Source organism: Rhodococcus sp. NBC_00294, assembly GCF_036163995.1.
Lineage (GTDB): Bacteria > Actinomycetota > Actinomycetes > Mycobacteriales > Mycobacteriaceae > Rhodococcoides.
The window spans coordinates 2,065,301-2,294,844 of record NZ_CP108043.1; the positions used below are offsets into that span (position 1 = coordinate 2,065,301).

Genomic DNA, 229,544 nt, shown 5'->3' on the forward strand with positions numbered 1-229,544 from the left:
GCCGTGAACACGAGGGGCACCACGGCGACGGTGAGCAGTTTGACGTAGCTCGATCCGATGGTCGACACCGTCTCGACGAGCCAGTTGGGGTTGCCGTCGGCGGCGTCGGGCATGGATCGGGCGATCAGTCCGACGATGACGCCGAGGATCAACCCGGCGACGATCTGGGGCCCGAACGACGTGAGCCAGTGCGGCAGTCGACGGGTGGGGGCAGCGCTGGGCGCGGACATGGTGGTGCCTTCCGAGAATGCTGGGGCGGCCGAGAACAACGGCCGAGAAAAAGGGTGCGCGGTGGACGAGTGGACCGGGGAGTAACACGGTCTATCGACAGATGGCGCTGGCCTGCAGGCGAAGGTCGACGTAGCGACGCGAGGTCAGGAGCAAGGGCACTCGGACGATGCTACGCCCGTGCCCGGGTCAGCTGACGCCGAGCCAGCGCAGGCCCGCGGTGACTGCCGCTGCGGCGACGACCACGAGCACGAAAGGCGTTCTGCGCCAGGCGAGAACAGCGGCGACGAGGACCCCGGCGGGGAGCGCGAGGCCCGCGTCACGGGGAAACGTCGAGGTCGCGACGAGGGCGACGAACACGACGGCGACCGCCGTGGTCATCGACTTCTCGGCCGACACGGACAGTTCCCGGCGCCCGCGCAGCGCGATCCCGATCAGGCGGAACGCGAACGTGCCGACGGCGAGTGCGGCGACACCCGCGAGAATGGCCCCGGTGCTCACGAGGCGTCGTTCCTATGCCCGTGTCGGAGCACGAACGGCATGACGGCGATCAGGGCGAGCACCACGGAGACGCCGGCGGGCACCACGACCCCAGCGGCGACGGCGACCACGGCGCCGACACCCGCGGCGATGCGTGTCACGCGATCGCGCAGGGAGGGCATCACGAGTGCGAGCAGGACGGCAGGAAAGGCGGCGTCGAGTCCGAGCGACTCCGCGCTCTCCACGCCGGCGCCGAGGCCCACACCGGCCAGCACGCCCAGATTCCACGCGAGGAAGAGGAACGCGCCGCAGAACCAGAACGAGAGGGTCCTGCCCCGCCTGGTGGTCGAGGCCATCGAGAAGGCGACCGACTCGTCGGTGACCAGATGGGCCCCGAGCAGTCGTACGGCGGGTCGGTCACCGAGCAGCGGTGCCACCGAGAAGCTGAGCGGAAGCAGTCTGCCGTTGATGAGGAGCGCGCTGGACACCGCGGCCAGAACGCTGCCGCCGCCGGTGAGCACTCCGACGAAGACGAACTGCGAGGCGCCCGCGAAGACTGCGATCGACAGGAGGCAGGGGAGCCACCACGGCAGATCGGAGGCGACGGCGATCGCACCGAGCGAGGCACCGACCAGGGCGTCGGCCAGGCACACCACGGCAATGTCCCGCACCGCCACGTCGGGGTCGTCCCGGAGCGTGAGCCACAGGGGTGTTCGCCATATCGAACGCATGGTTCTCATGGTGAACGGTCGCGGTGCCGTTCGTCAAGGCGAACGAGGGGAGTGTGAGACGAACACTGTGGCATCATGCAGTCATGTCCGACAGCGCACCCATCGCCGCGATCGCCGCGTCGCTCGTCCGGGAGCGTCGACGTACGGGCCTGTCTCTCGCCGAGGTGGCCCGGCGCGCGGGTATCGCGAAGTCGACCCTCTCCCAGCTCGAGTCGGGAACGGGCAATCCCAGCGTCGAGACGCTGTGGGCTCTGAGCGTGACGCTGAACGTGCCCTTCGCGCGCCTGGTGGAACCGCCGCGGCAGGAGGTCCGCCTGGTACGACGCGGTGAGGGTCCGTCGATCGCCGCGGAGTCGTCGGACTACACCGCGACACTGCTGTCGTCCTGCCCACCGACCGCGCGCCGCGACCTGTACCTGCTCGCCGCCGAGGTGGGGACGCCCCGGCTGTCCGATCCGCACATGCACGGGGTGATCGAACACGTGGTGGTGTCGTCCGGCCGGGCGGTGTGCGGGCCGGTGGACGCGACCGAGGAGCTGGGGCCGGGGGACTACCTGTCGTACCCCGGCGACGTGCCCCACGTGTTCGAGGCACTCGAGAACGGGACGACTGCGGTGATGGTCACCGAGCAGTACTGATCGAGGCCAGATCCGCTGTGATCGGCAGGCGATTGCTCAGCAACGCGCACAGCAGGATTCGCGCCTGGGCGGGACTGAGGTCGCCCGCGGACACCGCACCGGCACGTACCAGGTCGGCGCCCCCTCCGCCGCCGCCGTAAGTGGTGACGACACCGCCGGACGGCACCCGCGTCGACAACATCACCGGGACACCGGCATCGGTACACCGGCGCACAGCGTCGACGACGGCGGCGTTCGCATTGCCCGCGCCCATCGCCTGCAGCACGATCCCGTCGGTGCGGGCGGACCGCAGGGCGTCGATGACGAGTCCGTCGACACCCGGGTAGAGCGCGACCACGTCGACCCGGATCCCGTCGATCGAACTGTCCGGCAGCGTCTCCCGCGGAACCGGGTCCACCGCCGGCGTTCCGGAGTAGGCATCGAGCGCGGTCGTGTGCGATTTCCGTACCCCGCGGGCCCGGAGAACGCGCGGGCCGAAGGCGACGAGTACACCGTGGCCCCGTCGCTCGGGATCGGCGGCCACGCGGAGCGCCGACTCGACGTTGTGCGGGCCGTCGCTCTCGACGTGGTCCGCGGTGCGTTGGGCGCCGGTGATCACGACGGGGCGAACGTCGGTGTGGGAGAGATCGATCAGCATCGCCGTCTCCTCGAGGGAGTCGGTGCCGTGCAGGACGACGACACCGCTCACCGCGTCGTCACGCAGCGCCGCGGTGACGGCGCCGCGGACGGTGTCCATGTCGAGGAGCGACATCGCGGCACTGTCGACGCACAGGACATCGGTGACTCGGACCAGGACTCCCACGCGGAGTCCGGCATCCACCAGGACGTCGTGGGCGTGACGGCCCGTGGTGCTGACACCGTCGGGGCCGACGCGGCTGGCGATGGTTCCGCCGGTGGTCAGGACGACGACCGTCGGCAGTGCGGGTGAACTCATCGGGCGACCGTTCCCCCTCCCGCACGGGCGCGCTCGCGGGCGAGCCGCTCGATGCCCGGGCGCGCTGCGCGCCAGCCGATGACCAGCGCGGGAACGATGACCAGGAGGGAGGCGAGCGTCCAGGTGCCGATCGGGTAGTCGAAGCCCATCAGGACCAGGACGACCACCAGGAAGACGAGGGTGGCGATGCCGGTGTACGGGGCGCCGAACAACCGGAAGGACGGCCGCGTCACCACGCCCTCCTTCGACAGGTGCCAGAGCTTGAGCTGGCACAACACGATCATGGCCCAGGCGCTGACGATGCCGAGCGCGGCGAGATTGAGCACGATCTCGAACGCCTGCTCGGGCACCACCGCGTTCAGCACCACTCCGAGCAGGGTAACCGCTGCCGTGAGCAGGATCCCGCCGTAGGGCACGCCGGCCTTGCTCATCTTCATCGCGAAGCGCGGCGCGCTGCCCGCCGCGGCCATCGATCGGAGGATGCGACCGGTCGAGTAGAGCCCGGCATTGAGCGAGGACAGCGCCGCCGTCAGGACGATGAGGTTCATGGCGGTGTCCGCGCCCTCGACTCCGATCGAGCCGAAGAACGTGACGAACGGGCTCTCACCCGCGCGGTAGGCGGAGTAGGGCAGCAGGAGCGACAGCAGCAGCACGGACCCGACGTAGAAGACCGCGATGCGGATGATGACGGTGTTGATCGCCTTCGGAATGACCTTCTCGGGGTTCGGCGTCTCGCCCGCGGCGGTGCCGACCAGCTCGATGGAGGCGTAGGCGAACACGACGCCCTGGATGATGACGACGGCGGGCAGCAGACCGTTGGGGATCAGCCCGCCGTTGTCGGCGATCATCGACAGGCCCTGCTCCTGGTTCGGTGTCCCCTTGACGAGGAGGTAGAGGCCGATGCACAGAAACGCCACCAGGGCGAGCACCTTGATCAGGGCGAACCAGAACTCCAGCTCGCCGAACACTTTGACCGACACCAGGTTCAGGGACAGAACCAGCAGCAGTGCAGCGAGGGCGAAGACCCACTGCGGTACCGACGCGATCGGGTCCCAGTAGCGGCCGAAGAAGTTCATGTAGAGCGCCACGGCGGTCACGTCGACGACGGCGGTCATCGACCAGTTGAGCCAGTACAGCCACCCGGAGACGAAGGCGGCCTTCTCCCCGAAGAACTCGCGAGCGTAGGACACGAAGGACCCGGACGTGGGCCGGTGCAGCACCAGTTCGCCGAGCGCCCGAAGGATGAGGAAAGCGAAGAACCCGCATACCGCGTACGCGATGACGAGTGCCGGGCCGGCCTGCGCCAGACGTCCGCCTGCACCCATGAAGAGGCCGGTTCCGATGGCGCCGCCGATGGCGATCATCTGGACCTGCCGCGTTTTCAGGCCTTTGTGATAGCCGTCGTTCTCGGCGGCGTGGAGGGCGTCGTCGGCGCCGTGCTGATCGGTGGTCGTGGTCATCGGGTCCTCAGTTCTGGAGGTTCGCGAGATGTTCGGGGCGGAGCAGTTCTTCGAGACGTGTCGCTGTCAGGAGGCCGCGTTCGAGCACCAGCTCCGCGACTCCTCGTCCGCTCTCGAGTGCCTCCTTGGCGATCTCGGTGGCGGCCTGGTATCCGATGTGCGGGTTGAGTGCCGTGACCAGTCCGATGGAGTGTTCGACGCTGTCTCGCAGGTGGGCCTCGTGCGCGGTGATCCCCACGACGCACTTGTCCGCGAGCGTCCGGCAGGCCGCACCCAGGTGCGTCATGCCGGAGGTGAGCGACTCCATGATGATGGGCTCGAAGGCGTTGAGCTGCAGCTGACCTGCCTCGGCCGCCATCGTGATCGTGACGTCCTGGCCGATGACCTGGAAGGCCACCTGGTTGAGCACCTCGGGGATGACGGGGTTGACCTTGCCGGGCATGATCGACGAGCCCGCCTGTACTGCGGGCAGGTCGATCTCGCCGAACCCTGCACGCGGTCCCGAGGAGAGGAGGCGGAGGTCGTTGCACACCTTCGACAGCTTCACGGCGCACCGCTTGAGTACTCCCGAGAGATGCACGAACTGACCGACGTCCTGCGTGGCCTCGACGAGATCCGTCGCGCTGACGAGGGGGAGTGCGGTGATCTCGCGGAGGTGCCGGACCGCTGCCTCGCGGTAGCCGGGGGCGGCGTTGAGTCCGGTACCGATCGCGGTGGCGCCGATGTTGATCTCGTGCACCAACAGTGACGCCTCCTCGAGGCGGGCGCGGTCCTCGTCGATCATGACGGCGAACGTGCCGAACTCCTGGCCCAGTGTCATCGGCACGGCGTCCTGCAACTGGGTCCTGCCCATCTTGACGATGGAGCGGAACTCCTCTGCCTTCGCGCGGAAGGCGTCCTGCAGGATGCGCATCGACTCGGACAGTTCGGCCACCGCGAGGATCGTCGCGATGTTGCAGGCGGTGGGGTAGACGTCGTTGGTCGACTGGCCGAGGTTGACGTGCTCGTTGGGGTGCAGGTGCGCGTACTCGCCCGGACGGTGGCCGAGCAGCACCAGCGCGCGGTTGGCGATGACCTCGTTGGCGTTCATGTTGGTCGACGTGCCGGCGCCGCCCTGGATCACGTCGACGACGAACTGGTCGTGCCACCGGCCGTCCAGGATCTCGCGGGCGGCCTGCAGGATCGCGTCGCCGCGCATCTCGTCGAGAAGACCCAGTTCGATGTTGGCCGCCGCGGCCGCGTACTTCACGGCGGCGAGCGCGCGGATCAGCTTGGTGTTCGACGAGATCGGTCGTCCGGTGATGGGGAAGTTCTCGGTGGCGCGCAGAGTGTGGATGCCCCACAGCACGTCGGCGGGCACCTCGCGCTCTCCCAGCAGGTCGTGCTCGGTACGGGTGGCGGCCACGGCGTTCTCCTTCGCTTGCTGTCAGGCTGTCTGACAGGTTGAGTGTGAACCACGGCACAGTGGATGTCAACGGTGATCTGTCGGAGCCGGGCGCTACGGTCGGGTCGACACCGGACCTCACGGTCGGTGGGACACCACGACGTTCCAGGAGGGCCACGTGCTCGAGCTCCACCGCGCCGAACGCGCGAGCACGTTGGCCACCGGTCTCGCGACGCTGCTCGCCGAGCCCCTCGCGGACGCCTTCGCCGCAGACGTCGTCGCGGTCCCGGCGAAGGGCGTGGAGCGGTGGCTCCAACAACGGCTCTCCCTCTCGTTGGGGGCGGCAGGAGTGTCGGACGGCATCGCGGCGAACATCGACTTCCCGTCGCCCGGCCGCCTGGTCGACGACGTCCTGGCCGTGGTGACGGGCGTGGACGCCGACTCGGATCCGTGGGCCGCGGGCCCGTTGCTGTGGACCGTCCTACGCGTGATCGACGAGTGTTCGACCGAACCCTGGTGCTCGGTTCTCTCCCGGAGCATCGGCGGTGCGGCGGCGGCGCCCGACGATCACCGCCGTGGTCGACGCTGGTCCACCGCGTCCCACGTGTCCGGGCTCTTCCGTTCGTATGCCGCACAACGGCCCTCGATGATCGTCGACTGGGCGGCCGGTGCCGACACGGACGGCGCCGGCGCCCCGCTCGCGCCGGATCTCCTGTGGCAGGCGGAGCTGTGGCGCCGGGTGCGGGAGCGCATCGGGGTGCCCGGCCCCGCGGAGAGACTGGACCCGGTCTGCGACGCCCTCGCCGAGGACGGGTCGACGCTCGATCTTCCGTCGCGCCTGTCCCTGTTCGGGGCGACCCGTCTCACCACCCTGCAGCGACGCGTGCTGCGGGCGGTGGCCTATCACCGCGACGTCCATCTGTGGCTGCCACACCCCAGCCCGGTCTCGTGGGCTGCGACGTCCCGGCGTGCGGGCGCCGGGTCGGTGCGGCGTGTCGACGCGCCGCCGGTGTCGACGGCGGGTCATCCCCTGCTGGTGAGCCTCGGCCGCGACGTGCGCGAGTTGCAACCGCTTCTCGAACCGACGGCAGATGCGGACCGCCATCTCCCCGATCCGGAGCGGTCCGACGCGCGGCGTGTCGAGGCGTCGACGACGGTCCTGAGGCGGATGCAGAACGACATCGTGGCCGACCGCGCCCCGGCCGCGCCCGACGTCCCGGGGATGGACGACAGCGTGCAGATCCACGCCTGCCACGGCCCCGCCCGGCAGGTCGACGTGCTGCGCGACACCTTGCTGCACCTCTTCCAGGACGATCCGACGCTCGAACCGCGCGACGTCCTGATCATGTGCCCGGACGTGGACACCTTCGCTCCGCTCGTGCGAGCGGCCTTCGGGAACGAGGGCGCGGTGGGCGATCCCTCGGCGCACCCGGCGCACGGACTCCGCGTGCGGCTGGCGGATCGGGGGCTCCGGCGCACCAATCCCGTGCTCGACGTGATCGCGGCGATGATCGAGATGGCAGGGGACCGCGTCACCGCGTCGCAGATGCTCGATCTCGCTGCGTCCGAGGCTGTGCGGACCCGGTTCCGCTTCTCCGACGACGATCTCGAACGGCTCGCCGAGTGGACACGGGTGTCCGGTGCGCGTTGGGGCATCGACTCTGTGCAGCGAGAGTTGTTCGGTCTGGGCGACTTTCGTCAGAACACGTTCACCGCGGCCATGGACCGACTGCTGCTCGGCGCCGCTGCCGACGAGACCACGGGGGACTGGCTGGGCCTGGCCCTTCCCGTGGACGACGTCGACGGGAACGACATCGATCTCGCCGGTCGGTACGCAGAACTGGTCGACCGGGTCTCTGTCGTGTTGCGCGGTATGCGGGGCGAGCATCCGGTCCGGACGTGGCGCGCGAGCCTGATCCGAGCGATCGACCTGCTCACCGAGGTCGGGCCGGCCGACGTCCGACATCGGGTCGACGCGCTGCGGGAACTGTCCGCCGCGCTGGAACACGGTGACGACATCTCCCTGCAGCTCGCCGACATCCGGTCGATGTTGCGCGATCGCCTGGCCGGGCGCCCGACGCGATCGAACTTCCGCACCGGAGAACTGACGGTGTGCACCATGGTCCCGATGCGGTCGGTGCCGCACAGGGTGGTGGTGTTGCTCGGGCTCGACGACGACGTCTTCCCACGCGCCGGCCACCTCGACGGCGACGACGTCCTCGCACGCGGTGCGCTGATCGGCGAGCGTGACATCCGCAGCGAGGACCGTCAGCTGCTGCTCGACGCCCTCATGTCGGCCGGCGAAAAATTGGTTCTCTTCCACACCGGGGCGAATCCGGTGTCGGGTGCCCACGAACCTCCCGCCATCCCGTTGTCCGAGGTCATCGAGGTCGTGGCGGCCACGGCGGGGGTCGAGAACAACCGCGCGGTCACGCGGCACCCGCTGCAGCCGTTCGATCCGTCGATCTTCGACGGCAGCGCTCCCGCCGGGTTCGACAGTGCCGCGCTCGCGGGCGCGGTGGCGGCGAGCGCTCCCTTCGTTCCGCGGCAGCCGTTCCTCGATGGTCCGCTTCCAGCGCGAGACTCCGCGGACGTGGCGTTGGCGGAGCTGGTGGCGTTCGTGCAGAGCCCCGTCACCGCGTTCGTGCGGCAGCGACTGAAGGTGGGTCTGTCGGGGCGGGACGACGACGTCGTCGACGCCCTCGCCGTGGAGCTGGACGCGCTGTCGGCCTGGGACATCGGAGAGCGCATGCTGTCGGCGCTCCTGACCGGTGTGGAACTGGCCGACTTCCGGGCCGCGGAGTGGCGCCGCGGAACGCTGCCGCCCTTCGCGCAGGGTGCGCGCCTGCTCGAGCAGATCGAGAACGACGTGGTGCCCATCGCCGACGCGGCGGCCGAGATCCACGTCGGGCCGCCGGAGAGTGTGGACGTCGTCGTGGATCTGGACGGGGGACGGCGGCTCACGGGCACCGTTCCCGGGGTGCACGGCACCACCGTGGCGCGCACGTCCTATTCGAGGATGGCCCCGAAGCGGCGACTGGAGGCCTGGATCCACCTGCTGGCGGTCGCGGCGCAGAGTGGCTCGGACGGGTGGACGGCGGTCACCACCGCGCGGGGTCGGTCCTCACGGCCCGTGTCGCGGTCGACCCTCACGACACCCGAGGACGCCCGCGCGGTTCTGGCAGAGCTGGCGGACCTGCGCGACCGCGGTCTGCGCGAGCCACTGCCTCTGGCGCTGAAGTCCGGGGAGGCGTACGCCGCCAGAGTCGTTCGGGGAAGCAGCGAGGAGATGGCCCTCGCGGCGGCAGCTCAGCAGTTCTCGGATCGGTTCGGCGACGTCACGGAGCCGGCGGTACTTCTGGTGCACGGAAGCGGAGTCGACTTCGGGCAGTGGACAGCGATTCCTCCGGCCGCCGACGAGGCGAAGTGGTCGGCCGACGGCACGCGCTTCGGTGTGCTCGCGCGACGAGTGTGGCAGCCGTTGCTCACCCACGAGAGCATGGAGCAGCGATGAGCGCTCCCGAAGGTATGGAGCAGCGATGAGCACGTTCGATCTGACGGGGCCGCTCCCGCTGGGCACCACCGTGCTCGAGGCGAGCGCCGGCACGGGCAAGACCTACGCCATCGTGGGCCTCGCCGCCCGCTACGTCGCCGAGGGCGTCACCGACATCGCGGGCGTACTGCTGGTGACGTTCAGCAAGGGCGCGACGCGCGAGCTTCGCGAACGCACGCGTGCACGCTTCGCCGAGGTCGCGGCCGCCCTGGCGGATCCGTCGGCGGCCCGTACGGGCGGTGACGAGCTGATCGCACTGCTCGCCGACGTCGACGACGACGAGGTGGTGCTGCGGCGCACTCGGCTGCTGACGGCGCTGTCGGAGTTCGACGCCGGGACGATCGCCACGACGCACAGCTTCTGCCAACGCATGCTCGACGGACTCGGGATCGCGGGCGAGCGGGAACCGGACGCGACCTTCGTCGAGTCCGTGGACGATCTCGTCGACGACGTGGTCGACGACCTGTATCTGCGTCGCTACAGCGCAGAGGTCGGTTCGCCGCCCCTGACCGTCGCGCAGGCGCGCACGGTGGCCCGGGCCGCGGTCTCGGACCGGCGGGCCGTGCTCAGTCCGGACGCTCCCGACGACACGGCGGCCGGTCAGCGGGTCGCGGTGGCCCGCGAGGCGCGGGAGGAGACCGAGCGCCGGAAGCGGAGGCTCGGGGTCCGTGACTTCGACGACCTCCTCGAACTCCTGCACGGCGTGCTGTCGGACGAGACGCACGGCCCGGCCGCGTGCGCGCGTGTCCGCGAGAAGTTCACGGTGGTGCTCGTCGACGAGTTCCAGGACACCGACCCGCTGCAGTGGTCCATCCTGCGGAGGGCGTTCCACGGGCAGTGCACCCTGGTTCTCGTCGGTGATCCCAAGCAGGCCATCTATGCGTTCCGCGGCGCCGAGGTGCTCAGCTACCTCGACGCGGTCGCGGTGGCGGACCGGCATCTGGCACTCACCACCAACTGGCGGAGCGACGCGGCCGTGATCGGCTCGCTCGCGCACCTGTACGAGGGTGCCGCACTGGGACATCCCGACATCGTCGTCACTCCGGTGACGGCATCGCACCGGGAACCTCGGCTGCTGGCCGCCACGACGCGGGACCCGCTGCCTCCAGTGCGCCTGCGCGTGTTCGGTCGAACGGGCTCCGGTCCGCTGAACAACAAGGGCCTCCCGGCCACCGAGAAGGTCCGACTGCGTATCGCCGACGACGTCGCGCAGGACATCGTCGCGCTTCTCGACGGCGACGCGACGCTGACGGTCGACGGCGCGTCGCCGCGGCCTGTCGCTCCCGGAGACATCGCCGTGCTCGTCCGGTCGGGCAGACAGGCCGAGCAGGTGCGGTCCGCTCTCGAGCGCGCCGGCGTGCCGTCCGTGCTGTACGGCGGCTCGTCGGTGTTCGCCACCGAGTCCGCGGTGCACTGGCTGCTGCTCCTGCAGGCACTGGAGCAACCGCACCGTGCCGACGTCGTGCGGCGCGCCGCGCTCACACCGTTGCTCGGATGGTCTGCTCGCAGCCTCGACGAGGGTGGCGACGCCGCGACCTCCGCACTGAGTGCGCGCTGCCGCGAGTGGTCCGCGCTCGTCACGGGGGTGGGCTTCGCGGCGATGGTCGAGAATCTCACCGGATCCACCGAGCTCCAGAAACGTCTGCTGGCAACCGAATCCGGTGAACGCGATCTGACAGACCTGCGGCACGTCGCGCAACTCGTCCAGCGCGAGTCGCTCGAGGGCGGACACGGGGTGACCTCGTTGACCCGCTGGCTGGCCGACCGGATCCAGGACCCCACGAGCGGCGCTGTGGCCGACCGCAGCCGACGGCTCGACAGCGATGCCGAGGCCGTGCAGGTGGCCACGGTGCACGCGATGAAGGGGTTGGAGTTCCCGATCGTGTACGTCCCGTTCGCGTGGGGTGCCGCCGGATCGTTCGATCCGGACACCCTGCTCTTCCACGATGACGAGGGTGCGCGTGTGCGCGACGTCGGTGGGTCCTCCACTCCGGGGTACCGCGAACGCAAGCAGCGCCACGACGAGGAGGCGGCGGGCGAGGAGATGCGCCTCCTCTACGTCGCCCTGACCCGCGCGCAGTGCCGTCTGGTGCTGTGGTGGGCACCGACGGCGATCACGGCGGCGTCCCCGTTGCATCGACTGCTCTTCGGCAGAGTGCCCGGCATCGCGGAACCGGAGTCGACGGTGCGCCTGCAGGACGATGCCTCCGCGACGACGACCCTGCAGTCGCGCTGCGGCAGCGCGATCGGCGTCGAGGCGGTGCAGGACGTGACGGTGGTGGCCCGGCCCGCGCGGACGTCCGAGAGAAGCGGTGGCGCACTGGCCGTCGCGGACTTCGACCGGAGGCTGGACACCGCGTGGCGGCGAACGTCCTACTCCGCGCTGACCGCGGGCGCGCACGATCAGCCGGTCGAGGTCGTCGAATCCGAGGACCCGATACTCGGCGACGAACCGGTGGAGGACCCGTTCGCGGCAGGTGTGGGCGCGGGGGCCCCCTCGCTCATGAACGGTCTGCCCGCGGGAGCCGCGTTCGGCACCCTGGTGCACGAGATTCTCGAGTACGTCGACACCTCCGTCGACGATCTGCCTGCAGAGGTGCAGCGCCGGTGTGTCGAGGCCGTCTCGGCACACGGTGCCGACATCGACGCGGATCATCTCTCTCGGGCGCTGACGGCCGTCCTGCGCACGCCCCTGGACTTCGGCGCGGCGGGCACCGGCACGCTCGCCGAGGTCCACCCGTCGAACAGGCTCGCCGAGATGGACTTCGAGATCCCGTTGTCGGGCGGTGACCACGCCGCGACGGCGCACGTGACCGTGCACGCCGTCGCCGATCTCGTGGCGGACCACCTCGCTTCGGACGACGTGCTCGCGGCCTATCCGCAGCGGATGCGCCGACTCGACGACCGGACGCTCCGGGGCTACCTCACCGGCAGTGTCGACACGGTCCTGCGTGTCGGGTCGTCCGACGATTCCCGCTACGTGGTGGTGGACTACAAGACCAATCGCATCAGAAGTGGCGACCTCACCGTCGACGACTTCACGGTCGAGGACATGGCCGGCGAGATGATGGAGTCGCACTATCCGCTGCAGGCACTGCTCTATTCCGTTGCGCTGCATCGCTATCTGCGGTGGCGTCGACCGGGATACGACCCCCGGGTACACCTCGGAGGAGTGCAGTACCACTTCGTCCGAGGCATGATCGGCCCGGACACTCCGCCCGGGCGCGGGGTCTTCTCCTGGGCGCCGTCCCCCGATCTCGTGACGGCGCTGTCCGATCTGCTCGCAGGAGTCCGGTCGTGACCGCGGCGTACCCGGGCGCTGTCGCGCAGCGCGGCAAGGGAGTGCTGCGCGCGTTCAACGACGTCGGCGTCCTCACCGCGGCCGACGTGCACGTCGCCCTCCGACTCGGCGCGCTCGGCGGGGAACGGGACGAACTGGCGCTGTTCGCCGTGGCACTCGCCGTGCGCGCGGTGCGCGTCGGCTCGGTGTGCCTGGACCTGACCCGCCTGCGCGACGTCACGGCCGACGACGGGGTCGACACGGACGCTCTGCCGTGGCCGGACGACGCGGCGGTCGTGGCCGCCCTCCGGGCGAGCCCACTCGTCCTGGGCGGGGAGAGCGGTCCGCTGCGACCGGTGCTCGTGGTGGACACCGCGGACGGCCCGTTGCTCTACCTACAGCGGTACTACTTGCAGGAGAAAGTGATCCGGGACGTGCTGGCTGCGCGCGCACTCGACGCGCCGGCTGTCGACGTGGAGGCGGTGCGGCAGGGACTGGCCACCTACTTCCCGAGCACCGAGGTGCCCGACAGGCAGCGCATCGCGGCGGCACTCGCGGTGACCGGGTGGACCACCGTCATCGCGGGCGGCCCCGGAACGGGCAAGACGCACACGGTCGCGCGCATTCTCGCTCTGCTCACCGCAGTGCACGGCCCCGGTCTACGGATCGGGCTCGCCGCGCCGACCGGGAAAGCGGCTGCGCGACTGCAGGAGTCGGTGGCCGAGCAGGCACCGGAACTCGGACTGCGAGGCGACATCCCGGCGATGACGGTGCATCGGCTGCTGGGCTGGCAGCCCGGCAGCCGCAGTCGGTTCCGTCACGACGCACACAACAGGCTCCCGTACGACGTGGTCGTCGTCGACGAGACGTCCATGGTGTCGTCCACGCTGATGAGCCGACTCATGGAGGCGGTCCGCGCCGACACCAGGCTCGTACTGGTCGGCGATCCCGACCAGCTGACCTCGGTGGACGCGGGCGCGGTGTTGGCCGATCTGGTCGCGCGGCCGGTGACGGCGGCGTTGCCGGAGGTGGTCACCGCCCTGGTGGGCGCCGACCTCGGGTCCGTCCCGGCGGCGGGGGACTCGTCGGAGAAGAGTCTCTCGACGGGCGAGGTGCGCCGACTCGCCGCGGGCACCGTGCGACTGAGCCGCGGGCGTCGGTTCGGCGGTGTCATCGCCGATCTCGCCGTCGCTGTGCGTGACGGCGACGAGGACGAGGTGGTGCGCCTGCTGAACTCGGGCGATCCCGCCCTCGAGTTCGGTCCGCGGTCCGACGTGTCGTCGCTCGAACGCGATGTGGTCTCCACCGCCCGGGCCGTGACCGCGGCCGCCGCGTCCGGTGATGCGGCCGCGGCCCTCGCCGCTCTCGAGCGGCACCGCCTGTTGTGCGCGCACCGTGAGGGCCCCTCCGGTGTGGATCACTGGGCACGGTGGGCGATGGACCGCGTGGGCGCCGACACCTCGACCTTCCTGGACGCCGCACAGTGGTATCTCGGGCAACCGCTCCTTGTGACGACGAACGACCACGACAACCGTATCTACAACGGCGACACCGGCGTGGTCGTCGACGACGGACACGGCGGCGTGGTCGCCGCGTTCGCGCGCGGGTCGACTCCGTTCCTCGTTCATCCCAGCAGGCTGTCGGCCGTGCAGACGGTGTACGCCATGACGATTCACCGCAGTCAGGGAAGCCAGTACGACACCGTCTCGGTGGTCATCCCGGACGAGACGTCGTCGCTGTTGACGAGGGAACTGCTGTACACGGCCATCACGCGCGCCCGCCGCACCGTGCGCATCATCGGCAGCGAGGAGTCGGTGCGCGCCGGTGTCCGTCGCCGGGTGCTGCGGGCCAGCGGACTGCGTCGCGACTCACCGGTGCCTTTCGGTCACTCCTGACTCCCGCGCGCGGCGTGTCGTGGCAGTCGGTTGTCCGAGCACTGCCCGCACGTCGTGCGTGTGCGCTATATTCTCCTCGACTGCGGTCGGGGGGACCGTTACAGGCGGTGAAAACAGGACGGGGGACAGGGTATGAGGAGTCGTCACCACCTGCCCGTCGTCCGGTCCACCTCGGCACCGAGCCGCGACGAGCTCGCCTAGTGTCCACATTCCTCACCCCGGGCGTCGAACACGAACCGCGACCGCACCGCCGCGGGTTGTTCGGCTCGCACCCCGGGACCACCGAGAGCGAGGATCGGCGGGTCCTGTCCGGCGCTCTCCCCGTCCGACACCGCATCGTGATCGCCGACATCGGCCTCGGCGAGGATCTCGGCACCGATGCGTTGGCCGGGATGTCCGCAGCGGTCGGCGAGCGTCGGCCGGGGGGCGTGATCGCCTGGGATCTGGCCGGTGAGGCCACCGGGCACGGTGCCGCCGCGCAGATCGCCGAGGACGTCGAGGCCCTGGTGGCACCCGAGTGCGATCCGCGAGCACTGTCCCACTACGTCGACACCCGGCCCGAAGGGCACGATGCTCTCGGAGCGGATGCGTCGCTGCAGGACCCGCACGCCATTGAGGCCGTTCTGACCGTCCTGAAGCACCACCGGCAGACCGTCGTCGTGCACGCCCGCAGCGACGAGCCGTACTTCGTCGCGATGATCGACGACGCGGACTCGATCGTCGTCCCGATTCCCCATTCCGAGGCCGCCGCACTGCGCGTCGTGGCACTGATGGACTCGCTCCGCGGCAGCGGCCGCGACACCTGGTCGGATCGCATCGTCGTCGTCAAACACGATGCGGTACATGCCGGTTCGCGGTCCGGCTCCACGGATCTGCGACGCGTGCTCGGGGATGCGGGCGTCCGCACCGTGCTGGACGTGCCGTCCACGTCGGACTCCGATGCGGACGTTCGCCGCGCCTGGTCGCACGTCGCCGCCGTCGTGATGCGGACGCGCGGGCCGGTACGCCCGATCGTTCCCGACGCGCACCCGGGTCTGCACGCCGACGACCACACACCCTCCTTCGACAGCACGACGGCGACACTGCGCGCGCGCTCTGCCGACACCCGGCCGAGTCGTCGCAGCGGGCGACTTCCCGCCCTCGCCGCCCTCGGTGCCCTTCTCGTCGCGGGAGGACTCGGCACCGCCGTCATGATGCAGCGCGCCCCCGCGGATTCCGCACCAGTCCCGGTCGCCACCGCGGGTGTCGGTGCGGACGCGGCCGATCAGACCGCGTCGGCGGCGCCGCCGCCGATCGATGCTGCCCGCGCGAGTGGTCCCGCCGTGATCGTGCGCTACGACGATCTGTACTACCGAGATCGCGACGCCGCAGCGGCCGCAGCGCTCTGGGATCTGTCCGACACGGCCGGTGTGGACGCCACGGTGGCCGATCTGCAGCGATCCATCGACGCGGTGGACCCGGCGATACGGCACCGCATCGACGTGGCGCCCACCTCCGACCCGCTCGTCTTCGACGCCGTCCTGACACTCACGGTTCCGGACGGCCGGGAGTTCCGGTACGACCAGCAGTTCACGGTGCGGGAGGACGACGACGGCTTCGCCATCGTCCGCAAGATCGACTGCACCGGCGTCTGTCCCGCTCCGTGACCCGTCTTCCGGCCCTCCTCCCGCCACGACTCGAGAGAGACACACGATGACGCACCGCGCGCCCGTACGCCGCCGACGCACAGTGGGATCCGGTCTGGCCGTGAGTGCGATGGCCGTGGGTGCCTGGGGGCTGGTGACCTGCGCGTCCGTCCTCGTCGCTCCCGAGGCGTCCGCTGCCCCGACATCGGTGAACGACGAACCGAACACGGCGGCGGAGAAGGTCGCCGAGAGCAGGCGTCGCGACGAGTTGTCGCAGAAGGAGCGCGCGGCAGAGGACGCGGAACGCGAACGCCAGGAGAAGGAAGCGAAGCAGGCAGCCGACGACCTCGCGGCGCAGGAAGCCGACGAGCGGAGGGAGCGGCGAGAGGACCAGGCCGCAGCCGTGCAGAACGGCACCGCGCCGGCGCCGTTCGTCTTCCAGCTTCCGCCGCTTCCGTTCGAGATCCCCGGCGTCACGCCGCCCGCCCCGGCGGTCACGGCACCCGAGCCGGTCGCGCCGCCGGTCGACACGGCACCGCCGCCCCCCGCGACGGCCCCGGCTCCGGTGGTCGACGACGTCGCCGACGTCGTCGAGGTCGAGGAGGCTCCCGAGCCGGCGCCGGCCGTCACGGCACCTGCCGCGCCGGCACCGGTTCCCGAGCCGGACCCCGCACCGTCGCGCCCCGACCCGACACCGGGTCCCGGCCCCGCGCCGCTCCCGGGCATTCCGCAGGTGCAGTCCGGTGGTCATGGGCCGCACACCGGCCCCGATCCGGATCGCGACCCGATCGATCCTCCGTCGCCGCCTCGCGGTGACGACGACGAGCCCCGTCAGCCGTCGCCGAGAGCTGCGACGATGAGCAACCCGGCTCCGCCGTCGGTGAGCAACCCGGCTCCGCCGTCGGCGAGCGACACCGCGCCGCAGTCGGTACAGCCGTCCGGAGAAGGTCGGCATGCGGCACCCGACCCGGGCTGGACGAATCCCGTTCCCGGACGCTGACCCGTCACCGACGAAGTACGAGGATGCCGTTCACGTCGGAGGCGACCGAGTAACCGTCCGCGAGAGCTGCACTGATCGCCGTGTTGTCGCCCGACTCGTCCTTGGGCCACCCGGCGGGCCGGCCGATGTTCACGACGATCCAGTCCGGTGTCGTGGAATCGGTCTCCCGCTGCGGGAACACCGAGACGGGGTGGTCGGACACGAACTGCGGGACCAGGTTGTTGGAGGCCGACACGCGGTCCCCTGGCGGTATGGATGCCGACACGGCTCTCGCGGTGGTCACCTGCGGGTCGACGCGCCACCCGTCGGCGTCGGCGAGCCGAGCCAGCGGCTGGAAGGGCAGCGCGACCAGAGCGACGGCGGCGACGGCGGCGAGCACCACTCTCTGGGCACGCGGTGACAGGTGCATGTCGCGCCGACCGCGAATGAGTGCATCGATCAACGCGGCGAACAGGATCGGCATGAGGATCGCGTTGTAATGGAAGATCGGCTTCCAGAAATTGGTGTTGTCGCTGAGGAACCGCCATGCGACGGTGGGTACTGCCACCAGCGTCAACGGTGACCGCAGTGCTGCGAAGCCGGTGACGGCCAACAGCAGCAGCACGGTCGCGGCGCGCGAGTCCCCGCTGACGAGACCGTGTGTGGTGTCGGCGATGCCCTCACCGAGGGGTGGAAGTTTCGAGCCCTGACCGTAGGCGTCGTCGGCGCTCAGCAGCGGTATGACCACCGTGATGGCCAGCACGATCCACGCCGCGCCCCACGCTGCCGTCGCCAGGCCCAGAATCCGTGTGCGACCCGTGGTCCACCAGGCGATCAGGGCGCCGATCACGATGACGGTCAGCCCCATGTCCTCCTTGACGAAGACGAGCGGGAGCGTCCACGCCACCGCGGCACGCCAGTGCCCCTGGCCGAGCGCTGCCATGGCGAAGGCCAGCATCGGGACGCCGAAGGCGATCTCGTGGAAGTCGAAGTTCAGTGCCGACTGCAGGCCCCACGACAGTCCGTAGCCGAGGGCCACCACGATGCCCGCGACGGTGCCGAGGCTGCGGCACGCCCACCGGGAGAGGGGCACGACACCCACGGCGAACAGGACGCCCTGGGCGATCAGCAGGGTCTCGGGGACAGGGGCGAGTCGGTAGAAGGGCGCGAGCAGTGCGGTGATCGGAGAGAAGTGATCACCGAGCGTGTTGTAGCCCGTGCCCAGCAGATCCGACGTCGGCGCGTCGAGGCGTGCGTACGAGGCGATCTGTTGCACGAAGATGCCGAGGTCGAAACCGGAGGTGCGCAGCTGGTGCTGACCGACGACGGACAGTGCGCTGTAGAGCGGGGCGAGCAGGAGGAAGGCGATCGCCGGGACCGCGATGTCCGCGCGGCGGGCGCGACGCAGCAACTCCTGCGGTCGGCGCGCCCCGCCGGACGGGGCGGCCGCTGCAGTCTCCGCAGGAGGTCTGGTTGCCGTCACAGGAGATAATTTCTACACGAACTTCGTGTGATCAGGCTGTGAACGCGAGGTGCGGCCGCCCCGGCTCAGCACGTCAGCGGCTCACCGCCTTGGTGTAGCGATGGATGGCGAACGGTACGAAGACGATCAGGATGAGGATCGACCATCCCACCGTCGCGAGCACCGGGTGTTGGAGTGGCCACGCGTCCGGAGGCGGCATCGTCGGGTTCGTGTTCCCGAACAGCACCCGGCTCGCCTGCGTGATGGCGGAGACAGGATTCCACTCGGCGATGGGTTGCAGGATCCCGGGCAGATCCTGACTCTGCACGAACGTGTTGGCGATGAACGTCAGCGGGAAGATGACGATGAAGCTGGCGTTGTTGAACACCTCGGGCGTCCGGATCCACAGTCCGATCACCGCCATCACCCAGGACAGTGCGTAGGCGAAGAGCAGCAGCAGCCCGAATCCCGCCGCGGCCTCCCAGAACGACGACCGGATGCGCCAGCCGACCAGCAGACCGGTCAGGGACATCACGACCAGGCTGATGACGTTGATGACGATGTCGCTGCTGGTCCGTCCGACGAGCACCGCAGACGGAGCCATGGGCAGGGAGCGGAAGCGGTCGATGATGCCCTTCTGCATGTCCTCCGCGAGCCCGAGGCCGGTCCACGTGGACCCGAAGATGACGGTCTGCGCGAAGATGCCGGCGATGAGGAACTCGCGGTAGGACATGCCGGGGATCTCGATGGCCGACCCGAAGATGTACGCGAAGACCAGGACGAACATGATCGGCGACAGCAGCGTGAAGACGATGAGGTCGGGGACGCGCTTGATCTTGATGAGGTTGCGTCGGGCGATGGTCGCGCCGTCGCTCAGCGCCGTGGTGGGTGAGTTCATCGGGCCGTCTCCTGTCCGCTGGGCTGCTGATCGGCCGCGTCGGGCCGGGTCGACGTCTGGCCGGTGAGAGTGAGGAAGACGTCGTCGAGGCTGGGCTTGCCCAGCGAGGCGTCGGCAGGGGTGACGCCGTTCTCGCGGAGCAGGACCAGCGCGTCGACGAACGTGGTGGTCCCGTCGTCCGCACCGACCGTGAGCCGCCGGGACGCGGCATCGGAGGTGACCTGACCCGGTGCGAAACGCTCCATGACGCCCTGCGCCGTCGTCAGATCGCCGTCCGTGTCGAAGGCGAACTCCAGCCTGGCTCCGCCCACTCGCGACTTCAGTTCGTCGGCGGTGCCGCGCTCGATGACGCGACCACGATCGATCACCGCGATCTCGTCGGCCAGCTGGTCCGCTTCCTCGAGGTACTGGGTGGTGAGGAGCAGGGTCGTCCCGCCCTGCACCAGTTCCTCGATCACCGACCACAGCTCGAGGCGGGCGCGAGGATCGAGCCCGGTGGTGGGCTCGTCGAGGAAGAGGACCGGTGGATCGGCGACGAGGGCGCCCGCCAGGTCCAGGCGTCGGCGCATCCCACCCGAGTAGCCCTTGACCGGCCGGTCGGCCGCCTCGACGAGGTCGAACCGTTCGAGCAGTTCACGTGCCCGATCACGGCTGCGCTTCTTCCCGAGGTGGTACAGCCGGCCGACCATGTCGAGGTTCTCGAAGCCCGTCAGATACTCGTCCACCGCGGAGTACTGCCCCGAGACGCCGATGCGTGAGCGGAGTTCCGCCGCGTCGGCGACGACGTCGAGGCCCGCCACCCGTGCGGTGCCGGCGTCGGCCCGCAGCAGTGTGGTGAGCACGCGGATGGTGGTGGTCTTCCCGGCTCCGTTGGGCCCGAGCAGTGCCATGACCGTGCCCTCGGGCACCTCGAGATCGAGACCGTCGAGTGCGTCGACGCCCCCGTACCGTTTGACGAGGCCGACCGCGCTGATGGCGGTGGCACCCGAACTGCGTGAGGCCATGAGACTTCCCTTCCGGACGTGACACGACGATGCGCCCGTCGGATGTGACTCGGCCGAGCGTCGGAACTCATCACAGCACGCAGGTACGACACGGTCGGGTTTCCGCGGAGTCCGCATCGGCTACTCCCTGTGCAGGTGACGCGCGGCCCGACTCGGTCGGCGCGCACGGCTCATGAAGAGGGGTACAACGTGTCCGAGTACGACTACGTCATCGTCGGTGGAGGAATGGTGGCCGACAACGCCGCCAAGGGGATCCGCGAGCACGACGAGAACGGCACCATCCTCGTCGTCGGCTCCGACGTCGACGGTCCCTACACCCGCCCCGCGCTGAGCAAGAAGTTGTGGACCGACGCGGAGTTCACCACCGACGAGGTGCCGTTGGGCACCGAGGAGACGGGTGCGACGCTGGTGCTGTCGACGACGGTCACGTCGATCGATCGCGACGCCCGCACGGTGACCACCGACAAGGGGGACACCCACCACTACGGATCGCTGTTGCTGGCGACCGGGGCGACCCCGACGACGCTGGACCTGCGTCCGTCCGAGCGGGTCGTCTACTTCCGCACCTTCGCGGACTACCGGCGCCTGCGGGCGCTGGCGACGGAGGGCACCCACATCGTCGTGGTGGGCGGTGGTTACATCGGCACCGAGATCGCCGCGGCGCTCGCGCAGAACACGGTCACCGTCACCCTGGTGAGCAGTGACGACGTGGTGGGCGGCCACATGTTCCCCGCGGACCTCGCGTCGGTGTTCCAGCAGGACTTCGAGGACCACGGCGTCACGGTCCGCACGGGTGTGAAGGTCGACTCCGGTGCGCAGCAGGGCAATGCGGTGTCGCTGACCCTCAGCGACGGTTCCACGATCGATGCCGACGCGGTGGTCTTCGGGCTCGGCGTGACGCCGAACACCGACCTCGCGGAGCAGTCGGGGCTCGACGTCGACAACGGCATCGTGGTCGACGAGTTCCTGCGCACGGCGGACGAGCACGTCTACGCCGCGGGCGACGTCGCCAACTACCCCGACGCGATCCTGGGCCGTCGTCGCATCGAGCACGTGGACAACGCCAACAGCATGGGAAAGACGGTCGGCAAGATCATGGCCGGCTCCACCGAGCCGTACACGTACACGCCGTACTTCTACTCCGACGTGTTCGACAACGGTTACCAGGCGGTGGGCACGATGAGCACCGACCTCAGGACGGTCGAGGACTGGAAGACGCCCGGCAAGGAGGGTGTCGTGTACTACCTCGACGACGACTCCGTGCTGCGCGGTGTGCTGATGTGGAACGTGTGGGAAGGACTCGACACCGCGCGCGAGATGCTGAAGAGCGGCGAGAAGCGCGACGACGAGTCCCTGCTCGGCGCGATCTGACGACCACCCCTCACCCCGCCGCGTCGGCGGGGTGAGGGCGTCTCAGTACTGCACCAACGGGTCCGCGCGCCGCAGGTCCTCCACCGAGACCGCGCGGCCCGTGGCGTCGGCGAGGGGAACGCGCCAGTTCCGATACTGGGTCTCGTCGGTTCCCGGCTGGTTCTGGATGCGGTGCTCGCCGACCATGTCCACCAGTGCCACTCCGATGAGCAGGGACGGGCTGCGCTGGATCAGCCGGTACAGCGCCGCGACCGTCTCCCCGGTGGACGCACCGTCCGCGAGCAGGCCACGCTCGCGCGCGAGGTCCAGCACGGACTCACGCTGTTCCTCGTCCTGCGCACGCTCCTCGTCGACGGCTCTCTCGAGGAGGCCGAGCCGCGATCGCAGATCGATGTGCTCACCCGCCAGGTACCCGGCGGTGGGCGGCAGGTCGTGGGTGGTCACCGAGGTCAGGCACAGCTCGCGATACTTCTCCGGGGCGATGGGGCCGTCGTCGTCCCGCTCGAACCACAGGATGGAAGTGCCCAGCACTCCCCGCTCGGCCAGGTAGTCCTGGACGACGGGTTCGAAGACGCCGAGGTCCTCACCGATGACCACGGCGCCGGCCAGTTCCGCCTCGAGCGCGAGGATGCCGATGAGCGCCTCGTGGTCGTACGTGACATAGGTGCCGCCCGCGGGAGTCTCGGCATCGGTGGGGATCCACCAGAGCCGGAACAGTCCGAGGATGTGGTCGACCCGCAGCCCGCCCGCGTGCTTGAGCACGGTGCGCAGCATGTCGCGATACGGTGCGTACCCGAGTTCGGCCAGCCGGTCGGGCCGCCAGGGTGGCTGGTTCCACTGCTGCCCTTGCTGATTGAAGTCGTCCGGGGGAGCGCCGACGGTCACGCCCTCGGCCAGTGCGGAACCCAGGGACCAGGCGTCGGCACCCGAGAGCTGCACTCCCACAGCCAGATCGTGCACGACACCGATGGCCATTCCCGCCCGGTGCGCGGTGGCCTGCGCCTCGGCCAGCTGCTCGTCGCAGATCCACTGGAGCCAGCTGTGGAACTCGATGCGATGCGCGAGCTTCGCCTGCTGCCGCTGGACCCACGGCGTGCCGGGGGCGGCGGCCTTCGTCTGCCATCGCGTGTCGTCCGGCGACAGCTTCTCCGTCAGTGCGCACCACGTGGCGAAGTTGTGCAGGCCCACGCCCTCCGCGGCGCGGAACTCGTCGAACGCGGCCTGGCGGGACGCGCTCCGCGGAACGAGGAAGATCGCTTCGAGCGCACGGAGTTTCGCGCGCAGAGACTTGTCCCTGTCCAGATCGTCCGTGCGACCGTCGGCGCGGTGCAGTCGGCGCGCGGTGTCGCGGATGCGGGCATACCTGTCGCGCGGCAGCATCGCTGTCTCGCGGATGTTCTCGACGCGGATGTAGAGCGGATTGAAGAATCGACGGGTGGTCGGCAGATAGGGCGAGGCCTCGATCGGTGGCCGCGGCGCCGCGGCGTGCAAAGGATTGACCAGGACGTAGTCCGCTCCGTGCTCGCCGCCCAGGATCGCCGCCATGTCGGCCAGATCGGCCAGATCGCCGATGCCCCACGACTGTGCGGACCGGATGGAGTAGAGCTGCGCCAGCACGCCCCATCGTTGACGGTCGGACAGTGCCTCGGCGGTGGACAGACGGGCCGGCGTGACGACCAGCGTGCACGACGCCTCGAGACCGTCGTCCCCCTCCGCGCGCAGCGTGTGCCATCCGAGCGGGAGATCGACCGGGACGGCGAACGTGGCCCGGCCGACGAGGGCGCCGTCGATCTCGCGGGGGTCGACCCAGACGTCCTGCTGAGCCGCCTCGCGCGTGCCGCCGTCCTCGAGCTCGACGGTGACCGTCACGGACGTCCCGTGCGGCACGTGGACGGGAACGTGGTGGTCCTTGCCGGACGTGACCACGACGACCGCCGGCACGGTGCGCCGCCAGGGTGCCTCGTCGTGATCGACGATCGCGGTCTCGATGTCGTCGTCGCTGTCGACGGGCACGTCGAGCGCCGTCAGGACCGAGCGGAGGGTGGATTCACCGACGTCGCGGCGGGCCTTGTCCCACCCCTCGTACGACGTGGCGACGCCGTGGAGCTCGGCGAGGTGGCGTAGTCGTTCGATGTTCGTCACGCTTCGATGGTAGTGCCGCGCGGGGGTGGCCGCGGACGTGAGAACCGTGTCCCGACTCGATCTGGAACACTGGTGGCACCTGCAGAATCGGTGGGGGAGGTGGAGAACGGTGACGAGTGACCCCGCGGACATGCGTGCCCGTCGAGCGGACACCGTGCGGACCATCGCCGAGTCGACACGCATCGAGTCGGACCGGTCCGGACGCGCTCACGAGCCGCTGTCCGACCGCGCCGCGCTGCTCGTCGCACTGGGTCGTCTCGACGAGGAGACGCGCGGCATCGCGCTCGCGCGCCTGCGCGCCGGCCGGAAGTTCCCCGCACTGGGCGGATTCGGCACCCTGCGGCTGATCACGGAGGAGCTGCACTGGATCGACGGTCGCACGGCCGTACTGCGCACCGGGCCCACGCGCCTGGCTCTGCTGCAACGGCACGTGCTGCTCGAACGTCGACTGGGGTCGTACCGCACGCGGTTCGTGATGAGTTCCGGTCACTACGCGTCGGGGGTCCGCGCGATCCGCCGGGAGCGGCGCGAGGGCATCCACCTCGACGTCGACCAGCGCACCGCCCTCTTCGAGGCGTTGCGGCACACGCCGACTCCGCTCGGTGTCGGACCCGGTCCACTCTCGCGAGCCCGAGGGATCCTCGGCGGCGCCGCGGCGGAGCGCCTCGACACGCTGCACGCGCGGGGCGCCGACGTCGTCCGCACCCTCGCGGGCACGGACGCGGATCGGTTCGCCGATCGCTACGACACCCTGCTGTTCCTCGCCGGGATGTACCACGACCGGATCCTCTCCTCGCGGATCTGGCGCTCGGACCTGTTCGCGGTGGCCCGGGCGCAGCTCGACCCGGGAACCGAACTGGTGCAGATCGCGGTGGACGTGGTCGCACTCGCCCAGTTGGACGCGGAACTCACCGCGGCCTTCGAGGCGCAGGGGGACACGGTGGACGAGGAGGGTCGACGCGAGGTGCTCGTGCGCCGAGCCGATCTCATCCCGGTGTGGGATCAGGTGATCGACCGGGTCGCCGCGTTGTCACGCGTGGTCGACGAGATCGCGGTGGCGGAGATCGAGCACCGGAGCCTGGACGCCGTGCAGCGCACCGTGGGCCTCGACCAGCGCATCGACGATCTCATCTCCCGGTCCGGTACGCGGGAGATCTCGGCCGACAACACCCATTCGGTGTCCGATCAGATCTCGCGGGACACGCTCTGACGTGCGTCCGTGCCTTCGTCCTGTTTGGAACGAGTCGGATCGGTGAAAGCACGGTAGTACGCGGTCGACCTCTGAGCGCGTGACCCGCGCCGGAAGGACGACCTCCATGCCAGCAGTACTCGAACGCGCCCGTATCGTCGCGCCACCGGGATGGAGCCGCTGGCTCATTCCGCCGGCCGCCCTCGCGATTCATCTCGCGATCGGCCAGGCCTACGCGTGGAGCGTGTTCAAGGCCGCCATCTCCTCCGACACCGCCATGGGACTGAGCGGGACGATGACCGCGATCCCGTTCCAGCTGGCCATCGTCATGCTCGGCCTCTCCGCAGCCGTGCTCGGGACGAAGGTGGAGACGCACGGTCCGCGGTGGGCCATGACGATGTCGCTCCTCTTCTTCTGCTCCGGGCTGCTCATCTCCGCCCTCGGCATGAGCCTCGACCAGTTCTGGTTGGTGATCGTCGGATACGGACTCGTCGGCGGCATCGGCCTCGGCATCGGGTACATCTCCCCGGTCTCCACGCTGATCAAGTGGTTCCCCGATCGCCCGGGCATGGCGACGGGTATCGCGATCATGGGATTCGGCGGCGGCGCCCTGGTGGCCTCGCCCCTGACCACCAAGCTCCTGTCCGCGTACGGCGGCAACACCGATGCCTCGATTGCCACGACGTTCCTCACGCTCGGCCTCGGCTACGCCGTCTTCATGGCGCTCGGCGTCGTGCTGATCCGGGTTCCCGCCGACGACTGGAAGCCGGCCGGGTGGACGCCACCGCAGACCCCGGCGGGTCAGCACACCGCACGCGTGTCCGCGGCGAACGCCGTCAAGACCCCGCAGTTCTGGTTGCTGTGGATCGTGTTGTGCTTCAACGTCACCGCCGGCATCGGCATCCTCGAGCGCGCCGCGGGCATCTACACCGACTTCTTTCCCGACCCCACCGCCCCGGAATCCGTGGTGGCAGCGGCCGCGGGCTTCGTCGCATTCCTCTCGCTGACGAACATGCTCGGCCGGTTCGTGTGGTCGTCGGTGTCCGACCTGGTGGGTCGCAAGAACATCTATCGTCTCTACCTCGGTGTGGGCGCGCTTCTCTACCTGTACATCTCGCTCTTCACGAACACGAACAAGGTCCTGTTCCTCGTCAGCGCGATGGTGATCCTGTCGTTTTACGGTGCAGGCTTCGCCACGGCGCCCGCCTACCTGCGTGACCTGTTCGGTACCTATCAGGTCGGTGCCATCCACGGACGACTGTTGACGGCCTGGTCGGTCGCGGGCGTGCTCGGACCACTGATCGTCAACGCGATCGCCGACCTCGGCGAGGAGGGAACCACCGGACGGTACGTTCCCGCGTTCGTGACGATGATCGTCCTGCTGTCCATCGGCTTCGTCGCGAACGAACTGATCAAGCCCGTGGATCCGAAGTACTCGGAGCCGGACCCGGAGGCGACGACGCCGGGCACTGCGACCGACGAGGGCACGAACGACAAGAACGAGGCGACGGTATGAGCGAGATGAAGCAGGGCGCGCGTGTGCCCGTCGTGGTGGTGTCCTGGCTGTGGGTCGGGGTTCCCTTCGCCTGGGGTGTCTACGAGCTGATCCTCAAGGCCAAGAACCTCTTCGGTGCGTGACCGGAGCGTCGATCTCTGGCCTCGCCCGCCTGTTCTGCCGCGCCCCGTGATCATGGACCAGCGGTGGGAACGCCTCGTGTTCCTGCACTGGCGTGTCGCCCCGGACGTCGTCGCGCCGTTGCTGCCTCGCGGTATCGTGCCCGACACGATGGACGGGTACACCTATGTCGGACTGATCGGCTTCGAGATGGTGGGGGCAGGGTTGGGGTACGGCCGACCGGTACCGCGACTCGGAACCTTCGGCGAGATCAACGTGCGGCTCTACAGCCGCGACGGTGACGGTCGCCGAGGGGTCGTGTTCCGTTCTCTCGACGCCACCCGTGCCGCAGTGGTGCTGGCCACGAACGCGGCGGGGGTGCGGTATCGCTGGTCGCACATCGACATCGTCGACGACGGTGATCCTCGGAACCGGGTCGTCGGCTACCGCTCTCGGCGACTGGCACCGCCGCACCGTGGTGCGACGACCGACTTCACCGTGTCCCCCGGCGACACGGACATGTCCGACGATCCGCTGTCGGTGTTCCTCACCGCTCGGTGGGGGATGCACACGTCCGTCGCGGGCCGACCCGTCTTCGTCCCCAACACCCACCGCCGGTGGCCGCTGCGCGCGGCGACCCTGGTGCGCTGCGACGACCAGCTCATGGCCGCGGCGGGCGTGGGGGACCTGGCCGCCCGCCCGCCGGACTCCGTGCTGTACTCCGACGGAGTCCGGACGCAGTTCGGGCGTCCCTACGCCGCGACACCGGTGCGCGACTAGATCAGTCCGTGGCGCGGCGGGTGCGCCCCGGTGAGCGCGTACCGGCCGACGTGCTGAGTCTTCCATCGCACAGGGTCGTGGAGCGTGTGGGTCCTCGCGTCGCGCCACAGCCTGTCCAGCCGTAGAGAGGCTGCGGCACTGCGAGTTCCGCCCGCGTCGAACAGTGCCGTGGTGGCGTCGAGGGACGCACGCGCCGAGGCGACCTTGGCCGCTGCTGTCGCGATGGAGGCCGCCGCGGCGCTGTCCGGTGTGAGCTCGCGCTCGGCCACGTCGATCGCCTCGCCGGCCTCGCGCACGAGCGCCTCGGCCCCGCGCACCCCGATCTCCACCTCGCCGAACTGCTGCAGCAGCAACGGATCCCGGTCGGCCGTCGCCACGTCGGCGTCCACCGGAGGGCGAGCGACGACCACGACCTCGCGAGCGGTGTCGACGGCGGCGCGGGCGATGCCGGCGTCGATGGCGGCGTGCAGCAGCTGAGCGCGCGCCCCGTAGGTGGTCGCGCCGTCGAAGAGGGCGGAGTACGGGACGAGGGAGTCGGCGGGCACCACGACGTCCGTCAGGGTCACGGTGCCGCTGGCCGTCGTGCGCTGCCCGAGCCCGTCCCAGTCGTCCCCGACGAGCACCCCGGGTGCGTCCGCCGGGATGTAGGCCAGCACCTTTCGGCTCTGATCACCCTGCTCGCCGGGGCTCGCCTGCACGCCGCGGACCACCAACCAGTGTGCGAAGAGCGCGCCCGTCGAGTAGTACTTGGTGCCGTTCAGCGACGAGGTGCCGTCCGGACGGGACGTCACCGTGGTCCGGTCGACCGCGATGGAGGGTGTGCCGCGCTCGCTCTGGGCGTTGGCGAAGCGGCGACCGGCGAGGGCCTCGGCGAAGAAGCGTCGCTGTTGCTCCGTCGATCCCTGTCGCCGCAGCGCGTCGAGGAAGGTCATGTGGCTCTGCGGTATCTGCGCGATGCTGGCGTCCCCGCGAGCGAGCGAGAGGAACACCGCGGCGAGGGTGCGCGCCGAGACCGGCCTGCCGCCGAACTCCGCGGGCACGGTGATGCCCAGCAGCCCCGACGCGGACAGCAGGTCCAGTTCCGGGCCGGGCAGCCGTCGATCGCGGTCACGTTCGATCGCGGACGGGGCGATCTTCGCCCCGAGCGCGGCGGCGACGGCCAGCGCAGCGTCGTCGTCGAGCACTGGCGGCAGGGTCTTCGGGCCGGGTTCGGTGGTCATCGGGCGGGGAGGAACGGGGTGTGGCCCGTGGCGCGTGCCGCGGCGCCGCCGGAGAACAATCCGCGGCTGCGCAGCTGGGGGATGACACCCTCGCCGAACCAGTACAGCTCCTCGAGGTGTGGATAGCCGGAGAGAACGAACTCGTCGATGCCGACGGCCGCGTACTCCGCGATGCGATCGGCCACCTCGGTGTGGCTCCCGACGAGGGCCGTTCCGGCTCCGCCGCGCACCAGGCCGACACCAGCCCACAGGTTGGGGGAGATCTCGAGTGCGCGCGGGTCCTTCCAGGACCCGGTCCTGCGGCTCTCCTCGTGCAGGGCGAGCATCGCGCGCTGGCCCACCGACTCGCTCCGCGCCAGGTTGGACTGCGCCGTCGCGACGGCGTCCTCGCCGAGCGCCTCGACGAGCGCGCCAGCCTGCTTCCAGGCCTCCTCGGACGTGTCGCGGGTGATCACATGCAGGCGGATGCCGAAGCGCACGGTGCGTCCGCGCTCGGCCGCGAGTCCGCGGATCCACTCGATCTTCTTCGCCACGGCCGTGGTCGGCTCACCCCACGTGAGATAGACGTCGGAGTGGTCCGCCGCCACCGGGCCCGCAGCGGGAGAGGAGCCGCCGAAGTACAGCGGAGGCGTGGGGTCGGGGAGGAACGGCAGCGACGCGTCCTCGACCTGGATGTGCGTGCCCTGGTGCGTCACCGACTCGCCGCGCCAGAGGCCGCGGACGATGGTGAGGAACTCGTCCGTGCGGGCGTACCGCTCGTCCTTGGACAGGTGATCGCCGTACTGACGCTGCTCGTGAGCCTCGCCCCCGGTGACGACGTTGAGCAGGAGTCGGCCGGGCGCATGGTTGCTGAACGTCGCCGACATCTGCGCCGCGAGGGTCGGGCTGATCAGACCCGGTCGGAAGGCGATGAGGAATGCGAGCTTCTCGGTCTCGCGGGCGAGCATCGCCGTGGTGAGCCACGCGTCCTCGCACCACGCGCCGGCCGGGGTGAGTGCACCGGTGAAGCCGAACTCCTCGGCCGCGCGGCCGATGGACGACAGGTACCCGATGCTCGCGCGACGATCTCCGCCTGCGGCGCCGACTCGCGTGCCGTGTCCGCCGCCGACGATCGCCCTGCTGTCGCCGTAGGTGGGAAGGAACCAGTGCAGGGCGAGAGAAGAGTTGTCGAGGGTCACTCGTCCCACCGTAGGACCGTCGCGGCGCCCCGCGAAGCGTTGGAATCAGGGCGATTCTTGGCGTGTCAGCCCCGTGCCACGAGGAGAGGAACGGTCATCTCGACGTCGGTCAGGGAGCCGTGATGGCCGGGCAGCGCCGACTGGTTCGGTTCGGCCCCGCGGCGGATCAGGGCGCCGTCGCCGAGAGCCAGAGCCAGGACGTCACCGATGCACGCCGCGACGTCGGGGCGCACCGACGGCCCGAACCAGCCCCGGGAGACCGCATCGTCGCGGCCCACCACCAAGTGGTCCGGACCCAGGGTCTCCCGCCAGGCATCGAGCACCGTGGCAGCGGCGCCGGCGTCGGCGAAGACGTGGCGCGCGCGGGGTTCGCCGCAGATCATTCGGACGTCGGCGGTGAGCGCGGGCGTCGCGTCGATGTCCACGCGGGTGCCGATCTGCACCATCCCGTGATCGGCGGTGACGATCAGCGCTGCGTCGGAGGGCAACTCGCCGAGGATGCCGGCGACGATGGTGTCGACCTGAGTCAGCTCGTGGCGCCACGCGTCGGAGTCCGGCCCGCGCACGTGGCCGGTGAGGTCGAGTTCGGACCAGTACGAGTAGACGAGTGACCGCCGGCCGCGCCGCAGCGCGCGCGAGGTCTCGGCGACGAGATCGCCCGCGGACACCGACGCGGAGAAGTCCCCGCCGCGCAGCACGGCGCGGGTGAGCCCGGACTCGCGCTGGTAGGACGGCGCGATGCGAGTGACGGACACCCCGTCCGCCGCGGCGCGCTCGAACACGGTGTCGCGAGGTTGGAACTGTTCCGGAACGAGCTCGGCGAGCAGATCGACGCGGGGTCCCTGACCGTGCAGACGCCAGTGCAGCGGATTCATCGGACGGTCGAAGCCGGGCACGGCGGTGAGGTAGCCGACGATGCCGTGCTCACCGGGCGTGCGTCCGGTGCCCAGTGACGCCAACGACGTCGCGGTGGTGGACGGGAACGTGGCGGTGACGACCCGCTCGGTGAGCGAGGAGAGTGTCGGCGCTGCCGAGGCGTGCGCCGCCAACTGTCGAGCTCCGAGGCCGTCGACCAGCAGTACGCAGACCCGCCGGACCCCGGACAACCCCAGCCCGACGGTGTCGGACTCACCGGGGACGCCGAGTGCGCCGAGCACCGACGGCAGAAGATCGGACAGGCTGTCGCCGCCGTAGCGCGGAGTGGTCACCACACATCGAAGGCTATCGGCAGCACCCTTCTCGTCAGTCGAAGAGGCTGTCACCGGTTCCGCCGGCGAGGTCGGTCCCGAACAGGTCGAGCTGGGAGCCGGACGACCGCGTCGGTCCGTCGACGCGGTCGGCGGCCAGACGCCGGTGCGCGGAGGTGAGGAGCGCGGAGGTGGTGCGCCAGACCCGCGCATCGAGACCGGCAGACGCGGCGACTCGCGGATCGGTGTCGTCGAGCGTGCGATCGAGGGCGGAGAGCTCGCACTCGCGCGCCACGTCCAGGAAGCGGACGACGCGCGTGCGATCGTGTCCGCACGCGTTCAGCACCTCCTCGACGTCGATGTCGGCGCCGCGCTCCCACACTGCCTCGGCGATCGCGCGCAGTGCCTCGGGAATCGCCGGACCGCCGTGCTCGTCCGTCCCGTCACCCGCGTCGTACTCGGGCGTCGGTTCACCGAACGCGTCGAGGTAGGGCCGCGCCCCGAGCCCGGCCCGGAGATGCTCGGCGGCCTCGCCGGCGAACTTCTCCATGACGGCCAGCATGTCGGCCACGTGCTGCGGGACGAACGGCACCACCGTGACGTCGATGGTGGCGACGATGCGATCCTCGTCCAGCAGCACTTTGACGTGCGGCCACCGGCGATTGACGTCGTTGACGACCGACAGTGCTCGCGCCTCGTCGGTGACGCCGGCCGCGAGCGGCGCGAGGATCTGTACGAACGGTGCCTCCGGGGTGGGGCACAGGTAGAGCCAGGCCGGCCCGAGACGGAACGGGTAGTCGCCGTCCTCGTCGGGGTGCGGCACGAACCCGAGGATGTGCAGGAGCGTCTGCTCGATGATCTCGAGACGGGCCTCGGGACCGGACGTGCGGACCGGCCGCAGCGGGTCGAACGGGACAGGGTCGGACGGCGGCGCGTCCTCGGGGTCCGTGGACGACGCGCCGAACCGGTCCTCGATCACGGGGCCGCACAGGTCACCGTCCAGCTCGAGGAACGACGGATGCGGGACACCCCACACCGAGTGCAGGACGCGGACAGCGGCGTCGGCGAGTTGGTCGGCGTAGCGCCGCGGGCGATCGACGAACCAGTTCACCGGCTCGTCATCGCGGCGAGCGGTGTGCGGGCGCGACGGCGGCGGCGCGAACCCGAACTGCTCCAGCAGTGCGCGCCCCTCGGACGTCCACCGGCGGTGCTCGGCGAGGTACTCGTCCGCCAGCACCTCGCACCGGACCGTCTCGTCGTCCCATCCGTAGAACTGCAGGCACGGCGGAACCGGATCGGAGTCGGCGTGCGGGCACGCGAGCACCAGAGAGTGTCCCGCCGGCATCCCGTCGAGGTGATCGGCGAGCAGGGTGCGGAACCGGCTCCAGGCGGCCTCGGGCGAGAGGTCGACACTGTTCAGGTCGTTCATGGGGCGACCGTAACGCGGCCCACCGACACGGTGTCGCGAGTCCCGGCTCACACGGTCAGATCGGCGTACTCCTCGTGCGTCTCGACGAAGTGGTGCACGTAGGAGCACGACGGGACGATCTTCAGCCCCGCGGCGCGTGTGTCGTCGAGTGCGTGACGCACCAGGACGGCCGCGAGTCCGCGGCCGCGGAACTCGGGAAGCGTCACGGTGTGGTCGAAGTCCCGGACCGTCGGATCGGTCTGCCGATACTCGGCGTAGCCGGCGACCTCCTCACCGACGAGGATCTCGAAACGCTGACGATCGGGATGGTGCTCCACGCGGGTGTCGTCTGTGTCTGCCATGGACCGAACCTACTCGCCCGCGCCGGGACGAGGGCCCGTGCTTCCGAGGGCGTCCAGCAGTGCGCGTTCGTAGGTCGCGAACTCCCGCGTGGTGGCGGTCTCGGCGCGTCGCGGCCGCGGCAGATCGATGCTCACGTCGGCGACCACCCGCGCGGGCCGCGGCGACAGCACGACGACCCGGTCCGACACCTGCACCGCCTCCCGGATGTCGTGGGTGATCATCAGGACCGTCCAGCGGTACCGCTGCCACACCTCCTGCAACCAGTCCTGCATGGCCGTCCTGGTCAGCGAGTCGAGAGCGCCGAACGGCTCGTCCAGCAGCAGGACGTCGCGTCCCTGCACGACGGTCCGGAGCAGTGCGGCCCGCTGCCGCATCCCGCCGGACAGCGACGAGGGGCGTGCGTCCTCGAAGCCGTCGAGGCCGAAGACCGGGAACAGGTCGCGGGCCCGGCTCCGCGCCTGCGCCTTCGGAACCCCCTGCACCTCCAGCCCGAGTGCGGTGTTCGCCAGAACCGAACGCCACGGGAACAACAGGTCCTTCTGCGGCATGTACGCGCAGCGCGGTGTCACCACGGTGCCGCTGTCCGCGGTGTCGAGACCGGCGAGGAGGGTGAACAGCGTGCTCTTGCCGCAGCCGCTCGGGCCGACGATCGACACGTACTGTCCCCCCTCGACGGCGAGGTCGATCCCGTCCAGTACCGGTGTGCCCGGGTAGGACTTGCGCACCGAGGTCAGCTCCAGAACAGGATCCGTCATCGCGTCCCTTCCTTCGCCGCGAGCGCCCACGGCGCGAGAAGCCGCTCGGCCACGAACGTGAGGAGGAAGAGTGCGATGCTGCACACCGCCGTGACCACGACCGCGGCCAGGACGAGATCGGTGCGGAACGCGTTCTTCTGCTGCGCCATGTAGATGCCCAGACCCGACGTGGCGCCGACGTACTCGGAGAAGACGGCACCGACCACTGCGTAGGTGATCCCGATGCGGAGCGCGGTGAAGAAGCGCGGCAGCGCGGACGGGAGCCGGACGTACCGGAACTGTTGTCGCCGTGACGCTCCCATGCTGCGCAGCAGTGCGTCGGACTCCTTGTCCGCGGAGGCGAATCCCTCGATCAGGCCGAGGGTCATCGGGAAGAACGTCACCAGCGCGATCACCAGGAGCTTGGGGAGGATGCCGAATCCGAACCAGATGATCATCAGGGGAGCGACGGCGATGACCGGCAGTGTCTGCGACACCACGAGCAGGGGAACGACGGCGCGGCGCAGCCACGGCGAGAAGTCCACGGCCGTGGCGATGATCCACGAGATCGTCAGGGAGACGGCGAAACCGAGCAGAGTGACCTGAACGGTGGACGATGCGTGACCAGCGATGACGGCACGGTTCGTCCAGCCCTGATCGACGACGCGGGCGGGGGAGGGGAGTACCCGCGGCGAGATGCCGCTGACGACCACGTACACCTGCCAGGCCGCCACGAGGCCCGCCGCGAGCAGCAGCGCCGGCGCGTACCGCCCCACCCAACCGCCGCGCTCAGCCCTGATCGAGGTACTCATCGGTGAAGTAGGTCGACCAGTCGGGCTCGGTGGTCAGCGGTGCGCCGTCGGGCCCGGCCAGGACACCGGCGTCGAACAGGAACTTCGAGTACCCGGACCATCGCTCCAGGGTCTGCGTCCCGACGCGGCCGTTCTCGTCGAGCATGTAGTCCTTCGCCAGCATGCGCTGACTCTCGACGACCAGGTCCTCGTCGGGAAATGCTCCCGGGTTGGCGTCGATCAGATCGCGCGCGCCCGCGTCGGGATCGTCGGCGGCCTTCTGGTAACCCTTCTGCAAGGCCTGCACGAACTGTCGCGCCTGTTCGGGGTGCTCGGCCATCCACTCGTCACCGCCGTCGACGACGATCGCGTACGAGTCGGGGAAGCCGAAGTCGGTGTAGTCGAAGTACGTCATCGGGGTTCCGGCCCGCTCGGCCTCGAGACCCTCCCACGCGAAGTAGGAGACGGTGAAGTCCGCGGTACCGGAGTAGACCGCCTCGTACGCGGACGTCCCGAGCACCACGGTCTCGAAATCGCCGGTGCCACCGTCGTTCTCGATCACCTTGCGGAGGGTGGCCTCCTCGCCCGCATCGCCGAACCCGGCGTAGGTCCGCCCGTCCAGGTCTCGGGGGCGCCGGATGTCCTGCCGGTCGGCGCGGACGCCGATGCCGGTGGCCCAGTGCTGCAGCGGCGCCATCACCGAGGTCACCTTCGCACCGGCAGCGCGGGCGTAGGTGGCGGAGCTGTGGAAGCTGATCCCGAACTCGGCGTTGCCGGAGTCGATCAGCGTGTCGGGGGACGTCGAGTTGTACGGCAGGATCTCGACGTTCAGCCCGGCGTCCGCGAAGTAGCCCTCCTGCTGGGCGACGAACAGGCCCGTGTGGTTCGTGTTGGGTGTCCAGTCGAGCGCGAAGCGGATCGTGTTCGCGTCGGAGGCATCGGACGTGGCGCAGCCCGCGAGACCCGCGGCGGCGACGAGCGACACGGTGAGCAGAGCCGCGACGCGCCCGACCCTCGTGTGCCGCGCCCTCATGCGTCCGACCCCGAAGCAGGCCAGGGCACGGTGTTCAGGGCGGTGTCCCAGAACAGCAGTTCGTAGCGCATCGCCACGACGAACGCGTCACTCATCCGCTGTCGTTCGGCCGGGCCGGCCACCTCGGCAGCCGCGTCGACGAGCTCGCGGGCGCGCGCGGCGGAGGTCTGGAAGTCCTCGGCGTCGTACGTCGTCACCCACCGGGCGTACGGGTGGTCCGGTTCAGCGTCGAGCACGGCGCGGGCCGAGGCCGCGAGTCCGCGGCCGACCTCGGCGTAGATCCAGAAACAGGGGAGCGCGGCCGCGGCGCCGACGGCGTAGGTGTCGGTCGCCGCCGTCGCCGTGAGGAACGAGACGTACCCGAGGCACGCCTGGCTGTGCTCGACCGGCTTCTCCGACGGACCGCCGAGTGCGACGTCGGCGAGAAGGCTGGTGTGCAACGACTTCTCGACCGTCGCGGCCGTCGCCGCCGACGTGGCCCAGAACGCTCCGGCCTCCGGATCGACTGCGCGCGAGGACAGGAGGGCCAAGGCCTTCGCGTATCCCTCGAGGTAGAGGCCGTCCTGCTCGATGTACGTCCGGAACGACGTGATCGGCAGGGTGCCGTCGCCGAGTCGGGTGAGGAACTCGAGATCGCCGATCCGGGCCCGCAGGCCTGCCGTGCGGTCCCAGAGGAGGTCGGTGAAGCGTGTGAGGTCGGCTGCATCCGTGGTGGAGGCAGCGTCGACCGCATGGTCGTACGGCGTCATGGCCGTGACATCCCTTCGTCAGAATTACCTGCATCAGGTTCTCGGGTGTGGTCTCAGCCTCGCGACGCGAAGCACCCCGTGTCAGAACTCGCCGACCATAGCACCGGCGGTCGTGCGGCTACTTCATGTCCTCCAGTTCCATGCCCTTCGTCTCGGGGATCTTGGACTTCACGAAGAAGAACGACAGGGCCGCGAAGAGTGCGAAGCCGCCGTAGACGATGGAGAGTCCGACCATCTCGGTGAGCGACGGGAACAGCAGCGAGATGACGAAGTTGGCCACCCAGTTCGCGGCCGTACCGATGCCGAGAGCCATGGCGCGCATACGGTTCGGGAACATCTCGCCGAGCAGGACCCACATGATCGGTCCCCACGTCGACGCGAAGAAGATCACGAACAGGTTCGCTCCGATCAGCGCCACGACGCCCCAGGGATCGGGCAGGGAGACCTCGTCGCCGGTGCCGATCTGCTGGGAGAACGCGATCGCCGCCATGAGGAGACCGACGAACATACCGATGGAGCCGGCCATGAGCAGGTTGCGCCGACCCACCCGGTCGACGAAGAGAATGGCCACGAACGTCATGGCCACGTTGATCACTGAGGTGATGACCGACGTGGTGAAGGACTGACTCTCGGTGAAGCCCACCGACTTCCACAGTGTGGTGGAGTAGTAGAAGATCGCGTTGATACCGACGAACTGCTGCAGGACGGCCATGATGATGCCGACCCACACCAGCGGCTGCAGACCGAAGCGCGGACCGCGGATGTCGGCGAACGACGAGCGCTGCTCCTTGCGCAGAGTCAGGCGGATCTCGTGGATGCGCTCGTTGGGGTGCTTCTCGCCGGTGATGTTCGCGAGAATCTGCGCGGCCTCCTCGTCGAGGTGCTTGCCCACGAGGTAACGCGGCGACTCGGGGATGAGCAACGCGAGGACGCCGTAGACGACGGCCGGGATCACGCCGACGATGAACATCCATCGCCAGGCCTCGAGGCCGAGCCACAGGTCGTTGGACGCACCGTCCGCACGATCCGCCAGCACGGCGTCCGAGAGCAGTGCGGCGAAGATGCCGATGGTGATGGCCAGCTGCTGCAGCGACGCGAGGCTGCCGCGCATCCGGGCCGGCGAGATCTCCGCGATGTACGCGGGGGCGATCACCGACGCGATGCCGATGCCGAGACCGCCGAGCACACGCCACAGCATCAGGTCGGGAACGCTGAAGGCCAGACCCGAGCCGACCGACGAGATGATGAAGAGTGCGGACCCGAGCATCATCACCTTCTTGCGTCCCCACCGGTCGGCCAGTCCGCCGGCGAACCAGGCGCCCGCCGCGCACCCGAGCAGGGCGATCGCGACGGTGAAGCCGGTGAGGAACTCGCCGAGGGCGAATCTGCCCTGGATGGAGTCGACGGCGCCGTTGATGACGGAACTGTCGAAACCGAAGAGGAAGCCGCCGACGGCGGCCGCAATGGTCACGCCGATGACTTTGGCCGTGTGATTGGCCGATGCCTGTGTGGTCATCCTTGTCCACCTACATGTCGGCCACCGGCCGCGCCGGTCGATGGCGGAGGAGTTTCGCTTGGTTCGGACCCTACGCCCGGCGCGACCGCTGTGGAGCGGCGACCTGACGGCAGTTTGAGCAGCGCCGGAACGGTGAATCCCGCCGGTCATGAAGAAGACTCTGCGACGCACCGGCGACGCCTCCGCCGACGTCGCGTGGGAGCGGTACATGGACCTGTCGCTCTGGTCGACGTGGGCACCGCAGATCATGGGGGTCGACGCGTCCACCGACCGTCTCGCCGCCGGCACGACCGGCACGGTGCGCGGGCCCCTCGGCGTGCGGGTGTCCTTCGAGGTCCACTCCGTGGACGAGGCCGCACGGGTGTGGTCGTGGCGCGCGTGGATCGGCGCTCCGAGTGCCGGGCTCACCCTGGAACACGGTGTCGACAGCGCGGGGTCGGGCTCGTCGACGTGGTTGGTCGTGGACGGTCTGGCACCGCTCGTCCTCGGCTACTCTCCAGCGGCCCTGTTCGCGCTCGGTCGACTGGTGACAGCGTGACGACCATCGGGGTCCGATCCCCGCACTCCCTGTAACGTCGGTCCTCGTGGGGGCAACCGAGAGCAGCCATGTCGTCTCGTCGCGCGACGGTGAGATCCGCGGTTACGGGCACGGCGACGTGGTCAGTTGGAAGGGCATCCCGTTCGCGGCGCCACCCGTGGCGGAGCACCGATTCCGCGCACCACGCCCACCGGAGCCGTGGGACGGGGTCCGCGACGGCAGGACCTTCGGTGCGATGGCACCGCAGGGCCGCGACGGCCCGATTCCCATGGACTCGTCCATCCCGATGGACGAGGACTGCCTGACTCTCAACGTCTGGGCCCCGACACCGGACGGCATCTCCCGTCCGGTGATGGTGTGGATCCACGGCGGCGCCTACGTCCTTGGATCATCTGCGCAACGGATCTACAACGGGCGCAACCTGTCCCGCCTCGGTGAGGTGGTGGTCGTGACCGTCAACTACCGGGTGGGCGCGCTGGGGTGGTTGGACCTGTCCTCGTTCGACACCGACGGCAGCGTCTTCGAGACCAATCTCGGGCTCCGCGACCAGATCGCGGCGCTCACGTGGGTGCGCGACTGCATCGCCGCGTTCGGCGGCGACCCGACCAACGTCACCGTCTTCGGTGAGTCGTCCGGTGGCGCGTCGGTGACCACTCTCATGACGTCACCGCACGCGGAAGGTCTGTTCCACAAGGCGATCGCCCAGAGTTCCCCGGCCACCTCGGTGTACGGCCCGGAACGCGCGCGCACCGTCGCGCAGCGATTCCTCGAACTCGTCGATCTGCCCGCGGAGCGTGCCGAGGAGCTGCGGACGATGCCGGTGGAGAGGTTGGTCGACGCAGCCGAGAAGCTGGTCTACGAGGTTCCCGAGAAGGTGCCCGGCACATTGGGATTCGCACCCGTCGTCGACGGTGACGTGGTGCCCCGGTATCCGGTGGCCGCGTTCCAGAAGGGCTTCTCGCACGACGTCCCGCTCATCATCGGGTCGAATCACGACGAGGCATCGGTGTTCCGCCTGATGAAGTCGCCGTTGATGCCCGTCACCTCGGACACGGTGAGCACGATGTTCGAGGCGATCGCCGTCGATCATCCCGATCTCTCACCGGCCCGTATCGCCGACATCCTCTCCGCGTACCCGGACCTGCCGAAGAGTGCTGGCGCGCTGGCCCTCTCGCGCGACGCAGGGTTCCGGATGCCGAGCCTGTGGATCGCGGAGGCCCACTGCCGACGAGCGCCGACGTTCGTCTACCGCTTCGATCACGCGACACCCGTGCTGCGCGCGGCGCGTATCGGCGCCGGTCACGCCACCGAGTTGCCGTACGTCTTCGGCAATTTCGGGACCTTCGACCGGGACCCCACCTTCTGGCTGGGTGGGCGCAAGGCAGCGCAGCAGGTCTCCCGGCGAATGCAACGACGCTGGGTGGCGTTCGCGTGGCACGGGGTTCCTGCTGCGCTGGACGGGTCGAAGCACTGGGCGCCCTACGACGAGCGCCGTCGCACTCTCGTCATCGACGGGCGTGATGCTCTGGTCGAGGATCCGGACCGTGAGCTGCGCGAGATCTGGGGCGAGAAGGTGCTCGGCTTCAGCTGAGGTCCGTCAGGCCTTGCTGTAGGTGAGGCAGTTCGCGGTGTCCGACGACTCGCCGGCGCCGATGCGGACCGCTGCCGCGCTGCACTCGAGGTTGTCGTTGAACGAGCAGTCGACGCGCTGGCACGCACCGACCTGGGTGGAGACGGTGTCGAGACCGCCCTTGGTGCTCAAGGGAATGAACGTGCCGCAATCGGCCGTTCCGTTCGAGCCTCCGACATTGATGGCGAAGGCGTGGCATCCGTCGTGGTTGTACGAACAGGCGCTGACACTGCACTCACTGACGCGGGGCATTTCAAGGGAAGTCATGACGATGACGGTAATACGCGAAAAGCGTCTCCACCAGCAAGGTCAGGCTGACCTAGATATGGTCACCCTTTCTACAACAATGATGTTTCCTATTCTTTCGGGTCACGGATCGATGACGAATTCGTCGACGACGTAACGATCGGTTTGTTCACTCGGATGGACAGATCATGAGACGAACACTTCTCGCGACCCTGGCCGTCACCGTGCTGTTCGCGAGCGGGTGCTCCGACTCCGGCCAGGGCTCCGCGGCGCCACCTCCTCCGACCACCACCACCACGACCTCGACAGCGGTGGGTCCGGCACCGGGTACGGAACCCGCGTCGTCGGCCGCGCCGGAACCGTCGACCGCGTGTGTGGAGGACTCCGTCGTGGCGGCGGGCATCGAATCGCTGCCCCAGTTCTTCGGTAACGGGTGGCGGCTCGTTCGCCAGGGCGATCCCTGCGCGACGCTCTCGTGGGCGCTCGCCGCGCTCGACGGGGGTACGGGGTCGAGTCCGTGGACGGTGCTGTTCTTCCACGACGACACCTACCTCGGCACCGCCACCGCGTTGCCGTACTCGTTCACCGACGTCGCCTCGCAGACCGACGACACGGTCACGGTGTCGTACGGGTGGCTCCGGGAGGGTGAGTCCACCTCGCAGCAGTCCGGCGGACCCGGGTTCGTCCGCTACACCTGGAACGGATCGTCCGTGGTGATGCTGGACGACCTGCCGCAGGAGGTGGTGGACGGCAACAGGCAGACTCCTGCCGATCCGTGCCTGGACGACTCGGTGGTCGCCTCCGCGATCGACTCTCTGCCCACCTTCTCCGACAGCGCCTGGAGCCTGTACAGCCAGGGCGATCCGTGCGCCACGCTGGCCTGGGCGATGGCAGTTCCCGACGGTGCCACCGGTTCGAGTCCCACGACGGTCCTGCTCTTCCATGACGGCGCATACCTCGGAACGGCGACCGCCCGTCCGTACGCGTTCACGGATCTCGACCCGTATGCGCAGACCGACGACACCGTGACGATCTCGTACCGGTGGCTCGTCGGCGACGAGGCCACCGCGGAAGCCTCCGGCGGTCCGGCACTCGTTCGCTACCGGTGGAACGGCTCGTCGGTGGACATGCTCGATCCGCTGCCTCCCGAAGTGGCGAACGGCTGATTTCCACCGGTGGACGACCCGGCCGATCGGGTGCAGGATCACCGGTACGGGGCCGACGCGGAGGTGTCATGTCATGACTGTCGTTCGAGCAGCACTGGTTCAGACCACCTGGACCGGCGACAAGGAATCGATGATCCAGGCCCACGAGGAGTACGCCCGCCAGGCAGCCGAGCAGGGCGCGCAGGTGATCTGTTTTCAGGAACTGTTCTACGGCCCCTATTTCTGCCAGGTGCAGGACGCGTCCTTCTACGACTACGCCGAATCGGTTCCCGGACCCACCGTCGAGCGTTTCCAGTCTCTCGCGAAGGAACTCGGCATGGTGATGGTGCTGCCGGTCTACGAGAAGGAACAGCCAGGCATTCTGTACAACACCGCTGCCGTGGTGGACGCGGACGGCACGTACCTGGGCAAGTACCGCAAGCACCACATTCCGCACCTGAACGGCTTCTGGGAGAAGTTCTACTTCCGCCCCGGCAACCTGGGCTGGCCCGTGTTCGACACCGCCGTCGGCAAGGTGGGGGTCTACATCTGTTACGACCGCCATTTCCCGGAGGGCTGGCGCGCACTCGGACTGGCCGGTGCGGAGATCGTGTTCAATCCGTCCGCCACCTCGCGAGGCCTGTCGAACTACCTGTGGAAGCTCGAGCAACCGGCGTCGGCCGTGGCCAACGAGTACTACATCGGCGCGATCAACCGAGTGGGAGTCGAGGAGTTGGGCGACAACGACTTCTACGGTACGAGCTACTTCGTCGATCCCGAGGGGAAGTTCGTCGGCGACGTCGCCTCGGACAGCGCGGCCGAAGTGATCGTCCGCGATCTGGACCTGTCGCTCATCGCGACCGTCCGCGATCGGTGGGCTTTCTACCGCGATCGCAGACCCGACGCCTACGGTCCCCTGGTGACACCGTGACGACCACGTTCGTCCACGGGGGCATCGTCGTCTCGCCGACGGGGTCGCAGCCCCTGGACGTCCTGATCGACGGTGAGACGATCGTCGCAGTGCTGCAACCGGGTTCGACGCTGCTGGGCGCCGACCTCGCGTCGTCGAGCGACGTCGTCGTCGACGCGACCGGGAAGTACGTGATCCCCGGAGGGGTCGACGGCCACACCCACATGGAGATGCCGTTCGGCGGCACCTTCGCCTCCGACTCGTTCGAGACGGGGACGCGCGCTGCCGCGTGGGGCGGAACCACCACCATCGTCGACTTCGCCATCCAGAACCCCGGGATGCGTGTGCAGGACACCCTCGCCACGTGGCACGACAAGGCCGCCGGTTCGTGCGCCGTCGACTACGGCTTCCATCAGATCATCGGAGACGTCGACAGCGACTCGTTGAAGGCCATGAGCGAGTTGGTCTCCGAAGGTGTTACCAGCTTCAAGTTGTTCATGGCCTATCCCGGCGTCTTCTACTCGGACGACGGGAAAATCCTGCGGGCGATGCAGACTGCCGCCGAGACCGGCGCGCTGCTGATGATGCACGCGGAGAACGGCATCGCCATCGACGTCCTGGTCGAGCAGTCGATCGCACGCGGTGACACGGCGCCGTACTTCCACGGCACGTCCCGGCCGTGGCAGCTCGAGGAGGAAGCGACGCATCGCGCGATCATGCTGGCCGACGTGACAGGAGCGCCGCTGTACGTGGTCCACGTGTCGGCGAAACAGGCGCTCGAGCAGATCGCGACGGCACGAGGCAAGGGGCAGAACGTCTTCGCAGAGACGTGTCCGCAGTATCTGTACCTCTCGCTCGAGGAGCAACTCGGTGCGCCGTGCTTCGAGGGTGCGAAGTGGGTGTGCTCGACCCCGCTCCGGTCCCGTGCCGAGGGGCACCAGGACGAGCTGTGGCGGTACCTCCGCACGGGCGACGTCTCGACGGTCGGCACCGATCACTGTCCCTTCTGCATGAAGGACCAGAAGGAGATGGGAATCGGCGACTTCTCCAAGATCCCCAACGGAATCGGGTCGGTCGAACATCGGATGGACCTGATGTATCAGGGTGTGGTGTCGGGGAAGATCACGCTCGAGAAGTGGGTCGAGGTGTGCTGCACGACGCCGGCACGCATGTTCGGGATGTACCCGCGCAAGGGCATCGTGTCGCCCGGTGCCGACGCGGATCTGGTGGTCTACGACCCGAACGGCCGCACCACCATCGGAGTCGAGACACACCACATGAGAATGGACTACTCGGCCTACGAGGGCATGACCGTGGACGGCCACGTCGACACGGTGATCTCCCGCGGAACCGTCGTCGTCGACCGCGGCGAGTACCTGGGCCGCGCCGGGCACGGCCGTTTCGTGCGCCGCGACCTGTCCCAGAATCTGGTGTGAGGGATGGACTTCGGAGTGGTGCTGCAGTGCACCCCACCCAGTTCGCGGGTGGTCGAACTCGCTCGCATCGCCGAGACGCACGGCTTCTCCCATGTGTGGACCTTCGATTCACACCTGCTGTGGCAGGAGCCCTACGTCATCCACAGTCAGATCCTCGCGAGCACCCGCACGGTGGTCGTCGGACCGATGGTGACCAACCCGTCGACGCGGGACGTCACGGTGACGGCATCGACGTTCGCCACACTCAACGAGATGTACGGCAACCGCACCGTGTGCGGGATCGGCCGCGGCGACTCCGCGGTGCGCACTCTGGGTGGGAAGCCCACCACGATCGCGCGGCTCGCCGAGTCGGTGGAGATCATCCGCGAACTCGGCAACGGGCGGTCCGCCCGCATCGGCGAGACCACCGTGCGGCTGCCGTGGGCGTCGCGGTCCGAGCTCGAGGTGTGGATCGCCGGATACGGCCCGCGGGCACTGGAACTCACCGGGCAGGTCGCCGACGGGTTCATCCTGCAACTCGCTGATCCCGACATCGTCGAGTGGACCGTGGCCACCGTCCGCGACGCCGCCGAGAAGGCGGGGCGCGACCCCGATGCCGTGACCATCTGCGTCGCCGCCCCCGCCTATGTCACCGACGGTTCCGCGGCCGCCGCCGCGCATGCCCGTGATCAGTGCCGGTGGTTCGGCGGCATGGTGGGAAACCACGTGGCGGACATCGTGTCCCGCTACGGAGCGACCTCCGGTGTCCCGGCCGCTCTCACGGACTACATCGCCGGCCGCCAGGGGTACGACTACAACCAACACGGCAGAGCCGGCAACACGCACGCCGACTTCGTGCCCGACGAGATCGTCGACCGGTTCTGCATCCTGGGCTCGCCCGAGCAGCACGTGGAGCGACTCCGGCAGCTCGAGTCGCTCGGTGTGGACCAGTTCGCGGTCTACCTCCAACACGATGCGAAGACCGCGACGCTGGATGCCTACGGCGAGTCGGTTCTTCCTGCCATGATGACGTCAGAGGTGGCGACGGAATCCGGAATCGCCCGATAACGGAGGTGGTACATGACCGACCATGTCTTCTATTCCTGGTCCGCCCAGGCGGAGCTGAACCCGGTCACCATCACCGGGGCGTCCGGGTCCTACTTCTGGGACGACCAGGGCAGGAAGTACCTCGACTTCTCCTCGCAACTGGTCAACGTCAACATCGGGCACCAGCACCCCGACATCGTGGCGGCGATCGTCGAGCAGGCCGGTGTGCTCACCACCATCTCCCCGACGGTCGCGAACGACAAGCGCAGCGAACTCGCTCGACTGATCGCCGAGCGCGCTCCCGGTGACCTGAACCGGGTCTTCTTCACCACGGGCGGGGCCGAGGCCGTCGAGCACGCCGTGCGGTTCGCTCGCCAGCACACCGGGCGGACCAAGATGCTGGCCGCGTACCGGTCGTACCACGGCGGCACCGGTGTGGCCATCGGTCTGACGGGAGAGCCGCGCCGGTGGGGAACCGAGCCGACCAACGTCGACGTCGTCCGGTTCTTCGGGCCGTATCCCTATCGGTCACCGTGGAATTCGACCGGCCCCGAGGAGGAGACGGCCGCGGCGCTGGCCCACCTCGAGATGGTCATCACGCTGGAGGGACCGCAGAACATCGCGGGGCTCATTCTCGAGTCGGTGGTCGGCACCAACGGCGTGCTGGTCCCGCCGCCGGGGTATCTGGCCGGTGTCCGCGAACTCTGCACTCGCTACGGCATCGTGTACATCGCCGACGAGGTGATGGTGGGCTTCGGCCGGACCGGGCACTGGTTCGCGTGCCAGGCGTGGGGCGTCGAGCCCGATCTGATCACGTTCGCGAAGGGTGTGAACTCCGGCTACGTCCCGCTCGGCGGAGTGGTGATCTCCGAAGAGATCGCGCAGCGGTACGACCACACGCCGTATCCGGGAGGTCTGACCTACTCGGGACACGTGCTCGGCTGCGCCGCCGGTATCGCGTCGATCCGGGTGTTCGAGCGCGACGACATCCTGGGCCACGTCCGCGCCGTGGGGGAAGGCGTCCTCGGGCCGGGGCTCACCAAGCTGGGTGAGGCGCATCCGAGCGTGGGTGACGTGCGGGGCATGGGGTTCTTCTGGGCCGTCGAACTGGTGACGGACAAGGGCACCCGCGAGCCGCTGACACCGTTCAACGCCACCGGCGCCGCCGCAGCTCCCATGGCGGCCGTCACGAAGGCGGCCAAGGAGCGCGGGCTGTGGCCGTTCGTGGCGGGCAATCGGCTGCAGATCGCGCCGCCGCTCGTCACGACGGAGGAGGACATCCGTCGCGGACTCGAGATCCTCGACGAGGTGCTCGAGGTCGCCGACGGGTACACCCGGAACTAAAGCACGGCACCGGGATTCAGAATGCCCGCGGGATCGAGGGCGTGCTTGATGCGCCGGGTCAGCTCCATGACGTCCTCGCCCACCTGATCCGGCAACCACGCCTTCTTGAGCCGGCCGACACCGTGTTCCCCGGTGATGGTGCCGCCCAACGAGATCGCGAGCGTCATGATCTCGCCGAATGCCTGGTGCGCACGCTCCTCCATGTCCGCGTCCTCGGGGTCGAACACGATCAGCGGGTGCGTGTTCCCGTCGCCCGCATGGGCGATGACGGCGACGACGACGCCGCGGGCATCGGCGATCTTCGCGATTCCCTGCACCAGGTCCGCGAGTGCGGGCAGCGGAACTCCGACGTCCTCGAGCAGGAGGGATCCGGTGCGTTCGACGGCGGGGATGGCGAAGCGCCGGGCTGCGGCGAACGCATCGCCCTCGTCGGGATCGTCGGTCACGAACACCTCGTCGGCGCCGGCGGCCGTGCACGCCGCGGCCATGGTCTCGGTCTCCTCGGTGCGGTGCGCGCCGGGTGAGTCGGAGCGGGCGATGAGCATCGCTGCCGCGGTGCGGTCGAGGCCCATCTTCATGGCGTCCTCCACGGCGTTGATCGACGTGGAGTCCATGAACTCGAGCATGGCGGGCCGCAGCGAGCGGGTGATCGCCAGAATGGCGTCGGTCGCGTCGGACAGGCGGGTGAAGGTGGCCACGACCGTGCTCGCGGGTGGTTGAGCCGGGATCAGTCGCAGCGTCACTTCGGTGATGATGCCGAGGACGCCCTCGCTACCGACGAAGAGTTTGGTCAGCGACAGTCCGGCCGAGTCCTTCAGACGCGGGCCGCCCAGGTTCACGACGGTGCCGTCGGCGAGGACCACCTCGAGACCGAGGATGTAGTCCGTGGTCACCCCGTACTTGACGCAGCACAGGCCGCCGGCGTTGGTGGCGGCGTTGCCGCCGATCGAACACATCTCGAACGACGACGGATCCGGTGGGTACCACAGGCCGTGTTCGGCCGCAGCGGCCTTGACCTCGACGTTGAGCAGACCGGGTTGGACCACGGCCGTCCGCGTCACCGGGTCGACGGTGACGGCGCGCATCGCCTCGGTCGTCAGCACGATGCCGCCGTCGACGGCGGTCGCACCACCGGACAGACCGGATCCCGCGCCGCGCGGCACCACCGGGACGGAATGCTCGGTGGCCCAGAGCATGACGGCGCGGACGTCGGCCGTGCTGGTGGCGCGCACGACGGCGAGGGGAGTGCCGGCGTTCGGATCGCGGGCCCAGTCCTGGCGATAGCCGGCGGTGATGTCCGGATCGGTCACCACGATGGCGGCTCCGACCGCGTCTGTCAGGGACGTCACGAGATCGTCGATGATGCTCACCTTCCTCGACCGGCGGGTCCTACGTCTCGACGCTACCCCCAGCCCTGCCCGTGACCTCGCCGGAATGACGAGACACGGTGCGGGACAGTGGGAGACCGCGTCGAACGGTGGCCGGGTCGACGTCCGGCCGATGTTCACATCAGTCACACGAGCAACTCTGTTACCAGATCGTGCCCCGATGGGTGCCGACAAGAGCACGTCGGAGGATTAGCGTCCGGATGACGGAGATCGGCACGTGGGCCGAGACCGAGGGGGCGAGAAGGAGGCACTCATGGCACCGTCACACGACATCACACGGTCGGCATCTGCACCATCGACGACAGCGTCGCGCAGACCGACGAAGAACACCCCGTTCGAGTGCGCGGCGGCGCTGTTCTCCTACGACTTCGTCTCCGGCGGCGTCGACTACGACACCCTCGAGTCGCTCCATCGTGGCGAGGTGACCGAGTGGACGTCGGCGCTACGACGCTCGGGACTGTTCACCGACGCCGAGATGGACGCCCTCGCCGCCCAGTGGTCCGAACGTCCGGGCCTGCTGCTCGATGCGTTGCTCCGTGACGCCGACGAGATGACCGTGCGGCGTTGCCGGCTCGCGTGGTCGGCGATGGACCGGCTCGCGCCGTTCCAGATGCCCATCGCGCACAGCGGCTGACAGTCAGATCACCGCGGCAACGCCGCCGTCGACGACGTAGACCTGGTCGTCGGTGAGCGTGCGGTACGGCGTTCCCGCCGCGTCGCACGCCGCGGCCATCGCGGCCGACGCGCCGTCGGGATCCAGAGTGTCCGACGCCCAGTGCGGCACGAGCACGTCGTCGATGATCCCCAGGCCGGTCCACAGCACGTCCTCGCCCGTGGTCGGCTCCACCTCGCCGGGCGGGTCGGCGTACTCCACGCCCCGCAGCGTCGGACCCAGGACGCAGGCTCCGGCGCTGTACCCGCCGTACACGACGGCATCCTCCGCGAGCAGTCGAGCGATCGCCTCGTCTGCACCGGACGAGGCCATCCTGCGCCGGAGCACGAAGGTGTTCCCACCGCGGACCCACACGGCGGGGAAGGCAGCCAGGACGTCGTGCGCCGTGCTCGGCATCAACTCGCGCAGGTCGACCTCGACAGGGAGGAAACCCGCCGAGCGCAGGAGGGTGAACTCACTGGTGACCGCGGACGCGCGCGCGGCGTCGGGCCAGGAGTCCGCCGCGTTGGCGATGACGGCGATGCGGCCGGGTGGTCCGGTCAGTTCGAGGAACCGGTCACGGGCGTGCCCGAATCGGTAGGACGCGAGGAACAGGCGCATGGCGGGAGCGTAGGTCAGTACGCACGCGTCGGGTGTGCAGACGTGGTTAGTGTCGGGTGCATGTCGCTGCACAAGATGATCGATGATCCGGCCCGCGTCATCGTCGACGCCTGCCGCGCCGCCGCCCGGCGCAGCGCGGACCTCCGCTTTGTCGAACGGCCCGGATACTTCACGCGCCGCAGCCGCACGACGCACGGGCGCGTGGCCGTGATGTCGGGCGGTGGTTCCGGCCACGAACCGCTCCACTCCGGCTTCGTCGGCGCCGGGATGTTGGACGCGGCGGTGCCGGGGTCTTTGTTCACGAGCCCGAACGCGCTGCAGATCGAGGCGGCGACGCGGGCCGTCGAGGCCGGCGCCGGCGTGATCCACGTGGTCAAGAACTACACCGGCGACGTCATCAACTTCCGCATCGCGGCCGATCTGTGTGCTGCCGACGGCATCACGGTCGAGACGGTGCTCGTGGCCGACGACGTCGCGTCCGAGAGCGAGGACGGGCCCGGCCGACGCGGAACCGCCGCGACGGTGGCCGTCGAGAAGATCTGCGGCGCCGCCGCTGCTCGCGGCGACGACCTCGCCTCCGTCGCCGCGCTGGGGCGGCGGGTCGCCGAGGGCGCTCGCAGCATGGCGGTGGCCTTCCGTCCGTGCACGGTTCCGGGCGCGTCGTCCCCGTCCTTCGAGCTCGGCGACGACGAGGTCGAACTCGGTGTCGGTATCCACGGCGAGCGCGGCACCGCGCGCGTCGCGACGCTCACCGCCACCGAGATCGCCGAGGCGCTGCTCGGACCCGTGGCCGATTCGCTGGGACTGTCCGGCGGCGAGGACGTCGTGCTCGTCGTCAACGGACTCGGCGCGACCCATCCGCTCGAACTCGACATCGTCTTCGGTGCCGCGCTGCGGTATCTCGAGGTACGCGGCATCACCGTCCGACGCACGCTCGTCGGGAGCCTCGTGACGGCGTTCGACATGGCGGGGGTGTCGCTGACCGCCGTCCGCTGCGACGACGAGATCCTCGGCTTGTGGGATGCCCCGACCGAGGCGCCCGCGTGGCCCCGCTCGCCGGCGCAGGACCTGCACGACGACGCCGTGGACGACACGGACGCGGCAGCGGCGTCGGAGCTTCCGGGCGGCGCGGCCGACCCGTTCGTCACCACCTGGGTCTCGTCGTTCGTCGAGCGTGTCCGGTCGTCGATCGACGAGCTCACCGACCTCGATCGCCGAGCCGGTGACGGCGACTTCGGCGTCAACATGCAGATCGGTCTGGCCGACTTCGCGGTGGACGAGAGTGCCTCGCCCGCAGCGGTGTTCGAGATCCTGGCTCGTGGATTCCTCGGCAATGCGGGCGGAACGTCCGGCGCTCTCTTCGGTGCGTTCTTCCACCGGGTCTCGGTCGCCCTCGACGGTTCCGGGGCGAGCACCGCGAGCATCGCCGCGGGAGTGGCCGACGGACTGGCCGCCATCACCGATCTCGGCGGTGCGCAGCCGGGAGACAAGACCATGGTGGACGCGCTGGACCCGGCGTCACGAGCTCTGGGGGACGCCGGATCGGTCGAGCTCTCGGATGCCCTCGCCGCGGCGGCCGAGGCTGCGACGCGCGGTGCCGAGTCCACGACGGACACCGTCGCCCAGCGTGGCCGCGCCAGCTACATCGGCGACGCGGCGCGCGGCGTCATCGACCCCGGTGCTCTCGTGGTCTCCTGGTTCTTCGCCGCCGCCTGAGCGGCTGCATCGGACGTCAGGAGGCAAGTGCGGCCCGAATTGCTCGGGCGGTCGCCTCGGGCTCGCTCTGACGCCGCGTGATCATGCCGGCGACGAAACGGATGCGATCGCCGTGGTGGCGAGGTACGACATGCAGGTGCGAGTGGAACACGGTCTGGAAGGCGGCGCGTCCGTCGTTCATGGCGAGGTTGACCCCGTCCGCCGCCAGGGTGCTGCGGCGCATCGCGCCGGCCAGGGCCTGGCCGGCGGCGAAGACCTGCCCACCCACGACCGGGTCGAGTGTCTCGAGCCCCGAGGAGTGCACCTTGGGAACCACCAGGGTGTGCCCGCGGGTGACGGGCCGGATGTCGAGGAACGCGAGCACCGAGTCGGTCTCGTGGACGATCGTCGCGGGGGCGCGGCGGGCGACGATGTCACAGAACACGCACTCGGTCATCGCTGCTGCTCCGTGACGGCGGCGACGAGTGCAGGCAGGGAGTCGGCCGCGGTCGCCCGCCAGACGTGGTGGGCCATGTCGGAGACCGCGGTCTCGTCCGGGTTGATCTCGATGACGACGGCGCCCGCGCTGCGAGCCTGAGCGGGAAGCCCCGCGAAGGGGTAGACAACGCCGGACGTTCCCACGACCAGGACGGTGTCGGCGGCCTCGACGGACGCCGCGACCGCTGCCCACTCCGCTTCCGGGAGCGGCTCGCCGAACCACACGACACCGGGGCGGACCGGACTTCCGCAGAGACCGCACGCAGGCGGCGCGATGCGTTCCGCGCCGTCCTCGACGTCGTCGACCGGTCCCTCGAAAGGCTCCTCGCAGATCGAGCACCGCACCGCGCCCAGAGTGCCGTGGACGTGGGCCAGCACGGTGGACTCGGCGCGCTCGTGCAGGTCGTCGACGTTCTGCGTGGCGATCTCGACGGTCTGCTGCGGTGCGGACCTCTGCCACTGCGCGAGGGCCACATGACCGGCGTTCGGGCTCGAGGCGGCCACGAGCTGCGCTCGTCGGCGGTACCAGGCCCACACCAGATCCGGATCGCGGACGAACGCGTCGGGGCTGGCCAGCTCCTCCGGGGAGTACCGCTCCCACAGCCCGGTCTGCGCGTCGCGGAACGTCGGCACGCCCGACTGCGCGGACATCCCGGCCCCGGTGAGCACGGCGACGCGGGACGCGGACCGGACGGCCTCCAACACGGGCTGCGGAACGTCGGATGCGGGGTCGGCACTGTCGGTGGTCATGAAGCGAGTGTGCCAAGTCGCACCGACACACTCGGTCCGTTATGACCTCCGCCTCACATTCGACCTCGACGCTCGGTATGTCTGTGTCGTGCGTTACCTTGCGGTGGGCCCACCCGGCCGACTCCAGGACCTCTCACGCGGGCGAACATGAGCCACCGTCGACGAGGTCGTTCTCGGAACCGACGACAGTCGGCGGCAGTGCAGCTCCGCGGGACGCGGACGTGCCGCCATTCACAGGAAGTACAGCTGGTGGAAGATTCTCGAGAAGCAGGGACGCTGGTCGGCGTCGTGCGTGAGACGAACGAAGGGGAGCGCCGGGTGGCGCTGGTCCCCAAGGTGGTCGCCGCGCTGACGGGCAAGGGTGTGCGCGTGGTGGTGGAGGCGGGTGCCGGTCTGGGCGCTCTGATCCCCGATCAGCTGTACGTCGACGCCGGTGCGAGCATCGGCGATCCGTACAGCGCCGACGTGGTGGTCAAGGTGGCGCCGCCGTCGTCGGCCGAGGTGCGCAAGCTGCGCCGCGGATCGACGCTCATCGGCTTCCTCGCGCCGCGCAACGCGGACACGATCATTCCGGAGTTGACCGCTGCGGGCGTGCAGGCCTTCGCGGTCGAGGCGATCCCGCGTATCTCCCGCGCGCAGGTCATGGACGCGTTGTCCTCGCAGGCCAACGTCGCCGGCTACAAGGCGGTGCTGCTCGCGGCGTCGGAGTCGACGCGGTTCTTCCCGATGCTGACCACCGCGGCGGGCACCGTGAAGCCGGCGACGGTGCTGGTACTCGGTGTGGGTGTGGCGGGGTTGCAGGCGTTGGCGACGGCGAAGCGTCTCGGTGGCCGCGCCACCGGGTACGACGTGCGTCCCGAGGTGGCGGATCAGGTGCGGTCGGTCGGTGCGCAGTGGCTGGATCTGGGGATCGACGCTGCCGGTGAGGGCGGGTATGCCCGTGAGCTCACCGAGGACGAGCGTGCCCAGCAGCAGGCGGCGCTGGAGAAGGCGATCTCGACGTTCGACGTCGTCATCACCACCGCTCTGGTGCCGGGGCGTCCGGCGCCGAAGTTGGTCACCGCGGCGGCTGCCGCGGGGATGCGACCGGGCAGTGTCGTGGTGGACCTCGCGGGGGAGACCGGTGGCAACTGCGAGCTCACCGAGCCGGGTCGCACGGTGGTGAAGAACGACGTCATCATCGCCTCGCCGCTGAATCTGCCGGCGACGATGCCCGAGCACGCGAGTGAGCTGTACTCCAAGAACATCTCCGCGCTGATCGAACTGATGCTCGACGATGCCGGTGCCCTCGCCCCCGATTTCACCGACGAGGTCCTCGCGAAGTCGTGCGTGACGCGCACGGCCGACACCACCGTGAAGGCGGACGCCTGATGTACACGTCCCTGCTCGCGAACATCGCGATCCTGGTGTTGGCCGGGTTCGTCGGTTTCGCTGTCATCTCGAAGGTGCCGAACACGCTGCACACGCCGCTGATGTCGGGTACCAACGCCATTCACGGCATCGTCGTGCTCGGCGCCCTCATCGTGTTGGGCCGGTTGCCGGAGGACGCGCCGTGGGGTGTGCGGATCATCGCGTTCGTCGCGTTGATCTTCGGCACGCTCAACGTTGTCGGTGGGTTCCTGGTCACCGACCGCATGCTCGGCATGTTCAAGGGCAAGAAGGCGCCCGCTGCTGTGTCGACGGCAACCGGCGAGAAGGGTGCTGATTCCTGATGAACAATCTCGTCAACATCCTCTACATCGTGGCGTTCGCGATGTTCATCTACGGTCTGATGGGTCTGACCGGCCCGAAGACGGCGGTGCGCGGGAACTGGATCGCCGCTGTCGGTATGGGTATCGCTGTGGTGGCGACTCTGATCGAGGTCCGCGACACGGCGGCGATCAACTGGATTCTCATCGCCGCCGGTCTGGCCATCGGTGTCCTGCTGGGTGTCCCGCCGGCCAAGCGCACGAAGATGACGGCGATGCCGCAGCTGGTGGCGCTGTTCAACGGCGTGGGCGGCGGCACGGTCGCATTGATCGCCTGGTCGGAGTTCATCGAGACCGACGGTTTCTCGGCGTTCCAGCACGGTGAAGAGCCGACGGTGCACATCGTCATCGGGTCACTGTTCGCGGCGGTCATCGGGTCGGTGTCGTTCTGGGGTTCGCTGGTGGCGTTCTTGAAGCTGCAGGAGCTGCTGAACAAGAAGGTCGAGAAGGCGTTCGTGAAGAACGCCCGCATCTTCCAGCTCACCAACATCGTGTTGCTGCTCATCGCGGTGGCGGTGTCGGTCTACATCGGTCTGCGCGCCACCCCGGGTGAGGGCACGTCGCAGTGGTGGATCGTGCTGGTGCTCGTCGCGGCGGCGCTGATGGGTCTGTTCGTGGTGTTCCCGATCGGCGGTGCGGACATGCCGGTGGTGATCTCGCTGCTGAACGCGTTGACGGGGTTGTCGGCTGCGGCGGCGGGGTTGGCGCTGAACAACACCGCGATGATCGTGGCGGGCATGATCGTCGGCGCGTCCGGCACCATCCTGACCAATCTGATGGCGACGGCGATGAACCGGTCGATTCCGGCGATCGTGTTCGGGTCGTTCGGTGGCGGCGGCGCGTCCGCGGTCGGTGGCCCGGACGATGCCGGCGGCACGGTGAAGTCCACCTCGGCGGCGGATGCGGCGATCCAGATGGCGTACGCCTCGCAGGTCATCGTGGTCCCTGGCTACGGTCTCGCGGTCGCGCAGGCTCAGCACGCGGTCAAGGACATGGCGTCGATCCTCGAGTCCAAGGGCGTGGAGGTGAAGTACGCGATCCATCCGGTGGCCGGGCGCATGCCGGGTCACATGAACGTGTTGCTCGCCGAGGCGGACGTGGAGTACGAGGCGATGAAGGAGATGGACGACATCAACGGGGAGTTCTCCCGCACCGATGTCACCCTGGTCATCGGCGCGAACGATGTCACCAACCCGGCGGCGCGCAACGATCCGAGTTCGCCGATCCACGGGATGCCGATTCTGAACGTGGACGAGTCGCGGTCGGTGATCGTGCTCAAGCGGTCGATGAGCTCCGGGTACGCCGGTATCGACAATCCGTTGTTCACGGCGGATCGCACGTCGATGCTGTTCGGGGATGCGAAGAAGTCGGTCAACGCCGTCATCGAGGAACTCAAAGCCCTCTAGGTGTACCCGGCCCTGATGCCCCGCCCGCTCACCGGCGGCGGAGCATCAGGGCCGCGGTGTCGAGAGGGTTCTTCGCCTCCCGGGCAGCGGCGACGGGGGAGTGCGCCATGACGACACCGGCGGCGCCCCACCACATCCCGGTCACCAGCAGCGCCCCGACGATGCCGATGCCTGTCGCACCCGCGGTGACCACGGCGGCGAGGGCCACGCCGGCGACCAGGGCCGAGCCCAGCCCCAGGACGACGGGACGCAGCCGACCGGGCACGACCAGCGCACCCGACGCGATCACCGAGGATGCTGCGACCACGCGGCCGTCGGGAAGTGCCGACGTCGCGATGTGATCGGACAGCCATGCCGACCCGGCTGCGGCGGTCAGGGTCGACCCGAGGCACAGCATGAGGATCGCGCCGATGCCGTACGGCAACTTGCGCACCACCGCGACCACCGTCAGCGCGGCGACCACCACCAGCACGGTCGTCACGTCGATGACGTCGAGCACCGTGTCGGCCGGGGCGTACAGGGCCTCGAGCGCGACCGACGCCGGTGGGTAGCGCACGCCCAGCAGCGGCAGAACGGCGTAGAGCACGACCAGTGCCGCCGCGGACACTCCTGTCAGTGCCCACCACCGAGGGGTGGTGCGTCGGGCGCGAAGCGCGATCTGTTGCGTCGTCGTGGTACTCACGGGTCCCCATGATGGCGCACGAGGCTGGCAGAATCCTGTGACCCGGCGCAGTGATTCCCGTGCGGCGCGTCAGCCTGCGAGAACCGTGTCGACTCCCGTGAGAATCCGATCGACGTCAGGGAGGTGGTGCCGCTCGAGGCGTGCCGGCGGGTACGGAACGTGGAAGCCCGTGACCCGCTGGACGGGTGCCTCCAGCGAGTAGAAGCACTCCTGCGACACCTGGGCCGCCACCTCCGCCGCGATGCCGAGGTAGCCCGTGTCCTCGTGCACGACGACGAGGCGCCCGGTCCGACGCACGGACCGACAGACCGTGTCGGTGTCCAGCGGTGAGAGGGACCGGAGATCGACGACCTCGAGGCTGTGGCCCTCGGACTCCGCCACCTCGGCTGCCTTCAGTGCGGTCTGCACCATCGACCCGTAGGCCACCACTGTCGCGTCGGTACCGGTGCGGCACACGCGAGCGGCGTCCAGCGGCAGATCGGGCGCATCGGTGGCCCATTCGCCCTTGTCCCAGTACCGACGCTTGGGCTCGAGGAAGACGACGGGGTCCTCCGAGTGCACGGCCTGCTGGATCATCCAGTAGGCGTCGTGAGGCGTGCTCGGGCTGACCACCCGCAAGCCGGCCGTATGGGCGAAGTACGCCTCGGGAGATTCCGAATGGTGTTCGACGGCTCCGATGCCACCACCGAACGGGATGCGGATGACCATCGGGGCGCCGATGCGACCGGCGGTGCGGTACCGGATCTTGGCCACCTGGGACACGATCTGGTCGAAGGCCGGATAGACGAACCCGTCGAACTGGATCTCGACGACGGGGCGGTAGCCGCGCAGCGCCATGCCGAACGCGGTACCCACCATGCCGGACTCGGCGAGGGGCATGTCGAGCACGCGCTGATCGCCGAAGTCCTTCTGCAGTCTGTCGGTCACGCGGAACACACCGCCGAGCTTGCCGATGTCGAGGCCCATCAGCACGACCTTGTCGTCGGCCTCGAGGGAGGCGCGGAGACCTGCGTTGATTGCACCACCGAGGGTGCCCTTGACGTGGAGATCGGACGACGCGGTGGTCGCGCCGGCGCGGGAGAGGGTTCCGGTGGTCATCGCAGTGTCTCCTTCTGGCGGTCCACCACAGCGTGGGGTTCGGCGTAGACGTGGTCGAGCAGGGTGGACGACTCCGGATCGACGGCGGAGATCGTGGCGGAGCGGAGCCGGGCGGCGACGTCGTCGGCGGTCGCGGCGATGCCCTCGCGCACGGACGGTGTCAGGGCGCCCTCGCGGGTGAGCAGTCTGTCGAGGCGGTCCAACGGATCGCGCGCCGCCCACACGTCGCGCTCGGCGTCGGCGCGGTACCGCGTCGGATCGTCGGACGTGGTGTGCGGGCCCATGCGGTAGGTCATGGCCTCGATGAACGTGGGGCCTCCGCCGGTGCGGGCTCGATGCGCGGCGGCACGGGTGACGGCGAGGACGGCGAGGGCGTCGTTGCCGTCGACCCGCAGGGCGGGCATGCCGAAGCCGGCGGCACGGGAGGCGAGCGGCAGCGGACTCTGCAGCGCGACGGGCTCGCTGATGGCCCAGTGGTTGTTCTGGCAGAAGAAGACGACGCCGGCCCCGAAGGAGACCGAGAACGACAACGCCTCCGAGATGTCGCCCTCGCTCGTGGCGCCGTCACCGAAGTAAGCGACCGTGGCGATCTCGGCACCGTCGAGTCGCGCCGCCATGGCGTAGCCGGTGGCATGCAGACCCTGCGCTCCGACGATGATCGCCGGGTTGGTGATGTTGTACTCGTCCGGATCCCAGCCGGAGTGCGCGGTGCCGCGCCACAGTGCGGTGAGCTTCTCCACCGGCACGCCTCGGCAGTACGCCACCGCGTGCTCGCGGTAGCTCGTGAAGATGTAGTCGTCCGCGGTGACGGCGTGAGCCGAGCCCACCTGGGCTGCTTCCTGACCCAGCAGCGGTGCCCACAGTCCCAGCTCACCCTGACGCTGCAGCGCGGTCGCCTCGGTGTCGATGCGGCGAGCGACCACCATGTCGCGGTACATGTCGAGCATGTGAGCGGCGTCGACGTCGGCGACGAGTCGCCAGTGCTCGGGGTCGTGCACTCGCCGGCCGTCGGGCTGGACGAGCTGCACGGGATGCGCGATGCGATCGCCCCGCGGTGATGTGTCCGATCGGGTCATGGGCTTCCTCTCCGCCGGTGCGCGGACCTCGTCGTGAGAGGAGGGCGCACAGTGTGGACGAACCGGGTGTGGCTCACCTCACAGCATGCTCGCCTGACCGCATTGCGCAAGTGATGCGGACGAGAGTGAGCAACTCGCTCGGCGATTGCCGCACCGACACGCACAGAACGAGCAGGATGGGCATCGGGTGACGGTGTCGGACGGTCACGCGTAGCGGTGCCCGGCCGGTTGGCTCCGCGGAGGACGGGGAACAGCAGAGCATGTCCTCTCCGGCTCCGCTCTGGGTGTTCGCCGATCAGCTCGGCCCCCATGTCCACTCGTCCGAGGAGATGGTGGACCGCGAAGTCGTCATCATCGAGTCGGCGCGTGCGTTGGGCCGTCGACGGGGTCATCGGCAGAAGGCGCATCTGTTGCTCAGCGGCATGCGGCACCTCGCGGACGAACTCGGCGACCGTGCCACGTACATCCGAGCCGACACCTACCGCGAGGGCCTCGCCCGCGTCGGGCGCCCGGTCGTCGTGCACGAACCGACGTCGCGGCGTGCGGAGGCCTTCGTCCGTCGGCTGGCCGACGAGGGTCTGGTCGAGGAGATCGTGCCGACCCCGACGTTCGCCCTGTCCCGTGCGGACTTCGCCGAGTGGGCGGGCGGCAAGAAGTCGTTCCTGATGGAGAACTTCTACCGAGAGCAGCGCCGCCGGTTCGACATCCTGATGGACGGCGAGAACCCGGTGAGCGGCACCTGGAACCTCGACGCGGAGAACAGGGAGAAGCCGCCCAAGAAGCGGACGACACTCGGTGTTCCCGAACCGTGGTGGCCCGAGGAGGACGACATCGACGCCGGTGTGCGCGCGGATCTCGACGCCATGGACGTCGACTGGTCCGGCGAGGACGGACCGCGTCTCTTCGCCGTCACCGCAGCCGAGGCGGCGTCGGCGCTGGAGACCTTCGTGGCCACCCGTCTCGCCACGTTCGGTCCCTACGAGGACGCCGTGATGGCGGCGGACTGGACCATGTCGCACTCGCTGCTGTCGGTGCCGTTCAACCTCGGTGTGCTGCACCCGTTGGACGCGGCGCGCGCCGCCGAGCAGGCCTACCGGGACGGGACGGCACCGCTGGCGAGCGTCGAGGGGTTCGTACGCCAGATCCTCGGGTGGCGCGAGTACGTGTGGCACCTCTACTGGCATCTGGGCGAGGACTACATGCGCACCAATGCCCTCGATGCCGACACCCCGCTGCCCGGATGGTTCCAGACCCTGGATGCGGAGGAGGTCACCGCGGCGTGTCTGTCCGACGCCCTCGCCGGCGTGCACGATCGCGGGTGGGTGCACCACATCCCACGCCTGATGATCCTGGGAAACCATGCGCTGCAACGGGGGTACGACCCGCGGGCGCTCACCCGGTGGTTCACCGAGCACTTCGTCGACGGGTACGAGTGGGTCATGCCCGTCAACGTCTTCGGCATGAGTCAGCACGCCGACGGAGGAGTGATCGCTACCAAGCCGTACACGTCCGGCGGCGCGTACATCGACCGGATGACCGACCACTGCAAGGGCTGCGCGTTCGACCCCAAGAAGCGGGTCGGGGAGGACGCGTGTCCGTTCACGGCGGGGTACTGGGCGTTCACGCACAAGCACCGCGAGCGGCTGGCGAAGAACATGCGCACGCGCCGAGCAGTCAGTTCGATGGAGCGGCTCGGCGACATCGACGAGATCGTCGAGCAGGAGCGGCACCGGACCTCTTTCTGAACTCGAGGTCGACCTCGAGTTCGCGGACCCTGAAAGCCCGTCACCCACCGCGCATGCCTACTATCTGAATGATGCGGGTCACAGACAAGGTCGCCATCGTCACGGGAGGTGGCGCCGGTATCGGAGCCGCCCTCGCCACTGCACTGGTCGAGGCCGGGAACTCGGTCCTGGTCGCCGATCTCGACGGGGCGGCCGCCGATGCGGTCGCCGCGCGACTGGGGGAGCGGTGCATCGCCGTCGGCGGCGACGTCGCCGACGACGCGGTGATCGCCCAGATGATCGAGCGGGTCGAGGAGGCGTTCGGGCCACTCGACATCTACATCGCCAATGCCGGGACGACGGCAGGGATGGGGCTCGACAGCACCGACGCCGCCTGGGACACCGCGCTGTCGGTCAACGTCCTCGCCCATGTGCGCGCTGCGCGCGTGGTGATCCCGCGATGGATCGAGCGCGGAACGCACGGCTACTTCCTGTCCACCGCGTCCGCGGCGGGCCTGCTCACCCAGATCGGATCGGCCACCTACTCGGTGTCCAAGCACGCCGCCGTCGGCTTCGCCGAATGGTTGTCGGTCACCTACGGCGACAAGGGCATCGCGGTGAGCTGCCTGTGCCCGATGGGCGTCAACACGGCGCTCCTGAACTCGGGCTTCGACAGTGACGCCGAGGGTGCCTCGGTGGCGGCCTCCGCCGTGACCGGCGCCGGCACCGTCCTCGAACCGGAGGACGTCGCTCGCATCGTCCTCGAGGCGATGGAGACCGAGAAGTTCCTCGTTCTCCCGCACCCCGAGGTGCTCACGTTCTACTCGCACAAGAGTGCCGACTACGACCGGTGGATCGCCGGGATGCGTCGGTACCGAACATCTCTCGAGACGGCCGCACGGCCAGGACAGGATCGCTGACATGGATTTCGCGTACTCGGATCGGTGCAAGGACTACCAGCAGCGCCTGCTGGCGTTCATGGACGAGAAGGTCTATCCGGCGGAGGCGGTCTACGCCCAGCAGATCCTGGAGTCCGGTGATCCGCACTTCCAGCCGCCGATCCTCGAGGAGCTCAAGGCCGACGCGAAGTCGCGCGGCCTCTGGAACCTCTTCCATCCGGATCCCGCCTACGGCCCCGGTCTGACCAACGCCGAGTACGCACCGCTCGCGGAGATCATGGGCCGCAGCCCCGCGATCGCGCCCGAGGCCTGCAACTGCGCCGCACCGGACACCGGCAACATGGAGGTGTTCACCCGCTTCGGCACGGACGAGCACAAGGAGAAGTGGCTCGCCCCGTTGCTCGAGGGCACCATCCGCTCGGCCTTCGCCATGACGGAGCCCGATGTCGCCAGCTCCGACGCGACCAACATCGCGATGTCCATGGTGGCCGACGGCGAGGACTGGATCCTGAACGGCCGCAAGTGGTGGACCTCGAACGCCCTGCACCAGAACTGCAAGGTGCTGATCGTCATGGGCAAGACCGCGCCCGAGGCGTCGACGTACGAACAGCAGTCGATGATGGTCGTGCCGATCGACGCGCCGGGCGTCACCGTCCTGCGCGGACTGCCCGTGTTCGGGTACCAGGACCGCGAGGGTCACGCCGAGGTCCTGTTCGAGAACGTCCGCGTCCCCGGCAAGGACGTGCTCGCCGGACCGGGTGCCGGCTTCATGATCGGCCAGGCACGTCTCGGCCCTGGCCGAATCCACCACTGCATGCGTGCGATCGGAATGGCCGAGCGCGCACTGGAACTCATGTGTGACCGTGCGTCGTCCCGCGTGGCGTTCGGCAAGCCGATCGCGGCGCAGGCCAACATCCAGGACTGGATCGCCGAAGCCCGCATCGACATCGAGATGGCGCGCCTGCTCACGCTGAAGGCCGCCTGGATGATGGACGAGTTCAGCAACAAGGAAGCGCGCGTGGAGATCGCGGCCATCAAGGTCGCCGCGCCCGCGATGGCCCTGAAGATCGTCGACCGCGCCATCCAGGTTCACGGCGGCGGCGGTGTCTCCGACGACTTCCCGCTCGCCAGCATGTACGCCCACCTGCGGACCCTGCGTCTCGCCGACGGTCCGGACGAGGTGCACAAGCGGACCATCGCACGCACCGAGCTGGCGCCCTACCGGAAGATCGACAAGTGACGACGGGAACGACACCGGGCCTCGACGACGGTGCGGTCACGACGTGGATGGAGAGCCTCGACATCGGGGTCTCGGGGTCACTGACCTTCGAGCGCATCGGTAACGGGCAGTCGAATCTGACCTTCGCGGTGACCGACGCCGCGGGCAGCAACTGGGTCCTGCGGCGCCCGCCACTGGGCACGCTGCTCGCGTCGGCTCACGACGTCGCTCGCGAGTACCGCATCCTGTCCGCGCTGCAGGACACCGCGGTGCCCGTGCCGACGACGATCGCGCTGACCGACGATCCAGCGGTCACCGATGCGCCCCTGGTCCTGATGAGCCATGTGGACGGGCTGGTGATCGACAGCCCGACCGTCGCGGAGACGCTGTCGCAGGCACGTCGTCGGACGATCGGTGAGGCCATGCCCGCCACGCTCGGCAAGATCCACGCGGTCGATCTCGACAGCACCGGTCTCACCGATCTGGCGAGTCACAAGCCCTACGCTGCACGGCAATTGAAGCGATGGTCGTCGCAGTGGGCGCAGTCGAAGACGCGGGACGTCCCGGACATCGAGCGCCTGGCCACCGCGCTCGCGAATTCGGCTCCGGAGCAGACCGAGGTCTCGCTGGTGCACGGCGACTTCCATCTGAGCAACATCATCACCAGCGGAGCCGGTGAGGGAAGTGTCGACGATGCGATCGTCGCGGTGGTCGACTGGGAGCTGTGCACGCTCGGCGATCCACTGGCGGACGTCGGTGCGTTGCTGGCCTATTGGTCGGAGGCCGACGACGACAACGCGGGCATGTTCATGTCCTCCACGTTGCCGGGCTTCCCGACGAGGAATGAGCTGGTCGAGCTCTATGCCGCCGCCACCGGCCGCGACGTCTCCGCGGTGGGGTACTGGCACGCCCTCGCGCTGTGGAAGCTGTCCGTCATCGCCGAGGGCGTCATGCGCCGGGCCATCGACGACGAGCGCAACCGGGCACGCGACGGTTCTCCGACGACGGATCTGGTGGACGGCATCATCGGCCGCGCCGTCGCCACGGCGGAGGAGGCCGGGATCCTCTGAGTGGGCTCCGCCCCCGTGCGCCTTTCGCGTACCCCTGGATACGCGAAAGGCGCACGAGGAGCGCCGGTCCTCAGGCGCGTCGGGTGAGGCCCAGTCGGACGACGAGACCGAGCACGAGCGCCCAGAAGGCCGAGCCGATCCCCGCGATCGCCACACCCGAGGCGGCGACGACGAACGTGATGGCCGCCGGCACCCGGTCCGCCTCGGTGCTCAACGCGGCGGCCAGCGATGCCGCGAGGGTGGCCAGCAACGCCAGTCCAGCAACGGTTTCCACGATGCCGGCCGGCGCAAGGGCGACGAGGGTCGCCAGCGCCGCCGAGGCGAGCGCGAGGGCCAGGTAGGACGCCCCGGCAGCCACCGCCGCGATCCACCGACGATCCTTGTCCGGGTGCGCGTCCGGGGCGGCCGCGAGCGCTGCGCTGATGGCAGCGAGGTTGACGGCGTGAACGCCGGCGGGTGCGGTGATCGCTGTGCCGATACCGGTGACGGTCATCGAGGCTCGCCACGGTACCGCGTAGCCGAAGGAGGCCATGACGGCCGTTCCCGGGATGTTCTGCGACGCCATCGTCACGATGTAGAGCGGCAGTGCGATGCCGATCAGCGCCTGCCACGTCCAGGTGGGTGCGACGAGGTCGAGGCTCGGGAGCAGCGATCGGGCGCCGATCTCGGTGTCGCCCGTCGTGAGCGAGATGCCGATGACCACTGCGGCGACGGCGAAGGCCGCCGGTACCGCCCAGCGCGGGGAGAAGCGCAGCAGCACGACCCATGTGACGACGACGGGGGCGACCGCCGCGGGATTGTCCGCGAGGGCCCGCACGGGTTCGAGACACAGTGGCAGGATGACGCCGGCGAGCATCGCCTGTGCCAACGACACCGGGATCGCCGCGATGACGCGGCCGAGGCCGGACCACACTCCGGTGAGCACGATTGCGATGCCCACGGTCACGAACGCCCCCACGGCCGCCGGCCATCCGCCGACCACCGCTCCGGTACCCGCGAGCAACGCGGCACCGGGTGTGGACCAGGCCAGTGTGATCGGAATGCGGTAGCGCAGTGCGAGACCCGTGATCCCCAGCGCCATCACCAGAGACATGGCGAAGACCCCGGAGGCGGCCTGCGCCTCGCTGGCACCCACGGATCGGAGGCCGGTGAGGACCACCGCGAACGAGCTGGTGAACCCGACGAGCGCGGTGACCACCCCCGCGCCGATCGGCACGGCGAGGGACACCCGGCCGGGGGCTGTCACTGTCCGAGTGCCTCGACGACCGCGCGGATCTCGTCGGGGACCGGTGTCGGGCGGCGGGTCTCGGCGTCGACGTAGACGTGCACGAACCGTCCCGCCGCCGCCGGGGTCAAGTTTTCGCCGTCCACCCGGAAGATGCTCAGCGCGTACACGATCGAGGTGTTGCCGAGCCTCTCGACGGCGATACCCACCTGCAGGTCGTCGGGAAAGCTCAGTTGGCTGAGGAACCTGCAGGACGTCTCGGCCACCACGCCGATGGCCGGGAGTGTGCGGATGTCGAGGCCGGTGCTCTGCATGAGCCACCCGTTCACCGCGGTGTCGAAGTACGAGTAGTACGTGACGTTGTTGACGTGCCCGTAGTGGTCGTTGTCCTCCCAGCGGGTGGCGACGGGCCACAGGACGGGGCAGTCGGCTGCGGACGGGACGGTGCTCTCGGTCATGCGGGTGAGGATTCCATCCCCGTGCGCCTTTCGCGTATCCCAGGGTGCGCAAAAGGCGCACGGGGCGAAGCCACGGTAGTAAGTTGGACGGGACCAGTCCGTACCGCTCGCGCCACAGATCGCTCCGGTCGCGCCGATTCTCGGGAGTACACGCCGTGGTGATGCCCGTCCACCTCCGCGACAGTGCCGTACCCAAGCACGAGCAGCTCCGCGCGATCCTGCTGCACCGGTGCACCAAGGAACTCCAGCCCGGCGATCTGATGCCGAGCGAACGGCGCCTCATGGAGGACTACGGGGTCAGTCGGATCACCGTGCGCGAGGCCATCGGTCAGCTCGTCAACGAGGGCCACCTGGTGCGGGTGCGCGGCAAGGGCACGTTCGTCGCCAGTCGGCCCGTCCAGTCGAGGCTCCACCTGGCGTCGTTCTCGGAGGAGATGCGCGCGCAGGGTCTCGAACCCACCACGGTCGTTCTCTTCGCGCGGCTCGAGGATCCGTCGGTGGCCACCATCCGTGCGCTGGACATCGCCGCGGGCGGCAAGGCGTACCACATCAAGCGGCTGCGACTGGCGGACGGAGAGCCCGTCAGCGTCGACGACGGGTGGTACGACGCCGCCGTGCTGCCGGGCCTGGTCGATCTCGATCTGAGCAAGTCCATCTACGACGCGGTGTCCTCCCACTACGGGCAGACCATCGATCGCGCCGAGCAGACGGTCAGCGCGACGGCGGCCGACAACGACACCGCGACGCTGCTGGGGACGAAGCGTGGGGCGCCGGTGCTGTATTTCGACCGGGTGTCGTTCAGCGGTGACCGGCCGATCGAACACACGGAGAGCTGGTACCGCTGCGATCGGTACCAGCTCACGATGGAGGTCCAGGGCGGGCGGCGGCCACAGCGTCGCTGACGTCCACAGCCGACAGCGTCGCTGACGCCGTCCGCTCGTACACTTCGGTCGAGGCGTTCCATCCGCAGATCGAAAGGCTCCTCCGTGCCCACTCCCCGTTCGCTCACCGGTCGCACCATCGTCGTGACGGGAGCGAGCGACGGGATCGGGCGCATCGCCGCGCGCACCCTGGCGGAACGCGGTGCGGAGGTGCTCGTCGTGGGCCGCTCACCGGAGAAGACCGCCGCCGCGGCCTCGGAGATCGGTGGTCGCGCGTTCGTGGCCGACTTCGCCTCGTTCGACGACGTGCGACGGGTCGCGGACGAGCTGCGGGGTTCCGTCGATCACATCGACGTCCTGTTGAACAACGCGGGTGGAACGTTCGATCCGTCGAAGCGCACCGCCGACGGGCACGAGCCGAACGTCCAGATCAATCACCTGTCGCCGTTCCTGCTCACCCACCTGCTGCTCGACCGACTCGGCGGTACGGCGGGCAGTCGTATCGTGAACACGTCGTCCGTGGGCAACCTCGGTGGACGAATCGATCTGCAGGACATCGCCTACGACCGTTCCTCGCCGGCCGAGTTCCGCGCCTACTGCACCAGCAAGCTGATGAACATCGGCTTCACCCGCGGCGCCACGGAGCGGTGGTCCGACCGCGGCATCACGTCGGTGGCCGTCCATCCCGGAGCGGTGCGCAGCAACTTCGGCAACGCCAACGTCCTGTTCCGGGTGATCTACCGGACTCCGCTGAAGTACGTGGCCTCGATCAGTGCCGAGTCGGGCGCCGAGCCGTTGGTGTCGGTGGCCGTCGACAAGCCGGACGCCGAGGTCGCCGGGATCTACTACAGCCGCCACAAGGCTCGCGGTCGCACGAACGGGCAGGTAGACGATCCCGGCGTGGTCGACGGGCTGTGGAGAGAGTCGGAGAAGCTGGTCGGGCTGGCCTGACCCCGGCGCGTCAGAGGGTGAAGAGCGGCTCACCGGCAGTGACGGACGACCCGACCGACGGCGTCGCGAAGGAGTCCGCGGCGGAGTCCATCACGACGACGGGGCACACGTCGTCGAATCCGGCGGCGGCGACGGCGGCCGGGTCGTAGCGCACGACGACGTCTCCGGCCGACACCGAGTCCTTCTCTGCTGCGACGAGTTCGAAACCCTCGCCCTTCATCGTCACGGTGTCGATACCGACGTGCACCAGCACTCCCTTCCTGTCCTCCGTCAGAACCACGAAGGCATGAGGGTGCAGCTTGAGGATGCGCCCGGACACGGGAGAGTGGACGTCCACCATTCCGGTCGTCGAAGCGGGTCTGACAGCCACGCCGGCGCCGACCATCTGCGAGGAGAACACCGGGTCGGGGACGTCGGCCAGTGCGATGACGGTGCCCGCGAGCGGGCTGCCCACGGCGGTGTCGGTCACAGGATGTCGTCGATGTCCTCGGCGAGGGTGTCCGCCTCGGGCCCGACGATGACCTGCACGGCCGTCCCCTTGTGGAAGACCCCGTGTGCTCCGGCGGCCTTGAGAGCGGCCTCGTTCACGAGTGCTCCGTCTCGCACCTCGGTGCGGAGCCGCGTGATGCAGGCTTCGATCTCGACGATGTTCCCGGCTCCTCCGAGCCCGGCGACGATGGCGTCCGCCTTGGACATGCGGTGCTCCTTCCGCTCGGTGACCCGCCCCCGGCGCGATGCGATGCAGGTGGGCGTGCTCACACTTTCTGTTTGACATCAGGCTGCCACCTGGTCAAACTACAACTGGTTATGACCGGACAGTACCCGTGATGGAACCGGTCCACAACACACACGAGAAGAAGGTCGCCATGGCCGGCACGACTGCCACCGGGAACACCGCACCACAGACGCCCACCGAGAAGAAGGACTCCCGCGCACTCGCCGGGTTGCAGCGATTCGGGCGCAGTCTCATGCTGCCCATCGCCGTGCTCCCCGCCGCAGGCATCCTGCTCCGCATCGGCCAGCCCGATCTGCTCGGACGCTTCACCCCGCTCGAGACCACCGCATCGGTGATCTCCGCCGCGGGGCAGTCGGTCTTCACGTGGCTTCCCCTCATCTTCGCAGTCGGCATCGCGATCGGCTGGGCGAAGAAGTCGGACGGCTCCACCGCGTTGGCCGCGGTGGTCGGTTACATGGTGGTCGACGGCGTCTTCACGGCCATGTCGCCGGTGGTGCTCGACGGCGAGGTCGACGCGAACGGCGACCCTGCCGTCATCGACTACGGCGTGCTGGCCGGCATCATCATCGGTCTGCTCTCCGCCGTTCTCTGGCAACGCTTCTACCGTCAGAAGCTGCCCGACTACCTGGGCTTCTTCAGCGGCCGACGCCTCGTCCCGATCCTGACGGCGATCACCGGTCTCGTGGTCGGCGTCCTGATGTCCTTCGTGTACCCGCTGTTCTACAGCGCCCTGAACTGGGTGGGCACCACCGTCGCCGATCACTCCGTCGTGGGCAGCGGTATCTACGGTTTCGCCAATCGCATGCTCATCCCGACCGGCCTGCACCACATCCTCAACTCCGTCGTGTGGTTCCTCGTCGGTGACTACACGGACGCGAGCGGCCAGATCGTCCGAGGCGACCTCAACCGCTTCTTCGCCGGGGACCCGAGCGCCGGAGTGTTCATGACCGGCTTCTTCCCGATCATGATGTTCGCGCTGCCCGCCGCTGCCTTCGCGATCTACCGCAACGCGAAGCCGTCGCAGAAGAAGCTCGTCGGCGGCATCATGCTCTCGACCGGTCTCACGGCCTTCGTCACCGGTATCACCGAGCCGCTCGAGTACTCGTTCATGTTCGTCGCCTGGCCGCTCTACATCGTGCACGCGGTGCTGACCGGTACCTCGATGGCGTTGACCAATGCGCTCGGAATTCACGACGGTTTCTTCTTCTCCGCGGGCGGTATCGACTACCTGCTGAACTACGGCATCGCCACCAAGGCATGGCTTCTCATCCCGATCGGCCTGGTCTACGCCGTCATCTACTACGTGCTGTTCAGTTTCGTCATCAAGAAGTGGAATCTGCGCACGCCCGGACGTGAGGACGACGTGACCCTCGACGACGCGGCGTTGACCACCGGCGCACCGGCGGCCACCACCGCATCGACGGACGCCACGACCGCGCCGACGGACAAGCCGGCCGGCGGCGGCTCGGCGTGACCCTCCTCCGCGGGCGCGTCGTCCTGGTGGACGGCGTGCTCGAGGACGGGGTGGTGGAGTTCGAGGACGATCGGATCGTCCGGGTGGGCCCGGCCCGCGGGCGGACGGACATCGCCGTCCCGCCGTCGTCCTCGACGATTCTGCCGGGCATGGTGGACGTGCACTGCCACGGCGGCGGGGGAGCAGGCTTTCCCGATGCCACGGCCGACGCCGTCGAAGCCGCTGTCGAGCATCACGTGCGCAGCGGGACGACGACCATGCTCGCCTCCCTCGTGTCCGCCCCGCGCGAGGTGCTCGTCGACAGGACGACACTGCTGGCGGAGCTGTGGCGCCGCGGCGACATCGCGGGCGTTCATCTCGAGGGGCCGTTCCTCGCCCGTAGCCGTTGCGGTGCACAGGATCCCGCGGCGATCGTCCCGGGCGATCCGCGTCTCCTCGAGGCCGTGGTGGCGGCCGGTGGGGGAGCCGTGCGGTCGATGACGCTGGCACCGGAGACCGCGAACCTGGACGCCCTCGCTCGGGTGATGGCCGAGTACGACATCCGTCCGAGCGTGGGCCACACCGACGCCGATGCGGCCACGGTCACGGCAGCGCTGGCGCGGCTGACCGGGCCGGTGAGCGCCACCCATCTGTTCAACGGGATGCCGCCGCTGCATCATCGGGCGCCCGGACCGGTCGCCGCGTGTCTCGTGGCGGCGGGACGCGGCGAGATGGTGCTCGAACTCATCGGTGACGGAGTGCATCTCGATGCCTGGACGGTCGCCATGGTGGTCGACCTCGTCGGACCCGACGGCATCGTGTTCGTCTCCGACGCCATGGCCGCGGCCGGGATGAGTGACGGCCCTTACCGATTGGGCTCGCTCGACGTGACGGTCGCGGACGGGGTGGCGCGTCTGACACAGGACGGCGATGCGCCGGGAGCCATCGCGGGCGGAACGTCGACAGTGCTCGACATCGTGCGACGGGCGGTGACCGAGTCGGGAGTCGACCTGGTGTCGGCGGTGCGAATGGGGGCGACCACACCGGCTCGGTTCCTCGGCCTGCAGGACAGGGTGGGGCGCCTGGCGGCCGGGATGCGCGCGGACATCGTGATCACCGATGCCGATCTGACCGTGACGAGCGTCGTGAGGCGCGGACGAGTGGAAGTGGGTGTGCCGGATGGAGATCGTCATCCGTGACGACGCAGCGGCGGTGCACCGCACCGTGGCGGACATCGTCGAACGCAGGGTTCGGCAGGGCGCCGCGGTGCTGGGCGTGGCGACGGGGTCCACCCCGTTGGGGACGTACCGGGAGCTCGGTCGGCGGCATCGCGAGGAGGCGTTGTCGTTCGCGTCCTGCCGGGCGTTCCTCCTCGACGAGTACGTGGGTCTGCCGGCCGCCCACCCGCAGTCGTACCGTTCGGTGATCGCCACGGAGTTCGCTGCGGACATCGACATCGACGCGGATGACATCGACGGTCCGAACGGCGAGGCGGCGGACATCGCGGCCGAGTGCGCTCGCTACGACGCCGCGATCGCCGCGTCGGGCGGTGTGGACGTGCAATTGTTGGGCATCGGGTCCGACGGCCACATCGGCTTCAACGAACCTGGGTCGTCGCTCGTCTCCCGCACGCGGGTCAAGACCCTCACGCGCCGCACGCGGGAGGACAACGCACGCTTCTTCCACTCCGCCGACGAGGTACCGCATCACGTGGTGACCCAGGGTCTGGGCACGATTCTCGAGGCCCGCCATCTGGTCCTCGTCGCACTCGGCGAGGGGAAGGCGGAGGCTCTCGCCGCGTCGGTGGAGGGGCCGCTGGCCGCGTCCTGTCCGGCGTCGGTGATCCAGATGCATCCGCACGTGACCGTGGTCGTCGACGAGGGCGCGGCGTCGGTGCTGGGGTCGAGTGACTACTACCGGTACGCGTTGTCGGAGAAACCCACATGGCAGCACTTCTGATCGTCGGACGTCCGGTCCCTACAGTGAGCGGATGACCTTGTCGACACTGCGTACGCGTCTCCGCGGATCCACCGTCCTCGTCACCGGCGCGAGCTCGGGCCTGGGTGCCGATTTCGCACGACGCTTCGCGTCCCTCGGGTGCGACGTCGTTCTCGTCGCGCGGCGACTCGATCGCCTCGAGGAGTTGGCGGCGGAGATCTCCTCCCGGCACGGTGTCACCGCCACCCCGATCGCCGCGGACCTCGCCGTGCCCGGTGCGGGATCGGCGCTGAAGGCGACTCTCGGTCACCGCGGCATCACGGTGCACTCGCTGATCAACAATGCGGGATTCGGGACGCACCAGCCGTTCGTCGAGGAGGATCCGGTGACGCTCGGCAACGAGATCGCCGTGAACATCGCTGCTGTCGTCGATCTCTCGCGTGCGTTCCTGCCGGGCATGATCGAGCACGGCGCGGGTGTGCTGGTCACGCTCGCGAGCACGGCTGCGTACCAACCGCTCCCGGGAATGGCCGTCTACGCGGCGAGCAAGGCGTTCGTGCTCAGCTTCACCGAGGCGCTGGCCGTCGAGACTCGCGGGACCGGTGTCACCGTCATGGCGGTCTCGCCGGGTCCCACCGAGACCGAGTTCTTCGAGGTGCTCGGCAGCAAGGACGCCGCGTTCGGGAAGATGCAGACGTCGGAACAGGTCATGGACACGACGTTCGCGGCGCTCGCGGCCAAGCGGCCCCCGGCCTCGGTGGTGTCCGGAGTGAACAACAAGCTGCAGTCGGCCGGTGTGCGGTTGCTCCCACGGCGCGCCGCCCTCGAGGTCACCGCCAGAATGTTCCGTGAGTAGTCGGCTGGTCGAACGACCTCAGCGCCGACTGAACTCGGAGGCCCGCTGGATCTGCTCGGTGCGCAGGCGCACGCCGGTGTACAGCGCGAATTGCTCCGCGGCCTGCAGTGCCACCACCTGCGCACCGGTGATCACGGGCTTTCCGGCGGCGCGCGCCGCGACGATCAGCGGTGTCTCTGACGGCACCGCGACCACGTCGACGACGGCGCGAGCGGCGGCGATCTGCTCGGTGGCGAACGGCAGCGCGTCGGAGTCCGGACCGCCGGCCATCCCGACGGGTGTCACGTTGACGAGGACGTCGGCCGAGACGTCGTCGGCGGTGGCCGACCAGCCGTAGCCGTACTTCTCGGCGAGAGCCGGTCCGGTTCTCTCGTTGCGCGCCACGACAGTTCCCGTGGTGAAGCCCGTGTCCCGCAGCGCGGCGACGACGGCCTTGGCCATGCCGCCACTGCCCGTGACCGCGACCGACCACGACGGGTCGAGACCGGCCTCCCGGACGAGGTCCGCGACGGCCTGGTAGTCCGTGTTGTAGGCGTGCAGCACGCCGTCCTCGTTGACGATGGTGTTCACCGAGTCGATCGCGGACGCCGAGTCGTGCATGACGTCGACGTGCTCGATGCAGGCCTCCTTGAACGGCATGGACACTCCGCAGCCGCGGATTCCGAGCGCACGGATTCCGGCGACGGCCGCGGGGAGGTCGGTGGTGGTGAACGCCTTGTAGACGAAGTTCAGATCCAGCTCGTCGTAGAGGTAGTTGTGGAACCGAGTCCCGATGTTGCTGGGCCGCCCGGACAACGACATGCAGAGCTGGGTGTCTTTGGTGAACACACGCGACATGACGGGCAGCGTAACGGTTCCGGCGACGGCTCGGGTTCGGACGGAGTCAGGGGCAGGAGTTCGACACCGTGGTCAGCACGTCCCGGTCTGCCACCGTGACGGGAAGCCCGTACCGGACGGCCACCGTGAGGAACCGCCCCGCGTAGTAGCAGTGGTACGCGCCGTTGGGAGGCATCCAGTCCGAGGGGGTCTTGTCGCTCTTCGACTGGTTCTCCGCACCCGAGACGGCCATGAGGTTGTACGTGATGTCGTTGGCGAAACGGATGCGCTGATCGAGCGGCCACTGCCATGCGCCCATGTCCCACGCCGCCGCCAGCGGGTAGGTGTGGTCGATCTGCACGTCGCCTGCGCTCTGCTTGCTGAACGGCAGCACCGATCCCGTGAACGGATCGTTCAACGATCCCGCCACGACGACGCAGTCGTTGGTTCCCGGCCGGAATTGCACGTCGGTGAGCGCGAGCTGCAGCACGTTGTCGCGGGTGCCGCAGCCGTCGTGTCCACCCGGGCCGTCGTAGTCGTCGGTCCAGGCGGGACCGAACACGCATCCGTCCCCGGCCTTGCAACTGCGCTCGTACCCCGGCACGTCGGGCCGGGAGTCCACGACGGCGACCTGCGCGAGCAGTGACTCGATCGTCGTCGCGGGGGGACTGCCCGGTGCGGGAGTGGGCGCGCCCAGCAGCGTCGAGCAGCCGGTGAGGACGGCCAGGACCATCGCGGCGACGAGCGCGGACGCGAGACGCCGCGTCGGCCGGGTCGAGGAGAAGGTCACGAGGAGCGAGTATGCCGGGTGGGTCCGACAGGACGCGGGACGTTCTGCACAGGCCTCGCAGTGATTGGATGGCACCATGCTCCACGGCCTCTGGACCCCCGGTCGAGGCCTGATGTTGTGGGAGGACGACGACGCCCCGAGCGGCGACCGTCACTCGGCCGACACGCCGGAGCTCCCGCCTCACCTGGCCAAGGTGATGTCCCGACGGATGCGGCACCGTGCCGACGTCACCCTGCCGACGCCGCGCGGACACGTGGCGGTGTCGATGCCGTCGATCGCGCTGGCGCCGGCGGACGCAGCGGAACTGCTGTTGCGCGTTCCGCCCCGCCATCCCGCGATCTCCGGGGATCTGCGCTATCTCGCCCTCGTGGTGGCCGGGGTGGAGCGGTGGGTCCGTGCCGCGCGAGTGGTCCCGGTGCAGGTGCGGTTCGAGTCGCAGTGGTGGCTGCGGTGGCGACTGGTCGGAGGGGAGCCACAGCGCGCGTGGCGCGCGGAACTGGCGGCCGCGATGCCGCCGGTGCAGAGTGCGGAGGGCGGTGCGCGCGCCGTCCTCGACGACCTGCTCGCCGAGGTGACGGATCCGATCGTGCGCCGCGTCATCGGACGCCCCGGAGTCGAGCATCCGCTCTTGTGGTCCCTCGTCGAGGAGGAGCCGTACGAGGAGGGATCGGCTCGCTCCGAGGCGGCACTGGAGCAGTGGCGGGCGAGCCTGCGCGGCGACGAGCCCGAGCTGGTCCTGCGGCTCACCGAACCGGACGACGACGAGGAGACCGGGGAGCCGTTGTGGCCGCTCGAGGTGTTGCTGCGTCCGGACGGTGAGGCGCCGACGCCGGTGGTGGTGCACCGCGGCGGCGCGCCCGGTGCACACGGTGGCGGAGCGCCGGGTGTGCGCGACGCGGAACTGTTCCGGGTCGCGGTGGCGAAGCTCGGCGAGGCGATGGCCGCGTACGAGCCGCTGCGCTCGATGGCGACGGACACCGGCTCGCTCGACATGCTGCTGCCCACGGCGGCGGTGACCGACTTCGTGCTGCACGGGGTCGAGAAGCTGCGTGCCGTGTCGGTCGGGGTGCTGCTTCCGCGGGCGTGGAGTCGCCTCGACGCGTCGTTGCGGCTGAAGGTCGACTCGCCGCCGTCGCCCACCGCGGAGAACCGGGCGGTGGGGTTGGACGAGATCGTCTCGTACGACTGGCAACTGGCGATCGGCGACATGGAACTGACGCCGGAGGAGATGGCCCGGCTCGCGTCGACGAAGGGCGACCTGGTGCGACTGCGCGGCACCTGGGTGCAGGCCGACGGAACCGCCCTGAGCCGCGCGATCGAGTACGTGAAGAAGCAGAACCGGGACCGCGCCCTGCCGCTCGCCGACGTGCTGGGGCAGTTGTCCGCCGAGAAGCCGCCGCCGGTTCCCGTCGAGCGGATCGAGGCCACCGGCTGGGCGCAGAAGTTGCTCGACCCGGACCGCCGGCCGGAACCGGTGGAGGTGCCCGACTCGGTGCACGCGACGCTGCGGCCGTATCAGCAGCGCGGTGTGGAGTGGCTCGCCTTCATGAGTTCGGCCGGCCTCGGGGCGGTACTGGCCGACGACATGGGGTTGGGAAAGACGCTGCAGCTGCTGGTTCTCCTGGCGCACGAGCGATCGGTGACACCGACGTTGCTCGTCGCGCCCATGTCGGTGGTGGGCAACTGGCAGCGCGAGGCGGCGAAGTTCGTGCCGACCCTGCGCGTGCTGGTGCACCACGGGCCGGATCGCGCGACGGGGGACGACCTGACGGCTGCGGTGCGCTCGCACGATCTGGTGGTCACGACGTACGCATTGTCGGCCCGCGACGTGGGCGAACTGTCGGCGCAGACCTGGCGACGGGTGGTGCTCGACGAGGCCCAGCACGTCAAGAACAGCAGCACGGCGCAGGCCCGCGCGGCGCGGGCGATTCCCGCGGCGCACCGGATCGCGCTGACGGGCACGCCCGTGGAGAACCGGTTGGACGAGCTCCGGTCGATCTTCGACTTCTGCAACCCCGGCATCCTGGGCACCCCGGCCACGTTCCGGGCACGCTTCGCGATCCCGATCGAACGCGAGAAGGAGGAGACCGCCGTGGCCCGGTTGCGCTCCCTCACGTCACCGTTCGTTCTGCGGCGGGTGAAGACCGACAAGACGGTCATCGCGGATCTGCCCGACAAGTTCGAGATGACCGTGCGCTCGAACCTCACCGCCGAGCAGGCGAGCCTGTACCAGGCCGTCGTCGACGAGATGATGCGACAGATCGCCGAGAGCGAGGGCATGGCGCGCAAGGGTGCGGTGCTCGGCGCGCTGACCCGGCTCAAGCAGGTGTGCAACCACCCGGCGCACTTCCTCGACGACGGGTCGACGGTGTTACGTCGTGGCAAGCACCGCTCCGGCAAACTCGCACTCGTGGACGACATCCTCGACTCGGTCCTCGGCGACGGCGAGAAGGCGTTGTTGTTCACCCAGTTCACGGCGTTCGGATCGATGGTGGCGCCGTACCTCGAACGCCGGTTCGGCGTTCCCGTCCCGTTCCTGCACGGTGGTGTGAGCAAGGGCCGACGGGACGCGATGGTCGAGGAGTTCCAGTCCGCCGGCGGTCCTCCGATCATGGTGCTCTCGCTCAAGGCGGGTGGCACCGGCCTCAACCTGACGGCCGCCAATCACGTGGTGCACCTGGACCGGTGGTGGAATCCGGCGGTGGAGAACCAGGCGACGGATCGCGCGTTCCGCATCGGCCAGCGCAAGGACGTCCAGGTGCGCAAGTTGTTGTGCGTCGGCACCGTGGAGGAGCGCATCGACACCATGCTCACCACGAAGAAGGATCTGGCCGATCTCGCGGTGGGCTCCGGCGAGAGTTGGATCACCGAGTTGTCGACGGGGGAGTTGCGCGATCTGCTCGCGCTCTCCGAGGACGCGGTGGGCGACTGATGGCGCAGTTCGACCAGTTCGGCCCCCGGCGGCGGATCCCGGACGGCATCGCGGCGAAGACCTCTCGGGGCGCCTTCGGTCGCACGTGGTGGGGCAAGCAGTTCGTGGAGACCATCGAGTCGATCGCCGACGCCGGGCGGCTCTCGCGCGGACGGACGTACGCCCGCGGCGGGCAGGTGATCTCCCTCGAACTCCGGCCGGGGCGGATCGACGGCGACGTCCAGGGCAGTCAGGTGGAGCCGTTCTCGGCGTCCGTGAGCATCGCTGTCCTGGATCCGTTCGACATGGACGCGCTGATGTCCGACGTGCAGGAGTCGCCCGGCATGCTGACCGAGCTCGCCTCCGGCTCGGTTCCGCGGGCGCTGGGGCCGCGGCTGCTGCTGTCGAGTGCGTCGCAGCTCGATTTCGACTGCACCTGCCCCGACAGCGGGTGGCCCTGCAAGCACGCCGCGGCGCTGACGTATCTCGCCGCGGAGCGGATCGACGAGGACCCGACCCGCCTGCTGGCGCTGCGCGGAGTCGACCTCGATGCCCTGGTCGGGTTCGTCGAGGACGCGGAGGCGACGGTCGATCCGGACGATCACTTCGGTGACGCGACGACGCTGCCCGCGCTGCCGGACCCGCTGTTCTCGCCGGCGTCGGACGATCTCGAGGCGTCGTTGCTGCGCATCGCGTTGCGGACTGCGGACGTCGACGAGCGCGGGGTGCGGTCCGCGATGGCGGAGCTCGATGCGCTCTATCGGCGGATGGGCGGGGCGTGATCCTGGACATACGTGGACGTCCGACTATAGGATCACCTCACTCAACGACGACGAAGGTGGATCCGTGACCCGAGAACTGACGCACTACATCGGTGGACAGCACGTGGCGGGGGAGTCGGGCCGTTTCGCCGACGTCTTCGACCCGAACACCGGCGAGGTGCAGGCCCGCGTTCCGCTCGCCAGTACGGCGGAGGTCGAGGCGGCCGTGGCGAACGCCGAGGAGGCGCAGGTCGAGTGGGCGCTGCAGAACCCGCAGAAGCGTGCCCGCGTCCTGATGCGCTTCCTGGCCCTGATCAACGAGAACATGGAGCCGCTCGCCCAGTTGCTCTCGTCCGAGCACGGCAAGACCGTGGCCGATGCCAAGGGCGACATCCAGCGCGGACTCGAGGTCGTCGAGTTCGCCACCGGCATCCCGCATCTGCTCAAGGGTGAGTTCACGGCGAGTGCCGGAACGGGTATCGACGTGTACTCGATGCGTCAGCCTCTCGGTGTCGTCTCCGGTATCACCCCGTTCAACTTCCCCGCGATGATCCCGCTGTGGAAGGCCGCGCCCGCCATCGCCTGCGGCAACGCGTTCATCCTCAAGCCGTCCGAGCGGGACCCCTCCGTGCCGCTGCGGTTGGCCGAACTCTTCCTCGAGGCCGGTGGCCCTCCCGGAATCTTCAACGTCGTCAACGGCGACAAGGAAGCAGTCGACGCGATCCTGACCGACCCCCGCGTCAGCGCGGTGGGCTTCGTCGGCTCCACGCCCATCGCCCAGTACATCTACGAGACGGCGGCGGCGCACGGCAAGCGCGCCCAGTGCTTCGGCGGTGCGAAGAACCATGCCATCGTCATGCCCGACGCCGACCTCGACGAGGTGGCCGATGCGCTGATCGGTGCCGGCTACGGCAGTGCGGGTGAGCGCTGCATGGCCATCTCCGTGGCCGTGCCCGTCGGCGAGGAGACCGCGGAGGCCCTGCGCGCCAAGCTGGTCGAGCGCGTCGAGAAGCTCAGCGTCGGACGCAGCGACGATGCGGGCAGCGACTTCGGACCGCTCATCACGGCCGAGGCCGTCCAGCGCGTCACGGACTACGTGCAGATCGGTGTCGACGAGGGTGCGGACCTGGTGGTCGACGGCCGAGGCTTCTCCCTTGCCGGCCACGAGAACGGGTTCTTCACCGGCGCAACGCTGTTCGACAAGGTGACGACGAACATGCGCATCTACAAGGAGGAGATCTTCGGACCGGTGCTGCAGATCGTGCGTGCGGCCGACTACGAGGAGGCCCTGCGCCTGCCGTCGGCTCACGAGTACGGCAACGGTGTCGCGATCTTCACGCGCGACGGTGACACGGCGCGCGACTTCACCGCGCGGGTGAACGTCGGCATGGTCGGCGTCAACGTTCCCATTCCGGTGCCGATCGCGTACCACACCTTCGGTGGCTGGAAGCGGTCCGGATTCGGCGACCTCAATCAGCACGGACCGGATTCGGTGCGGTTCTACACCAAGACCAAGACGGTCACCCAGCGGTGGCCCAGCGGCCGCAAGGAAGCTGTGGCGCAGAACCACTTCGTCATCCCGACGATGGACTGACGGTGGCGGACATCTTCGCGCTCGACGAGGACGAGCGCGCGATCAGCGAGACGGCAGCGGATTTCGCCGCGGAGTTCCTCGCTCCGAACGCCGTGGAGTGGGACCGGACCAAGCACTTCCCGGTCGACGTCCTGCGCAAGGCCGCCGCACTCGGTATGGGCGGGATCTACATCGCCGAGGACGTCGGCGGCTCCGGTCTGCGCCGCGTCGACGCCGTGCGGATCTTCGAGAAGCTCGCCGCAGGTGATCCGTCGATCGCCGCGTACCTGTCGATCCACAACATGGTGGCGTGGATGATCGACACCTACGGCTCCGACGATCAACGGCGACAGTGGCTTCCGGCTCTGTGCTCGATGGAGACCCTGGGCAGCTACTGCCTCACCGAACCGGGCGCCGGATCCGACGCGGCCGCGCTGTCGACCAAGGCGGTACGCGACGGGGACACCTACGTCCTGAACGGCGTGAAGCAGTTCATCTCGGGTGCCGGCGAGTCCGCCGTCTACGTCGTCATGGCACGCACCGGCGGGCCCGGCCCGTCCGGCATCTCCGCGTTCGTCGTCGAGAAGGACACGCCGGGACTGTCGTTCGGCGCCAACGAGGCCAAGATGGGCTGGAACGCGCAGCCCACCCGCCAGGTGATCCTGGAGGACGTCACGGTGCCGGCCGAGAATCTGCTCGGCGGCGAGGGCAACGGGTTCCGCATCGCGATGAACGGCCTCAACGGCGGTCGCATCAACATCGCGGCCTGCTCGCTGGGCGGCGCGACGGCGGCGTTCGACGCCGCGGTGTCCTACCTCGCCGACCGTCGTGCATTCGGATCACGGCTGCTCGACGCGCAGGCACTGCAGTTCCGCCTGGCCGACATGCGGACAGATCTCGAGGCGGCCCGGGTCCTGCTCCTGCGGGCCGCGAGTGCTCTCGACGCCGATGCTCCCGACAAGGTGCAGCTGTGTGCGATGGCGAAGAAGTTCACCACCGACGTGGGGTTCACCGTGGCCAACGACGCGCTCCAGTTGCTCGGTGGCTACGGCTATCTCAGTGAGTACGGTCTGGAGAAGATCGTCCGCGATCTCCGAGTGCACCAGATCCTGGAAGGAACGAACGAGGTCATGCGAATCGTCATCGCCCGATCGGTGGTGGGTGCCGCGTGAGCGACACCGCCGCGGAGAACTCCGACGTCCTGCTGACGGTCGACCGCGGGGTCGCCACAGTCACCCTGAACCGGCCGCGCGCGATCAACGCGCTCAGCCACGCGATGGTGCGCGACATCGACGCGGCTCTCGTGCGGTGGGAGGACGACCCGTCGGTGCGCGCCGTGCTGATCACCGGCAACGGTGAGCGCGGACTGTGCGCCGGTGGCGACATCGTCGCGATCCACGACGACGCGAAGGCGAAGGCAGGCGAGAACTGGCCGACGGGGTCCGCCACCGCGCAGTTCTGGCGGGACGAGTACGTCATGAATTCGCGGATCAACCGGTACGGCAAGCCGATCGTCGCTCTGATGGACGGTGCGGTGATGGGCGGCGGAGTGGGTATCTCCGCTCACGCGACGGTCCGTATCGTGACGGAGAAGTCGAAGGTCGCGATGCCCGAGGTCGGCATCGGCTTCGTTCCGGACGTCGGCGGGACGTATCTCCTCGCCCGGACGCCCGGCGAGATCGGCACCCACCTCGCGTTGACCACCGCGCGCATGACGGCGGGCGACGCCGTCGCTGCCGGATTCGCCGACCACTTCGTGCCCACCGAGGATCTGCCGGCGTTCGTCGAGGCCCTGCACACGGGCACCGTCGACACCGCCCTGTCGCTCGTCTCGCCCGTTCCCGAGTCGGCTCTGGCGGCGCAGCGTGAGTGGATCGACGCGGCCTACACGGGCGACGACGCGGCGAGCATCGTCGCGCGGTTACGTGCCGACGGCCGCGACGAGGCCGTCGCTGCGGCCGACGCGATCGAGGCGAAATCCCCCACGTCGGTGGCGGTCACGCTCCGCTCACTGCGCCGCGCGGCCGCGGCGTCGTCGCTGGACGAGGTCCTCGACGACGAGTACCGCGTGTCCATCGCCTGCCTGGACAGCCCCGACCTCGTCGAGGGCATCCGCGCGCAGGTGGTGGACAAGGATCGACGACCGCGCTGGACGCCTGCCCATCTCGACGACGTCACCACCTCCGACGTCGATCGTTTCTTCGCACCGCTCGGCGACGCCGAGTTGGGTCTGACGTCCGCTGCGGCGGACTCCGTCTCGAAAGGACCACAATCGTGAGCACCGTGATCGCCTTCCTGGGGCTGGGGCACATGGGCGGGCCGATGGCGGCCAACCTCGCCGCGGCCGGCCACGACGTCCGAGGCTTCGACCTCGTTCCCGCCTCGCTCGACCAGGCGCGGGAGAAGGGCATCACGGTCGCCGAGTCGGCCGCCGACGCCGTGGCGGGTGCCTCGGTGGTGGTGACGATGCTGCCCAGTGGCAAGCACGTCCTCGACTGCTATGCCGACGTCGTCCCCGCTGCCGGCGCCGGCACGCTGTTCATCGACTCCTCGACCATCGACGTGGCCGATGCCCGAACGGCGGCCGACGTCGCGCGGGCCGCGGGCCACCGCGCCGTCGACGCTCCCGTCTCGGGCGGCGTCGGTGGAGCCACCGCGGGCACGCTGACGTTCATGGTCGGGGGCGACGACGCTGCCGTCGCCGAGGCGAATCCGCTGCTCGAGATCATGGGTCGCAAGATCGTGCACTGCGGACAGAGCGGCAACGGCCAGGCGGCCAAGCTGTGCAACAACATGATTCTCGGGGTCTCCATGATCGCCGTCAGCGAGGCCTTCGTGCTCGGGGAGAAGCTGGGGCTGACCAATCAGGCACTGTTCGACGTCGCCAGCACGGCATCGGGACAGTGCTGGGCGTTGACCACCAACTGTCCCGTTCCGGGGCCGGTGCCGACGAGTCCCGCGAACAACGACTACACGCCGGGATTCGCCGCCGCGTTGATGCGCAAGGATCTGGGTCTCGTGTCGGAGGCCGTGCGCGCCAACGGTGTCGAGGCGCAGCTGGGCATGCTGGCCTCGGCGATGTACGAGGCGTACGCCGCCGAGCACGGGGACAGGGACTTCTCCGGCATCGTGCAGGACATCCGTGAGCGTTCGGGCGGTACCGCGTGAGCGACATCGGGACTCCGACAGTGGAGACGCAGCAGTTCGAGACGATCACGGTCGAGACCAGGGGCCGCGTCGGCGTCATCACGCTGAACCGGCCGAAGGCGCTGAACGCGTTGAACTCTCAGCTGATGACCGAGGTGGTCGAGGCTGCCGTGGCGTTCGATCGTGATTCGGCGATCGGGGCGATCGTGGTGACCGGTTCCGAGAAGGCGTTCGCGGCCGGTGCCGACATCAAGGAGATGCAGTCCAAGACCTACATGGAGGTCTACACGCAGGACTTCTTCTCCGAGTGGGACGCGTTCGCCTCAGTGCGCACACCGACCATCGCCGCCGTGGCGGGTTACGCCCTCGGTGGGGGTTGCGAGCTGGCCATGATGTGCGACATCCTGATCGCAGCGGACACGGCTCAGTTCGGCCAACCGGAGATCGCTCTGGGGGTGATCCCCGGAATCGGTGGCTCCCAACGGTTGACGCGTGCCGTCGGCAAGGCCAAAGCGATGGAGATGTGTCTGACCGGTCGCAAGATGGGCGCCGAGGAGGCGGAGCGAGCAGGGCTCGTGTCGCGGATCGTGCCGGCGGCCGATCTGCTCGCCGATGCGCTGGAGACGGCCGAGACGATCGCCGCGAAGTCGCTTCCCATCGCCGTCATGGCGAAGGAAGCCGTGAATCGGGCGTTCGAATCGACTCTGGCGGAGGGTGTTCGGTTCGAACGTCGCCTGTTCCACTCGACGTTCGCCACCGACGATCAGACCGAGGGCATGACCGCCTTCACCGAGAAGCGTCAGCCGGTGTTCCGCCACCGCTGATCCGGCCGTACCGAGATCCGGTGCGACTCTCCTCGCCGAGCGATGGGAGTGGCACCGGATCTCTGCTGTCACCAGCCGGACGTGTCCTCGTCGTCGAAGTCCCCGGCGCGCCGCCGGACCCCTGCGAGGATGGACACCAGTCTGTCCAGATCCGCACCCGCGACTCCGGGGAGCCCGAACACGCGGTCGTTGAGATCTTCCGTCGCCTTGACCGCCAATTGCCGTCCCGCCTCGGTGATCTCGACGAGTGTGGTGCGGCGATCCGTGGGGTGCGGCACCCGCGTGACCAGGTCCGCCTTCTCCAACCTGTCGACGGCGTTGGTCACCGAGGTGGGATGGACCTGCAGGCGCGCGCTGGCTTTCGCCATCGGCAGGGCGCCGGTCTTCGTGAAGGTGAGCAGGGTCAGCAACTCGTAGCGAGCGAAGGTCAGCCCCGTGGGTTTGAGGACCTCTTCGACGCGCGCCATCATGATCTGCTGGACGCGCATGATGGACGTGACCGCGGCCATGCCGTCGGCGGCGTCCGACCATCCGTGGCGGATCCACTGACGGTGAGCTTCCGCGATGGGGTCCAGCGGAAGCTTCGGCGCTGACGACATGGGTCGATCTTCCCACGTTCGCACGGTGGATCGACTCGGCGCGCGACCGAGTCGATCGCCACATCCGTCACATCTGCATCATGCGACACTTTGGTATCAATGCAGTCTCGACGACCGTGACCTGACGAAACCCGTGATCGAATCGGACCACACGGTTCCCACGGGACCGCACGCGCATCTCGATCCCGAGATCGTCGACCCCGAGCCATTCAGGAGCATGCATGCGTACATTCCGTCGGCCTCGTCGAACGGTGGCCGCCCTGGCCATCGCCTGCGCCGGAGCGCTCGCGCTGCCGGCCGTCGCCTCTGCCGATCCGGCACCCGCTCCGGACCCGTTCCAGCAGGCGCTGGCCACTCTCGAGGGATCCGCTGCGCCGGGGGACGTCGCCCTCGAGGCGGCGCGCGCCGTGCTGGGTGCCGCACCGTCGGTCGATGTCGCGGAGCCCGCCGGTACGAACCCGCTGGCGCTGCTGGACGCTGCGAACGGACTGCTCGGCGGCTTCGGTCTCACGCCGTTCTTCTACCCGACGGCCGCGATCAACTGCTCCGCGCTCCCGGGTGCGCCGCTCGGCATCGTGCCCGCGGTCGCCGGTTCGGCTCCCGGCCCGTACACGCCGAAGGTGCCGGGTGTCACCATTCCGACACTGCCCGGGATCGACACCACGATCGCCGATCCGGGCGAGACGCTGTACGCCTTCGTTCCGGCGCCTGGCGGCATCGTGAACGACGGTGCGAACAAGTCCGGCATGCAGGTGGCGTGGTTCAACGTCAACACGCTGAAGGGTGGCTTCGCCGACATGGGTGGACTCACCGACGTCGTCCTCGCGGAGATCATCGAGCCACTGGGTGAGCCGTTCCGTTCCATCGGACGCGACCTGCTGACGAACAACCTCTCGAAGTTCCCCAACGCCGGTGTCCGCCTGGCACCCGTCGCCACGGGCTCGGGCACCGTGCTGTCGGCGATCTTCGGCCAGGTCTCGCACGACGGCAAGACCTGCGCGTTCTTCCCGACGGTGGGGCTCACTCAGGTTCCCTGACACCGGACGCACGAGAAGAACGGGCATCGACCACTGTGGTCGGTGCCCGTTCTGCGTTACGGTCGCGGCATGACGGAGGGAACGGTGCGGGAGTGGCGAGCCGACGGGATCCACGGCGTCGTCCACGAACCTACCGGCGCACCCGTCGCGACGGCCGTGCTCGCCCACGGTGCGGGAAGCAACTGCGACGCAGCGATTCTGGTGGCCGTCGCCACCGAGCTCGCGGACCGTGGGGTACTGACGGCGCGGATCGATCTCCCGTTTCGTCAGGCTCGGCCCAAGGGCCCTCCGAACCGAGCGGGCGCCGCCGCGGATCGTGCCGGTATCGCCGCCGCGGTGCGGGCGCTGGATGCGCGGGGACCGGTGATCGTCGGGGGTCACTCGTACGGCGGCCGTCAGGCCTCGATGCTCCTCGCCGAGGACCCCGACATCGCGGACGCTCTTCTCGCACTGTCCTATCCGCTGCACCCGCCGACGAAGCCGGACACCCTGCGGACCGAGCACTTCCCGGGCATCGCCGCGCCGACCGTGATCGTGCACGGCTCGCGGGACCCGTTCGCCACCGGCGACGAACTGCGCGAGCACACGGCGCGGATCGGGGGAGCGGTGACCATCGTGACGATCGAGGCAGCGGGACACGACCTGGCGCCTGCGAGGAAACCGACGGCCCGGCTGACGGCCGACGCCGTGATGACGGCGCTCCTGGCGAACGACTGACGGTGCTCGCACCGGGCGAGTGATGGGTGCCCCCGGCAGGATTCGAACCTGCGGCCTTCCGCTCCGGAGGCGGACGCTCTATCCCCTGAGCTACGGGGGCGCACCGGAGCGAACTCCGATGTGCCGTTTCGGGCGGTGCCAACAGTAGCGCATCACGCGATCAGAGCGGAGCAGCACCCTTCTCGGTGAGCATCTGCGTCATCAGCTGAGCCTCCGAGGTCTGGGTGTTCACCATCGTCTGCGCGAGATTGCGCACCGCGGGCGTCTCCGCATGCACCGCGCCGTACTCCATCATCGGCAGACCACCCTCGTGGTGGCGCAGCATCAACTGGAGGAACAGCACGTCCAGTGCCGGACCGGTGGCGGCGCGCAGCGCCGTCATGTCCTGCGTGCTCGCCATACCCGGCATGGTCTGCACGGGACCGGTGGACGAGCCGGACCCGGACATGGACGACATCGACGAGCCGGACATGGAGTGTCCGCCGTCCTCCGTCATCCAGCCCATGTAGCCGCCCGTCGGCAACGGAGCGGCGTCCCAGAGCGCCAGCCAGCCCTGCATCTGCCCGGCCTGGTTCTGCTGGGTCGTGAGGATGTCGTACGCGAGGTTCTTGACCAGCGGATCGGAGGCGCCACTGAGCGCGATGGTCGCCATCTCGATCGCCTGGTTGTGGTGCACGGTCATGTCCTGCGAGAACCCGACGTCGACCGAATCGGCGCCCGGTGTGGGTGCCGGATCGTCCCGCAACGGGGTCTGCGCGAGGAAGCCGACGGCGAACCCGATGACGAGCAGGGCCACCGCGCCCAGGACCAGCAGCGCCGACCGCTGGCTCCGCTGCGCCGTGGGCCGCTCCTCCGTCGTCACGCTCACGGTGTGGGCACTGCCGCGCCGTCGGTGGGCAGGCCGTCGGTGGGCAGGCCGTCGGTGGGCAGGCCCAGCCCGCCCGGGAGCTCACCCGCACCCGTCTCGGAGGCGTCGGGGGTCAGGCCCTCGCCGCTCATCGGCACCGCGTCGGGGCCCGGTGCACTGCCGTCGAACGGCGGCGGGTTGTCCTGGTCGAAGGTCTCCGGCGTCGTGGAGCAGCTCGCGCCGACCTCGGGGTAGGCGTAGCGGTTCAGGCGCAGTGCGGCGATGAAGTGGTCGATCCGGGGGTCGTCGACACTGTCCAGCTTGAGCTGGTGGCCCCACGACTGCAGGGAGATCGGGGAGTCGAGTCCGGGGTAGGCGGACATGAGCATGTACTGCTGGTTCTCGACCTTGGCGGCCAGCGTCGAGATCTGGTCCTCGCTCAGGTCGTCCGGGTTGTAGGCGATCCAGACGGCGCCGTGCTCGAGCGAGTGCACGGCGTTCTCGGTGCGCAGGCCGTCCGGGTAGACCGTGCCCATGCAGTTGGCCCACACCTGGTCGTGCGGGCCACCGAACGGCGGCGACTGGTCGTAGGCGACACGCTGCGAGCCGGTGACGTGCAGCGCAGCGGGATAGTCCTGCGTGACCACGCCGTCGATGCCGGTCGACGGGTCCTGGTTCTCCTCGGTGGGAGCGAAGCGCTGCGCCTCGGCGCGGTCCTGGTACTTGGGCACCAGATTCCAGGCCAGGGCGCCGATCAGCGCGATGACCACGACGGATGCCGCCACCGTCAGCCACGGGATCTGGCGCCGCTTGCCCGATCCCACGCTGGAGGGGACACCACCCTTGTTCCGGGTGCCGGTCTTGCTGGCAGCCTTGATGGCCTTGGCTGACTTCTTGTCGGAACCGCTTGGCATGGTCGGAGCGCTCTTTCGATCGAGGAGATGAGTGGCCGCGTACTCGAGGCAGCCCCACTGTACGGAGGGAGTCTGAGCCCTCGCTGAAGCGCTCCCGTCGGACCCACCGGTGACCGCGGTCGGGGTGCTGTGCAGCGAGACCATAGGATAAGGCCCCGTGACTCCCGCCGACCTCGCCGAACTGCTGCATGCCACCGCAGCGGCCGTGCTCACCGAGCACGGACTCGATCCTGCCGTGTTGCCCGCGACGGTGACGGTGGACCGCCCGCGCAATCCCGAGCACGGCGACTACGCGACCAACGTCGCGATGCAGGTGGCCAAGAAGGCGGGCGTCAGCCCCCGCGACCTGGCGACCTGGCTCGCGGACGCTCTGGCCGGTGCCGACGCTGTCGAGGCCGTCGACGTGGCCGGTCCCGGATTCCTCAACATCCGGCTCGCGAAGTCCGCTCAGGGCGCCATCGTGGAGCGCGTGCAGCGCGAGAACGATCGCTACGGCTGGTCCGACGAGCTCACCGGGACCTCGATCAACCTGGAGTTCGTCTCGGCGAACCCCACGGGTCCCGTGCACCTGGGCGGCGCCCGCTGGGCCGCGGTGGGCGACGCCCTGGGGCGCATCCTCACCTCGCGGGGTGCCGCGGTCACCCGCGAGTACTACTTCAACGATCACGGCGCGCAGATCGATCGGTTCGCACGCTCGCTGGTCGCCTCGGCGCTGGGTCTGCCCGCACCGGAGGACGGCTACGCGGGCGAGTACATCGCCGAGATCGCCGCGGCCGTCGTCACGCAGCGACCAGACGTGATGGGCCTGCCCGACGACGAGCGGCAGGAGGTGTTCCGAGCCCTCGGCGTCGACGCGATGTTCACGAAGATCAAGTCGGACCTGCACGAGTTCGGCACCGACTTCGACGTGTACTTCCACGAGAACTCGCTCTTCGAGTCCGGCGCGGTCGAGCGCGCTGTGGAGACGCTGAAAACCTCGGGCAACCTGTACGAGAAGGACGGGGCCTGGTGGCTCCGCAGCACCGAGTACGGCGACGACAAGGATCGCGTCGTGGTCAAGAGCGACGGCAACGCCGCGTACATCGCCGGCGACATCGCGTACTTCCAGGACAAGCGATCTCGCGGATTCGACCTGTGCATCTACATGCTCGGCGCGGACCACCACGGCTACATCGGTCGGCTCAAGGCCGCTGCCGCAGCCTTCGGCGACGATCCGGCGACCGTCGAGGTGCTCATCGGTCAGATGGTCAACCTCGTCCGCGACGGTGTCGCCGTGAAGATGAGCAAGCGTGCGGGCACGGTGATCTCTCTCGACGACCTCGTGGAGGCCATCGGGATCGACGCCGCGCGGTACGTGATGGTGCGGTCGTCGGTCGACTCGTCGATCGACATCGACCTCGCCCTGTGGGCGAGCCGGAGCAACGACAACCCGGTGTACTACGTGCAGTACGCCCACGCCCGGTTGTGTTCTCTCGCCCGCGGTGCCGAGGATTTGGGCGTCTCCGCCGCGGATCCCGACTTCGCGCTGCTGACCCATGCCGCGGAAGGTGACCTCGTCCGTACCGTCGGGGAGTTCCCCCGCGTCGTCGCCAGTGCGGCGGGGCTGCGCGAACCCCACCGGATCGCCCGGTACCTCGAGGAGTTGGCGGGTGCCTATCACCGGTTCTACGGAGCGTGTCGAGTACTTCCCCGAGGAGACGAGGATCCGATGCCCGTCCACACAGCGCGGCTCGCTCTGGGCGACGCCACCCGGCAGGTCCTGGCCAACGGCCTGGCCATGCTCGGTGTCAGTGCACCGGAGAAGATGTGAGCGCGCATCCCGCCGGGCCGCGGCACGCCGAGCAGTCGGGCCCCGGCACCCCGGAGCGTCCGGCGGACAGCGCGGCACTCACGGACCTTCATCCGAAGGTGTTCCCCCGCAACGCAGCTCGTGGTGACGACGGCGTCGTGACGCTGGCCGGTGTTCCGGTGACGGAACTCGCCGCCACGTACGGCACGCCGCTGTTCGTCATCGACGAGGACGATTTCCGGTCGCGCTGCCGCGAGATGGCGGAGGCGTTCGGTGCCCCCGAGCGGGTGCACTACGCGTCCAAGGCCTTCCTGTGTGGGGAGATCGCTCGCTGGGTCGCGGACGAGGGTCTGTCACTCGACGTGTGCTCGGGCGGCGAGCTGGCGATCGCACTGAACGCGGGCTTCCCGGCGAACCGGATCGCGATGCACGGCAACAACAAGTCACGGGCCGAACTGGAGGCGGGAGTGCGCGCCGGTGTCGAGCACGTCGTGCTGGACTCGATGATCGAGATCGACCGGCTCGACGAGGTCGCTGCCGCGGCGGGAACGGTGCAGGACGTCCTGATCCGCATCACCGTCGGGGTCGAGGCACACACGCACGAGTTCATCGCCACCGCCCACGAGGACCAGAAATTCGGCTTCAGCCTGTCCGACGGCAGCGCACTCCGGGCCGTCAGTCGGGTGTTCGAGACCGACAATCTGCGCCTCGTCGGCCTGCACTCGCACATCGGATCCCAGATCTTCGAGGTCGACGGGTTCGAGCTCGCGGCTCATCGCGTGATCGGGTTGCTGCGCGACATCAAGGCCGAGTTCGGCACCGAGAAGACCTCGCAGATCACCGTGGTCGATCTCGGCGGCGGCATGGGCATCCACTACGTGCCGGGGGACAACCCGCCCCCCGTGCAAGATCTGGCCGCCAAGCTCGCCCACATCGTCGAGTCCGAGTCGGTGGCCGCCGGGATCCCTACTCCGACACTGGCAGTGGAGCCCGGACGCGCGATCGCGGGACCCGGCACCGTGACGCTGTACGAGGTGGGCACCGTCAAGGACGTCACCGTCGACAGCACCCACACGCGCCGCTACATCAGCGTCGACGGGGGCATGAGCGACAACATCCGGACCTCGCTCTATCAGGCCGAGTACGTCGGCCGCCTCGCGTCGCGTACGTCGGAGGCTCCGGCCGTTCTGGCCCGGATCGTCGGAAAGCACTGCGAGAGTGGCGACATAGTCATCCGCGACACGTGGCAGCCCGAGGATCTCGGTCCCGGTGACCTGTTCACCGTGGGCGCGACGGGTGCGTACTGCTACTCGATGTCGTCCCGGTACAACCTTCTGCCCCGTCCGGCCGTCGTCGCCGTGCGGGACGGGCAAGCGCGGCTGGTACTCCGCCGCGAAACGTTCGACGACCTGCTCAGCTTGGAGGTAGACCGGTGACCGCTCCAGAATCGTCAGTGTCGTCGGAGGCCGCGGCCTTCGTCAGTCCCGTGGACAAGCCGATCGGCGTCGCCGTCCTCGGTATGGGGAACGTCGGCAGCGAGGTCGTGCGCATCCTGCTCGATCACGCCACCGATCTCACCGCCCGCGTCGGTGCGCCGCTCGTGCTGCGGGGAGTCGCGGTGCGCGACATCGGCAAGGACCGCGGCATCGACCCCGACCTGCTGACCACCGACGTGCGCGCACTCGTCGCGCGCGACGATGTCGACCTGGTGGTCGAGGTGCTCGGCGGCATCGAGCCGGCCCGCGAACTGATCCTCGCCGCGCTCAACGCCGGCAAGTCGGTCGTCACGGCCAACAAGGCACTCCTCGCCGAGTACACCGGTGAGTTGGCCGACGCCGCCGAGAGCCACCGCGCCGACCTGTACTTCGAAGCCGCTGTGGCAGGGGCCATTCCGGTGGTCCGGCCGCTGATGCAGTCTCTCGCCGGCGACCGGGTGAACCGTGTCATCGGCATCGTCAACGGCACGACGAACTTCATCCTCTCGGCCATGGACGAGACGGGTGCGGACTACGCGGACACGCTCGCGGAGGCGGGACGGCTGGGATACGCGGAGGCGGATCCGACGGCCGACGTCGAGGGCTTCGATGCTGCGGCGAAGGCCGCCATCCTGGCCTCGCTCGCGTTCCACACGCGGGTCACCTCGGCCGACGTACACCGCGAAGGGATCTCCTCGATCACCGCGGCGGACATCGCCACCGCGCGTGCGTTCGACTGCACCGTCAAGCTTCTCGCGCTGTGCGAGCGTGTGAGTGACGACGACGGCAACGACCGCATCTCCGTCCGCGTCTACCCGTCGCTCGTACCGCTGTCGCACCCGCTCGCCTCGGTGTCGGGTGCCTTCAACGCCGTCGTGGTCGAAGCCGAGGCCGCGGGACGGCTCATGTTCTACGGCCAGGGTGCGGGCGGCGCTCCCACCGCGTCCGCCGTCATGGGCGACCTGGTGATGGCGGCGCGCAACAAGTTCTACGGCGGCCGTGGACCCGGGGAGTCGACGTACGCCAAGCTCCCCGTCGCGCCCATGGGGGACACCCCCACGCGGTACCACGTCAACATGCAGGTCGCGGATCGCGCCGGAGTGCTCTCCGCCGTCGCGGCCGAGTTCGCCAAGAACGACGTCAGCATCTCCACGGTGCGCCAGGAGGGCGCGAGCAAGCATGCCCGTCTCGTCGTCGTCACGCACCGCGCCAAGGACTCGGCTCTGGCGGCCACCGTGGACGCGCTGAAGGAACTCGACATCGTCACCGCCGTCACCAGCGTTCTCCGACTCGAGGGAACGTCCGAATGATCGGGATCTCGATCGCGGGATCGACTGTGGCGCCAGGGTCGTCGGTGAACCCGGCTGCTACCGAGTCGGCATAGTGGCCGGGCCGGCCGACGTGACGAGGACACTCACCACCGGGACGGTGGCGCACGCCCGCGTGCCTGCCTCCAGTGCCAACCTCGGACCAGGGTTCGACACACTGGGGCTCGCCCTGGGTCTGTTCGACGACGTCGTCGTCACCGTGGCGGAGTCCGGGCTCGACATCGAGGTCGACGGTGAGGGTGCGCGCGAGGTTCCGTGGGGTCCGTCGCATCTCGTCGTGCGAGCGATCGAGCGTGGTCTCGAGTCGGCCGGCGTGTGGGCGGACGGCTTGAAAGTACGGTGTCACAACAGGATTCCTCATTCTCGCGGCCTCGGCTCGTCGGCGTCGGCAGTGGTCGGTGGGCTCGCCGCGGCCAACTGCCTCGCGGCGTCCCTGGATCCGGCTCTCGCGCTGTCGCCCGAGCAGATGGTGCAGCTGGCCGCCGAGTTCGAGGGTCATCCGGACAACGCGTCGGCCAGCGTGCTCGGCGGCGCCGTGGTGTCCTGGAGCCGCGAGTCCGGCCCGCCGGAGGGGCCGCGGGCCTATGCGGCCGCCCGTCTCGACGTGCACCCGGACATCGGTGCGACGGTGCTCATCCCGACCGAACGGTCGTCCACGGCGCACACGCGCGGACTGTTGCCCGACCTCGTTCCGCACCGCGACGCCGCGTTCAACGCGAGCCGATCCGCGCTCGCGGTCGTGGCCCTGACGACGCGACCCGATCTGTTGATGGTGTCCACCGAGGATCGCCTGCACCAGCCCTACCGGGCCTCCGCCCTGCCGGTGACGTCGCGATGGGTCGAGACCCTGCGCGCGCACGGGCACGCCGCGACGGTCTCGGGCGCCGGACCCACCGTGCTCGTGCTCGGAACGGCGAGCATCGCGCGCGAGTTGGCCGACCGCGCCGGGGACGACGGGATGACGGTGCTGGAGCTGGAGATCGCGGACGGCGTCACGACGCGCTGACGCGGACATTCTTGCCCGTACCTCGCATCACGGCTATTGTGGTACGCGTCCGTACATCGTGCGCAGTCAGCGCGCCGATTTCTCCAGGGCATTACTTCCCGGCCTCGAGCTCCAGCGGTGCCGCCGTCGTCGATCGGCGCGCCACGGCCGCCAGGGAAGTCGCATCCTGGAACAGCCTTCGCTCTTCTGCACGACGCGAACGTACGCGGCATCCGAGTTCGACACGAGAGTCGAACGGCGGAACGAACCCTCGATCTGCGCACCAGGCGCGCGAGGGAAGGAAAGGACCTCCGTGACCGATACGGAATCTATCGCTGCTCCGGCGACCCAGTCCGACACGCGCCCGCGCACGTCGCGCCGCGGTGCCGGACTCTCCGGGATGGTGCTCACCGAGCTGCGCGGACTCGCGTCCGAACTCGGCATCAAGGGTGTCTCCGGGATGCGTAAGGGCGACCTCGTGTCCGCGATCGAGGCCAAGCAGGTGCCCGCGTCCGCGGCTGCCACCGAGGCACCGTCGCGCGCACCCCGCGTGAGCCGGTCCGCGCCCGCCGCCACGTCGGACGCACCGTCCGCCGGTGTGTCCGACGCCGTGGCCCCCCGGGATTCCGGAGCCGACGGTGCGAGCGCCGGCGCCTCCAGCTCCGACGCCGGTACCCACAGAGCCGACACCTCGGGTTCCGACGGTGCAGCGTCCGACGGCGCGAACCCCGACGGCCCGCGTCGCACGCGGAACCGTCGCGGAGCGACCCGCCGTGCCGGCGCCGCGGAGTCGACCGACACCGCCGCCGAGTCGCAGAACGACGCTGCGCCTGCGCAGGACGGCCGCGCGCACCAGTCGACCGACGCGGCAGCATCCACCACGACGGCTCCGGCCGAGACCACCCGCACCGACGGTGGCGACGACCGCGACCAGGGCGACGGTGATCGTCAGAACGGGGACCGGCCGCGCCGCGAGCGTCAGGGCCGCAACCAGGGCGACCGCAACCAGGGTGACCGCAATCAGGGCGACCGCAACGATCGCAACCAGGGCGACCGCAACCAGGGCGACCGGAACGACCGCAATCAGGGCGACCGGAACGACCGCAACCAGGGCGACCGCAACGATCGCAACCAGGGCGATCGCAATCAGGGTGACCGGAACGATCGCAACCAGGGCGACCGCAACCAGGGTGACCGCAACAACGGGCCTCGTGACAACGGTCCCCGCGACGACGAGGACGGCGAGGGCCGCGGCAGGCGGGGACGTCGTTTCCGCGAGCGTCGCCGTGGGCGCGATCGTGACGGTGCTCCCGAGGGCGGCGGCAACCAGCGTGATCGTGAGCGCGAGCCCGAACTGCGCGACGACGACGTCGTGCAGCCCGTCGCCGGCATTCTCGACGTGCTCGACAACTACGCGTTCGTCCGGACCTCGGGATACCTCGCGGGACCGAACGACGTGTACGTCTCCATGAACATGGTGCGCCGCAACGGCCTCCGACGCGGTGACGCACTGACCGGTGCCGTGCGAGTGGCCCGCGAGGGGGAGCAGAACAACTCCCGGCAGAAGTTCAACCCGCTGGTCCGTCTCGACACGGTCAACGGTGCGCCGCCGGACGGCAACCGCAAGCGGCCGGAGTTCAACAAGCTCACGCCGCTGTACCCGAATCAGCGGCTGCGCCTCGAGACCACGCAGAACATCCTGACGACGCGCGTGATCGATCTGGTCATGCCGATCGGCAAGGGGCAGCGTGCGCTCATCGTGAGCCCGCCCAAGGCGGGTAAGACCAGCGTGTTGCAGGCGATCGCGAACGCCATCGCGACGAACAACCCCGAGTGCTACCTGATGGTCGTGCTCGTGGACGAGCGTCCCGAAGAAGTGACCGACATGCAGCGCAGCGTGAAGGGTGAGGTCATCGCCTCCACCTTCGATCGCCCGCCGGGCGACCACACCTCGGTCGCCGAGCTGGCGATCGAGCGCGCCAAGCGTCTGGTCGAGGACGGCCGCGACGTGGTGGTGCTGCTCGACTCGATCACGCGTCTGGGCCGTGCGTACAACAACAGCTCGCCGGCCTCGGGTCGCATCCTGTCCGGTGGTGTCGACTCCACGGCGCTCTACCCGCCCAAGCGCTTCCTCGGTGCCGCGCGCAACATCGAGAACGGTGGATCGCTCACCATCATCGCCACGGCGATGGTGGAGACCGGCTCGACAGGTGACACGGTGATCTTCGAGGAGTTCAAGGGCACGGGCAACGCCGAGCTCAAGCTCGATCGCAAGATCGCCGAGCGGCGCGTGTTCCCGGCGGTGGACGTCAATCCGTCGGGCACCCGCAAGGACGAGCTCCTGCTCAGTCCCGACGAGGCGGCCGTGCTGCACAAGCTGCGTCGGGTGCTCTCCGGGCTCGACTCGCACCAGGCGATCGATCTGCTGATCGACCGACTGAAGAAGAGCAAGAACAACATCGAGTTCCTCATGTCGGTCTCCAAGACGGCGCCCGGTTCGCCGGAGGACTGACCCCCGAGGATCGACGGAACAAACGTCTCGGCACCGATGTTGAGACGATTACCAGCGCGGACAGCTGCTCTGGCATACTGATCGGCCGAGTCCGGTTCCGGTTCACGCTCTCGACAGTCGAGGCGACCCGGCGACCATGAAAGGGACACCATGAAGGCAGGAATCCACCCCGATTACACAGCGACGACAGTCGTGTGTGGTTGCGGACATACTTTCGAGACCCGCAGCACCAACTCGGCGGAGCGCATCAACGTCGAGGTCTGCTCGCAGTGCCACCCGTTCTACACGGGCAAGCAGAAGATCCTCGACACCGGCGGCCGCGTGGCTCGCTTCGAGGCTCGCTACGGCAAGCGCGCAGGCAAGAAGGCCGACGCCGACAGCTAGCTCTTCCGCCGACGCCCGTTCCGAGATTCGTCTCGGGGCGGGCGTCGGTCGTTTCTGCACCATTGTTCGTTGACATTTCTCGGTTCGACAGGGAGAACACCGTGGCCGCCTCCGCGACACCGTCCGCGATCGACGACATCCTCGCCGAGCACGCCGGACTCGAGCGCGACCTGTCCGATCCCTCGCTGCACGACGATCCGGCGGCGGCTCGCCGCGCCGGGAAGCGGTTCGCGCAGCTGGCCCCGATCATGAGTGTGTACTCCAAGCTCAGTGCCGCCCGCGACGATCTCGAGGCGGCCCGCGAGCTCGCTGCCGACGACGCCGGCTTCGCCGCCGAGATCCCGGCGCTCGAGGCGACCGTGGCCGAGCTCGACACCACCCTCACCGACCTGCTCGCGCCCCGTGATCCTCACGACGCCGACGACGTCGTGCTGGAGGTCAAGTCGGGTGAGGGCGGCGAGGAGTCCGCCCTGTTCGCGTCCGATCTCGCTCGGATGTACGTCCGGTACGCCGAGCGCCACGGCTGGCGGGTCGAGATCCTCGACGCGAACGTCTCCGATCTGGGTGGGTACAAGGACGCGACGCTGTCCATCAAGGCGCGCACCGACTCCGCCGACGGTGTGTGGTCGCGGTTCAAGTTCGAGGGCGGCGTGCATCGGGTGCAGCGTGTTCCCGTCACCGAATCGCAGGGACGAGTGCACACGTCGGCGGCCGGCGTCCTGATCTACCCGGAGCAGGACGAGGTCGAAGCCGTCCAGATCGACGAGACCGATCTGCGCATCGACGTCTACCGCTCGTCCGGCAAGGGTGGCCAGGGCGTCAACACCACGGACTCCGCGGTGCGCATCACGCATCTGCCCACGGGCATCGTCGTCACCTGTCAGAACGAACGCTCCCAGCTGCAGAACAAGGCGAGGGCGATGCAGGTGCTCGCCTCGCGGCTGCAGGCGGCGGCCGAGGAAGCGGCCGACAAGGAGGCGGCGGCCGGGCGTGCGAGCCAGGTGCGCACCGTCGATCGGTCCGAGCGCATCCGCACGTACAACTTCCCTGAGAACCGCATCACCGACCACCGCATCGGCTTCAAGTCGCACAACCTGGACGCCGTTCTCGACGGTGACATGGACGCGCTCCTCGACGCGCTCGCCGCGGCCGACCGACAGGCGCGGCTCCAGGCGGAATGACCTCCGCGTGATCGCCGGGCCGACCGGCAGTGCGAAGCTGTGTCGGTGAGTCGCGTCCCGCTACGTATGGCCATCGTCGAGGCAACCCGCGTCCTGACCGAGGCCGGCGTCCCCAGCCCGCGGGTCGACGCCGAGTTGCTCGCCGCGCATCTGCTGTCGGTTCCCCGCGGGCGGCTCGGCCTGACCCCGTTGGTGGAGCCCGAGGTCGCCGAGGCCTACCGTGCGACCGTCGCGCAGCGTGCGAAGCGAATTCCGTTGCAGCACATCATCGGAACGTCGTCACTGGGGGAGATCGACGTCGAGGTGGGCCCCGGGGTGTTCGTCCCCCGCCCGGAGACGGAACTGTTGCTCGCCTGGGCACTCGCGTTCCTCGAGTCCGCCGGGCGGCATCCGCCCGTCGTCCTCGACCTGTGCACCGGAAGCGGCGCACTCGCCCTCGCGATCGCCCACGCTCGCCCGGACGCCGTGGTGCACGCGGTGGAGAAGGATCCGCACGCGTTGGCGTGGGCGCGGCGCAACGCCGACCTGCGGGCGTCGGACGGCGACACCCCCGTGCATCTGCATCACGGTGACGTGACCGAGAGGACGGTGCTCACGGAGCTCGACGGCACCGTCGACCTGGTCGTGGCGAACCCGCCCTACGTGCCGACGAGTGCGCGGCTCGATCCCGAGGTGATCGACCACGATCCGCACGTCGCGCTGTTCGGTGGCCCGGACGGGCTGTCCGTCATCGAGCCGATGATCGCGAACATCGCGCGGTGGTTGCGGATCGACGGGGGAGTGGGCATCGAGCACGACGACTCGCACGGAGACCGGGTGGTCGCCCTCCTGGAGGGGCGAGCGGTGTTCGGAGACGTGTCCCAGCATCGGGATCTCGCGGACCGCCCACGCTTCGTCGTCGCTCGTCGGCAGCGCCGGATCACCTAGGACGCGAGATCGCGCCACCGCTGCGCAGGCGTGCCGTGCGCGCAGTGGCAAGATGGGCCGGGTGTCCACCGTCTACGACTGCTCCGATTCCGCCTCTCGCGCGGCAGGTCTCGATGCCGCCAAGCGTGCGCTGTCGTCCGGCCGACTGGTCGTGATGCCCACCGACACCGTGTACGGGCTGGCCGCGGACGCCTTCGACAGCAGCGCCGTCACGGATCTGCTCCGCGCGAAGGGGCGCGGCCGCGACATGCCGGTGCCGGTGCTCGTCGGGTCCTGGCACACGATCGACGGCCTCGTGCTGGGAGTGCGGCAGGCGGCGCGCGATCTCATCCGCGCGTTCTGGCCCGGAGCGCTGAGTCTCGTCGTGCACCAGGCGCCGTCGCTCGCGTGGGACCTCGGCGACGCCCGCGGCACCGTCATGCTCCGCATGCCGCTGCATCCGGTGGCTCTCGAACTGCTGCGCGAGGTGGGCCCCCTGGCCGTCTCGAGTGCGAACATCTCCGGCCGCCCGCCCGCCGTCACGGCGGAGGACGCCCGCGTACAGCTCGGCGGGTCCGCGGCCGTGTATCTCGACGGCGGTCCGGCCGAGCACGCGCTCGCGTCGACGATCGTCGACCTGACGGGGGACACCCCGCGCATTCTCCGCGTCGGCGCGGTCTCGACGAGCGAGATCGCCGAGGTCCTCGGCGTGACCGCCGAGTCGCTCGTCGCCGGAAGCGCCTGACGAATGCCGCACTCGGCTCCGCCGCGGGAGTCACCGTGGTGACGGCCGTGCCCGCGCACGCGAGTGCGCTCCTGGCGCAGTCGGACGGGGGCGCGGGTGTCCCCATCCGCGAGCTTCTTCTCGTCATGCTCACGGCAGCGGTGGTGACGTTCTTGGTCACCGGAGCCGTCCGGCTCGGCGCTCTGCGTTTCGGCGCGGTGGCCGTACCGCGTGAGCGCGACGTCCACGTCACCCCGACGCCCCGGCTCGGGGGTATCGGTATCTACCTGGGGCTGCTCGTCGCGCTGCTCTTCGCGCAGAAGCTGCCGGCCCTCACCCGAGGGTTCGAGTTCACCACGGACGTCCAGGCGGCCCTGGTCTCCGGGTTCATCATTATGGCCGTGGGTGTGGTCGACGACCGGTGGGGCCTGGACGCGCTGACCAAGTTCGCCGGTCAGGTCACCGCGGCCGGTGTCCTGGTGCTGATGGGCGTCAGCTGGTACCTGCTGTATCTGCCGTGGGGCGAGGGGTCGACGCTGATCCTGGACCAGCTGCAGGCGGGTCTCGTCACCGTGCTCATCGCCGTGGTCATGATCAACGCGATGAACTTCATCGACGGTCTCGACGGCCTCGCCGCGGGCGTCGGCCTGATCGCCGCGGTGGCCATCTGTCTGTTCTCCGTCGGACTGCTCCACGAGCAGGGCGGTGACGTCAGCGCCTACCCGCCCGCGATGATCGCCGCGGCCCTCGCCGGTGCGTGCCTGGGGTTCCTGCCGCACAACTTCCAGCCGGCGCGCATCTTCATGGGCGACTCGGGTTCCATGGTCATCGGCCTCATGCTCGCCACCGTCGCGACCAGTGCGTCCGGACGTATCGGGCTCAGTGCCTACGGCACGCGGGACCTCCTGGGTCTGCTGACCCCGTTGCTGCTGGTGGGCGCGATCATGTTCATCCCGATCCTCGACCTGCTGCTCGCGATCGTGCGTCGCACGCGTGCAGGCCGCAGCCCCTTCAGCCCGGACAAGATGCACCTGCATCACCGTCTGCTCCAGATCGGTCACTCGCATCGCCGCGTGGTGCTGCTCATCTACTTGTGGGTCGGTGTGCTCGCGTTCGGGGCGGTCGGCGCGTCCCTGTTCGATCGCCGACTCGTGGTGCTGCTGCTCGCCGGCGGACTCGTCTTCGCCCTGGTGGTCACCGCGGTGCCGTCGTTCCGGGATCCGGGCCGCCGGTAACCTGCGTGTCGTGACCTTCTCGCCCGCACCGATCCCGTCCTCCACCGCACCGCTCCGCGCCGCCGTCCGGTACGGCGTCATCGCCCTGCTCGGCCTCGCCGTGGTCGCCGCGATCATCGCGGTGCTCGTCGCCGGCCTCGAAGGTCTGTGGGGCGCGCTGCTCGGGTCCGCGGTCGGTGGTCTGTTCATCCTCGCCACCGCCGCATCCGTCCTGTTCTCGGCCAAGTTGCCGCCGACCGCGGTCGGGGCCGTCCTGCTGGGCGGGTGGATCGTGAAGATGCTGATCGCGGTGATCGTGCTGGGACTGCTGCGGGGGATGGACTTCTACAACCGCCCGACACTGGGCATCGTGGTGCTCGCGTCCCTGGTCATCGTCCTGGGTGCCGAGATGTACGGCATCTTCCGGCAGCGTGTTCCGTACGTCGATTCTCCCGCGGGCGACCCCGACTCGGACGTTCAGTAGTACGACATTTTGTAGTAGTGTCGTCCGCGGAGCGACCCCCGACACAACTCAGCGTGTTGTGTTGATAAAGTTCCTTTCGAGCGAGGGCTTACCGGGCGTAACGGACACATCGCGCCGCCCGGAACCGTCTTTGCAGGTGATCGACGTCACCGAAGCTGTTTCTCGTAGTCCACGCCATGTGAGAGTGTGTACCGCGACGAAGCGTCCGTTTCGAGACGTCGCGTCACCGAGTCGACGAAGTCGCCGACACCCGACAGACGCGGGACCGTGAGCACGGTCCGACGCGGCTGACGACTACTCGAGCCGACCCGAGTCGACTTGTAGATCGTCCTAGCTCGATCGTGCCCGAATGCCATATGTCCGATCGAACCGCGGGTGTCCTTCGCCTGCGGCCGAACACGGGAGAGACCGCTGAGCGTCACCAACTTGGCCGCGGAGTTCCATCCGCCGTCACTGTCCGACTTTTTCCCACCGGCCATCCTGTTCGAGGGCACCCCGTTCGAGCTCGACCGGCTGATGCTGGTCCGCATCATCATGACGGTCGTTCTTCTCGCGTTCTTCAGCCTCGCGATGCGCAGCCCGAAGATCGTGCCCCGCGGTATCCAGAACGTCGGTGAGCTCGCACTGGGCTTCGTCAAGGATCAGATCGCAGACGAGGTTCTCGGCAAGGAGCAGGGCAAGCGCTTCCTGCCCGTCATCGCGACCATCTTCTTCGCGGTGCTGTTCCTCAACTTCTCGGGTGTCATCCCCTTCATCAACATCTCGTCGAATGCCCGAGTGGGCATGCCGATCGTGTTGGCAGCCCTCGCGTACGTCGTCTTCAACTACGTCGGTATCAAGAAGTACGGGTTCTTCAAGTACGTGAAGAGCAGCATCGTCGTTCCGAACGTGCCGATCGCGCTGCACCTGCTGCTGATCCCCATCGAGTTCATCTCGACGTTCATCCTGCGGCCCTTCACGCTGACCGTGCGACTCATGGCCAACATGCTCGCCGGCCACATCATGCTGGTGCTGTTCTTCAGCGCGACGCAGTTCTTCTTCTTCGAGGCGGCGACCGGCATGAAGGTGTTCGGCCTGTTCTCGCTCGTCGCGGGATTCGGCTTCACGCTGTTCGAGCTGCTGGTCATCTTCCTGCAGGCCTACGTGTTCGCGCTGCTGACGGCGGTCTACATCGACCTCGCCCTGCACGCCGACTCGCACTGACCCCCACCGACTCTCCAGCCACCAGACAGACCTGACCCGCTGCCGACCGGTCGTGGGCAACAGAAAGGGAACACATCACAATGAGCCTCACCTACCTCGCGCAGGAAGCACAGGAAGTCACCGGCGCAGGCTACGGAGCCATCGGCTACGGCCTCGCGGCCATCGGCCCCGGCATCGGCGTGGGCATCGTGGTCGGTAAGGCCATCGAGGGCATCGCGCGTCAGCCCGAGCTCGCCGGCCAGATCCGCACCAACATGTTCCTCGGTATCGCATTCACCGAGGCCCTCGCGCTGATCGGCCTCGTCGCCGGCTTCATTTTCTGATCGCCATGTCGACATTCGCAGTCCTCGCAGCAGCGGAGGGGGAAGAGGACATCAATCCTCTCCTCCCCGCGACCTACGACATCGTCTGGTCTGCGGTCTGCATCGCCGTCATCGGGTTCTTCTTCTGGAAGTTCGTGCTCCCGCGATTCCAGACGGTGCTCTCCGAGCGGTCCGAGAAGATCGAAGGCGGGATCAAGCGCGCCGAAGAGGCACAGGCCGAAGCCAAGGAGGCGCTCGAGCAGTACCGCGCCCAGTTGGCCGACGCACGCCAGGAAGCCGCCAAGATCCGTGAAGACGCACGCACCCAGGGTCAGCAGATCCTCGCGGAGATGAAGACCAGTGCACAGGCGGAGAGCGACCGCATCGTGGCCTCCGGTCACCAGCAGCTCGCGGCTCAGCGTCAGCAGATCGTCACCGAACTGCGTGCCGATCTCGGCCGTACGGCTGTCGAGCTGGCCGAGAAGGTCATCGGCGAGCAGCTGTCCGACGACGTCAAGCGTGCCGGCACGATCGATCGTTTCCTCGACGAACTCGATTCTGTCGGCGCAGATTCCGCTAGCGGGAAGTGAGCACCATGTACGCAGCGAGTCGTGAAGCCCTCGCCGAGGCCCGCACCGTCCTGACGGCCGAGCTCGATGCGGCGTCGGATGCGACGTCGGCTGCCGCCGGCGCCGGATCCGACCTCTTCGGGGTCGTGTCGGTGCTCGACGGACAGCGTCCACTGCGCGCCGCACTCGCGGACGCGTCGGCTGCTCCGGACGCGCGACGCGCGCTCGCGGGCCGCCTGTTCGACGGCAAGATCGGTGCAGCGGCCACCGCCGCACTGCAGGCCGCCGTCGCACAGAACTGGTCGTCGGCCCGTGACCTCACCGACTCGCTCGTACTCCTGGGCCGTGAGGCACTTCTGCGCGCGGCGCAGGACCAGGATCAGTTGGGCACCGTGGAGGACGAGCTGTTCCGTCTCGGCCGCATCATCGCCGGCGATCCTGCCCTCGAGCAGGCGCTGTCCGATCGAAGCAAGCCCGCCGAGGCGTCGGGATCGCTCCTGTCGACGTTGCTCTACGGCAAGGTCACCGCGATCACCGAGGCCCTGGCGATCCAGGCCGTCGGTCGACTGAAGGGTGCTGCACCGGCATCCGTGTTCGGCGAACTGTCCGCACTCGCGGCCACTCGTCGTGACAAGGAGGTCGCTCACGTCCGCAGCAGCACCGAGCTGAGCGACGATCAGATTTCTCGGCTCACGTCCAGGCTGGAAGGTATCTACGGCAAGTCCGTGACCGTCCACGTGGAGGTGGACCGGGAACTGCTGAGCGGACTGGTCGTCCGTGTCGGCGACGAGGTCATCGACGGCAGTGGTGCGGGTCGTCTCGCCTCCCTGAGGAAGTCGCTCCGGTGAGCGGTACGCATCGCAGCACCCGAGTTCTGTAGCAAGCCCAGTTCGGTAACAAGCCCCACCCCGCGTTTCGGACGTCGACCGCACAGCCGGTCCGGCCACGAAACACCAGACAGTGAGAGCAGGAAAACATGGCGGAGTTGACGATCTCCTCCGACGAGATCCGTAGCGCGATCGAGAGCTACACAGCGAACTACGCACCGGAGTCCTCTCGTGAAGAGGTCGGTCTGGTGTCCGACACGAGCGATGGAATCGCTCACGTGACGGGCCTCCCGTCCGCGATGTCGAACGAGCTGCTGGAGTTCCCCGGCGGCATCCTCGGCGTGGCACTGAACCTCGACGACCGTGAGATCGGTGCCGTCATCCTCGGTGACTACGAGCACATCGAGGAAGGCCAGGAAGTCAAGCGCACCGGCGAGGTCCTCTCGGTCCCCGTCGGCGACAACTTCCTCGGACGCGTCATCGACCCGCTGGGCAAGCCCATCGACGGTCTCGGTGACATCGAGTCGAACGAACAGCGTGTCCTGGAGCTCCAGGCGGCATCGGTGCTCGAGCGCCAGCCCGTCGAGGAGCCCCTCGCGACCGGCATCACCGCCATCGACGCCCTGACGGCCATCGGCCGCGGCCAGCGTCAGCTGATCATCGGCGACCGCAAGACGGGCAAGACCGCCGTCTGCGTCGACGCCATCATCAACCAGAAGGCCAACTGGGAGACCGGCGACGCCGACAAGCAGGTGCGCTGCATCTACGTCGCCATCGGCCAGAAGGGTTCGACCATCGCGGGCGTCAAGTCCGCTCTGGACGAGCACGGCGCCATGGAATACACGACCATCGTCGCCGCTCCCGCGTCCGACTCGGCCGGCTTCAAGTGGCTCGCCCCGTACACCGGTTCGGCCCTCGGCCAGCACTGGATGTACCAGGGCAAGCACGTCCTCATCGTGTTCGACGACCTGACCAAGCAGGCCGAGGCATACCGCACCATCTCGCTGCTGCTGCGTCGCCCGCCGGGCCGCGAGGCGTACCCCGGTGACGTCTTCTACCTGCACTCCCGTCTGCTCGAGCGGTGCGCGAAGCTGTCCGACGAGCTCGGTGGCGGTTCGATGACGGGTCTGCCGCTGATCGAGACCAAGGCCAACGACATCTCGGCCTTCATCCCGACCAACGTCATCTCCATCACCGACGGCCAGGTCTTCCTCGAGTCGGACCTCTTCAACAAGGGTGTCCGTCCCGCCATCAACGTCGGTACCTCGGTGTCCCGAGTCGGTGGCGCGGCGCAGACCAAGGGTCTGAAGAAGGTTGCCGGTTCGCTCCGTCTGGAGATGGCTCAGTTCCGCGAGCTGGAGGCGTTCTCCGCCTTCGCGTCCGACCTCGACGCCGCGTCCAAGGCGCAGCTCGAGCGCGGTGCCCGCTGGGTCGAGCTGCTCAAGCAGGACCAGTACACCCCGGTGTCCGTCGAGGACCAGATCGTCTCGATCTACCTCGTCGACGCCGGCTACTACGACACGGTCCCGGTCGAGGACGTTCGTCGCTTCAACCGCGAGCTCCTCGAGGATCTGCACCGCAACGCGTCGAGCGCCTACGAGGCGATCGCCGGCGGCAAGGTTCTCAAGGACGAGGCCGCCGACGCGATCACGAAGGCGACCGACGAGTTCAAGCAGGGCTTCCTGACGTCCTCGGGCGAGCGGATCGTCAACGAGGCAGAGGCCGACGCGCTCGACAAGGGCGACGTCGACCAGGAGAAGGTCACCGTCACTCGCAAGACTGTCAGCAAGTGATGAGCGGACCCGTGGCACGTCGAACAGGGAGTGAGGTGACAGATGCCCAGCATTCGTGAGCTGCGCTCCCGGATCAGGTCGACCAACTCGATCAAGAAGATCACCAAGGCGCAGGAACTGATCGCGACCTCGCGCATCACCAAGGCGCAGGCCCGCGTCGAGGCGTCGAAGCCGTACGCCACCGAGATCACCAAGGTGCTCTCGGCGTTGGCCAGTGCCTCGGGTTCGCTGGACCATCCGCTGCTCACCGAGCGTGCGGAGCCCAAGCGGGCCGCCGTGCTCGTCGTGACCAGCGACTCGGGTCAGTGTGGTGGCTACAACTCCAACATCCTTCGTGAGGCCGAGGAGCTCCAGCAGCTCCTCAAGTCCGAGGGCAAGGAGCCGGTCATCTACGTTCTGGGCCGAAAGGGCCTGACGTACTACACGTTCCGTGATCGCGACGTCAAGGGCGCGTGGACGGGCTTCTCGCAGCAGCCGGCGTACACCGATGCCGCGAAGGCCGCCAAGCACCTCGTCCAGCTGTTCATGGCGGGGTCCGGCGAGGAGATCGAGGCACCGAACGGCGAGGGCACGGTCGAGGGTGTGGACGAACTCCACATCGTCTACACCACCTTCGTGTCGATGCTGTCGCTCAAGCCGACGGTGCGCCGCATGGCTCCTCTGGAGATCGACTACGACGACGAGGAGATCGAGCTGGGTGCAGACATGCTCAGCGACTCGCCGTCGTCGAAGGAGGTCACCGCGCAGTACGACTTCGAGCCGGAGGCGGACACGCTGTTGTCCGCGCTGCTCCCGAAGTACGTGAGCACCCGCATCTACGCCGCACTGCTCGACGCGGCGGCATCCGAGTCGGCCGCTCGTCGCACCGCGATGAAGGCCGCCACGGACAATGCCAACGATCTGGTCAATGCCCTGTCACGCCAGGCCAACCAGGCACGCCAGGCTCAGATCACCCAGGAAATCAGCGAGATCGTCGGCGGCGTCGACGCGCTTGCCGCGAGCTCAGGAAGAGACTGAACATGACCGCAGCAGTAACCGATAGCACGGGTTCCGGCGCCAAGTCGTCCGAGAACGGGCGCGTCGTGCGCGTCATCGGTCCCGTCGTCGACATCGAGTTCCCCCGTGGATCCATCCCCGCGCTGTTCAACGCGCTGAACGCAGAGATCGAGCTGAAGGCCGTCGCCAAGACGCTGACGCTCGAGGTCGCACAGCACCTCGGCGACAACCTCGTGCGCACCGTGTCGATGCAGCCCACCGACGGCCTCGTCCGCGGCACCCCCGTCGTCGACTCCGGCAAGCCGATCTCGGTTCCCGTCGGTGACGTCGTCAAGGGCCACGTGTTCAACGCCCTCGGCGACTGCCTGGACAGCCCCGGACTCGGCCGTGACGGCGAGCAGTGGGGCATCCACCGCAAGCCCCCGGCCTTCGATCAGCTCGAGGGCAAGACCGAGATCCTCGAGACCGGCATCAAGGTCATCGACCTCCTGACCCCGTACGTCAAGGGCGGAAAGATCGGTCTGTTCGGCGGCGCAGGCGTCGGCAAGACCGTGCTCATCCAGGAGATGATCACCCGTATCGCACGTGAGTTCTCCGGCACGTCGGTGTTCGCCGGCGTCGGTGAGCGCACGCGTGAGGGCACCGACCTCCACCTCGAGATGGAGGAGATGGGCGTTCTGCAGGACACCGCCCTGGTGTTCGGTCAGATGGACGAGCCGCCGGGCACGCGTATGCGCGTCGCCCTCTCGGCTCTCACCATGGCCGAGTACTTCCGCGACGTGCAGAACCAGGACGTGTTGCTCTTCATCGACAACATCTTCCGGTTCACCCAGGCAGGCTCCGAGGTCTCCACTCTCCTCGGCCGCATGCCGTCCGCCGTGGGCTACCAGCCCACCCTCGCCGACGAGATGGGTGAGCTCCAGGAGCGCATCACCTCGACGCGTGGTCGTTCCATCACGTCTCTGCAGGCCATCTACGTGCCCGCCGACGACTACACCGACCCCGCACCGGCGACGACCTTCGCCCACCTCGATGCCACTACCGAGCTGTCGCGTCCGATCTCGCAGAAGGGCATCTACCCCGCTGTCGATCCGCTGACGTCCACCTCGCGCATCCTGGAGGCGTCGATCGTCGGAGACGAGCACTTCCGCGTCGCCAACGAGGTCAAGCGCATCCTGCAGAAGTACAAGGAGCTGCAGGACATCATCGCCATCCTCGGTATGGACGAGCTGTCCGAGGAGGACAAGGTCACGGTCTCCCGTGCCCGTCGTCTGGAGAAGTTCCTCGGCCAGAACTTCATCGTCGCCGAGAAGTTCACCGGTGAAGAGGGTTCGGTCGTGTCGCTGGCCGACACCATCGAGGCGTTCGACAAGGTCACCAAGGGCGAGTACGACCACCTTCCCGAGCAGGCCTTCAACAGTTGCGGTGGACTCGACGACGTCGAGGCCGCAGCCAAGAAGATCTCCGGAAAGTAGTCCGAGATGGCTGAGATGGACGTCGAACTGGTCGCAGTCGAGGAACGCCTGTGGTCGGGAACGGCCACGCTGGTCAGCGCTCAGACCACCGAGGGCGAGATCGGCATCATGGCCGGACACGAGCCGGTTCTCGGTCAGTTGATCGAGGGCGGCACCGTGGCCATCACGACGGGCGACGGTGAACGGCGCGTCGCCGCCGTGCACGGTGGTTTCCTGTCGGTCACCGGCCGGACCGTCACCATCCTCGCCGAGTCCGCCGAGTTCGCGGAGGACATCGACGTCGAGGCTGCGCGGTCCGTGCTGTCCGAGGGCTCCGACGACGAGGAGGCGCTCGCGATCGCACGCGGGCGTGTCCGCGCGGTCGAGCGGGCCTAGGTACACGAGAAGAAGCCGCGGCGGGTTCCGAAGAGATGACGTCCTGGATGACAGTGCTTGTCGTTCTGGTCGTGCTGCTCGGAGGGCTCGCCGCGGCTTTTCTGTATCGGTTGGTGCTTCTCCGCCGCGGGGGCACTGCCGTGATCCTGCGCAGTCTTCCCGCCGCAGCGGGAAGTGGGTGGCGTCACGGCATCGTCCGTTACGGCGAGAACGTGCTCGTGTTCTACAAGCTGTCGAGTCTGCGTCCGGGTCCGGACCGCCGCATGATCCGGCAGACTCTGATCCAGGGCGAGCGGCGCAGTCCGCAGAGCTCCGAGTTCGACATCATGAGTGACGAGACCGCGATCGTCGAACTCGACGCGGGGGACCGCCGCTACGAGATCGCCATGGAGCGTGGCCCGTTCACTGCATTCACGTCGTGGCTCGAGTCGAGGCCGTCCGACCGGTCGCAGCGCAACATGCCGGGCAGCGGCCCGGCCTGACACCTCGCTCGCTCGGGCCCGTGGTCAGTCGCGCGAACGCTCGCCGCCCGGCTTCCACAGGACGTCGCCGTCCGGGTTGGTGACCCGCCCGAGAATGAACAGCAGATCCGACAGTCGGTTGAGATAGGTCGCCGGCAGCGGCCCCGTCGTCTCGGGATGTGCCTCGACAGCGGCCCACGCTGCCCGCTCCGCCCGTCGCGCGACGGTGCGCGCCTGGTGTAGAAACGCGGAAGCAGCCGTCCCGCCAGGAAGGACGAAGGAGGTCAGCGGCGCGAGAGTGTCGTTGAACTCGTCGCACCACGTCTCGAGCCGCGTGACGTACTCCGGCGTGACGCGCAGCGGTGGGTACTTCGGGTTCTCCTGGATCGGAGTCGACAGGTCGGCTCCGGCATCGAACAGATCGTTCTGGATCCGGCGCAACACCGTCGCCACGCCCTCGGGCGGTGATCCGACCGCCAACACCAGTCCGAGAGCAGCGTTCAGTTCGTCGCACTCCGCGTAGGCCACGACCCTCGGGTCGTTCTTCGAGACGCGGGAGAAGTCGCTGAGACCCGTCGTCCCGTCGTCGCCGGTACGGGTGTAGATCGAGGTCAGGTGAACCGCCATGGATCAACCTTACTGGCAGTCGGCCGATGCTCTGATCGACGACCGATGCCTCTACTGTTGACGTCGTGAGTGAACGTTTCCTGGTCACCGGCGGTAGTCGTCTCTCCGGCGACGTGTCGGTCGGTGGGGCGAAGAACAGCGTGCTGAAGTTGATGGCCGCGGCGCTGCTCGCCGAGGGCACGACCACCCTCACCAACTGCCCCGACATTCTCGATGTCCCCCTCATGGCCGACGTTCTCCGTGGGCTGGGGTGCGACGTCGAACTCGAGGGGGATGCCGTGCGCATCACCACCCCCGCAGAGCCGAAGTATCACGCCGACTTCGCGGCGGTACGCCAGTTCCGTGCGTCGGTGTGCGTCCTGGGACCGCTGGTCGCGCGGTGTCGCAAGGCCGTGGTGGCACTGCCCGGCGGCGACGCCATCGGCTCGCGTCCGCTCGACATGCACCAGTCGGGTCTGCGCCTGCTCGGCGCGCACAGCGAGATCGAGCACGGGTGTGTGGTCGCGACAGCGGAGAAGCTGCACGGCGCGACGATCCGGCTGGCCTTCCCGTCCGTGGGCGCGACCGAGAACATCCTGATGGCGGCGGTGCTGGCCGACGGCGAGACCGTGATCGACAACGCTGCCCGCGAGCCGGACATCGCCGATCTGTGCGCGATGCTGAACAAGATGGGTGCTCGCGTCGAGGGTGCCGGAACTCCGACGCTGACCATCATCGGTGTCCCCAGCCTGAAGCCCACCGAACACCGCGTCATCGGTGATCGCATCGTGGCCGCGACGTGGGGCATCGCCGCGGCGATGACCTGTGGCGATGTCACGGTGTCGGGGGTCAATCCCAAGCACCTCACCCTCGTGCTCAACAAGCTGAAGGCGGCCGGCAGCACCGTCACCCTGCGCCCGGACGGATTCCGCGTCGTGCAGGAGGAACGACCGGTGGCCGTCAACTTCGCCACGCTCCCGTTCCCCGGGTTCCCGACAGACCTGCAGCCCATGGCGATCGGCCTCGCCTCGGTGGCCAACGGCACGTCGATGATCACCGAGAACGTCTTCGAGGCCCGGTTCCGCTTCGTCGAGGAGATGATCCGGCTCGGTGCCGACGCGCGAACGGACGGCCACCACGCGGTGGTCCGCGGAGTGTCGCGGCTGTCGAGTGCACCGGTCTGGTCCTCGGACATCCGCGCGGGCGCCGGTCTCGTGCTCGCCGGCCTCGTGGCCGACGGCACCACCGAGGTGCACGACGTTTATCACATCGACCGCGGTTACCCGCGGTTCGTCGAGCAGTTGCAGGACCTCGGCGGCGACATCGACCGCGTGCAGTGACGCTCGCGCCGCTGCACGTCAGTCGCGGTGGCGTCGGAGTTCGTCGACCAGAACGGTGAGTGCCGTTCGGAGCTCCGTGTCGGTCAGTCGGCCGTAGCCGATCACCAACCCGCCCACGTCGGTGTGCGATCGAGTGGACAGCGCGACGGTCGGTACCTCGATTCCGCGGTGTGCTGCGCCGCGGGCGACTGCCTCCGCTCGTCCCGGCGACAGGACGAGTGTCGTGTGCATACCCGCGCCCAGGCCACGGAGTTCGCCGAACGGCGACAGCGAATCCCTTACTGCCGCATCGCGATCGCGGTAGCGCCGCCGTGCCGCTCGCACCGTGCGATCCCACTCGCCGTCGTCGAGCAGTGACGTCATCGCCGAGCACAGGGGTGTCGACGGGAAGTCGCCCGTGGCCAGGCGGTGGTCGAGTACCGGCCGGACGAGGTGCGACGGCAGCACCATCCACCCGAGTCGCACGCCTGCGCCGAGGGTCTTGGCGATGGTGCCGAGGTAGACGACGCGATCCGGATCAAGGTGCGCCAAGGCGGGGAGCGGCGCGACGTCGTAGCGGTACTCGGAGTCGTAGTCGTCCTCCACGACGACGGTGTCGGTGCTCTGCGCATGGGCGATGAGAGCGGCACGACGTCCCACGTCGAGGGTTCCGCCGGTGGGGTACTGGTGAGACGGTGTCACGTACACGGCGCGGGTGGTCTCGGGCGTGGACGCGAGCGTGTCGACCCTCATGCCGCCGGCGTCCACGGGGACGTCGTACAGGTCCCAGCCCATCACCATCGCCGCCGACGCCGCAGTCCGATATCCCGGATCCTCCATCGCCAGAACAGGTCTCGGTTCCGGACGGTCCGCGCGCATCGCCGCGAGTGCCAGAGTCAGCCCATGGGTGGCACCCGTCGTCACGACCACGCGATCGGGATCGACGCTCATTCCGCGCGCGCGGCCGAGCAGCGAACACACGCTGCGGCGAAGATGGACGGGCCCCGCCGGATCGGGGTAACCGGGGGGAGCGGGCTCCGTGCCGGCGATGCGCCACGCCCGCCGCCATGCCGCGGTCGCCGAGGGCGGTGTCCAGGGGATGCCCGGTCGAAGCGCGAGCGTGGGGGGAGCGCTGTCCGCCTCTGCGCGTGGACGCGCGTCGGACACGGCGGCGGTGGTCGGTGTGACGGACCGCAGGTCGGGGGAGACGAACGTGCCGGATCCGGCGCGGCCCTCGATCCACCCCTCTGCGGCGAGCTGGTCGAAGGCCTGATCGGCGACGCCGCGGGAGACCGACAGCTCTGCGGCCAGCGATCGGGTCGACGGGAGACGATCGCCGGCGACCAGAAGTCCGTCGACGATGGCGGTGCGTAGTGCGTCGGCGATCTGCAACGGGAGTGGACGCGTCGAGGATCGGTCCACGGAGAGTGGTAACGCGTGTGAGGCCATGACGTCGATGCCTTCCCGCTGGTGGAAGTGGTCCAGCCGAACAGTATCGAAGTGGACCGTGACGGCGGACCACTGTGATCCGCACACTGATTCGCATGACGATGCACGATGCGCATGGCCGGCGGCCCGACACCTCGCCGACGGCGACAGCTCTCTCCCCGACACCCCGAACGACGTTGCGACGCAACCGATCTCGAGCCCAGTCGGATCGCGCTGCTCTGACGGACGTGCTCGACGCCGCACAGCTCTGTCACCTCGGAGTGGTGGTGCAAGGAAGTCCCCTCGTCGTCCCGACTGCGTTCGCCTACGACCTGGACGGTCCCGATGCCGAAGGGACGTTGTACCTCCACGGCTCGGTGGCCGCGACGACCCTGGGCGCTCCCGGTGACGTCTGCGTGAGCATCACGGTGCTGGACGGCCTGGTGCTGGCGCGCTCCGCGTTCCATCACTCGATGAACTACCGGAGTGCCGTGGTGCGGGGGACACCCCGTGTCGTGGACGACGAGGGCGAGCGCGCCGTCGCACTCGATCTCATCGTGAACAAGCTCGTCCCCGGCCGGACCGATGTGGTCAGGGCCAACACTCGCAAGGAGCTGGCCGCGACTCGCGTGGTGGCACTACCGCTGTACGAGGCGTCGGTGAAGGCACGGTCGGGCGGACCGAACGACGACGAGGGGGACATCGCCGCCGGGGGAGTGTGGGCCGGCGTCCTCCCGTTGACGACGCAGGTCGGCGAACCCGTCCCGGCGCCCGGTCTGGACGAGATCGGCGCGGCATCCCCACCGATGTGAGCGGCGTCATAGTCGGACTGTCGCTCCAGGGTGAGCGGGCGCGGGCCCCGGCATACGCGTTGACCTGGGCAGACGCCGCGTGGACCGCGGAACACCTGCCGATTTGCATGGAGCGGTCCGCAGGCGTAACTTTCTTCGAGTCAGAGCGACACGGACACCGACCGAAGGCCTTACGGGGCTGGGCGAACGAGGTGGGACGGAGTCGCATGGCCGATCGGACAGAAAAGGTTCGTCTGCACCTCGTGTAGGCTGAGCGCACAGTCCAACTTCCTGATCCACGTGGTGCCTGGTGTTTGACTCGGGTGTTGCGGTGTGGTTAGGCTGGAACGGTTGCCCCGGATCCTCCCGCCTTCTGGTGGGTGGTGGTGGTGTGTGCGTGTTCTTTGAGAACTCAACAGTGTGTCGATGAATGTCAGTGCCAATATTTTGTTTTGGTTTGCTGGTTCTTCTCCTTCTTCCCGTCGGGGAGGGACCGGTTCTTTTTTGTCAGCAATGGAGTTATTGCTGGCGTGAGTTTTATTGCTGGATTTGGCTCTCTAGTTTTCATTGACTTCCTGGTTTCTAGCCAGGGGTTGATAAGAGTCTTCAACGGAGAGTTTGATCCTGGCTCAGGACGAACGCTGGCGGCGTGCTTAACACATGCAAGTCGAACGGTAAGGCCCTTCGGGGTACACGAGTGGCGAACGGGTGAGTAACACGTGGGTGATCTGCCCTGCACTTCGGGATAAGCCCGGGAAACTGGGTCTAATACCGGATAGTACTGCGCGGTGCATGCCGTGTGGTGGAAAGATTTATCGGTGCAGGATGGGCCCGCGGCCTATCAGCTTGTTGGTGGGGTAATGGCCTACCAAGGCGACGACGGGTAGCCGGCCTGAGAGGGCGACCGGCCACACTGGGACTGAGACACGGCCCAGACTCCTACGGGAGGCAGCAGTGGGGAATATTGCACAATGGGCGCAAGCCTGATGCAGCGACGCCGCGTGAGGGATGACGGCCTTCGGGTTGTAAACCTCTTTCAGCAGGGACGAAGCGCAAGTGACGGTACCTGCAGAAGAAGCACCGGCCAACTACGTGCCAGCAGCCGCGGTAATACGTAGGGTGCAAGCGTTGTCCGGAATTACTGGGCGTAAAGAGCTCGTAGGCGGTTTGTCGCGTCGTCTGTGAAAACCAGCAGCTCAACTGTTGGCTTGCAGGCGATACGGGCAGACTTGAGTATTTCAGGGGAGACTGGAATTCCTGGTGTAGCGGTGAAATGCGCAGATATCAGGAGGAACACCGGTGGCGAAGGCGGGTCTCTGGGAAATAACTGACGCTGAGGAGCGAAAGCGTGGGTAGCGAACAGGATTAGATACCCTGGTAGTCCACGCCGTAAACGGTGGGCGCTAGGTGTGGGTTTCCTTCCACGGGATCCGTGCCGTAGCTAACGCATTAAGCGCCCCGCCTGGGGAGTACGGCCGCAAGGCTAAAACTCAAAGGAATTGACGGGGGCCCGCACAAGCGGCGGAGCATGTGGATTAATTCGATGCAACGCGAAGAACCTTACCTGGGTTTGACATACACCGGAAAGCCGTAGAGATACGGCCCCCCTTGTGGTCGGTGTACAGGTGGTGCATGGCTGTCGTCAGCTCGTGTCGTGAGATGTTGGGTTAAGTCCCGCAACGAGCGCAACCCTTGTCCTGTGTTGCCAGCGGATTATGCCGGGGACTCGCAGGAGACTGCCGGGGTCAACTCGGAGGAAGGTGGGGACGACGTCAAGTCATCATGCCCCTTATGTCCAGGGCTTCACACATGCTACAATGGCCGGTACAGAGGGCTGCGATACCGTGAGGTGGAGCGAATCCCTTAAAGCCGGTCTCAGTTCGGATCGGGGTCTGCAACTCGACCCCGTGAAGTCGGAGTCGCTAGTAATCGCAGATCAGCAACGCTGCGGTGAATACGTTCCCGGGCCTTGTACACACCGCCCGTCACGTCATGAAAGTCGGTAACACCCGAAGCCGGTGGCCTAACCCCTTGTGGGAGGGAGCCGTCGAAGGTGGGATCGGCGATTGGGACGAAGTCGTAACAAGGTAGCCGTACCGGAAGGTGCGGCTGGATCACCTCCTTTCTAAGGAGCACATCTCGGGGCAGTACCACCCACACAGGTGGGAGGGAACCCCCGCAGAGACCACGCCGACCACATTCGTTGGTCGGGTGGACGCTCATGGGTGGAACACCGACAACCAACTCGTCTCTCACTACTGCCGGCCTCAGCGCCGGCGGGAGAGCGAGTTATATCGATGCACTGTTGGGTCCTGAGAGAACACGCGAGTGTTACCTCTACAGGTACAACCAATACATGCGGGAGCTGCAAGTCATACCGCTGCGAGTGTTGTCGCCGGCCTTTCGGGGTGGGTGGTGATGGTTGTGGGTCTGGTGTTTGCGTGAGGTTCTTCGTGTGTGTGTTGTTTGAGAACTGCACAGTGGACGCGAGCATCTTTGTTGTAAGTAATGAAGAGCGTACGGTGGATGCCTTGGCACCAGGAGCCGATGAAGGACGTAGGAGGCTGCGATAAGCCTCGGGGAGCTGTCAACCGAGCTGAGATCCGAGGGTGTCCGAATGGGGAAACCCAGCACGAGTGATGTCGTGTTACCTGCACCTGAATATATAGGGTGTGTGGAGGGAACGTGGGGAAGTGAAACATCTCAGTACCCACAGGAAGAGAAAACAACAGTGATTCCGTCAGTAGTGGCGAGCGAACGCGGAAGAGGCCAAACCATGTGCATGTGATACCCGGCAGGGGTTGTGCGTGTGGGGTTGTGGGGTTTGTCTTGTCGATTCTGCCGGATCGGCCGACAGTAAGAAATCATGTGGTTAGTCGAAGTGGTCTGGGATGGCCTGTCGTAGAGGGTGAGAGTCCCGTAGACGAAAACTGTGTGACTGTCGTGATGAATGCCCAAGTAGCAGCGGGCCCGTGAAATCTGCTGTGAATCTGTCGGGACCACCCGATAAGCCTGAATACTCCCTGGTGACCGATAGCGGACTAGTACCGTGAGGGAAAGGTGAAAAGTACCCCGGGAGGGGAGTGAAATAGTACCTGAAACCGTGCGCTTACAATCCGTCAGAGCCTTCGAGTGACTTGTCACTGGGGGTGATGGCGTGCCTTTTGAAGAATGAGCCTGCGAGTTAGTGGTATGTGGCGAGGTTAACCCGTGTGGGGTAGCCGTAGCGAAAGCGAGTCCGAATAGGGCGTTTCAGTCGCATGCTCTAGACCCGAAGCGGAGTGATCTACCCATGGCCAGGGTGAAGCGACGGTAAGACGTCGTGGAGGCCCGAACCCACTTAGGTTGAAAACTGAGGGGATGAGTTGTGGGTAGGGGTGAAAGGCCAATCAAACTCCGTGATAGCTGGTTCTCCCCGAAATGCATTTAGGTGCAGCGTCGCGTGTTTCATCCTGGAGGTAGAGCTACTGGATGGTCTAGAGGGCCCACAAGCTTATCGAAATCAGCCAAACTCCGAATGCCAGGATGTGAGAGCGCGGCAGTGAGACTGCGGGCGATAAGGTTCGTAGTCGAGAGGGAAACAGCCCAGATCGCCGGCTAAGGCCCCCAAGCGTGTACTAAGTGGAAAAGGATGTGAAGTCGCGAAGACAACCAGGAGGTTGGCTTAGAAGCAGCCACCCTTGAAAGAGTGCGTAATAGCTCACTGGTCAAGTGATTTTGCGCCGACAATGTAGCGGGGCTCAAGTACACCGCCGAAGCCGCGGCACTCACACGACAGCCCCCGGTTCCCTTGCGAGGGTTCCGGCAGGTGTGTGGGTGGGTAGGGGAGCGTCGTGTGGCCAGGGAAGCGCCGGAGTGATCCAGGTGTGGAGGCCACGCGAGTGAGAATGCAGGCATGAGTAGCGAAAGACGAGTGAGAAACTCGTCCGCCGAATGATCAAGGGTTCCTGGGCCAGGTTAATCCGCCCAGGGTGAGTCGGGACCTAAGGCGAGGCCGACAGGCGTAGTCGATGGACAACGGGTTGATATTCCCGTACCCGTGTATCCGCGCCCATGATGAATCAGGAGTACTAACCGTCCAGAGCCGCCAGGAGCACCTTCGGGTGCCGGGTGTGGTGATGCACGGGACCTTTCCTGGTAGTAGTCAAGCGATGGGGTGACGCAGGAAGGTAGCTGAGCCAGTCAGTGGTAACACTGGTGTAAGCCTGTAGGGCGAGACCTAGGCAAATCCGGGTCTCACACAGCCTGAGAGGTGATGCATAGCCGAATGAGGCGAATTCAGTGATCCTATGCTGCCGAGAAAAGCCTCTAGCGAGCTGGTACACGGCCCGTACCCCAAACCGACACAGGTGATCAGGTAGAGAATACCAAGGCGATCGAGATAACTATGGTTAAGGAACTCGGCAAAATGCCCCCGTAACTTCGGGAGAAGGGGGACCCCTGCTGGTGATGGAACTTGCTTCCTGAGCTGGTGTGGGTCGCAGAGACCAGTGAGAAGCGACTGTTTACTAAAAACACAGGTCCGTGCGAAGTCGTAAGACGATGTATACGGACTGACGCCTGCCCGGTGCTGGAAGGTTAAGAGGACCGGTTAGTTCCTTCGGGAGCGAAGCTGAGAATTTAAGCCCCAGTAAACGGCGGTGGTAACTATAACCATCCTAAGGTAGCGAAATTCCTTGTCGGGTAAGTTCCGACCTGCACGAATGGCGTAACGACTTCTCAGCTGTCTCAACCATAGACTCGGCGAAATTGCATTACGAGTAAAGATGCTCGTTACGCGCGGCAGGACGAAAAGACCCCGGGACCTTCACTACAGCTTGGTATTGGTGTTCGGTTCGGTTTGTGTAGGATAGGTGGGAGACTGTGAAGCATGCACGCCAGTGTGTGTGGAGTCGTTGTTGAAATACCACTCTGATCGTATTGGATACCTCAACCTCGGACCATGATCTGGTTCAGGGACAGTGCCTGGTGGGTAGTTTAACTGGGGCGGTTGCCTCCCAAAATGTAACGGAGGCGCCCAAAGGTTCCCTCAGCCTGGTTGGCAATCAGGTGTCGAGTGCAAGTGCACAAGGGAGCTTGACTGTGAGACTGACAAGTCGAGCAGGGACGAAAGTCGGGACTAGTGATCCGGCACCGGCAAGTGGAAGCGGTGTCGCTCAACGGATAAAAGGTACCCCGGGGATAACAGGCTGATCTTCCCCAAGAGTCCATATCGACGGGATGGTTTGGCACCTCGATGTCGGCTCGTCGCATCCTGGGGCTGGAGTAGGTCCCAAGGGTTGGGCTGTTCGCCCATTAAAGCGGCACGCGAGCTGGGTTTAGAACGTCGTGAGACAGTTCGGTCTCTATCCGCCGCGCGCGTCAGAAACTTGAGGAAGGCTGTCCCTAGTACGAGAGGACCGGGACGGACGAACCTCTGGTGTGCCAGTTGTTCCACCAGGAGCACCGCTGGTTAGCTACGTTCGGAAGGGATAACCGCTGAAAGCATCTAAGCGGGAAGCCTGTTCCAAGATGAGGTTTCTCACCCCCTCGAGGGGGTAAGGCCCCCGGCAGACCACCGGGTTGATAGGCCAGAACTGGAAGCCCAGCAATGGGTGCAGGTGACTGGTACTAATAGGCCGAGGACTTACCACAAAGAAGCTACGCGTCCACTGTGCAGTATCTGAGACAACACACGAGTTGGTCAGCAGATAACTGAAACCCGCACCACGACCACCACACCACCCCCAGGGGTGAATGCCGGTGGGAGTGTGTGCCTCGTGCTCTGTTGTTTCACAGAGTTTCGGTGGCCATAGCGGAGGGGAAACGCCCGGACCCATTCCGAACCCGGAAGCTAAGCCCTCCAGCGCCGATGGTACTGCACCCGACAGGGTGTGGGAGAGTAGGACACCGCCGAACAACCCTTCCCAGAAAGCCCCCCGACCACCGGTCGGGGGGCTTTCTGCATTCACGGGTATCGGTGTCCGGACACAGTCCGATCAAGCAGAGTCCCGTCCTACGCGCGCCGGGATAGTCTCGTATCCACCATGCCGCAGAAACCACGACGCTCGATATCGCCTCTGGGCTCCCCGCTGCTCGGGCACACCGAGGAATCACCGCGTCGCCGGCGTATCCGGGTGCAGATTCTGCTCACCGTCTTCCTGCTGGGCGCCAACGCGATCGGCGCCGTGATCGTGGGTGCACTCATCAGCGTGGTCGTGCCGGGGCCGGACGTCGTCACGCCCCGTGAGTACTGGTGGGTGAACTTCATCCTCATCCCGTGCTACCTCGTGGTCGCGTTCCTCATCGGAGTGGGGTGGGGAACCAAGCGGACCGTCAAGGGACTGCGCTGGGCCATCGAGGACCGCGTGCCCACCCGCAAGGAACAGAAGCGCACGCTGGCGATGCCGTGGCGGCTCACCCGGTTGCAGATCGGTCTCTGGATCGGCGGGCTCGTCATCGTCACGACGGCCGACGGCATCATCGATCCCAACTCCATCCCCAAGGTCGCGTTCACCATCGCGTTCGGTGGTGCGACCGTCTGCGCGTTCAGCTACCTGCTGACGGAGTTCGCTCTGCGCCCGGCGGCGGCGCGTGCTCTCGAGGCCGGCGATCTCCGCCGTATCCGTATCGCCGGGGTGATGGGGCGCTCCATCCTCTCGTGGCTCCTGGGTACCGGCGTCCCAGTGGCGGGACTCATGGTCATCGCCATCGCCTCGTTCATCCGCGATGACACCACCGCCGACCAGTTCGCGGTCGCCATCCTCGCGCTCGGCGGCATCACGTTCCTGTTCGGCTTCGCGCTGACGCTGCTCGGCGGTCTGGCTACGACGGCGCCCATCGACAACGTGCGCTCGGCGATGGTCGAGATCGAACGCGGCAACCTCGACGCACGGGTGTCCGTCTACGACGGCACCGAGCTCGGCGAACTGCAGAGCGGCTTCAACCGCATGGCCGAGGGCCTCGCCGAGCGGGACAAGATCCGGGACCTGTTCGGTCGCCACGTCGGCATGGAGGTCGCCGAGGCCGCGCTGAAGAGCAATCCCGAGCTCGGCGGCGAGGAGCGCGACATCGCCGTCTTCTTCATCGACCTGATCGGATCCACGGAGCTGGCTGCCTCCCAGCCCCCGGCGCAGGTGGTGGATCTGTTGAACCGCTTCTTCGACGTGGTGGTCGACGAGGTGGACAAGCATCACGGTTTCGTCAACAAGTTCGAGGGCGATGCGGCGCTGGCCATCTTCGGTGCTCCCGGCGATCTCGACGATCACTGCGGGGAGGCCCTCAGCGCGGCTCGCGCCATCATGCGGCGACTCGAGAACGAGGTCCCGGACTGCCAGGCAGCCATCGGTATCGCGTCCGGGCGAGCCGTCGCGGGCAACATCGGTGCCAAGCAACGATTCGAGTACACGGTCATCGGTGATCCGGTGAACGAGGCGGCCCGGTTGTCCGAGCTCGCCAAGTCTGCGGACGGGCGTCTGGTGGCGTCGGCACGCACGGTGGAGCACGCCCACAATCAGTCGAGTGACGAGTGGTCGTTCGGCAAGAGCGTGACGTTGCGGGGGCGGTCGGAGGAGACGCAGCTCGCGACCCCTGCCTGACGGCGGCCCACACGGTCGATAGGGTGGCCCGGTGCGTCTGGTCATTGCTCGGTGTCAGGTCGATTACGTCGGCCGGTTGACGGCCCATCTGCCGTGGGCGAAGCGTCTGCTGCTCGTCAAGTCCGACGGATCGGTGAGCGTCCACGCGGACGATCGGGCGTACAAGCCGCTCAACTGGATGACGCCGCCGTGCTGGCTGGTCGAGAACCCTGCAGAGGCTCTCCCTGCCGACGGCGACGTCGTGCCCGCGGACCGACAGCTGTGGGTCGTGACCAACAAGGCCGGCGAGGAACTGCGCATCACGATCGAGGACATCGAACTCGACAGCAGCCACGAGCTGGGTGTCGATCCGGGTCTGACCAAGGACGGCGTCGAGTCCCATCTGCAGGAACTGCTCGCCGAGCACGTGCACACGCTCGGTGACGGGTACACCCTGGTACGCCGGGAGTACCCGACGGCGATCGGACCCGTGGACCTTCTGTGCCGCGCCGAGGACGGTGCGACGGTCGCGGTGGAGATCAAGCGTCGAGGAGACATCGACGGTGTCGAGCAGCTGACTCGCTATCTCGAACTCCTGAACCGTGATCCACTGCTGGCTCCGGTGCGGGGTGTGTTCGCGGCCCAGCAGATCAAGCCGCAGGCGAAGACGCTCGCGGAGGATCGCGGGATTCGTTGCCTCACACTGGACTACGACTCGCTCCGCGGAATCGAATCGTCCGCGTTCACGCTCTTCTGACGCGGTCGCCTACCATCGGTCGAGTGCCGAGACGCAACAACCAACGAGCCGGCCGGTCGGGCCGACCGGGGCGACCCGCGCCGACGTTCGGTGACGCCACGGCGCGAGTGGAGCGCGGCCCGTCCTTCGACGGCGACGAGGAGTACGTCGTGCGCCCGATTCCCGGCGCTCGTGCGACCAAGACCTATCGGTGCCCCGGCTGCGACCACGAGATCATGCCCGGTGTGGCGCACGTGGTCGTTTGGCCCGCCGAGAAACTCGGCGGACCCGACGACAGGCGGCACTGGCACACGGGTTGCTGGTCCGGACGCGGTACCCGCGGGCTCACCCGCAGGTGGTCCTGACTTCTCAGGACTGGGTCGAGCTCGACTGGCCGTTCGAGGAGCGCTCGGTCGACGTCTCGGCCGGTGCCTCGTCGAGGAGTGACTCGTCGATCTCGAGATCGTCCGGCGCCAACGGTGCGTCGAGCAGTTCGCTCTCCCGGTTGACCGAGGCGAGCATGGCCGGCACGGAATCGAGTTGGCCGCGGATGCCGAGCAGCTGAGCGAGCACCCGGCCACGCAGGACTCGCAGTTCCTCGGCGAGCTCCTTGGCGTGAGCGATGCGGCGCTCCGACTGCTCGGTGGCGGCCTGGAGGCGACGCTTCGCCTCGGCGGTGGCATCGGCGAGCCGACGATCCGCCTCGGCCTTGGAGTCGGCTTCGAGCTCGTCGACGGCGTTCATCACCTTGGTGCGGCGATCGGCCATCGTGATCTCGAAGTCCTCCTGCACCGCGGCGCGCTTCTTCTCGGCCTCGGCGGCGAGGCGATCACGCTCGGCCTGCGCCTCCTCGACGATGCGGGCGGCGGCTGTGCGTGCCTCGGCCATGGTCTGCTCGTGCTCGGTCTCGAGTGCGGACCGTCGGTCCTTCAGCTCGGCGACCAGGCCCTCGTACTCGCCGCGCATGCGGGTGGCGTCCTGCTCGGCCACGGACACGAGTTCGGCAGCGTCGGCCTCGGCCTTGGCGCGCACCTCGGACGCCTCGTCAGAGGCGAGTCGCAGCATGCGAGAGATGCGATCGCTCATGCCCTCGGCGGTGGTCGGGGGGACCGAGAGCCGATCGATGTCCTTACGGAGATCGTCGATCTCGTCGCGGGCGTCCTCGAGCTGGACCGCGAGATCGCGGGCCTGCGCGGCCGCCGCGTCGCGATCGGTCGCGATGACGCGGAGCTCGGCATCGAACCGCTCGAAGTACCGCTGGACCTCGTCCTTGTCGTACCCCTTGCGGACCACGCTGAAGGGCAGGGAGCTGCTACCGCTGACGTTCTCTGGTGCCATGCGGACAACCTACCGTCACGCGCCCCGTTTCGGCCGTCGGGTGCTGATCACGACGGGTTCCGGGGAGGGGTCAGCTCGCGGCGGGCTCGACCAGCTCGACGAGGACGCCGCCGGCGTCCTTGGGGTGCACGAAATTGATCCGGGAATCGGCGGTACCGCGGCGGGGAGCGTCGTACAGCAACCGGGCACCACGCTCGCGGAGGAACGCTGCGGTCTCCTCGACGTCGCGGACGCGGAAGGCGAGCTGCTGCAGGCCGGGACCGTTCCGGTCGAGGAACTTGGCGATGGTCGACGTCTCGTCGAGGGGAGCGAGGAGCTGGATCTGCGCGGCGCCGTCGGCGGCACCGGGAACGGAGATCATCGCCTCGACGACACCCTGGCTCTCGTTGACCTCGCGGTGGGTCACCGTCATCCCGAAGTGGTCCCGGTAGAACTCGAGGGCGACGTCGAGGTCGGCCACTGCGATCCCCACGTGGTCGATGGCCGTCACGAGGCCTGCCGTCACCGCGTCCGCGGTCGCCGTCGTGTGCTCGTCGGTGGTCGTCATACTTTGACGTTAGACCTTTTTTCCGGCAGTTCGGGCGTGGTCTGGGTCACAATCGATCGACGGCATCTCTGGACGACCGCCAACTCTGTGTGGCCAAGGCGACGCCGCCGATGGTCGAGGACCGTTCACAGACTGCGGCAGAATGGACACATGGCCGACAACCAGCTGTCCAGCACCGCACCTGCCGCGTCCTCCACGCTCTCGCAGCCGCCGATCGTGCGGTGGTTCCGCGTCGTGGCGGTCGCGGAAGCCTTCACTTGGGTCGCGCTGCTCATCGGCATGGCCGTCAAGTACGTCCCCGACCCCAACATCGACAGTGGTGTCCGGATCCCGGGCATGCTGCACGGCGCGGTCTTCGTCCTGTACCTCGTGATCACCGTGCTGACCGCCCTCGCGTTGCGGTGGAGCAAGGGCGTCACGGTGCTCGCACTCCTCGCGAGCATCCCGCCCTTCGGCACCATCGTCTTCGAGGTGTGGGCGTCGAGGACCGGACGTCTGGTTCGATCGGCCGGAGCCGCATCGCCGCGGGCCGCGGCGGAGTGACAAAATAACCTCGTGACTCGACCCGGATCTCGCCCACCAGTACGTCCGTCGGCCGCGGCAGCCGCCGCCATGTCCGGCGCGGTCGACCTCTCGGCGCTCAAGGCCAAGGCACAGGCCGCGTCCGCGCCGCCGTCTCCCACCGCCGCCAACGGTCTCGCGGTCTCCGTCACGGTGACGGAGGTGGACTTCGAGGCCGAGGTGTTGGTGCGCTCGAGCCAGGTCCCCGTGATCGTCAATCTGCTGTCGCCGCGCTCCCCGCAATCGCTGCAGCTGACGCAGTCCCTCGAGGCCCTCGCGGTCGAGGGTGACGGCGCCTGGGTGCTCGCCAACGTCGACGTCGACGTCAATCCGCGCATCGCGCAGGCCTTCGGCGTGCAGGCCGTTCCCACGCTGGTCGCCGTCGCAGCAGGCCAGCCCCTCGCGGATCTGCAGGGCCTGCAGCCCGAGGAGAGCCTGCGTGAGTGGTTGGCGGCCATCGCCCGCGCCGTCGAGGGGAAGCTGACCGGTGTCCCGAACGCCGACGAACCGGCCCCCGAGCCCGAGGACCCGCGCTTCGACGCAGCCGAGGCCGCGCTCGCCGAGGGTGACCTCGCGGGTGCCGAGGCGGCCTTCCAGGAGATCGTCGACGCCGAGCCGGCCAACAAGCAGGCATTGAACGGCGTGCGTCAGGTCCGATTCCTGGCACGCGTCCAGGGGCTGCCGGACGACATCGTCGAGCAGGCCGACGCGGCGCCGGACGACGTCGATCTCGGTCTCCAGGCGGCCGACGCGTTGCTGTATCAGCAGCGGACCGAGGACTCGTTCGCTCGTGTCGTGGAGCTGGTCCGGCGCACGCGTGAGGACGATCGCGCCCGTGCTCGCGCCCGGTTGCTGGAGTTGTTCGAGCTCTTCGACCCGGCGGATCCGCTGGTGGTCACCGCTCGACGCAAGCTGGCGTCCGCCCTCTACTAGGAGTAGCGGCCGTCGCACGCCTCCCGGCCACCCAGCACGCCCCAGCGGAACGCGTCGACGCGCGCGAAGCCGCTGGGGACCGTGCGACCGTCCACGTCACTCGCGGCGAGCCCGTCCGACAACAGACCCGACACCGCCTCGTCGAGGTCGCCCGGTGACAGTGTCACCGTCGACCTCTGCGCCGCGTCCGTGTCGGAGGGACTCAGTGCTGCGGTGACCACTCCCGACAGGCACGCCGACCGGAGCGCGGCTCGGGCGTCCGTCAGGCCCTGGCCGGCCTCGTTCTGCACGGCCAGCACGTACCGGGAGACGAAGAGGACATAGGCGCCGTAGTCACCGGTGACGTCGAGCGGCACGATGTCGTCCTCGCTCACCTCGGTGGGACGTCCGCGATCGGCCAGCGCGTCGACCGAGATACCGATCGTGTTGGTGGAGGGGCAGTAGGAGACCGGTTCGGTGGTGAGCGCGTCCGCGCACCCGGTGTCGGCGCCGGAGTAGTCGACCGTCGGGGGATCCGTGGTGGGCATCACCTGTTCGAACGTCGCGGCGAACTGCTCGAGCGAGTCCTGCGTGACGGGGAGCTCGCCGGTGTCGAGAGGACTGTCGAACTGTTGGGGAAGGGTCGAGCGCCGCGACTCGACCTCCTTCTCGTCGATGCGCGTGCAGGCCCCGGCGCCGTCGGTGAAGCCGATCTGGGCGGCGGTGACCCGTTCGAACGCGGAGCCGTGCACCGAGTCGGGATCACCGGGGTCGACGTCGCGGACGGCCACGGTGGCCGCGAGGACGTCGTTCAACCCGTCCGAGGTGTTGAGCGTGAAGTGGGTCGAGTCGCCCTCGGCGACATGGCGCATGAAGGCGCCCGCGAAGCAGTCTGCCTGTTGCTCGGCGACGATGGTCGGGTCGTCGTCCCCGACGAGGCCGGACTGCGTCTGCACGGCGTGGCCGTACTCGTGGGCGAGCACCATGACCACCGACATGGGTCCGAAGGCGTCGATCATGGCCGGCATGAGCAGACCACGGTCCCAGCCGATGCTGTCGTCGAGTGAGCAGTATCCGGCGTTGGCGAGTCCGTCCGTCGGTTCGCTGCAGAAGAGCGGACCCTCGCCGGCGTCGGCGGTGGCGTCCCAGGACACCAGCGACCGGACGGGTTGGAAGGATCCGCGGAACAGCGTCGAGTACGTGGTGCGCCAGAACTTCTGGATGTCGTCCACGGCATCCGTCGCGAGCAGGTCGACGTCCGTTCCGGCTGCGCCGTCGACGTCGAGCTGGGCATGGAAGACACCGGGTCTCGGGCCGGACGGGCCGTCCGTGACGGGGAGACCGGCGACGGTGAAGGGGTCGTCGTAGATGGAGACGGGGGAGCCCGTCACCACCGCGCCACACGAGGTGAGCGCAGTGGTGACGGCGAGTGCGAGGAGGCTCGCGGACCAGCCGAACCGGATGCGAGCCCCGCGCATCATCTCTCCAGTCTGAGCCAGATCGCTCCGTAGGGCGGAAGGGCGACCCGAGCGGATGCCGGACGACCGTGCCACGAGTGCTCGGTCGCGGTGACCTCACCGAGGTTGCCCACTCCCGAACCGCCGTAGACCTCCGCGTCGGTGTTGAGGATCTCGACCCATCGGCCCGGCTCGGGTAATCCAACACGATAGTCGCCGTGCGGGGAACCGGAGAAGTTGAACAGGCAGGCCGTGACGGAGCCGTCGTCGCCGAAGCGCAGGAAGCTCAGCACGTTGTTCGCGGTGTCGTTGGCGTCGATCCACGAGAAGCCACTGGGCGAGCCGTCCTGTGTCCAGAACTCCGGGCCTGCGACGTAGGTGCGGTTGAGGTCGCCGACCAGTTGCTGCACACCGCGGTGCAGCGAGCCGCTTCCCTCCTCGCCGATCTCCCACCAGTCGAGACCGCGCTCGTCGGACCACTCGGCGGTCTGGCCGAACTCCTGGCCCATGAACAGCAGTTGCTTGCCGGGATGCGCCCACATGTAGGCGAGCATGCCGCGCAGACCCGCGGCCTTCGCCCAGTCGTCACCCGGCATGCGGGACCAGAGCGTGCCCTTCCCGTGCACGACCTCGTCGTGGCTGATGGGCAGCACGAAGTTCTCGCTCCAGGCGTAGACCAGGGAGAACGTGACCTCGTGGTGGTGGTACGCGCGGTGGATCGGATCGCGCCCGATGTACCCGAGCGTGTCGTGCATCCAGCCCATGTTCCACTTCATGGAGAAGCCGAGGCCGCCCACGCTGGTGGGACGCGTGACGCCGGGCCACGAGGTCGACTCCTCGGCCACGGTGACGACGCCGCGGTGCAGCTTGTGCACGGTCGCGTTCATCTCCTGCAGGAACGCCACGGCCTCGAGATTCTCGCGACCGCCGTAGATGTTGGGGCTCCACCCACCCTCGGGGCGCGAGTAGTCCAGGTAGAGCATCGACGCGACCGCGTCGACGCGGAGCCCGTCGATGTGGAACTCCTCGATCCAGTACAGCGCGTTGGCGACGAGGAAGTTGCGCACCTCGGTACGACCGAAGTCGAAGACGTAGGTGCCCCAGTCCAACTGCTCGCCTCGCTGCGGGTCGCCGTGCTCGTAGAGCGGGGAGCCGTCGAACCGCGCGAGGGCCCAGTCGTCCTTGGGGAAGTGCGCCGGGACCCAGTCGACGATGACACCGATGCCGTCACGGTGCAGGAGGTCGACGAAGGCGCGGAAGTCGTCGGGGGTGCCGAAGCGCGACGTCGGTGCGTAGTACGAGGTGACCTGGTATCCCCACGATCCACCGAAGGGGTGTTCGGCGACGGGCAGCAGCTCGACGTGGGTGAAGCCGGTCTCGCGTACGTGAGCCGAGAGCTGTTCCGCCAGTTCGCGATAGTTCAGTCCGGGGCGCCAGGAGGCGAGATGCACCTCGTACACGCTCATCGGCGCCCGGTGCGGTTCCAGCTCGGCGCGGGCGGTGATCCAGTCACCGTCCGACCACTCGTACGACGACTGGTTCACGACCGACGCCGTCGACGGCGGGACCTCGGTGGCGAAGGCCATCGGGTCGGCCTTGTCCTTCACCGAGCCGTCCTTGCCGTGCACCCGGAACTTGTACAGCGTGCCGGCGCCGATGTCGGGGACGAACAGCTCCCACACACCGGTGGTGCCGAGCACGCGCATCGGCCAGGTCTGTCCGCCCCAGCCGTCGAACTCGCCGACGACGGTGACGCCGACGGCGCCCGGGGCCCACACCGCGAACGAGGTGCCGTTCACGGGCCCGTCGGGCGTGGTGTAGCCCTGCAGATGCGCTCCGAGGATGTCCCAGAGTCGTTCGTGGCGCCCCTCTCCGAAGAGATGGAGATCGAGCTCGCCGAGGGTCGGCAGGAAGCGGTAGCCGTCGGCGACGGTCACCTGGTGACCGCCCGGGTATTCAACGCGGAGCCGGTAGTCCGCGAGGTCCTCCACCGGCACCAGGGCCGAGAACACGCCGTGCGCGACGTGCGTGAGCTCGTGGTCCTTTCCACCGATGACCGCGGTGACGCTGAGAGCGTTGGGACGCAATGCCCGGATGGCGGTGCCGCCCGGTATGGGGTGCGCGCCGAGAACGGAGTGGGGGTCGTGGTGCTGCCCGCGGGCGAGCAGCGAGAGGTCGTGATCACCGGGAGCGGCGAGGGTGTCCGTGCTCGCGCCGGGGGTAGTGCGTTCCGTCATGAGATCTCCTTCCGGAAGGCGAGTTCGGTGCGGGCGGGGAACGGGACGGGCGGCAGCGCCAGGATGTGGGCGACCGACCGCCACGGCTCGAGCTTGACGTAGTTGGCCTGGCCCCACTGGAACTGCTGACCGCTCACCTCGTCGGTGACCGTCAGGTGCTCCTGCCAGTCGCGGCCGATCTGCGGCATGTCGAGCCAGACGGTGCCTTCCTCGGCGCCGAACGGGTTCAGGTTGATCACGACCAGCACCGCGTCACCGGTCACCGCGTCGAACTTCGAGTAGGCGATGATCGCGTCGTTGTCGACGTGGTGGAAGTGGATGTTGCGCAACTGCTGCAACGCCGGGTGCGCCTTGCGGACGGCGTTGAGCATGGTCAACCACGGCTCGAGCGATTCGCCGCGAGCCCGTGCGCCCTCGAAGTCGCGGGGGCGCAACTCGAATTTCTCTGTGTCGAGGTACTCCTCGCTGCCCTCGCGCACCGGAACGTGTTCGTAGAGTTCGTATCCCGAGTACACGCCCCACGTGGGGGACAGGGTGGCGGCGAGAGCGGCACGCAGCGCGAACATGCCGGGGCCGCCCTTCTGCAGGCTCTCGTGGAGGATGTCCGGCGTGTTGACGAACAGGTTGGGTCGACCCAGATCGGCCTTGGCGGCGATCTCCTGCCCGAACTCCGTGAGCTCCCACTTGGCCGTGCGCCACGTGAAGTACGTGTAGGACTGCGTGAAACCGCGTCGCGCGAGACCGTAGAGCCGCGCGGGACGCGTGAACGCCTCGGCCAGGAAGAGCACGTCGGGGTGCGTCTTCTTGACCTCGGCGATGAGCCACTCCCAGAAGTCCGGTGGCTTGGTGTGCGGATTGTCGACCCGGAAGATCTTGACGCCCTGGCTGATCCAGAACTTGACGACGCGCAGCACCTCCGCGTAGATGCCCTTGCGATCGTTGTCGAAGTTGACCGGGTAGATGTCCTGGTACTTCTTGGGCGGGTTCTCCGCGTAGGCGATGGTGCCGTCGGGGAGCACGGTGAACCAGTCGGGATGTGCGGCGGCCCAGGGGTGGTCCGGGGCGCACTGCAGGGCGAGGTCCAGGGCGATCTCGAGGCCGAGCTTGCGCGCGGCCGTGACGAGTGCGCGGAACTCCTTGACCGTCCCCAGCTCGGGATGCACCGCGTCGTGGCCGCCCTCGGACGAGCCGATGGCCCACGGCGAGCCCACGTCGGTGGGTCCCGGAGTCAGAGTGTTGTTGCGGCCCTTGCGATTCACCTTGCCGATCGGATGGATCGGCGGGAAGTAGACGACGTCGAAGCCCATGGCCGCCACGCGGGGGAGCGCGCCGATGGTGGTCTCGAACGTGCCGTGGCGAGGAGTGCCGTCCTCGTTCCAGCCGCCCGTGGAGCGGGGGAAGAGCTCGTACCACGAGCCGACGAGTGCCTCGCGGCGGTCGACCCAGACGTTGATCGCCTCGCCGCGCGTCACCAGCTCGCGCAGCGGCGTCTCGTGCAGGATCTCGCGCACCTCGGGCGTGAACGCCGGTGCGACGCGCGACGGCAGCGGTGCGTCGCTCCGCAGCGCCGTCACGACGTTCTCGAGCAGTGGCTTCTCCGAGCGACCGACGTTCTTGGCGGCGCGTTCGAACAGGCGTGCGCCGGTCTCGAGATCGTTGGCCAGTTCGGCCGGCCCCTGGCCCACGCCGAGTTTCGCCTCGACCGCATGCATCCAGGTGGCGATCGGATCACCCCAGCCCTCGATGCGGGCGATCCAGAAGCCTTCGGCGTCGGGAGTGAACACACCGTGGAAGATGTCCGGCTGCTCGCCGGGGACCATCGGGATGTGGACCGACTTGCCCTGGCCGGGCCCGCGAACCGCCAACGTCGCGTTGACGGCGTCGTGCCCCTCGCGCCACACCGCGGCCGTGATCGGGAATGTCTCTCCCACAACGGCCTTGGCGGGATACTTACCGGACGATGTGTTGGGTAGTACGTCGTCGATGCCGATACGGCCTGTCACCGAAGCCCCTTTTCTGCTGGTTGTCGCAGTTCTGTCGATGTCGGGTTGTCGGGCTGAGCTCGAAGTCAACCGTAGACGAGATGCCCCGGTCTTTCTCGAAACCGACCGAGAGCACCGACGCGACCTGCGGACGAGGCACGCGGCAGTCTCGGACGCCACCGGGAGAAGTACCCGAACGGCTCCTCGGCAAACGCGGAACCACGGTGCGCGGCGGTCGCCCGCAGTAGTCTTCGGAATCGTGAAAGCACTCCGCAGATTCACCGTCCGCGCGCAGCTCCCGGCCCGACTCTCCGGACTCGCCGAACTGTCCGTCAACCTGCGATGGTCGTGGCATCCGCCGACCCTGGAGCTGTTCGAGAGCATCGATCCGGACCTGTGGGTCAGTGGTGACCGCGATCCGGTGCGCATCCTCGGCGAGGTGCGCTCGTCCCGCCTCGAGGACCTGGCGAACGACGACGCGTTCGTCCAGCGCGTGGATGATCTCGTCGCCGATCTGCACCTCTACCTGGCGCAACCCCGATGGTTCCAGCAGCAGGTCGACTCCGGTGCGGATCTGCCGGTGGGCATCGCGTACTTCTCGATGGAGTTCGGCGTCTCCGAGGTGCTGCCCAACTACTCCGGTGGTCTCGGCATCCTCGCCGGCGACCACCTCAAGGCCGCGTCCGATCTGGGGTTGCCCCTCATCGGCGTGGGCCTGCTGTACCGCTCCGGGTACTTCCGCCAGTCGCTGACGGCCGACGGCTGGCAGGCCGAGCGGTATCCGTCCCTCGACCCGCAGGGTCTGCCGCTGCGACTGCTCACCGACGAGTCCGATTCCCCGGTGCTCGTCCACGTCGCGATGCCGGGCGACCGCGTGCTGCGCGCGCGTATCTGGATCGCCCAGGTCGGACGCATCCCGCTGCTGCTGCTGGACTCCGACATCGCCGACAACGATCCCGAGCTGCGCGGCGTGACCGATCGTCTCTACGGCGGCGATCAGGACCACCGGGTGAAGCAGGAGATCCTGGCCGGGGTCGGCGGCGTCCGCGCCGTGCGTGCCTACACCGAGTACCACTCGCTTCCCGCGCCCAGCGTCTTCCACATGAACGAGGGCCACGCCGGCTTCCTCGGTCTCGAGCGCATCCGTGAACTGCACGCGGGCGGGCTGGACTTCGATTCCGCGCTCGCCGCGGTGCGAGCGTCCACCGTCTTCACGACGCACACTCCCGTGCCCGCCGGTATCGACCGCTTCCCCGCGGATCTGGTGCGCCTCTACTTCGGAGACGGCACGGCGGAGTCGTCGCTGCTGCCCGGCATCGAGATGGAACGCATCCTCGAACTCGGCCGCGAGAGCGACCCCGCGGTGTTCAACATGGCCCACATGGGGCTGCGGTCGGCGCAGCGCGCGAACGGAGTCTCCAAGCTCCACGGCATCGTCAGTCGCGGCATGTTCGACGAACTCTGGCCCGGATTCGACGCGTCCGACGTCCCCATCGGCTCGGTCACCAACGGCGTGCACGCACCGACGTGGGCGTCGCAGCGGTGGCTCGACCTCGCGGCGCGCACGGTGGGAACCCGCACGATGGAGGAGGCGCAGGGCTGGGAGCAGCTGGCCGAGGTCTCCGCATCGGACCTGTGGGAGACGCGTTCGGCGCTGCGGTCCGATCTGGTCGCGGAAGTGCGCCGCCGCGTGCGCCACTCGGCCCTCGAGCGCGGGTCCACCGACGCCGAACTCGCGTGGACGGACGACGTGTTCGACCCGTCGGTGCTCACGGTCGGATTCGCGCGCCGTGTCCCCACCTACAAGCGACTGACGTTGATGCTGCGGCAACCTGAGCGCCTGCGCGCCATGCTGCTCGATCCGGTCCGCCCGGTACAGCTGGTGGTGGCCGGCAAGTCGCACCCCGCGGACGACGGTGGCAAGGCGCTGATCCAGCAGATCGTGCGATTCGCCGATCAGCACGACGTGCGGCATCGCATCGTCTTCCTGCCCGACTACGACATGTCGATGGCCCGCTACCTCTACTGGGGATGCGACGTCTGGCTCAACAACCCGTTGCGGCCGCTCGAGGCGTGCGGCACCTCGGGCATGAAGTCCGCTCTCAACGGTGGACTGAACCTCTCCATCCGGGACGGATGGTGGGACGAGATGTACGACGGGGAGAACGGCTGGGCCATCCCCACCGCCGACGGCGTCGTCGACGAGAACCGCCGCGACGATCTCGAGGCCGCGGCGCTGTACGAGTTGCTCGAGAAGTCGGTGCTCCCCAAGTTCTACGACCGGGGCGACGACGGGTTGCCGGCGCGCTGGGTCGAGATGGTGCGGCACACCCTCACGGTCACGGGCCCGAAGGTGTTGGCGTCGAGGATGGTTCGCGACTACACGCAGCAGTACTACGGTCCCGCCACCCGGGCGGGTGCGGCGGCGATCTCCGACGACTACGCCGGTGCGAAGGCCATGGCCGACTATCGGCGCCGCGTCGATGCGGCGTGGCCCGCGGTCACGGTGACCGATGTCGAGGCGGACGGGCTGCCGGACACCCCGGTGCTGGGTTCGACACTCACCCTGTCCGCGACGGTGGGGCTCGGCGGACTCGGCCCGTCGGACGTGTCCGTGCAGGCCGTGTTCGGCCACGTCGATCAGGACGAGCAGCTCGGCGACGTCGTGACGGTCCCGATGCTGCACCAGGGATCGGCCGCGGGCGGCGAGCGGTTCCTCGCCGACACGACGCTGCCGCTCTCCGGGTCGGTCGGATACACGGTGCGGGTCCTGCCGCACCATCCGCTGCTCGCGGGAGACGCCGAGCTCGGTCGGGTGGCGGGTCCGTCCCCGATGTAGGTCCCTGCGGGTCCAGGTTCAGGTCTGGGTGGCGGTGAGGCGCGTCAGCGCCTTGCGCACGATCTCCGGGTCCGTCGTCTCCCAGAACGGTGGGAGCGACGCCCGGAGGTAGCCGCCGTATCGCGCCGTGGCCAGTCGGGAGTCGAGCACGGCGACGACGCCCTTGTCGTCGACGCTGCGGAGCAGTCGGCCGACACCCTGGGCCAGCAGTAGCGCCGCGTGGTTCGCGGCGACGGCGAGGAACCCGTTGCCTCCGCGCGACTCGACGGCGCGCTGCCGCGCCACCAGCAGCGGATCGTCGGGTCGCGGGAACGGTATGCGGTCGACGATCACGAGTGTCAGTGACCGACCGGGGACGTCGACGCCCTGCCACAGGGAGAGCGTGCCGAACAGTGACGTGGCCTCGTCCTGCGCGAAGCGCTCGACCAGGGCGCCGGTGGCATCGTCGCCCTGGCACAGCACGGGGGTGTCCAGCCGTTCGCGCATCTCGGCCGCCGCGGCCTTCGCCGCCCGCATCGACGAGAACAGTCCCAGAGTGCGGCCACCCGCGGCGCGCACGAGCCCCGCGATCTCGTCGAGCTGACTCGGCGACGTACCGTCGCGCCCCGGTGCGGTGAGGTGCTTGGCGATGTAGAGGATGCCGGCCCTGCCGTGGTCGAACGGCGATCCGACGTCGAGCGAGTTCCACCGGAACGTGTCCGCGTCGGACGGTGCCTCGGTGCCGGTCGCGAGGGCCGCGTCGACGCGGGTGGGGTTGGCGGCCGGCAGACCCCAGTTGACGGCGAGACCGTCGAACGAGCCGCCCACGGTGAGCGTCGCGGAGGTGAGGACCACGGTCGACTCCGCGAACAGCCGGGTCCGGAGCAGTCCGCCGACGGACAGCGGTGCCACCCGGACCACCCGCTTCACGACGCCGCGGAACTCGTCGACGGCCAACCACACCACGTCCCGCCGCTTCGCGGGATCGCTCTCCTCGTACGTCTCGAGAATGCGCACCGCGGTGTCGTGCACGTCGTCGATGGCGGCGAGAGCCGCGGTCCGCGCGGCCGCCGCGTCGGGGTCCGCGGCGGCGCCGCCCTGCTTGGCCGGCCCGATGGCCGTGCGCACGGCCCACGCGGCGTCGCGGATGCTCGCGATCGTCTGGGACGCGCCGGGGGGCAACTCCTCCCAGCGTCCGCCCTCGAGTTCGTCGAGCAACGCGGCGAAACCCTCTGCAGCGCCGGCCAGTCGGTCGAGAATCTCGTCCTCCACGAGCTTCCCGCAGCGACGCATGGCGGCGCCGACCGCGGTCGCGGACATCTCCGCCGTCGCCGCGGACGTCACCCGGTCCACGAGCTCGTGCGCCTCGTCCACCACGACGACGTCGTGTTCGGGCAGCACCGAGATGCCGGTGATGGCGTCGATGGCGAGCATCGCGTGATTGGTGACCACGACGTCGGCGCGCGCCGCATCCACCCGGGCGAGCTCGGCGAAGCAGTCCTCGCCGTAGGGGCAGCGCGACTTCCCCAGACACTCGCGGGAGGTCACGCTCATCTGCCGCCAGGCCTGATCGGACACGCCCGAGTTCAGCTCGTCGCGGTCACCGGTCTCGGTGTCCGAGGACCACTCGGTGATGCGCTTGACCTCACGGCCGAGCCGCGACACGGCGAAGGCGTCGAACAGCTCCTCCTCCGGGGCGTCGGACGGTGCGCCGTGCAGTTTGTTGAGGCACAGGTAGTTGCCGCGGCCCTTGAGGATCGCGAATGTCGGTTCGTGCGCGAGGGCCGTGGTGAGAGCCTTCGACAGACGCGGCAGGTCGCGGTCGACCAGCTGACGCTGCAGCGCGATGGTCGCCGTGGACACGACGACGGTCTTCCCCGACGTCACGGCGTGCCGCAGCGACGGAACCAGGTAGGCGAGCGACTTGCCGGTGCCGGTGCCCGCCTGCACCGCGAGGTGCTCGCCGGTGTCGATGCTGTGCGCGACGGCCGAGGCCATGGTGAGCTGGGCCGTGCGCTCGGTGCCGCCGAGCGCCGTCACCGCGGTGCTGAGCAGACTCGGAACGGTGGGTAACTCGGACTTCGACTTCGGCGGCACCGTGCGAGGTTACGCCGGTGTGCCGACGCGTCGGGCTCTCGGTCAGCGGTCGGCGTGTACACCCTCGTCGGCGAGTTCGGCGAGAACTGCCGGCACCGTCGTGGGGCTCACCGCGGCGCAATAGTCCAGCAGCACCGTCGTCTCGAAGCCGGCGCGCGCGGCGTCGCGGGCCGTGGCGCGGACGCAGTGATCGGTGGCCAGGCCGACGACGTGGACGGCGTCGATGTTCCGAGCGCGGAGCCACTCCGCGAGGCCTGTGCCGGACTCGTCGGCACCCTCGAAACCGGAGTAGGCCGCGTCGTACTCGCCCTTCGAGAAGACTGCCTCGATCGGGGTGAGGTCGAGATCGGGGTGGAAGTCGCAGCCGGGTGTGCCGACGACGCAGTGCCGCGGCCAGCTGTCGACGTAGTCCGGGGTCTCGGAGAAGTGGGCGCCGGGGTCGATGTGGTGATCACGTGTCGCGACGACGGCGTCGTAGCTCGCGCCGGCGACGAGCGTGCTGACGGCGGCGGCGACTCGCGCCCCGCCCTCGACGGCCAGCGAGCCGCCCTCACAGAAATCGTTCTGGACGTCGACGACGACGAGTGCGGTGGCCACGGTCAGGAGAATACCGTCGGCACGGCCGGATCTCCCTGGGACAGACCGAGTCCCTCCCAGGGCAGTGATCGCAGGCCCTCCGCGACCAGCGTGCGTGCGTCCTCGACCGTGGCGGTGTGCACGATCTCGCCGCCGCGCACCATGGGTACGGACAGCTCCCGCACCGTGTACGGATCGGTCGCGGGCAACGGCGCGCCGGCCTTTGTCACCAGCTCCTCGACGACGGTGCCCGTGCTGCGGGCCAGACGGACGGCGCGCTTGCGTCCACCGCGCGACTCCTTGTGCGAACTGCGCTTGGCCACGGGGATGCCGTCGACCTCGACGAGTTTGTAGACCATGCCGGCGGTCGGTGCGCCCGATCCCGTGACGACGGACGTGCCGACCCCGTAGGTGTCCACGGGCTCGGCCCGCAGCGAGGCGATGGCGTACTCGTCCAGATCGCCCGAGACGACGATGCGGGTGCGCGTGGCGCCGAGGTCGTCGAGCTGCCGACGGACCTGCCGCGCCAGGACACCGAGATCGCCCGAGTCGATGCGCACGCCGCCGAGCTCGGGCCCGGCGACCTCGATGGCCGTCGCGACGCCGGCGGTGATGTCGTACGTGTCCACCAACAGCGTGGTGCCCACACCGAGGGCGGCGATCTGCGAGCGGAACGCCGCGGCCTCGTCCGGCCCGTCGACGCCCGTGTGCAGCAGCGTGAAGGCGTGCGCACTGGTTCCGGCGCCCGGAATGCCGTGGCGGCGGACCGCTTCGAGGTTGGACGTGGCCGCGAAACCGCAGATGTACGCGACGCGCGACGAGGCCACCGCCGCTTCCTCGTGGGCGCGTCGAGAGCCCATCTCGATGAGCGGCCGGCCGTCGGACGCGGAGACCATGCGGGTGGCCGCGGCGGCGATGGCGCTGTCGTGGTTGTAGATCGACAGTGCGAGCGTCTCGAGGATCACGCACTCGGCGAAGGTGCCGCGCACGGACAGGACGGGGGAGCCGGGGAAGAACAGTTCGCCCTCGCGGTAACCGTCGATGTCGCCGCCGAACCGGTAGCTCCGGAGCCAGTCGAGGGTGTCCGCCTCGAGGAACGACAACGACGCGAGTTCGTCCTCGCCGAAGCGGAAGTCGCGGAGAGCGTCGAGGAAGCGGCCCGTGCCCGCGACGACGCCGTACCGCCGCCCGTCGGGAAGCCGCCGGGCGAACACCTCGAAGGTGCAGGCGCGATGCGCCGAACCGTCGCGGAGGGCGGCCGACAGCATGGTCAGCTCGTACTGATCGGTGAACAGCGCAGTGGAGGTCACCACTGCACCCTAGAGCGGTCACCGTGTCACGGGGCGACCGATGTACGCCGTATCCTGGGCGGCATGGCTTCGGATCTCACCGCGACACTTCCGCAGGCCACGCCCGACGAGGCTGTGGAGGTGTCCGAGGACACCGCGACGGACACACCCTGGGTCACCATCGTCTGGGACGACCCGGTCAACCTGATGCACTACGTCACCTACGTCTTCCAGAAGCTGTTCGGCTACAGCAAGGACAAGGCGACGGAGCTGATGATGCAGGTGCACTCGGAAGGCAAGGCGGTCGTCTCGAGCGGGCCCCGCGACAAGATGGAGATCGACGTGCAGAAGCTGCACGCGGCGGGCCTGTGGGCCACCATGCAGCACGACGTCTGACTCTCGAACACTCGTCTCACCCACTCTGGAAGGACCGTCGTCGTGCGCATGTGGACCCGGAAGAACGCGCTGGGCGGCGTCAAGTTCAAGTCGGAGATGGACGGCCGCGAGGTGGCCGTCCTGCGGTCGCTCGTCGAGTCGGTGGTGGGGCTGCTGGAGCGACGGGGCGCCGAGGCGCCGACCGACGACCTGGCCGAGCTCACCGGCATGCGATCCGGCAACACCTCCGCTCCCGAGGACCCCACGCTCGCGCGGTTGCTTCCCGATTTCCACCGGCCCGAGGGCGCAGACACGGCCGAGTCCGACGCGCTCGCCGAGCAGGCCGACCTCAACGGCGCCCTCCGCAGCCTGTACGAGCCGGACATCATCGACATCAAGCGCGCCGCAGGCGCGACCATCCTGTCGACGCTGCCGAACGGCGGCGGCAAGATCGTTCTCACCCGCGAGCAGGCCGACTCCTGGCTGACCGGGCTGAACGACGTCCGGCTGGCCCTCGGCACCACCCTCGGCATCGATGCGGACACCCCCGACCAACTCGAGGAGGACGATCCGCGAGCACCGCACCTGGACGTCTACCACTGGCTCACCTGGATGCAGGACTCGCTGGTCCAGGTACTCATGCCGTGATGCGCGACCTGCTGTCGGACGTCGCCGGACTGACCGTCGGACACCACCACGTGCTGGATCCCGAGGTCACGCTGTCCGAAGAGCACCACGACGGCGTCGGACGCGCGACCGGCTGCACCGTCGTCATGACGGACGCGCCGGTCACCGCGGCCGTCGATGTCCGCGGCGGCGGGCCGGGTACCCGCGAGACCGACCTGCTGGATCCGTCCCACGCCGTGCAGCAGATCGACGCGGTGCTGCTGACAGGCGGTTCCGCCTACGGTCTCGCGGCGGCGGACGGAGTCATGCGCCACCTCGAGGAGCATCGGCGCGGCGTGCGGATGGGCCGAGACGACCGTGTCGTCCCGATCGTGCCGGGCGCCGTGATCTTCGATCTACCGATGGGGGACTGGTCCGTGCGACCGGACGCGGAGTTCGGACGAGCAGCTGCGGCAACCGCGTCCGCCGACTTCGCGCTCGGATGCGTCGGCGCGGGGACGGGCGCACGCGCCGGGCTCCTGAAAGGCGGCGTCGGCAGCGCGTCGACACGGATCGAGACCGGCGCCGCGGCGGGTCTGGTGGTCAGCGCGTTGATGGTCGTCAATCCCGTCGGATCGGTCTTCGACCCCGCGACGGGTGTCCTGTGGAGTGCGGCGTCCGTCCCGGAGGTGGGCCTGCGAACCCCGAGTGCGGACGACGTGCGGGCGGCCGCCGAGCTCGCGCCGAAGGACACCTCCCTCAACACGACCATCGGCGTCGTCGCCACGGACGCGCAGCTCACCGAGTCGGAGTGCCGGCGGGTGGCCGTCGCCGCACACGACGGGCTCGCACGCGCGATCCGACCGGCCCACTCGCCGCTGGACGGCGACACGATCTTCGCCATCGCGACGGGACGGGCGGCCGCCCGCCCCGCCGAGGTGGACATGCCGATGATGATGCCCCATCTGGCCGTGCTCGACGGAGTGTGCGCGGCGGTCGCCCCGGTGGTCGAGCGCGCCATCGCGCGGGCGATCCTCGCCGCGACGGCGGTGGCCGGGGTTCCCGCCTATCGGGACGTGTTCCCGAGTTCCGGCGCGTGAGTCCGACCCGCACTCTCGAGTATCGTCGAAACCGGACATCACCTCTCGCCTCACGATCGGGGACGCCATGACCCTCGGAACCTCCGGCGCTCAGCCGGCCACGCAGCCGCGACGCTCGCGCTGGGCGAGCGCCGCCATGGTGATCGGTGGCTTCGTCGCCGTTCTGTACGTCATCGAGGCGGTGGACGTGGCGTCCGGTCTCGCCCTCGACCGGCACGGCATCGGCCCCCGATCGGTCGACGGTCTCCAAGGCGTCGCCTTCGCCCCTCTGCTTCACCACGGGTGGGACCACCTGTTCGCCAACACCGTTCCGTTGCTGGTGTTGGGATTCGTGCTGATGCTCTCGGGCATCGCGCGCGGTCTGGCCGTCACCGCGGTGGTGTGGATCGTGGGTGGGCTGGGCACCTGGCTGACGGGCGAGACCGCGTCCCTGCACGTCGGCGCCTCGATCATCGTGTTCGGGTGGTTGTCCTACCTCATCGTGCGCGGCGTCTTCGCCCGCGATCTCGGGCAGTTGCTCGTCGGGGTCCTGGTGCTGCTCGTCTACGGCAGCGCGTTGTGGGGGGTGCTCCCGACGCAGGAGGACGTGTCGTGGCAGGGCCACCTGTTCGGCGCACTCGCGGGAGTGCTGGCGGCCTGGATGTTCGCCGGTGCCGCACGCCGGGAACGCGCCGCGCGCACGCTCCCGCCGTCGCCCACACTGCACCGGTGACAGGAGCCGTGCGCACCCTTCGGACATCTCACGACACGGTGTGTCGCCGAACTCTCTCGGACCTCTCACCGCGCGTGGCAGCATGACACCCATGCGTCTCACGGTTCTGGGTTGTTCGGGCAGTGTCTCGGGTCCGGACTCGCCGGCATCGGGATATCTCATCGAGGCGCCCGACACCGCTCCGCTCGTCATGGACTTCGGCCCCGGTGTTCTCGGTGTCCTGCAGAAGTACGTGAACCCCGCCGACGTGCACGTGCTGCTGTCGCACCTGCACGCCGATCACTGCCTCGACGTCCCCGGACTGCTGGTCTGGCGCCGGTACGGCCCCACTGCGGTGGAGGGCCGTGCCGTGGTCCTCGGGCCGTCGGACATGGCGTTCCGTCTGGGCGTGGCGTCCGCGGAGAGCGGTGGCCGGATCGACGACATGTCGGACACCCTCGATCTGCGGTACCTCCGAGACGGTTCCGTGGTGACGTTCGGTGCGCTGACCATCGAGCCGCGACGCGTGTACCACCCGCCGGAGTCCTACGGCATGCGCATCACCACCGAGAGTGGAACCGTCCTGGCTTACACCGGGGACACCGGAATGTGCGACGCGGTGGTCGAACTGTCGACCGGGGCCGACGTGCTCCTGGCCGAGGCGTCGTGGACACACGCCGCGGATCGCCCTCAGGGCGTACACCTCTCGGGTACCGAGGCCGGCCGGCTGGCGGCCATGGCGGAGGTCTCGGAACTGCTGCTCACCCACATCCCGCCGTGGACGTCACGCGAGGACGTCGTCGCGGAGGCGAAGGCCGAGTTCGGTGGTCCGGTGCATGCCGTCTCACCCGGCTACGTCGTCGAGGTCTGACCGCTCGCACGTCCCTCGGGGCGCGGCAGTCCGTCCCCGGGCCGTGTCGGCGACCCGACTAGGGTGGCAGGCGTGTCCACACGTGAAGACGGCAGAGCAGACGACGAACTCCGCACCATCACCATCACCCGCGGTTTCACCTCGCACCCGGCAGGATCGGTGCTGGTCGAGTTCGGCAACACCCGGGTGATGTGCACCGCCAGCGTGGAGGAGGGGGTGCCGCGGTGGCGCAAGGGATCCGGGCTCGGCTGGCTCACCGCCGAGTACGCCATGCTTCCCGGCGCGACGCACACCCGCAACAGCCGCGAATCGGTGAAGGGCAAGGTCAGCGGACGCACGTCCGAGATCAGCCGACTCATCGGGCGCTCGCTGCGGGCCTGCATCGATCTCGCCGCTCTCGGTGAGAACACCATCGCCCTCGACTGCGACGTGCTGCAGGCCGACGGCGGGACGCGCACCGCGGCGATCACGGGTGCCTTCGTGGCACTGTCCGATGCAGTCACCTATCTCGCGGCTCACGGCAAGCTCGCCGATCCGCAGCCCATCTCCTGCGCCATCGCTGCCGTGTCGGTCGGCGTGGTGGACGGCCGCGTCCGGTTGGACCTGCCGTACGAGGAGGACTCCCGCGCCGAGGTGGACATGAACGTCGTGGCCACCGACACCGGAACACTCGTCGAGATCCAGGGCACCGGCGAGGGCGCGACCTTCCCGCGGTCCACCCTCGACGCCATGCTCGACAATGCCCTCGCCGGCTGCGAGCGCATCTTCGCGATCCAGAAGGAGGCTCTCGCGGCCCCTTACCCCGGTGAGCTGCCCGGTGCCTGACGTACGGCTCCTCGTCGCCAGCCGCAACGCGAAGAAGCTCGCCGAACTGCGGCGGGTGCTCGATGCCGCGCAGGTCGGCGGCGTGGAACTGGTGGGGCTCGACGAGGTCGCCGAGTACCCGGAGACTCCCGAGACCGGGGCGACCTTCGAGGAGAACGCTCTGATCAAGGCTCGGGACGGCGCTGCCGCGACCGGGATGCCTTGTGTGGCAGATGATTCGGGGATCGCGATCGACGCACTGAACGGCATGCCCGGAGTGCTGTCGGCGCGATGGTCGGGACAGCACGGCCAGGACGAGGCGAACACCGCGCTGGTGCTGGCGCAACTGGCCGACGTGCCGGACGAGCGGCGCGGTGCGGCGTTCGTCTCCGCCTGCGCGCTGGTGCTGCCGGACGGACGTGAGCACGTGGTCCGCGGCGAGTGGCGGGGGAGTGTGTCGAGAACCCGTGCCGGAAGCGGTGGATTCGGTTACGACCCGATCTTCGTTCCGGACGGTGCCGGGCAGTCCGCTGCCGAGATGACGCCTGCGGAGAAGGACGCGTCGTCCCATCGCGGCGTCGCGCTGCGCCGGTTGCTCCCGGAGATCACCGCGCTCACGCAGTAGGTCGGACGGTGAAGTCCCGCTTCACCTGCTGGGTGCGGCGGTGCTCGATGACGAACGACAGGAACGGCACGGTGCCGGCGAGGAGCGTGCCGATGGTGCGGCCGACGGGCCAGCGCACCTTCACGGCGAGGTCGAGCGTGACGATCAGGTACGCGAAGTAGACCCAGCCGTGCACGATCGCGATCCACCCGGGCAGGTTCTCGACGCCGAAGACGTACTTGGCCACCATCTCCGCGGTCAGCACCAGCAGCCAGACGCCGGTGGCGTAGGCGAGAACGCGATAGCGCAGAAGTGCGGGCTCGATCCGCCGGTCGGTCGGCCGACCCCCGGTGCTTCGAGCGGCGGGACGAGGTTCTGCGGTGCTCACGAAGTGCTCCTGTCGTTCTCGCGGCCGGCGTCCAACTCCGCGAGATAGCTGTTGTACTCCCGCAGTTGACGAGTCTCCTCGTCGTCGGCGGTGTCGTCGGACACGCGGGTCGCCCGAGCTGTCGGGCGCTGCGGGAGGAGATCGGTGGGGATCTCGGTGATCACCGTGGACTCCACCGGTTCGTCCACGGTGTCCTCGAGTTGGACGAACCGTCGGTAGGCGAACACGACGAAGGCGGCGAAGAGGGGCCACTGGAAGGCGTAGCCGAGATTCTGACCCGTGCCGGACGACGATTCGAATCGTTCCCACTGCCAGTACCCGAGCGCCAGGCATCCGCAGGCAGCGACGATGACCAGCACGATGAGTGCTGGTCGGCGCGTCCTCGAGGTGGTGTCCCGGCTCTGATCCACACCACGACGGTACCGGACCGCGCACGGTCAACGACACCGCGTCGTAGGGGTCGTGGTGGGACTCACCTGCTGGTGCGCGAGGGGGGACTTGAACCCCCACGTCCTGAGACACCAGGACCTAAACCTGGCGCGTCTGCCAATTCCGCCACTCGCGCGTGCAGGTGAGTCTAGACGACCTCGGCCGGCACCTCGCGGGTCCGCGGCCTGCGGACGAGCGAACGCTGGTAGCGCCACACCGCGTGCTGCAGCGTCGCGCGGTCGGTGTCGAGGTCACATGCGACCGCGTCCAGGACGGCGTTCCGGTCCTCGACTCCGTCGACGGTCACGGCGAGTGTCACGCGCAGGAAGTCGTCGACCCCGGCGTCGCTCAGCGGTGACGCGACGCCGAGGGCGCCGAGAAAGCACTCCCATGACAGCTCGCCGACACCTGCGACGGAGACGAACGCGTCGTGTTGCGTCTCGGACCCGTCCACGTCCGTCGCCCTGGTCACCCCGACTGCGAGCAGTGCGGCGGCGACGGCCCGCGCGGCGTCGGCCTTGGTCGAGTGATTCCCCGGAACCCGCTGCCGGTTGTCCACGACGTCGGCATCGAGCGTGGTGAGAGCGCGGAGATCGTCCACCGCGCCGCATCGCGAGCGCCGCCACGCGGCGATCACCCGGCGCACTCCCGTGGTGGGACCGCCATACGTCGCTCTCGACGAGAACACGGCGTCGAGGAGAGCGGCCTCGACGTCCCCGGCCCACCCCGGAAACCAGAACGGCCAGGTCTCCCGTGGAATCACCGCGTCGACGGCGGTAGCGGTGGCAGTCTGCGTCGAACGGTCGATGATCGCTGCGATGGTGTCGGTCATGTGAGTCCCCCCGGTCTCGGTGCACGACGTGTGCGATCAGGAAGGTAGACGGACGGTCCGACAGGAACCGCCCGTCCGCTCGTATAACGAATTGGTAACGATGAACACGAGGAATCCCTCAGGTTCCTCGCCCGCGGAAACCGCCCTGGTCTGCAGCGATCGACCCTACTTTCGGGTCAGTTGAGCCGCCGTTTCTGGCCACGATCACGACGTACCCGCGGGTAGCACTAGGACGTCAAACAGAACGTGAGGAATTCCTCATGATTCCGTGTCATCCTTGAGCCCACGAGATGCGAGTGGTCCGTCGATGACGACTGCCCACCGTCTCGGGCTCCCGGAGTCTCGTGTCGCCGGTGGCCCAGCAACGTCGAACAACCCAGCCACGTCGAACGAGCCCAGCGTCAGAAGTACCCAGCACCTCGCGATCCGAGGTAGGAGAGGACACGCACGCGTGACCATCAACGAGAGCACTCCCCCCAACCGCCAGCGCTCCACCGATCGGGCGGAGTCGCTCGCGGAGCGGTTCGTCGCGGGCGAGCCCTACGCGTTCGCCTTCGGTGGCCAGGGTGCGCCCTGGTTGCCCACCCTCGACGAGCTGACCCGGGACTGTGCACTCGAGCCGCAGATCACCGATCTCGTCAACACCGCGGCCGACATCCTCGCGCCCGTGGCGCAGGAGCTCCTGGTCGTGCGGCCCCTCGGCTTCGATCCCATCGCCTGGATGCTGGAGCAGGAGCTCGCCGACGATCCGTCGGCCGGTCCGTCCACCGCGGCCCTCGCCTCCGCGGCCGTCTCCGTCCCCGGCGTCCTCCTCACCCAGATCGCCGCACTGCGCGCGCTGTCGGTGCAGGGACTGGACTGGACCGCCACTCCGCCCTCCGCCGTCATCGGCCACTCGCAGGGTGTCCTCGCCGAGGCGGCTGTCGCCGATCTCGGACGCAGTGACGCCGAACTGCTGGCCGTCGCGCAGCTCATCGGTGCCGCAGCCGGTCTCGTCGGCCGCCGCCGTGCCCTCATCGGCTCGGGCGAGCGGGCTCCCATGATCGCCGTCTCCGCCGTCGACCCCGTCCGTCTGCAGGCCATCGTCGACGAGGTCGCGGGCGACGACGCCACGACGTCCGCCGTCGTCGCCATCCGCAACGGTCGCCGCCGCGTCGTCCTCAGCGGTCCGTACACCAAGCTCGTCCGCGTGCAGCAGCGCTGCGAGGAGATCTCGGCCACCGAGACCCGCGAGCGTGACGCCAAGAAGCGTGGCGGCGCGATCTTCGCTCCCGTCTTCGAACCCCTCGACATCGAGGTCGGCTTCCACCACCCGCAGATGGGTGAGGCCGTCGACGTCGTCGGCCAGTGGGCCGAGCGCTGTGGCGTCGACGTCTCTCGTGCCCGCGCACTCGCGCAGGCCATCCTGGTCGATCCGGTCGACTGGGTCGCCGCGACCGAGTCCGTGGTCACCGCCGGCGCCTCGTGGATCCTCGACCTCGGTCCCGGTGACGCCCTCACCCGCCTGACCGCATCGAACATCAGTGGCCACGGCGTGGGCGTCGTCGCCGCGTCGACCCGCACCGGGCACCGCAACCTCCTCACTCCCGGCGCCGCACCCGAGGTGGACCGGCCGTGGAGCGACTTCGCCCCGTCCGTGGTCACCCTCCCGAACGGATACACCGCCGTCGAGACGTCCTTCACCAAGCTGACGGGTCGGTCGCCGATCCTGCTCGCGGGCATGACCCCGACCACCGTCGACCCGAAGATCGTCGCCGCCGCGACCAACGCCGGCCACTGGGCCGAGCTCGCCGGTGGCGGACAGGTCACCGAGGAGATCTTCGCCGGCCACGTCGCCGAGCTGCAGGAGCTCCTCGAGCCGGGCCGGTCCGTGCAGTTCAACTCGCTCTTCCTCGACCCCTACCTGTGGAAGCTGCAGCTCGGCGGCAAGCGCCTCGTGCAGAAGGCCCGCACGGCGGGTGCGCCGTTCGACGGCGTCGTCGTCACCGCGGGCATCCCCGAGCTCGACGAGGCCGTCGCGCTCATCGAGGAGCTGACCGAGGTCGGCATCAGCCACGTCTGCTTCAAGCCGGGCACGGTGGCGCAGATCCGCGCCGTGATCCGCATCGCCAACGAGGTTCCGGACTACCCGGTCATCGTCCACATCGAAGGTGGCCGCGCCGGTGGCCACCATTCGTGGGAGGACCTCGACGACCTGCTGGTAGCCACCTACGCGGAGCTGCGGTCGCACGACAACATCGTCATCTGCGTCGGCGGCGGCATCGGAACTCCCGAGCGCGCAGCCGACTACCTCACCGGACGCTGGTCGGAGGCCGCCGGCTTCCCGGCCATGCCGCTCGACGGCATCCTCGTCGGCACCGCCGCGATGGCCACGCTCGAGGCGACAACGTCCCCCGAGGTCAAGCAGCTCCTCGTCGACACCCCCGGAACGCCCGACTGGGTCGGTGCCGGCACCGCGATCGGTGGCATGGCCTCCGGCCGCAGCCAGCTCGGCGCGGACATCCACGAGATCGACAACGCCGCCTCGCGGACCGGTCGTCTGCTCGACGAGGTCGCCGGCGACGACGAAGCCGTGGCCGCCCGCCGCGACGAGATCATCGCCGCTCTCGACGCCACCGCGAAGCCGTACTTCGGCGACGTCGCGTCCATGACGTACCTGCGCTGGCTCGAGCGTTACCTCGAGCTCGCCGTCGGGCACGACATCGACACCGACACTCCGTGGCTCGACGTCACGTGGCGCGTCCGCTTCCGCGACATGCTCCAGCGCGCCGAGGCCCGCCTGCACCCCGTCGACCGTGGCCCCGTTCCCACCCTCTTCGCCGAGGACGACATCCTCGATCGCCCCGCCGATGCCCTGCGGGCACTCGTCGCGGCCTACCCCGACGCCTCGACGGTCGAGCTGCACCCGGCCGACGTGCCGTTCTTCATCTCGCTGTGCCGTATCCCCGGCAAGCCGGTCAACTTCGTTCCCGTCGTGGACAAGGACGTCCGCCGCTGGTGGCGCAGTGACTCGCTGTGGCAGGCCCACGACGCGCGGTACTCGGCAGACCAGGTCTGCGTCATCCCCGGCACCGTGGCAGTCGCCGGCATCGACCGGCTGAACGAGCCGGTCGGCGATCTGCTGAACCGCTTCGAGAAGGCCACCGCGGATCGCCTGCTCGGCTCCGGCGCGGACTCCGTCGCCGTCGCCACCCGCCGTCATCCCGACATCGCGGGCGGTCTCGTGGGCATGGTGCTCGCCGCTCCGGACATCACCTGGGCATCGCGCCTCGCGCCCAACCCCGTTCGTCGACTCGGTGCACTGTCCGAGTGGGACGTCGTGTCCGACGAGGCCGCCACCCACGCCCGTACCGGCGCCACGCTGACCGTCGCCGGCTCGGACCAGGTGCTCCTCTCGGTCCCGCTCTCGCCCGGGAAGAGCGTCGACATCCGCATCACCGTCCCCGCCTCGGCGGTCGACGGCGGAGCGCCGCTCGTCACCGACGCGGACGCCGAGTCGTCGATGTCCGCACTGCTCGGAGTCGCTGCGGGACAGGAGCTCCCGACGGTCAAGGGCGGCGCTGCTCGTCTCAACATCGCCTGGTCGCCCGACCTCGTCGCCGACCATGCGGGTGTCACCGGCTCCGGCCTCCCCGCGGACTACGGCGTCGGCCACTCGGCCGTGCCCGACGTCCTCGTCGGAGCGTGCTGGCCCGCCGTGTTCGCCGTGCTCGGCTCGGCGCGTACCGCCGACGCCGGCTCCGTCATCGAGGGCATGCTCGACCTGGTGCACCTCGACCACCGCATCGATCTCATGGGCACGCTGCCGGACCACCACAGCATCCTGGTGGTGAAGGCGCAGTCGGGCGAGGTCGTCGACACCGATCTCGGCCGCGTGGTCGAGGTCTCCGTCGAGATCGGCGCCATGCTGGGCGAGGGCCTCGACGCTCCCGTCGTCGCCACCCTCGTCGAGCGGTTCGCCATCCGTGGCCGCACCGGCACCGGCACGCTGTCGGATCCGCCGCGCGCCGGCGGGTCGGTCACCGACGCGCTGGTCGAGACCCCGCGCCGCCGTCGCCGCGACACCACCATCACGGCTCCGCGTCACATGGGTGCGTTCGCTCAGGTCTCCGGCGACCACAACCCGATCCACACCTCGGACGCCGCAGCACGTCTCGCCGGTCTCGGCGATCCCATCGTGCACGGCATGTGGCTCTCGGCCGCCGCGCAGCAGGTGGTCACCGCCGTCGATCCGGCCGCGACGACTCCGCCGCGTCGCCTCACGGCGTGGACCACGCGCTTCCTCGGCATGGTGCGTCCCGGCGCCTCGATCGACGTCCGCGTCGATCGCGTCGGCTACGAGGCCGGTTCCGAGATCGTCGAGGTCTCCTGCAAGGTCGACGGCGACATGGTCATGATGGCCACCGGCCGCATCGCCGCACCGAAGACGGTCTACGCGTTCCCGGGCCAGGGCATACAGCAGCCGGGTATGGGACTCGACGCACGGGCTCGCTCGAAGGCCGCCCGTGAGATCTGGGAGCGTGCGGACAAGCACACCCGCGCTGCCCTCGGCTTCTCCATTCTCGCTGTCGTGCGGGACAATCCGACCGAGCTGCGGGCCAGGGGAGTGACCCACCGTCATCCCGACGGCGTCCTGCACCTGACCCAGTTCACCCAGGTCGCGATGGCCGTGCTCGGTGTCGCCCAGGTGGCCGAGCTCCGCGAGTCCGGCGCGTTCGTCGAGGACTCGTTCCTCGCCGGCCACTCCGTCGGTGAGTACAACGCTCTCGCCGCCGTCGCCGGGGTCCTGCCGCTCGAGGCCGTCCTCGAAGTGGTCTTCCAGCGCGGCTCCGCCATGCACCAGCTGGTCCCGCGTGATGCGAAGGGCCGCAGCCAGTACCGCATGGCCGCTATCCGTCCGTCCCAGGTCGGCCTCGCCGACGACGACGTCATCGGATTCGTCGAGTCCATCGGTGAGCGCACCGGCGAGTTCCTGCAGGTGGTCAACCTCAACCTGCGCGGCTCCCAGTACGCCATCGCCGGCACCGTCGCGGGTCTCGAGGAGCTCGAGCGCGAGATCGACCGTCGCCGTGCCGAGTTCGGCGGCAAGCGGGCCTTCATCCTGGTCCCCGGCATCGACGTCCCGTTCCACTCCACCGTTCTGCGCGGCGGTGTGGACGACTTCCGGGCCCGTCTCCTCGAGCTGCTCCCGGAGACGATCGACCCGTCGATCCTCGTCGGCCGCTACATCCCCAACCTGGTTCCGCGTCTGTTCACGCTCGATCGTGACTTCGTGCAGGAGATCGCCGACCTGGTGCCGTCCGAGCCGCTGGCCGACGTCCTGGGTCGGTGGGACGACTGGGCCGCCCGCCCGGCCGATCTGTGCCGCGTGATCCTGACCGAGCTGCTGGCATGGCAGTTCGCCAGCCCGGTCCGGTGGATCGAGACGCAGGACCTGCTGTTCGCCGACGAGTCGGACGGCGGACTGGGCATCGAGCGTTTCGTCGAGGTGGGTCTGGGATCCGTTCCCACGGTGGCCAACCTGGCGACCAACACGCTGAAGCTGCCCGGTCGCATCGGCCACCCCGTCGAGGTGCTCAACATCGAGCGCGACGCGGCCGTCGTCTTCTCCACGGACACCGATCCGGAGATGGTGGACGAGCCCGAGTCCGAGACTCCCGCTGCAGATCCGGCGGCTGCCCCGGCAGCCGTCGCCGCCCCGGTCGCTGCTCCCGCGGCACCGGCCGGTGGGCCGCGTCCCGACGACATCGCGTTCACGGCGTCGGACGCCACGACCGTGCTGATCGCCCTGTGGACCAAGCTCCGCATCGATCAGATCGGCCCCGCCGACACCATCGAGGCACTGTGCGACGGCGTCTCGTCCCGGCGTAACCAGCTGCTCGTCGATCTCGGTTCCGAGCTGTCGCTCGGTGCGATCGACGGCGCGGCCGACGCCGACATGGGTGCCCTCGCCGGCACCGTCAACAAGCTGGCACGTACCTACCGTCCGTTCGGGCCGGTGCTCAGCGACTCGGTGAACGATCACCTGCGCAAGGTGTTCGGACCGTCGGGACGTCGTCCCGGCTCCATCGCGGAGCGCGTCGCCAAGGTGTGGCAGCTCGGTGACGGGTGGGCCCACCACGTCACCGCCGAGGTCGCTCTCGGCACCAGGGACGGCGCATCGATCCGCGGCGGCGACCTCGGTGGTCTCGCAGACGGTGCCGTCGCCGACGGTGCCGCGGTCGACGCGGTCATCGACGCAGCCGTGACTGCGGTCGGTCAGCGACGCGGCATCCAGGTGTCCATGCCCTCCAGTGGGGGCAGCGGCGGCGGTGGCACCGTCGACGCGGCCGCCCTGGGTGAGTTCACCGAGAACATAACCGGGCGCAGCGGAGTGCTGGCCTCGGCGGCCCGACTCGTCCTCGAACAGCTCGGATTCGCCGAGAACCTCACTCTGCCCGAGGCGGACGCGAGCGAGGCCGAGCTGGTCGACCTGGTGTCCACCGAGCTCGGCACCGACTGGCCGCGTCTGGTCGCTCCGTCGTTCGACGCCCGCAAGGCGGTGCTGATCGACGACCGCTGGGCCAGTGCGCGTGAGGATCTCGCCCGGCTGTGGCTGGGGGACGAGAAGGCTCAGGCACTCGCTGTCGACACTTTCGCCGGAACCGGTACGGCGGTCGCGTCCCAGGCGAGCTGGTGGCAGCAGAAGGCTGACGCCCAGGGGCGCGGCGACCTGGCGGCCACCTACGGCGCCATCGCGTCGGCTGCGGCGCAGTCGACCGAGGCGTCGACCCGCTGGACCGGACAGGTCGCGGTCGTCACCGGCGCCAGCAAGAACTCGATCGCCGCTGCGGTGACCGGGGAACTGCTCGCCGGCGGTGCGACCGTGTTCCTCACCACCTCGCGTCTCGACGAGAGCCGAGTCGGGTTCTACCGTGAGCTCTACCGCACGAATGCCACTGCGGGAGCAGCCCTCTGGGTGGTCCCGGCGAACATGGCCTCGTACGCCGACGTCGATGCCCTGATCGAGTGGATCGGCAGCGACCAGATCGATTCGGCCGGTGGCGCGAAGAAGCTGGTCAAGCCCGCCGTCACCCCGACGATGCTGTTCCCCTTCGCGGCACCGCGGGTCGCCGGCGAGCTGTCCGACGCCGGTGCCCGCGCCGAGATGGAGATGCGCGTCCTGCTCTGGTCGGTCGAGCGTCTCATCGGTGGTCTGTCGAAGATCGGTCACGACCGCGACGTCGACACCCGTCTGCACGTGACACTTCCCGGTTCGCCGAACCGTGGACTGTTCGGTGGCGACGGTGCCTACGGCGAGTCCAAGGCAGCGCTCGACGCCGTGGTGAACCGCTGGAAGGCGGAGCGCACCTGGGCCGAGCGAGTCACGTTGGTGCACGCCCGTATCGGTTGGGTCCGCGGCACCGGCCTCATGGGTCACAACGACCCGGTGGCCAACGCTGCCGAGGCAGCCGGTGTGCGCACCTGGTCCACGGCGGAGATGGCCGAGCAGCTGCTCGCCACCTGCGACGAGGAGTCCCGGACCGCCGCCGCGCAGGCACCGCTCGAGGTCGATCTCACCGGCGGCCTCGCCGAGGCGGGCCTCGATCTGGCCGCACTCGCCAAGCAGGCGGCCGACGAGGCCGTCGCGGACGACGCCGTCGCCGAGGCACTCGCCACCGTCGACGCGCTTCCCGCGCCGCCGCGGCTCGACGAGCAGCCCGCAGCACCCGCGTGGACCGCTCTGGACATCGAGCCGTCCGAGATGGTCGTCATCGTCGGAACGGGCGAGCTCGGGCCGTACGGCAGCGCACGCACCCGCTTCGAGATGGAGGTCGACGAGAAGCTCTCGGCGGCAGGCGTTCTCGAACTCGCGTGGAACACCGGTCTGGTGGTCTGGGAGAACGATCCCAAGCCGGGGTGGTACGACGCCGAGTCGGGCGATCTGGTGCCCGAGGCGGAGATCGCCGACCGGTACCACGACACGGTCGTCGAACGCTGCGGTATCCGGCAGTACGAGGACGACGGCGCGATGGTGAACAACACCGCGCCGCTGCTCACTTCGGTGTTCCTGGACAACGATCTGACGTTCGTCGTCGGCAGCGAGGCGGAGGCACGCGCCTTCGTCGGTGCCGATCCCGAGCGGACGGTCGTGAACCAGAACGCGGAGGGTGACTGGCAGGTCACGCGCAAGGCGGGCACCGAGATCCGCGTACCGCGTCAGATGAAGCTGACGCGCACGGTCGGTGGTCAGATCCCCACGGGATTCGACGCCACCAAGTGGGGCATCTCGCCGGACATGGCGAGCTCCATCGACCGGGTCGCGCTGTGGAACATCGTCTGCACGGTCGACGCGTTCATCACCAGCGGCTTCACCCCGTCCGAGCTCATGCGCTGGACGCACCCCTCGCTGGTCGCCAATACGCAGGGCACCGGTATGGGCGGCATGGAGTCGATGCGCTCGCTGTACATCGACACCCTTCTGGGTGACGCTCGTGCGAACGACATCCTGCAGGAAGCGCTGCCGAACGTCGTTGCGGCGCACGTGGTGCAGTCGTACGTCGGGTCCTACGGCGCGATGATCCACCCGGTCGCGGCCTGCGCCACGGCGGCGGTCTCGGTCGAGGAGGGCGTGGACAAGATCCGGCTCGGCAAGGCGACGTTCGTCGTGGCCGGCGGGTTCGACGACCTCAGCACCGAGGGCATCATCGGCTTCGGCGACATGTCGGCGACGGCGGAGGCCTCGGCGATGCACGCCAAGGGCATCTCGGATCGCCGGTTCTCCCGAGCCAACGACCGTCGACGCGGCGGCTTCGTCGAGTCGCACGGCGGCGGAACGATTCTGCTGGCTCGCGGTGACCTCGCTCTGGAGATGGGCCTCCCCGTCCTCGGTGTCGTCGGATGGGCGCAATCCTTCGGTGACGGCGTGCACACGTCGATCCCGGCTCCCGGTCTCGGCGCCCTCGGCGCTGCCCGCGGCGGTCAGGACTCGGCGATGGCGTTGTCGCTCAGCGCACTCGGCGTCTCCGCGGACGACATCGCGATCGTCTCCAAGCACGACACGTCGACCAACGCGAACGATCCCAACGAGGCGGAGATGCACACGCGTCTGGCCCGAGCACTGGGCCGCACGGAGGGCAACCCCCTCTTCGTGGTCTCGCAGAAGTCGCTGACCGGACACAGCAAGGGCGGCGCTGCCGCCTTCCAGCTGATCGGTCTCTGCCAGGTGCTGGCCGAGGGCGTCGTGCCGCCGAACCGCAGTCTCGACTGCGTCGACGACACGATGACCGAGTTCGAGAACCTGGTCTGGGTACGCGAACCGCTGCGCTTCGGGGAGCGGCTGCCGTTCAAGGCCGGTCTGCTGACCAGCCTCGGCTTCGGCCATGTGTCCGGCATCATCGCCGTGGTGCACCCGCAGGCGTTCCTCGAGGCGGTTCCGGCCGCGCAGCGCGAGGAGTACACGGCGAAGGCGCAGGCACGTGTGGTGGCCGGCAAGCGGCGGCTGATGGAGGCGATGTGCGGCGGATCCTCGCTGTACGAGCGTCCGGAGGATCGCCGACTGGGCCACGACGGCACGTCGAGCGATGCGAAGCACGAGCTCGAGATCGATCTGCTGCTGAGCGAAGATTCTCGCCTCGGCGCGGACGACGTCTACCGTACGGTGGCCGAGTGAGCATCCTGGGAGTCGGTCTGGATCTGGTGTCGGTCTCGGAGTTCGCCGAGCAGATGGAGAAGGTCGGGACCACCATGGTCCGCGACAGCTTCACTGCCGGCGAGCGCCGCCACGCCGCCACGCGCAGTGCGGATCCCGCGCGGCACTACGCCGCGCGGTGGGCCGCGAAGGAAGCGGTGCTGAAGGCCTGGGCCGCATCACGTTTCGCTCGTGCGCCCCAGATCGGCGACAACCCGTACCCGCTGATCGAGGTCGTCAACGACGCGTGGGGACGTCCGTCGATCAAGCTGCACGGCATGGCCGCGGAGTTCCTGCCGACGGTCAAGATCCACCTGTCGCTGACCCACGACGGCGACATGGCGGGAGCGGTGGCGATCCTCGAGGAGTGATCGTCAGACGAATGACGGAGAAGAGGAGAGCCGACGCGATCAGCGTCGGCTCTCCTTTTCTGCCACCAACAGGTAGGCGCCCATCAGGCGCTTCAGCTCGGCGACGGCGTCGGCGTGACTCTGACCGTCCTGCACCGAGAAGTTGAGCATGGAGTAGACGACGTGCACGAGCACCTCGGCCATGAGGTTGCGGCGGGCACGTGGGGTGCGGGGTGTGAGCGGTGCGAGCACCCGCTCCACCTGGGCGGCGAACGCCTTCTCGTGGATCATGCCGGTGGCGCGTGTGGCCGGGGTGGACTGCATCGCCAACCACACCTCGCGTCGGGACGGATCCGACGTCCACAGGCTGGAGAGATGGTCCAGGAAGTCGTCGAGGAAGCGTAGCCAGTCGAGTGACGGAACCTCCCCGTCGAAATCGGCGAACTCCTGGCGCACGCCTGCGAGATCCTGGCGACCCAGTTCGCACACGATGACGTACTTGTTGGCGAAGAACTGGTACAGCGTGCCGATGGGCAGCCCGGCGCGGGCCGCGACCTCCTCGCACGTGAACGACTCGAACCCCACGTCGGTCAACAGTTCGCGCGACGCCGTCAACAACGCGTCGAACTTCCGTTTGCTGCGCTCCTGGGTGGGGCGGCGGCGGGGGAGCAGTTCGACGGGCTCGTTCTCGTCCGCGTTCTCGCTGGTGTCGGCCCCGTCGCGGACATCGGTCTCGTCGTGAAGGCCCTGTTCGTGCGCTGTCTCCTCGGTGATCGGGGTGCTGCGCCCCGGTGCTCCGTCGGTCGACTCCACGTCACCAACAGTATCGGTCGACCCACCGTTCTCGAACAGTGAGCTACCGTTCGGCCGCATTCAATATGAACTTACGGTATGTTTAGAGACTGTTACAAGACGCATCGTTCACTGACGGAGCAAGTAGTCGATCGTTCAGGCCGGTCTCGGGGGAGTCACGACGGCTGTGTCGGCTTCCGGTTCGTCTTCGAGAAGAGGAGGCACATCATGAACGACACCCCCCGCGACAGCAGCGCACCCGAGACCCGTGGTGACACCACCGTGGTCTCCGCCGTTCTGCTGTATCACCTGGACGGGTCCACGGTGACGGCGTCCCTGCTGTCTCCCATCGACGGGTCGGACCTCGGCGTCGCCGAGTCGATCGACCTCGAGGACTTCTCGCCCGAGCAGATCGGGCTGACGGTGCCGATGCTGTGGGACCTGGTGGACGTCGCCGACGCCTGTGTCATGTCCGTCGTGACCTCGGGCGCTGCCGCTGACATCGACGTGGCTCCGCCCATCCTCGAACTCGCGTTCGGTGTTCCCGTCTTCGACTCTCCCACCCCGGTCGTCGCGGACACGCCCGCCGCCGGCGCGACACTCGACGACGACGCCACTCCTCCTGCCGACGATGTCGCGCCCTGGCAGCGGACCACACCCTCCGCTGTCGCCGCCGCCGCAGCGGCAGCCCGCCCACCTCTGCGCCCGACGCGTCCCGTCCCGGCCAAGCCTGTACGCCGGTCTGCGACCGGTGCGGGGAAGTCCGGCGTCGTGAAGTCGGGCGCGTCCGCGTCGCCGATCTCGAAGTCCGCAGCGGCACGTGCCGGTGTGGCAGGTGCCGCCGCCGCGGCTGCTCGCCCCCGAGTCGCGTCCGCCGACGAGGTCACGCCCGTCGACAAGGCCGTTCCTCCCACGACGTCGTCCGACACCGACACCGAGGTGTTCCCCGCCGTCGTGGCGCCTGCTGTCGTCGATCCGATCGACGATGCTCGGACCGAGGCCATCCCGGTGGTGACGGCCGCGTCCGTCGCTCCCACCGGTCGCCGCTCGCGCCGTTTCGTCGGGTTCGCCGGCGCTGCCGCCGCAGCAGCGCTGGTCGCGGCGGGCATCGGTACCGCTGCCGTGATGTCCGGTGGATCGGACAGCGTGCCCCAGAACACCGCCGCGGAGCAGCAGGCCCCGAACGGTGGCTCCGCGTCCCCGGTGGCAGATGCTCCCGCAGTCGCGGCACCGGTGGTTCCCGCTGCTCCGGCCGCGTCGCCGGCCCCCGCTGCTCCGGCAGCGCCGGTTCCGACAGAGGACGCCGCAGCAGACGCCGCGGCCTCCGACTGGACCGCGCCGTCGGCAGCACCCTGGTCGCCGACCGCCGCTGCGCCGGCGCCCACGCCGTGGACCACCACGCCGCCACAGCAGCAGTCGTCCTCTCCCAGTGCGGTACCCGCTCCGCAGTTCACCGTCCCGGTGCCCGAGCAGGATCCGAACAAGTCCCCGCAGCAGCTGCAGGACGAGGCGTGGGCGAAGCACTGGCAGCAGACCGGGCAGTGGCTGAACCAGGAGTTCCCGCAGTAGGTCGACGTGTCGAGGTGCCAGACTGTTTTCCATGACCTCTGGTACCGATGCGCAGTTGTCCGAGCTCCGAGACCGCGTGCGTGCGAGCATGCCGAGAGTGCGCGCCGAACTGGCAGACCTCGTCGCCTTTCGCTCCATCGCCGATCCCGAGCAGGCGCCGCCGTCCGAGTGCCGCTCCGCCGCGGAGTGGGTGCGGGACGCATTCCGCGACGCCGGCGTGAAAGACACGGAGTTGCACGAGACGTCCGACGGATCGGCGGCTGTCATCGGTCGGCGCCGCGCTGCGGACGGTGCTCCGACAGTCCTGCTGTACTCGCACTACGACGTCCAGCCTGCGGGCGACGAGTCGCTGTGGAACAGCGCGCCTTTCGAGTTGACCGATCGGGACGGTCGCTGGTTCGGCCGCGGTTCGGCCGATTGCAAGGGCAACGTGCTGATGCACCTCGCGGCGCTCCGTGCGCTCGGCTCCGACTCGGAGGTGGGCATCGTGGTGGTGTGCGAGGGCTCGGAGGAGACCGGGACCGGTGGCCTCGAGGACCTGGTGCGCGACCGTCCCGAGCTGTTCGCCGCAGATGTGATCGTCATCGGCGACACGGGCAACATCGCCGTCGGAACGCCGACGCTGACGACGTCGCTGCGCGGCATGGCGATTGTTCGGGTCGACGTCGAGACACTCCGCGGCGCAGTGCATTCCGGGATGTACGGCGGGCCCGCGCCCGACGCACTGGTGGCCCTCGTGGCGATGCTCGCCACGCTGCACGACGTCAACGGCGACACCACCATCGACGGGGTGGACGGTTCCGGCGTGTGGGACGGTGCCGAGTATCCGGTCGAGCGTTTCCGGACGGATGCGGGCGTGCTGGACGGTGTGGAGCTCACCGGGAGCGGGTCCATCGCGGACCATCTCTGGGCCCGGCCGTCCGTCACCGTCATGGGCATCGACTGCCCACCCGTGGTGGGAAGCGCCGCCGCCGTGGTGCCTCGCGCGTCCGCGCGCATCGGACTTCGCGTACCGCCCGGCATGGACGCCGAGAAGACGCGTGATCTGCTCGTCACTCACCTGACGAATGCGGCGCCGTGGTCCGCGCGGGTGACGGTCACGCCGGATGCCGTCGGATCACCCTTCGCCGCCCGTACGGACGGCCCGGCGTACGGCACGCTGATGACCGCGTTGAGCGACGCCTACGGCGAGCCCGTGCAGTTCGCCGGGCAGGGCGGTTCCATTCCGCTGTGCACCGCGCTGCAGCGCGCGGTTCCGGACGCGGAGATCGTCCTCATGGGCGTCGAGGAGCCGCTGTCGACCATTCACGCACCGAACGAGAGCGTCGACCCCAGCGAGATCGAGACCATCGCGGTGGCCGAAGCAGCGTTCCTGAGCCGCCTGCCCGAGCAGTGGCGGCTCAGAGCTTCAGATCGCGGATGAGCTTGGCGACGTGGCCGGTGGCCTTCACGTTGTACTGAGCCACCTCGACCTTGCCGTCGGCGTCGATGACGAACGTCGAGCGGATGACGCCCGTGACGGTCTTGCCGTACATCGACTTCTCGCCGAACGCTCCCCACGCCTGCAGGGTCGACTTCTCCGGATCGGAGAGCAGCGGGAACGTGAGGCCCTCGTCGTCGCGGAACTTCGCCAGCTTGGCGGGCTTGTCCGGCGACACCCCGATCACCTCGAGGCCCGCATCGTTGAGCTGCGCCAGGCTGTCGCGGAAGTCGCACGCCTGCTTCGTGCACCCCGGCGTCGCCGCGGCGGGGTAGAAGTAGACGACCACGCGTCGGCCGGCGTAGTCCGCCAGCGACACGGTGTTGCCGTCGGCGTCGGGGAGGGACAGGGCGGGAGCAGCGTCGCCTGCGGACAGTCTCGAGGTCGTGGTCACGATGCCAAACTTAGCCGACTCGTCCGAGCCGGGCAGGCGCGCCGGGCGTCGTGCTCTAGGCTCTGAGGCGACCGCAGAAGTTCTGCATCTTCGTCCAGCCGGGAGGGCTTTCGTGGCACGCAACACCGACAACATCGAGCGCGACATCGAGACCGCACGCGACCAGCTCGCGTCGACGCTGGACGAGCTCAGCGTGCGCGCCAACCCGAAGCGGCTGGTCGAGAACACCAAGCGCAGCGTCGTGGGCACCCTCAACGAGCCCGCCGTGAAGTTCTCGCTCATCGGCGTCGGCGCCGTCGTCGCCATCCTGGTGATCCGCAAGATCGTCAGCTGAGCATCTGCGCAGGTCAATGACTCGATTTCACTCCCTGCGCGCCAGGTGTTAATGTCTTTCACGCACCGAGGAGCGCGAGCCGCTCCGACCATGCGCCTATAGCTCAGTTGGTAGAGCAAGTGACTCTTAATCACTGGGTCCGGGGTTCGAGTCCCTGTGGGCGCACCACAAAGGGCCCCTGATCAGCAGCTAGCTGGTCAGGGGCTCTTCTGGTTTCGGTGCCACTCACTACTTATGCATGACTGCAACTCGAAACTCGAGGTTTCGGGTCTTCTCCGCGGCAATATCGAACGACGCATTGTGCCTGCTCAGGCGGCTGCAAAGTTGTCTGTACCGGGTCCAATGACCTGCGGTGCAGGCTTCTCGCGCCCACTGCGACGCCTGGGGTGCCACCGTCCGCTACAGAGAGTTCGGACGGCGACATCGTCCCCCGGGCGGAGTGGGGGTTGCTGTGCATCGTGGGAGCGCCCCTGCCGTACATCTACACCGTCGAACTCCGATCTCCGACTCGACCGGGGGCGACGAGCTCATCACCGCACTGTGGACCACCACCGAATGTTGCACGCCGATTAGGGTGGGCACGTCGGCGTCCCCGAATACGCCAGCGACGAGGCGGACCGATTCTTCACCCGGCACCTGAGACAAGGCCGGCCCTACCGGTCGAGGGATCGGCGACTGTGAATCGAATATTTTCCGGGCGGGGCATAATGCAATCTCGCGTCAGAGCCCGCCGTCCGAACTTGGACGGCGGGCGAAGATCCACGGAATCTACGTGGGCTGGGAATCGAGATCGAACGCGCCCGAGCAATTCCGCAGAACCGGCCGTAGGTCCGCTAGCTCGTCATGATCAAGCCCACGGTCAGAGATCGGCCACCAGCGGTGCGACCTCCGTTCCCAGTAGCTCGATGCCGCGGAGCAGATCACTGTGAGCCAAGCGGGGATTGGTCATCTGCAGGGACAGCCGATCCACACCGCCGAGCTGTTCGCCCACTCGCGCGATCTTGTCGGCCACCGTCTGCGGGTCACCCATGAAAAAGGCACCGTTAGGTCCGGACGTGGCATCGAACTGCGCTCGGGTCGGTCGCGCGAATCCTCGCTCCCGCGAGATCTTCGTGAACATCTCGTTCCACCCGGGGTAGATGGTGTCCGCCGCCGCCTGCGTGCTCTCCGCGACGAACCCGAACACGTGCAGGCCCACCTTCAATTTCTCCGGCGCATGACCTGCCTGCGCACCCGCGCGGCGGTACAGATCGACGAGCGGCGCGAACTGGCGCGGCTCACCGCCGATGATCGCGATCATCAGCGGCAACCCCAACAGACCTGCGCGAGCGAATGATTCGGGACTGCCGCCGACACCCACCCAGATCGGCAGAGGATCCTGCATCGGACGCGGATAGATGCTCTGCCGCGTCAGCGCCGGCCGGTGCTTGCCCGACCACGTCACCTCGACGTTGTCCCGGATCTGCAGCAGCAGCTCGAGCTTCTCGATGAACAGCGAGTCGTAGTCGGCCAGGTCCAGACCGAACAGGGGGAACGACTCGGTGAACGAGCCGCGGCCCACGACCAGATCCGTCCGCCCCTTCGAGATCAAATCCAGGGTGGCGAATTCCTGGAAAACTCGCACCGGATCGTCCGCGCTGAGTACCTTGACCGCACTGCCCAGCCGGATTCGTTCCGTGCGAGCTGCCGCGGCCGCGAGGATGATCGATGGAGCGGAATCGAAGTACTCGCTGCGGTGGTGCTCGCCGATCCCGAACGAGTAAAGACCCACCCGGTCGGCGAGGGTGATCTCCTCGAGCAGGTGCTCCATTCGCTCGGCAGCGCCGATCACGCGGCCGTCGGTCGGGTCGGTCACGGAGGACACGAAGCTGTCCACACCTACATGCATTGCTGAACCTCTCGGTCGGGGCCACGACGTCGACCCTGGTTTAGTTTACAAGTCAACCATCTCGACCGAGAAACTGTTCCCAGGGCTACCCACCTCTCCGCGCCCCTGATCGGCACGGCTGCTGATCAGGGGCCCTCTGTGGTGCGCCCACAGGGACTTGCACCCCGGACCTTTACTGACACTCGACGGCTATGCCGCCCCGCAACCTGGCACCCGGGGCGGCAACTGGGACAAGAACACAACCCAGCTCGACGAGCACCGCCTCGCGCAGTACAGCCAGACACAGCTACCTCTACCGAGCCGGGAGAAACACTCCATGACCGAGCCTCTCAGCTTCGAGGTCGTGGTATCGAGACGGCGGCGATACGCCGCAGCGACGGATGGACCGTGTACAGCCCTTCTCGGGCTGAGCGCACTGATCGGTCGGTTCCCCGAGCAACGCCACAGCGAAAGACAAGTGTTCTACGTCCGCTGCGCCAGTTGATGTTCACCTCCCACGCAGCCGCTGCACCGCTGGAAGGTCAGGTCAGATCAGGCGGTGGCGTGGTGGGACGGCCGGCAGCAGTGTCGCGAAGCCACTGCGGTACCTCTCGTCCGCTTCGCTCGCGGATGGCGATGGAGGCGCGGGCAGCGGCAGCAGCCACCCTGGGCCGCTCGGCCGGCACTGGCACCGGAGCGCTCGGCCCGCGTGAGCAGGGAATCGACCAGGTCGTCGTCGGTCGACCAGTAGAGTTGGAACCACCTCGGGGACCCGGGCGCGATCCGGTCCATGCCGGCAGCGACCTCCTCCATCGCGACGGACCCCTGGTTGGAGAAGATGTAGGGAAGTCCCAGTGTGGCGGCGGCTTGGCCGATCAACAGATCTGCCTGTCGATGCACTGCGCCCCCGGCTCCGACCGGAGCGAACAACACGGGTGCCGGAAGTGTGAGGCCGAGGAGTTCGCTTTCGGTGGTTCTCGCAGACACGTCCCGAAGGACCCGAGGCACGATGTTCCATCGGTCGAGAGCGCGGCGGTTGTTGTCCATCGTGGTGCCGGAGCCGGCCCCACCCGCAATGTAGGCACGCGCTCGGTCGGACATCTTCGTGAGTGCACGCCGTTCCAATCCAGGGAAATCCGTGGGAACAGTCGGTGTTCGTCCGGCCACCCCCGCTGTGTAGATGTGGTTCTGGCGTTCGCGTCCGGTGGAGAGTGGCATGTGCGGATCCGTTCCCGAGTCGTGGCCCACTTGGTCGGCATTGCCGTCGACCGATCGATGGTGCGTCGGCATGGCGGGGACGGTACACGAGCTCGGATTAGCGATGAATGCGCAGCTCGAGGGTGTGCAGCGGCACAAATTCGGTGAGGTGCCCGTGTGCGCGGTTGCCCTTGCGTCCTCGTCCGCCTCGTCGTTCACCTACAAGGTTGTGCGCCGTCTCGTCATGAAAGCCGTTGCCCGTGCGACCGGGGTACCTGACAGCAATGATTCCCGACTTCTATTGCGGTCTCATCGGAACCGTGATGGTCCCACATGGTCAATGTGACTCTTGATCCACGCTACTGAGGTGGGATTCATGGTCCCACTGGATTTCCGAGTTCGGCCGGGGACAGTCACTGGGTCCGGGGTTCGAGTCCCTTCTGCTTCAGATGCTACTCACTACTTTTTTCGAGACCGTGGACCACAGGTCTGACGGCGAGGTGCCGATGTGACGTCGACACGGCGTGCCTGTCCGGTGATGAGTTCGGCAGCGCACCCGAGGCGACACGGCATGACTACACACACGCTCGCCGTTTCCGGCGCCACCATCACCTACGACGTCCATGGTCCACTGACCTCGGATACACCCCTGTTGCTCATCGGTTCACCGATGGATGCGAGTGGGTTCACCACGCTCCGTACGCATTTCATCGATCGACCGGTCGTGACCTACGACCCACGCAACACCGGCCGCAGCGTCTGTGGCGAACCCACGGCTGCGGTCACGCCGTGGCAGCACGCCGACGATCTGGATGCGTTGATCACAGCGCTGGGGTCCGGACCTGTCGACGTGTTCGCGTCGAGCGGCGGCGCGGTCAACGCCCTCGTCTGCGTCGAACGCCGGCCGGGCGCGATCCGAACTCTCGTCGCCCACGAGCCACCCGCCGGTGGTGCACTCGCTGACCACAACCACATCTCGGCTGCCTGCACGCACATGGTGGAGTCCTACGACGCGGCGGGGACGGGGCCGGCGATGGCCGAGTTCATCCGCCTGGTGATGCACCGCGGTCCTGTCGACGACGCGTACCTCGCAGGGCCGGCGCCGGACCCGGCGCAGTTCGGACTCCCGACCGAGGACGACGGTTCTCGTACCGATCCGCTGATGTCGAACATGCGTGGCCTGGGCGTCGATTACGTGCCCGACGTGGAGCGTCTGACGGCAGCGTCGACTCGCATCGTCATCGCGGTAGGCGAAGAGTCCGGTGGGCCTGAGGACGGCGAGATGGCCGGTCGTGCAGCGTATGCGGTGGCCCGTCTGTTGGGCCAGGACGCTGTCGTCTTCCCCGGCGGACACCAGGGGTTTCTCGGTGGTGAGTACGGTCAGACGGGCCGGCCCATCGAGTTTGCCGCAGCGCTCCGGACGTGGTTGGACTGTGCTGGATGAGGCGTGCCCGAGTCTGGGTGCGGCAGCAACGGCAACTGCAGCACAGTCGGATTCTCGGAGCGAAAAGCACGCGAAGTGACCCGGCAGTCGGAGAACCTGCGCACGAGGTTCGCGCTCATTGCCGAGTGATCGTTACTGCTGCGAACAATATCGTCGAAACGTTGACTCGGTCCCGATACGAGGTCGATTCTGAGTAGATGACAACCACCAACGAATCGGAGCATCTCGCGGCGGTGCAGGACCGGCTCACCGCCGCCCTGCCCGGGGTGAGCCGACACGACATCGAACAGACCGTGGCGGCCGAGTATGCCCGCTTCGAGGGACGCTCGGTGCGCGACTTCGTGCCGCTGCTCGTCGAGCGCAACGCACGAGAGGCACTGCGCTCCGTCGCACCGCACTGACACCACCTGTCGCACAGCAGTACACGGCCGCCCAGAACGTGGGCGACCGTGCACGGTGCGGACATTCACCGATCGCATCGCGCTTGCTGCAGCGCGGATCAGATCGGCCCGGGGTGTGTCAGCTGAAGAAGCTGAGTCCGTCGAGGAAGTCGCCGCTGCCGCCGAAGATGTCGGACAGGGCGCCAAGGAAGTCGACGAAGCTTGCGAGGTCGGTGATCATGGGAGCTCCCGTGGTCGAGTGGTGGTGGCAGGAATGCCTGTTCATTGGTACCGAGCATTGGTGAACGAACGGTGGATCATCGGTTGTCCCAATGGGTTGCCGCCGTGAACGGTTCCGATCAGACCGGGGTGATCACCAGCAGCTGAGCCCAGTACGCGGCGGTGTGCTCACCGAGGTAGGGGAGCAGGGTGTCGAAGAGGATGTAGGACATCGGGGGGCTCCTCGGGTCGGATCGTGGTGGGGCTGCGCCGAGTGAGGGGTGCCCGCTCCGCGGGTAGCCGGAGTGGCGGTGCGGTGAACAGCGGGTGTCGACTCGGCTCACCGCCGGGTGGGACGGCTCGTCGGCCGCGATGATGGTGCGATGAGCACGAGTCAGGCCGAGGGCCTTCGCGGGATGATCGAGTTCGCGCGTCGGTGGTTGCCCTACGGCGGCGGTCCTGACGAGGAGATCCTCGTGACGTTCGGTGTCCCCGGGTATCAGTTCCACGAGCGGCTCGCTCGTGTCCTCGACAGCGGAGACCCGACGGTGACGCAGGCGTTGTCGGCGCCCGAGATCGCGGCGCTGCGCCTGCAGTGCCGTATACGCTCGCTGCATCGCCACAACGTCCCCGCCTGGCAGTGATCCACTGGTCCTCGAGACGCCTCGTCAGCTACCGCTGAGTCGTCTTCGACGACACTCACCGCGACTGCGCGAGGTGGGATGCTTCCGGCCAAGACCGGTCGACACGTGGGACTCGCGTTGTTTCTGGTGGTGACGATTGCTCTCGCGTCCTACGGCGTCCTGACCAATCCTGAGCCGAGGTCGGTCGCCGAGATCGGTTCGGCCGATCGCTTCGTCTGCGCGTTGCCACAGGACGTCGGCGGCTATCTCGCGGCCCCGCCGCCGCAGCAGAGCGTCGCTCCCCGTTCGGCGCGGGGCACGGTGCCCGAGGGGTTCGAGCCGGTGGCAGCCGTGGTGTGCGACATCGGTATCGGAGACCACGTCGAGGCCGACGGGACCGTGACCTACGTCGAACGCCGCTACGCCGGGGACTTCGGCAGCGCTGTGCGGGAGCTGAACGGGCCGCCCACCCGTCGCTCGATCTTCGACGCCGAATGTCTGGCGTCCGTGCTCGCTGCGGCGCCGGTCGACATGTGGCTCGTCGACGTGGACGGCCGCGCCGTACAAACGTCGTACCCGCGTGGTGACTGCGGCCTGGACAACACCCTGGGGCTCGCCGAGATTCTCGAGCTCCCGGAGGTAGAGGCCACCGAACACCGCGTCCGCCTCGATGCTGCCGGGATCACCTACTTCTACTCGTGCTCGCCGATCGTCTCGACACCGGTGCCGGGGTCTCGGTCGCTACTAGACCTGACGTTGACACCGTCCGGGTTCTGCCGCTTCGACACCGCCGGACCCGATCTGATGTTCACCGGGGCGGATCGGTACGAATCCGAGCCGTACCTCGACTGGAACGCCGCCCTCATCGACGTCGAGCCCGCCGGTCCCTGCGGTGAACGCGCGACGTCGCTGGCGACCACCTCGACGCAGTCCACGATCGGGGACGAGTTGGTCATGATCGACGTCCATATCGAACTCGACGGGTGCCGGCGCATCCTGGGCGACGGCTTCACTCCGTTGTCGGCGCCCGCCTCTGTCGTCGACTCGATCGTCAGCGCAGCGTCGTGACCTGACGTCTGTCGGCCACGTCGGGTCGAGCCCTGACGGCCGTGGTTTCCGTTGATCGCCGTTCACAGAGCAGAACGTGGTTGGGGCGCACGTTTCACCACTCGACGCCTGCATGGTTGCGCGTCGACCACGACCGTGGCACCGGATCACGCCAGTCCGGCCAGCAAAGCTCTCAGTCGAAGATCCGCCGACGGACATTGGTGTCCGCGAGGTCCACGAGTTCGTCGGCTCGGCCGGACAGGATCGTCCGAATGCCGTACAGCGTGAACCCCTTTGCCTGTTCGAGGGTGATCTTGGGGGGAATGGAGAGCTCCTGTGCCGCGGTGACGACGTCGATGACGGCGGGGCCGTCGTACGCGAACGCGTCGGTCAGAGCCGCCTCCAGATCCTGCGGGTTCTCCACTCGTCGGCCGAACGTCCCCAGAGCCTGTGCCACAGCAGCGAAGTCGGGGTTCTTCAGGTCGGTGCCGTAGTTGACGATGCCGGCAGCCTTCATCTCGAGTTCGACGAAGTTCAACGACGAATTGTCGAAGATGATGACCTTGACCGGCAGACCGCTCTGCATCAACGTGATCAGCTCACCGAAGCCCATCGTCAACCCGCCGTCGCCGGCGAAGGCCACCACCTGCCTTCCGGGCTGAGCGGTCTGCGCACCGATCGCCAACGGGAGCGCGCAGGCCATCGATCCGTGATTGAACGACCCGAGCAATCGGCGCTTGCCGTTCATCGTCAGGTACCGGGCAGCCCACACGACAGGCGACCCCACGTCGACGGTGAAGACGGCGTCGTCGTCGGCCAGCTCGTTCGCCATGCGCGCCAGATACTCCGGCCGGATGGGTGTGCGGTGCCGGTCGTCCACAGCGAACGAATCGAGATTCTTGCGTGTCTTGCGGTAGTGCTTGACCGATGTGTCCAGATGCTTGCTGTCCGTCTTGGCGTGGACACGGGGGAGCAGAGCGTCCACGGTGTCGGCGACGGTACCCACCAAGCCGACGTCCAGGGTCGCTCTGCGGCCCAGGTTCTGGCCGCGGATATCCACCTGGATGATCTTCGCGTCGTCGGGATAGAAGTTGCGGTACGGAAAGTCGGTGCCCAGCATGAGAAGAACGTCGGCATGCGAGATCGCGCGGTACCCCGAGGCGAAGCCGAGCAGCCCCGTCATCCCCACGTCGTAGGGATTGTCGTACTCGACGTGCTCCTTGCCGCGCAGTGCGTGCACGACAGGAGCCTGCAGCGCGCCGGCGATCTCGAGCAGTTGTCGATGCGCACCCGCCACACCGGCGCCGGCCAGAATGGTGATGTTGTCGGACGAGTTCAGGATCGACGCGGCCTCGTCGAGCGAGGCATCGTCGGGACGCAGGTGAGACGTGGTCGCGCGGATGGCCGGGGTTGCCTTTCTCTGTTCGGCATGCGCCAGCAGTACTTCGCCCGGGACGACGACCACTGCGACACCGCGTTCCTCGATCGCCGCCCGCATCGCCATCGCGAACACGTGTTCCGCCATCTCCGGGTCACTGACCAGCTCGCAGAAGACACTGCACTCCTGAAAGAGGTTCTGGGGGTGAGTTTCCTGGAAGTACTGCGATCCGATCTCGCTGCGCGGGATGTGCGCCGCGATCGCGAGCACGGGTACCCGGCTGCGGTGCGCGTCGAACAGCCCGTTGATCAGGTGGAGATTGCCGGGACCACAACTGCCGGCGCACACCGCGAGTTCGCCGGTGATCGCCGCGTCACCGGCTGCGGCGAAGGCGGCAGTCTCCTCGTTGCGGACGTGCTGCCACGTCATGCCGTCGTTCCGGCGGATCGCGTCGGTGAAGCCGTTCAGCGAATCGCCCGGGAGACCGTAGACGTGGGTCACGCCGCTCTCGGTCAGGGTCTGCACGAAATGGTCTGCCACGGTCGCCATGGCGAACAGTATGCGCCGGATTCGCACCGGAAGCGTCGTGGAACGGGTAACCGATCGTCCTGGCTCGGACGCTCGTGGAGATCGGTGAGGACCGGCGAAAGCGCTCTGGGCGAATACTGCAGCAGGTGCCCGGGCGAGTTCTGGGGACAGCCGGGCCTATGTCGTCATGGGGAGCGTCAGAATGGATCCATGCAGAGAATGACGAGGAGCGGAAGGCGGTGAGCAGCATGACCAACGACGCGCCGACCGATCGTGGGCCCGTGTTCGACGGTGTCCGCATCGGTAGGCCTGCGACGGGCGCGCTGATCGACGCCGGGTATCGCACGGTGCTCGACCTTCCGGCGGACCTCGCGGTGTTGTCCGCGCTGCACGGAGTGGGGCCGTCGGCGATCAGGCGGTTGGCCGAGGCGCGCGACGATCGGCGTTGACGGGAACGATCCCTTCCACCTCCAAGATATAGCGCACGGTGGGGCTTGCGGCAAGCCCCCGCGGTCGGCGCAGAATGGCTCGCTCGATGCCATGACCTGCACGTTTCCCCGATCGGAGCCGACCTGTGGACACCGTGTTCGCCCTGCCCCCGCACCGCCGAGCCAAGGCCGACCCCGCCTCGATCGCGGCGGATGATCGACATCTCGCCAGAATCGACGCGGCCCTGCGTCGGTCCCTCGCGGATCTCGAACGACGCCTCGCCCGGACTCGCGCCGCCCCTGGCCGATCCGGCCAGGACGCGATGGAACGCGACCTGGAGACACATCGACTCACCGCCGAGATCCGCGCAGTGCGTCGTGTCGGGCGGGACATGTGTCTCGGGCGACTCGTGCCGGCGGACGGAACGGAGCCGGTGTACGTCGGGCGGCGCGGACTCCTCGACGAGGCCGGTCATCCTCTGCTCGTCGACTGGCGCTCACCAGCAGCAGCACCGTTCTTCGCCGCGACCCCGGCACGTCCGATGGGTGTTGCCTGGCGGCGTCGTTACCGGTGGACCGGAGGACGAGTGAGCGATTACTGGGACGAGGTGTTCACCGCTGAGATCCCCGACGGCGCCGTGGCATTGGACGATCGGTCGGCCATCGTCGCCGATCTCGGGGCGGCGCGGTCGTCCCGCATGCGCGACGTGCTGGGCACCATCGCAGCGGACCAGGATGCGATCGTCCGCGCCCCGTCCAGAGGAGTGCGTGTGGTGGACGGCGGCCCCGGAACGGGAAAGAGCGTGGTCGCGCTGCACCGTGCGGCCTACCTTCTGTATGCGGATCCGCAGGTCGGGCACCACCGCGGCGGGGTTCTGGTGATCGGACCGCACGAGCCCTACCTGTCGTACGTCGCCGACGTGCTTCCTGATCTCGGAGAGGACGGCGTCCGGGTGTGCCTGCTCGACGAGATGGTTCCCGAGGGCCGGAATGCAGTAGCGGAGGCCTCACCACGCGCCGCCGCGGTGAAAGGCTCCGCGTCGATGACGGAGATGATCGATCGCGCGATCCGCTTCTACGAGACTCCGCCCGCGAACGACATGGTCGTCGAGACCGAGTGGGGTGCAGTGCTGCTCCGGGCAGCCGACTGGGCGGAAGCCTTCACGGCACCCGACGCGGAGACTCCGCACAACGATGCGAGAGAGGAGATCTGGGCGGCGCTGAGCGACATCGTCGTCGACCGCCTCGCCGGCGACGTGTCGGCCGCCGAGCTGACGTCGTCGCTGCGGGCGATCGACGAGCTTCGCGACAGCGTCGAGTCGTCGTGGACGGTGATCGATGCTCCCGATCTCGTCGCCGACCTCTGGGCCGTGCCGGCATACCTACGCCATTGCGCGCCCTGGTTGGACGAGGACGACAGGGCCGCGGTCCGCAGAGACCTCGGTGCGCCCTGGACGACTGCGGATCTCCCTCTTCTCGACGTCGCTCGTCGCCGCCTCGGAGACCCACGGGCGACGACAATGCGCGTGCGCCGTGCCCGGACGATCGCCTCCGAGCGTGCGCGCCGACGCGCGGTGGTCGACGATCTCGTCGAGTCCGACGATTCGGAGCTTCGTGTCATGTCGATGCTCCGCGGCGACGACTTGCAGAATATGCTGGACTACAACGAGTTTCCGACGGGCGAACCGGATCGGCTTGCTGGTCCGTTCTCCCACGTCGTCGTCGACGAGGCCCAGGAACTGACGGATGCGCAGTGGCAGATGATCCGTGCCCGCTGCCCGTCGGGCAGTCTCACGGTGGTGGGTGACCGCGCGCAGGCCCACAGCGGTTTCCCGGAATCCTGGGAGGCGCGGCTGGCGCGTGTCGGATTCACCGACGTGGCGGTGTCCACGCTCGACGTCAACTACCGCACACCGGCCGAGATCATGGCCGCGGCCGAACCGGTCATCAAAGCGGTCCTCCCCGACGCGAACGTGCCTCGTTCGGTCCGCAGCACCGGGGTGGTCGTTCGCCACGCCGGAGTGGACGACCTGGACGCGATTCTCGACGAGTGGGCCGCGGCCGGCGAGGGCGTGGCATGCGTCATCGGTATGCCGGCTCGGCCGGACACCGAGCGGATCCGTTCTCTGAGCGCACGGTCGGTCAAGGGGCTCGAGTTCGATCTTGTCGTCCTCGTCGAGGGGCCGGGTGTGGACAGCGCCGTCGACCGCTACGTGGCGATGACGCGGGCGACGCGGCAACTCGTGGTGCTGAGCTGATCGACTGGTGCGGGTGGGATGGTTCCGAGACGGCATTCCTGGTGTCCCTCGTCGGTCGAGACCTCGTCTGTCTCAGGGTGGGGTCGGGGTGTTCCCGGATGTTCGGGCGAGCGGAACGTTCCTAGTGTCGATCGTGTGCAGACACCCTCGGAGACGACGCGCATGAGTATGCCTGCGGCGGTGGCCTTTCTCCTCGCTGCGGCAGCCGGGCTGCTGCATGCGGCCGCGAGCGCGTACTGGGCGGTGGGAGGTCGATGGCAGCTCGCCTCGGTGGGGGACTGGGCGGTGACCCTGGCCGACGACCGACCGGTGGCGAGCGGTCTTGCGCTCGGTGTCGTCGCTGTCGTGAAGGCCGGCGCTGCTGTCCTCCCGTGGGTGACCGAGCGGGTCCGCGGCCACCGTTATCGGCAGGTCCGCGTGTGCGGGTGGTGCGCGGGCGGTGCGCTGTTCGTGTGGGGCGCAGTGTCGACGGTGTCCGCGGTAGCGGTGCTCGTCGGCGTCATCGTGCCCGACGGCGGGTACGACCGGACCGCGATGATCGGGCATGCCGTGGTCTGGGATCCGCTGTTCACGGTCTGGGGAGCAGCGCTGCTGACCGGGTTGTGGTCCACCACGCACCGGGCCACAGCGCTGACGGGAGTACGACGATGACCGCGGCACGACGAGTCGTCGCCGTGTTTCTGGGCGCCCTGACACTGCTCGCACTGTCGATCCGCCCAGCGGCCGGTCGAGGGCACGACGAGGAGTCTTTGCAGGGCCTCGTCACTCGGTGGGCCTCGGAGATCGGTGCACCGGGCATGGCCGCACGGATCGTCGACAGCGACGGTGCACGGTCTGCGGCATTCGTGGGAGTCGACGGGGACGGTCACGACATCGACGGGTCGACCCCTTTCGTCTGGGGGTCGGTGTCGAAGCAGTTCGCGGCAGCGACAGCGAGGGGCCTCGAGCGCGAGGGTGTTCTCGACGCCACAAGCCCTGTCGTCGAGGTGGTCCCGCAGGCTCGCCGAGTGCTCTCCGACCCCGCAGTGACCGTCGACGACCTCGTTCATCACACCAGCGGGCTGCCGCACGACATCACCGTCACGGACGAGTGGACCCGAAGGGGTTCCGCGACAGACGCCGTCACCGCCCTCGACGCGCCGAAGGGGGCTGGTCCTCGTGGTGAGTTCCGGTACTCGAGTCTGAACTACCTGCTCCTGCAGGCTGTGATCGAGCAGGCGGCAGGGTCCTCCTACGCGGACGCCGTGCGCCGCGTCGTACTCGATCCCGCCGGTAGTGACGCCATCACCGACCCGCAGCTGTTCGTCGACAGTGTTCCGCGGGGACACGTTCCGTTCTTCGGTTCCACCCGCCCGGTCGACGTCGGTGTCGATTCGGCGGGGTTGGGATACGGCTACCTCGCCGGTTCCATCGATGACCTGGGACGCTATGCGTCGTGGCGACTGCGGGAACGTCACGGCGGCGAAGCCCGGTATCGCGAGGTGCCGACGGCTCAGGGTTCGACCTACGGTGACGGCCTGTTCCACGAGAGGATCGATGGCCACGATGTCTGGTGGCATGCGGGTGCGGTGCCCGGCTACTACACCTACGTCTCTCTGATTCCGTCCCTGGACACAGCAATCATGTTGGCGGCGAACCGATACGGTGAGATCGAGGCCGATCGGCTCGCGGCCGTCGGCCGGAACCTGACGACGTCGGTGACGGGTGGACGGACGAGCGAGCTTCCCGAGTCCTCGGCGTCCACCGTGCTCGGAGCGCTCGCTGCGATCATCGCGACGCTGGTGGTCGGCATCGGCGTTCACGCGGTCCGCATCGTCTCGGGCAGGACGCCCCAGCGGACCAGAGGAGTCGCCGTCGTGCGCGGGGTCGTGGCGGTCGGGGTAGGGACAGCGGCCGCTGTCGCCGTCCTGTTCGGACTGTCTGCGACGACCGGCGCGGGGTTGTCGGTGGCAGGCAGGTGGGCGCCGGACGTGGCTCTGCTGGTGTGGGTATTGCTCGTGGCGATCGCTGCGGCCGCCGTGGTCGACGTGCTCGGGCAGGTCGTGGCGTGCCGACGTGTCCGTGGGGCGCAGTGAGGTCAGGCATCGGGAGTGTTGCTGGTGTGCACTCGCCGACGCTCTGTCCGGCTTTCACACGAGGTCGCGGCGGCGCAGAGCCCACGATCCGGTGGTCAGAAGTGCTGTGGCCACGACGATGAGGATGAACGCGGCGGTGAGTGGAACCGGCGCGCCGACGTCGGCGGGAAGATGCGTGTGCGGTGCTGTGTCGCGCAACCACTGGGGAGCGCCGATGAGGGTACCGAGCGGCCCCAGCAGCAGGTCGAGGACGACTGCCGCCCACCCGACCGCGATCCACCGGCTTCCGAATCCGTATGCGGCGTAGACGATCGCGGCGACGGCAAGGGTTGCCGGCAGCTGCGACACCGCTCCGACGAGCACGTCGACGACACCGGGGCCGTCTCCGCCGACGGCAGCAGCCCCGGTGACGAGCCCGACACCTGCCAGAAGCAACACGAGGGTTGCCGTGACTGTCGCCGTGGCGGCAGCGGCGAGCAGACGAGACACAGGGGAGACGGCGGTAGCGAGGAGCATTTCCGCGCGACCCGTCCGGTCGTCCTCGCGCAGGTGCCCGACCACGGTGTCACGCCGAACTCGTGGGCGAAGGCAGCGATGAACCCGCTGCTGGTGCTGTAACCGACACCTGCTGCCGTGTCGGCGAGGTGTGTCCCCGCCCGAGAAGGTCGGCCGCAGCGATTATTCGAGCGCGTGTCCGCCAGCATCCGTAGGTCAGTCCCGTATCGGCGGCGAATGCTCGCCGGATCGTTTTCTTACTGACTACGGCACCAACAGGAGCTTTCAGCGCTACACGAGAGCGATCAACGCTTTCGCCGCGGCCCTGGACAATTCCACCGTGTCGGAAGGACAGTAGAGCCGGACTGCCCGGACGCACCGATGCGTCACGTACGGCGTTCGCTCTGTCCGAACACACGTCGACGAACGACGGCGCCGGCGACACTACACACCGCAGCGCAGACAAGGCCGCTCGCGACGGCGACGCCCGTTGCGAGGGAGGTCAATCCCGCAACGAGTGACACCCATGCGAGGACCACTGCGCCGGTCTCCAGGCGCGCCGCCAGGACTGGCCCTGTTCTCCGTCTGTGCGCCGACACCGCCTTCAGGTACAACCCGTAGGCGGCATAGACCGTGGTGTACGCACCGATGCAGAACGCGAACACACCCACCGCGAACCACCCGGGGACGACGTCGTAGGGAGCGTCGCCGAGGGCGGACACTGCGACGACCGAGATGGGCACCACCAACGCCGTTCCGATGTACAGGAGGACGGCGAGGCCCAGCACCGAATCCTTGGGCGACGACGTCCACGACATCGCACCACTGTAACCAACTGATCGGTCTAGATCGTGCTCGCCGCTGCCGCGCATGGGCGGGTCACGGCGTGTCCGTGCGAGACCTGACCGAGAGAATCGCCGCGACCACTGCTCCGACCAGCAGGAGGAGGACCACGTCGTCGCTGCGATCGGCCGCCGACGTGCCTCCCCAGGTCGCCACGCGCACGATCACCGCAAGTAGGTAGAGGCCGATCGCGGCGGTGCGTGGATTTCCCATGACGGCACCGTATGCCTGTATCGACGCCGCATCAACGCCGAAGGCGAATGAGTGGCAGCGCACGAATGGTCTATCGCTCGACGGTGTCAGATCCGGTGCGCTGCCCCCCTGGGAGAACTTTCGGCCGAATGTGCCGATCCTGCTACGGGTATCGGCACCGACTCTTGCGCTGCGTCGCGCGACGTGTCATTCTCGGACACATGACAACCGGAAAGGCGGACACCGCCACCCTCGCGTGAGCGCCGCAGCAACACCCTTCGCGGTCAGGGCAAGAACCGCATCGTCTTCGATTCATCAGATGGCATCCGTACCCACGTTGCGGGACACGTGGCTCGCGCTGGGTCTGTCCACTCTGCCGTCCGACAGGCCGACCGCCGAGGCCGCCGTAGCGGATCTGTACAGGCATGCAGGGTTCCGTTGTCCCGAGTTCGTGTGGGTACCGTCCCCACCGGCTGGCGCCGAACTGATTGTCTCCGAACAGTTGTCGGGTACGAACTCTCTGACGTCCGGTGCTGCCGCTCGAATCGCGTCGACCGTCTCACGGTCACGCGAACGTATGGACAACCGCACGGGCGGGGTGTCGCGACGATGGCCTTCCGACAGTCGCTCCCTCTGGGCTGCACGCACGCAGCCACTGGCGGAGTCCGCGCGGCAGGGGATCGCGCCCGACGAGTTGCTGCGAATCGCGGTGTGGGATTCGTTGCGCACGAGCCTGTTCGATGGAGTGGCGGCCGCTGTGCGGTCACTCGTTCAGCGACCGACGGGAAGCGTGGCGTGGTACGGGCAGCAGGAAGCGCACCGGCTCGCGTACTACGACATCCATCGCACACTGGGCATCTCTGCCTTCCGCGGTACGGATCACGCCATCCTCGATACTCAGACAGCCCTCGCGGGGGCGACCGGTTGGTGGTGGGCATTCGACAGTGTCTGCGTCATGTCCGAGCGACCTGGAATTCTTCAGACCGAACCTCTTCCGGGAGCGGTGCACAACGAACGGCGACTGCACGGACAGAACAAGCCCGCAGTCCAGTTCGCCGACGGACGATCCATTCATGTCGATCACGGAACCATCGTTCCCGAGTGGGTGATCACCGAACCCACCGTCGAGCGCATCGCACGCGAACGGAACATCGAGGTACGACGGTGCGCCATCGAGCGCATCGGGTGGGACGTCTACATCGACGAGGCCGGACTCGAACTCGTCGACCGGACGGACGATCCGGGAAATGCCGGCGCCCAGCTGTCGCTCTACGCCACGCCGACCAGCTGGGTGGACGACGGCCGAATTCTGCTCGTGGTCAACGGTTCTGTCGAGCGGGACGGTCGGCGGCGACGCTACGGGTTGCCGGTTCCGAACGGTATGACGTCCGCACTCGACGCCGCCGGATGGACCTACGGCATCACCGGCGACGACTACTCCCGTCTCGTGCGCCGCACGTGACCACATCCCGCCGACCCGAGGTGACTTCGATGACCACGACCATGACTCTGTCCACACTCACGGCCCTGACCGGCCTCGACGTCTTCGACTATCTCGATCGAGACGTGTCGATACCCGTCGTCGACGGGCTTCAAGCTCAGGGCGACCTGATCGTCGTGCCGCGTCCGATGATCCTCCACGTACAGGCATTTCGGGGCACGCGGTCCGACGACGTGCCCCTCACCGGCGTCGAACTGCTTCGCAGCGCTGCCGGCGGCAACCCTCACAGTCTCGTCTGCGAGAAAGGCCACTGCATGTGGTCCACTCCGGTGTTCGATCCGAACGGCCTTGCGTTGGGCATCCTCGACACCGAGGTCACGGCGTACTTGATTCATCCCGAACACGGTGCGACAGGAATTGCGCCCGGCTCCTACGTCATCAGCAGGCAACGCGAGCGTGGAGTGGGTCGGCACTTTCGATCGGCTCGGTTGGTTGCGGACTGACGTCATGGCTCGGTGCGCTTCGATCGAACCAGCCGGCAGCAACGCCGGAACCGGGCCTGCTGGTCAGTCGGCCGTTGCGATCGGCGGCAATCCGGTGCCCATCGGGTCGAGCACGCCGTTCGCCCGCGAGCTCCAGCGCTCGTGCGCCGACTGCCGCGACATGCCGACCGCCTCGCCGATGGCCGCCCATGTCGTCCCCTGCATACGCAGGACGACGACGGTCTCGATTCCGTCGAGGCCGGCGGCCACCTGGACTCTCAAGCTGAGGAGGTGCCATGCCCGCGCACGGTCGGCCGGAAGACTTGTGTCCTGCTCGACTTCCCACTCACGTGTTCCTGGTAGGGGGCCAGTGCCGACGACTCTGTCCGCGAAACGTCCTGCCTCCGTTGCCGCGGTGTCCACGACGCGTCGCACTGCTGACGAGATGTCGGTCTGCGTGACCACACTGCGGTGATCCATGGGATCCTCCCTTTCTGTCAGGTCCATCCTGACAAGTAGCCGACATTGAGTCAAGCGCTGCCTGACAGAAACGGCACAAGCGACACAGGACTGTCGGCACAGAGCGCGAGTAGGCGGTGCACGGTTCAGAATGGGTAACGGGTAACGGGTGACGTGCGATGCCGAACGCAGACGGAGGACACGATGAGTACCGACCACGAGCAGCCGGACGACCCACGCGCCCACTGGCGCGTTCTGCCGGAGACGGTGTCACCGACCGACGACGGAGTGCAGACGCAGACGACGCAGGTCGATCTCGATGTGCCGCCGTCGTTCGATCCGATTCAGGGAATGGTGCGTACGTACCGCTGACGACGGCCGCTGCCGCCGGCCGACTCAGTCCCGGCGACCCACCACCGGGTTGAGCTCGGAGTCCGCGAGTCCGCCCGGCTCGATGCCGGGGAGGAACTCGCGCCACGTACCGCTGATCAGGGTCGGCGATTCCACGACACGGGTGCCGTCGGCGAAGTAGGTGGTGGCGAGTGCTCGACGCGGCTGCGTCGTCCGGTTCGGGCCCGCAGTGTGGAAGCACAGCGCGGAATGGAACGACACGTCTCCCACTGCGAACGGCTCCGCTTCCACCGCGACGTCGCGCTGGAGGAAGCGTTGGGTGACGGCCTCGTCGTACGACGTGCCGACCTTGTCGAACTCCAGATCGGCGACCTCGTCCAACACGTCCCGGCCGCGGGCGAAGGACAGCGGACCCATCCGGCCCGGGATGGCCGACATCGGCATCCACGCGGTGACGGCGTCGGTGGTCTGCAGGGGGAAGTGTTCGGCGTCGTGATGCCACGGCGTGCGCCCGCAGCCGGGCTCTTTGGACAGCGCATTGTCGTGGTACAGGCGAACTCCGGGCACGTCGAGCAGTGCCGCAGCCAGACCGCCGATGCGGGGCGAGAGCGCCACGGTGCGCATCAGGTCGTCGTGGAGCCACATCTGCTCGAGCGCGGTGAATCGCCCGGCGACGTCGTCACCGTGCTCCGCGCGCAGCAACTCCTCGAGTCGCTCGGCGAGGCGGCGCACCACCGCCGGCGACAGCACTGCGGGCAGTCGCACGAAAGCCTGCCGTGCGAAGGCCTCGACAGAAGCGGGATCGAGGGCGTAGGGCTCGGCCAGCTCGCGCTCGATCTGCTCGTCCGTGGCGGCCTCGACATCGGGCAGGCCGGGACCCTCGACCAGTTCGGCGGGCGCCGCATCGTTCGCGGCCAGGGTGACGTACCAGTCCCACCAGTCCTGATCGTCGCCTGCCCAGTCCTGATCGATACCGCCGTCCCGGTTCTGTTCGGGCAGGCGATCATTGGTGGTCGAGTCGTTCAGAGCCACAGCAGCGCCGCCTCGTGCGAGAAGGTGTAGGAACCGGACGCGTCGCGGCAGGAGGCCAGGTACTCGCCCAGCACCGGAGCGGCTTCCATCTCCTCCAGCGACACCGAGTCGTCGAACGCGCAGCGCTGGAGAAAACCTTCGGCGATGCCACGGTCGGAGGTACCGGTCGTGTAGGTGACGCGCTGATCGCGTACGTCCGCGCCGGCTCGTGTCAGTGCGTCGCGCACCTGCTCGGCGGTCGTGTATGGCGTCGCCTCGCGCACCCCGGCGCGGAAGGCGTCGTAGAACGCGAGGTAGTGCGAGGCCGCCGTGGCCTGTGCGACCAGGCCCAGGCCTCCGGGAGCCAGTGCGGCCACGAATCGTTCTGCCGCAGCGTCCAATTCGTCCGGTGGAAGCGCGTAGAGAGCGTGAGTGGCCCAGACGACGTCGTAGCCGGCGTGATCCGCAGGGAGGTCCTGCAGGGTCATTACCAGGTCGTGCCTGGCCGCGAACGGCGCACCGAGCGCGCCGCGTGCCTCGGCGACGGAGAACGCGGACGGGTCGAGCAGGTCGTAGGCCAGCTCGGGGAACCGCCGACAGGTCTGTGTAGCGGCGCAGCGCGGTGGGGAACTTTCCGCTGCCGCATGCCACGTCGAGCAGCGACCAGCCCTCGTGCGCGCGGTCGCCGAGGAGCGTCGGCCAGTCGGCGGCCAACGCCAGCTGCCGGTAGTCCTCGGTCGCGAGAGCGTAGAACGCCTCCATGCCCGTGCGACCGGCTTCGCTCCAGTGCTCGAGGCTGCGCTCTGCTGTGTCTCCGCTGCTCATGTCACTCCTCCTGAAAGGAGCCGACCGCAACACACCGGATGAGGCGTCGTGATTGACTCGTATCTGATGTCCAACATAGCTGCGCCACCGCCCACCGAGCTCGCCGCAGTGCTTCTCGACGGTGTGCGCGCCGTGCGGCGGGGAGCTCCGGCCCTGGCCGGCCTCGAACCCGACTCCTACGCCCGCCTGCATTCCGCTTTCGAACTGCTCTCCGATCAGCGCGATCTGATCGCCGAGCACCTTGCCGGCAGGCTGGGTACCAGGGGGGACGGACCGATCTCGGTGCTGTCCGTGGGATGCGGTGACGGCGTGCTGGACGTCCGTCTCGCCGCCGGTCTGGTGTTGGCGGTGCCAGGGCGCCCCGTGCGGTACGTCGGAATCGATCCGTGGATCGGCAGTGTCGAGCGCTTCACCGCCACGATGGCCGCGCTGGGTGCCGACGAGCTGAGTGCCGACGGCCACGTGGCGTCGTTCGGTGACTCCCCGGTGGACGACGAGACCTTCGACGTCGTGATGTTCGTGCACTCGATGTACTACGTCGCCGACGTCGGGGCGACCCTGCGCGCTGCTCTCGCGCTGCTACGTCCCGGCGGCGAACTGTGGGTGGCCGTCGCACCGTCGGCCGAGCTGAACGCGCTGGTGGGAGTTCTCGCACCGCCGCTCGAGGGTCATCGACAGTGGTTCAGCGGTGACGTCGGAGACGCCTTCGTCGACGCCGGGATCGTCGTCGACGACGTGGCCACTCTGCACGCGCTGGTCGATCTGGCGTCCGCGAGCGACGAGGTGCTCGACTTCGCGGTGCAGGCCAGGCTGACCCCCGATCTACAGGGCCCGGTGCGGGCCTACCTCGACGCGGTGTCGGTCCCCGGCGCGGACGGAGGCCTTCGAGTGCCGCATCCAGTGGACGTGTTCACCGCGTCCCGTCACTGACCCCGTCCCGCAGTGCGTCGTCGATCGTCTCGCCCACGGCAGCCGCGCCCACGGCTGTCATGATCGTGCCGGCATGATCGAGGCCGTCCAGTGCTCTGACGGACGTCAGCTCGAGAGCGTCGATGTCCTGCGGCGAGTACATCGGCGGAGACCCTGCCCCGACGCTCCACTGCGCGTGCAGGAATCGGATCGGCACCGTCAGGTCGCGGAACCGCGAGTCGCCGAAGAAGACGTCCGTGGCGTCCGCGACGACCGCATCGGTCGACAGCCGGATCGCACCGTCGGCCAGATCATGAGCGGCGTACTCCCCGAGGAGCGGATCGTCACGGTCCAGCAGCGGTAACGACGTCGACACCAGGAAGTCGAGGTAGTCGTCGAGGTCGTCCCATCGCTGCCGCGTTCGCGCGATCCTGTCCTCGAACACGGCTGCGACGGTGTCTCGGGTGAGACCGGCCGGCGGTTCCACCGGCACGCCTCCGTCGACGAGAACGAGACTCCTCGCTCTGGATGGGAACCGCGCTGCGAATTCGACAGCCGCGAATGCACCCATCGACATGCCGCACACGTGCACGGAGTCGAGTCCCAGGGCCTCGAGAACGGCGTCCAGATCGTCCGCGTGACGGGCGAGCGACGACGCGCCCGTGACGTCGACGCTGTCACCGCGGCCGCGGAGGTCCGGCGCGACGAGCGTCAGGTGTGGCGCCTCCGCGTGCAGCCAGTTCCACAGCATGCGCTGGCTGGACACCCCGTGGATCACGAGGATCGGATCGGAGCTGCCCGTGAGTGTCTCGACGGTGATGTGTCCGCCCGACACCGGTACTCGTTCGACGGTCATGGTGCAGACACTAGGAGGTCGGACCTCGTGATGACGGTGGAAGTACGTGCGCTGCACGTTTCGCTGTCCGATTCGGGTCACGGTTGTACCGTCGCAGAGTCACGAGGCCACGAGGGACGCACCTCGACGGCCACACACCGTCGAAGAAGGGGCCTCATGCCCGACACGTCACCGCGCAGGCACCACGAGATCGTCATCGTCGGCGGAGGCTTCTCCGGCCTGGGTACCGCTATCGCGCTCCGCAAGGCCGGTTTCGACGATCTTCTCATCGTCGACGACGGTGACGGTCCCGGCGGCACGTGGCAGTGGAACACCTATCCGGGCGTGGCGGTCGACATCCCGTCCTTCAGCTACCAGTTCTCGTTTGCTCAGCGATCCACCTGGTCGCGCAGCTACGCCCCCGGCCGCGAGTTGCGTGCCTACGCCGAGCAGATCGTCGACGAGTACGGCCTGGCGCCTCATCTGCAGTTCGGCACGCGCGTACACGGGGCCTCGTTCGATGCGCCGTCCGCGACGTGGTCGATCTCGACCAGCGCCGGCGACGTGACGGCACGCTGGTTGATCCACGCGGGCGGGCCGCTGAGCCAGCCCAAGCTCCCCGACTTCGAGGGCATCGACACCTTCGAGGGCGCGACGATGCACACCAGCCGGTGGAACCACGAGGTCTCGCTGGCCGGTAAGCGGGTCGGCATCATCGGTACCGGCGCGACGGCGGTGCAGGTGGTCCCGGAGATCGCACCGGAGGTGGACCATCTGACGGTGTTTCAACGCACGCCCATCTGGTGCCTGCCGAAGCCGGACTTCCCGCTCGGCCGAATGGGACGCGCGAGTCTCGAGACAGTCCCCGGAGTCCGGCAGATCGCCCGCCTGGCGAGCCAGGCGTTCGTCGAGGCGACGTTCCCGGTGCTGGCGCACTTTCACAAGTGGGTTCCCGCCACCGCGGCTCTCCAGGTCGCCGCGCGTCGGTACATCGACGCACAGGTACACGATCCGGCCACACGGGACGCCCTGACTCCGACCTACGCGCTCGGGTGCAAACGGCCGAGTTTCCACAACTCGTATCTCTCGACGTTCAACCGGGACAACGTCTCTCTGCAGACGACGTCCATCGAGGCGATCACGCCCGGCGGCATCCGCACGAGCGACGGCGTGCAGCACGAGCTCGACGTGTTGGTCCTCGCCACCGGATTCAAGGTCACCGACAGGGACGCACTGCCGACGTATCCGCTCACCTCCGCCTACGGCACCGATCTGGCGGAGCACTGGGACGCCGAGAGGTTCCACACCTATCAGGGCGTCGCGACGGCGGGCTTTCCGAACTTCTTCACCGTCTTCGGCCCCTACGGATACAACGGCGCCTCGTTCTTCACCCTGGTCGAGAACAGTGCCGCGCACATCGTGCGTGTCCTGACCGAGGCTCGTCGACGCCGGGCCACCTTCGCCGAGGTGACCTCGGCGGCGCAGGAGCAGTACATGAGCGCGATACTGGCACGTCGGTCGTGGCAGGTCTTCACCGATCCGACGTGTGCCGGCGCCAACAGCTACTACTTCACCGCGAACGGGGACGTGCCGTTCCGGGCGTCGACCACTCCCGAGGCGGCATGGCGCAGCCGCCGATTCCCCCTGGCCGACTACGCCTTCGGTGGACGGGCGGGCTGATCGCCGCCGAGGTCGAACTCAGCTCGCGCGCAGAGCCGCGACGACCGGCGCGAACATGGTGGTCTTGATCGCGCCGAGGGTGCCGCGGTCCTTGCCGGCAATGGGCGTGATCCGCTCGATCGCGGCACCGACGACCTCGTCGTCGGGGGCGATGGCGTCGACGAGTCTCGCGGCCAGTGCGTCGGCGCCGCCGTAACGGTGCCCCGTGGTCATCGCGACGACGGCGTCCTGCGGTGACAGCTTCGCCTGGATCAGCGCCGCCATGCCCGGGGTGAAAGGAATGTCGATGTCGACTTCGGGGAAGCAGTAGTAACCGCGGTCGGCTCGCATGGTGCGGAAGTCGTGCGCCAGAGCGAACATCGCGCCGGCGCCGAAGGCATGGCCGTTGACGGCGGCGACGGTGGGGAGCGGGAACGTCAGGATGCGGGCGAACAGAGCGTGCACGCGGCCGACGTACCAGTCGGCGCGCTCGCCGTTGGCCATGAGCCAGTCGAGGTCGAGTCCGTTGGAGTAGAACTTTCCGGTGCCGACGGTGACGAGTCCGCGGGCGTCGGCTTCGACCGTGTCGAGCTGGGCGCCGACGGTGTCGAGCCAGTCCGGGGAGAAGCGATTCTCGTTGTCCCCGAGGGTGAGGACGGCGATGCCGTCGCGGAGGTCGAGGGTGGCGGTCATGAGGAGGCCTTTCGTCTGGGCGGGGCGTGATCCGTGGTCGGTGGGGGCAGGGCGAGAATGCCGCGGACGGCGGCGGCGAGTCGTTCCCGGGCGGCGATGTCGGGTGATGTGTTGCCGCGCAGCAACAGTGCTGTCGGGAGCCCGACGACGCAGTCCTTGACGACGGCGACGCTCTCGCGATCGGCGCGGTTCCACAGGGCTCGGGAGAGTTGGACGAGCAGTGCGGCCAGTGTCTCGTCGAGGGTGCGCAGGTCTGCGGCGACCTCGTCGGGCAGGTCGTCGGTGCCCAACAGCTCTCGCCGCGAGACCGTCATGAGAAACCGTGCTGCGACGGGTGATTCGGCGAGGAAGGCAGCCGGTGCGTCTGCGGCTGCCACGACGGCCCGGACGGCGGAGTCACGTCCGGGTCGGTGCTCGAGTGCCGTGGTCACCGCATCGTTCTGCAGAGTGAGCATCCGACGTGCGTCACGGACCCACACTCGTCCGAGGAGGCCCGCTCGTGACCCGAACGCGTGATAGATGGCGCCGTTGGAGATCGAGGTGCGCTCCGACATCGCGCGGATCGTGACGGCGGAGGCGCCGGAGTCGACCGCCAGCGACTCGGCGGCGTCCATCAGCGCGTCGAGGTCGTGGAGGCGGGGGCGAGGCACCACCGAACCATACCAGAGCATATGCTCTGTTACGGCACGGTGGTCGCCGGCGGGCTGCCTCAGGCGGGTGGTCGGTAGCCCGGGGGATTGGGCTCGTCGACCCAGATGTCCACTGCGAGTTCGCCTCCCGGCGTGCAGTCGTATGCCGACAGGTCGGTTACGCCCGACTCCAGCAGGACGTCCTCGCACAGCAGAGTCTGTCCCGTGTAGTCGCGGGCCGGTCTGCTCAGCACCGCGTACGCCGCGTCCGCGTAGATCTCGGGCTTCCGTGCCTCGCTCATCGCCTTGTCGCCGCCGAGCAGGTTCTGCACCGCGGCGGTCGCGATGAACGTGCGAGGCCACAGCGTGTTCGATGCGATGCCGATCTCCCGCATCTCCTCCGCGATTCCCAGGGCGCACAACGTCATCCCGAACTTGGCCATCATGTAAGGGGTCGGCACGAGCCACCGTTGTTCGAGGCGCAAGGGCGGTGAGAGCGTGAGGACGTGCGGGTTGTCGCGGCCCTTCATGTGGGGCAGGCACGCCTGCGACACGGCGTACGTCCCGCGCACCTGGATGCCGTTCATCAGATCGAACTGTTTGAGAGCAACCTCGTCGATGGATCCGAGGTTGATCGCCGAGGCGTTGTTGATGCAGATGTCGATGCCACCGAACTGCTCCACGGCGGCGCCGACGGCGGCCTGCACCGCCTCGCCGTCACGAACGTCTCCGACGATGGGCATCGCCTGCCCGCCCGCCTCCTCGATCTCCGCGGCCGCGGTGTACACGGTCCCGTCGAGCTTGGGGTGGGGTTCGGCAGTCTTGGCCAGCAGTGCAATGGTGGCGCCGTCCGCTGCGAGGCGCTTCGCGATGGCCAGCCCGATGCCGCGGCTGGCCCCGGAGATGAACACGGTCTTACCCGAGAAAGTCATGAGGCATCCGTCCTTCGTCGATGTCGCGGTGAACGGTGAGTACCGCGGACTCCTCGGACCGTAGCAGAGCGGATGCTCGGTTACTCGAACCCCGATCAGCGTCCCGACACGCGCGGGACCCGTAGGCTGGGGGTGATCACAGTCGCTCCGTAGTCGAGCGGCGGCGGACCAACCCCGGAAGTCCGTCGGAGAGGGTGGCGTGCAGCGCATCGTCGATCCCGAATCCCGCGCGGTCGAGGCCGTCCTGGCGGACGTGTGGGGAGCGCGATCGGTGTATCAGCCGATCGTCGACCTGGACTCCGGGGTGGTGGTCGGTTACGAGGCGTTGGCTCGGTGGCCCGCGGTACCCGGTGTGGATGTCGGACGGGTATTCGACGAGGCGGCGGATCGAGGTGTGGTGCGTGAGCTCGACTGGGCATGCCGACTGGCCGCACTCTCCGGTGCCGCGGAGGCCGGTCTGAGTACCGAGTACAGCGTCTTCATCAACGTCGAACCGCACAACGGGCCCGTCATACCCGACTTCGCACGGAGAATGCTCGACAGCTTCGACCGGCCGATCAACGTCGTGATCGAACTGACCGAGAGGTCGCTGCTGTCCGATCCCGCCACGTTGCTGGCGGTGGTCGACGCTGCTCGACGACTTGGGTGCTCGGTGGCCCTCGACGACGTCGGGGCCAACGAGGCCACGGTCACCATGCTGGAGTTCGTGGCACCGGACATCATCAAGTTGGACTGCACGCTGGTGCAGTCCGATCCGAGTCCGGCACAAGCGCGTGTCATCGCTGCGGTGCGTGCGCACGCCGAGTTCACCGGCGCGACGATTCTCGCCGAGGGTGTGGAGAACGAGGAGCATCTGGCCCGTGCCAGAGCGCTCGGTGCCACCCTGGGGCAGGGCTGGCTGTTCGGCCGACCCGCGGCGTTGCCGTCCGACACGTCGCGACGCCGAGACGTTCTCGACCGGACGCCGTCGGTGGTGTCACGCAGACGGTCGTCGGCCGGTTCCGCAGTGCCGGAGGTGCCGTCCGACCTGTTCGGGGAGATCCCACCCCTGGTGGGGCGAAAAGCGTTCGTGCTGAGCATGGCTCGTGAGATCGAGGACCACGCCCGCGGCGCTGTGGACCCACTCATCGTGCTCTCGGCATTCCAACGTGCCCGGTGGTTCGCGCCGAACGTGGTCGACCGGTACGCCGATCTCGCGGCCCTGCACCCGTTCATCGCCGCGCTGGGGGTGGGCCTGCCGGACGAGCCGGCCCCCGGAGTGCGCGGTGCCGCACTGGATGCAACAGAACGATTCTCGGGCGAGTGGACGGTGACGGCGGTGGGCCGGCACTACTTCGCGGCGCTGATCGCTCGCGACCTCGGCGATGTCGACGTTCCCGACGCTGATCGGCGATTCGAGTTCATCCTCACGCACGACCGTCGTCTGGTCGTGTCGGCGGCACGGTCGCTGATGAGGCGCGTGCTGCCGTCTCGCGGATGATCCTCACGCGTCCTCGACGTGACCTTCCGCGTCGGAGACCCCCGGCAGCACATCGGCGAATCGAACGAGGAATTCGCTGATCGCGTCCACGGTGTCGGCGTCGTAGTCCCCGAGTGCAGTGTCGAGCGCCGCCGAGGACCGTCGAAGAAAGGGGTCGATCCGCTCGTGGGCGGCCTCGGTGGCCCGCAGCGTCACGGATCTGCGGTCTCTGCTCTCGCGGTTGCGGGAAACGAACCCCCTCTCTTCCAGCCGGTTGATCAACGCCGTGGTGGCACCGGAGGTGAGGCCCACCCGCCTCGACAGCGCCGCGGGAGTCAGCGGGCTGCCTTCGCGTTCGGCCCAGATCACCTCTCCCAGTGCGGTTCCGTCCGTGGTCGGCAGGTCCATCCAGCGGGCGAGGAGATGCGCCGATTCCTGGTACCTCACCGCGTACAGCCGGAGGGCCTGGAGAACGCGCGTCTGGGGTGAGGTCATCGGTGGGTGGTCTTTCCCGCGTGGGCGATGTCAGGCACGGAGACGAGGGTATTCCGCGAGGCGGGGAACATGCTTCTCGCTCGTCAGGAGGGTCGACTGGAACAGTCTGCGCACGGGCGCCGAAGCCGCCACGCGGTGGCCGACGCGGAGTGCCCGCACTCCCGTGGGAGACATCGGATGCAGCAGCTTCGCACCGCCGCGGGGGAGTCCTTGCGCGCTGTCGGCGTAGCCACGCATGAGCTCCTCGTAGCGAGCGAAGGCGAGATCCGGTCGATCGGGGTGCGCGGCCAACTCGCCGGTGAGGATGTGCGCTCCGACCAGGGAGAGTGTGGTGCCCATTCCGGTCGGACCCGAGCCCCACGCGGCATCCCCGACGAGCGCCACCCTGCCCTTGCTCCAGGTGGAGACGAGTACCTGTTCCATGCGCTGGGTGTAGAACTCGTCCGGACGGGCCGCGAACCCCGCCACGATGCGGTCCGTCTGCCATCCGGCACCGCGGAACCGTTCACGCAGAATCTCCACTTGGGTTACCACGGGCAGTTTCTCGAAGCCGAACGGCTCGGACCGGAAGGACATGCTCGCTCTGATGGTGCCCTCGTTGTCCGGCCTGACGGACGCGACGCGTCCGCGGGTCGCCGTGTACCAGTCCCACGTGTTCACGTCCTCGGGACGCCGATCGAGGGTGCCGTAGGTGATGCTCACACCGAAGTCGCGCAGCTCGGTCTCGGCTCCGAACATCAGGCGCCGTGTGCGAGAACTGCGTCCTTCGGCGACGAGCACCAGGTCGAAGCGCTCGGTGGATCCGCTGTCGAAGGTCACGTCGACACCGGAGGCATCCTGCTCGACGGCGGAGATGAAGTCACCGAAGCGGCGTTCGACACTGTCGGGGACCGCGTCGACGAGGATCTGCGCCAGTCGGCCCCGCAGGATCTCGATCTCCGCGGTGGGGCCGTCGCGACCCTCCTCGCGAGGGAAGACCGCGGAGGGTTCTCCGCGCTCGTCGACGAAGCGGGTGCCTTCTTCCCCGGTGAGGTGCTCCATGATCGAGTGATCGACACCCATGCGTCGGACGATCTCTCGGCCGAGGCCGCGAATGTCGATGTTCTGTCCCGTCTCACGCGGCGACGCCGACCGTTCGAGCAGGGTGACGTCGAAACCGGTGCGTGCAAGCCCCCATGCGACAGTCGGGCCGGCAACACTCGCGCCGGTGACGAGGACGCGGACGGGGCGCTGCTGTGAGGCGGTCACGGTCGAGCCTTTCGATGGGGGGTCGAGGCCGACCCGCCACCACTATAGCTTCACTGTGAAGTAACTTCACCATGAAGAGTCCTTTGCGGCCTCGTCTCGGTCAGTCGGCGACGCGTCGACGGCTGCGTTCCACTCCGTCGACGATGGTCGCCGTCAGTTCGTCGTACGCCTCCCGAGTGTCCAAGTTTCCCGCAGCTGCTTCTGCCGAGAGTGCCTCCGCTGCACCGAGAACGGCGGTCATGGTCGACGCCGGAAGCGCTCCCTCGGCGAACGGTTCGAGGAATGATCGACACCGATCCGAGTAGGCGGCGTCAGACCGACGCTTGTAGTCGGCCAACTCGGGTGCGCCTTCCAGGGCCGCGGCGACGCCCGCCAGTTCGCGCCCGTGGGTGACCACGCAGTCGACGTGCGCCGTGGCGATGGCGCGCGCTCGCTCGGCGAGTGAGTGCTCGACCGCGTCGAGCGCCTGCTCCAGTGCGAGTGTCTGCGTCGCGTCGTACGCCTCGAACAAGGCCACCAGCAAGGCTGCGCGTGAGGGAAAGTGACTGTAGACAACAGGTTTGGTGATACCGGCCGCGTGCGCGAGTCGACCCAGCGTCAGTGCGTCGGCGCCTTCCTCGCGCACGATCGTCCAGGCCAGGGTCACCAGTTGCTCGTGGCGATCCTCTCTCGTCATTCGCACCCGTGCCATCGACACCGCCTTGTCTCTTATGTACCGTTGGTAACCTACCATCGGTAACCTACTGATGGTACATCCCGACTGAGAGGATCGTCATGACCGCGCTCGTCGTCGTCGCTCACCCCGACCCCACGTCCTTCACCCAGCGTCTCGCTCGCTCCGTCGCCGACCGACTCGCCGAGGACGCCGTGTCCACAGCTGTCGCCGACCTTCATGCCGAGGGCTTCGATCCACGGTTCTCGCTCGAGGACCGCGCCGGATACCCGGCGGGTGGGACTCCTCCTGCGGATGTGCTCGCCCAACAGCGTCGCCTGGACGGTGTCGACGACCTGGTTCTGGTCTTTCCGGTCTACTGGTGGTCGATGCCCGCGCTCCTCAAGGGGTGGGTCGATCGCGTCTTTACCGACGGGTGGGCATTCGACACCGGAGTCACGCCGACCGGACGCAGGCTCGACCACCTGACCGTGCATCTGGCCATGGTCGCGGGGGAGGACGCCGAGGGATTCGCGAAGCGCGGCTACGACACCGCCCTGTCCACCCAGATCATCACCGGCATTCTCGGATACACCGGCGCGCGAACCGGGCACACGGGAATCGTCCACGACGCGGAGACGCGCTCACGTGACTCCCTCGCCCGGGATGCGCGGGCGATCGTGGACGGCGTGGCGGCCCGGGTCCGTTCCTCGGCGGCGGAGGCTTCCGGTGCGCGGGCGTGAACTCGGTGGCTAGGCCACCGTGAAGCGAACCGTGTTGCCCGCGGGGTCGAGCAGGGTGGTGTTGAGTGGAGCGTCCGTGGTGAGGGTCAGTCCCGCTCTGCCGGAACCGATGTCGATCGCAATCTGCTCGGTCCACTTCCTGCCCGCGGGTGGGACCGTGCCGATGGCGGCCGACTCGAGATGGACCATCCAGGTCCCGCCTGTCGGCTTCGCGCCGCTGTAGGGATCCACGCGAGGTGCGTCGGTGTTGTTCATGTTCACGTAGACGGCCAGTGGGCACGCGTCGGTGACGAACGTCCTCCAGGTCAGAGTGACTACGGCGATGCCGGGCCTGTCGTGGGGTGTGTACACGTCGCCACCCACCTCGCCGGCGCACGGCAACGACATTCCCCGGCCCAGTGAGATGTTGTACGGGAAGGGTGTGAACTCCTGGTGGTGGGCCGATGCGAGGCCGGGTGATGTCGCGAGTACGCCGACGACTGCGGAACCTGTGACGGCCAGACGTCTGAACCACGAGGAAGACACGAGTGGCACGATACGGGACGAAAGGGACCAGGGTGGTGGGTGAGCGCGAGTCCGGTCGGCGTTGCGGTGTCGTTGACGCATCGTGACCGTTCACACATGCTCGGGCCCGAGCTGGCGCCACAATGCTGTCGGCCACCTCGCTACGGTGAGGCGTGCATTACCAATCCTTTACCAAAGTCTTCGCAGTTGCCGGTGCCGTCGCGGTGCTGACCGCCTGCAGTGCGGACGTCTCGGCCGACGACGCCACCGGCCGCACGGTCGACACCAGCCTGGGGGCCATCGTCGTCCCCGACGAGATCCGGTCGGTCGTGGTCATCGACGGGCGTCGGGATCTGGACATCGCCCTGTCCTTCGGCCTCCCTGTCGTCGGCATGCCCGTCGAGTCCGAGGCTCCGCCGGAGATCCCGGGGCCGTTGACGGCACCGACCCGAGACCTGCTGTCGCGGGGAGTCGCGGAGCTGTTCCCGCGCAACAGCATCGACATCGAAGCCGTGGCCGCAGCGGATCCCGACCTCATCATCGCGCGTGACGAGGTGGTCGAGGAGATCTACGACCAGTTGAGCGCCGTCGCGCCTGTGCTCCCCGTGGGATCGACCGATTCCGGGGTGTCCTGGCAGGACGACGTGACCAGGGTCGGTGCGGCACTGGGTCGCGAGGACACGGCCGCCACACTGCTCGACGAGTACTCGGACCGCGTCGACGCGCTCCGACAGCAACTCGCAGGACCTCTCGGTGACACGACGGTGCTGTCGATCGCCACCGGAGACGGCGGTGGCATCTCGATCAACAGGGAGCGAATCACCTCGCTGGTGCTGGAGGACGTCGGGGCTCGATTCGGACAGGCCTGGCAATCGGCTCGTCCCGAGGCCGACTTCGCAGCGGAGAACATCCCTGTCGCAGCGGATTCGGACGTTCTTCTCGCGGCCATCACGTCGAGTGACGATCTACGAGCACTGGAGTCGAATCGACTCTGGGCCGATCTGCCGGCTGTGCGGGACGGGCGGGTGGTGCGAACGGACAAGTTCACCAACGACGGTGGGCCTATCACAGCGCAGTGGTCACTCGACCTCGTCGAGCAGATGTACGGGTCGCCCGGCTGAGCGGTCTTCGGCGCGGACGTGCTCGGCGCAGGCGTCGTCGACCAGCTGCACGGGTCGCAGCGCACCACACCCCCTCAAGCCGGCTGAAGGGGGTGTGGGCGACGTGGAACCCGTGCGGCTTCCCTGGTGTCGAGCGACACTGCCGACCTGAAGCCCTACAGCGTCTCTCGCTGGAGGTCTTTCGCATCAGCGGCAGGCGCGTCTACCTCTGCCACGAGTCTCGCAGCGATTCGTCGGGGGTCGTCGGCGGGCAACGAGGCGATGAGGGTGCGGACGGGGTGCGAGGACGGTCCTGTCACCAGGTACTTCTGGCCCGGCCGTATCCGCTCCGCCTGCTCGATCATGTCGTCGGTAACGACGGTGTTCGGGGTGGTGTCGTGGAGTGCGTCGCGCACGATGCGTCGTGGGTCGTACTGCCGTAGGTCGAGCGACTCCCACTCCGAACGGTGAAGCGACACGCCCATTTCCCGCTCCGCCGTGGCGCGCGTCGTCTCGACGAACTGCTTCAGCGTTCGAATCGCGCGGGTGAGGTGGTGTGCGTAGCCGGGCAGCCGGCTCGGTCCGAGGACGAGGCCGGCGATGACGGCGACGAAGAACAGCTTCTCGAGAGTCAGTCCGAACATGGGGTTCTCCCGATCGTGGTGGGGTTCGAGGTGAGTGCCCGCCGGTCGTGCACGGTGGTGATGGCCACGGCGGCTCCGAAGAGCGCCGACATCGGCAGTGCGACGAGAAACATCGACAGCACGTCGGCCGCCGGCGTGACGAGCGCGCTGAAGAGGGCGATGACGACGACGATGATCCGCCAACTGCTGCGTAGACGGTGGGCGGACAGGACTCCGAGGCAGTTGAGCATCACCAGCAGCACGGGCAGGACGAACGCGACCCCGGTGGCGAGGACGATCTTCATGACGAAGTCCACGTAGTAGGAGGCGTCGAGGATGGTGCTGTCCTGATCGGAGGAGAAGCTCGCGAGGACGGTGACCATGCGGGGGAAGATGAGGAAGCCGAAGGCGCACCCGGCGGCGAACAGTGGCACCGCCGCCGCGGTGAAGCCGAGGACGTACTTCTTCTCCCGAGCCGTGAGGCCGGGGGTGAGGTAGGCGAACAGTTCTCGCAGCCAGACCGGGCTAGACAGGATGATTCCCGAGAAGAGGCCGATCCTCATCTGCAGGTCGAAGGCCCCGGTGACGGTGTCGTAGTTGAGGCTGGCCTGACGGGACTGCGCGAGTTCCTCCACCGGTGTGCGCAGGACGTCGAGGATCTGGTCGGAGAGTACGAAGCCGAGAATCACTCCGACGACCAGCGACACCGCCGCGCGGGTCGCGCGGCGGCGTGCCTCGCTGACATGCCCGGCGAGGGGCATAGTGCCTCGCGCGGCGGTGGTCGTGGTCATGAGGCGTGTCGGTACGGCACCGGGACGCCGTCCGCGGCGGTCGTGGTCGAGTCGACGGCGTCGACGCGTCCCGTCGACGGCGTGGGGGTGTCGTCGCGGACCTCGTCCTTGAGGATGCGCATGGACTGCCCGACGCCTTTGGCGAGGGAGGGGAGCTTGGTCGAGCCGAAGACGAGAAGCAGGATGGCGAGGACGATGAGTGCGTGCCAGCCGGTCAGGTTGTGCAACATGATGATTCCTTCTGTGTGAGTGGTCAGTTGGACGGTGCGGCGGGAGGGGGCCCGCCGCCCATGGGAGGTTGTCCGCCGCCGGGCCCGCCCCCGGCGGGTGCTGCGCCGGCGGCGGGTTCGGTGGTGGTGTCGATGGCAACGGCCAGTGATCCGACGTAGCCGGAGGTGGGGTCGCCGGTGAAGGTGCCCATCTCGAGGTCGTGGCCGTCGCCGAACACGTTGTCGTTGTCGAGACTGCCGATCTGGGTGAGGTTCTCGGTTGACCCGGCGTAGGTGTCCAGCTGGTAGACGGCGTCGAGCATGTCCCGGGGGAAGGCGACCTGGGAGGTGGCTATCGCGTTGTCGGCGGTGGTGGCGGAGGCGATGTCCGGGTAGACCTCGAAGTGGATGTGCGTCCAGCGGCCGGAATAGCAGGCCGGGACGATGGTCGTGAAGGTCACGACGCCGGCGGCATCGGCGACCTGGACGCCGCGCAGATAGGTTTCGTCCTCGATGCCGTCGGAGTACATCGAGTACTTGCCGGCTGCGTCGCAGTGCCACAGGTAGACGGCGGCGCCGGTGAAGGGGTTGTTGTCGTTCGCGAGGTCGGTGACGGTGAAGGTCATCGACAACGGAACTCCGGCGGCGACGGTGCCGCCGTCCAGGCTCGAGGTGACGTCGGCGCGGACGATTCCCGATTCCTCGAGGACGTTGACGCCGTTGCTTCCGTCGGCCGGGTAGGGGCCATTGGTCTCATCGGGGATCTCGTTCGTGGCGACTGCGGCGGTGGCGACAGCGGTGGCGGTCGTGGTGCTCGCGGTGTCGGACGACCCCGAGCACGCGGCCAGGGCCAGTGCTCCGGCTCCGGCGCCGACGACGCTGAGGACTCTGCGGCGGGTGACGAGAGTGGCGATGTCGAAACCGACTCCCTGATCGACGACGTCCTCGTCGGGCCGGGGGAGTGGGCGCCCGGCGTAGGTGGGCCCGTCGGGTGTGGGGGTGGGTTCCGGAACGGTGCTCATTGCGGTGGCTCCTCGGTTGTCGCGGTGTGCGTTTCGGTGTGGAGTCGATACTTCGTGAGGTTCCGGGGAGCGGCCTGCACGCCAGCTGTGAGGCACCCGGGAGCGTGTGTGGTCCGGCCACCACTTGACCTTCACCTCGGGGCAGGGCTGATTCTCGACGCATGACCACCACAGATGCTCCCGACGTCGTTCTCCGCTACCTCGATGCCGCCGACCGCGACGACAGCGACTCACTCACGTCATGCTTTGCTCCGGACGGAACTGTGACGGACGAAGGCCACACCTACCGGGGCCGCGACGAGATCCGCGCGTGGCGTGAGACCGTGGCCGGCCGCTACACCTACACCACGACGGTGACGGGGTCCGAGCTCGTCGATGCGAGGAATCATCGAGTCTCGGTTCGTATCGCCGGGAACTTCCCCGGTGGGGTGGCCGACCTCGTCTACCGATTCGAGCTCGCCGACGGCGTGATCTCACGGTTGACCATCGGTGGATGAGAGACTGGGTCCGTGGCGGCGCGGGTGACCATCGGCGAGTTCTCGACGATGACGAGATTGACGCGAAAAGCGTTGCGGCTCTATCACGATGCTGGCCTCCTGGAACCGGTCGACGTCGATCCGTCGAGCGGGTACCGCTATTACGACGTCTCCCAGGTCGCGAGTGCACAAGTGATCAAGCGACTGCGCGACCTCGACATGCCGCTTCCTGATGTGCGGTCCTACGTCACCGCCGAGAACGACAGTGTTCGGCGCAGTGTGCTCACGCAGCACCTCGATCGCCTGGAGTCGGAATTGCGGCGGACGCACGACGCGGTGTCATCTCTCCGCGCACTGGTGAACGAGTCGACGACGTCGCCGTCGATCGAGATGCGGACCGACCCCCCGATCGTCGCCGTGGCCGTCAGCGGCACCGTGACGCTGTCCGGCGTCGCGGACTGGTGGAATACCGCGCACCACACCCTGATCGAGCGCCTGAGTAGTGCTGGGATCGAGGCTGTCGGGCCGCTCGGGGCCGACTTCGACAAGGAACTGTTCGCGGACGAGACGGGCTCCGCATCATTGTGGTACCCCGTCGACGCGGCGCGTGCCGCTCGGTGCGCTCTCGACGTGGTGACGGTTGCCGGAGGCCACTTCGCCGTGGCGCTGCACGACGGTCCGGACGCCCGGATCGACGAGACGTACTCTGCGCTCGGCACCCATGTCGCAGAGCACGGCATCGGACGAGAAGGACCCGTGCGTGAGCGCTATCCGCGAGGCGTCGTCTTCGAGGGTGAACTGGTGACGGAGATCGGCTGGCCGGTCCGGGACCCCACCGCGCTGTGACCGCGACCGTCAGGGTCCGGTTGCGCGCGTTGCGTGATGACGATTGTGAGTGGTGGTGATGACCACGCTACGGAACGTAGAGGGCGAGGACGTGTGGCCGACATTCACGGCGGACACCTGGAAATCGGTCCAGATGCGCAGCGCCGCAGCGACGACGAAGACGAGTGCTGCCGCGATCACGAGGTCACCCGACCCTCGACGGCCGAATTGTGGCGGCGTGTGATGACGACGTGGGGAAGAAAGTAGCCGATCGTCAGCACTGCCGCGCTCAGCGCGATGGGTCCCGCGAACGAGTGTGGCCACAACGCCGGTCCGAGGTAGAAGCTGCCGAGCATCAGCGCGAAGACGCCGAGCCCGCGAAGCAGGCGAATTCTCGTCGTGATCCGAGTCGCGGTGTTCTCATGTGTGAGCGACAGAACGACTCGCGGGTTCTCCCGAGCCGTGACCTCGGCACCCACTGCAGCAAGAGCGCTGCCGATGACGACGAGCGCGACGGCCGGGATCACGGTCATCTGCTTTTCCTCACGTAGCGGATCTCCTCAGCGTACCGATCGGTTCGTGCGCGGCGGCTCCTCATGGCCCGTCTGTGGGCGGACGCCGCGCGGCGTCCACAAACAGCGATGCCTCGCGTAGCCCAAGCCCGGGGTGCGTCTCCCTCAGTGCTTTCACTGCCATCACTCTGGACGGCGCCGACGCCACGGCAGTATCGACGTCGGCACGCGGAACCTCGGCTGGATCGAGGGCAGGCGTTCGCCTCGTCGACCGGGCGCTGCCACCGAGGAACCACGCCCTGACGAAAGCCGTACCGGCGTAGGCGACGAGGACGACGCACGCTGCTGCTTTCGCGACATGCCACCACGACGGCGCCGAGACGAGCTCGGAGACCGCGTCGGGGAGGACGAGCGCGGCGAAGAACACAAGGAAGAACGTGGTGCCCGCTTTCTCCACAGCAGGTCGTTCGAACCACGGGCGATCTGTCATACGTCCACCATCACACACGGCATCAGGTTCGCGCGGCGGGTACGAGCCTCGGAACCAGTCGCACGTAGACCACCATGCCGAGCAGCTCGACCAGTGTCTGTGTCACCACCACGACGGCAGCGAGGTCGAGTGCCGGCGGAAGGGCGAGGGCAAGGGGGAGAACGACGAGAGAGTTACGAGTCGCACCCGAGAAGACGAGTGCCCGTGTCGACGGCACGTCCTGACCGAACACCCGACCCACGCCGATGCCGGTCGGCGCCATGACCACGAGAAACGCGACGAAGACGAGGGCCGCGACGATGAGTCGGTCGAACTCGCCTCGGACCGAATCGATCTGCGACGCGACGACCACCGCGAGCGTCGCCATCATGAGGGGAACCATCGCGGCGGCCATCACGTCCATCAGCTGCAGGCCGACCCGATGCCGTCGGGCGAGTGCTTGCGTCAGTGCGGCCACCGTCAGAGGGACGACGATGAGCAGGACGAAGGCCTCCACGAACGGTGCCACGTCGATGACGGCCACCGTCTCGGATCCGGCGAACACCCACAGCCAGAGGGGAAGCAAGGCGACCTGCAGCAGCATCAGCAAGGGAGCGGCAGCGAGAAGCCGCGTCGACGCGGCACCCGCGAGCCCACTGAACACGATGACATAGTCGATACACGGAGCCAGCAGGACGAGCACGATGCCCACGAGTACCGCCCTCTCGTCCGCGACGACCCGCGTGAGGGCGAGGACGACAACAGGGACCACCACGAAGTTGAGGACAGCGACGGCTGCGAGGAAGCGGACATCGCGGAGGGATCGACCGATCTCCGCGAACGGGACTGCCAGGAACGTCGCGTAGAGCAGGGCGACGAGTACCGGATCGATGGCGTGTTCGAAGGCTGGGGCGGTCTGCGGGAAGGTCAGCCCGACAACGGCTCCGACGGCCAGTGCCGCGAGATAAAGGCCGATCTGGTGTCTGTCCCACCACTGTGCGGCGGGGCTGTTCGCCCAGTCGGTCATGCGTCGACACTAAGCGAGGGAATCACTGATCAGCAATCCATGAATTCAGAATAAGCTGTACTGTGTCGCCATGGACGTTCTCACCCCGGTGGCCGCACTGGCTCGTTTCGGCCAGGCTCTGTCCGACGAGACTCGGACACGCGTGTTGCTCGCGCTTCGTGACGGACCCCGGTATCCCGCTGAGTTGGCGGACGAACTCGAGGTGAGTCGACAGAAGCTGTCCAACCACCTCGCCTGCCTTCGTGGCTGCGGTCTCGTCGTCGCGGTGCCGGACGGACGGCGATCACGGTACGAATTGGCGGACGCCACCGTCGGCGCGGCGCTGGGAGAATTGATGACCGTGGTTCTCGCAGTGGACCCCTCGCTGTGCGCCGCCAGCGCCGAGGACGGGTGTTGCTGATGGACACGAACGCCGACACGCTGTCGCGACGGCAGGTGGTGACTCGACGCGTCCGGTGGCTCGTCGCGGCCACCATCGCCTACAACATCGTGGAAGCCGCTGTGGCCGTCACAGAGGGTGTCCGGGTCTCGTCGACCGCGCTCATCGGGTTCGGGTTGGACTCCGTCATCGAGGTGTCCTCGGCCGCGGCGGTGGCATGGCAGTTCTCGGCGCGCGACCCCCGTGCGCGCGAGGCGATCACGCTCAGGGTCATCGCCTTCTCCTTCTTCGCGCTCGCGGCCTATGTCGCGGTCGACGCGGTGGCATCGTTGCTGGGTTCGCGTGACCCCGAACCGTCGACGGTCGGAATCGTGGTCACGGCGGTGAGCGTCGTGGTCATGCCGATGCTGTCGTGGGCCCAGCGACGAGCCGGTCGCGAACTCGGTTCTGCCACGGCGGTGGCCGATTCGAAGCAGACCCTTCTGTGCACGTACCTGTCGGCCGTCGTCCTCGTCGGGCTGGCGCTGCATGCGACTCTCGGATGGTCGTGGGCCGATCCCGTTGCTGCTCTTGTCATCTCGGTTCTTGCGGTGCGTGAGGGCAGAAATGCATGGAGGGGCGACGTCTGCTGCGAGTCACCGCGGTCGGGGTGTGGCGCAGCCACCAGCAGATGACCGCCACCACCCCCTCGAGGTCGACGCAGTCCACCATCCTTCCGGCCCGATCGGACCTTCCGGTCAGGCCGGGAGGTGCGCCCGATCGCGTGAGGTGAAGTGGCGGCGGTACTCCGACGGCGTGGTCGAGAAGGAGACGGCGAAGCGTTGACGAAACGTCACCGGGCTACCGAATCCGCACGCGGACGCCACGGCGTCGATGGACCAGTCCGTCGTCTCGAGCAGCCGCCGGCTCTCGTCGAGCCGACGTTCGAGAACCCACCGCGCGGGCGTCGCGCCCGTCGAGCGCGCAAAGTGACGAACGAAGCTGCGGCGGCTCATGCGCGCATGATCGGCCAGGCGATCGATCGTCAACTCCTCGTCGAGATGGCCGAGGATCCACTCCTGGACATCGGCGATGGTCGTGTCGGCGGCAGGTTCGCCGAGGGGCCGTTCGATGTACTGCGCCTGCCCACCCTCGCGGTGCGGTGCGATCACCAGCTGCCGCGCGACCCGAGTGGCGGCGGCGGTGCCCAGGTGTTTTCGCACGAGGTGCAGACACGCGTCGATCGAGGAGACGGTTCCTGCCGAGGTGACGACGTCGCCATGGTCGATGTAGAGAACGGACGGGTCCACGGTGCTGCCGTCGCTGCGCTCTGCGAGGTCGGCGAGTGCAGCCCAGTGCGTCACGACGGAGCGTCCTTCCAGGAGGCCCGCATCGGCCACGGCGAAGGCGCCCAGACACAGGCCGACGATCACGGCGCCGCGTGAGTGTGCCTCGCGGACAGCGTGTCCGACGGTGTCGCCGAGACGCGGGAGCGACGTGTGCCAGGACGGCACGATCACGATGTCGGCCGTGGTGGTGACATCTGGACCCGCCACGTCACCGAGCACGTATCCCTCGGAGGTCCTGATGCTGCCGGGCGAGTCCGACCACAGCGTCGTCTCCCAGTCGGCTGCCAGACCCAGCCGCTGCACCTCGCCGAACACCATGAGCGGGGCGGCGAGGTGGAACATGGTGACGTCGTCGAACGCGTAGATCGCGATACGCACGGCTGACTCCTCCGATACAGAACTCGAGTTGGCTCGAATCCATCGTAAGCGTGCATACGTGCCACTGTTCTGCGACCGAAGGCGGGAGAACACTGAGGTGGTGGGTCGGCCCGGTCGGGCAGACCACGTCACACACCGTCAGGAAAGAGGAGACATGACACCACGCCGGGCACTGATCGTCGTCGATGTGCAGCAGGAGTACTTCTCGGGGCCCCTCGAGATCGCCTACCCGCCTCGCGCCGAGTCGCTCACCAACATCGTGTCGGCCATCGAAACGGCCGTCAACGCAGGAATTCCCGTCATCGCGGTACAGCACAGCATGCCCGAGGGTGCACCGGTCTTCGCCCCGGGCACCGACGGCTACGCCCTGCACCAGGACATCGAGTCGGCGCTGCCTGCGGGCGTCACACGCGTGCAGAAGCAGTACGGCAGCGTCTTCGCGGGAACGGACGTGGCCGAACAGCTTCGGGCCCGAGACGTCGACACGATCACGATCGTCGGCTTCATGACCAACAACTGTGACCTCGCGACTGCCGTCGAGGCCGAAGGTCTCGGCTTCGCGGCAGAGATCCTGTCAGACGCGTCCGGTGCGATCGACCTCTCCAACGCGGCGGGAACCGCGTCCGCGAAGGTCGTGCACACGACGCTCATGACGCTGCTGCACTCGAACTTCGCGGCGGTGGCCACGACGACCGCATGGTCCGACGCGGTGCGCGCAGAGACGCCGCTCGACAAGAGCAATCTCGTCGAGTCCGCGATGACCGGCCGTGACGCCGTGCGAGTCTGATCACCGACCACCTTCCTCGAGTCGGGAGCAGACATGACGCAGTTGTCGAGAGTGCAGAACTTCACCGTGTCCCGCGACGGGGTGGCCGCCGGCGTCGAGCAGAGCCTCGAGAACCCGTTCGGCCTGGACCATCGTGAGCTCATGTCGTGGTATCTCGGCACCGCGAGCATGCCGGGACGCCCCGGATCCGGCGGTACGCGCGGCCTCGACGACTACTTCGCTCGGGACTTCGCCAACAACATCGGTGCCGAGATCATGGGGCGCAACAAGTTCGGCCCACAACGCGGACCGTGGACCGATCACGAATGGCAGGGATGGTGGGGTGACGAGCCGCCGTTCCACACGCCGGTCTTCGTGATGACGCATCATGTGCGGCCGTCCCTCACCCTGTCCGACACCACGTTCCATTTCGTCGATGCCGGCCCGTCCGATGTCCTGACGCAGGCGAAGGCTGCGGCGAACGGTCGAGACGTCCGGATCGGTGGCGGTGTCACCACGGTCCGGGAGTTCCTCGACGCCGACCTCGTCGACACGCTGCACGTCGCGGTCGCACCCGTCGATCTCGGACCGGGCCTGGCGCTGTGGGAGTCCCCGGACGATCTGAACGATCGCTTCGAGCACGAGGTCGTTCCCAGCGCGAGCGGTGTCGTGCACCATCTGTTCTGGAGGCGCCATCAGACGTAAGGTTCCCGCCGACCCGGGATAGCTTACAACTGTGTCGCTTCCTTCTCGTGCCGTGATCCGGCTCATCGGATCGCCGCGGGTGGAGAGCGACGCGGGCGTCGTCGACGTCCGGGCCTTCGGCGGACCTCGGTGTGCGACGGTGTTCTCGTATCTGGCGATGAATCACGGACGCGGTGTGGTGTACGGCGAGCTCGCCTCGGTGATCTGGTCGACCGATCGACCCACCACCTGGTCGTCGGCCGTTCGGAGCGTCCTGTCCAAGGTCCGCGAGCTGCTGGCGACGAGTGCAGCGCTGGCGGGCACCACCGTGTCCAGTCGATCAGGAGCGGTGACACTGACGCTCGGCCCCGCGGTGATCGTGGATCTGGACCTGGCGCGTCGGCACCTGGATCCCGATCACCACTCGGCGGATGCGCGTGCCGATCGCGCCGGTGAGTTGCTCGGCCTGCTCGACGCTCCACCTCTGGACGGCCTGCACGGAACCTGGGCCGACGAGGTTCGCACCGTGTTCGGCCGCATCCGTCTTCGTGCACTGGAGGTGGACGCCGCCGCCTCGCTCGAACTCGGTCGCCACGAGCACGCGCTGGCCCGGGCGCAGGAGCTGCTCGACTCGGACCCTTTCTGCGAGGCCGCCTACCGTGTCGCCATGCGTGCGCACGACGCCCTGGGAAACCGCGCTCGCGCCCTCGGTGTCGCCGAGCGGTGCCGCACCGTGCTGGCCACCGAACTCGGCGTGGAGATGTCCGCGGAGACCCAGCGAGTGTTCGTCGAGTTGCTCCGAGATCCCGACGCGATCGAGGTGACGACACCGTCGTCGTCGCAGATGGTCGTCGTCCCGGCTCGACGAGCGGAGGTGGACCGCGTCGGGGCCACTCCTCCGGGCGATTCGCCCTTGCTCGTGGGACGTACCAGGGAACTCGACGTCATCGCGTCGGCCGTCGAGGCGGCCGCGGGTGGGGCCGGTCAGCTCGTCGTCGTCTCCGGCGACGCCGGCGTCGGCAAGTCGACGGTGGTGACCGCGGCGCTGAACCGTGCCGACTCCGCCGGCGCCGACGTGCTCTACGGGCGGTGCAGCATGGACACGGTCGTCCCGTTCGAACCGTTCATCGACGCACTCGGGCGCGAGAACGACCGGAACGACGATGCTCCCGCCGCCTCCGCCGTCCGCGAGATGCTGACGACCGGGTGGGTCGACACGGATCGGTGGTCGGCGGAGGGACGCGACGCGGATCATCGCGCGATGCTCTCGTCGGCGATGGAACGGTGGTTGACCGGTCCCACCCGTCGTCGGGTGACGGTGTTCGCGATCGACGATCTGCAGTGGGCGTCGCAGGCCACGCTCTCCGTGCTGCGATTCCTGGTACACGCGGCGGGGCGCCATCGCCTCTGTGTGGTCGTGACGATGCGCGGAGCGCAGCTCGACGGTCCTGCGGCGGACCTGCGGTCGGCCCTGCCGCCGTCCTCGGTGCACACGGTGTCGATCCCGGCCCTCACCGTCGAGGACGTGCAGGACTGGACGCGCCGGTGCGGCAGCACCTTGGACCCGATCTGGTTGCACGGCTGGACATCCGGATCACCGATCTTCCTCGAGGCCGTGTTCGACGCGCATCGGCGCGAGCCGGACGGACCGTCACCGGCGTCCCTGGCGGACGCCGTGCTGTGGGTCCTGCACCGCCTGACTCCGACCGCGCGGGAGATCGTGACGCTGTGTGCCGTCGCGGGAGTCAGCGCCACGCGCGTCGTCGTGCGCACCGCGCTCGCCACCCTCGACGACCGTTCCTTCGCTCGGGCGCTCGACGAACTGGCCGCCGCCGGTCTGGTGATCGAGGAACGAGCGCAGGACGTCCTGCACCTACGCCACGCGCTGATCGTCGACGTCGTCGACGCCACGCTGTCCGGGGCCGATCGCGCAGCGGCGCATTCTGCCGTCGCGGCCGCACTCATCGGCTCGGGGGCCACGTCCACCGTCGACGAGCTCGCCAGGACCGCAGGTCACCTCGAACGCGCGCTCGACGCCGACCGGTCGGCGGCAGCGGAGTATCTCCGTCGTGCGGGCGAGAGGTCCTACGCCGTCGCGGCGTACGAGGACGCCGCCGAGTTCTTTCAGAGGGCGTCCGAGCGCAGCGTTCCCGGGGGTGACACCCGCGCACGATGCGAACTGTTCATCCGGCAGGGGCGTTCGCAGCGGCGTGCACTGGACCGCGGCTACGGCGCGACCCTGCTGGACGCCGCCGAGATGGCGCGCCGACTGGGTGATCTCGATCTGCTGCTGGACGCGCTCACCGCGGACGTCATCGACGGCATCGCCCTGTTCCAGCTCTACGAACCCGACCCGAGGCGGACGGAGCACCTGCGGACAGGGCTCGATGCTCTCGAGAGGGCGGGTCGCGGTGCTTCCGGCGCTGCCTCCGAGCTCCTGACCCAGATGGTGGAGGAACTGGCATGGACCTCGACCGGATGGTCGGGTCGTGCTGCAGACCTCGCGCGCGCGGCCGACATGGCGCGCGGTGCAGGAGACGACGACGCCCTCGCCCACGCTCTGCGCGCCGTTCTCACCGGCCTGCGGCTGCCTCGCTTCCGGCAGCAGCGGGCCGAGGCGCTCGCCGAGCTGGTGCGACTGGTGGACCTCGGACCGGGGCACCTCGATCCGTCGCTCGCCGTCACCATGGCGCGGGCGCACATCGAGTCCGGCGAGCCGCGCGAGGCCGCCGCGGCTCTCGACGCCGTGTCGGCCACGCGGCTCGCACTGGACGAGGAGGCCCTCTGGACGGTGCAGTGCATGCGGGTCGGACTTCTCGTCGCGACGGGTGAGTTGCGCCGTGCCGCAGAGGTTCTCGAGGACGACGTTCGCCGCCCGCCGCCGGCGCCGATGGGGCAGCACACGTGGGGCCGGGAGATGAATGCCGTCTTCCTGCTCGGAATGTTCCGAGACGGGCTCGGCGAGTTCGCGGCGATGAAGCGGGACATGGAGCCACTCTTCGAGGCTCTCCCCGCCTATCGAGCAGCCTTCGCGTTGTCCGCCGTGGACAGCGGCGACACGGACGGCGCCCGATCCCTCGTGCAGTGGTTCGAGAACGGCAGACTGGCGGCGCTCTCCGTCGACACCTTGTGGCTCATCACCGTCGTCCTGGCGGCGCGCGCGGCTGCGGCGACGGCATCCACCGTGGTGTGCGAGGACGCGCTCGCACTGCTGGCTCCCTACGCCGATCACACCGTCCTGCTGACTCCCGGTGTCCTCGGAGTCGTTCACCACCATCTCGCCGACCTCTGCGCGGCACTCGGACGGTGGGACGACGCGCACGCTCACGTCCGGCGTGCACGCGCCGCGCACGCCGCTCGCGGCTATCGGATGTGGGAGGCCGAGAGTGTGCTCCTCGCCGCTCGCATCGCGGTGTCCCGCGGCGAGCCCGTCGACGCGGTCGACGTTCGTGCGGCCCGGTCGACGGCGCGAGAGTGCGAGGCGGCGGCGTTGCTCGACCGTTTCGAGGAGATTCCGCTCGGCCCGGGCACTCCCGACCGACGGCCCCGACAGCCCTGAGGGCCACGTCGGACTTGATAGCGTGTCGCTGATCGGGCAGTCGCGCGGCGCAGTGCCGTCGTCACCTCAGGAGCAGCAGTGGCGCATCGTTACCGGGTCAGAGAGATCGCGCAACAAGCGGAGTTGAGCGAGGCCACGGTCGACCGTGTGCTCAACGATCGCCCCGGTGTCCGCCCGTCGACACGGGAGATGGTGGCGCGGGCGATCGCCGATCTCGACGGCCAACGAGAACAACTGCGGTTCAGTGGACGCAAGTACATGCTCGATGTCGTCATGTCTGCGCCCGATCGTTTCTCGAAGACCTTCAAGCGTGCGGTCGAGGCCGAATTGCCGAGTCTCGAACCCGCCACGGTGCGCGCACGGTTTCATCTGCAGGAGAGCGCCACCGCCGAGGCGGTGGTCGCGCGGCTGAACAGGCTGTCGGGCAGCGGATCTCAGGGCGTCATTCTGAAGGCGCCTGCCGTACCGGACGTCGCCGCCGCGGTCGATCGCCTCGTGGCCGCCGGGATTCCCGTGGTGACCTACGTGACCGACATTCCGGGGAGCCGACGGTCCGGGTACGTGGGAATGGACAATCGTGCAGCTGGGGAGACGGCCGCCTATCTGATCACCACGATGATGGCCGATCACCCGGGTGACGTCCTGATCACGCTGAGCAGCAACGCGTTCCACGGCGAGGAGGAGCGGGAGATGGGCTTTCGCGCCGCGCTGCGACGACTACCCGGACCTGTGCGGACGGTCGTCGAGATCGCGGAGAACGACGGGCTCGACGATCGCGTGGAATCGCTGGTTCTCGACGCCCTCGATCGGCACCCCACCATCTCCGCCGTCTACTCGTGTGGCGGCGGGAACTCGGCCATCGTGCGGGCCTTCCGGACGCTGGATCGACCCTGCCGGGTGTTCGTCGCGCACGACCTCGATGCGGACAACCGGGACCTGCTGTATCGCCGACAGATCAGCGCGGTGCTCGAGCACGACATGCGCGCGGACGCCCAGCGTGCGTGTCGGATGGTGCTGCACGCGCGTGATGCCTCGACCGCGGTCCGCGGATCCTCGTCGCCCATCCGCATCGTCACCCCGTTCAACATGCCCTGATCGCGCGAGCGGGTCCCGCCTCGAGGGGAAACTGAGGGTTCGAAGCCTTGTCTCGAGGTGTCCGCGCCCGGCAGGCTCGACCATGACGACAACGGCCATCGGGACCGAGGAGCAGGTATGACCAGCAACATCAGCAGCCACTCGCACCGCGCGGATCGCCTCCGCGCGGCCGACTGCGACATCGAGGAGTTCCGGGCACTGGTGTCCGAGAGCACCCAGCTCGCCGACCACCCCCACGCGTCCGACGTGGTGCAGAACGTGCTCGTGTACGACGGACCGGAGCTCGCGCGGCGGGCGACCGACGACCAGGTGCGCGCCGACATCCAGGACGAACTGGCGAATGCACTCCTGAACGGCCCCGGCATCGTGGTGTTCCGCGGTGCCTTCACGGCCGACCACGCGGTCGCGGAGACCACCCGCACGTACCGGGACGTCATTCGTGGCCAGCGCGAGAGCGGTGTGAGCAACGGTGACCACTTCGCGAAGCCGGGAGCGAACGATCGCATCTGGTCGGCCCTGCAGAAGTTGGCGGTCGCCGAACCCGAGCAGTTCGCTCGGTACTACGCCAACGACCTCCTGGCGCTGGTGGCGGAGGCGTGGCTCGGGCCGATGTATCAGGTCACGTCCGCCATCAACGTCGTCAATCCCGGTGGCGCCGCCCAGAATCCGCATCGTGACTACCACCTCGGGTTCATGTCGACCGACACGGCCGCGGCGTTCCGGGCGCACATCCACCGCCTGTCACCGGCGCTGACACTGCAGGGAGCGGTGGCGCACTGCGACATGCCGATCGAGAGCGGCCCGACGATGTATCTGCCGCACTCACAGAAGTTCGAGGCCGGCTACATCGCCTTCAACCTCCCCGAGTTCCGGGAGTACTTCGCCGACAACCACGTTCAGCTTCCGCTTCGGGAGGGTGACGCCGTGTTCTTCAATCCGGCGCTGTTCCACGCGGCAGGGCACAACACCTCGACCGACATCTTCAGGATGGCGAACCTGCTGCAGATCTCCTCGCCGTTCGGCCGCGCGCTCGACAGCGTCGACCGGCAGACGATCGTGTCCGCCCTGTATCCGACGCTGGTGGACTGGGCGGCGGAGGGTCGTGAGCGGGACGTCGCCAACGTGATCGCGGCGTCGGCCGAGGGCTACGCGTTCCCGTCGAACCTCGACCTCGACCAGCCGATCAGCGGTCTGGCGGGGGAGACGCACGCCGAACTGGTGCGGCGCGCGCTGGCGAGCGGGCTCGACGCCGCCGAGTTCGACGCCGCCGCCGCGGATCTGTTCGCTCGCCACCGGGCGTGACTCACACCTCGGTCGCGGTCCCGCAGATTCCGCACACCTCGAGCACGCGCCGCTTCCAGCGTGCGACGGGGATGAAGAAGACGCTGAGCTGCGTGTACTGCCGCATCCGCTCCCACTGAGTGGTGTTGTGGCAGCGGGGGCACGTCCGGGTGCTGCCGGCACCGAGCGAGGACCGTTTCGTGCCGTATCCGAAGAGGAAGAACATCGGACCAGCCTAGAGGCCACCGAACACCCATGTGTGCGCACGTGCGCACACATGGGTATGGTCGTCGGCATGGCCGTTCTGCAGATTCGATCCGAGTCCGTTCTCGCGGTCCCGGCGTTTCGCAGGCTCTTCACCGCACAGGTGGTGGCACTGGTCGGCACCGGTCTGCTCACCGTGGCGCTGGGACTTCTGGCCTACGACATCGCCGGTAGTTCCGCCGGCGCTGTCCTCGGCACGGCGCTGGCCGTCAAGATGGTCGCCTACGTCGGGGTGGCTCCGGTCATGTCCGTGCTCACCGGCCGTCTGCCACGCCTGACCGTGCTGGTGTCCGCAGACGTCGTACGGCTCCTGATCGCGGTACTGCTGCCGTTCGTGACGCAGGTGTGGCAGGTGTACGTCCTCGTGTTCGTCCTGCAGGCGGCCTCGGCCACCTTCACGCCGACCTTCCAGGCCGTCGTTCCCGCGGTGATCTCCCGCGACGATCAGTACACCCGCGCGCTCTCGCTGTCCCGGCTCGCCTACGACCTCGAGTCGCTGGTGAGTCCGATGCTCGCCGCGGCGCTGCTCACCGTCGTGTCGTATCACTCGCTGTTCGTCGGCACAGCAGTAGGTTTCGCGCTGTCGGCCGTCCTCGTGGTGAACACCCGAATTCCGGACAGAGAGCCCCGGTCCGTCCCGGACGGGGCTCGGTCGTTCGGTGACCGACTCGTGGCCGGAGTGCGCCGCTTCGGTGGCCGTCCGTCGCTTCGGGGGCTGCTCGCACTGAACCTCGTCGTCGCGGCCGGAACGGCGTTGGTGATCGTCAACAGCGTCGTCTACGTGCGCGACATCGTGGGTGGGCCGGCCAGCGCCATGGCCGTGGCCCTCGGCGTCTTCGGCGGCGGGTCGATGATGGTGGCGTTCGCAGTTCCCCGCATTCTCACAGTCGTCGACGACCGTCGGCTGATGCTCGCCGGTGGTGTGGTCGTCTCTCTCGGGACGACGGGTGCTGTCGCGCTCGCCGCCCTCCGTCCGAGTGGTGCCGCGGACTGGGCGTCACTCGCCGTCGTCTGGGCCGTGGTGGGCGCTGGAACGTCGATGATCTCCACCCCGTCTGCTCGCGTGATCACCCGAGAATCCGACGACGGTGACCGGGACGAGCTCTTCACGGCGCAGTTCTCGCTGTCTCATGCGTGCTTCCTGCTCACCTATCCGGTGGCGGGCTGGGTGGGCGCCGAGGTGAGTCAGGTCGTCGCCGCGTCGATCATCGCCGTCCTCGCTACACTTGCCGCGCTGGGTGCCGGTCGGCTCTGGACTCCGGCATCGACGGTGGGCGCGCCACCGACCGAGTAGACGGAAGCGGCGATCATGACGGCATCGGACGAGAAGCGGGCTCACGCGAGTCTCGACCACGCCGACCGCCCGGACCGCGCGCGTCTCGAGGCCGCCGGCGACACGTTCCGCATGCTGTCCGATCCCACTCGGCTGCACCTGCTCTGGACGTTGAGCCACGGCCCCGCCGACGTCACGGCACTCACGGAGGAGACCGGCGCGTCCCGCACCGCGGTGAGTCAGCATCTGGCGAAGCTGCGCTTCGTCGGCATGGTCGAGACCGAACGCAGCGGCCGCAACGTCATCTACCGACTCGCCGACGGCCACCTGGCCCGGCTGGTGCGAGAGGGTCTCAACTTCGCCGACCACACCGTGACCGGCGAGCCTCCGCATCACTGATCGGGTCTAGATCCACCCGTGGCGCCGGGCGATCGCGCATGCCTCGTGGCGATTGGCGGCGCCCAGTTTGGCAACGGCGGCCGAGAGATAGTTGCGTGCCGTTCCCGGTGAGAGATGTGCGCGCTGGGCGATCTCGGCGATCGTGGCTCCGTCCGCGGCGAATTCGAGCACGTCCGACTCGCGCGGTGTCAGCGGCGAATCGCCCGCGCCGATGGCCTCGGCCGCCAGGCTCGGATCGACGTAGCGTCCGCCGCTCACCACCGTGCGCACCACCTCGGCGAGAGTCGCCGCGGACGTGGTCTTCGGGAGGAATCCGCCGACGCCGGCCGAGAGCGCCTTCTTGAGGTATCCGGGCCGGCCGTGGCTGGTGACGATGATCGACCGGCAGTCGGGTAGCAGCGCGGCGATGCGCTGGGCCGTCTCGATACCGTCGATCCCGCCGAGCTGCAGGTCGAGCACCGCGACGTCGGGGGTGGTCCGCGCGGCCTCAGTCACCGCCGCCTCGCCCGAGTCCGCATGTCCCACGACCTCGATGTCGTCCTCCAGATCGAGCATCGTGCCCAGGGCCACCCGGATGAGGTTCTCGTCGTCTGCCAGCAGTACCCGGATCATGATGTGCCCTTCGTGGGGGATGTCGTCATCGGTGCGAATTCGACAGCGAGGGTGAAGGTGTCGGCTCCGGCCTCGACGGTGAGGGAACCTCCGACCGCAGCCAGACGCTCACGGAGACCGGCGAGACCGGTGCCGTCGCCCGCACGTTCCGGCGACGTCGGCCGGTCGTTGACGATGCGGAGCCGGTCGTCACCGAACTCGATACGGCAGTAGGTGGCACGCGAGTGGCGCAGGATGTTCGTGACGCCTTCCCGCACCACCCACGCGGCCTGTTCGGCTACTGCGCCGGGGATGTCTGCGACCGTCCCCGTCAGCTCGGTCCGGATACCGGCGGCGGACAACAGGGACTGGGCGCCGCGGAGTTCCGCCGCGACGTCGACGGAACGGTAGCCGCGCACCAGCTCCCGAGCGTCGGTCATCGACTCCCGGGCGAGCACACGTACCTCGTCCATCTGCGCGGCAGCTCGGTCGTCTCCTCGCCGAGCCAGCGCGGCGGCGAGCTCGCTCTTGACCGCGATGGCGGACAGCGCGCGACCGACGACGTCGTGCAGGTCCCGGGAGAAGCGCAGTCGTTCCTCGGCGACCGACAGGGCGGCGGCGGCGTCGCGGGTGGTGGCCAGCTCGGTGACGATGCGCAGCAACCACATCGACAGGCGCACCGTGGTGGCCATGGCGACGATGCAGAAGGCCAGGAGTGTGATCTCGAGGGCGGTCGAGCCCGATGCGGCGGCGACCACCGGGGCGACCACCGCGGCGCCGAGAGACCAGCGCAGGTCCACCAGTGCCGCGATCGGTGTCGTCACCAGGATGGCCACCCACAGGAGGTTCGGTGCGGCGCCCACCACGACGAGCACGGCGGCCGCTGCGATCTGTACGCACAACGGTGCCCGGACGTCCGCACTCGAAGCGCCACCGAGTGCGGGAATACGGTGCAGGACAACGAGTGCAGACACCACGCACACCAGCGCGGCGGCGGTGGAGATCGCGTCACCCGCCTGCGCCGAGGCCGCCATCGAGGCCACCGCGACCGCGACGACGATGAACTGGAAGGACTGCCGGGTGTAGGTGCGGACCTTCTCGACGTCGCTGCTGCCCCGCCAGCCGAGTGTCGGGTCGAGATGATCGCGCAGTCTCATGGTCTCCAGCCTTGCAGATCGGACGGTCGGTGGCGGGACGTCAGGAGCGCGGTTCCCAGCGGAAGTGGGTCCGGGCGATCAGGACGCTGCCTGCGATCCAGGCGAGCATGACGAGAGCCGGCTGACCAGCCTCCGCGAACGTCGACGCGAAGCCCACCGAGTCGGCGCCACCGGCGGCATCACCCACCGAGGTGGTGCCGAACCACCCGAGGTTCAGGAGATCGCTGACCGCGGCCATCGGTGTCAGAGCCACCACGTCGGCGAGGGACTCGGGTACCACGTCGCGCAGGAGTGACGATCCGAGCATCGCCAGCAGGATGACGGGCAGGCTGGTGATCTGTGCTGCTTCCGCGTTGCGGGTGAAGGCGGACGTGATGAGGGCCAGTGCGGCGAAGAGCGCCGCACCACCGACCAGTGCCGCCGCGATGAGCAGGACGTTGACGGGAATGCCGCCGCCGAGGACCACCACGACCACGCCGACGATCACTCCGAGGAGGAGTGTCAGGAGGAACGACGGCACCGCGGGTCCGAGAAGGATCTGTGCGTCCGTGCTCTCCCCGGTGCGGAGACGTTTGAGCACCAACTCGTCTCGACGCGTCGCGTAGACCGACAGGAGGTTGTAGTAGACCAGGAACACCAGCAGGAACAGGGCGAAGATCTCCAGCGCGGCCGACACGCCGGCGTCGGTGAGCCCACCGTCTCGACCCGCGACGACCAGAAGGAGGATCGGCAGGACGAGGGGCATGACCAGAGCGTTGAAGAGAAGGACGCGGTTGCGTCCGAGGAGCGTGAATTCCGCTCGGGACAGTGCGGTCATCGTACTCATGCCGTGATCACCTCGGGGTCGTCGAATGTGTCTGCGATGGAGAGGAACACGGTCTCGAGGGACGCGGCTCGCGCGTCGAGACCGTGCAGGGTGACGCCGCTGTCGCGGGCCCACACGAGCAGCTCGGTCAGCGTCTCCTGTACCGAGTTCGTCGTGATCGACACCGTGTCGCCCTTCCGGTCGACGTCGGCTCCCGGGAGTTGCGGCAGTGCGGTCCGCGGGTCCTTCAGCTCGATGCGCGCCGGGTGACCGGCGACCACGTCGTCGACCGTTCCGCTGCGAACGACGCTGCCGCGGTGCATGATCGCCAACCGATCGCACAGCGATTCCGCCTCGTCGAGATAGTGCGTGGTGAGCATGATGGTCACCCCGGAGTTCTTGAGCTCCTGAATGAGCTGCCACGTGTTGCGCCGACTCTCGGGATCGAGTCCGGTGGTCGGTTCGTCCAGGAACAGGACTCGCGGTCGGCTGATGATCGCGCAGGCGAGATCGAGACGACGCTGCTCGCCGCCCGACAGGAACTTCACTCGGGTGTCCGCACGGGCTTCGAGATCGACGCGCGCCAGGACGTCGTCGACAGGCAGTGGATCGCTGCACGTGCCGGCCCACATCCGCAGGCTCTCGGCCGCGGTCAGGTCCTGCGGTAGTCCACCCTTCTGCAGCATGATGCCCAGGGCGGGCCGGACCTTTCTCCGATCCGCCACGGGGTCGAGTCCCAGGATGCGGACCGTGCCCTCGCTGGGACGCGACAGACCCTGGACGACTTCCAGAGTCGACGTCTTGCCGGCGCCGTTGGTGCCGAGCAGTCCGAACAGTTCGCCCTCCGCGATGTCGAGGTCGAGGTTGCGGACCGCGTCGTACGCTGTCTTGCCGGAGCCGTAGCGGCGGGTCATTCCCGACACCTCGATGACGGTCATGACGCTCGCCCCCAGTGCCGACGCCCGACGGCGACGCGGACGGCGAGGAACGCGGCGACGACGGCAGCCGCTGCCACGGTCGGCACCGAGACTCCGAGGATCGCGATCAGCACCGCGATGAGGGCCACCGAGATGACGGCCACCACCAGTTCGCGGGCCGGGGTCGGCGCGGGTCCGATCTCCATGAGGTCGGTGAAGAGGTTTCCTTCGTCTGGTTGCTTCATGAGAACAATTCTTCGGATCATGCGGCAGGACCGGCAGTGCCAGGATGCATCGGTCGAGATGACACCGTCACGGTCGAGCGATGACAAACGTCATGAACCGGACGGCCGAGTAGCGTGTCGACCATGAACGGATGGTTCGTCGTCGCGCTGCTCGGGGTGCTCGGTCTGGCGGCGATCGTTCTCGGCGGCGCCGACGATTCACCGGGACTCCAGTTTCTCGGGCTGATCCTCGTCGTCAGCGCGGTCGTGACGGCGGTTCGCCGTCGCCGTATCTCCTGATCGCGAATCCTCGACGGTTCGCGCTCCGTCCGCGTCGTACGCGCCGTTTCCGCCGACGGTCCGCGGGTAGCCGACACCGACGCGATCCGTGCGACGAAGGAGCAGCGATGACGACCGTGACGGACCTACTGGCCACCCGTCCCCTCGATGGTGATCGTGCACTGGTGGCGGCCTGTGTGGAGGCGTGTCTCGACTGTTCGACGGCGTGCACCGTCTGTGCCGACGCCTGCCTCGCCGAGGATTCCGTCGCGCGACTCAGGTCGTGCATTCGACTCGACCAGGACTGCGCCGACCTGTGTGCCGCGACCGCCCGGATCATCACGCGGAGCGGTGCCCGGTCCGAGACGGCACGCGCCGCGCTGATCGCCTGTGCGTCCGCGTGCGACGACTGTGCCGACGAGTGCGCCCGGCATGCGGGGATGCACCAGCACTGCGCCGCGTGTGCGGACGCATGTCGGCGATGCGCGCGGGCGTGCCGCGACCTGCTGGCCGCGCCGGGCACACCGATGTGACGAGCTGGCGAGGAACAAGCACATCGGTTTCGGTCACCTCCGGTGTTTCGGTGACGCGGTCGGGCACGGGTACCGCGGTCGGACCGACCGAAACTCCCTGATCGAGGATCTGACGGCGTGTTTCGACGCGACGATCGCGGGAACACGGGCGCCGCAGCACCACCGTCGGGTGGGGCTCGGTTGTCCGGTGACCCGTGGAGGAACTCAGTGTCCGATCTTCAGCCGTTCTACGACGACGTCCAAGCTCACTACGACCTCTCCGACGAGTTCTTCAGGCTCTTCCTCGATCCGACGCAGACCTACAGCTGTGCGTACTTCGAGCGCAAGGACATGACACTCGAGGAAGCGCAGCTCGCGAAGATCGACCTGTCGCTGTCCAAGTGCGACCTCCGTCCAGGCATGCGTCTGCTCGATGTCGGCTGCGGGTGGGGCGCGACGCTTCGGCGAGCGGTGGAGAAGTACGACGTGAACGTCGTCGGTCTGACCCTGAGCAGGAACCAGTACGAGCACGTGTCGGCGATGCTGAACGGGCTCGACACGGGACGCACCACCGAGGTGCGGCTGCAGGGGTGGGAGGAGTTCGACGAGCCGGTCGATCGCATCGTCAGCATCGGCGCCTTCGAGCACTTCACCTCCCCCCGCTACGACGACTTCTTCGCCCGCGCTTACTCGATCCTGCCCGGGGACGGCCGAATGATGCTGCACACCATCGTGCAACTCGGCCGCGACATGTTCCGGCAGAAGTCGCGCGTGACGCGGGCGGACATGGACTTCGCCGACTTCATCGGCCGCGAGATCTTTCCCGGCGGCGAGCTCCCGATCCCGCAGGTGGTGATCGAGAAGGGCGAGCGAGCCGGCTTCCGCGTGGAGAAGGTCCAGTCGCTGCAACAGCACTACGCTCGAACGCTCGATCTGTGGTCGGCCGCGCTGGAGGAGAGGAAGGACGAAGCCGTCGCCATCGCCGGCGAGGCGATGTACCAGACCTACATGCGATACCTGCCCGGGTGCGCCGACTTCTTCCGGCGTGAACTGATCGACGTCCGCCAGTTCACGATGGTGAAGTAGACGCCGTCGCCTGGTCGGGGGCGTCGATCTCCGCGATCACGACGCCGATGTCGTCGGCGCTGTAGGGAAGTCCGAGGACATCCGTCAGAGCGGCAGCTGCCCGGCTCGCGACGAGATCGCCGGCCTCCTGGAGATCCGTGCCGTAGGCGGCGATCACCGTCACCAGACCGCCCGTGCACCGGTGACCCTCGGTGTAGAGCGAGATGTCGGCGGGCTCTGTGCCCGCCACCTCGGCGACGGCGCTGCGGACGGCGATACGTACGACGACGTCACTGACCCGAAGGGTGTCCGCGTCGACGTCCACTCCCTCGACGACGCCCTCGTCGGGGTAGCGGGCGTCGAGGGGCCACGTCCGGACCCCGACGGCTCGCACGCGTGAGAGGGCGGCGGCGCTGATGTCCACCCACCCGTGGACGGGCGCGTCGCGCAGCACGCTTGCGGCTCGACGGAGCGTCGAATCCGTCTGCGGCGGTGTCGAATCAGGCTGACCCGACGTCATCTCCACGTCTCCAATCGTGTCTCGAGTGTGGCGCGTGCACGCGTGAGGTGGCCGCGGACGGCACCGGGGGAGAGGGCCATGACCGTGCCGATCTCGGTGTGCTTCATGCCCTCGACCTCACGGAGCAACCAGCAGGCCCGCTGGCGATACGGTAGCTCAGCGAGGGCATCGTCCAACGCGGACAGGAAGTCGGCGTCGGACACGGTGCGCGACGGGTCGTCCCTCGGGTCCTGGCTCGGCCTCTCGAACACCCAGTCCTCGACGGGCGCGATGCTGCGGCGCCGCCGATGATCCGTCACCTTGTGGGAGACGACGCTGAACAACCAGGTGCGCAGCGACGAGTCGGAACGGAAGTGGCGCAGTCCGCGCCAGGCGTCGACCAACGCGTCCTGGACGATGTCCTCGGCAGCGCCTCGGTCGGACAGGAGGTGGGTCGCGTAGCGCAGCATGTCCGGTCCGAGTCGGCGCACGATCTCCTCGAACGCGCGTCGGTCGCCCATGCCCGCGGCGGCGGCGAGGGCGCGATCGCCGAGCTCGCGGTGGTCGGCGGCGAACGTCGGACGAGTGGACGTGTCGCGGTCCGCCGACGGTGCTGCGATGGACGGGAGGCTGACATCACCGGCCACGTCGGGACTGCCGGGATCGGGCGCGATCGACGGACGACTGAGCACTGTCCCCCCGAACCGCCGTCGGAGTGACCCACCCCGAAGATTGATGAAGCAACTACTTCCCCCGACTCGACTGTTCCCGCGCAGGATCACGCGCAAACCGATGTGATGCGCATCACTTGATTTCCGACGTGCGTTTTCGTGGTGAGGACCCGACTCAATGGCTGTGACGAGCCGTCACAGTCCAGAGAGAGGACCTGAAGTGAACGCCCCGCAGACTGCGACAGGAAACGCCGTGAGGACGTCCGTCGCATCGACCGTCGACCACAGTGACGACCGAACCGACCGCAGAGATCGCGGCCGCACAGTCGTCGCGGACGCCGTGGTCGCCACCGTCGCCGGCATCGCCGCACGAGAGGTACCGGGCCTCCACGCCCTGGAACCGGCCGGTTCTCGTGCGCTGGACGTACTCCGGTCCGCAGTGGGCGTCGACGGGGCGAGGCACACACAGGGGGTGTCGGTCGAGGTGGACGACCGCACCGCAGTCGTCTCGCTCGATCTGGTGGCGGACTACGGAATATCCATCGCCGACGTCGCAGCGGACGTCCGCCGCAACGTCTCCAGTGCGGTGACGGCACTGACCGGACTCACCTGCAGCCGTGTCGACGTCGTCGTGCACGACGTGCAGGTCGGTGGCCACCGCACGGCCGCCTGACCACAGTCTCGTCCGACCACACACACCGACTCGCGCTCCGCGGGCCGGTCGAAGAAGGGAACCATGATGACCACGATCGAGAAACGCACCGACGAGGTGCGCGCATGAGCGCCCGTCGGAGCCTGTCCAGCCGACTCTTCGAGGGCCTGGGCCGCGTGACGTGGGGCTACGCCAAGCGCAAGATCGACGAGCGCCGCACCCGACGAGGAGGACGACGATGACCAAGTTCACCGTCTACATCGCCGAGGCCATCGGCACCGCCGTTCTCGTGATCGGAGGTGTGGGCACCGCCGTCCTGGCGGGCGACGACGTCGGCACCACCGGAATCGCGCTCGCCTTCGGCCTGACACTGCTCGCGATGGTGTTCGTGCTCGGATCCGTGTCCGGTTGCCACATCAACCCGGCGGTCACGCTCGCGTTCCTCGTCACGGGCCGCATGACGGCCGCCCGCGCCGCCGGATACGCCGCCGCACAGGTGATCGGCGGACTCGTCGGCGCCCTGGTGGTCTACGCCATGGCGACGGGTCGACCCGGATACGACCGGACGGTCGACGGTCTCGGCGCCAACGGATACGGCGACGCCTCGGCAGGAAACTACTCGCTTCTCGCCGTTGCGATCGTGGAGATCGTGGCAACGGCAGTTCTCGTGCTGGTCGTACTCGGCGTGACAGGGCCGCATTCCGTTGCGGCAGCCGGGGTTCCGATCGGACTGACGCTCGCGTTCGTGCATCTGCTCGCCATCGGGGTCGACTCGACGTCGGTCAACCCGGCGCGCTCAATCGGGCCTGCGCTGATCGCCGGCGGAAGCGCACTCTCGCAACTGTGGGTGTTCCTGGTCTTCCCGTTGATCGGTGGTGTGGTCGGTGCACTCGCCTACAAGGCCGTGCGGCCCGCCGAGGCGGTCGCCGCGCACTGACTCTCGTGTGCGACGAGCCCGTTGCTCGCCGGGTGCACCCGGGGCATGATGCGACGGTCGGTCGTGGGGGCCGTCGCACATGGGGGTGGGTCATGAACACGGTTCGTCGTACGCCAGGGCTGCGCGCGATCCTGGACGACTATCGACGCTGGCGCGCGATCGGGCCGGGCGGGCTCCCCGACAATCCGGTCGGCTGGGTGGTCATGACCGCTCTACGCCCCCTCTGTCGAGAGACCATTCGACTGCGCGACAACGATATCCGGGCCGCCGTCGGTGCGGCTCGAGTTGCCGGACCGCGGCAGTCGACCCGTCATGGCACCGTTCCCGATCCCGCACCGGCAGGTGGTGTCCGACGGCGATCCCGTCAGTGTCCGGTCGTTGCAGGATCACCTGACGATCCTGAGCTCCACTGACGGATGCCACAGCGCGCGTAGCCATCTGGAACGTCGAGGCGACGCGCTCCACGTCGATCACCCGCGCAGCGCCGCCGCTCGGCGTGCTCGCGGAGAGATCGCCCACGTGCACGACGCGCAGGGGTCGATGCACGTGGTCGCCGATCCGCGGGACGTCGCCGAGATCGTCTCGCGTGGCTGGGGAGAGCGGCATCCGCTGGCCGGACGTTCCCTCGTGGGGCTGCCGGACAGCTATCTCTACCTCTACGCACCTCGGAACGAGGCAGAGCAGCAGCAGCTGCGGCGCGTCGTGGACCGGGCGATCGTCTCTGCTGGAGCGTGATCGGTTCGCGGGTTCACGGGCCGTGCAGTGTCCAGACTTCGACGACACCGGCGCTCGTCGGCGGCACGCGCACCTAGTCTGAGCGCCATGAGATTCGACGAGTATCGGGCCCACGACGCGACCGGGCTCGCCCAGCTGGTCGCGTCCGGCGACGTGACGGCCGCGGAGTTGGTCGAGGTCGCGATCGCGCGAGCGCGCGAGGTGGATCCCACCCTGAACGCCCTCGTGCAGTGGCAGGAGGATGCCGCGCGAGTGCGGGCCGCGGGCGCCTTGTCCGGTCCGATGGCGGGAGTGCCGTTCCTGCTCAAGGATCTCTTCCAGGCTCAGGCCGGGATCGTCGAGACGTCGGGGTCACGCTCGGGGGCGTCGTCCAGGCCCCGGGTCACGGACACCGTGGTGCAACGGTGGCTCGACGCCGGGGTCGTCGTCCTGGGCCGCACGGCCGTACCCGAATTCGGCGCCAAGGGAGTCACCGAGCCGCAGGCGCACGGTGCGACCCGCAACCCGTGGGATCCCGCCCGCACACCCGGTGGCTCCTCCGGTGGTTCGGCCGCCGCGGTGGCGTCGGGCATCGTGCCCGTCGCCGGCGCCAGTGACGGCGGCGGCTCCATCCGCATCCCCGCGGCGTACTGCGGCCTGTTCGGACTCAAGCCTGGCCGGGCAGTCGTCCCTGCCGGGCCCCGCGCCGGGGAGATGCTCTTCGGTAGCGCCGTCACGGGTGTGCTCACCCGCTCCGTGCGCGACTCGGCCGCGTTCCTCGACATCGTGCGCGGCTCGGACGACGACGCGCCCTTCGAGTTCGCGGCCCCGTCGACGTCCCATGTGGAGGCACTCGGCCGGCCGGGTCCTCGGCTCCGGATCGGGGTCGCGGCGCGATCGGCGCTGAACGACGCACCGCACCCGGACGTCCTCGCCGCGCTCGACCGCGCCCGCGACCTGCTCGTCGAACTGGGCCACACCGTCGAGGAGGTCGCCTCGCCGTTCGACGAGGAGCAGCTGGCCCGAGACTTCCTCGTGCCGTGGTTCGTCCACCTCGCCGCCGAGGTGTCGTCCGCGTCGGCCACGGCGCGGCCCACCACGACGGAGTTCGAACTCGACACGCTGGTCCTCGCCGAGATCGGGCGCGCCACGAGAGCGGTGGATCACGATGCGGCACTGGCGCGCTGGCAGGACCACGTCCGCGCCATCGCTGCATTCCACCGCCGCTTCGATCTGCTCCTGACACCCACGACGGCGGGTCCCGCGCCGCTGATCGGCGCCTTCGACACCCCGTTCGTCGAGAGGGTGGGCGCCCGGCTCGCGCTCGCGCTGCGACTCGGACCGATTCTCGGACGGCTCGGCGCGGTGCAGGACGCGGTGATGCGCAGCCTGTCCGCTGTCCCGTACACGCAATCGGCCAATCTGACCGGGCGGCCGGCGATGAGTGTTCCGCTCTCGGCGACAGTCGACGGTCTGCCAGTCGGCGTGCACTTCCTGGCGCCACCGGGTGGGGAGACTCGGCTGCTGGTGCTCGCCGCGGAGCTCGAGGTGGCGCGGCCGTGGTTCGACAGGATCCCCGCGGACGTGGTCAGTGAGCGAGTCGGATGACGCCGTCGACGATCTCCACCTGCGCGGTGGTGAGCGGTACGGCGCGTCCGACGGCGGCCACCACTGCGGAGTAGGGCGGGAAACCGAAGATCACTCCTTTGGGCCCGGACACCATGGACCCGTCGGTCACGTCGAATTCCGCCCTGTGCCAGGGGCACTGGAGGCAGCCGTTCTCGGTCACCCGCCCGCGCCCGAGCTTGGCGAGTTGGTGTCGGCACGTGTTCCCGACGGCGAACGGTGTCCCGTCGGGCCGGATGCCGACCGCGAGCACCCCGTGGTCGTCGGTGCGAACCTCGGCCACGCCCCTCTCGTCCAGATCGGCGACACGCACGAGGTCTCGCCCGCGTGCCCGGATCGGCTGATCGTGGAGCACGGGTGGGAGCACGCTGCGCGGTCGCGGGGCGGGGGCGCGGTCGTCGGCCATGGGCGGGGGTTACCCGGACGGCGGCCGACTACGCGTCGTCGGTACCGGGCCTCGGGACGTCGGTCTCCCAACGCGCGCGGCGTTCGTCGTCGGACTGTTCCCACCACGGCGTGCCGCGTTCGCCGAGAGCGACCTTGGCGGCCTGTACACCGGCGCGGGACTCCGCGGCGCCGCCGGTCCGGCGGACGTCGCGTCGCCACGCCATCAGGATCGACCGCAGTTCGGCGCCGCGCTCCTCGGGAATGTCGGGATCGGTGGCGCGCCACTTCCGCCCGTCGATCACGATGTGGTGGCCGTCCTCGGTGTACTCCCGGCCGTCCGTCATGACACCGATGCTAGCGACGACTTCGGGATGTCCCGTCGGGTTCCGGCCCGAAGACGCATCGTGACGACAGTGATGGCCACGAAGGTCAGCGCCAGACCGATCGCGGTGAGGGCGGTGAACGGCTCGCCGAAGAGCAGGGCGCCCCACACGGTGGTGACGGGCGGTACGAGGAACATCAGAGCGTTCACCCTCGTCACCCCCACCCGGTCGAGCAGATACCAGTACAGCCCGTACCCACCGAACGTCGCGAACACCACCAGTCCCGCCGTCGCCGCCCAGAAGTCGAGTGTCGTCGGCGGTACCGCGGTGCCCGTCGCGACCGCGCCGGCGGTGAAGACGACGGCCGATGTGGCGCAGTGGATTCCGAGGGCGCTGAAGGGTGCCGGTCGCTGGGCGCGACGGTCGACGAAGGTCGCGGCGACCAGAGACATCATTCCCACCAGCGGAACGAGGTAGGCCCACGCCGGGGTGGTCGCGGTGGTCGCCGTGGCGTCCGCAACGGTGGCGAGCGCGACGCCGAAAGCACCGATCAGGAGCCCGATCCATTGTCGGCCCGAGGCCGCCGCGCCCAGCAGGGGGCCCGCCAGCGCTGCCGCGACGAGTGGCTGCACTCCGTCGACGAGGGCCGTGGTGCCGGTGGAGACCCCGAGGCCGATGGCCCAGTACACAGTGAGGAGGTAGCCGGACTGCGACAGAAAGCCCACGATCACCTGCCGCCGAAGGTCCGGGCCTCGAACTCGGCGAGACCCGAAGAGCCACGTCGGTGCGAGCAGCAGGGCGAGGGGGAGGAACCGCCACATCAGGACGGTGGTGACGGCAGCGTCCTCACCGCTGATCTTCGCGCCGATGAAACCGGACGACCAGCAGAGTACGAACGCCGCGCCCGCCAGTACCGACCCGACGGCAGTGCGTCGATCCACAGGTATACCGATCTGTCTACTCATGACAGCAGACTACACAGATCGGTATAGTTCGAAACATGACATCCGAGGTCGCCTGGACGCCGAAGGCGCGTGCCGTGCTGGCCGCGGCCGACGAGCTGTTCTACGAGCAGGGCATTCACGCGGTCGGCGTCGACACGATCGCGGCGCGAGCCGGCGTCACGAAGAAGACGTTGTACGACCGTTTCGAGTCCAAGGAACGGCTCGTCGTGGAGTACCTGCGGGAACGTGACCGTCAGTGGCGCGAGTTCCTCGCCGTCCGGCTGGGTGCCGTCTCCGCCGACGACGCCGGCGATCGGATCGATGCGATGCTCGTCGCCTCGGCCGAGTGGACGGCGCAGCGAAGTGGCAAGGGATGCAGCATGGTCAACGCGCACGCGGAGATCAGCGACCCCGCCCACCCGGCCTATCCGGTGATCATCGGGCAGAAGCGCTGGATGGCCGATCTGTTCGTCGACATCCTCGCGGCCGCAGGAGTGCCCGACCCGGCGGGGACGGCCGACCTGCTGATGCTCGTGCACGAGGGCGCGCTGGTGTGCGCGGGAATGGGAGTGGTCGAGCGGCCCTTCGACCGTGCGCGTGCTGCCGCGCGTCTACTCCTCGAGCCCACCGGCCGGTGACCACCCGAGCGCCGGCCCGAGCGTCGTCGCCATGTCGGTGAGAATCTGCACGTAGTCGTCGTGGTCGAAGCTGAAAGGCAGAGCGAACGCCACCTCGTCGATCTCCCGGAAGGCTGCGCGCGCCTGCAACTGCTCCACGAGCTGCTCGGTGGTGCCCACCAGATCGGGAGCGAACAGCAGGCGGGCCGGGCCGACCGGTGACAGGGTGCGGCCCAGACGGGCATCGGCGTACTCCTGGTAGCGGGCACGCTGGCTCGGTGTGGCCGAGTCGGTCGGAATCACCACCAAGCCCTGCGAGACCCGAGCACCGTTCCCCGCCGAGTGTGCCGAGCGGAACGCCTCGATGTGGGAGAGCTGGATGCGGTCGAAGTCGTCGTCCTCCTCGGCCTTCACGACGCTGCTCGTCAGGAAGTTCATACCGTTCGCGCCGGCCCAGCGAGCCGACCCGAGCGACGCGCCGCCGTACCACATCCGGGACGCGAGACCGGGCGAATGAGGCTGTGCGCGTGAGGAATGCACCTCGAGACCGTCCATCCCCTCGAAGTCCGTCAGACGATCGCCTCGGATCGCGGCGAGGAGCCGCTCGACCCGGGCGTAGCTGAAGTCCTCCCGATCGGCGGTGTCGGGGTACAGGGCATCCCTGAGCCGGTCGAAATTCATCGGCGGGCCCACGCTGACCCCGGGATTCAGGCGCCCGCCGGACAGGATGTCGACGGTGGCGAGGTCCTCGGCCAGCCGCACCGGGTTCTCCCACCCCAGCGGAGTCACGGCGGTGCCGAACTCGATCCGCGAGGTCCGCTGCGATGCGGCGGCCAGCACGGCGACGGGGGAGGAGATGCCGTACTGCAGGTGGCGATGCCGCAACCAGGCGCTGTCGAAGCCGAGACGTTCGCCCAGCTCGATGATCGCGAGCGTCGACTCGTGCCCGGCCGCGGGGTCGTCTCCGTCGAACAGTCCGATCGTGAGAAAACCCATCCTGCGCAGCGGTCTCGGGTGCATGGGTCCATGATCCCCCCGTGAGCCTTTCGCGCATCCCCGAGTACGCAAACCGCGCACGGGGGCGAAGCCCTATGATCACGCGATGACCGATCACGATCATGTTGCCGCTCGCCGAGAGATCACGTCCGCCCTACTGGCGGCCTTCGAACGTCGTCACGAGGTGCTCGACGTCATCGTCGAGGCCGAGACCCGGCCCGACGCCGTGGAGGCGATCGCCACCCTGCTCGGCACGTCACGGTTGGGCGGCGAGGCCGTCATGGGCATGTCGTTCGCCAGCCTCACCAAGGACGCCCGCCGGAGCAACGCCGCCGAGCTCGAGGACCTGGACAGTCGCCTGAACTTCACGTTGGCCGAGCGTCCCGCCAGCGCGGGAGAGACCCTGGTGCTGGAAGCGTTCTCGGACGACGACCGCGACCTGTTCGCCGCCCGCCTCGCGGACGTCGGTTCCGCGGGTGACGGATCCGGCGGAGCGGCCGGTGATCTGGACACCGAGCTGGCTGCGGCACGGGACCGCCTCGACTCCGAGCAGGCCGCGTGGTTCGTCGCACGCGAGGGCGCGGAGAAGGTGGGCATCGTCTTCGGCGAGCTCGCCGGTGGCGACATCGACCTTCGGGTGTGGATCCACCCCGGACACCGGAAGAAGGGCTACGGCACTGCGGCGCTGCGGAAGTCGCGCGCCGAGATGGCAGCGGTGTTCCCGGGGGTGCCCATGATCGTGCGCACCCCCGGGGTCCAGCCGTTCTGACACTTCTCGTGAGAGGCGATCAGGCCCGGTACTTCTCGACGTACCGGGTCATCGTCTCGAGCTGGTAACGGGAGACGTCGTGGGCGTTCTCGTTCTCGGCGAACACACTCGACACCATGACGGTGTCGTTGTCGTAGAACCCGAGTGAGCCCAGGCCGCCGAAGAACTGGTCCCAGTCGACGTCCCCGTCGCCGATCTTCAGATGCTGGTGCACCCGCACCGCGTTGCCGGGCGGATTGGTGATGTACCGCAACCCGTGCGAGCGGTGATGATCCATGGTGTCCGCCACGTGCACAAGACGCACCATGTCCCCGGCGGCGGCCATGATCGCCGGCAGGTCACCACCCATGTGGAACTGGTGGCACGCCACGATCACCATGCCGATGTTCGGGGAGTTGATCCCGCGGATGGTGCGGATCGCGGCGAGCCCGTCCTCGACGAAATCGTCCGGATGCGGATCGATCAGGACGTCGAGCCCCTCGCGCTCGATGATGGGGACCAGTTCCTCCATCGACCGGTAGAACGCCCGCTCGGACTCCTCCGGCTTCTCGGGTCGACCGGAGAACTCGGTGTTCATCGTCGACACTCCGAGGTCGACGGTGATCTGGATGGCGCGTTTCCAGTACCGCACGGCCGCCTCGCGGGCGTCCTCGTCGGGGCCGGACCAGCGCAGCACCGGCAACACCGAGGCGATCCCGACGCCGGCGTCCGAGCAGGCCTTGCGGAACTTCGCGACCAATCCGTCGTCGGCCTTGGGATGGTTGAAGAACGGGATCATGTCCACGTGCGGGGTGAGCTGCAACCACTCGTACCCCAGATCGGCGACCACGGCGGGCAGCTCGAGCAGCGAGCGCGAATGATGAAACGGCGTCGGATCGAGCGCGATCTTCATCTCAGGCTCCGACGATGGACGAGCGCTGCACCATCTCGACGGCGACCGGGGCACATGACTCGAGCGACTTCACGCCGGCCTCGCACACCGCGGCTGCAGCGTATCCGTCCCACGCTCCGGGGCCGTCGACGTAGTTGCCCGTCTCGGCGCCGGCCTTCACCGCGTCGACCCAGCGCTGGATCTCGGTGTCGTAGGCCTGGCCGAAGCGCTGCACGAAGCCGGGAGTGATGGTGCCGCCCCAGGTTCCGGGTGCGGACTTGCGGACGAGGCCGACGTCGAGACCGATCATCGCGCTGCCGTGCTCGGCCACGACCTCGGTGCGCACCTCGTAGGCGACGCCGGTGGTGACGAACACCTCGGCGTCGACGTGTCGACCGGACTCCGTGGTGAAGATGGCGATCTGCGGATCCCGCAGGCCCTGCGGTGCCGATGGATTGGCCGACGGGCTGATGATCTGCACCGACGTGATCTCCTCGTCGAGGAGGAAGCGCGTGACGTCCACCTCGTGCACCAGCGAGTCGCGCACGATCATCGCGCTGTCGAAGTGCGGCGGCACGGCGGGGTTGCGGTGTGCGCAGTGCACCACCAGCGGACGGCCGAGCTCGCCGGAATCGATGAGTGCCTTGAGCTGGTCGTACTCGGTGTCGAAGCGGCGCATGAATCCGACCTGGATGAGTTTCTTGCCCAGTGCGGCCTCGGCTTCCACGACGGCGAGGGACGTGGCCACATCGGTGGTCAGCGGCTTCTCGCACATGACGGGCTTGCCGTGCTCGAGACACGCGAGAAGCTGCTTCTCGTGGGTCGGGCCGGGAGTGGCCAGGACGACGGCGTCGACCTCGGGGTCGGCGATCGCGTCGAGGGGATCTTCGACGACGCGGCAGCCGGGGATGGTCGCGGCGAGTTCGTGGGCCTTCGCGCTGACGTAGTCGTTGATCACGGCGACGCGGGCGCCGGTGATCTTCGAGGTGATGCGGGCGACGTGATCGGCACCCATCATGCCGACACCCAGGACCGCGATGCGGAGTTCGGTGGTCATCGTGTCAATCCGTTTCTGTAGGTGCGAAAGTGTGGTCAGGCGAACGTGACGGCGGGAATGCCGCAGGAGCCCAGGTACTTCCGGGTGCGCTGCGCGATCGGCAGGGGAGCGTCGACGGCGCACGGGTACATGTCCTGCTCGACGATCGCGAAGATGTCCGCGGTGAGCTTGCCGTCGTCCGCGAGGCGCTCGATGGTCTTCAGGAGCGGGGGCATGTCCGGGATGCCGAGCGGCGGTTCCGTCATGGCGCCGAGCTTGACCGCCTCGCCGAACGGCAGATCCTCCGCTGCGACCCTGGCGCGGACCTCCTCGTTCACCTGCTTGAGGTGGAGGTACCCGATGCGCTCGGGTGCCCGCTCGATGATCGCAATGTTGTCACCGCCGCAGTAGCTGATGTGGCCGGTGTCGAGGCACAGGTTCACGAACTCGCTCGAGGTGCCGTCGAGGAAGCGGTACACGTTCTCTTCGGTGTCGACGTGGCTGTCGGCGTGCGGGTGGTACTGCGCCTTGACGCCGTACTGCTCGAACATGCGCTTGCCGAGCTCGTTCATGCCCTCGGTCTTCTTGCGCCACTGGTCTGCCGTGAGGTCGCGGTCCTCGAGCACCGCGCCGGTGGAGGGGTCACGCCACATCTCGGGGATGACGACGACGTGCTTGCCGCCGGCGGCGGCGGTCAGCTTGGCGACGTCCTCGATCTGCGTCCACACCGCGTCCCACGCGTCGTCCTGGTGCAGGTGTTCGAACACCGTGCCGGCCGACAGCTTGAGACCCCGAGAGCCCAACTCCGACAGCAGCTTCTGCGGATCAGTGGGCAGGTAGCCGTACGGGCCCAGTTCGATCCACTCGTAGCCCGACGCCGACACCTCGTCGAGGAAGCGGCCGTACGGGGTCTGCTGAGGATCCTCGGGGAACCACACTCCCCAGGAGTCGGGGGCGGATCCGACGCGAATCGTGCTCATGTCTCGGGGGTTCCTCTCGAAGAATGTCCGGCGCTCGTGCTGTGGCACTAACGCGCTTAAGTAACGCGCTTAAGCTACTATGAGGTGGATCACGCTTCCGTGTCAAGCCCCGTCCCAGAGGAGTGCCGGTGTCCACGCCGCCCCGCAGCCGCAAGACGACGATGAGTGACGTCGCCGCTCTGGCGGGAGTGTCCCGGACCCTGGTGTCGTTCGTCCTCAGTGGCAAACCGGGTGCGAGTGACGACACTCGCGACCGTGTCCTGGCCGCTGCGCGCGAACTCGACTATCGACCCGACAACGCCGCGCGACTCCTCGCGCGCGGGCGGAGCAGGACGTTGGGGGTCGTGATCGACGTGCGACAGCCGTTCCAGGCCGATCTCGTGACCCACATCTATCCCGTGGCCGAGGCGGCCGGGTACGAGGTGTTGCTGTCCGCGAGCGCGCCCGGCCGGGACGAGACGAAGGCGATCGAGGCGCTGCTCAGCCATCGCTGCGAAGGCGTGATCCTGCTCGGTCCGTCGTCCTCACCCGAGTACGTCGCGCATCTCGAGGAGCGGGCGGTGGTGGTCATGATCGGACGGGCCCTGCCCGCCACCGACTTCGACATCGTGCGCAGCGCCGACGACCACGGAGTGCGTCAGGCGGTCGACCACCTCGTCGGTCTCGGGCACGTGGACATCCACCACGTCGACGGTGGTACCGACTCCGGTGCGACCGAGCGTCGCGCCGCCTTCCGTGCCGCGATGGACGAGCGCGGTCTTCCCGCCGTGGTGTGGCCGGGTGCGCACACCGAGGAGGCGGGCAGTGCCGCCGGAACGCGCATGGTCGCCGAGTCGCGGGTGCCCACCGCGGTGATGGCCGGCAACGATCTGTGCGCGGTGGGACTGATGGACGCGTTCCACCGTGCCGGAATCGCTGTGCCCGATGATGTCTCGGTGGTGGGATACGACGACAGCGAGCTGGCGCACCTCTCGCGCATCGATCTCACGACCGTCCGGCAGGACGCCGAGGGTCTGGCCGCGACGGCGGTGCGGTTCGCCATCGCCCGCCTCGAGGACGAGAGCCTCGCGCCCGCCGAGCTGGTGGTCGAGCCGTCACTCGTCGTGCGCGGGAGTACCGGGCCCGTGCGCACGGTCGCGCGTCAGACGGCCCGGCGCACCTGACGCCGTTCGCGGGCGGTCAACCCGCCCCACACTCCGTACGGTTCGGCGGACTCGAGAGCCACTTCGCGGCACCGAGCGATCACCGGGCAGTGTGCGCACAGCCTCTTCGCGATCTCCTCGCGTTCGCGGGCAGCTCGTCGTCCCTCTCCGGCGGGGGAGAAGAACAGGTCGCTGCGCTCGCCGCGGCACACCGCGGCGAGACGCCACTGCCCGGAGTCGGTGGAGCTCGTCTCGACGGAGATCGTCATGACACACGATGCTGTCGCAGTGAGAGGGGTCGGCACAGGGTTCGGCTCGAGCAGGTCGCAACTCCGCAGAGGCACCCTCGTTTCGACGCGGCCCTCGTCGGTCACCCTCTCGAAATGCAGACGTTCCTCCCCGACCCCGGCTTCGCCCGCAGCGCACAGCTGCTCGACGACAAGCGGCTCGGGAAGCAACGCGTCGAGACCTTCCAGATCCTGCGCGCCCTGGTATGGCCCTCCTACGGGTGGAAGAACCACCCGGCGGTGGTGATGTGGCGGGCATTCACCCCGGCGCTCGTGGCCTACGGGATCGCGACCTGCCGGGAGTGGGCGGCCCGCGGGCGGGCGGAGGCCCTGGAGGCACGGCTCCTCGACTACAGCGACGGGCGTGCGTGGACGTACGACGAGTTGCGCGACGACGGCCGACTGCCGCCCTGGCTCGGTGACGACTCGGTGCACGCGAGCCATCGTCGCGCCCTGGCCGCGAAGGCGCCGCAGGCGTACCCGGCCGTCTGGGCGGGGGAGACCGGGTACGTCTGGCCCGGATCCCTTTTCCCGCGCTGGCCCCTGACGGTCGGCGACACCACGCCCAGTGCCGTGGTGTCCTCGATGATCGAGATGGGCGCGCCCGCAGAGCTGTTCGACCCGGGTACGGAGGAGTGGTCCGCCCTGCGGGCCCTGCACCGTGGCCGATCCGCGCAGGTGCGGACGACGAACCACCGTCTGCTGACGGTCGCTGCAGCGCTGGTGCGGCCGGGCCGCACGGCTCTCCTGCTGGACACTGACCCGCTCGCTCCCGACCTCCCGCTGCCCGAACCGTCCGCCGAGCCGGGCGGCACGGTGTCGGCCTCCGTCGCGCGCGAGCCGACCCCCGAGGACGTCGAGGCGATGCGGGCAGAGGGCCGCGATCCCGGGCGTCTGCGCGTGTTCCGCCGTGGCGCGACCGTGCGCGATGCCGGGGAGTACGCGCTGGTGGTCACGTCCGGTGCCGCGGTGCCGGGCGAGCTCGCGGCTGTTCCGTCGCTCCGTCTGACGACGTGAGGACTAGCGCCCTCGCCACGCGGACCAGAGTTCGGAGTACCGGCCGCCGGCCTCCACCAGGTCCCGGTGCGGCCCCTGCTCGACGATGCGGCCGTGCTCGAGCACCACGACGCTGTCGGCGCTCGCCGCCTGGGTGAGGCGGTGGGCGACGACGATAGTCGTCCGTCCGCGAGTGGCGGCCCGGGCGGCCTCCTCGAGGTCGCGCGCGCCGGCGCTGCCGGCCTCGGCGGTGGCTTCGTCGAGGACGGCGACCGCCGGATCGGCCAGGACGATGCGGGCCAGTGCGATCTGTTGCGCGCGAGACGGAGTCAGCTCGACGCCGCCCTCGCCGACCACCGTGTCGAGACCGTCCTCGAGGGTGCTCACCCACGAGTGCGCGCCGACCGTCCGCAGCGCGTGTTCGACCGTCTCCCGATCCGCGTCCGGTGCCGCGAGCCGCAGATCGTCGATGAGCGGTCCGGCGAACACGTGCACCTCCTGGCTGACGATCGCGACGTGCCGGCGCAGTCGATCGGAGCCGATGTCGTCGAGCGACACCCCGCCCACCCGGACCGATCCGGAGTCCGCTCGCATCGAGCCCGCCACGAGCGCGGCGATGGTGGACTTGCCGGCGCCGGTCGAGCCGACCAGCGCCACCGTCGTGCCGTCGTCGATCCGCAGATCGATCCCGTGCAGGACGTCGTCGACCCCGTCGTAGGAGTGGCGGAGGTTCGTCACGACGACGGTGCCGTCGGCGGGCTCCGCCTCGGTCCCGGGGGAGCGGTCGTCGGGCAGATCGATGACGCCCACCAGTCGTGCGAGGGAGGCCCCGGCCGACTGGATGTCGTCGAACGAGTACAGCAGCATGCCGATCGGGTTGAAGAGCCGGTGGAACAGCAGTGCCGCCGCGGTGGTCTGACCGACGGTGACGGCGTCCTCGCGCACCAGGAGGAAGCCGACGGTGAGGATGACCGAGAGGCCGACGCACTCGGCCCGGTTGCTGCGCGAGCCGAACCGGGTGAAGAGACGGAAGACGGTGACGGCGATGTCGCGAGCCTTGCCGGACGATGCGTCGATGCGCGCGAGGTGCTCACCCTCCATGCCGTACGCCCGCACGGTGCGGGCCCCCTGCATGCTGCTGACCAGAGACTGGGCGCGCTCGCCCATCGCGACGCGCTCGGCGGCGTACATCGGGGCGGACCGCGGCAGATACCAGTGCAGGGCCATCACGTACATCGGGATCGCCACCATGCCCGCGAGTCCCAGACGCCAGTCGAGCCCGAGCATCGTGATCAGACTGAGCAGGACCAGCAGCACGGCGGCGAGGATGTTCGGCACCACTTCGCCGAGCGATTTCGCCATCACCGCGATGTCGTCCCCGACGCGGGAGAGCAGGTCTCCCTTGCCGACTCGCTCCAGTGTGCTCACCGGGAGGTGGAGTGCGCGACCGAGGACGCGCTCGCGCAGCGAGGCCAACATCTTCTCGCCGAGCAGACTGACGGTGTAGGCGCCGATCCCGGTGAAGACACCGCCCGCGACCGCCGCGGCGCCGATGACCGTCACGACACCGACGATCGTGGACGTCGGTGCGCCCTCGGTCACCCGATCGACGAGCATGCCGAAGATGTACACGGGAATCAGTGCCATGGCCGCCGCGACCACGCCGATGGCGACGGTGAGCGCGACCGATCCCCGCCGCGCACGGAGTTCGCCGCGAAGGAATGCCCAGCATCGCCGTCCACTCGCGATGGGCAGCAGTGCGGTCGGTTCGGTCATCGCAGAACCGCCTCTCGGTAGCGCTCGTCCGTCTCCGCCAACCCGTGGTGGGTGCCGACGGTCGCGACGCGCCCCTCGTCGAGCACGACGACGCGGTCGGTGACCGCGAGGAGCGCGGGGCTGGTGGTGATGAGCACCGTCGTCTGGGTGCGGGCGTCGCCGTCGTGACGTAGTCCCGCGATGCCGGTGGCGATGGCGTGTTCGGTCACCGCGTCGACGGCGGTGGTCGGATCGTGGAGGACGAGTACCGGTGGCTGCGCCGCGAGTGCGCGGGCGAGGGCGACTCGTTGGCGTTGCCCACCGGACAGGCTGGCACCGCGGTCGGTCACCGGATGGTCGAGACCGCCGTCGTGCATGGCGACGATGTCGGTGACGGCGGAGGCGGTCACCGCGGCGTCGAGGTCGCTCCCGCGGTCCAGGGCGATGTTGGACCGCACCGTGCCGGCGAACAGATCCGACGTGTGCGGTTCCACCAGCACGGTGCGGCGGACCTCGGGGAGCGCGAGCTCGGTCACGTCGACGCCGCCGACCGTCAGCCGTCCGGTGACGTCGTCGGGCGACACCTGGCCGGAGAGGACGGCGGCCAATGCATCGGCGTCCTGCGGCCGGTAGGCGACGACGCCGACGATCTCACCGCGCTCGAGATGCAGGTCGAGATGCGTCAAGGTCCCGTAGGACAGGTCGTCGAGTCCGACGGACGAGGTGTCGGGGGACCGCGTACCGGTGGAGGTGACCACCGGGTCGGCGCCGAGAACCAATGCCAACCGGTCCGCTGATCCGCGGATGACCGCGAGGAAGCCGGGAAGTCGGGAGAGCGAACTCAGCGGCTCGATGAGGAATTGCGCCAGTCCGACGACAGTGATCAGCTCGGCGACGGAGATCCGGCCCTCGAGAGCGAGGAACCCGGCCGTGCCGGCCACGGCGGCGGACAGCAGCGCGCCCACCGTCGCCGAGACACCGAGGTACACGCTGTTGCCACGGGCCAGACGCATCGTCGCGGCCAGTGCACGTCGGCTCGACTGCACGAACCGCCGGGACGCGACGTCCTCGGCGCCGATACCGCGGAGGGGCCGTACGCCGCTGACGAGATCGGTGGCGAGACCCGAGACGCGGGCCACCTCCGCCTGCTGATCGGTCGCGGCGCGGGTGAGGAACGGCGCACACAACTGCAGGAGAAGGAGAAGGACAGGCGTGCCGATGACGACGGCCAGCCCGAGCGGCACATCGATGACGAGAAGTGCCACCGCAGTGACGACGAGGGCGGTGACCGCGGCGGCGACCCGGGCGATGGCGTCGAGCGCCCACGAGGTCTTCTCGGCATCCGAGGTGCTGACCGTCAACAACTCGCCGGGGCCGAGATCGACCTGGACGCCGCGCGGGTCGAGCACGCGTCCCGCGACCTCCACGCGCAGCAGGTGTGCTTCCCGCTCGATCGCGACGACGATGATGCGGGCGCCGAAGCGGTACGCGTAAGAGAGGACGACGAACAGGCCCGCCAGCCCCAGCAACGAGACGATCATCGCGGTGACGTCGCCGGTCTCGACCGCGCGGCCGATGATGAGACCGATGGCGACCGGCACCATCGTCTCGCAGAACTGGTGCACACAGAACAGGGCCGACGAACCGACGAGTCGCACACGGTGGCGCCGGGTGGTGCGGCGCAGGATGGCCCCGCCGGTCGACGGAGGTGCGTCATGCATTAGCCGACCCTAACCCACGTGGCCGACCGGTCGGGACGACGCGTACGCGTCAGTCGTGCTCGGGATTCCTGGTGCGACGGGCGGCGTCGCGCTGCTGCTGAGCGCGTTCCCGGCACCGACGCAGGAACTCCTCGTCGGACTCGGAGTTCGTCGCGACCGCGCGGCCGGGACGGACGTCGTACTCGGGGAAACGGGTCGCGCTCGGTCGGCGTCCCGCGTCGGGACCGCCCCAGATGCCGCCGCCGACGGGCCGGCCCGCCACGAGCCAGGCCACGGACCCGGCGAGAGGAAGGAACACGACGAGCAGGAGCCAGACCGTCTTCGGGAGGTGACGGATGCCACCTTCGTCGGCCGTGATGACGTCGATGAGGCAGAAGATCCAGAGCACGGCGACGATCAGGCCGAGATAGGGCACGGGCGCGTCCTCACGTAGAGCGGTTCACGTCCCGATTCACGAACCGCATGGTCTGTTGACGCGCTCACCCTAGCGCCCGACGTCGCCCTCGTCACTCCGTGCGAGCCGTCGCGGGGGTAGGTGGTTCCGAATGCCCTCTGTGAGCGCCCACCGACCGGGTTTCCCCCGGCGGTCCGACGGGCATGCACGGATGTATCGACGAAAGGACAAGTCGTGGTCGCGCAGAACGAGAACGAGCAGCCGCAGGATTTCGCACGCACCACGCGTGCGCACGCCGGTGAGGCCATCACCGACAGCCGCGCATGGCCGGG

The 229,544-nt window shown here is 68.5% G+C and carries 217 protein-coding genes, 3 tRNA genes, 3 rRNA genes, 1 pseudogene and 1 riboswitch (2 of these 225 running past the window's edge); of the genes and pseudogenes, 125 read left to right on the forward strand and 99 right to left on the reverse strand.

Going from position 1 to position 229,544, the window contains the following annotated elements:
• From OHB23_RS09635 to OHB23_RS09645, 3 genes are all read right to left on the reverse strand, one after another.
• On the reverse strand, nt 1–230 hold the 5' portion of the coding sequence (locus OHB23_RS09635; protein ID WP_056448351.1) for a dicarboxylate/amino acid:cation symporter. It extends 1,132 nt beyond the left edge of the window; the window shows 230 of its 1,362 coding nt (coding positions 1–230); the start codon lies at nt 228–230; its stop codon lies beyond the left edge, outside the window.
• Nucleotides 231–417: 187 nt separating this feature from the next.
• Entirely contained in the window at nt 418–729 is a 312-nt protein-coding gene (locus tag OHB23_RS09640; RefSeq protein ID WP_328811463.1) for an AzlD domain-containing protein, read from the reverse strand.
• Entirely contained in the window at nt 726–1,448 is a 723-nt protein-coding gene (locus OHB23_RS09645) for an AzlC family ABC transporter permease (RefSeq protein ID WP_328811464.1), read from the reverse strand. Before OHB23_RS09645 ends, OHB23_RS09640 begins: the two co-directional genes overlap by 4 nt.
• A gap of 74 nt (nt 1,449–1,522) precedes the next feature.
• Between OHB23_RS09645 and OHB23_RS09650 the strand changes: the two genes are divergently transcribed.
• Nucleotides 1,523–2,077, forward strand: coding sequence for a helix-turn-helix domain-containing protein (locus OHB23_RS09650; protein WP_056448549.1), 555 nt, complete (start codon nt 1,523–1,525; stop codon nt 2,075–2,077).
• Here OHB23_RS09650 and OHB23_RS09655 read toward each other — a convergent pair.
• From OHB23_RS09655 to OHB23_RS09665, 3 genes are read right to left on the reverse strand one after another with little or no spacing between them, the layout of a single operon-like run.
• Nucleotides 2,061–3,011: an asparaginase gene (locus OHB23_RS09655; protein WP_328811465.1), complete on the reverse strand. Its 951-nt coding sequence runs from the start codon at nt 3,009–3,011 to the stop codon at nt 2,061–2,063. The genes OHB23_RS09650 and OHB23_RS09655 overlap by 17 nt on opposite strands.
• A complete protein-coding gene (locus OHB23_RS09660; protein ID WP_222639145.1) occupies nt 3,008–4,471 on the reverse strand; it encodes an amino acid permease in 1,464 nt (487 codons plus the stop codon). Before OHB23_RS09660 ends, OHB23_RS09655 begins: the two co-directional genes overlap by 4 nt.
• Nucleotides 4,472–4,478: 7 nt before the next feature.
• Complete coding sequence (locus tag OHB23_RS09665) at nt 4,479–5,876, reverse strand: aspartate ammonia-lyase (RefSeq protein ID WP_328811466.1); 1,398 nt, start codon at nt 5,874–5,876, stop codon at nt 4,479–4,481.
• A 157-nt stretch (nt 5,877–6,033) separates the two neighbouring features.
• On the opposite strand from OHB23_RS09665, the gene recC reads away from it, so the two are divergent.
• The 5 genes from recC to OHB23_RS09690 all read left to right on the forward strand — a co-directional run bounded on the left by recC (nt 6,034) and on the right by OHB23_RS09690 (nt 17,208).
• Nucleotides 6,034–9,369: an exodeoxyribonuclease V subunit gamma gene (recC, locus tag OHB23_RS09670; RefSeq protein ID WP_328811467.1), complete on the forward strand. Its 3,336-nt coding sequence runs from the start codon at nt 6,034–6,036 to the stop codon at nt 9,367–9,369.
• A 25-nt stretch (nt 9,370–9,394) separates the two neighbouring features.
• Nucleotides 9,395–12,709 carry a UvrD-helicase domain-containing protein gene (locus tag OHB23_RS09675; RefSeq protein WP_328811468.1) on the forward strand — a complete coding sequence of 1,105 codons (3,315 nt, stop codon included), beginning with the start codon at nt 9,395–9,397 and terminating at the stop codon, nt 12,707–12,709.
• Nucleotides 12,706–14,583, forward strand: coding sequence for an exodeoxyribonuclease V subunit alpha (gene recD, locus OHB23_RS09680; RefSeq protein ID WP_328811469.1), 1,878 nt, complete (start codon nt 12,706–12,708; stop codon nt 14,581–14,583). The genes OHB23_RS09675 and recD overlap by 4 nt, the downstream gene beginning before the upstream one ends.
• 200 nt (nt 14,584–14,783) lie before the next feature.
• Entirely contained in the window at nt 14,784–16,229 is a 1,446-nt protein-coding gene (locus tag OHB23_RS09685) for a hypothetical protein (RefSeq protein WP_328811470.1), read from the forward strand.
• Nucleotides 16,230–16,275: 46 nt separating this feature from the next.
• Nucleotides 16,276–17,208 (forward strand): hypothetical protein, encoded by a 933-nt coding sequence (locus OHB23_RS09690; RefSeq protein ID WP_328811471.1) that lies wholly within the window; start codon nt 16,276–16,278, stop codon nt 17,206–17,208.
• 4 nt (nt 17,209–17,212) lie between these two features.
• Here OHB23_RS09690 and OHB23_RS09695 read toward each other — a convergent pair whose 3' ends face one another.
• The 3 genes from OHB23_RS09695 to OHB23_RS09705 all read right to left on the reverse strand — a co-directional run bounded on the left by OHB23_RS09695 (nt 17,213) and on the right by OHB23_RS09705 (nt 20,551).
• Nucleotides 17,213–18,670, reverse strand: a complete 1,458-nt coding sequence (locus tag OHB23_RS09695) for a DUF2079 domain-containing protein (protein ID WP_328811472.1) — start codon at nt 18,668–18,670, stop codon at nt 17,213–17,215.
• 73 nt (nt 18,671–18,743) lie between these two features.
• A complete protein-coding gene (locus tag OHB23_RS09700; protein WP_027504944.1) occupies nt 18,744–19,547 on the reverse strand; it encodes an ABC transporter permease in 804 nt (267 codons plus the stop codon).
• Complete coding sequence (locus OHB23_RS09705; protein WP_027504945.1) at nt 19,544–20,551, reverse strand: daunorubicin resistance protein DrrA family ABC transporter ATP-binding protein; 1,008 nt, start codon at nt 20,549–20,551, stop codon at nt 19,544–19,546. The genes OHB23_RS09700 and OHB23_RS09705 overlap by 4 nt, the downstream gene beginning before the upstream one ends.
• A 189-nt stretch (nt 20,552–20,740) precedes the next feature.
• Here OHB23_RS09705 and OHB23_RS09710 point away from each other — a divergent pair, with 189 nt between their 5' ends.
• Nucleotides 20,741–21,922, forward strand: coding sequence for an NAD(P)/FAD-dependent oxidoreductase (locus tag OHB23_RS09710; RefSeq protein ID WP_328811473.1), 1,182 nt, complete (start codon nt 20,741–20,743; stop codon nt 21,920–21,922).
• A gap of 42 nt (nt 21,923–21,964) precedes the next feature.
• On the opposite strand, the gene malQ is transcribed toward OHB23_RS09710, so the two are convergent.
• Nucleotides 21,965–24,064 (reverse strand): 4-alpha-glucanotransferase, encoded by a 2,100-nt coding sequence (gene malQ, locus OHB23_RS09715; protein ID WP_328811474.1) that lies wholly within the window; start codon nt 24,062–24,064, stop codon nt 21,965–21,967.
• A 109-nt stretch (nt 24,065–24,173) separates the two neighbouring features.
• Here malQ and OHB23_RS09720 point away from each other — a divergent pair, with 109 nt between their 5' ends.
• The 4 genes from OHB23_RS09720 (at nt 24,174) to OHB23_RS09735 (ending at nt 27,648) form a co-directional block, all read left to right on the forward strand.
• Complete coding sequence (locus tag OHB23_RS09720) at nt 24,174–25,274, forward strand: hypothetical protein (RefSeq protein WP_222645896.1); 1,101 nt, start codon at nt 24,174–24,176, stop codon at nt 25,272–25,274.
• Nucleotides 25,275–25,380: 106 nt separating this feature from the next.
• A complete protein-coding gene (locus OHB23_RS09725; protein WP_051613185.1) occupies nt 25,381–26,769 on the forward strand; it encodes an OFA family MFS transporter in 1,389 nt (462 codons plus the stop codon).
• Nucleotides 26,766–26,891, forward strand: a complete 126-nt coding sequence (locus OHB23_RS09730) for an MFS transporter small subunit (protein WP_328811475.1) — start codon at nt 26,766–26,768, stop codon at nt 26,889–26,891. The genes OHB23_RS09725 and OHB23_RS09730 overlap by 4 nt, the downstream gene beginning before the upstream one ends.
• Nucleotides 26,884–27,648, forward strand: coding sequence for a YqjF family protein (locus OHB23_RS09735; protein ID WP_328811476.1), 765 nt, complete (start codon nt 26,884–26,886; stop codon nt 27,646–27,648). Before OHB23_RS09730 ends, OHB23_RS09735 begins: the two co-directional genes overlap by 8 nt.
• Here OHB23_RS09735 and OHB23_RS09740 read toward each other — a convergent pair.
• The 10 genes from OHB23_RS09740 to OHB23_RS09785 form a co-directional block, all read right to left on the reverse strand.
• Nucleotides 27,645–28,868, reverse strand: a complete 1,224-nt coding sequence (locus OHB23_RS09740; RefSeq protein ID WP_328811477.1) for an SfnB family sulfur acquisition oxidoreductase — start codon at nt 28,866–28,868, stop codon at nt 27,645–27,647. The genes OHB23_RS09735 and OHB23_RS09740 overlap by 4 nt on opposite strands.
• Nucleotides 28,865–30,046 (reverse strand): LLM class flavin-dependent oxidoreductase, encoded by a 1,182-nt coding sequence (locus OHB23_RS09745; RefSeq protein ID WP_285184645.1) that lies wholly within the window; start codon nt 30,044–30,046, stop codon nt 28,865–28,867. Before OHB23_RS09745 ends, OHB23_RS09740 begins: the two co-directional genes overlap by 4 nt.
• A gap of 65 nt (nt 30,047–30,111) precedes the next feature.
• Nucleotides 30,112–31,257: an alkaline phosphatase family protein gene (locus tag OHB23_RS09750; protein ID WP_307091894.1), complete on the reverse strand. Its 1,146-nt coding sequence runs from the start codon at nt 31,255–31,257 to the stop codon at nt 30,112–30,114.
• Between the two features lie 31 nt (nt 31,258–31,288).
• Nucleotides 31,289–32,662: a T3SS (YopN, CesT) and YbjN peptide-binding chaperone 1 gene (locus tag OHB23_RS09755; RefSeq protein WP_328811478.1), complete on the reverse strand. Its 1,374-nt coding sequence runs from the start codon at nt 32,660–32,662 to the stop codon at nt 31,289–31,291.
• A gap of 47 nt (nt 32,663–32,709) precedes the next feature.
• Nucleotides 32,710–33,003 carry a GNAT family N-acetyltransferase gene (locus OHB23_RS09760; protein ID WP_027504953.1) on the reverse strand — a complete coding sequence of 98 codons (294 nt, stop codon included), beginning with the start codon at nt 33,001–33,003 and terminating at the stop codon, nt 32,710–32,712.
• Nucleotides 33,004–33,012: 9 nt separating this feature from the next.
• Nucleotides 33,013–33,759 (reverse strand): ABC transporter ATP-binding protein, encoded by a 747-nt coding sequence (locus OHB23_RS09765; protein WP_328811479.1) that lies wholly within the window; start codon nt 33,757–33,759, stop codon nt 33,013–33,015.
• On the reverse strand, nt 33,756–34,550 hold the full coding sequence (locus tag OHB23_RS09770; RefSeq protein WP_328811480.1) for an ABC transporter permease: 795 nt from the start codon (nt 34,548–34,550) through the stop codon (nt 33,756–33,758). The genes OHB23_RS09765 and OHB23_RS09770 overlap by 4 nt, the downstream gene beginning before the upstream one ends.
• A complete protein-coding gene (locus tag OHB23_RS09775; RefSeq protein WP_222639158.1) occupies nt 34,528–35,562 on the reverse strand; it encodes an ABC transporter substrate-binding protein in 1,035 nt (344 codons plus the stop codon). The genes OHB23_RS09770 and OHB23_RS09775 overlap by 23 nt, the downstream gene beginning before the upstream one ends.
• Nucleotides 35,559–36,311 (reverse strand): TenA family protein, encoded by a 753-nt coding sequence (locus OHB23_RS09780; RefSeq protein WP_328811481.1) that lies wholly within the window; start codon nt 36,309–36,311, stop codon nt 35,559–35,561. The genes OHB23_RS09775 and OHB23_RS09780 overlap by 4 nt, the downstream gene beginning before the upstream one ends.
• Nucleotides 36,305–36,400: riboswitch (TPP riboswitch) on the reverse strand. It overlaps the preceding gene by 7 nt.
• A 29-nt stretch (nt 36,401–36,429) precedes the next feature.
• Nucleotides 36,430–37,827, reverse strand: coding sequence for a sugar porter family MFS transporter (locus tag OHB23_RS09785; RefSeq protein ID WP_328811482.1), 1,398 nt, complete (start codon nt 37,825–37,827; stop codon nt 36,430–36,432).
• A 148-nt stretch (nt 37,828–37,975) separates the two neighbouring features.
• Between OHB23_RS09785 and OHB23_RS09790 the strand changes: the two genes are divergently transcribed.
• Nucleotides 37,976–38,365, forward strand: coding sequence for an SRPBCC family protein (locus OHB23_RS09790; protein ID WP_222632754.1), 390 nt, complete (start codon nt 37,976–37,978; stop codon nt 38,363–38,365).
• A 46-nt stretch (nt 38,366–38,411) separates the two neighbouring features.
• Entirely contained in the window at nt 38,412–39,956 is a 1,545-nt protein-coding gene (locus OHB23_RS09795; protein ID WP_027504960.1) for a carboxylesterase/lipase family protein, read from the forward strand.
• 6 nt (nt 39,957–39,962) lie between these two features.
• On the opposite strand, the gene OHB23_RS09800 is transcribed toward OHB23_RS09795, so the two are convergent.
• Entirely contained in the window at nt 39,963–40,262 is a 300-nt protein-coding gene (locus OHB23_RS09800) for a DUF1540 domain-containing protein (RefSeq protein ID WP_027504961.1), read from the reverse strand.
• Nucleotides 40,263–40,429: 167 nt separating this feature from the next.
• Here OHB23_RS09800 and OHB23_RS09805 point away from each other — a divergent pair, with 167 nt between their 5' ends.
• From OHB23_RS09805 to OHB23_RS09825, 5 genes are all read left to right on the forward strand, one after another.
• Nucleotides 40,430–41,407, forward strand: a complete 978-nt coding sequence (locus OHB23_RS09805) for an LppP/LprE family lipoprotein (protein WP_328811483.1) — start codon at nt 40,430–40,432, stop codon at nt 41,405–41,407.
• Nucleotides 41,408–41,480: 73 nt separating this feature from the next.
• Nucleotides 41,481–42,317: a nitrilase-related carbon-nitrogen hydrolase gene (locus OHB23_RS09810; protein WP_056448423.1), complete on the forward strand. Its 837-nt coding sequence runs from the start codon at nt 41,481–41,483 to the stop codon at nt 42,315–42,317.
• A complete protein-coding gene (gene hydA, locus OHB23_RS09815) occupies nt 42,314–43,732 on the forward strand; it encodes a dihydropyrimidinase (protein WP_328811484.1) in 1,419 nt (472 codons plus the stop codon). Before OHB23_RS09810 ends, hydA begins: the two co-directional genes overlap by 4 nt.
• Nucleotides 43,733–43,735: 3 nt before the next feature.
• A complete protein-coding gene (locus tag OHB23_RS09820) occupies nt 43,736–44,779 on the forward strand; it encodes a TIGR03842 family LLM class F420-dependent oxidoreductase (protein ID WP_027504964.1) in 1,044 nt (347 codons plus the stop codon).
• A 12-nt stretch (nt 44,780–44,791) separates the two neighbouring features.
• Nucleotides 44,792–46,102, forward strand: coding sequence for an aspartate aminotransferase family protein (locus OHB23_RS09825; protein ID WP_222645907.1), 1,311 nt, complete (start codon nt 44,792–44,794; stop codon nt 46,100–46,102).
• Here the strand turns inward: OHB23_RS09825 and OHB23_RS09830 are convergent.
• The gene (locus tag OHB23_RS09830; protein ID WP_328811485.1) at nt 46,099–47,472 is read right to left on the reverse strand and encodes an FAD-binding oxidoreductase; all 1,374 of its coding nucleotides are present in this window, start codon (nt 47,470–47,472) and stop codon (nt 46,099–46,101) included. The genes OHB23_RS09825 and OHB23_RS09830 overlap by 4 nt on opposite strands.
• Nucleotides 47,473–47,743: 271 nt before the next feature.
• Here OHB23_RS09830 and OHB23_RS09835 point away from each other — a divergent pair, with 271 nt between their 5' ends.
• Nucleotides 47,744–48,124, forward strand: coding sequence for a hypothetical protein (locus OHB23_RS09835; protein WP_231476246.1), 381 nt, complete (start codon nt 47,744–47,746; stop codon nt 48,122–48,124).
• A 3-nt stretch (nt 48,125–48,127) separates the two neighbouring features.
• Here the strand turns inward: OHB23_RS09835 and OHB23_RS09840 are convergent, their stop codons facing one another.
• Nucleotides 48,128–48,763, reverse strand: coding sequence for a Type 1 glutamine amidotransferase-like domain-containing protein (locus OHB23_RS09840; RefSeq protein ID WP_328811486.1), 636 nt, complete (start codon nt 48,761–48,763; stop codon nt 48,128–48,130).
• Nucleotides 48,764–48,823: 60 nt separating this feature from the next.
• Between OHB23_RS09840 and dhaL the strand changes: the two genes are divergently transcribed.
• Complete coding sequence (dhaL, locus tag OHB23_RS09845; RefSeq protein WP_328811487.1) at nt 48,824–50,479, forward strand: dihydroxyacetone kinase subunit DhaL; 1,656 nt, start codon at nt 48,824–48,826, stop codon at nt 50,477–50,479.
• A gap of 16 nt (nt 50,480–50,495) precedes the next feature.
• Here dhaL and OHB23_RS09850 read toward each other — a convergent pair whose 3' ends face one another.
• Together OHB23_RS09850 and OHB23_RS09855 are read right to left on the reverse strand one after the other, a co-directional pair.
• Nucleotides 50,496–50,915 (reverse strand): HIT family protein, encoded by a 420-nt coding sequence (locus tag OHB23_RS09850; RefSeq protein ID WP_027504969.1) that lies wholly within the window; start codon nt 50,913–50,915, stop codon nt 50,496–50,498.
• Nucleotides 50,912–51,706, reverse strand: coding sequence for an SIR2 family NAD-dependent protein deacylase (locus OHB23_RS09855; RefSeq protein WP_328811488.1), 795 nt, complete (start codon nt 51,704–51,706; stop codon nt 50,912–50,914). The genes OHB23_RS09850 and OHB23_RS09855 overlap by 4 nt, the downstream gene beginning before the upstream one ends.
• A gap of 246 nt (nt 51,707–51,952) precedes the next feature.
• Between OHB23_RS09855 and OHB23_RS09860 the strand changes: the two genes are divergently transcribed.
• From OHB23_RS09860 to OHB23_RS09870, 3 genes are read left to right on the forward strand one after another with little or no spacing between them, the layout of a single operon-like run.
• Nucleotides 51,953–53,077, forward strand: coding sequence for an NAD(P) transhydrogenase subunit alpha (locus OHB23_RS09860; RefSeq protein WP_261775823.1), 1,125 nt, complete (start codon nt 51,953–51,955; stop codon nt 53,075–53,077).
• Nucleotides 53,077–53,418, forward strand: coding sequence for an NAD(P) transhydrogenase subunit alpha (locus tag OHB23_RS09865; protein ID WP_328810477.1), 342 nt, complete (start codon nt 53,077–53,079; stop codon nt 53,416–53,418). Before OHB23_RS09860 ends, OHB23_RS09865 begins: the two co-directional genes overlap by 1 nt.
• Nucleotides 53,418–54,860, forward strand: coding sequence for an NAD(P)(+) transhydrogenase (Re/Si-specific) subunit beta (locus OHB23_RS09870; RefSeq protein ID WP_222639167.1), 1,443 nt, complete (start codon nt 53,418–53,420; stop codon nt 54,858–54,860). Before OHB23_RS09865 ends, OHB23_RS09870 begins: the two co-directional genes overlap by 1 nt.
• 28 nt (nt 54,861–54,888) lie before the next feature.
• On the opposite strand, the gene OHB23_RS09875 is transcribed toward OHB23_RS09870, so the two are convergent.
• From OHB23_RS09875 to pdhA, 3 genes are all read right to left on the reverse strand, one after another.
• The gene (locus tag OHB23_RS09875) at nt 54,889–55,542 is read right to left on the reverse strand and encodes a hypothetical protein (protein ID WP_056448448.1); all 654 of its coding nucleotides are present in this window, start codon (nt 55,540–55,542) and stop codon (nt 54,889–54,891) included.
• Between the two features lie 69 nt (nt 55,543–55,611).
• A complete protein-coding gene (locus OHB23_RS09880; protein ID WP_222632741.1) occupies nt 55,612–56,640 on the reverse strand; it encodes an alpha-ketoacid dehydrogenase subunit beta in 1,029 nt (342 codons plus the stop codon).
• Complete coding sequence (gene pdhA / locus OHB23_RS09885) at nt 56,637–57,716, reverse strand: pyruvate dehydrogenase (acetyl-transferring) E1 component subunit alpha (RefSeq protein ID WP_222651183.1); 1,080 nt, start codon at nt 57,714–57,716, stop codon at nt 56,637–56,639. The genes OHB23_RS09880 and pdhA overlap by 4 nt, the downstream gene beginning before the upstream one ends.
• 260 nt (nt 57,717–57,976) lie before the next feature.
• Between pdhA and OHB23_RS09890 the strand changes: the two genes are divergently transcribed.
• From OHB23_RS09890 to OHB23_RS09905, 4 genes are all read left to right on the forward strand, one after another.
• Complete coding sequence (locus OHB23_RS09890; RefSeq protein WP_328811489.1) at nt 57,977–59,461, forward strand: cryptochrome/photolyase family protein; 1,485 nt, start codon at nt 57,977–57,979, stop codon at nt 59,459–59,461.
• Between the two features lie 71 nt (nt 59,462–59,532).
• Entirely contained in the window at nt 59,533–60,360 is an 828-nt protein-coding gene (locus OHB23_RS09895; protein WP_027507259.1) for an SDR family oxidoreductase, read from the forward strand.
• Nucleotide 60,361: 1 nt separating this feature from the next.
• The gene (locus OHB23_RS09900; RefSeq protein WP_027507258.1) at nt 60,362–61,579 is read left to right on the forward strand and encodes an acyl-CoA dehydrogenase family protein; all 1,218 of its coding nucleotides are present in this window, start codon (nt 60,362–60,364) and stop codon (nt 61,577–61,579) included.
• 47 nt (nt 61,580–61,626) lie between these two features.
• Nucleotides 61,627–62,628 (forward strand): phosphotransferase family protein, encoded by a 1,002-nt coding sequence (locus OHB23_RS09905; RefSeq protein ID WP_328811616.1) that lies wholly within the window; start codon nt 61,627–61,629, stop codon nt 62,626–62,628.
• A gap of 70 nt (nt 62,629–62,698) precedes the next feature.
• Here OHB23_RS09905 and OHB23_RS09910 read toward each other — a convergent pair whose 3' ends face one another.
• Together OHB23_RS09910 and OHB23_RS09915 are read right to left on the reverse strand one after the other, a co-directional pair.
• Entirely contained in the window at nt 62,699–63,874 is a 1,176-nt protein-coding gene (locus tag OHB23_RS09910; RefSeq protein ID WP_328811490.1) for a benzoate/H(+) symporter BenE family transporter, read from the reverse strand.
• On the reverse strand, nt 63,871–64,311 hold the full coding sequence (locus OHB23_RS09915) for an acyl-CoA thioesterase (protein ID WP_027507255.1): 441 nt from the start codon (nt 64,309–64,311) through the stop codon (nt 63,871–63,873). The genes OHB23_RS09910 and OHB23_RS09915 overlap by 4 nt, the downstream gene beginning before the upstream one ends.
• Before the next feature lie 158 nt (nt 64,312–64,469).
• On the opposite strand from OHB23_RS09915, the gene OHB23_RS09920 reads away from it, so the two are divergent.
• Nucleotides 64,470–65,213, forward strand: a complete 744-nt coding sequence (locus OHB23_RS09920) for a GntR family transcriptional regulator (protein ID WP_056448583.1) — start codon at nt 64,470–64,472, stop codon at nt 65,211–65,213.
• 84 nt (nt 65,214–65,297) lie between these two features.
• Entirely contained in the window at nt 65,298–66,143 is an 846-nt protein-coding gene (locus OHB23_RS09925; RefSeq protein WP_328811491.1) for an SDR family NAD(P)-dependent oxidoreductase, read from the forward strand.
• 10 nt (nt 66,144–66,153) lie between these two features.
• Here the strand turns inward: OHB23_RS09925 and OHB23_RS09930 are convergent, their stop codons facing one another.
• Together OHB23_RS09930 and OHB23_RS09935 are read right to left on the reverse strand one after the other, a co-directional pair.
• The gene (locus OHB23_RS09930; RefSeq protein WP_222651172.1) at nt 66,154–66,612 is read right to left on the reverse strand and encodes a PTS sugar transporter subunit IIA; all 459 of its coding nucleotides are present in this window, start codon (nt 66,610–66,612) and stop codon (nt 66,154–66,156) included.
• Complete coding sequence (locus OHB23_RS09935; protein WP_027507251.1) at nt 66,609–66,839, reverse strand: glucose PTS transporter subunit EIIB; 231 nt, start codon at nt 66,837–66,839, stop codon at nt 66,609–66,611. Before OHB23_RS09935 ends, OHB23_RS09930 begins: the two co-directional genes overlap by 4 nt.
• A gap of 272 nt (nt 66,840–67,111) precedes the next feature.
• On the opposite strand from OHB23_RS09935, the gene OHB23_RS09940 reads away from it, so the two are divergent.
• The 4 genes from OHB23_RS09940 to OHB23_RS09955 are packed head-to-tail and all read left to right on the forward strand — an operon-like array spanning nt 67,112 to nt 71,126.
• Nucleotides 67,112–68,353, forward strand: a complete 1,242-nt coding sequence (locus tag OHB23_RS09940) for a PTS transporter subunit EIIC (protein ID WP_442973037.1) — start codon at nt 67,112–67,114, stop codon at nt 68,351–68,353.
• Complete coding sequence (locus OHB23_RS09945) at nt 68,350–69,531, forward strand: N-acetylglucosamine-6-phosphate deacetylase (protein ID WP_328811493.1); 1,182 nt, start codon at nt 68,350–68,352, stop codon at nt 69,529–69,531. Before OHB23_RS09940 ends, OHB23_RS09945 begins: the two co-directional genes overlap by 4 nt.
• Nucleotides 69,512–70,291: a glucosamine-6-phosphate deaminase gene (gene nagB, locus OHB23_RS09950; RefSeq protein ID WP_328811494.1), complete on the forward strand. Its 780-nt coding sequence runs from the start codon at nt 69,512–69,514 to the stop codon at nt 70,289–70,291. The genes OHB23_RS09945 and nagB overlap by 20 nt, the downstream gene beginning before the upstream one ends.
• A 31-nt stretch (nt 70,292–70,322) precedes the next feature.
• The gene (locus OHB23_RS09955; RefSeq protein ID WP_307091936.1) at nt 70,323–71,126 is read left to right on the forward strand and encodes an SDR family NAD(P)-dependent oxidoreductase; all 804 of its coding nucleotides are present in this window, start codon (nt 70,323–70,325) and stop codon (nt 71,124–71,126) included.
• Between the two features lie 18 nt (nt 71,127–71,144).
• On the opposite strand, the gene OHB23_RS09960 is transcribed toward OHB23_RS09955, so the two are convergent.
• Both OHB23_RS09960 and OHB23_RS09965 read right to left on the reverse strand, forming a co-directional pair.
• The gene (locus OHB23_RS09960) at nt 71,145–71,963 is read right to left on the reverse strand and encodes a shikimate 5-dehydrogenase (protein ID WP_027507246.1); all 819 of its coding nucleotides are present in this window, start codon (nt 71,961–71,963) and stop codon (nt 71,145–71,147) included.
• A gap of 46 nt (nt 71,964–72,009) precedes the next feature.
• Complete coding sequence (locus OHB23_RS09965; RefSeq protein ID WP_056448586.1) at nt 72,010–72,675, reverse strand: HNH endonuclease family protein; 666 nt, start codon at nt 72,673–72,675, stop codon at nt 72,010–72,012.
• A gap of 133 nt (nt 72,676–72,808) precedes the next feature.
• Here OHB23_RS09965 and OHB23_RS09970 point away from each other — a divergent pair, with 133 nt between their 5' ends.
• The 7 genes from OHB23_RS09970 (at nt 72,809) to OHB23_RS10000 (ending at nt 81,948) form a co-directional block, all read left to right on the forward strand.
• Entirely contained in the window at nt 72,809–75,664 is a 2,856-nt protein-coding gene (locus tag OHB23_RS09970; protein ID WP_328811495.1) for a DEAD/DEAH box helicase, read from the forward strand.
• Entirely contained in the window at nt 75,664–76,425 is a 762-nt protein-coding gene (locus tag OHB23_RS09975; protein ID WP_037187418.1) for an SWIM zinc finger family protein, read from the forward strand. The genes OHB23_RS09970 and OHB23_RS09975 overlap by 1 nt, the downstream gene beginning before the upstream one ends.
• Nucleotides 76,426–76,489: 64 nt before the next feature.
• Nucleotides 76,490–77,998 (forward strand): CoA-acylating methylmalonate-semialdehyde dehydrogenase, encoded by a 1,509-nt coding sequence (locus OHB23_RS09980; protein WP_328811496.1) that lies wholly within the window; start codon nt 76,490–76,492, stop codon nt 77,996–77,998.
• Between the two features lie 11 nt (nt 77,999–78,009).
• On the forward strand, nt 78,010–79,149 hold the full coding sequence (locus OHB23_RS09985; RefSeq protein ID WP_027507241.1) for an acyl-CoA dehydrogenase family protein: 1,140 nt from the start codon (nt 78,010–78,012) through the stop codon (nt 79,147–79,149).
• Nucleotides 79,146–80,255, forward strand: coding sequence for an enoyl-CoA hydratase/isomerase family protein (locus OHB23_RS09990; RefSeq protein WP_328811497.1), 1,110 nt, complete (start codon nt 79,146–79,148; stop codon nt 80,253–80,255). Before OHB23_RS09985 ends, OHB23_RS09990 begins: the two co-directional genes overlap by 4 nt.
• Entirely contained in the window at nt 80,252–81,145 is an 894-nt protein-coding gene (gene mmsB / locus OHB23_RS09995; protein ID WP_056448476.1) for a 3-hydroxyisobutyrate dehydrogenase, read from the forward strand. Before OHB23_RS09990 ends, mmsB begins: the two co-directional genes overlap by 4 nt.
• 5 nt (nt 81,146–81,150) lie before the next feature.
• Nucleotides 81,151–81,948 (forward strand): enoyl-CoA hydratase, encoded by a 798-nt coding sequence (locus tag OHB23_RS10000; RefSeq protein WP_308123909.1) that lies wholly within the window; start codon nt 81,151–81,153, stop codon nt 81,946–81,948.
• Between the two features lie 68 nt (nt 81,949–82,016).
• On the opposite strand, the gene OHB23_RS10005 is transcribed toward OHB23_RS10000, so the two are convergent.
• Nucleotides 82,017–82,547 carry a MarR family winged helix-turn-helix transcriptional regulator gene (locus OHB23_RS10005; protein ID WP_027507237.1) on the reverse strand — a complete coding sequence of 177 codons (531 nt, stop codon included), beginning with the start codon at nt 82,545–82,547 and terminating at the stop codon, nt 82,017–82,019.
• A 221-nt stretch (nt 82,548–82,768) separates the two neighbouring features.
• On the opposite strand from OHB23_RS10005, the gene OHB23_RS10010 reads away from it, so the two are divergent.
• Nucleotides 82,769–83,584, forward strand: coding sequence for a hypothetical protein (locus tag OHB23_RS10010; RefSeq protein ID WP_027507236.1), 816 nt, complete (start codon nt 82,769–82,771; stop codon nt 83,582–83,584).
• Between the two features lie 69 nt (nt 83,585–83,653).
• On the forward strand, nt 83,654–84,301 hold the full coding sequence (locus OHB23_RS10015) for an alpha/beta hydrolase family protein (RefSeq protein ID WP_328811498.1): 648 nt from the start codon (nt 83,654–83,656) through the stop codon (nt 84,299–84,301).
• A gap of 27 nt (nt 84,302–84,328) precedes the next feature.
• Here OHB23_RS10015 and OHB23_RS10020 read toward each other — a convergent pair.
• The 3 genes from OHB23_RS10020 to OHB23_RS10030 form a co-directional block, all read right to left on the reverse strand.
• Nucleotides 84,329–84,401 (reverse strand) — tRNA-Arg (locus tag OHB23_RS10020).
• 60 nt (nt 84,402–84,461) lie between these two features.
• Complete coding sequence (locus OHB23_RS10025) at nt 84,462–85,163, reverse strand: DUF305 domain-containing protein (RefSeq protein ID WP_027507234.1); 702 nt, start codon at nt 85,161–85,163, stop codon at nt 84,462–84,464.
• A 2-nt stretch (nt 85,164–85,165) separates the two neighbouring features.
• On the reverse strand, nt 85,166–86,062 hold the full coding sequence (locus OHB23_RS10030) for a DUF3105 domain-containing protein (protein WP_328811499.1): 897 nt from the start codon (nt 86,060–86,062) through the stop codon (nt 85,166–85,168).
• 157 nt (nt 86,063–86,219) lie between these two features.
• Here OHB23_RS10030 and argS point away from each other — a divergent pair, with 157 nt between their 5' ends.
• From argS to OHB23_RS10130, 20 genes are all read left to right on the forward strand, one after another.
• Complete coding sequence (gene argS / locus OHB23_RS10035; RefSeq protein WP_328811500.1) at nt 86,220–87,872, forward strand: arginine--tRNA ligase; 1,653 nt, start codon at nt 86,220–86,222, stop codon at nt 87,870–87,872.
• Nucleotides 87,869–89,287, forward strand: a complete 1,419-nt coding sequence (gene lysA / locus OHB23_RS10040) for a diaminopimelate decarboxylase (RefSeq protein WP_328811501.1) — start codon at nt 87,869–87,871, stop codon at nt 89,285–89,287. Before argS ends, lysA begins: the two co-directional genes overlap by 4 nt.
• Nucleotides 89,284–90,636: a homoserine dehydrogenase gene (locus OHB23_RS10045; protein ID WP_155957165.1), complete on the forward strand. Its 1,353-nt coding sequence runs from the start codon at nt 89,284–89,286 to the stop codon at nt 90,634–90,636. Before lysA ends, OHB23_RS10045 begins: the two co-directional genes overlap by 4 nt.
• Nucleotides 90,637–90,727: 91 nt before the next feature.
• Nucleotides 90,728–91,660, forward strand: coding sequence for a homoserine kinase (gene thrB, locus OHB23_RS10050; protein WP_056448591.1), 933 nt, complete (start codon nt 90,728–90,730; stop codon nt 91,658–91,660).
• 292 nt (nt 91,661–91,952) lie between these two features.
• Nucleotides 91,953–94,151, forward strand: a complete 2,199-nt coding sequence (gene rho, locus OHB23_RS10055) for a transcription termination factor Rho (protein ID WP_328811502.1) — start codon at nt 91,953–91,955, stop codon at nt 94,149–94,151.
• 150 nt (nt 94,152–94,301) lie between these two features.
• Nucleotides 94,302–94,535: a 50S ribosomal protein L31 gene (gene rpmE / locus OHB23_RS10060; RefSeq protein WP_027507227.1), complete on the forward strand. Its 234-nt coding sequence runs from the start codon at nt 94,302–94,304 to the stop codon at nt 94,533–94,535.
• A gap of 101 nt (nt 94,536–94,636) precedes the next feature.
• The gene (gene prfA, locus OHB23_RS10065; RefSeq protein WP_328811503.1) at nt 94,637–95,716 is read left to right on the forward strand and encodes a peptide chain release factor 1; all 1,080 of its coding nucleotides are present in this window, start codon (nt 94,637–94,639) and stop codon (nt 95,714–95,716) included.
• 45 nt (nt 95,717–95,761) lie between these two features.
• The gene (gene prmC / locus OHB23_RS10070; protein WP_328811504.1) at nt 95,762–96,643 is read left to right on the forward strand and encodes a peptide chain release factor N(5)-glutamine methyltransferase; all 882 of its coding nucleotides are present in this window, start codon (nt 95,762–95,764) and stop codon (nt 96,641–96,643) included.
• A 61-nt stretch (nt 96,644–96,704) separates the two neighbouring features.
• Nucleotides 96,705–97,367, forward strand: a complete 663-nt coding sequence (locus OHB23_RS10075; RefSeq protein ID WP_027507224.1) for an L-threonylcarbamoyladenylate synthase — start codon at nt 96,705–96,707, stop codon at nt 97,365–97,367.
• A gap of 125 nt (nt 97,368–97,492) precedes the next feature.
• Entirely contained in the window at nt 97,493–98,581 is a 1,089-nt protein-coding gene (locus OHB23_RS10080) for a glycosyltransferase family 4 protein (protein WP_081821490.1), read from the forward strand.
• Nucleotide 98,582: 1 nt separating this feature from the next.
• Entirely contained in the window at nt 98,583–99,044 is a 462-nt protein-coding gene (locus OHB23_RS10085; protein WP_197027871.1) for a hypothetical protein, read from the forward strand.
• Between the two features lie 477 nt (nt 99,045–99,521).
• Nucleotides 99,522–100,247 (forward strand): F0F1 ATP synthase subunit A, encoded by a 726-nt coding sequence (gene atpB, locus OHB23_RS10090; RefSeq protein WP_037187440.1) that lies wholly within the window; start codon nt 99,522–99,524, stop codon nt 100,245–100,247.
• A gap of 80 nt (nt 100,248–100,327) precedes the next feature.
• Entirely contained in the window at nt 100,328–100,570 is a 243-nt protein-coding gene (locus OHB23_RS10095) for an ATP synthase F0 subunit C (protein ID WP_027507220.1), read from the forward strand.
• 5 nt (nt 100,571–100,575) lie between these two features.
• Nucleotides 100,576–101,139, forward strand: coding sequence for a F0F1 ATP synthase subunit B (locus OHB23_RS10100; protein WP_027507219.1), 564 nt, complete (start codon nt 100,576–100,578; stop codon nt 101,137–101,139).
• The gene (locus tag OHB23_RS10105) at nt 101,136–101,966 is read left to right on the forward strand and encodes a F0F1 ATP synthase subunit delta (protein ID WP_200933823.1); all 831 of its coding nucleotides are present in this window, start codon (nt 101,136–101,138) and stop codon (nt 101,964–101,966) included. Before OHB23_RS10100 ends, OHB23_RS10105 begins: the two co-directional genes overlap by 4 nt.
• Nucleotides 101,967–102,094: 128 nt before the next feature.
• Entirely contained in the window at nt 102,095–103,738 is a 1,644-nt protein-coding gene (gene atpA / locus OHB23_RS10110) for a F0F1 ATP synthase subunit alpha (protein WP_027507217.1), read from the forward strand.
• 42 nt (nt 103,739–103,780) lie between these two features.
• Entirely contained in the window at nt 103,781–104,755 is a 975-nt protein-coding gene (locus tag OHB23_RS10115) for a F0F1 ATP synthase subunit gamma (protein ID WP_027507216.1), read from the forward strand.
• Between the two features lie 2 nt (nt 104,756–104,757).
• Nucleotides 104,758–106,209 (forward strand): F0F1 ATP synthase subunit beta, encoded by a 1,452-nt coding sequence (atpD, locus tag OHB23_RS10120; protein WP_027507215.1) that lies wholly within the window; start codon nt 104,758–104,760, stop codon nt 106,207–106,209.
• Between the two features lie 6 nt (nt 106,210–106,215).
• Entirely contained in the window at nt 106,216–106,584 is a 369-nt protein-coding gene (locus OHB23_RS10125) for a F0F1 ATP synthase subunit epsilon (protein ID WP_027507214.1), read from the forward strand.
• Between the two features lie 47 nt (nt 106,585–106,631).
• Nucleotides 106,632–107,066, forward strand: coding sequence for a DUF2550 domain-containing protein (locus OHB23_RS10130; RefSeq protein ID WP_231476479.1), 435 nt, complete (start codon nt 106,632–106,634; stop codon nt 107,064–107,066).
• A 24-nt stretch (nt 107,067–107,090) separates the two neighbouring features.
• On the opposite strand, the gene OHB23_RS10135 is transcribed toward OHB23_RS10130, so the two are convergent.
• Nucleotides 107,091–107,672: a cob(I)yrinic acid a,c-diamide adenosyltransferase gene (locus OHB23_RS10135; protein ID WP_027507212.1), complete on the reverse strand. Its 582-nt coding sequence runs from the start codon at nt 107,670–107,672 to the stop codon at nt 107,091–107,093.
• A 65-nt stretch (nt 107,673–107,737) separates the two neighbouring features.
• Between OHB23_RS10135 and murA the strand changes: the two genes are divergently transcribed.
• Nucleotides 107,738–108,991: a UDP-N-acetylglucosamine 1-carboxyvinyltransferase gene (gene murA, locus OHB23_RS10140; RefSeq protein WP_328811505.1), complete on the forward strand. Its 1,254-nt coding sequence runs from the start codon at nt 107,738–107,740 to the stop codon at nt 108,989–108,991.
• A gap of 18 nt (nt 108,992–109,009) precedes the next feature.
• On the opposite strand, the gene pdxR is transcribed toward murA, so the two are convergent.
• On the reverse strand, nt 109,010–110,392 hold the full coding sequence (pdxR, locus tag OHB23_RS10145; protein WP_328811506.1) for a MocR-like pyridoxine biosynthesis transcription factor PdxR: 1,383 nt from the start codon (nt 110,390–110,392) through the stop codon (nt 109,010–109,012).
• 122 nt (nt 110,393–110,514) lie between these two features.
• Here pdxR and OHB23_RS10150 point away from each other — a divergent pair, with 122 nt between their 5' ends.
• The 7 genes from OHB23_RS10150 to OHB23_RS10180 all read left to right on the forward strand — a co-directional run bounded on the left by OHB23_RS10150 (nt 110,515) and on the right by OHB23_RS10180 (nt 119,846).
• Entirely contained in the window at nt 110,515–111,210 is a 696-nt protein-coding gene (locus OHB23_RS10150) for a pyridoxamine 5'-phosphate oxidase family protein (RefSeq protein WP_328811507.1), read from the forward strand.
• A 585-nt stretch (nt 111,211–111,795) separates the two neighbouring features.
• Nucleotides 111,796–113,314, forward strand: a 16S ribosomal RNA gene (locus OHB23_RS10155).
• Between the two features lie 374 nt (nt 113,315–113,688).
• Nucleotides 113,689–116,823, forward strand: a 23S ribosomal RNA gene (locus OHB23_RS10160).
• Nucleotides 116,824–116,970: 147 nt separating this feature from the next.
• Nucleotides 116,971–117,087: ribosomal RNA gene (gene rrf, locus OHB23_RS10165) — 5S ribosomal RNA — on the forward strand.
• Together the 16S, 23S and 5S rRNA genes form the textbook arrangement of a ribosomal RNA operon.
• A gap of 128 nt (nt 117,088–117,215) precedes the next feature.
• Nucleotides 117,216–118,766 (forward strand): adenylate/guanylate cyclase domain-containing protein, encoded by a 1,551-nt coding sequence (locus OHB23_RS10170; RefSeq protein ID WP_027505474.1) that lies wholly within the window; start codon nt 117,216–117,218, stop codon nt 118,764–118,766.
• Between the two features lie 31 nt (nt 118,767–118,797).
• On the forward strand, nt 118,798–119,502 hold the full coding sequence (gene nucS / locus OHB23_RS10175; RefSeq protein WP_027505475.1) for an endonuclease NucS: 705 nt from the start codon (nt 118,798–118,800) through the stop codon (nt 119,500–119,502).
• Nucleotides 119,503–119,525: 23 nt separating this feature from the next.
• Entirely contained in the window at nt 119,526–119,846 is a 321-nt protein-coding gene (locus OHB23_RS10180) for an ATP/GTP-binding protein (RefSeq protein WP_082544702.1), read from the forward strand.
• Nucleotides 119,847–119,850: 4 nt separating this feature from the next.
• Here the strand turns inward: OHB23_RS10180 and OHB23_RS10185 are convergent, their stop codons facing one another.
• Together OHB23_RS10185 and mce are read right to left on the reverse strand one after the other, a co-directional pair.
• Nucleotides 119,851–120,819 (reverse strand): hypothetical protein, encoded by a 969-nt coding sequence (locus tag OHB23_RS10185; protein WP_027505477.1) that lies wholly within the window; start codon nt 120,817–120,819, stop codon nt 119,851–119,853.
• Between the two features lie 70 nt (nt 120,820–120,889).
• A complete protein-coding gene (gene mce / locus OHB23_RS10190; protein ID WP_027505478.1) occupies nt 120,890–121,366 on the reverse strand; it encodes a methylmalonyl-CoA epimerase in 477 nt (158 codons plus the stop codon).
• A 150-nt stretch (nt 121,367–121,516) separates the two neighbouring features.
• On the opposite strand from mce, the gene OHB23_RS10195 reads away from it, so the two are divergent.
• Nucleotides 121,517–121,909: a DUF3817 domain-containing protein gene (locus OHB23_RS10195; protein WP_328811508.1), complete on the forward strand. Its 393-nt coding sequence runs from the start codon at nt 121,517–121,519 to the stop codon at nt 121,907–121,909.
• Nucleotides 121,910–121,978: 69 nt separating this feature from the next.
• The gene (locus OHB23_RS10200) at nt 121,979–122,860 is read left to right on the forward strand and encodes a tetratricopeptide repeat protein (RefSeq protein ID WP_056448951.1); all 882 of its coding nucleotides are present in this window, start codon (nt 121,979–121,981) and stop codon (nt 122,858–122,860) included.
• On the opposite strand, the gene OHB23_RS10205 is transcribed toward OHB23_RS10200, so the two are convergent.
• Genes OHB23_RS10205 through OHB23_RS10215 form a run of 3 tightly spaced genes read right to left on the reverse strand, consistent with a single transcriptional unit; the run spans nt 122,857 to nt 128,536 of the window.
• The gene (locus OHB23_RS10205) at nt 122,857–124,320 is read right to left on the reverse strand and encodes a metallopeptidase (RefSeq protein ID WP_328811509.1); all 1,464 of its coding nucleotides are present in this window, start codon (nt 124,318–124,320) and stop codon (nt 122,857–122,859) included. The two genes, OHB23_RS10200 and OHB23_RS10205, sit on opposite strands and share 4 nt — an antisense overlap.
• Entirely contained in the window at nt 124,317–126,533 is a 2,217-nt protein-coding gene (gene glgB, locus OHB23_RS10210; RefSeq protein WP_307091974.1) for a 1,4-alpha-glucan branching protein GlgB, read from the reverse strand. Before glgB ends, OHB23_RS10205 begins: the two co-directional genes overlap by 4 nt.
• Nucleotides 126,530–128,536: a maltotransferase domain-containing protein gene (locus tag OHB23_RS10215; RefSeq protein WP_056448945.1), complete on the reverse strand. Its 2,007-nt coding sequence runs from the start codon at nt 128,534–128,536 to the stop codon at nt 126,530–126,532. The genes glgB and OHB23_RS10215 overlap by 4 nt, the downstream gene beginning before the upstream one ends.
• A gap of 238 nt (nt 128,537–128,774) precedes the next feature.
• On the opposite strand from OHB23_RS10215, the gene glgP reads away from it, so the two are divergent.
• A complete protein-coding gene (gene glgP, locus OHB23_RS10220; protein ID WP_056448942.1) occupies nt 128,775–131,354 on the forward strand; it encodes an alpha-glucan family phosphorylase in 2,580 nt (859 codons plus the stop codon).
• A gap of 18 nt (nt 131,355–131,372) precedes the next feature.
• On the opposite strand, the gene OHB23_RS10225 is transcribed toward glgP, so the two are convergent.
• From OHB23_RS10225 to OHB23_RS10235, 3 genes are read right to left on the reverse strand one after another with little or no spacing between them, the layout of a single operon-like run.
• On the reverse strand, nt 131,373–133,430 hold the full coding sequence (locus OHB23_RS10225) for an ATP-dependent DNA helicase (RefSeq protein ID WP_328811512.1): 2,058 nt from the start codon (nt 133,428–133,430) through the stop codon (nt 131,373–131,375).
• A gap of 42 nt (nt 133,431–133,472) precedes the next feature.
• A complete protein-coding gene (locus OHB23_RS10230) occupies nt 133,473–134,027 on the reverse strand; it encodes an isochorismatase family protein (protein ID WP_056448937.1) in 555 nt (184 codons plus the stop codon).
• A 2-nt stretch (nt 134,028–134,029) separates the two neighbouring features.
• A complete protein-coding gene (locus OHB23_RS10235; RefSeq protein ID WP_308115420.1) occupies nt 134,030–135,319 on the reverse strand; it encodes a nicotinate phosphoribosyltransferase in 1,290 nt (429 codons plus the stop codon).
• Between the two features lie 60 nt (nt 135,320–135,379).
• On the opposite strand from OHB23_RS10235, the gene clpS reads away from it, so the two are divergent.
• The 7 genes from clpS to rdgB all read left to right on the forward strand — a co-directional run bounded on the left by clpS (nt 135,380) and on the right by rdgB (nt 140,367).
• Nucleotides 135,380–135,691, forward strand: coding sequence for an ATP-dependent Clp protease adapter ClpS (gene clpS / locus OHB23_RS10240; protein WP_027505488.1), 312 nt, complete (start codon nt 135,380–135,382; stop codon nt 135,689–135,691).
• A gap of 42 nt (nt 135,692–135,733) precedes the next feature.
• Nucleotides 135,734–136,318: an oxidative stress transcriptional regulator AosR gene (gene aosR, locus OHB23_RS10245; protein WP_056448931.1), complete on the forward strand. Its 585-nt coding sequence runs from the start codon at nt 135,734–135,736 to the stop codon at nt 136,316–136,318.
• Nucleotides 136,318–137,376 carry a P1 family peptidase gene (locus OHB23_RS10250; protein ID WP_328811513.1) on the forward strand — a complete coding sequence of 353 codons (1,059 nt, stop codon included), beginning with the start codon at nt 136,318–136,320 and terminating at the stop codon, nt 137,374–137,376. The genes aosR and OHB23_RS10250 overlap by 1 nt, the downstream gene beginning before the upstream one ends.
• 67 nt (nt 137,377–137,443) lie before the next feature.
• Nucleotides 137,444–138,088, forward strand: a complete 645-nt coding sequence (locus OHB23_RS10255) for a rhomboid family intramembrane serine protease (protein WP_204868616.1) — start codon at nt 137,444–137,446, stop codon at nt 138,086–138,088.
• 91 nt (nt 138,089–138,179) lie between these two features.
• Nucleotides 138,180–138,938, forward strand: a complete 759-nt coding sequence (locus tag OHB23_RS10260; protein WP_328811514.1) for a cyclic nucleotide-degrading phosphodiesterase — start codon at nt 138,180–138,182, stop codon at nt 138,936–138,938.
• A 72-nt stretch (nt 138,939–139,010) separates the two neighbouring features.
• Complete coding sequence (rph, locus tag OHB23_RS10265) at nt 139,011–139,763, forward strand: ribonuclease PH (protein WP_027505493.1); 753 nt, start codon at nt 139,011–139,013, stop codon at nt 139,761–139,763.
• On the forward strand, nt 139,756–140,367 hold the full coding sequence (gene rdgB / locus OHB23_RS10270; protein ID WP_308115815.1) for an RdgB/HAM1 family non-canonical purine NTP pyrophosphatase: 612 nt from the start codon (nt 139,756–139,758) through the stop codon (nt 140,365–140,367). Before rph ends, rdgB begins: the two co-directional genes overlap by 8 nt.
• Here rdgB and OHB23_RS10275 read toward each other — a convergent pair.
• From OHB23_RS10275 to OHB23_RS10290, 4 genes are all read right to left on the reverse strand, one after another.
• On the reverse strand, nt 140,357–140,671 hold the full coding sequence (locus OHB23_RS10275; RefSeq protein WP_373428373.1) for a DUF3817 domain-containing protein: 315 nt from the start codon (nt 140,669–140,671) through the stop codon (nt 140,357–140,359). The genes rdgB and OHB23_RS10275 overlap by 11 nt on opposite strands.
• 59 nt (nt 140,672–140,730) lie before the next feature.
• Nucleotides 140,731–141,144, reverse strand: coding sequence for a transcriptional regulator (locus OHB23_RS10280; RefSeq protein ID WP_204868612.1), 414 nt, complete (start codon nt 141,142–141,144; stop codon nt 140,731–140,733).
• A gap of 70 nt (nt 141,145–141,214) precedes the next feature.
• Nucleotides 141,215–141,299, reverse strand: a tRNA-Leu gene (locus OHB23_RS10285).
• 12 nt (nt 141,300–141,311) lie between these two features.
• Nucleotides 141,312–141,995, reverse strand: coding sequence for a hypothetical protein (locus OHB23_RS10290; protein WP_328811515.1), 684 nt, complete (start codon nt 141,993–141,995; stop codon nt 141,312–141,314).
• Between the two features lie 451 nt (nt 141,996–142,446).
• On the opposite strand from OHB23_RS10290, the gene OHB23_RS10295 reads away from it, so the two are divergent.
• Nucleotides 142,447–151,647 (forward strand): polyketide synthase, encoded by a 9,201-nt coding sequence (locus OHB23_RS10295; RefSeq protein WP_328811516.1) that lies wholly within the window; start codon nt 142,447–142,449, stop codon nt 151,645–151,647.
• Nucleotides 151,644–152,036: a holo-ACP synthase AcpS gene (gene acpS / locus OHB23_RS10300; protein WP_027505498.1), complete on the forward strand. Its 393-nt coding sequence runs from the start codon at nt 151,644–151,646 to the stop codon at nt 152,034–152,036. Before OHB23_RS10295 ends, acpS begins: the two co-directional genes overlap by 4 nt.
• A gap of 39 nt (nt 152,037–152,075) precedes the next feature.
• Here the strand turns inward: acpS and OHB23_RS10305 are convergent, their stop codons facing one another.
• Nucleotides 152,076–152,687, reverse strand: coding sequence for a TetR/AcrR family transcriptional regulator (locus OHB23_RS10305; RefSeq protein ID WP_027505499.1), 612 nt, complete (start codon nt 152,685–152,687; stop codon nt 152,076–152,078).
• Between the two features lie 348 nt (nt 152,688–153,035).
• On the opposite strand from OHB23_RS10305, the gene OHB23_RS10310 reads away from it, so the two are divergent.
• Together OHB23_RS10310 and OHB23_RS10315 are read left to right on the forward strand one after the other, a co-directional pair.
• Complete coding sequence (locus OHB23_RS10310; protein WP_328811517.1) at nt 153,036–154,376, forward strand: hypothetical protein; 1,341 nt, start codon at nt 153,036–153,038, stop codon at nt 154,374–154,376.
• 31 nt (nt 154,377–154,407) lie between these two features.
• Nucleotides 154,408–155,799, forward strand: a complete 1,392-nt coding sequence (locus OHB23_RS10315) for a dipeptidase (RefSeq protein ID WP_328811518.1) — start codon at nt 154,408–154,410, stop codon at nt 155,797–155,799.
• Here the strand turns inward: OHB23_RS10315 and bcp are convergent.
• A complete protein-coding gene (gene bcp, locus OHB23_RS10320; protein WP_285185942.1) occupies nt 155,777–156,250 on the reverse strand; it encodes a thioredoxin-dependent thiol peroxidase in 474 nt (157 codons plus the stop codon). The two genes, OHB23_RS10315 and bcp, sit on opposite strands and share 23 nt — an antisense overlap.
• 112 nt (nt 156,251–156,362) lie before the next feature.
• On the opposite strand from bcp, the gene OHB23_RS10325 reads away from it, so the two are divergent.
• Nucleotides 156,363–156,584, forward strand: a complete 222-nt coding sequence (locus tag OHB23_RS10325; protein ID WP_328811519.1) for a DUF3618 domain-containing protein — start codon at nt 156,363–156,365, stop codon at nt 156,582–156,584.
• Nucleotides 156,585–156,676: 92 nt separating this feature from the next.
• Nucleotides 156,677–156,752, forward strand: a tRNA-Lys gene (locus OHB23_RS10330).
• A gap of 691 nt (nt 156,753–157,443) precedes the next feature.
• On the opposite strand, the gene OHB23_RS10335 is transcribed toward OHB23_RS10330, so the two are convergent.
• Entirely contained in the window at nt 157,444–158,472 is a 1,029-nt protein-coding gene (locus OHB23_RS10335) for an LLM class flavin-dependent oxidoreductase (protein ID WP_027505529.1), read from the reverse strand.
• A gap of 660 nt (nt 158,473–159,132) precedes the next feature.
• Nucleotides 159,133–159,669, reverse strand: a pseudogene (locus tag OHB23_RS10340) (alpha-hydroxy-acid oxidizing protein); the annotation flags it as partial.
• 550 nt (nt 159,670–160,219) lie between these two features.
• On the opposite strand from OHB23_RS10340, the gene OHB23_RS10345 reads away from it, so the two are divergent.
• The 4 genes from OHB23_RS10345 to OHB23_RS10360 all read left to right on the forward strand — a co-directional run bounded on the left by OHB23_RS10345 (nt 160,220) and on the right by OHB23_RS10360 (nt 163,382).
• Entirely contained in the window at nt 160,220–161,092 is an 873-nt protein-coding gene (locus OHB23_RS10345) for an alpha/beta fold hydrolase (RefSeq protein ID WP_222638536.1), read from the forward strand.
• Between the two features lie 197 nt (nt 161,093–161,289).
• Entirely contained in the window at nt 161,290–161,493 is a 204-nt protein-coding gene (locus tag OHB23_RS10350) for a three-helix bundle dimerization domain-containing protein (protein WP_328811520.1), read from the forward strand.
• A 581-nt stretch (nt 161,494–162,074) separates the two neighbouring features.
• Nucleotides 162,075–162,335 (forward strand): hypothetical protein, encoded by a 261-nt coding sequence (locus tag OHB23_RS10355; protein WP_328811521.1) that lies wholly within the window; start codon nt 162,075–162,077, stop codon nt 162,333–162,335.
• A gap of 78 nt (nt 162,336–162,413) precedes the next feature.
• Nucleotides 162,414–163,382, forward strand: coding sequence for a hypothetical protein (locus OHB23_RS10360; RefSeq protein WP_328811522.1), 969 nt, complete (start codon nt 162,414–162,416; stop codon nt 163,380–163,382).
• 172 nt (nt 163,383–163,554) lie between these two features.
• On the opposite strand, the gene poxB is transcribed toward OHB23_RS10360, so the two are convergent.
• Nucleotides 163,555–165,288, reverse strand: coding sequence for a ubiquinone-dependent pyruvate dehydrogenase (gene poxB, locus OHB23_RS10365; RefSeq protein ID WP_328811523.1), 1,734 nt, complete (start codon nt 165,286–165,288; stop codon nt 163,555–163,557).
• 227 nt (nt 165,289–165,515) lie between these two features.
• Here poxB and OHB23_RS10370 point away from each other — a divergent pair, with 227 nt between their 5' ends.
• The 4 genes from OHB23_RS10370 (at nt 165,516) to OHB23_RS10385 (ending at nt 170,028) form a co-directional block, all read left to right on the forward strand.
• Entirely contained in the window at nt 165,516–165,716 is a 201-nt protein-coding gene (locus tag OHB23_RS10370; RefSeq protein ID WP_222647489.1) for a helix-hairpin-helix domain-containing protein, read from the forward strand.
• A 125-nt stretch (nt 165,717–165,841) separates the two neighbouring features.
• Nucleotides 165,842–167,953: an RNA polymerase recycling motor ATPase HelR gene (gene helR, locus OHB23_RS10375; protein ID WP_328811524.1), complete on the forward strand. Its 2,112-nt coding sequence runs from the start codon at nt 165,842–165,844 to the stop codon at nt 167,951–167,953.
• 162 nt (nt 167,954–168,115) lie between these two features.
• Nucleotides 168,116–168,604: a DUF3995 domain-containing protein gene (locus OHB23_RS10380; RefSeq protein ID WP_027505536.1), complete on the forward strand. Its 489-nt coding sequence runs from the start codon at nt 168,116–168,118 to the stop codon at nt 168,602–168,604.
• The gene (locus tag OHB23_RS10385) at nt 168,601–170,028 is read left to right on the forward strand and encodes a serine hydrolase domain-containing protein (RefSeq protein ID WP_328811525.1); all 1,428 of its coding nucleotides are present in this window, start codon (nt 168,601–168,603) and stop codon (nt 170,026–170,028) included. Before OHB23_RS10380 ends, OHB23_RS10385 begins: the two co-directional genes overlap by 4 nt.
• A gap of 54 nt (nt 170,029–170,082) precedes the next feature.
• Here the strand turns inward: OHB23_RS10385 and OHB23_RS10390 are convergent, their stop codons facing one another.
• The 3 genes from OHB23_RS10390 to OHB23_RS10400 form a co-directional block, all read right to left on the reverse strand.
• Entirely contained in the window at nt 170,083–170,544 is a 462-nt protein-coding gene (locus tag OHB23_RS10390) for a hypothetical protein (protein ID WP_328811526.1), read from the reverse strand.
• Between the two features lie 365 nt (nt 170,545–170,909).
• A complete protein-coding gene (locus tag OHB23_RS10395) occupies nt 170,910–171,341 on the reverse strand; it encodes a hypothetical protein (protein WP_328811527.1) in 432 nt (143 codons plus the stop codon).
• Between the two features lie 61 nt (nt 171,342–171,402).
• Nucleotides 171,403–171,579 (reverse strand): hypothetical protein, encoded by a 177-nt coding sequence (locus OHB23_RS10400; protein ID WP_156380573.1) that lies wholly within the window; start codon nt 171,577–171,579, stop codon nt 171,403–171,405.
• A gap of 556 nt (nt 171,580–172,135) precedes the next feature.
• Between OHB23_RS10400 and OHB23_RS10405 the strand changes: the two genes are divergently transcribed.
• Together OHB23_RS10405 and OHB23_RS10410 are read left to right on the forward strand one after the other, a co-directional pair.
• The gene (locus OHB23_RS10405) at nt 172,136–173,020 is read left to right on the forward strand and encodes a DUF6745 domain-containing protein (RefSeq protein ID WP_328811528.1); all 885 of its coding nucleotides are present in this window, start codon (nt 172,136–172,138) and stop codon (nt 173,018–173,020) included.
• A gap of 29 nt (nt 173,021–173,049) precedes the next feature.
• Nucleotides 173,050–173,502, forward strand: a complete 453-nt coding sequence (locus OHB23_RS10410) for a hypothetical protein (RefSeq protein WP_222629816.1) — start codon at nt 173,050–173,052, stop codon at nt 173,500–173,502.
• 63 nt (nt 173,503–173,565) lie between these two features.
• Here the strand turns inward: OHB23_RS10410 and OHB23_RS10415 are convergent, their stop codons facing one another.
• A complete protein-coding gene (locus tag OHB23_RS10415; protein ID WP_442973029.1) occupies nt 173,566–173,988 on the reverse strand; it encodes a hypothetical protein in 423 nt (140 codons plus the stop codon).
• Nucleotides 173,989–174,144: 156 nt separating this feature from the next.
• Between OHB23_RS10415 and OHB23_RS10420 the strand changes: the two genes are divergently transcribed.
• Nucleotides 174,145–174,312, forward strand: a complete 168-nt coding sequence (locus tag OHB23_RS10420; protein ID WP_155957011.1) for a hypothetical protein — start codon at nt 174,145–174,147, stop codon at nt 174,310–174,312.
• A 24-nt stretch (nt 174,313–174,336) separates the two neighbouring features.
• Here OHB23_RS10420 and OHB23_RS10425 read toward each other — a convergent pair whose 3' ends face one another.
• Together OHB23_RS10425 and OHB23_RS10430 are read right to left on the reverse strand one after the other, a co-directional pair.
• Nucleotides 174,337–175,323, reverse strand: a complete 987-nt coding sequence (locus OHB23_RS10425) for a phytanoyl-CoA dioxygenase family protein (RefSeq protein WP_056448728.1) — start codon at nt 175,321–175,323, stop codon at nt 174,337–174,339.
• Entirely contained in the window at nt 175,314–175,790 is a 477-nt protein-coding gene (locus OHB23_RS10430; protein WP_328811531.1) for a class I SAM-dependent methyltransferase, read from the reverse strand. The genes OHB23_RS10425 and OHB23_RS10430 overlap by 10 nt, the downstream gene beginning before the upstream one ends.
• Nucleotides 175,791–176,175: 385 nt before the next feature.
• On the opposite strand from OHB23_RS10430, the gene OHB23_RS10435 reads away from it, so the two are divergent.
• Nucleotides 176,176–177,057, forward strand: a complete 882-nt coding sequence (locus tag OHB23_RS10435) for a class I SAM-dependent methyltransferase (protein WP_162246787.1) — start codon at nt 176,176–176,178, stop codon at nt 177,055–177,057.
• Here OHB23_RS10435 and OHB23_RS10440 read toward each other — a convergent pair.
• Nucleotides 177,038–177,892: an alpha/beta fold hydrolase gene (locus OHB23_RS10440; RefSeq protein WP_328811532.1), complete on the reverse strand. Its 855-nt coding sequence runs from the start codon at nt 177,890–177,892 to the stop codon at nt 177,038–177,040. The genes OHB23_RS10435 and OHB23_RS10440 overlap by 20 nt on opposite strands.
• Nucleotides 177,893–178,048: 156 nt before the next feature.
• Between OHB23_RS10440 and OHB23_RS10445 the strand changes: the two genes are divergently transcribed.
• A complete protein-coding gene (locus tag OHB23_RS10445) occupies nt 178,049–179,551 on the forward strand; it encodes a flavin-containing monooxygenase (protein ID WP_328811533.1) in 1,503 nt (500 codons plus the stop codon).
• An 18-nt stretch (nt 179,552–179,569) separates the two neighbouring features.
• Here OHB23_RS10445 and OHB23_RS10450 read toward each other — a convergent pair whose 3' ends face one another.
• Genes OHB23_RS10450 through OHB23_RS10460 form a run of 3 tightly spaced genes read right to left on the reverse strand, consistent with a single transcriptional unit; the run spans nt 179,570 to nt 181,784 of the window.
• Complete coding sequence (locus OHB23_RS10450; RefSeq protein ID WP_328811534.1) at nt 179,570–180,223, reverse strand: enoyl-CoA hydratase/isomerase family protein; 654 nt, start codon at nt 180,221–180,223, stop codon at nt 179,570–179,572.
• Complete coding sequence (locus OHB23_RS10455) at nt 180,220–180,873, reverse strand: helix-turn-helix domain-containing protein (RefSeq protein WP_308115820.1); 654 nt, start codon at nt 180,871–180,873, stop codon at nt 180,220–180,222. Before OHB23_RS10455 ends, OHB23_RS10450 begins: the two co-directional genes overlap by 4 nt.
• Nucleotides 180,874–180,932: 59 nt before the next feature.
• Entirely contained in the window at nt 180,933–181,784 is an 852-nt protein-coding gene (locus tag OHB23_RS10460) for an SDR family oxidoreductase (protein WP_328811535.1), read from the reverse strand.
• Between the two features lie 199 nt (nt 181,785–181,983).
• On the opposite strand from OHB23_RS10460, the gene OHB23_RS10465 reads away from it, so the two are divergent.
• Nucleotides 181,984–183,264 carry a sensor domain-containing phosphodiesterase gene (locus tag OHB23_RS10465; RefSeq protein ID WP_051613303.1) on the forward strand — a complete coding sequence of 427 codons (1,281 nt, stop codon included), beginning with the start codon at nt 181,984–181,986 and terminating at the stop codon, nt 183,262–183,264.
• Nucleotides 183,265–183,267: 3 nt separating this feature from the next.
• Here OHB23_RS10465 and OHB23_RS10470 read toward each other — a convergent pair whose 3' ends face one another.
• From OHB23_RS10470 to OHB23_RS10480, 3 genes are all read right to left on the reverse strand, one after another.
• Nucleotides 183,268–183,738 (reverse strand): MarR family winged helix-turn-helix transcriptional regulator, encoded by a 471-nt coding sequence (locus tag OHB23_RS10470; RefSeq protein WP_027505555.1) that lies wholly within the window; start codon nt 183,736–183,738, stop codon nt 183,268–183,270.
• A gap of 30 nt (nt 183,739–183,768) precedes the next feature.
• Nucleotides 183,769–184,986 (reverse strand): FAD-dependent monooxygenase, encoded by a 1,218-nt coding sequence (locus OHB23_RS10475; RefSeq protein ID WP_328811536.1) that lies wholly within the window; start codon nt 184,984–184,986, stop codon nt 183,769–183,771.
• 100 nt (nt 184,987–185,086) lie between these two features.
• A complete protein-coding gene (locus tag OHB23_RS10480; protein ID WP_261776294.1) occupies nt 185,087–185,662 on the reverse strand; it encodes a TetR/AcrR family transcriptional regulator in 576 nt (191 codons plus the stop codon).
• 98 nt (nt 185,663–185,760) lie between these two features.
• Here OHB23_RS10480 and OHB23_RS10485 point away from each other — a divergent pair, with 98 nt between their 5' ends.
• Nucleotides 185,761–186,381 carry an NAD(P)H-dependent oxidoreductase gene (locus tag OHB23_RS10485; RefSeq protein WP_328811537.1) on the forward strand — a complete coding sequence of 207 codons (621 nt, stop codon included), beginning with the start codon at nt 185,761–185,763 and terminating at the stop codon, nt 186,379–186,381.
• A 9-nt stretch (nt 186,382–186,390) separates the two neighbouring features.
• Here the strand turns inward: OHB23_RS10485 and OHB23_RS10490 are convergent, their stop codons facing one another.
• Nucleotides 186,391–186,906 (reverse strand): hypothetical protein, encoded by a 516-nt coding sequence (locus tag OHB23_RS10490; protein ID WP_222629878.1) that lies wholly within the window; start codon nt 186,904–186,906, stop codon nt 186,391–186,393.
• A gap of 152 nt (nt 186,907–187,058) precedes the next feature.
• Here OHB23_RS10490 and OHB23_RS10495 point away from each other — a divergent pair, with 152 nt between their 5' ends.
• A complete protein-coding gene (locus tag OHB23_RS10495; protein WP_328811538.1) occupies nt 187,059–188,006 on the forward strand; it encodes an ABC transporter substrate-binding protein in 948 nt (315 codons plus the stop codon).
• A gap of 155 nt (nt 188,007–188,161) precedes the next feature.
• Here OHB23_RS10495 and OHB23_RS10500 read toward each other — a convergent pair whose 3' ends face one another.
• From OHB23_RS10500 to OHB23_RS10515, 4 genes are read right to left on the reverse strand one after another with little or no spacing between them, the layout of a single operon-like run.
• Complete coding sequence (locus OHB23_RS10500; RefSeq protein ID WP_222638510.1) at nt 188,162–188,629, reverse strand: preprotein translocase; 468 nt, start codon at nt 188,627–188,629, stop codon at nt 188,162–188,164.
• Nucleotides 188,617–189,399: a twin-arginine translocase subunit TatC gene (tatC, locus tag OHB23_RS10505; RefSeq protein ID WP_328811539.1), complete on the reverse strand. Its 783-nt coding sequence runs from the start codon at nt 189,397–189,399 to the stop codon at nt 188,617–188,619. The genes OHB23_RS10500 and tatC overlap by 13 nt, the downstream gene beginning before the upstream one ends.
• Nucleotides 189,396–189,629 (reverse strand): twin-arginine translocase TatA/TatE family subunit, encoded by a 234-nt coding sequence (locus OHB23_RS10510; protein ID WP_027505561.1) that lies wholly within the window; start codon nt 189,627–189,629, stop codon nt 189,396–189,398. The genes tatC and OHB23_RS10510 overlap by 4 nt, the downstream gene beginning before the upstream one ends.
• A 23-nt stretch (nt 189,630–189,652) precedes the next feature.
• Nucleotides 189,653–190,630 (reverse strand): intradiol ring-cleavage dioxygenase, encoded by a 978-nt coding sequence (locus tag OHB23_RS10515; RefSeq protein ID WP_328811540.1) that lies wholly within the window; start codon nt 190,628–190,630, stop codon nt 189,653–189,655.
• A gap of 161 nt (nt 190,631–190,791) precedes the next feature.
• Here OHB23_RS10515 and OHB23_RS10520 point away from each other — a divergent pair, with 161 nt between their 5' ends.
• The gene (locus OHB23_RS10520; RefSeq protein ID WP_222629890.1) at nt 190,792–191,127 is read left to right on the forward strand and encodes a nuclear transport factor 2 family protein; all 336 of its coding nucleotides are present in this window, start codon (nt 190,792–190,794) and stop codon (nt 191,125–191,127) included.
• A gap of 12 nt (nt 191,128–191,139) precedes the next feature.
• A complete protein-coding gene (locus OHB23_RS10525) occupies nt 191,140–191,952 on the forward strand; it encodes a MerR family transcriptional regulator (RefSeq protein WP_328811541.1) in 813 nt (270 codons plus the stop codon).
• Between the two features lie 9 nt (nt 191,953–191,961).
• Here the strand turns inward: OHB23_RS10525 and OHB23_RS10530 are convergent, their stop codons facing one another.
• From OHB23_RS10530 to OHB23_RS10545, 4 genes are all read right to left on the reverse strand, one after another.
• Nucleotides 191,962–192,132: a hypothetical protein gene (locus tag OHB23_RS10530; RefSeq protein ID WP_156380576.1), complete on the reverse strand. Its 171-nt coding sequence runs from the start codon at nt 192,130–192,132 to the stop codon at nt 191,962–191,964.
• Complete coding sequence (locus OHB23_RS10535) at nt 192,129–192,464, reverse strand: hypothetical protein (RefSeq protein WP_328811542.1); 336 nt, start codon at nt 192,462–192,464, stop codon at nt 192,129–192,131. The genes OHB23_RS10530 and OHB23_RS10535 overlap by 4 nt, the downstream gene beginning before the upstream one ends.
• Nucleotides 192,465–192,525: 61 nt before the next feature.
• The gene (locus tag OHB23_RS10540; RefSeq protein WP_328811543.1) at nt 192,526–192,933 is read right to left on the reverse strand and encodes a hypothetical protein; all 408 of its coding nucleotides are present in this window, start codon (nt 192,931–192,933) and stop codon (nt 192,526–192,528) included.
• 22 nt (nt 192,934–192,955) lie between these two features.
• Entirely contained in the window at nt 192,956–193,939 is a 984-nt protein-coding gene (locus OHB23_RS10545) for an arsenic resistance protein (RefSeq protein WP_328811544.1), read from the reverse strand.
• 70 nt (nt 193,940–194,009) lie between these two features.
• Here OHB23_RS10545 and OHB23_RS10550 point away from each other — a divergent pair, with 70 nt between their 5' ends.
• Nucleotides 194,010–194,339 (forward strand): ArsR/SmtB family transcription factor, encoded by a 330-nt coding sequence (locus OHB23_RS10550; protein ID WP_027505568.1) that lies wholly within the window; start codon nt 194,010–194,012, stop codon nt 194,337–194,339.
• Complete coding sequence (locus OHB23_RS10555) at nt 194,339–194,992, forward strand: cation transporter (RefSeq protein WP_037185696.1); 654 nt, start codon at nt 194,339–194,341, stop codon at nt 194,990–194,992. The genes OHB23_RS10550 and OHB23_RS10555 overlap by 1 nt, the downstream gene beginning before the upstream one ends.
• Nucleotides 194,993–195,055: 63 nt before the next feature.
• On the opposite strand, the gene OHB23_RS10560 is transcribed toward OHB23_RS10555, so the two are convergent.
• Nucleotides 195,056–196,024, reverse strand: a complete 969-nt coding sequence (locus tag OHB23_RS10560; protein WP_328811545.1) for a GlxA family transcriptional regulator — start codon at nt 196,022–196,024, stop codon at nt 195,056–195,058.
• 154 nt (nt 196,025–196,178) lie between these two features.
• Between OHB23_RS10560 and OHB23_RS10565 the strand changes: the two genes are divergently transcribed.
• From OHB23_RS10565 to OHB23_RS10585, 5 genes are all read left to right on the forward strand, one after another.
• Nucleotides 196,179–196,811, forward strand: coding sequence for an isochorismatase family protein (locus OHB23_RS10565; protein WP_328811546.1), 633 nt, complete (start codon nt 196,179–196,181; stop codon nt 196,809–196,811).
• A gap of 33 nt (nt 196,812–196,844) precedes the next feature.
• Nucleotides 196,845–197,495 carry a dihydrofolate reductase family protein gene (locus OHB23_RS10570; protein ID WP_328811547.1) on the forward strand — a complete coding sequence of 217 codons (651 nt, stop codon included), beginning with the start codon at nt 196,845–196,847 and terminating at the stop codon, nt 197,493–197,495.
• Between the two features lie 31 nt (nt 197,496–197,526).
• Nucleotides 197,527–201,033 (forward strand): AAA family ATPase, encoded by a 3,507-nt coding sequence (locus OHB23_RS10575; protein ID WP_328811548.1) that lies wholly within the window; start codon nt 197,527–197,529, stop codon nt 201,031–201,033.
• Between the two features lie 78 nt (nt 201,034–201,111).
• Nucleotides 201,112–202,128 carry a LacI family DNA-binding transcriptional regulator gene (locus tag OHB23_RS10580; protein ID WP_328811549.1) on the forward strand — a complete coding sequence of 339 codons (1,017 nt, stop codon included), beginning with the start codon at nt 201,112–201,114 and terminating at the stop codon, nt 202,126–202,128.
• A 117-nt stretch (nt 202,129–202,245) separates the two neighbouring features.
• The gene (locus tag OHB23_RS10585; protein WP_222638502.1) at nt 202,246–203,430 is read left to right on the forward strand and encodes a phytanoyl-CoA dioxygenase family protein; all 1,185 of its coding nucleotides are present in this window, start codon (nt 202,246–202,248) and stop codon (nt 203,428–203,430) included.
• A gap of 1 nt (nt 203,431) precedes the next feature.
• Here the strand turns inward: OHB23_RS10585 and OHB23_RS10590 are convergent, their stop codons facing one another.
• The gene (locus tag OHB23_RS10590; RefSeq protein WP_027505576.1) at nt 203,432–203,635 is read right to left on the reverse strand and encodes a zinc-ribbon domain-containing protein; all 204 of its coding nucleotides are present in this window, start codon (nt 203,633–203,635) and stop codon (nt 203,432–203,434) included.
• A 69-nt stretch (nt 203,636–203,704) separates the two neighbouring features.
• On the opposite strand from OHB23_RS10590, the gene OHB23_RS10595 reads away from it, so the two are divergent.
• Entirely contained in the window at nt 203,705–204,967 is a 1,263-nt protein-coding gene (locus tag OHB23_RS10595; RefSeq protein ID WP_328811550.1) for an MFS transporter, read from the forward strand.
• A gap of 15 nt (nt 204,968–204,982) precedes the next feature.
• Entirely contained in the window at nt 204,983–205,345 is a 363-nt protein-coding gene (locus tag OHB23_RS10600) for an ArsR/SmtB family transcription factor (protein WP_027505578.1), read from the forward strand.
• A 6-nt stretch (nt 205,346–205,351) separates the two neighbouring features.
• On the opposite strand, the gene OHB23_RS10605 is transcribed toward OHB23_RS10600, so the two are convergent.
• The 5 genes from OHB23_RS10605 to OHB23_RS10625 are packed head-to-tail and all read right to left on the reverse strand — an operon-like array spanning nt 205,352 to nt 209,060.
• Nucleotides 205,352–205,957 (reverse strand): response regulator transcription factor, encoded by a 606-nt coding sequence (locus OHB23_RS10605; RefSeq protein ID WP_328811551.1) that lies wholly within the window; start codon nt 205,955–205,957, stop codon nt 205,352–205,354.
• Entirely contained in the window at nt 205,954–207,093 is a 1,140-nt protein-coding gene (locus tag OHB23_RS10610; protein ID WP_328811552.1) for a sensor histidine kinase, read from the reverse strand. The genes OHB23_RS10605 and OHB23_RS10610 overlap by 4 nt, the downstream gene beginning before the upstream one ends.
• A 40-nt stretch (nt 207,094–207,133) precedes the next feature.
• The gene (locus OHB23_RS10615) at nt 207,134–207,919 is read right to left on the reverse strand and encodes an ABC transporter permease (RefSeq protein ID WP_328811553.1); all 786 of its coding nucleotides are present in this window, start codon (nt 207,917–207,919) and stop codon (nt 207,134–207,136) included.
• Entirely contained in the window at nt 207,916–208,836 is a 921-nt protein-coding gene (locus OHB23_RS10620; RefSeq protein ID WP_222629972.1) for an ABC transporter ATP-binding protein, read from the reverse strand. The genes OHB23_RS10615 and OHB23_RS10620 overlap by 4 nt, the downstream gene beginning before the upstream one ends.
• Nucleotides 208,833–209,060, reverse strand: a complete 228-nt coding sequence (locus OHB23_RS10625) for a hypothetical protein (RefSeq protein ID WP_328811554.1) — start codon at nt 209,058–209,060, stop codon at nt 208,833–208,835. Before OHB23_RS10625 ends, OHB23_RS10620 begins: the two co-directional genes overlap by 4 nt.
• Before the next feature lie 123 nt (nt 209,061–209,183).
• On the opposite strand from OHB23_RS10625, the gene OHB23_RS10630 reads away from it, so the two are divergent.
• From OHB23_RS10630 to OHB23_RS10640, 3 genes are all read left to right on the forward strand, one after another.
• Complete coding sequence (locus OHB23_RS10630) at nt 209,184–209,339, forward strand: hypothetical protein (RefSeq protein WP_197027779.1); 156 nt, start codon at nt 209,184–209,186, stop codon at nt 209,337–209,339.
• Between the two features lie 107 nt (nt 209,340–209,446).
• A complete protein-coding gene (locus tag OHB23_RS10635) occupies nt 209,447–209,851 on the forward strand; it encodes a four-helix bundle copper-binding protein (protein ID WP_328811555.1) in 405 nt (134 codons plus the stop codon).
• A gap of 207 nt (nt 209,852–210,058) precedes the next feature.
• Complete coding sequence (locus tag OHB23_RS10640; RefSeq protein ID WP_222638493.1) at nt 210,059–210,916, forward strand: cyclopropane mycolic acid synthase family methyltransferase; 858 nt, start codon at nt 210,059–210,061, stop codon at nt 210,914–210,916.
• On the opposite strand, the gene OHB23_RS10645 is transcribed toward OHB23_RS10640, so the two are convergent.
• Nucleotides 210,900–211,421 (reverse strand): hypothetical protein, encoded by a 522-nt coding sequence (locus tag OHB23_RS10645; RefSeq protein WP_222649406.1) that lies wholly within the window; start codon nt 211,419–211,421, stop codon nt 210,900–210,902. The two genes, OHB23_RS10640 and OHB23_RS10645, sit on opposite strands and share 17 nt — an antisense overlap.
• Nucleotides 211,412–212,086: an RNA polymerase sigma factor gene (locus OHB23_RS10650; protein WP_231476307.1), complete on the reverse strand. Its 675-nt coding sequence runs from the start codon at nt 212,084–212,086 to the stop codon at nt 211,412–211,414. Before OHB23_RS10650 ends, OHB23_RS10645 begins: the two co-directional genes overlap by 10 nt.
• A 232-nt stretch (nt 212,087–212,318) precedes the next feature.
• Here OHB23_RS10650 and OHB23_RS10655 point away from each other — a divergent pair, with 232 nt between their 5' ends.
• The 4 genes from OHB23_RS10655 (at nt 212,319) to OHB23_RS10670 (ending at nt 215,976) form a co-directional block, all read left to right on the forward strand.
• Complete coding sequence (locus OHB23_RS10655; protein ID WP_222630003.1) at nt 212,319–212,738, forward strand: Asp23/Gls24 family envelope stress response protein; 420 nt, start codon at nt 212,319–212,321, stop codon at nt 212,736–212,738.
• Nucleotides 212,739–212,955: 217 nt separating this feature from the next.
• The gene (locus OHB23_RS10660) at nt 212,956–213,654 is read left to right on the forward strand and encodes an aquaporin (RefSeq protein WP_328811556.1); all 699 of its coding nucleotides are present in this window, start codon (nt 212,956–212,958) and stop codon (nt 213,652–213,654) included.
• A gap of 312 nt (nt 213,655–213,966) precedes the next feature.
• Nucleotides 213,967–214,389: a luciferase domain-containing protein gene (locus OHB23_RS10665; protein WP_328811557.1), complete on the forward strand. Its 423-nt coding sequence runs from the start codon at nt 213,967–213,969 to the stop codon at nt 214,387–214,389.
• Nucleotides 214,390–214,476: 87 nt separating this feature from the next.
• Nucleotides 214,477–215,976: an amidase gene (locus tag OHB23_RS10670; protein WP_328811558.1), complete on the forward strand. Its 1,500-nt coding sequence runs from the start codon at nt 214,477–214,479 to the stop codon at nt 215,974–215,976.
• Here OHB23_RS10670 and OHB23_RS10675 read toward each other — a convergent pair.
• The 3 genes from OHB23_RS10675 to OHB23_RS10685 are packed head-to-tail and all read right to left on the reverse strand — an operon-like array spanning nt 215,957 to nt 217,669.
• On the reverse strand, nt 215,957–216,400 hold the full coding sequence (locus tag OHB23_RS10675) for a Rieske (2Fe-2S) protein (protein ID WP_222647467.1): 444 nt from the start codon (nt 216,398–216,400) through the stop codon (nt 215,957–215,959). The two genes, OHB23_RS10670 and OHB23_RS10675, sit on opposite strands and share 20 nt — an antisense overlap.
• 28 nt (nt 216,401–216,428) lie before the next feature.
• Nucleotides 216,429–216,725, reverse strand: a complete 297-nt coding sequence (locus OHB23_RS10680; protein ID WP_027505588.1) for a hypothetical protein — start codon at nt 216,723–216,725, stop codon at nt 216,429–216,431.
• On the reverse strand, nt 216,722–217,669 hold the full coding sequence (locus OHB23_RS10685) for a DMT family transporter (RefSeq protein WP_328811559.1): 948 nt from the start codon (nt 217,667–217,669) through the stop codon (nt 216,722–216,724). The genes OHB23_RS10680 and OHB23_RS10685 overlap by 4 nt, the downstream gene beginning before the upstream one ends.
• A 35-nt stretch (nt 217,670–217,704) precedes the next feature.
• Here OHB23_RS10685 and OHB23_RS10690 point away from each other — a divergent pair, with 35 nt between their 5' ends.
• Nucleotides 217,705–218,286, forward strand: a complete 582-nt coding sequence (locus OHB23_RS10690; RefSeq protein WP_328811560.1) for a TetR/AcrR family transcriptional regulator — start codon at nt 217,705–217,707, stop codon at nt 218,284–218,286.
• On the opposite strand, the gene OHB23_RS10695 is transcribed toward OHB23_RS10690, so the two are convergent.
• Nucleotides 218,260–219,285, reverse strand: coding sequence for an LLM class flavin-dependent oxidoreductase (locus OHB23_RS10695; RefSeq protein WP_328811562.1), 1,026 nt, complete (start codon nt 219,283–219,285; stop codon nt 218,260–218,262). The two genes, OHB23_RS10690 and OHB23_RS10695, sit on opposite strands and share 27 nt — an antisense overlap.
• 82 nt (nt 219,286–219,367) lie before the next feature.
• Between OHB23_RS10695 and OHB23_RS10700 the strand changes: the two genes are divergently transcribed.
• Nucleotides 219,368–220,030, forward strand: a complete 663-nt coding sequence (locus OHB23_RS10700) for a GNAT family N-acetyltransferase (RefSeq protein ID WP_328811563.1) — start codon at nt 219,368–219,370, stop codon at nt 220,028–220,030.
• Nucleotides 220,031–220,049: 19 nt separating this feature from the next.
• Here OHB23_RS10700 and OHB23_RS10705 read toward each other — a convergent pair whose 3' ends face one another.
• Genes OHB23_RS10705 through OHB23_RS10715 form a run of 3 tightly spaced genes read right to left on the reverse strand, consistent with a single transcriptional unit; the run spans nt 220,050 to nt 222,917 of the window.
• Complete coding sequence (locus OHB23_RS10705; protein WP_328811564.1) at nt 220,050–220,922, reverse strand: sugar phosphate isomerase/epimerase family protein; 873 nt, start codon at nt 220,920–220,922, stop codon at nt 220,050–220,052.
• A 1-nt stretch (nt 220,923) separates the two neighbouring features.
• Nucleotides 220,924–221,958, reverse strand: a complete 1,035-nt coding sequence (locus OHB23_RS10710; RefSeq protein ID WP_328811565.1) for a Gfo/Idh/MocA family protein — start codon at nt 221,956–221,958, stop codon at nt 220,924–220,926.
• Between the two features lie 35 nt (nt 221,959–221,993).
• Complete coding sequence (locus OHB23_RS10715) at nt 221,994–222,917, reverse strand: sugar phosphate isomerase/epimerase family protein (protein ID WP_027505594.1); 924 nt, start codon at nt 222,915–222,917, stop codon at nt 221,994–221,996.
• A gap of 161 nt (nt 222,918–223,078) precedes the next feature.
• Here OHB23_RS10715 and OHB23_RS10720 point away from each other — a divergent pair, with 161 nt between their 5' ends.
• Nucleotides 223,079–224,080 (forward strand): LacI family DNA-binding transcriptional regulator, encoded by a 1,002-nt coding sequence (locus OHB23_RS10720; RefSeq protein ID WP_328811617.1) that lies wholly within the window; start codon nt 223,079–223,081, stop codon nt 224,078–224,080.
• Here the strand turns inward: OHB23_RS10720 and OHB23_RS10725 are convergent.
• Nucleotides 224,059–224,328, reverse strand: coding sequence for a WhiB family transcriptional regulator (locus OHB23_RS10725; protein ID WP_027505596.1), 270 nt, complete (start codon nt 224,326–224,328; stop codon nt 224,059–224,061). The two genes, OHB23_RS10720 and OHB23_RS10725, sit on opposite strands and share 22 nt — an antisense overlap.
• 114 nt (nt 224,329–224,442) lie before the next feature.
• Between OHB23_RS10725 and OHB23_RS10730 the strand changes: the two genes are divergently transcribed.
• On the forward strand, nt 224,443–225,363 hold the full coding sequence (locus OHB23_RS10730; RefSeq protein ID WP_328811566.1) for an MSMEG_6728 family protein: 921 nt from the start codon (nt 224,443–224,445) through the stop codon (nt 225,361–225,363).
• A gap of 3 nt (nt 225,364–225,366) precedes the next feature.
• Here the strand turns inward: OHB23_RS10730 and OHB23_RS10735 are convergent, their stop codons facing one another.
• Genes OHB23_RS10735 through OHB23_RS10745 form a run of 3 tightly spaced genes read right to left on the reverse strand, consistent with a single transcriptional unit; the run spans nt 225,367 to nt 229,233 of the window.
• Nucleotides 225,367–227,118, reverse strand: a complete 1,752-nt coding sequence (locus OHB23_RS10735) for an ABC transporter ATP-binding protein (RefSeq protein ID WP_328811567.1) — start codon at nt 227,116–227,118, stop codon at nt 225,367–225,369.
• Complete coding sequence (locus tag OHB23_RS10740) at nt 227,115–228,818, reverse strand: ABC transporter ATP-binding protein (RefSeq protein ID WP_328811568.1); 1,704 nt, start codon at nt 228,816–228,818, stop codon at nt 227,115–227,117. The genes OHB23_RS10735 and OHB23_RS10740 overlap by 4 nt, the downstream gene beginning before the upstream one ends.
• Before the next feature lie 49 nt (nt 228,819–228,867).
• Nucleotides 228,868–229,233 carry a PLD nuclease N-terminal domain-containing protein gene (locus tag OHB23_RS10745; RefSeq protein ID WP_056446171.1) on the reverse strand — a complete coding sequence of 122 codons (366 nt, stop codon included), beginning with the start codon at nt 229,231–229,233 and terminating at the stop codon, nt 228,868–228,870.
• 213 nt (nt 229,234–229,446) lie between these two features.
• Between OHB23_RS10745 and OHB23_RS10750 the strand changes: the two genes are divergently transcribed.
• Nucleotides 229,447–229,544: the beginning of a hypothetical protein gene (locus tag OHB23_RS10750; RefSeq protein ID WP_027505601.1), read on the forward strand. The gene runs 199 nt beyond the window's last position; only the first 98 of its 297 coding nucleotides appear in the window; the start codon lies at nt 229,447–229,449; its stop codon lies beyond the right edge, outside the window.

Coding starts and splice junctions, on each gene's coding strand:
- OHB23_RS09645 (WP_328811464.1), bottom strand. CDS start 1,448: ATGAGAACCATGCGTTCGATATGGCGAACACCCCTGTGGCTCACGCTC.
- OHB23_RS09650 (WP_056448549.1), top strand. CDS start 1,523: ATGTCCGACAGCGCACCCATCGCCGCGATCGCCGCGTCGCTCGTCCGG.
- OHB23_RS09655 (WP_328811465.1), bottom strand. CDS start 3,011: ATGAGTTCACCCGCACTGCCGACGGTCGTCGTCCTGACCACCGGCGGA.
- OHB23_RS09660 (WP_222639145.1), bottom strand. CDS start 4,471: ATGACCACGACCACCGATCAGCACGGCGCCGACGACGCCCTCCACGCC.
- OHB23_RS09675 (WP_328811468.1), top strand. CDS start 9,395: ATGAGCACGTTCGATCTGACGGGGCCGCTCCCGCTGGGCACCACCGTG.
- OHB23_RS09690 (WP_328811471.1), top strand. CDS start 16,276: ATGACGCACCGCGCGCCCGTACGCCGCCGACGCACAGTGGGATCCGGT.
- OHB23_RS09700 (WP_027504944.1), bottom strand. CDS start 19,547: ATGAACTCACCCACCACGGCGCTGAGCGACGGCGCGACCATCGCCCGA.
- OHB23_RS09705 (WP_027504945.1), bottom strand. CDS start 20,551: ATGGCCTCACGCAGTTCGGGTGCCACCGCCATCAGCGCGGTCGGCCTC.
- OHB23_RS09725 (WP_051613185.1), top strand. CDS start 25,381: ATGCCAGCAGTACTCGAACGCGCCCGTATCGTCGCGCCACCGGGATGG.
- OHB23_RS09730 (WP_328811475.1), top strand. CDS start 26,766: ATGAGCGAGATGAAGCAGGGCGCGCGTGTGCCCGTCGTGGTGGTGTCC.
- OHB23_RS09740 (WP_328811477.1), bottom strand. CDS start 28,868: ATGACCACCGAACCCGGCCCGAAGACCCTGCCGCCAGTGCTCGACGAC.
- OHB23_RS09755 (WP_328811478.1), bottom strand. CDS start 32,662: ATGAACGACCTGAACAGTGTCGACCTCTCGCCCGAGGCCGCCTGGAGC.
- OHB23_RS09760 (WP_027504953.1), bottom strand. CDS start 33,003: ATGGCAGACACAGACGACACCCGCGTGGAGCACCATCCCGATCGTCAG.
- OHB23_RS09765 (WP_328811479.1), bottom strand. CDS start 33,759: ATGACGGATCCTGTTCTGGAGCTGACCTCGGTGCGCAAGTCCTACCCG.
- OHB23_RS09770 (WP_328811480.1), bottom strand. CDS start 34,550: ATGAGTACCTCGATCAGGGCTGAGCGCGGCGGTTGGGTGGGGCGGTAC.
- OHB23_RS09775 (WP_222639158.1), bottom strand. CDS start 35,562: ATGAGGGCGCGGCACACGAGGGTCGGGCGCGTCGCGGCTCTGCTCACC.
- OHB23_RS09780 (WP_328811481.1), bottom strand. CDS start 36,311: ATGACGCCGTACGACCATGCGGTCGACGCTGCCTCCACCACGGATGCA.
- OHB23_RS09785 (WP_328811482.1), bottom strand. CDS start 37,827: ATGACCACACAGGCATCGGCCAATCACACGGCCAAAGTCATCGGCGTG.
- OHB23_RS09790 (WP_222632754.1), top strand. CDS start 37,976: ATGAAGAAGACTCTGCGACGCACCGGCGACGCCTCCGCCGACGTCGCG.
- OHB23_RS09800 (WP_027504961.1), bottom strand. CDS start 40,262: ATGACTTCCCTTGAAATGCCCCGCGTCAGTGAGTGCAGTGTCAGCGCC.
- OHB23_RS09805 (WP_328811483.1), top strand. CDS start 40,430: ATGAGACGAACACTTCTCGCGACCCTGGCCGTCACCGTGCTGTTCGCG.
- OHB23_RS09810 (WP_056448423.1), top strand. CDS start 41,481: ATGACTGTCGTTCGAGCAGCACTGGTTCAGACCACCTGGACCGGCGAC.
- OHB23_RS09820 (WP_027504964.1), top strand. CDS start 43,736: ATGGACTTCGGAGTGGTGCTGCAGTGCACCCCACCCAGTTCGCGGGTG.
- OHB23_RS09825 (WP_222645907.1), top strand. CDS start 44,792: ATGACCGACCATGTCTTCTATTCCTGGTCCGCCCAGGCGGAGCTGAAC.
- OHB23_RS09835 (WP_231476246.1), top strand. CDS start 47,744: ATGGCACCGTCACACGACATCACACGGTCGGCATCTGCACCATCGACG.
- OHB23_RS09840 (WP_328811486.1), bottom strand. CDS start 48,763: ATGCGCCTGTTCCTCGCGTCCTACCGATTCGGGCACGCCCGTGACCGG.
- dhaL (WP_328811487.1), top strand. CDS start 48,824: ATGTCGCTGCACAAGATGATCGATGATCCGGCCCGCGTCATCGTCGAC.
- OHB23_RS09850 (WP_027504969.1), bottom strand. CDS start 50,915: ATGACCGAGTGCGTGTTCTGTGACATCGTCGCCCGCCGCGCCCCCGCG.
- OHB23_RS09855 (WP_328811488.1), bottom strand. CDS start 51,706: ATGACCACCGACAGTGCCGACCCCGCATCCGACGTTCCGCAGCCCGTG.
- OHB23_RS09865 (WP_328810477.1), top strand. CDS start 53,077: ATGTACACGTCCCTGCTCGCGAACATCGCGATCCTGGTGTTGGCCGGG.
- OHB23_RS09870 (WP_222639167.1), top strand. CDS start 53,418: ATGAACAATCTCGTCAACATCCTCTACATCGTGGCGTTCGCGATGTTC.
- OHB23_RS09880 (WP_222632741.1), bottom strand. CDS start 56,640: ATGACCACCGGAACCCTCTCCCGCGCCGGCGCGACCACCGCGTCGTCC.
- pdhA (WP_222651183.1), bottom strand. CDS start 57,716: ATGACCCGATCGGACACATCACCGCGGGGCGATCGCATCGCGCATCCC.
- OHB23_RS09890 (WP_328811489.1), top strand. CDS start 57,977: ATGTCCTCTCCGGCTCCGCTCTGGGTGTTCGCCGATCAGCTCGGCCCC.
- OHB23_RS09895 (WP_027507259.1), top strand. CDS start 59,533: ATGCGGGTCACAGACAAGGTCGCCATCGTCACGGGAGGTGGCGCCGGT.
- OHB23_RS09900 (WP_027507258.1), top strand. CDS start 60,362: ATGGATTTCGCGTACTCGGATCGGTGCAAGGACTACCAGCAGCGCCTG.
- OHB23_RS09905 (WP_328811616.1), top strand. CDS start 61,627: ATGGAGAGCCTCGACATCGGGGTCTCGGGGTCACTGACCTTCGAGCGC.
- OHB23_RS09915 (WP_027507255.1), bottom strand. CDS start 64,311: ATGACCGAGAGCACCGTCCCGTCCGCAGCCGACTGCCCCGTCCTGTGG.
- OHB23_RS09935 (WP_027507251.1), bottom strand. CDS start 66,839: ATGTCCAAGGCGGACGCCATCGTCGCCGGGCTCGGAGGAGCCGGGAAC.
- OHB23_RS09940 (WP_442973037.1), top strand. CDS start 67,112: ATGCTGCCCATCGCCGTGCTCCCCGCCGCAGGCATCCTGCTCCGCATC.
- nagB (WP_328811494.1), top strand. CDS start 69,512: ATGGAGATCGTCATCCGTGACGACGCAGCGGCGGTGCACCGCACCGTG.
- OHB23_RS09955 (WP_307091936.1), top strand. CDS start 70,323: ATGACCTTGTCGACACTGCGTACGCGTCTCCGCGGATCCACCGTCCTC.
- OHB23_RS09960 (WP_027507246.1), bottom strand. CDS start 71,963: ATGTCGCGTGTGTTCACCAAAGACACCCAGCTCTGCATGTCGTTGTCC.
- OHB23_RS09965 (WP_056448586.1), bottom strand. CDS start 72,675: ATGGTCCTGGCCGTCCTCACCGGCTGCTCGACGCTGCTGGGCGCGCCC.
- OHB23_RS09970 (WP_328811495.1), top strand. CDS start 72,809: ATGCTCCACGGCCTCTGGACCCCCGGTCGAGGCCTGATGTTGTGGGAG.
- OHB23_RS09975 (WP_037187418.1), top strand. CDS start 75,664: ATGGCGCAGTTCGACCAGTTCGGCCCCCGGCGGCGGATCCCGGACGGC.
- OHB23_RS10005 (WP_027507237.1), bottom strand. CDS start 82,547: ATGTCGTCAGCGCCGAAGCTTCCGCTGGACCCCATCGCGGAAGCTCAC.
- OHB23_RS10010 (WP_027507236.1), top strand. CDS start 82,769: ATGCGTACATTCCGTCGGCCTCGTCGAACGGTGGCCGCCCTGGCCATC.
- OHB23_RS10015 (WP_328811498.1), top strand. CDS start 83,654: ATGACGGAGGGAACGGTGCGGGAGTGGCGAGCCGACGGGATCCACGGC.
- OHB23_RS10030 (WP_328811499.1), bottom strand. CDS start 86,062: ATGCCAAGCGGTTCCGACAAGAAGTCAGCCAAGGCCATCAAGGCTGCC.
- rpmE (WP_027507227.1), top strand. CDS start 94,302: ATGAAGGCAGGAATCCACCCCGATTACACAGCGACGACAGTCGTGTGT.
- OHB23_RS10080 (WP_081821490.1), top strand. CDS start 97,493: ATGCTCACGGCAGCGGTGGTGACGTTCTTGGTCACCGGAGCCGTCCGG.
- OHB23_RS10095 (WP_027507220.1), top strand. CDS start 100,328: ATGAGCCTCACCTACCTCGCGCAGGAAGCACAGGAAGTCACCGGCGCA.
- OHB23_RS10100 (WP_027507219.1), top strand. CDS start 100,576: ATGTCGACATTCGCAGTCCTCGCAGCAGCGGAGGGGGAAGAGGACATC.
- atpA (WP_027507217.1), top strand. CDS start 102,095: ATGGCGGAGTTGACGATCTCCTCCGACGAGATCCGTAGCGCGATCGAG.
- OHB23_RS10115 (WP_027507216.1), top strand. CDS start 103,781: ATGCCCAGCATTCGTGAGCTGCGCTCCCGGATCAGGTCGACCAACTCG.
- atpD (WP_027507215.1), top strand. CDS start 104,758: ATGACCGCAGCAGTAACCGATAGCACGGGTTCCGGCGCCAAGTCGTCC.
- OHB23_RS10125 (WP_027507214.1), top strand. CDS start 106,216: ATGGCTGAGATGGACGTCGAACTGGTCGCAGTCGAGGAACGCCTGTGG.
- OHB23_RS10130 (WP_231476479.1), top strand. CDS start 106,632: ATGACAGTGCTTGTCGTTCTGGTCGTGCTGCTCGGAGGGCTCGCCGCG.
- OHB23_RS10135 (WP_027507212.1), bottom strand. CDS start 107,672: ATGGCGGTTCACCTGACCTCGATCTACACCCGTACCGGCGACGACGGG.
- OHB23_RS10150 (WP_328811507.1), top strand. CDS start 110,515: ATGACGATGCACGATGCGCATGGCCGGCGGCCCGACACCTCGCCGACG.
- OHB23_RS10170 (WP_027505474.1), top strand. CDS start 117,216: ATGCCGCAGAAACCACGACGCTCGATATCGCCTCTGGGCTCCCCGCTG.
- OHB23_RS10185 (WP_027505477.1), bottom strand. CDS start 120,819: ATGGCACCAGAGAACGTCAGCGGTAGCAGCTCCCTGCCCTTCAGCGTG.
- mce (WP_027505478.1), bottom strand. CDS start 121,366: ATGACGACCACCGACGAGCACACGACGGCGACCGCGGACGCGGTGACG.
- OHB23_RS10195 (WP_328811508.1), top strand. CDS start 121,517: ATGGCCGACAACCAGCTGTCCAGCACCGCACCTGCCGCGTCCTCCACG.
- OHB23_RS10200 (WP_056448951.1), top strand. CDS start 121,979: ATGTCCGGCGCGGTCGACCTCTCGGCGCTCAAGGCCAAGGCACAGGCC.
- OHB23_RS10205 (WP_328811509.1), bottom strand. CDS start 124,320: ATGATGCGCGGGGCTCGCATCCGGTTCGGCTGGTCCGCGAGCCTCCTC.
- glgB (WP_307091974.1), bottom strand. CDS start 126,533: ATGACGGAACGCACTACCCCCGGCGCGAGCACGGACACCCTCGCCGCT.
- clpS (WP_027505488.1), top strand. CDS start 135,380: ATGGCTTCGGATCTCACCGCGACACTTCCGCAGGCCACGCCCGACGAG.
- OHB23_RS10250 (WP_328811513.1), top strand. CDS start 136,318: ATGCGCGACCTGCTGTCGGACGTCGCCGGACTGACCGTCGGACACCAC.
- OHB23_RS10255 (WP_204868616.1), top strand. CDS start 137,444: ATGACCCTCGGAACCTCCGGCGCTCAGCCGGCCACGCAGCCGCGACGC.
- OHB23_RS10260 (WP_328811514.1), top strand. CDS start 138,180: ATGCGTCTCACGGTTCTGGGTTGTTCGGGCAGTGTCTCGGGTCCGGAC.
- OHB23_RS10290 (WP_328811515.1), bottom strand. CDS start 141,995: ATGACCGACACCATCGCAGCGATCATCGACCGTTCGACGCAGACTGCC.
- OHB23_RS10310 (WP_328811517.1), top strand. CDS start 153,036: ATGAACGACACCCCCCGCGACAGCAGCGCACCCGAGACCCGTGGTGAC.
- OHB23_RS10315 (WP_328811518.1), top strand. CDS start 154,408: ATGACCTCTGGTACCGATGCGCAGTTGTCCGAGCTCCGAGACCGCGTG.
- OHB23_RS10335 (WP_027505529.1), bottom strand. CDS start 158,472: ATGCATGTAGGTGTGGACAGCTTCGTGTCCTCCGTGACCGACCCGACC.
- OHB23_RS10345 (WP_222638536.1), top strand. CDS start 160,220: ATGACTACACACACGCTCGCCGTTTCCGGCGCCACCATCACCTACGAC.
- OHB23_RS10350 (WP_328811520.1), top strand. CDS start 161,290: ATGACAACCACCAACGAATCGGAGCATCTCGCGGCGGTGCAGGACCGG.
- OHB23_RS10355 (WP_328811521.1), top strand. CDS start 162,075: ATGAGCACGAGTCAGGCCGAGGGCCTTCGCGGGATGATCGAGTTCGCG.
- OHB23_RS10360 (WP_328811522.1), top strand. CDS start 162,414: ATGCTTCCGGCCAAGACCGGTCGACACGTGGGACTCGCGTTGTTTCTG.
- poxB (WP_328811523.1), bottom strand. CDS start 165,288: ATGGCGACCGTGGCAGACCATTTCGTGCAGACCCTGACCGAGAGCGGC.
- OHB23_RS10370 (WP_222647489.1), top strand. CDS start 165,516: ATGACCAACGACGCGCCGACCGATCGTGGGCCCGTGTTCGACGGTGTC.
- OHB23_RS10380 (WP_027505536.1), top strand. CDS start 168,116: ATGAGTATGCCTGCGGCGGTGGCCTTTCTCCTCGCTGCGGCAGCCGGG.
- OHB23_RS10385 (WP_328811525.1), top strand. CDS start 168,601: ATGACCGCGGCACGACGAGTCGTCGCCGTGTTTCTGGGCGCCCTGACA.
- OHB23_RS10390 (WP_328811526.1), bottom strand. CDS start 170,544: ATGCTCCTCGCTACCGCCGTCTCCCCTGTGTCTCGTCTGCTCGCCGCT.
- OHB23_RS10395 (WP_328811527.1), bottom strand. CDS start 171,341: ATGTCGTGGACGTCGTCGCCCAAGGATTCGGTGCTGGGCCTCGCCGTC.
- OHB23_RS10400 (WP_156380573.1), bottom strand. CDS start 171,579: ATGGGAAATCCACGCACCGCCGCGATCGGCCTCTACCTACTTGCGGTG.
- OHB23_RS10405 (WP_328811528.1), top strand. CDS start 172,136: ATGGACAACCGCACGGGCGGGGTGTCGCGACGATGGCCTTCCGACAGT.
- OHB23_RS10410 (WP_222629816.1), top strand. CDS start 173,050: ATGACCACGACCATGACTCTGTCCACACTCACGGCCCTGACCGGCCTC.
- OHB23_RS10415 (WP_442973029.1), bottom strand. CDS start 173,988: ATGGACCTGACAGAAAGGGAGGATCCCATGGATCACCGCAGTGTGGTC.
- OHB23_RS10420 (WP_155957011.1), top strand. CDS start 174,145: ATGAGTACCGACCACGAGCAGCCGGACGACCCACGCGCCCACTGGCGC.
- OHB23_RS10430 (WP_328811531.1), bottom strand. CDS start 175,790: ATGACCCTGCAGGACCTCCCTGCGGATCACGCCGGCTACGACGTCGTC.
- OHB23_RS10440 (WP_328811532.1), bottom strand. CDS start 177,892: ATGACCGTCGAACGAGTACCGGTGTCGGGCGGACACATCACCGTCGAG.
- OHB23_RS10445 (WP_328811533.1), top strand. CDS start 178,049: ATGCCCGACACGTCACCGCGCAGGCACCACGAGATCGTCATCGTCGGC.
- OHB23_RS10450 (WP_328811534.1), bottom strand. CDS start 180,223: ATGACCGCCACCCTCGACCTCCGCGACGGCATCGCCGTCCTCACCCTC.
- OHB23_RS10460 (WP_328811535.1), bottom strand. CDS start 181,784: ATGACTTTCTCGGGTAAGACCGTGTTCATCTCCGGGGCCAGCCGCGGC.
- OHB23_RS10470 (WP_027505555.1), bottom strand. CDS start 183,738: ATGACCTCACCCCAGACGCGCGTTCTCCAGGCCCTCCGGCTGTACGCG.
- OHB23_RS10480 (WP_261776294.1), bottom strand. CDS start 185,662: ATGACGAGAGAGGATCGCCACGAGCAACTGGTGACCCTGGCCTGGACG.
- OHB23_RS10485 (WP_328811537.1), top strand. CDS start 185,761: ATGACCGCGCTCGTCGTCGTCGCTCACCCCGACCCCACGTCCTTCACC.
- OHB23_RS10500 (WP_222638510.1), bottom strand. CDS start 188,629: ATGTTCGGACTGACTCTCGAGAAGCTGTTCTTCGTCGCCGTCATCGCC.
- tatC (WP_328811539.1), bottom strand. CDS start 189,399: ATGACCACGACCACCGCCGCGCGAGGCACTATGCCCCTCGCCGGGCAT.
- OHB23_RS10510 (WP_027505561.1), bottom strand. CDS start 189,629: ATGTTGCACAACCTGACCGGCTGGCACGCACTCATCGTCCTCGCCATC.
- OHB23_RS10515 (WP_328811540.1), bottom strand. CDS start 190,630: ATGAGCACCGTTCCGGAACCCACCCCCACACCCGACGGGCCCACCTAC.
- OHB23_RS10520 (WP_222629890.1), top strand. CDS start 190,792: ATGACCACCACAGATGCTCCCGACGTCGTTCTCCGCTACCTCGATGCC.
- OHB23_RS10535 (WP_328811542.1), bottom strand. CDS start 192,464: ATGACCGTGATCCCGGCCGTCGCGCTCGTCGTCATCGGCAGCGCTCTT.
- OHB23_RS10540 (WP_328811543.1), bottom strand. CDS start 192,933: ATGACAGATCGCCCGTGGTTCGAACGACCTGCTGTGGAGAAAGCGGGC.
- OHB23_RS10545 (WP_328811544.1), bottom strand. CDS start 193,939: ATGACCGACTGGGCGAACAGCCCCGCCGCACAGTGGTGGGACAGACAC.
- OHB23_RS10550 (WP_027505568.1), top strand. CDS start 194,010: ATGGACGTTCTCACCCCGGTGGCCGCACTGGCTCGTTTCGGCCAGGCT.
- OHB23_RS10555 (WP_037185696.1), top strand. CDS start 194,339: ATGGACACGAACGCCGACACGCTGTCGCGACGGCAGGTGGTGACTCGA.
- OHB23_RS10565 (WP_328811546.1), top strand. CDS start 196,179: ATGACACCACGCCGGGCACTGATCGTCGTCGATGTGCAGCAGGAGTAC.
- OHB23_RS10570 (WP_328811547.1), top strand. CDS start 196,845: ATGACGCAGTTGTCGAGAGTGCAGAACTTCACCGTGTCCCGCGACGGG.
- OHB23_RS10585 (WP_222638502.1), top strand. CDS start 202,246: ATGACCAGCAACATCAGCAGCCACTCGCACCGCGCGGATCGCCTCCGC.
- OHB23_RS10590 (WP_027505576.1), bottom strand. CDS start 203,635: ATGTTCTTCCTCTTCGGATACGGCACGAAACGGTCCTCGCTCGGTGCC.
- OHB23_RS10595 (WP_328811550.1), top strand. CDS start 203,705: ATGGCCGTTCTGCAGATTCGATCCGAGTCCGTTCTCGCGGTCCCGGCG.
- OHB23_RS10600 (WP_027505578.1), top strand. CDS start 204,983: ATGACGGCATCGGACGAGAAGCGGGCTCACGCGAGTCTCGACCACGCC.
- OHB23_RS10605 (WP_328811551.1), bottom strand. CDS start 205,957: ATGATCCGGGTACTGCTGGCAGACGACGAGAACCTCATCCGGGTGGCC.
- OHB23_RS10610 (WP_328811552.1), bottom strand. CDS start 207,093: ATGAGACTGCGCGATCATCTCGACCCGACACTCGGCTGGCGGGGCAGC.
- OHB23_RS10615 (WP_328811553.1), bottom strand. CDS start 207,919: ATGAGTACGATGACCGCACTGTCCCGAGCGGAATTCACGCTCCTCGGA.
- OHB23_RS10620 (WP_222629972.1), bottom strand. CDS start 208,836: ATGACCGTCATCGAGGTGTCGGGAATGACCCGCCGCTACGGCTCCGGC.
- OHB23_RS10625 (WP_328811554.1), bottom strand. CDS start 209,060: ATGAAGCAACCAGACGAAGGAAACCTCTTCACCGACCTCATGGAGATC.
- OHB23_RS10630 (WP_197027779.1), top strand. CDS start 209,184: ATGAACGGATGGTTCGTCGTCGCGCTGCTCGGGGTGCTCGGTCTGGCG.
- OHB23_RS10635 (WP_328811555.1), top strand. CDS start 209,447: ATGACGACCGTGACGGACCTACTGGCCACCCGTCCCCTCGATGGTGAT.
- OHB23_RS10660 (WP_328811556.1), top strand. CDS start 212,956: ATGACCAAGTTCACCGTCTACATCGCCGAGGCCATCGGCACCGCCGTT.
- OHB23_RS10665 (WP_328811557.1), top strand. CDS start 213,967: ATGGCACCGTTCCCGATCCCGCACCGGCAGGTGGTGTCCGACGGCGAT.
- OHB23_RS10670 (WP_328811558.1), top strand. CDS start 214,477: ATGAGATTCGACGAGTATCGGGCCCACGACGCGACCGGGCTCGCCCAG.
- OHB23_RS10675 (WP_222647467.1), bottom strand. CDS start 216,400: ATGGCCGACGACCGCGCCCCCGCCCCGCGACCGCGCAGCGTGCTCCCA.
- OHB23_RS10680 (WP_027505588.1), bottom strand. CDS start 216,725: ATGACGGACGGCCGGGAGTACACCGAGGACGGCCACCACATCGTGATC.
- OHB23_RS10685 (WP_328811559.1), bottom strand. CDS start 217,669: ATGAGTAGACAGATCGGTATACCTGTGGATCGACGCACTGCCGTCGGG.
- OHB23_RS10690 (WP_328811560.1), top strand. CDS start 217,705: ATGACATCCGAGGTCGCCTGGACGCCGAAGGCGCGTGCCGTGCTGGCC.
- OHB23_RS10695 (WP_328811562.1), bottom strand. CDS start 219,285: ATGCACCCGAGACCGCTGCGCAGGATGGGTTTTCTCACGATCGGACTG.
- OHB23_RS10700 (WP_328811563.1), top strand. CDS start 219,368: ATGACCGATCACGATCATGTTGCCGCTCGCCGAGAGATCACGTCCGCC.
- OHB23_RS10705 (WP_328811564.1), bottom strand. CDS start 220,922: ATGAAGATCGCGCTCGATCCGACGCCGTTTCATCATTCGCGCTCGCTG.
- OHB23_RS10710 (WP_328811565.1), bottom strand. CDS start 221,958: ATGACCACCGAACTCCGCATCGCGGTCCTGGGTGTCGGCATGATGGGT.
- OHB23_RS10715 (WP_027505594.1), bottom strand. CDS start 222,917: ATGAGCACGATTCGCGTCGGATCCGCCCCCGACTCCTGGGGAGTGTGG.
- OHB23_RS10720 (WP_328811617.1), top strand. CDS start 223,079: ATGAGTGACGTCGCCGCTCTGGCGGGAGTGTCCCGGACCCTGGTGTCG.
- OHB23_RS10725 (WP_027505596.1), bottom strand. CDS start 224,328: ATGACGATCTCCGTCGAGACGAGCTCCACCGACTCCGGGCAGTGGCGT.
- OHB23_RS10730 (WP_328811566.1), top strand. CDS start 224,443: ATGCAGACGTTCCTCCCCGACCCCGGCTTCGCCCGCAGCGCACAGCTG.
- OHB23_RS10735 (WP_328811567.1), bottom strand. CDS start 227,118: ATGACCGAACCGACCGCACTGCTGCCCATCGCGAGTGGACGGCGATGC.
- OHB23_RS10740 (WP_328811568.1), bottom strand. CDS start 228,818: ATGCATGACGCACCTCCGTCGACCGGCGGGGCCATCCTGCGCCGCACC.